The 230686-nt window shown below is 58.6% G+C and carries 207 protein-coding genes, 4 tRNA genes, 1 other RNA gene, 3 pseudogenes, 1 riboswitch and 1 other annotated feature (1 of these 217 cut by a window edge); of the genes and pseudogenes, 160 read left to right on the top strand and 55 right to left on the bottom strand.

Annotated elements, in window-relative coordinates; translation table 11 throughout:
• The 27 genes from JQN68_RS03065 to recJ form a co-directional block, all read left to right on the top strand.
• A protein-coding gene (locus JQN68_RS03065; RefSeq protein ID WP_225071756.1) for a phosphatidate cytidylyltransferase crosses the window boundary here: on the top strand, positions 1-385 show its end. 464 nt of this gene lie to the left of the window's left edge; the window shows 385 of its 849 coding nt (coding positions 465-849); its start codon lies beyond the left edge, outside the window; its stop codon occupies positions 383-385.
• An 18-nt stretch (positions 386-403) separates the two neighbouring features.
• Positions 404-1561: a 1-deoxy-D-xylulose-5-phosphate reductoisomerase gene (locus JQN68_RS03060; RefSeq protein WP_225071757.1), complete on the top strand. Its 1158-nt coding sequence runs from the start codon at positions 404-406 to the stop codon at positions 1559-1561.
• A gap of 9 nt (positions 1562-1570) precedes the next feature.
• Positions 1571-2893, top strand: coding sequence for an RIP metalloprotease RseP (gene rseP, locus JQN68_RS03055; RefSeq protein WP_225071758.1), 1323 nt, complete (start codon positions 1571-1573; stop codon positions 2891-2893).
• On the top strand, positions 2893-3609 hold the full coding sequence (tsaB, locus tag JQN68_RS03050) for a tRNA (adenosine(37)-N6)-threonylcarbamoyltransferase complex dimerization subunit type 1 TsaB (protein WP_225071759.1): 717 nt from the start codon (positions 2893-2895) through the stop codon (positions 3607-3609). The genes rseP and tsaB overlap by 1 nt, the downstream gene beginning before the upstream one ends.
• A 72-nt stretch (positions 3610-3681) precedes the next feature.
• Positions 3682-3903, top strand: coding sequence for a DUF465 domain-containing protein (locus JQN68_RS03045; protein WP_225071760.1), 222 nt, complete (start codon positions 3682-3684; stop codon positions 3901-3903).
• A gap of 204 nt (positions 3904-4107) precedes the next feature.
• The gene (gene ilvD, locus JQN68_RS03040) at positions 4108-5778 is read left to right on the top strand and encodes a dihydroxy-acid dehydratase (protein ID WP_225071761.1); all 1671 of its coding nucleotides are present in this window, start codon (positions 4108-4110) and stop codon (positions 5776-5778) included.
• Between the two features lie 225 nt (positions 5779-6003).
• A complete protein-coding gene (gene ilvB / locus JQN68_RS03035) occupies positions 6004-7701 on the top strand; it encodes a biosynthetic-type acetolactate synthase large subunit (RefSeq protein ID WP_225071762.1) in 1698 nt (565 codons plus the stop codon).
• A 23-nt stretch (positions 7702-7724) separates the two neighbouring features.
• Positions 7725-8216 (top strand): acetolactate synthase small subunit, encoded by a 492-nt coding sequence (gene ilvN / locus JQN68_RS03030; protein WP_225071763.1) that lies wholly within the window; start codon positions 7725-7727, stop codon positions 8214-8216.
• A 134-nt stretch (positions 8217-8350) separates the two neighbouring features.
• A complete protein-coding gene (ilvC, locus tag JQN68_RS03025; protein WP_225071764.1) occupies positions 8351-9367 on the top strand; it encodes a ketol-acid reductoisomerase in 1017 nt (338 codons plus the stop codon).
• 72 nt (positions 9368-9439) lie between these two features.
• Positions 9440-10084, top strand: a complete 645-nt coding sequence (locus tag JQN68_RS03020; protein ID WP_225071765.1) for a phosphatidylserine decarboxylase family protein — start codon at positions 9440-9442, stop codon at positions 10082-10084.
• 220 nt (positions 10085-10304) lie between these two features.
• Positions 10305-10530, top strand: a binding site (T-box leader).
• Positions 10531-10795: 265 nt separating this feature from the next.
• On the top strand, positions 10796-12337 hold the full coding sequence (locus JQN68_RS03015) for a 2-isopropylmalate synthase (RefSeq protein ID WP_225071766.1): 1542 nt from the start codon (positions 10796-10798) through the stop codon (positions 12335-12337).
• Positions 12338-12390: 53 nt separating this feature from the next.
• The gene (locus JQN68_RS03010) at positions 12391-13671 is read left to right on the top strand and encodes a 3-isopropylmalate dehydratase large subunit (RefSeq protein ID WP_225071767.1); all 1281 of its coding nucleotides are present in this window, start codon (positions 12391-12393) and stop codon (positions 13669-13671) included.
• A 39-nt stretch (positions 13672-13710) separates the two neighbouring features.
• Positions 13711-14241: a 3-isopropylmalate dehydratase small subunit gene (gene leuD / locus JQN68_RS03005; protein ID WP_225071768.1), complete on the top strand. Its 531-nt coding sequence runs from the start codon at positions 13711-13713 to the stop codon at positions 14239-14241.
• A gap of 223 nt (positions 14242-14464) precedes the next feature.
• Positions 14465-15562: a 3-isopropylmalate dehydrogenase gene (leuB, locus tag JQN68_RS03000; protein ID WP_225071769.1), complete on the top strand. Its 1098-nt coding sequence runs from the start codon at positions 14465-14467 to the stop codon at positions 15560-15562.
• A 178-nt stretch (positions 15563-15740) separates the two neighbouring features.
• Positions 15741-16760 (top strand): aspartate-semialdehyde dehydrogenase, encoded by a 1020-nt coding sequence (locus tag JQN68_RS02995; protein WP_225071770.1) that lies wholly within the window; start codon positions 15741-15743, stop codon positions 16758-16760.
• 101 nt (positions 16761-16861) lie between these two features.
• Positions 16862-17596, top strand: a complete 735-nt coding sequence (gene truA, locus JQN68_RS02990) for a tRNA pseudouridine(38-40) synthase TruA (protein ID WP_225071771.1) — start codon at positions 16862-16864, stop codon at positions 17594-17596.
• 130 nt (positions 17597-17726) lie between these two features.
• Positions 17727-18155, top strand: coding sequence for a 50S ribosomal protein L13 (gene rplM / locus JQN68_RS02985; protein ID WP_225071772.1), 429 nt, complete (start codon positions 17727-17729; stop codon positions 18153-18155).
• Positions 18156-18182: 27 nt separating this feature from the next.
• Positions 18183-18575, top strand: coding sequence for a 30S ribosomal protein S9 (rpsI, locus tag JQN68_RS02980; RefSeq protein ID WP_225071773.1), 393 nt, complete (start codon positions 18183-18185; stop codon positions 18573-18575).
• 101 nt (positions 18576-18676) lie between these two features.
• Complete coding sequence (argC, locus tag JQN68_RS02975) at positions 18677-19714, top strand: N-acetyl-gamma-glutamyl-phosphate reductase (protein ID WP_225071774.1); 1038 nt, start codon at positions 18677-18679, stop codon at positions 19712-19714.
• A gap of 4 nt (positions 19715-19718) precedes the next feature.
• Positions 19719-21614 carry a YgiQ family radical SAM protein gene (locus tag JQN68_RS02970; RefSeq protein ID WP_225071775.1) on the top strand — a complete coding sequence of 632 codons (1896 nt, stop codon included), beginning with the start codon at positions 19719-19721 and terminating at the stop codon, positions 21612-21614.
• 70 nt (positions 21615-21684) lie between these two features.
• Complete coding sequence (locus JQN68_RS02965) at positions 21685-21870, top strand: DUF2065 family protein (protein ID WP_225071776.1); 186 nt, start codon at positions 21685-21687, stop codon at positions 21868-21870.
• A gap of 73 nt (positions 21871-21943) precedes the next feature.
• Positions 21944-22975 (top strand): tRNA preQ1(34) S-adenosylmethionine ribosyltransferase-isomerase QueA, encoded by a 1032-nt coding sequence (gene queA / locus JQN68_RS02960; protein WP_225071777.1) that lies wholly within the window; start codon positions 21944-21946, stop codon positions 22973-22975.
• Between the two features lie 16 nt (positions 22976-22991).
• Complete coding sequence (tgt, locus tag JQN68_RS02955; RefSeq protein WP_225071820.1) at positions 22992-24116, top strand: tRNA guanosine(34) transglycosylase Tgt; 1125 nt, start codon at positions 22992-22994, stop codon at positions 24114-24116.
• A 141-nt stretch (positions 24117-24257) separates the two neighbouring features.
• Positions 24258-24572, top strand: coding sequence for a preprotein translocase subunit YajC (gene yajC / locus JQN68_RS02950; protein WP_225071778.1), 315 nt, complete (start codon positions 24258-24260; stop codon positions 24570-24572).
• 113 nt (positions 24573-24685) lie between these two features.
• Positions 24686-26284 carry a protein translocase subunit SecD gene (secD, locus tag JQN68_RS02945; RefSeq protein ID WP_225071779.1) on the top strand — a complete coding sequence of 533 codons (1599 nt, stop codon included), beginning with the start codon at positions 24686-24688 and terminating at the stop codon, positions 26282-26284.
• A 9-nt stretch (positions 26285-26293) separates the two neighbouring features.
• Positions 26294-27211: a protein translocase subunit SecF gene (gene secF / locus JQN68_RS02940; protein ID WP_225071780.1), complete on the top strand. Its 918-nt coding sequence runs from the start codon at positions 26294-26296 to the stop codon at positions 27209-27211.
• Between the two features lie 82 nt (positions 27212-27293).
• Positions 27294-29087, top strand: a complete 1794-nt coding sequence (gene recJ / locus JQN68_RS02935) for a single-stranded-DNA-specific exonuclease RecJ (RefSeq protein WP_225071781.1) — start codon at positions 27294-27296, stop codon at positions 29085-29087.
• Between the two features lie 34 nt (positions 29088-29121).
• Here the strand turns inward: recJ and JQN68_RS02930 are convergent, their stop codons facing one another.
• Positions 29122-30315: a pyridoxal phosphate-dependent aminotransferase gene (locus tag JQN68_RS02930; RefSeq protein WP_225071782.1), complete on the bottom strand. Its 1194-nt coding sequence runs from the start codon at positions 30313-30315 to the stop codon at positions 29122-29124.
• A gap of 176 nt (positions 30316-30491) precedes the next feature.
• Here JQN68_RS02930 and pheA (JQN68_RS02925) point away from each other — a divergent pair, with 176 nt between their 5' ends.
• The 11 genes from pheA (JQN68_RS02925) to lgt all read left to right on the top strand — a co-directional run bounded on the left by pheA (JQN68_RS02925) (position 30492) and on the right by lgt (position 41159).
• On the top strand, positions 30492-31565 hold the full coding sequence (gene pheA / locus JQN68_RS02925) for a prephenate dehydratase (RefSeq protein ID WP_225071783.1): 1074 nt from the start codon (positions 30492-30494) through the stop codon (positions 31563-31565).
• A gap of 13 nt (positions 31566-31578) precedes the next feature.
• Entirely contained in the window at positions 31579-32469 is an 891-nt protein-coding gene (locus JQN68_RS02920; protein WP_225071784.1) for a prephenate dehydrogenase, read from the top strand.
• An 84-nt stretch (positions 32470-32553) separates the two neighbouring features.
• Positions 32554-33846, top strand: coding sequence for a 3-phosphoshikimate 1-carboxyvinyltransferase (gene aroA, locus JQN68_RS02915; protein WP_225071785.1), 1293 nt, complete (start codon positions 32554-32556; stop codon positions 33844-33846).
• Between the two features lie 39 nt (positions 33847-33885).
• Entirely contained in the window at positions 33886-34593 is a 708-nt protein-coding gene (cmk, locus tag JQN68_RS02910; RefSeq protein ID WP_225071786.1) for a (d)CMP kinase, read from the top strand.
• Positions 34590-35429 (top strand): 4-hydroxy-3-methylbut-2-enyl diphosphate reductase, encoded by an 840-nt coding sequence (locus tag JQN68_RS02905; protein WP_225071787.1) that lies wholly within the window; start codon positions 34590-34592, stop codon positions 35427-35429. Before cmk ends, JQN68_RS02905 begins: the two co-directional genes overlap by 4 nt.
• 103 nt (positions 35430-35532) lie before the next feature.
• A complete protein-coding gene (locus JQN68_RS02900; protein ID WP_249621002.1) occupies positions 35533-37269 on the top strand; it encodes a 30S ribosomal protein S1 in 1737 nt (578 codons plus the stop codon).
• Positions 37270-37329: 60 nt separating this feature from the next.
• Complete coding sequence (gene sppA / locus JQN68_RS02895; protein ID WP_249621001.1) at positions 37330-38214, top strand: signal peptide peptidase SppA; 885 nt, start codon at positions 37330-37332, stop codon at positions 38212-38214.
• Between the two features lie 23 nt (positions 38215-38237).
• Complete coding sequence (locus tag JQN68_RS02890; protein ID WP_225071789.1) at positions 38238-38519, top strand: integration host factor subunit beta; 282 nt, start codon at positions 38238-38240, stop codon at positions 38517-38519.
• Positions 38520-38522: 3 nt separating this feature from the next.
• Positions 38523-38909, top strand: a complete 387-nt coding sequence (locus tag JQN68_RS02885; RefSeq protein ID WP_225071790.1) for a PaaI family thioesterase — start codon at positions 38523-38525, stop codon at positions 38907-38909.
• Between the two features lie 435 nt (positions 38910-39344).
• Complete coding sequence (locus JQN68_RS02880) at positions 39345-40292, top strand: RluA family pseudouridine synthase (RefSeq protein ID WP_225071791.1); 948 nt, start codon at positions 39345-39347, stop codon at positions 40290-40292.
• An 84-nt stretch (positions 40293-40376) separates the two neighbouring features.
• On the top strand, positions 40377-41159 hold the full coding sequence (gene lgt, locus JQN68_RS02875) for a prolipoprotein diacylglyceryl transferase (RefSeq protein WP_225071822.1): 783 nt from the start codon (positions 40377-40379) through the stop codon (positions 41157-41159).
• A gap of 39 nt (positions 41160-41198) precedes the next feature.
• On the opposite strand, the gene JQN68_RS02870 is transcribed toward lgt, so the two are convergent.
• From JQN68_RS02870 to JQN68_RS02860, 3 genes are all read right to left on the bottom strand, one after another.
• The gene (locus JQN68_RS02870) at positions 41199-41621 is read right to left on the bottom strand and encodes an ATP-binding protein (RefSeq protein WP_225071792.1); all 423 of its coding nucleotides are present in this window, start codon (positions 41619-41621) and stop codon (positions 41199-41201) included.
• Between the two features lie 17 nt (positions 41622-41638).
• A complete protein-coding gene (locus JQN68_RS02865) occupies positions 41639-41980 on the bottom strand; it encodes an STAS domain-containing protein (protein WP_225071793.1) in 342 nt (113 codons plus the stop codon).
• Between the two features lie 100 nt (positions 41981-42080).
• On the bottom strand, positions 42081-43661 hold the full coding sequence (locus JQN68_RS02860; RefSeq protein ID WP_225071794.1) for a bifunctional aminoglycoside phosphotransferase/ATP-binding protein: 1581 nt from the start codon (positions 43659-43661) through the stop codon (positions 42081-42083).
• Between the two features lie 235 nt (positions 43662-43896).
• Here JQN68_RS02860 and JQN68_RS02855 point away from each other — a divergent pair, with 235 nt between their 5' ends.
• The 17 genes from JQN68_RS02855 to JQN68_RS02775 all read left to right on the top strand — a co-directional run bounded on the left by JQN68_RS02855 (position 43897) and on the right by JQN68_RS02775 (position 58988).
• A complete protein-coding gene (locus JQN68_RS02855; protein WP_225071795.1) occupies positions 43897-45597 on the top strand; it encodes a tetratricopeptide repeat protein in 1701 nt (566 codons plus the stop codon).
• Positions 45598-45634: 37 nt separating this feature from the next.
• Positions 45635-46399: a LolA family protein gene (locus JQN68_RS02850; protein ID WP_225071796.1), complete on the top strand. Its 765-nt coding sequence runs from the start codon at positions 45635-45637 to the stop codon at positions 46397-46399.
• Between the two features lie 55 nt (positions 46400-46454).
• Positions 46455-48059, top strand: coding sequence for a peptide-binding protein (locus JQN68_RS02845; RefSeq protein ID WP_225071797.1), 1605 nt, complete (start codon positions 46455-46457; stop codon positions 48057-48059).
• A gap of 9 nt (positions 48060-48068) precedes the next feature.
• A complete protein-coding gene (locus JQN68_RS02840; protein WP_225071798.1) occupies positions 48069-49046 on the top strand; it encodes an ABC transporter permease in 978 nt (325 codons plus the stop codon).
• 139 nt (positions 49047-49185) lie between these two features.
• A complete protein-coding gene (locus JQN68_RS02835; RefSeq protein WP_225071823.1) occupies positions 49186-49770 on the top strand; it encodes a GspE/PulE/PilB domain-containing protein in 585 nt (194 codons plus the stop codon).
• A 16-nt stretch (positions 49771-49786) separates the two neighbouring features.
• Positions 49787-50635 carry an ABC transporter permease gene (locus JQN68_RS02830; RefSeq protein ID WP_349632292.1) on the top strand — a complete coding sequence of 283 codons (849 nt, stop codon included), beginning with the start codon at positions 49787-49789 and terminating at the stop codon, positions 50633-50635.
• Positions 50632-51084 carry a YchJ family metal-binding protein gene (locus JQN68_RS02825; protein ID WP_225071799.1) on the top strand — a complete coding sequence of 151 codons (453 nt, stop codon included), beginning with the start codon at positions 50632-50634 and terminating at the stop codon, positions 51082-51084. The genes JQN68_RS02830 and JQN68_RS02825 overlap by 4 nt, the downstream gene beginning before the upstream one ends.
• Before the next feature lie 2 nt (positions 51085-51086).
• Positions 51087-51905 (top strand): bifunctional DNA-formamidopyrimidine glycosylase/DNA-(apurinic or apyrimidinic site) lyase, encoded by an 819-nt coding sequence (gene mutM, locus JQN68_RS02820; protein ID WP_225071800.1) that lies wholly within the window; start codon positions 51087-51089, stop codon positions 51903-51905.
• Positions 51906-52153: 248 nt separating this feature from the next.
• The gene (locus JQN68_RS02815) at positions 52154-52570 is read left to right on the top strand and encodes an acyl-CoA thioesterase (RefSeq protein ID WP_225071801.1); all 417 of its coding nucleotides are present in this window, start codon (positions 52154-52156) and stop codon (positions 52568-52570) included.
• Positions 52571-52603: 33 nt separating this feature from the next.
• The gene (locus JQN68_RS02810; RefSeq protein WP_225071802.1) at positions 52604-52792 is read left to right on the top strand and encodes a hypothetical protein; all 189 of its coding nucleotides are present in this window, start codon (positions 52604-52606) and stop codon (positions 52790-52792) included.
• 107 nt (positions 52793-52899) lie between these two features.
• The gene (gene cysE / locus JQN68_RS02805) at positions 52900-53589 is read left to right on the top strand and encodes a serine O-acetyltransferase (RefSeq protein ID WP_225071803.1); all 690 of its coding nucleotides are present in this window, start codon (positions 52900-52902) and stop codon (positions 53587-53589) included.
• A 1-nt stretch (position 53590) separates the two neighbouring features.
• Positions 53591-54034: an RrF2 family transcriptional regulator gene (locus JQN68_RS02800; protein ID WP_225071804.1), complete on the top strand. Its 444-nt coding sequence runs from the start codon at positions 53591-53593 to the stop codon at positions 54032-54034.
• On the top strand, positions 54031-55221 hold the full coding sequence (gene nifS, locus JQN68_RS02795; RefSeq protein ID WP_225071805.1) for a cysteine desulfurase NifS: 1191 nt from the start codon (positions 54031-54033) through the stop codon (positions 55219-55221). Before JQN68_RS02800 ends, nifS begins: the two co-directional genes overlap by 4 nt.
• A gap of 27 nt (positions 55222-55248) precedes the next feature.
• A complete protein-coding gene (gene nifU, locus JQN68_RS02790) occupies positions 55249-55617 on the top strand; it encodes a Fe-S cluster assembly scaffold protein NifU (protein WP_225071806.1) in 369 nt (122 codons plus the stop codon).
• Between the two features lie 76 nt (positions 55618-55693).
• Positions 55694-56746 (top strand): tRNA 2-thiouridine(34) synthase MnmA, encoded by a 1053-nt coding sequence (mnmA, locus tag JQN68_RS02785; RefSeq protein WP_225071807.1) that lies wholly within the window; start codon positions 55694-55696, stop codon positions 56744-56746.
• Positions 56743-58029 carry a tRNA (N(6)-L-threonylcarbamoyladenosine(37)-C(2))-methylthiotransferase MtaB gene (gene mtaB, locus JQN68_RS02780; RefSeq protein WP_249621000.1) on the top strand — a complete coding sequence of 429 codons (1287 nt, stop codon included), beginning with the start codon at positions 56743-56745 and terminating at the stop codon, positions 58027-58029. Before mnmA ends, mtaB begins: the two co-directional genes overlap by 4 nt.
• Positions 58026-58988 carry an RluA family pseudouridine synthase gene (locus JQN68_RS02775; protein WP_225071809.1) on the top strand — a complete coding sequence of 321 codons (963 nt, stop codon included), beginning with the start codon at positions 58026-58028 and terminating at the stop codon, positions 58986-58988. Before mtaB ends, JQN68_RS02775 begins: the two co-directional genes overlap by 4 nt.
• A gap of 79 nt (positions 58989-59067) precedes the next feature.
• Here the strand turns inward: JQN68_RS02775 and JQN68_RS02770 are convergent, their stop codons facing one another.
• The 4 genes from JQN68_RS02770 to JQN68_RS02755 all read right to left on the bottom strand — a co-directional run bounded on the left by JQN68_RS02770 (position 59068) and on the right by JQN68_RS02755 (position 62657).
• Positions 59068-59190, bottom strand: coding sequence for a rubredoxin-like domain-containing protein (locus JQN68_RS02770; RefSeq protein WP_225071810.1), 123 nt, complete (start codon positions 59188-59190; stop codon positions 59068-59070).
• An 80-nt stretch (positions 59191-59270) separates the two neighbouring features.
• A complete protein-coding gene (locus JQN68_RS02765; RefSeq protein ID WP_225071811.1) occupies positions 59271-60086 on the bottom strand; it encodes a glycerophosphodiester phosphodiesterase family protein in 816 nt (271 codons plus the stop codon).
• A 67-nt stretch (positions 60087-60153) separates the two neighbouring features.
• Positions 60154-60435 carry a CxxCxxCC domain-containing protein gene (locus tag JQN68_RS02760; protein WP_225071812.1) on the bottom strand — a complete coding sequence of 94 codons (282 nt, stop codon included), beginning with the start codon at positions 60433-60435 and terminating at the stop codon, positions 60154-60156.
• Positions 60426-62657: a vitamin B12-dependent ribonucleotide reductase gene (locus tag JQN68_RS02755; protein ID WP_225071813.1), complete on the bottom strand. Its 2232-nt coding sequence runs from the start codon at positions 62655-62657 to the stop codon at positions 60426-60428. The genes JQN68_RS02760 and JQN68_RS02755 overlap by 10 nt, the downstream gene beginning before the upstream one ends.
• A 424-nt stretch (positions 62658-63081) precedes the next feature.
• On the opposite strand from JQN68_RS02755, the gene JQN68_RS02750 reads away from it, so the two are divergent.
• From JQN68_RS02750 to rsmA, 4 genes are read left to right on the top strand one after another with little or no spacing between them, the layout of a single operon-like run.
• On the top strand, positions 63082-64398 hold the full coding sequence (locus tag JQN68_RS02750; protein WP_225071814.1) for a PhoH family protein: 1317 nt from the start codon (positions 63082-63084) through the stop codon (positions 64396-64398).
• A 54-nt stretch (positions 64399-64452) separates the two neighbouring features.
• Positions 64453-65478: a tRNA (adenosine(37)-N6)-threonylcarbamoyltransferase complex transferase subunit TsaD gene (gene tsaD, locus JQN68_RS02745; protein ID WP_225071815.1), complete on the top strand. Its 1026-nt coding sequence runs from the start codon at positions 64453-64455 to the stop codon at positions 65476-65478.
• A 26-nt stretch (positions 65479-65504) separates the two neighbouring features.
• On the top strand, positions 65505-65990 hold the full coding sequence (locus JQN68_RS02740; RefSeq protein ID WP_225071816.1) for a DUF2062 domain-containing protein: 486 nt from the start codon (positions 65505-65507) through the stop codon (positions 65988-65990).
• Between the two features lie 16 nt (positions 65991-66006).
• On the top strand, positions 66007-66834 hold the full coding sequence (gene rsmA, locus JQN68_RS02735) for a 16S rRNA (adenine(1518)-N(6)/adenine(1519)-N(6))-dimethyltransferase RsmA (protein ID WP_225071817.1): 828 nt from the start codon (positions 66007-66009) through the stop codon (positions 66832-66834).
• Between the two features lie 146 nt (positions 66835-66980).
• Here rsmA and JQN68_RS02730 read toward each other — a convergent pair.
• From JQN68_RS02730 to JQN68_RS02720, 3 genes are all read right to left on the bottom strand, one after another.
• Positions 66981-67055: transfer RNA gene (locus tag JQN68_RS02730), tRNA-Gly, on the bottom strand.
• A 98-nt stretch (positions 67056-67153) separates the two neighbouring features.
• Positions 67154-67228, bottom strand: a tRNA-Gly gene (locus tag JQN68_RS02725).
• Positions 67229-67446: 218 nt separating this feature from the next.
• Positions 67447-68031 carry a lytic transglycosylase domain-containing protein gene (locus tag JQN68_RS02720; protein ID WP_225071331.1) on the bottom strand — a complete coding sequence of 195 codons (585 nt, stop codon included), beginning with the start codon at positions 68029-68031 and terminating at the stop codon, positions 67447-67449.
• Positions 68032-68258: 227 nt separating this feature from the next.
• Here JQN68_RS02720 and nadB point away from each other — a divergent pair, with 227 nt between their 5' ends.
• Genes nadB through JQN68_RS02705 form a run of 3 tightly spaced genes read left to right on the top strand, consistent with a single transcriptional unit; the run spans position 68259 to position 70358 of the window.
• Positions 68259-69854, top strand: a complete 1596-nt coding sequence (gene nadB, locus JQN68_RS02715; RefSeq protein ID WP_225071332.1) for an L-aspartate oxidase — start codon at positions 68259-68261, stop codon at positions 69852-69854.
• A gap of 21 nt (positions 69855-69875) precedes the next feature.
• The gene (pheA, locus tag JQN68_RS02710; protein WP_225071333.1) at positions 69876-70148 is read left to right on the top strand and encodes a chorismate mutase; all 273 of its coding nucleotides are present in this window, start codon (positions 69876-69878) and stop codon (positions 70146-70148) included.
• Positions 70149-70151: 3 nt separating this feature from the next.
• The gene (locus JQN68_RS02705; RefSeq protein ID WP_225071334.1) at positions 70152-70358 is read left to right on the top strand and encodes a hypothetical protein; all 207 of its coding nucleotides are present in this window, start codon (positions 70152-70154) and stop codon (positions 70356-70358) included.
• A gap of 59 nt (positions 70359-70417) precedes the next feature.
• Here the strand turns inward: JQN68_RS02705 and pyrE are convergent, their stop codons facing one another.
• The 5 genes from pyrE to JQN68_RS02680 all read right to left on the bottom strand — a co-directional run bounded on the left by pyrE (position 70418) and on the right by JQN68_RS02680 (position 77304).
• Entirely contained in the window at positions 70418-70975 is a 558-nt protein-coding gene (gene pyrE / locus JQN68_RS02700) for an orotate phosphoribosyltransferase (protein WP_225071335.1), read from the bottom strand.
• Between the two features lie 123 nt (positions 70976-71098).
• Positions 71099-72505: an amidophosphoribosyltransferase gene (gene purF, locus JQN68_RS02695; protein WP_225071336.1), complete on the bottom strand. Its 1407-nt coding sequence runs from the start codon at positions 72503-72505 to the stop codon at positions 71099-71101.
• 153 nt (positions 72506-72658) lie between these two features.
• Positions 72659-73486 (bottom strand): phosphoribosylformylglycinamidine synthase subunit PurQ, encoded by an 828-nt coding sequence (locus JQN68_RS02690; RefSeq protein ID WP_225071337.1) that lies wholly within the window; start codon positions 73484-73486, stop codon positions 72659-72661.
• A 3-nt stretch (positions 73487-73489) separates the two neighbouring features.
• Positions 73490-76471, bottom strand: a complete 2982-nt coding sequence (locus JQN68_RS02685; RefSeq protein WP_225071338.1) for a phosphoribosylformylglycinamidine synthase subunit PurS — start codon at positions 76469-76471, stop codon at positions 73490-73492.
• 62 nt (positions 76472-76533) lie between these two features.
• Positions 76534-77304: an MBL fold metallo-hydrolase gene (locus JQN68_RS02680; protein ID WP_225071339.1), complete on the bottom strand. Its 771-nt coding sequence runs from the start codon at positions 77302-77304 to the stop codon at positions 76534-76536.
• A 426-nt stretch (positions 77305-77730) separates the two neighbouring features.
• Between JQN68_RS02680 and gap the strand changes: the two genes are divergently transcribed.
• The 9 genes and pseudogenes from gap to JQN68_RS02635 all read left to right on the top strand — a co-directional run bounded on the left by gap (position 77731) and on the right by JQN68_RS02635 (position 86031).
• Positions 77731-78750 (top strand): type I glyceraldehyde-3-phosphate dehydrogenase, encoded by a 1020-nt coding sequence (gene gap, locus JQN68_RS02675; RefSeq protein WP_225071340.1) that lies wholly within the window; start codon positions 77731-77733, stop codon positions 78748-78750.
• Between the two features lie 184 nt (positions 78751-78934).
• Positions 78935-80125 (top strand): phosphoglycerate kinase, encoded by a 1191-nt coding sequence (locus JQN68_RS02670; protein WP_225071341.1) that lies wholly within the window; start codon positions 78935-78937, stop codon positions 80123-80125.
• Between the two features lie 293 nt (positions 80126-80418).
• Positions 80419-81177 (top strand): triose-phosphate isomerase, encoded by a 759-nt coding sequence (gene tpiA / locus JQN68_RS02665; RefSeq protein WP_225071342.1) that lies wholly within the window; start codon positions 80419-80421, stop codon positions 81175-81177.
• Between the two features lie 108 nt (positions 81178-81285).
• Complete coding sequence (secG, locus tag JQN68_RS02660) at positions 81286-81624, top strand: preprotein translocase subunit SecG (RefSeq protein WP_225071343.1); 339 nt, start codon at positions 81286-81288, stop codon at positions 81622-81624.
• A 67-nt stretch (positions 81625-81691) separates the two neighbouring features.
• A tRNA-Leu gene (locus tag JQN68_RS02655) sits at positions 81692-81778 on the top strand.
• Positions 81779-82179: 401 nt separating this feature from the next.
• Positions 82180-83418, top strand: a complete 1239-nt coding sequence (locus JQN68_RS02650) for a carboxylate--amine ligase (protein WP_225071344.1) — start codon at positions 82180-82182, stop codon at positions 83416-83418.
• Positions 83415-84362 (top strand): NAD(P)-dependent oxidoreductase, encoded by a 948-nt coding sequence (locus tag JQN68_RS02645; protein ID WP_225071345.1) that lies wholly within the window; start codon positions 83415-83417, stop codon positions 84360-84362. The genes JQN68_RS02650 and JQN68_RS02645 overlap by 4 nt, the downstream gene beginning before the upstream one ends.
• 37 nt (positions 84363-84399) lie before the next feature.
• Positions 84400-85263 (top strand): annotated as a pseudogene (gene aepX / locus JQN68_RS02640) (phosphoenolpyruvate mutase); the annotation flags it as partial.
• Between the two features lie 96 nt (positions 85264-85359).
• Complete coding sequence (locus tag JQN68_RS02635) at positions 85360-86031, top strand: DUF8692 domain-containing protein (protein WP_225071347.1); 672 nt, start codon at positions 85360-85362, stop codon at positions 86029-86031.
• Between the two features lie 260 nt (positions 86032-86291).
• Here JQN68_RS02635 and JQN68_RS02630 read toward each other — a convergent pair whose 3' ends face one another.
• From JQN68_RS02630 to JQN68_RS02620, 3 genes are all read right to left on the bottom strand, one after another.
• Entirely contained in the window at positions 86292-87383 is a 1092-nt protein-coding gene (locus tag JQN68_RS02630; RefSeq protein ID WP_249620998.1) for an LbtU family siderophore porin, read from the bottom strand.
• A gap of 123 nt (positions 87384-87506) precedes the next feature.
• Positions 87507-89663 carry a ferrous iron transport protein B gene (gene feoB / locus JQN68_RS02625; protein WP_249620997.1) on the bottom strand — a complete coding sequence of 719 codons (2157 nt, stop codon included), beginning with the start codon at positions 89661-89663 and terminating at the stop codon, positions 87507-87509.
• A 2-nt stretch (positions 89664-89665) separates the two neighbouring features.
• On the bottom strand, positions 89666-89902 hold the full coding sequence (locus tag JQN68_RS02620; RefSeq protein WP_225071350.1) for a FeoA family protein: 237 nt from the start codon (positions 89900-89902) through the stop codon (positions 89666-89668).
• 414 nt (positions 89903-90316) lie between these two features.
• Between JQN68_RS02620 and JQN68_RS02615 the strand changes: the two genes are divergently transcribed.
• From JQN68_RS02615 to gloA, 3 genes are read left to right on the top strand one after another with little or no spacing between them, the layout of a single operon-like run.
• Complete coding sequence (locus JQN68_RS02615) at positions 90317-90724, top strand: hypothetical protein (RefSeq protein WP_249620996.1); 408 nt, start codon at positions 90317-90319, stop codon at positions 90722-90724.
• A 56-nt stretch (positions 90725-90780) separates the two neighbouring features.
• On the top strand, positions 90781-91707 hold the full coding sequence (locus JQN68_RS02610) for a 5'-nucleotidase (protein WP_249620995.1): 927 nt from the start codon (positions 90781-90783) through the stop codon (positions 91705-91707).
• Positions 91708-91730: 23 nt separating this feature from the next.
• Entirely contained in the window at positions 91731-92135 is a 405-nt protein-coding gene (gene gloA, locus JQN68_RS02605) for a lactoylglutathione lyase (protein ID WP_225071353.1), read from the top strand.
• 182 nt (positions 92136-92317) lie between these two features.
• Here the strand turns inward: gloA and JQN68_RS02600 are convergent, their stop codons facing one another.
• Positions 92318-93331 carry a nitrogen fixation protein NifQ gene (locus JQN68_RS02600; protein ID WP_225071354.1) on the bottom strand — a complete coding sequence of 338 codons (1014 nt, stop codon included), beginning with the start codon at positions 93329-93331 and terminating at the stop codon, positions 92318-92320.
• Positions 93332-93858: 527 nt separating this feature from the next.
• Here JQN68_RS02600 and JQN68_RS02595 point away from each other — a divergent pair.
• Complete coding sequence (locus tag JQN68_RS02595) at positions 93859-94494, top strand: flavodoxin family protein (protein WP_225071355.1); 636 nt, start codon at positions 93859-93861, stop codon at positions 94492-94494.
• Positions 94495-95279: 785 nt separating this feature from the next.
• Positions 95280-96719 carry an FAD-binding oxidoreductase gene (locus tag JQN68_RS02590; RefSeq protein ID WP_249620994.1) on the top strand — a complete coding sequence of 480 codons (1440 nt, stop codon included), beginning with the start codon at positions 95280-95282 and terminating at the stop codon, positions 96717-96719.
• Here the strand turns inward: JQN68_RS02590 and JQN68_RS02585 are convergent.
• The gene (locus JQN68_RS02585; protein WP_225071357.1) at positions 96682-97098 is read right to left on the bottom strand and encodes an HD domain-containing protein; all 417 of its coding nucleotides are present in this window, start codon (positions 97096-97098) and stop codon (positions 96682-96684) included. The genes JQN68_RS02590 and JQN68_RS02585 overlap by 38 nt on opposite strands.
• 108 nt (positions 97099-97206) lie before the next feature.
• Between JQN68_RS02585 and JQN68_RS02580 the strand changes: the two genes are divergently transcribed.
• The 3 genes from JQN68_RS02580 to JQN68_RS02570 all read left to right on the top strand — a co-directional run bounded on the left by JQN68_RS02580 (position 97207) and on the right by JQN68_RS02570 (position 99976).
• Complete coding sequence (locus tag JQN68_RS02580; protein ID WP_225071358.1) at positions 97207-98172, top strand: endonuclease/exonuclease/phosphatase family protein; 966 nt, start codon at positions 97207-97209, stop codon at positions 98170-98172.
• 152 nt (positions 98173-98324) lie between these two features.
• Entirely contained in the window at positions 98325-98603 is a 279-nt protein-coding gene (locus tag JQN68_RS02575) for an ACT domain-containing protein (protein ID WP_225071359.1), read from the top strand.
• 11 nt (positions 98604-98614) lie between these two features.
• Positions 98615-99976, top strand: coding sequence for a PFL family protein (locus tag JQN68_RS02570; RefSeq protein WP_225071360.1), 1362 nt, complete (start codon positions 98615-98617; stop codon positions 99974-99976).
• Positions 99977-100452: 476 nt separating this feature from the next.
• On the opposite strand, the gene JQN68_RS02565 is transcribed toward JQN68_RS02570, so the two are convergent.
• Positions 100453-101931, bottom strand: coding sequence for a protein adenylyltransferase SelO (locus JQN68_RS02565; RefSeq protein WP_225071361.1), 1479 nt, complete (start codon positions 101929-101931; stop codon positions 100453-100455).
• A gap of 238 nt (positions 101932-102169) precedes the next feature.
• On the opposite strand from JQN68_RS02565, the gene JQN68_RS02560 reads away from it, so the two are divergent.
• The 3 genes from JQN68_RS02560 to JQN68_RS02550 all read left to right on the top strand — a co-directional run bounded on the left by JQN68_RS02560 (position 102170) and on the right by JQN68_RS02550 (position 106659).
• Positions 102170-103468, top strand: coding sequence for an L-lactate MFS transporter (locus JQN68_RS02560; RefSeq protein ID WP_225071362.1), 1299 nt, complete (start codon positions 102170-102172; stop codon positions 103466-103468).
• A 116-nt stretch (positions 103469-103584) separates the two neighbouring features.
• Positions 103585-103788, top strand: a complete 204-nt coding sequence (locus tag JQN68_RS02555; RefSeq protein ID WP_225071363.1) for a rhodanese-like domain-containing protein — start codon at positions 103585-103587, stop codon at positions 103786-103788.
• Positions 103789-104151: 363 nt separating this feature from the next.
• Positions 104152-106659 carry a sensor domain-containing protein gene (locus JQN68_RS02550; protein ID WP_225071364.1) on the top strand — a complete coding sequence of 836 codons (2508 nt, stop codon included), beginning with the start codon at positions 104152-104154 and terminating at the stop codon, positions 106657-106659.
• Positions 106660-106723: 64 nt separating this feature from the next.
• On the opposite strand, the gene JQN68_RS02545 is transcribed toward JQN68_RS02550, so the two are convergent.
• Together JQN68_RS02545 and JQN68_RS02540 are read right to left on the bottom strand one after the other, a co-directional pair.
• Positions 106724-107011 carry a hypothetical protein gene (locus tag JQN68_RS02545; RefSeq protein WP_225071365.1) on the bottom strand — a complete coding sequence of 96 codons (288 nt, stop codon included), beginning with the start codon at positions 107009-107011 and terminating at the stop codon, positions 106724-106726.
• Positions 107012-107100: 89 nt separating this feature from the next.
• Positions 107101-107295: a PspC domain-containing protein gene (locus JQN68_RS02540; RefSeq protein ID WP_225071366.1), complete on the bottom strand. Its 195-nt coding sequence runs from the start codon at positions 107293-107295 to the stop codon at positions 107101-107103.
• A gap of 206 nt (positions 107296-107501) precedes the next feature.
• Between JQN68_RS02540 and JQN68_RS02535 the strand changes: the two genes are divergently transcribed.
• The 3 genes from JQN68_RS02535 to JQN68_RS02525 all read left to right on the top strand — a co-directional run bounded on the left by JQN68_RS02535 (position 107502) and on the right by JQN68_RS02525 (position 109134).
• Positions 107502-108677: an AI-2E family transporter gene (locus JQN68_RS02535; protein WP_225071367.1), complete on the top strand. Its 1176-nt coding sequence runs from the start codon at positions 107502-107504 to the stop codon at positions 108675-108677.
• A gap of 34 nt (positions 108678-108711) precedes the next feature.
• Positions 108712-108891: non-coding RNA, 6S RNA (ssrS, locus tag JQN68_RS02530), on the top strand.
• 30 nt (positions 108892-108921) lie between these two features.
• Complete coding sequence (locus JQN68_RS02525) at positions 108922-109134, top strand: hypothetical protein (RefSeq protein WP_225071368.1); 213 nt, start codon at positions 108922-108924, stop codon at positions 109132-109134.
• Here JQN68_RS02525 and JQN68_RS02520 read toward each other — a convergent pair.
• Positions 109131-109358, bottom strand: coding sequence for a hypothetical protein (locus tag JQN68_RS02520; RefSeq protein ID WP_225071369.1), 228 nt, complete (start codon positions 109356-109358; stop codon positions 109131-109133). The two genes, JQN68_RS02525 and JQN68_RS02520, sit on opposite strands and share 4 nt — an antisense overlap.
• Before the next feature lie 120 nt (positions 109359-109478).
• On the opposite strand from JQN68_RS02520, the pseudogene JQN68_RS02515 reads away from it, so the two are divergent.
• Positions 109479-109619: pseudogene (locus JQN68_RS02515) on the top strand (four helix bundle suffix domain-containing protein); the annotation flags it as partial.
• Positions 109620-109632: 13 nt separating this feature from the next.
• On the opposite strand, the gene amrS reads toward JQN68_RS02515, so the two are convergent.
• Entirely contained in the window at positions 109633-110655 is a 1023-nt protein-coding gene (amrS, locus tag JQN68_RS02510) for an AmmeMemoRadiSam system radical SAM enzyme (RefSeq protein WP_225071371.1), read from the bottom strand.
• Positions 110656-110826: 171 nt separating this feature from the next.
• Here amrS and JQN68_RS02505 point away from each other — a divergent pair, with 171 nt between their 5' ends.
• From JQN68_RS02505 to JQN68_RS02495, 3 genes are all read left to right on the top strand, one after another.
• On the top strand, positions 110827-111387 hold the full coding sequence (locus JQN68_RS02505; RefSeq protein WP_225071372.1) for a hypothetical protein: 561 nt from the start codon (positions 110827-110829) through the stop codon (positions 111385-111387).
• Positions 111388-111516: 129 nt separating this feature from the next.
• Positions 111517-112914, top strand: a complete 1398-nt coding sequence (locus JQN68_RS02500) for an MATE family efflux transporter (protein ID WP_225071373.1) — start codon at positions 111517-111519, stop codon at positions 112912-112914.
• Between the two features lie 112 nt (positions 112915-113026).
• Positions 113027-114004 carry a calcium/sodium antiporter gene (locus JQN68_RS02495; protein ID WP_225071374.1) on the top strand — a complete coding sequence of 326 codons (978 nt, stop codon included), beginning with the start codon at positions 113027-113029 and terminating at the stop codon, positions 114002-114004.
• A 139-nt stretch (positions 114005-114143) separates the two neighbouring features.
• Here the strand turns inward: JQN68_RS02495 and thrC are convergent, their stop codons facing one another.
• Complete coding sequence (thrC, locus tag JQN68_RS02490; RefSeq protein WP_225071375.1) at positions 114144-115532, bottom strand: threonine synthase; 1389 nt, start codon at positions 115530-115532, stop codon at positions 114144-114146.
• 243 nt (positions 115533-115775) lie between these two features.
• Here thrC and JQN68_RS02485 point away from each other — a divergent pair, with 243 nt between their 5' ends.
• From JQN68_RS02485 to JQN68_RS02460, 6 genes are all read left to right on the top strand, one after another.
• A complete protein-coding gene (locus JQN68_RS02485) occupies positions 115776-116270 on the top strand; it encodes a metallophosphoesterase family protein (protein WP_225071376.1) in 495 nt (164 codons plus the stop codon).
• Positions 116271-116404: 134 nt separating this feature from the next.
• Positions 116405-116902 (top strand): HIT family protein, encoded by a 498-nt coding sequence (locus tag JQN68_RS02480; RefSeq protein ID WP_225071377.1) that lies wholly within the window; start codon positions 116405-116407, stop codon positions 116900-116902.
• Positions 116903-117014: 112 nt separating this feature from the next.
• Positions 117015-117581, top strand: a complete 567-nt coding sequence (locus JQN68_RS02475) for a MotA/TolQ/ExbB proton channel family protein (protein ID WP_225071378.1) — start codon at positions 117015-117017, stop codon at positions 117579-117581.
• Between the two features lie 3 nt (positions 117582-117584).
• On the top strand, positions 117585-117995 hold the full coding sequence (locus JQN68_RS02470; protein WP_225071379.1) for an ExbD/TolR family protein: 411 nt from the start codon (positions 117585-117587) through the stop codon (positions 117993-117995).
• Positions 117992-118954 carry an ROK family protein gene (locus tag JQN68_RS02465; RefSeq protein WP_225071380.1) on the top strand — a complete coding sequence of 321 codons (963 nt, stop codon included), beginning with the start codon at positions 117992-117994 and terminating at the stop codon, positions 118952-118954. The genes JQN68_RS02470 and JQN68_RS02465 overlap by 4 nt, the downstream gene beginning before the upstream one ends.
• Positions 118955-118965: 11 nt before the next feature.
• Positions 118966-120054 carry a 6-phosphofructokinase gene (locus JQN68_RS02460; RefSeq protein WP_225071381.1) on the top strand — a complete coding sequence of 363 codons (1089 nt, stop codon included), beginning with the start codon at positions 118966-118968 and terminating at the stop codon, positions 120052-120054.
• Between the two features lie 70 nt (positions 120055-120124).
• Here the strand turns inward: JQN68_RS02460 and JQN68_RS02455 are convergent, their stop codons facing one another.
• The gene (locus tag JQN68_RS02455) at positions 120125-121117 is read right to left on the bottom strand and encodes a cation diffusion facilitator family transporter (protein ID WP_225071382.1); all 993 of its coding nucleotides are present in this window, start codon (positions 121115-121117) and stop codon (positions 120125-120127) included.
• Between the two features lie 307 nt (positions 121118-121424).
• Here JQN68_RS02455 and mutS point away from each other — a divergent pair, with 307 nt between their 5' ends.
• The 16 genes from mutS (at position 121425) to JQN68_RS02375 (ending at position 146559) form a co-directional block, all read left to right on the top strand.
• Positions 121425-124043, top strand: a complete 2619-nt coding sequence (gene mutS, locus JQN68_RS02450; protein WP_225071383.1) for a DNA mismatch repair protein MutS — start codon at positions 121425-121427, stop codon at positions 124041-124043.
• Positions 124040-125773, top strand: a complete 1734-nt coding sequence (locus tag JQN68_RS02445) for an N-acetylmuramoyl-L-alanine amidase (protein ID WP_225071384.1) — start codon at positions 124040-124042, stop codon at positions 125771-125773. Before mutS ends, JQN68_RS02445 begins: the two co-directional genes overlap by 4 nt.
• A complete protein-coding gene (gene glnD / locus JQN68_RS02440; RefSeq protein WP_283775346.1) occupies positions 125770-128472 on the top strand; it encodes a [protein-PII] uridylyltransferase in 2703 nt (900 codons plus the stop codon). The genes JQN68_RS02445 and glnD overlap by 4 nt, the downstream gene beginning before the upstream one ends.
• 35 nt (positions 128473-128507) lie before the next feature.
• Positions 128508-129395, top strand: coding sequence for a site-specific tyrosine recombinase XerD (gene xerD, locus JQN68_RS02435; protein WP_225071385.1), 888 nt, complete (start codon positions 128508-128510; stop codon positions 129393-129395).
• 44 nt (positions 129396-129439) lie between these two features.
• Positions 129440-130651, top strand: coding sequence for a cofactor-independent phosphoglycerate mutase (locus JQN68_RS02430; RefSeq protein WP_225071386.1), 1212 nt, complete (start codon positions 129440-129442; stop codon positions 130649-130651).
• Between the two features lie 750 nt (positions 130652-131401).
• A riboswitch (cyclic di-GMP riboswitch) is annotated at positions 131402-131479 on the top strand.
• A gap of 232 nt (positions 131480-131711) precedes the next feature.
• Positions 131712-133406 (top strand): Calx-beta domain-containing protein, encoded by a 1695-nt coding sequence (locus JQN68_RS02425; RefSeq protein WP_225071387.1) that lies wholly within the window; start codon positions 131712-131714, stop codon positions 133404-133406.
• Between the two features lie 175 nt (positions 133407-133581).
• Entirely contained in the window at positions 133582-134823 is a 1242-nt protein-coding gene (locus tag JQN68_RS02420) for a pectate lyase family protein (protein WP_225071388.1), read from the top strand.
• A 236-nt stretch (positions 134824-135059) separates the two neighbouring features.
• On the top strand, positions 135060-136517 hold the full coding sequence (locus tag JQN68_RS02415) for a lipopolysaccharide biosynthesis protein (RefSeq protein WP_225071389.1): 1458 nt from the start codon (positions 135060-135062) through the stop codon (positions 136515-136517).
• A gap of 45 nt (positions 136518-136562) precedes the next feature.
• Entirely contained in the window at positions 136563-137675 is a 1113-nt protein-coding gene (locus JQN68_RS02410) for a glycosyltransferase (RefSeq protein ID WP_225071390.1), read from the top strand.
• Complete coding sequence (locus tag JQN68_RS14685; protein WP_249620993.1) at positions 137672-138853, top strand: O-antigen ligase family protein; 1182 nt, start codon at positions 137672-137674, stop codon at positions 138851-138853. Before JQN68_RS02410 ends, JQN68_RS14685 begins: the two co-directional genes overlap by 4 nt.
• 5 nt (positions 138854-138858) lie before the next feature.
• On the top strand, positions 138859-140034 hold the full coding sequence (locus tag JQN68_RS02400; protein ID WP_225071392.1) for a glycosyltransferase family 4 protein: 1176 nt from the start codon (positions 138859-138861) through the stop codon (positions 140032-140034).
• A 24-nt stretch (positions 140035-140058) separates the two neighbouring features.
• Positions 140059-141123 carry a hypothetical protein gene (locus tag JQN68_RS02395; protein WP_249620992.1) on the top strand — a complete coding sequence of 355 codons (1065 nt, stop codon included), beginning with the start codon at positions 140059-140061 and terminating at the stop codon, positions 141121-141123.
• Positions 141124-141203: 80 nt separating this feature from the next.
• The gene (locus tag JQN68_RS02390) at positions 141204-142976 is read left to right on the top strand and encodes a GNAT family N-acetyltransferase (RefSeq protein WP_225071394.1); all 1773 of its coding nucleotides are present in this window, start codon (positions 141204-141206) and stop codon (positions 142974-142976) included.
• Positions 142977-143107: 131 nt separating this feature from the next.
• Positions 143108-144268 (top strand): glycosyltransferase family 4 protein, encoded by a 1161-nt coding sequence (locus JQN68_RS02385; RefSeq protein ID WP_225071395.1) that lies wholly within the window; start codon positions 143108-143110, stop codon positions 144266-144268.
• A gap of 11 nt (positions 144269-144279) precedes the next feature.
• Positions 144280-145533, top strand: a complete 1254-nt coding sequence (locus JQN68_RS02380) for a type III PLP-dependent enzyme domain-containing protein (RefSeq protein ID WP_225071396.1) — start codon at positions 144280-144282, stop codon at positions 145531-145533.
• Between the two features lie 3 nt (positions 145534-145536).
• The gene (locus JQN68_RS02375) at positions 145537-146559 is read left to right on the top strand and encodes an ATP-grasp domain-containing protein (protein WP_225071397.1); all 1023 of its coding nucleotides are present in this window, start codon (positions 145537-145539) and stop codon (positions 146557-146559) included.
• 43 nt (positions 146560-146602) lie between these two features.
• Here the strand turns inward: JQN68_RS02375 and JQN68_RS02370 are convergent, their stop codons facing one another.
• Positions 146603-147802, bottom strand: a complete 1200-nt coding sequence (locus JQN68_RS02370; RefSeq protein ID WP_225071398.1) for an FAD-binding protein — start codon at positions 147800-147802, stop codon at positions 146603-146605.
• A gap of 19 nt (positions 147803-147821) precedes the next feature.
• Positions 147822-148619 carry an electron transfer flavoprotein subunit beta/FixA family protein gene (locus JQN68_RS02365; protein ID WP_225071399.1) on the bottom strand — a complete coding sequence of 266 codons (798 nt, stop codon included), beginning with the start codon at positions 148617-148619 and terminating at the stop codon, positions 147822-147824.
• A 583-nt stretch (positions 148620-149202) separates the two neighbouring features.
• Between JQN68_RS02365 and JQN68_RS02360 the strand changes: the two genes are divergently transcribed.
• The 43 genes and pseudogenes from JQN68_RS02360 (at position 149203) to JQN68_RS02145 (ending at position 194128) form a co-directional block, all read left to right on the top strand.
• Positions 149203-149445, top strand: coding sequence for an acyl carrier protein (locus JQN68_RS02360; RefSeq protein ID WP_225071400.1), 243 nt, complete (start codon positions 149203-149205; stop codon positions 149443-149445).
• A 13-nt stretch (positions 149446-149458) separates the two neighbouring features.
• Positions 149459-150607 (top strand): acyl-CoA dehydrogenase family protein, encoded by a 1149-nt coding sequence (locus tag JQN68_RS02355; RefSeq protein WP_225071401.1) that lies wholly within the window; start codon positions 149459-149461, stop codon positions 150605-150607.
• Between the two features lie 2 nt (positions 150608-150609).
• Positions 150610-152193: an amino acid adenylation domain-containing protein gene (locus tag JQN68_RS02350; protein ID WP_225071402.1), complete on the top strand. Its 1584-nt coding sequence runs from the start codon at positions 150610-150612 to the stop codon at positions 152191-152193.
• Positions 152180-153280 carry an amidohydrolase family protein gene (locus JQN68_RS02345; protein WP_225071403.1) on the top strand — a complete coding sequence of 367 codons (1101 nt, stop codon included), beginning with the start codon at positions 152180-152182 and terminating at the stop codon, positions 153278-153280. Before JQN68_RS02350 ends, JQN68_RS02345 begins: the two co-directional genes overlap by 14 nt.
• A complete protein-coding gene (locus tag JQN68_RS02340; protein ID WP_225071404.1) occupies positions 153240-153875 on the top strand; it encodes a GNAT family N-acetyltransferase in 636 nt (211 codons plus the stop codon). Before JQN68_RS02345 ends, JQN68_RS02340 begins: the two co-directional genes overlap by 41 nt.
• 486 nt (positions 153876-154361) lie before the next feature.
• Positions 154362-155312: a hypothetical protein gene (locus tag JQN68_RS02335; protein ID WP_225071405.1), complete on the top strand. Its 951-nt coding sequence runs from the start codon at positions 154362-154364 to the stop codon at positions 155310-155312.
• 5 nt (positions 155313-155317) lie between these two features.
• Positions 155318-156013 carry a sugar transferase gene (locus JQN68_RS02330; protein WP_249620991.1) on the top strand — a complete coding sequence of 232 codons (696 nt, stop codon included), beginning with the start codon at positions 155318-155320 and terminating at the stop codon, positions 156011-156013.
• Positions 155973-157184: a DegT/DnrJ/EryC1/StrS family aminotransferase gene (locus JQN68_RS02325; RefSeq protein ID WP_349632291.1), complete on the top strand. Its 1212-nt coding sequence runs from the start codon at positions 155973-155975 to the stop codon at positions 157182-157184. The genes JQN68_RS02330 and JQN68_RS02325 overlap by 41 nt, the downstream gene beginning before the upstream one ends.
• A gap of 147 nt (positions 157185-157331) precedes the next feature.
• Positions 157332-159278 carry a polysaccharide biosynthesis protein gene (locus JQN68_RS02320; protein WP_249620990.1) on the top strand — a complete coding sequence of 649 codons (1947 nt, stop codon included), beginning with the start codon at positions 157332-157334 and terminating at the stop codon, positions 159276-159278.
• 223 nt (positions 159279-159501) lie between these two features.
• Complete coding sequence (locus tag JQN68_RS02315) at positions 159502-160860, top strand: outer membrane beta-barrel protein (protein ID WP_249620989.1); 1359 nt, start codon at positions 159502-159504, stop codon at positions 160858-160860.
• Positions 160861-160896: 36 nt separating this feature from the next.
• Positions 160897-161703, top strand: a complete 807-nt coding sequence (locus JQN68_RS02310; protein WP_249620988.1) for an SLBB domain-containing protein — start codon at positions 160897-160899, stop codon at positions 161701-161703.
• Positions 161704-161818: 115 nt separating this feature from the next.
• Positions 161819-164029: a GumC family protein gene (locus JQN68_RS14565; RefSeq protein WP_283775344.1), complete on the top strand. Its 2211-nt coding sequence runs from the start codon at positions 161819-161821 to the stop codon at positions 164027-164029.
• Complete coding sequence (locus JQN68_RS02295) at positions 164026-164730, top strand: tyrosine-protein phosphatase (RefSeq protein WP_225071412.1); 705 nt, start codon at positions 164026-164028, stop codon at positions 164728-164730. The genes JQN68_RS14565 and JQN68_RS02295 overlap by 4 nt, the downstream gene beginning before the upstream one ends.
• The gene (locus JQN68_RS02290; RefSeq protein WP_225071413.1) at positions 164723-166987 is read left to right on the top strand and encodes a tetratricopeptide repeat protein; all 2265 of its coding nucleotides are present in this window, start codon (positions 164723-164725) and stop codon (positions 166985-166987) included. The genes JQN68_RS02295 and JQN68_RS02290 overlap by 8 nt, the downstream gene beginning before the upstream one ends.
• A gap of 345 nt (positions 166988-167332) precedes the next feature.
• Positions 167333-167557: a 4Fe-4S binding protein gene (locus tag JQN68_RS02285; RefSeq protein WP_225071414.1), complete on the top strand. Its 225-nt coding sequence runs from the start codon at positions 167333-167335 to the stop codon at positions 167555-167557.
• 81 nt (positions 167558-167638) lie between these two features.
• Complete coding sequence (locus JQN68_RS02280) at positions 167639-168706, top strand: 3-methyl-2-oxobutanoate dehydrogenase subunit VorB (RefSeq protein ID WP_225071415.1); 1068 nt, start codon at positions 167639-167641, stop codon at positions 168704-168706.
• Between the two features lie 14 nt (positions 168707-168720).
• Positions 168721-169467: a thiamine pyrophosphate-dependent enzyme gene (locus JQN68_RS02275; RefSeq protein ID WP_225071470.1), complete on the top strand. Its 747-nt coding sequence runs from the start codon at positions 168721-168723 to the stop codon at positions 169465-169467.
• A gap of 44 nt (positions 169468-169511) precedes the next feature.
• Positions 169512-170072 carry a 2-oxoacid:ferredoxin oxidoreductase subunit gamma family protein gene (locus JQN68_RS02270; RefSeq protein ID WP_225071416.1) on the top strand — a complete coding sequence of 187 codons (561 nt, stop codon included), beginning with the start codon at positions 169512-169514 and terminating at the stop codon, positions 170070-170072.
• A 4-nt stretch (positions 170073-170076) separates the two neighbouring features.
• Complete coding sequence (locus JQN68_RS02265) at positions 170077-170496, top strand: DNA polymerase III subunit chi (RefSeq protein ID WP_225071417.1); 420 nt, start codon at positions 170077-170079, stop codon at positions 170494-170496.
• Positions 170474-171229 (top strand): RsmE family RNA methyltransferase, encoded by a 756-nt coding sequence (locus JQN68_RS02260; protein WP_225071418.1) that lies wholly within the window; start codon positions 170474-170476, stop codon positions 171227-171229. The genes JQN68_RS02265 and JQN68_RS02260 overlap by 23 nt, the downstream gene beginning before the upstream one ends.
• Before the next feature lie 34 nt (positions 171230-171263).
• Positions 171264-172022, top strand: a complete 759-nt coding sequence (locus JQN68_RS02255) for an RNA methyltransferase (RefSeq protein ID WP_225071419.1) — start codon at positions 171264-171266, stop codon at positions 172020-172022.
• Positions 172003-172113, top strand: a pseudogene (locus JQN68_RS14835) (TRAM domain-containing protein); the annotation flags it as partial. The gene JQN68_RS02255 and the pseudogene JQN68_RS14835, both read left to right, overlap by 20 nt.
• 312 nt (positions 172114-172425) lie before the next feature.
• The gene (locus JQN68_RS02245; protein ID WP_249620986.1) at positions 172426-173301 is read left to right on the top strand and encodes a class I SAM-dependent RNA methyltransferase; all 876 of its coding nucleotides are present in this window, start codon (positions 172426-172428) and stop codon (positions 173299-173301) included.
• Between the two features lie 158 nt (positions 173302-173459).
• Positions 173460-173948, top strand: a complete 489-nt coding sequence (gene rimP, locus JQN68_RS02240; protein WP_225071421.1) for a ribosome maturation factor RimP — start codon at positions 173460-173462, stop codon at positions 173946-173948.
• 91 nt (positions 173949-174039) lie between these two features.
• On the top strand, positions 174040-175251 hold the full coding sequence (gene nusA, locus JQN68_RS02235) for a transcription termination factor NusA (protein WP_249620985.1): 1212 nt from the start codon (positions 174040-174042) through the stop codon (positions 175249-175251).
• A complete protein-coding gene (locus tag JQN68_RS02230) occupies positions 175223-175852 on the top strand; it encodes a DUF448 domain-containing protein (protein WP_225071423.1) in 630 nt (209 codons plus the stop codon). The genes nusA and JQN68_RS02230 overlap by 29 nt, the downstream gene beginning before the upstream one ends.
• Positions 175852-178623: a translation initiation factor IF-2 gene (gene infB, locus JQN68_RS02225; protein ID WP_225071424.1), complete on the top strand. Its 2772-nt coding sequence runs from the start codon at positions 175852-175854 to the stop codon at positions 178621-178623. The genes JQN68_RS02230 and infB overlap by 1 nt, the downstream gene beginning before the upstream one ends.
• A 12-nt stretch (positions 178624-178635) precedes the next feature.
• Positions 178636-178923 carry a DUF503 domain-containing protein gene (locus tag JQN68_RS02220; RefSeq protein ID WP_225071425.1) on the top strand — a complete coding sequence of 96 codons (288 nt, stop codon included), beginning with the start codon at positions 178636-178638 and terminating at the stop codon, positions 178921-178923.
• 10 nt (positions 178924-178933) lie between these two features.
• A complete protein-coding gene (locus JQN68_RS02215) occupies positions 178934-179311 on the top strand; it encodes a ribosome-binding factor A (RefSeq protein ID WP_225071426.1) in 378 nt (125 codons plus the stop codon).
• On the top strand, positions 179283-180242 hold the full coding sequence (locus tag JQN68_RS02210) for a DHH family phosphoesterase (RefSeq protein WP_225071427.1): 960 nt from the start codon (positions 179283-179285) through the stop codon (positions 180240-180242). The genes JQN68_RS02215 and JQN68_RS02210 overlap by 29 nt, the downstream gene beginning before the upstream one ends.
• Entirely contained in the window at positions 180239-181159 is a 921-nt protein-coding gene (gene truB, locus JQN68_RS02205; RefSeq protein ID WP_225071428.1) for a tRNA pseudouridine(55) synthase TruB, read from the top strand. The genes JQN68_RS02210 and truB overlap by 4 nt, the downstream gene beginning before the upstream one ends.
• 229 nt (positions 181160-181388) lie before the next feature.
• Entirely contained in the window at positions 181389-181655 is a 267-nt protein-coding gene (gene rpsO / locus JQN68_RS02200; RefSeq protein ID WP_225071429.1) for a 30S ribosomal protein S15, read from the top strand.
• A gap of 261 nt (positions 181656-181916) precedes the next feature.
• Entirely contained in the window at positions 181917-184016 is a 2100-nt protein-coding gene (pnp, locus tag JQN68_RS02195) for a polyribonucleotide nucleotidyltransferase (protein WP_225071430.1), read from the top strand.
• Positions 184017-184045: 29 nt separating this feature from the next.
• Positions 184046-185308, top strand: a complete 1263-nt coding sequence (locus tag JQN68_RS02190) for a M16 family metallopeptidase (RefSeq protein ID WP_225071431.1) — start codon at positions 184046-184048, stop codon at positions 185306-185308.
• 25 nt (positions 185309-185333) lie between these two features.
• The gene (gene dut, locus JQN68_RS02185) at positions 185334-185780 is read left to right on the top strand and encodes a dUTP diphosphatase (protein ID WP_225071432.1); all 447 of its coding nucleotides are present in this window, start codon (positions 185334-185336) and stop codon (positions 185778-185780) included.
• A 53-nt stretch (positions 185781-185833) separates the two neighbouring features.
• On the top strand, positions 185834-186448 hold the full coding sequence (locus tag JQN68_RS02180) for an L-threonylcarbamoyladenylate synthase (RefSeq protein ID WP_225071433.1): 615 nt from the start codon (positions 185834-185836) through the stop codon (positions 186446-186448).
• Positions 186449-186621: 173 nt separating this feature from the next.
• On the top strand, positions 186622-188310 hold the full coding sequence (locus tag JQN68_RS02175; RefSeq protein ID WP_225071434.1) for a Na/Pi cotransporter family protein: 1689 nt from the start codon (positions 186622-186624) through the stop codon (positions 188308-188310).
• Positions 188311-188477: 167 nt separating this feature from the next.
• Positions 188478-190244 carry an indolepyruvate ferredoxin oxidoreductase subunit alpha gene (gene iorA / locus JQN68_RS02170; RefSeq protein ID WP_225071435.1) on the top strand — a complete coding sequence of 589 codons (1767 nt, stop codon included), beginning with the start codon at positions 188478-188480 and terminating at the stop codon, positions 190242-190244.
• Positions 190234-190854, top strand: coding sequence for an indolepyruvate oxidoreductase subunit beta (locus JQN68_RS02165; RefSeq protein ID WP_225071436.1), 621 nt, complete (start codon positions 190234-190236; stop codon positions 190852-190854). The genes iorA and JQN68_RS02165 overlap by 11 nt, the downstream gene beginning before the upstream one ends.
• Complete coding sequence (locus tag JQN68_RS02160; RefSeq protein ID WP_225071437.1) at positions 190851-192152, top strand: phenylacetate--CoA ligase family protein; 1302 nt, start codon at positions 190851-190853, stop codon at positions 192150-192152. Before JQN68_RS02165 ends, JQN68_RS02160 begins: the two co-directional genes overlap by 4 nt.
• A gap of 29 nt (positions 192153-192181) precedes the next feature.
• Positions 192182-192613, top strand: coding sequence for an ACT domain-containing protein (locus JQN68_RS02155; protein WP_225071438.1), 432 nt, complete (start codon positions 192182-192184; stop codon positions 192611-192613).
• Positions 192614-192731: 118 nt separating this feature from the next.
• Positions 192732-192808, top strand: a tRNA-Pro gene (locus JQN68_RS02150).
• 174 nt (positions 192809-192982) lie between these two features.
• Positions 192983-194128, top strand: coding sequence for a radical SAM protein (locus JQN68_RS02145; RefSeq protein ID WP_225071439.1), 1146 nt, complete (start codon positions 192983-192985; stop codon positions 194126-194128).
• A 51-nt stretch (positions 194129-194179) separates the two neighbouring features.
• On the opposite strand, the gene JQN68_RS02140 is transcribed toward JQN68_RS02145, so the two are convergent.
• Entirely contained in the window at positions 194180-194908 is a 729-nt protein-coding gene (locus JQN68_RS02140; protein WP_225071440.1) for a TVP38/TMEM64 family protein, read from the bottom strand.
• 207 nt (positions 194909-195115) lie between these two features.
• Between JQN68_RS02140 and JQN68_RS02135 the strand changes: the two genes are divergently transcribed.
• On the top strand, positions 195116-196393 hold the full coding sequence (locus JQN68_RS02135; protein ID WP_225071441.1) for an MFS transporter: 1278 nt from the start codon (positions 195116-195118) through the stop codon (positions 196391-196393).
• Positions 196394-196409: 16 nt separating this feature from the next.
• A complete protein-coding gene (locus JQN68_RS02130) occupies positions 196410-198305 on the top strand; it encodes an SLC13 family permease (protein WP_225071442.1) in 1896 nt (631 codons plus the stop codon).
• 15 nt (positions 198306-198320) lie between these two features.
• On the opposite strand, the gene JQN68_RS02125 is transcribed toward JQN68_RS02130, so the two are convergent.
• The 11 genes from JQN68_RS02125 to lepA all read right to left on the bottom strand — a co-directional run bounded on the left by JQN68_RS02125 (position 198321) and on the right by lepA (position 211809).
• Positions 198321-198539 carry a hypothetical protein gene (locus tag JQN68_RS02125; protein WP_225071443.1) on the bottom strand — a complete coding sequence of 73 codons (219 nt, stop codon included), beginning with the start codon at positions 198537-198539 and terminating at the stop codon, positions 198321-198323.
• An 83-nt stretch (positions 198540-198622) separates the two neighbouring features.
• Positions 198623-200776, bottom strand: a complete 2154-nt coding sequence (gene recG / locus JQN68_RS02120) for an ATP-dependent DNA helicase RecG (RefSeq protein WP_225071444.1) — start codon at positions 200774-200776, stop codon at positions 198623-198625.
• Between the two features lie 13 nt (positions 200777-200789).
• Positions 200790-200993: a DUF1858 domain-containing protein gene (locus tag JQN68_RS02115; protein ID WP_225071445.1), complete on the bottom strand. Its 204-nt coding sequence runs from the start codon at positions 200991-200993 to the stop codon at positions 200790-200792.
• Between the two features lie 74 nt (positions 200994-201067).
• Positions 201068-201544 carry a transcription elongation factor GreA gene (gene greA / locus JQN68_RS02110; RefSeq protein ID WP_225071446.1) on the bottom strand — a complete coding sequence of 159 codons (477 nt, stop codon included), beginning with the start codon at positions 201542-201544 and terminating at the stop codon, positions 201068-201070.
• 122 nt (positions 201545-201666) lie between these two features.
• Positions 201667-204894 (bottom strand): carbamoyl-phosphate synthase large subunit, encoded by a 3228-nt coding sequence (gene carB / locus JQN68_RS02105; RefSeq protein WP_225071447.1) that lies wholly within the window; start codon positions 204892-204894, stop codon positions 201667-201669.
• A 119-nt stretch (positions 204895-205013) separates the two neighbouring features.
• Positions 205014-206144, bottom strand: a complete 1131-nt coding sequence (carA, locus tag JQN68_RS02100; RefSeq protein ID WP_225071448.1) for a glutamine-hydrolyzing carbamoyl-phosphate synthase small subunit — start codon at positions 206142-206144, stop codon at positions 205014-205016.
• A gap of 54 nt (positions 206145-206198) precedes the next feature.
• Positions 206199-207470, bottom strand: a complete 1272-nt coding sequence (locus JQN68_RS02095; protein ID WP_225071449.1) for a dihydroorotase — start codon at positions 207468-207470, stop codon at positions 206199-206201.
• A 62-nt stretch (positions 207471-207532) separates the two neighbouring features.
• The gene (locus tag JQN68_RS02090) at positions 207533-208465 is read right to left on the bottom strand and encodes an aspartate carbamoyltransferase catalytic subunit (RefSeq protein ID WP_225071450.1); all 933 of its coding nucleotides are present in this window, start codon (positions 208463-208465) and stop codon (positions 207533-207535) included.
• A 97-nt stretch (positions 208466-208562) separates the two neighbouring features.
• The gene (gene pyrR, locus JQN68_RS02085; RefSeq protein WP_225071451.1) at positions 208563-209099 is read right to left on the bottom strand and encodes a bifunctional pyr operon transcriptional regulator/uracil phosphoribosyltransferase PyrR; all 537 of its coding nucleotides are present in this window, start codon (positions 209097-209099) and stop codon (positions 208563-208565) included.
• Positions 209100-209326: 227 nt separating this feature from the next.
• Positions 209327-210004 (bottom strand): signal peptidase I, encoded by a 678-nt coding sequence (lepB, locus tag JQN68_RS02080; protein ID WP_225071452.1) that lies wholly within the window; start codon positions 210002-210004, stop codon positions 209327-209329.
• Between the two features lie 2 nt (positions 210005-210006).
• Positions 210007-211809 carry a translation elongation factor 4 gene (lepA, locus tag JQN68_RS02075; RefSeq protein ID WP_225071453.1) on the bottom strand — a complete coding sequence of 601 codons (1803 nt, stop codon included), beginning with the start codon at positions 211807-211809 and terminating at the stop codon, positions 210007-210009.
• 181 nt (positions 211810-211990) lie between these two features.
• Between lepA and JQN68_RS02070 the strand changes: the two genes are divergently transcribed.
• A complete protein-coding gene (locus tag JQN68_RS02070) occupies positions 211991-213841 on the top strand; it encodes an AMP-dependent synthetase/ligase (protein WP_225071454.1) in 1851 nt (616 codons plus the stop codon).
• A 32-nt stretch (positions 213842-213873) separates the two neighbouring features.
• Here JQN68_RS02070 and JQN68_RS14560 read toward each other — a convergent pair whose 3' ends face one another.
• The 6 genes from JQN68_RS14560 to JQN68_RS02040 all read right to left on the bottom strand — a co-directional run bounded on the left by JQN68_RS14560 (position 213874) and on the right by JQN68_RS02040 (position 217503).
• Positions 213874-214260, bottom strand: a complete 387-nt coding sequence (locus JQN68_RS14560; protein WP_225071471.1) for a PaaI family thioesterase — start codon at positions 214258-214260, stop codon at positions 213874-213876.
• Between the two features lie 60 nt (positions 214261-214320).
• Positions 214321-214719: a TM2 domain-containing protein gene (locus JQN68_RS14680; protein WP_225071455.1), complete on the bottom strand. Its 399-nt coding sequence runs from the start codon at positions 214717-214719 to the stop codon at positions 214321-214323.
• An 81-nt stretch (positions 214720-214800) separates the two neighbouring features.
• On the bottom strand, positions 214801-216180 hold the full coding sequence (locus tag JQN68_RS02055) for a DNA recombination protein RmuC (protein WP_225071456.1): 1380 nt from the start codon (positions 216178-216180) through the stop codon (positions 214801-214803).
• A gap of 18 nt (positions 216181-216198) precedes the next feature.
• A complete protein-coding gene (locus JQN68_RS02050) occupies positions 216199-216729 on the bottom strand; it encodes a nitroreductase family protein (RefSeq protein ID WP_225071457.1) in 531 nt (176 codons plus the stop codon).
• A 140-nt stretch (positions 216730-216869) separates the two neighbouring features.
• Positions 216870-217226 carry a toxin gene (locus tag JQN68_RS02045; RefSeq protein ID WP_225071458.1) on the bottom strand — a complete coding sequence of 119 codons (357 nt, stop codon included), beginning with the start codon at positions 217224-217226 and terminating at the stop codon, positions 216870-216872.
• 7 nt (positions 217227-217233) lie between these two features.
• Positions 217234-217503, bottom strand: a complete 270-nt coding sequence (locus JQN68_RS02040) for a nucleoside triphosphate pyrophosphohydrolase family protein (RefSeq protein WP_225071459.1) — start codon at positions 217501-217503, stop codon at positions 217234-217236.
• A 155-nt stretch (positions 217504-217658) separates the two neighbouring features.
• On the opposite strand from JQN68_RS02040, the gene JQN68_RS02035 reads away from it, so the two are divergent.
• On the top strand, positions 217659-218849 hold the full coding sequence (locus tag JQN68_RS02035; protein ID WP_225071460.1) for a mechanosensitive ion channel: 1191 nt from the start codon (positions 217659-217661) through the stop codon (positions 218847-218849).
• A 66-nt stretch (positions 218850-218915) separates the two neighbouring features.
• On the opposite strand, the gene JQN68_RS02030 is transcribed toward JQN68_RS02035, so the two are convergent.
• A complete protein-coding gene (locus tag JQN68_RS02030) occupies positions 218916-219350 on the bottom strand; it encodes a hypothetical protein (protein WP_249620982.1) in 435 nt (144 codons plus the stop codon).
• A 306-nt stretch (positions 219351-219656) separates the two neighbouring features.
• On the opposite strand from JQN68_RS02030, the gene JQN68_RS02025 reads away from it, so the two are divergent.
• Both JQN68_RS02025 and JQN68_RS02020 read left to right on the top strand, forming a co-directional pair.
• A complete protein-coding gene (locus tag JQN68_RS02025) occupies positions 219657-219977 on the top strand; it encodes a cytochrome c3 family protein (RefSeq protein ID WP_225071462.1) in 321 nt (106 codons plus the stop codon).
• A 72-nt stretch (positions 219978-220049) separates the two neighbouring features.
• Complete coding sequence (locus tag JQN68_RS02020; protein WP_225071463.1) at positions 220050-223460, top strand: putative bifunctional diguanylate cyclase/phosphodiesterase; 3411 nt, start codon at positions 220050-220052, stop codon at positions 223458-223460.
• 9 nt (positions 223461-223469) lie between these two features.
• Here the strand turns inward: JQN68_RS02020 and hydF are convergent, their stop codons facing one another.
• The 6 genes from hydF to JQN68_RS14830 form a co-directional block, all read right to left on the bottom strand.
• The gene (hydF, locus tag JQN68_RS02015; protein ID WP_225071464.1) at positions 223470-224723 is read right to left on the bottom strand and encodes a [FeFe] hydrogenase H-cluster maturation GTPase HydF; all 1254 of its coding nucleotides are present in this window, start codon (positions 224721-224723) and stop codon (positions 223470-223472) included.
• A complete protein-coding gene (locus tag JQN68_RS02010; RefSeq protein ID WP_225071465.1) occupies positions 224720-226132 on the bottom strand; it encodes an aspartate ammonia-lyase in 1413 nt (470 codons plus the stop codon). Before JQN68_RS02010 ends, hydF begins: the two co-directional genes overlap by 4 nt.
• A gap of 14 nt (positions 226133-226146) precedes the next feature.
• A complete protein-coding gene (hydG, locus tag JQN68_RS02005) occupies positions 226147-227571 on the bottom strand; it encodes a [FeFe] hydrogenase H-cluster radical SAM maturase HydG (protein ID WP_225071466.1) in 1425 nt (474 codons plus the stop codon).
• A gap of 10 nt (positions 227572-227581) precedes the next feature.
• Positions 227582-228649: a [FeFe] hydrogenase H-cluster radical SAM maturase HydE gene (hydE, locus tag JQN68_RS02000; protein WP_225071467.1), complete on the bottom strand. Its 1068-nt coding sequence runs from the start codon at positions 228647-228649 to the stop codon at positions 227582-227584.
• Between the two features lie 187 nt (positions 228650-228836).
• The gene (locus JQN68_RS01995) at positions 228837-230594 is read right to left on the bottom strand and encodes an NADH-dependent [FeFe] hydrogenase, group A6 (RefSeq protein ID WP_225071468.1); all 1758 of its coding nucleotides are present in this window, start codon (positions 230592-230594) and stop codon (positions 228837-228839) included.
• Between the two features lie 18 nt (positions 230595-230612).
• Positions 230613-230686, bottom strand: a 74-nt coding sequence (locus JQN68_RS14830; protein WP_502799346.1) for a 4Fe-4S binding protein, incomplete at its 5' end; no start/stop codon positions are given.

Raw genomic sequence — 230686 nt, 5'->3', positions numbered from 1 at the left:
GCTCCTGCTGCTGGTCATGAGCAGCGATACCGCGGCTTATTTCACCGGCATCAACTTCGGGCGGCGCAAGCTTTATCCCCTTGTCAGTCCCAACAAGAGCGTCGAAGGTGCCGTCGGCGGGCTGCTCGGTTGCCTGCTTGCCGCCTTGGCCGCACAGCGAACCTTCTTCCCTTTTGTGTCCTGGCCTGCCCTGGTGGTCCTGGGGTTGCTGATCGGAGTGGTGGCCCCCTTGGGCGATCTGTTCGAGTCTCTGCTCAAGCGTTGCTGGCAGGTCAAGGATTCGGGAAACCTGCTGCCGGGCCACGGCGGCCTGCTGGATCGTCTCGACAGTCTGCTGTTCGTTTTTCCCTTGGTTTATTATTTTGCGCTGATCGTCATCGGCTAGCGCTATTCTGGAGTCTCCATGAAAAAAATCGGGATTCTTGGTTCCACCGGGTCCATAGGTGTCAGTACCTTGGACATTTGTGCGGCATATCCGGATCGATTTCAGGTCGTGACCCTGACGGCCGGCAACAATCTGGCGCTACTCGAAGAGCAGATTCGCCGCTTTCGTCCCCGGCAGGTAGCGGTCATTGCCGAGGAGTCTGCCGAGCAGTTGCGGAAACGACTGGGATTCGACGGGCCCGAAGTATTGTCCGGCGTCGAAGGGCTGATCGCCTGCGCCTGCCATTCGGAGCAGGAAATGGTGGTTTCCGCCATCGTCGGTGCCGCCGGCCTGGTGCCGACCATGGCGGCCATCGAGGCGGGCAAGGACATCGCGCTGGCCAACAAGGAAACCCTGGTGACGGCCGGTCCCTTGGTGATGGATGCCATTGTCCGCCACGGGGTGCGTCTGTTCCCTGTGGATAGCGAACATTCCGCTATTTTCCAGTCCCTCGAGGGGCATCGCAAGGATGAGGTGCGCCGCCTGATTCTGACCGCCTCGGGTGGGCCCTTCCATAAGAAGTCTTTGGCGGACTTGCAAACCGTCACCCGCGAGGATGCCCTGGCGCACCCCAACTGGTCCATGGGTCGCAAAATCACCATCGATTCGGCGACCATGATGAACAAGGGACTCGAGGTCATCGAGGCGCGCTGGTTGTTTGATGTGCCGGCGGAGCGGATCGCGGTTCACATTCATCCGCAGAGCATCGTTCATTCCCTGGTTGAGTATATCGACGGGGCGGTTATCGCCCAACTCGGCATTCCCGACATGAAAACGCCCATTGCCTATGCGCTGTCCTATCCGCGCCGCCTGGCTTTGACCCTGCCGCCCCTGGACCTCTGCGCCTTGCGATGTCTGACTTTCGAGGAACCGGACCTGGAAAAATTTCCCTGTCTGGCCTTGTCCTACCAGGCCCTGGAAATGGGCGATACGGCGCCCGCCGTGCTGAACGCGGCCAACGAGGTTGCGGTGGATGCCTTTTTGCGGGAAGAAATCGCTTTCCTCGACATCCCGATAATCATTCGGGCGGCTCTTGAAAATCACCAGATAAGCGCTCTGACGCGCATCGACGAAGTTTTGAAAGCCGACCTTTGGGGCCGCCAGGAAGCCCGGCGCCTTATCCAAGTGCGCGGCTAAGGGGGCGCCATGGTAACCATCCTGACCGGCATTTTGATGCTCGGCGTGCTGATTTTCGTTCATGAACTCGGGCATTTTGTCGTTGCCAAACTGGCCGGGGTCAAGGTATTGAAGTTCTCCCTGGGCTTCGGGCCGCGGCTGCTGTCCCGGCAATGGGGGGAGACGGTTTACCAGATCTGCGTGGTGCCCCTGGGCGGATATGTTCAGATGCTGGGTGAGGGGAGCGACGAGGCGGAACAATTGACCGATCCCGCCGACAAGGAACGCTCCTTTGCTGAAAAAAAACCGTTGCAGCGGATAGCCATTGTCGCTGCCGGTCCGTTCATGAATCTGATGCTGCCCTTTCTGGTGCTGCCCCTGGCCTACGTCATCGGCATCGACATGCCGGCATTCCTGGAACGACCAGCCTGCATCGGATACGTCGCACCCGACACGCCCGGTGCCCGGGCCGGCTTTGCTGCCGGCGATTGTGTGACCCGCATCGACGATCAATCGATAGCCTCCTGGAGTGAAGCCGAAAAGGAGCTGCTGCGCCGGGCGGGCCGCGAGGTAATGGTCACCGTCGAGCGCTCCCAGGGTCCGGCAACCATCAGATTGACGGGAAATGGCGATGTGGCCGGCGGGCTGCAAGCTTTCGGCCTGCTGCCGCCCCAGGATGCAGTCATCGGGCAGGTGCTGCCGGGATTGCCTGCCGCCGAGGCCGGCCTGCAGGCCGGAGACCGGATTCTGGCCATCGGCGAAGCACCCGTCGATTCCTGGTACATGGTTCGTCCCCTGGTTGCCGCCGGCGCCGGTGAAACCCTGACCCTGCGCATCGGGCGCCAGGATCAAACCCTGTCCATTCCGGTCACGCCCCGTGAAAGTCACGAAGGGGACGGCTGGTTGCTGGGAGTGGCGCCTGAGTTTGAAACGGTTTTCAAGCGTTTCCCGTTGGCGGCTTCTTGGCGGGAGGGCAGTCGCCGCAGCATCGAACTGATGCGTCTGACGGTGGTGTTTGTCGGCAAGCTGTTTTCCGGCAGCGTCTCGCCGAAAAGCATCGGCGGACCGATTCAGGTTGTGCAGGTGGCCGGTGCGGCCGCCGATACCGGCTTTACCGCGGTATTGTCCTTTCTGGCCTTTCTCAGTATTCAATTAGGGATCCTGAACCTGTTGCCGGTTCCCATTCTGGACGGTGGTCATCTGCTGTTTGGGTTCCTGGAATTGATTTTCCGCCGCCCCTTGCCGCTGAGAGTCAGAGAGGTGGCACAACAGATCGGGCTCGGCCTGATCATTTTGCTGATGGCCTGGGCGTTTTACAATGACCTGGCGCGTCTCTTGATGGGTAGGGGCTGATGGCCGATCTGATTCTGACCATCGATACCTCGACTCCGGCCGGCAGCGTGGCTCTCAGCCAAGGCGACCAGTTGCTGGGGGAACTGTTTTTCAATTACGGCCGCAATCATACCGGGCAATTGCTCGATGCCGTCGGCCGTCTGCTGGCCGCGGGTGGATTTGGTCTGGCTCAGGTCGACGTCTTCGGCGCGGTGACCGGTCCCGGTTCTTTTACCGGTCTGCGGGTCGGTATCGCCACCGTCAAGGGCCTGGCCCTGGCCTGCGGGAAACAGGTGGTGGGGGTTTCCTCCCTGGCGACCCTGGCGGCCCAGGTCCCTGCCTGCCGGTATCCGGTTTGCGCCTTGATCGATGCCCGCAAGCAGGAGGTTTACAGTGGGCTGTTTCACTGTGGCACCGGCGAACCTCAGTTGCAGGGTAGTGAACAGGTCCTGGTACCGGAACGTCTGCTGGACCAACTCAGCGGCGAAATTCTGTTTGTCGGCAGCGGCGCGCTGTTGTATCGCACATTGATTCTGCGGCGACTGGCCGGCCGGGCCCACTTCGCGCCCTGGCCGTTGCACCAACCGCGCGCCTCGAGTGCGGCCATGTTGGTGCTGAGCCGTTGTCAGGCCGGTCTCGGCTGCGCTCCGGAAAGTATTTTGCCGCGTTATATCCGGCCCTCGGAGGCGGAGCTCATGGAGGCCCGGGAGTCCGGTCTGCTGCCCATAGAAGGTTGACATCACCACGTTGATTCGCTATGGTGAAATTGGTTTTCTGCTCTTTGTCAACCCTTTCCAGGGAGGTGTCCGATGGATGAGAACCATTCGGCGGTGGTCCAGCGTCTGTTTGACGAAAATCCGCGTTATCGCAGGCTTTACGAGGAACATGCCATCCTCGAGCGGCAATTGGCGGAGTGGGACACCAAGAAGTATCTAAGCCCGGAAGAAGAACTGGAAAGAAGGAAAGTGCAAAAGTTGAAACTGGCGGGAAAAGATGAAATGGAGCAGATCTTGCGCAGATGGCGACGGTAATGGGATCGGTTGAGTAATTGGAGAAAGGGTTTGGACTGTCGTCCGAACCCTTTCTGTATGGGGCTTGGTTTCATTTCCCGAAAAAAATTTTTGTCACCATGTCGGACCGCAGGTGATGATGGATATGGACCGCGGCAGCAGCGGCTGCACGCGTCTTTTTTTCTGACGGCAATGGGTGCCGCCGCAAAGGAAAGGCAAGGAAGCATGACAGGCAAAAGAAGCGAAGCCATTACCCAGGGGTTCGAACGGGCACCGCACCGCGCGCTGCTGATGGGAACCGGTGTGCCGCGCAGCGAGTTGCAAAAACCCCTGATCGGTATCGCCACCTCCTTCACGGATCTGATCCCCGGTCATATCGGCATGCGGGATCTGGAACGCTTCATTGAGAAGGGCGTTCATACCGGCGGCGGCTACTCCTTTCTGTTCGGCATTCCCGGGGTCTGCGACGGCATTGCCATGGGTCACAAGGGTATGCACTATTCCCTGGCCACCCGTGAGCTGATCGCCGACATGGTCGAGTCCATTGCCGAAGCCCATCGGCTTGACGGCCTGGTGCTGTTGACCAACTGTGACAAGATTACCCCCGGGATGCTCATGGCCGCCGCACGCCTGGACATCCCCTCCATCGTTGTCACCGCCGGTCCCATGCTGACCGGTGCCGGTCGCGCCGGGCGGCGCTATTCCTTCGTTACGGACACCTTCGAAGCCATGGCACGTTTCAAAGCCGGTGCCATCGACGCCAAGGAGTTGCAGACCTGTGAGGAAAAGGCCTGCCCCGGAGCCGGTTCCTGCCAGGGGCTGTTTACCGCCAACACCATGGCGATTTTGACCGAAACCCTGGGCATGAGTCTGATCGGCTGCGGCACGGCGCCGGCCGTCTCGGCGGAGAAACGGCGCATTGCCTTTGCTTCCGGAGAACGTATCGTCAGCCTGGTGCGTGACGGCATCACTCCCAGCAGAATACTGACCCGGGCGGCCTTTGAAAACGCCATTCGGGTGGATCTGGCCCTCGGCGGCTCCAGCAACACCGTGCTCCATCTGCTTTCCATCGCCAACGAAGCCGGCGTCGAGGTGCCTCTCGATCTGTTCGATCAACTTAGTCGGGAAACCCCCCAGTTGTCTTCCATGAATCCGGGCGGCAAATACTTCATGGAGGATCTCGACACGGCCGGCGGCGTGCCGGGCGTTCTCTACCAGTTGGGCGCCATGGTGCAGGACAATCCGACGCTGAGCGGATTGTCGGTCAAGGAGATCGCCGCGGCCGGCGGCCCGGTGGACGAGGAGGTCATCCATCCCCTGACCGATCCGGTGCGGCCGGAAGGGGGGATTGCCATCCTGCGGGGCAGTCTGGCCCCGGACGGTGCCGTAGTCAAGCAATCCGGCGTTTCGCAGGCCATGATGACTTTTGAAGGACGGGCGCGCTGCTTCGACTCCGAGGAAGAAGCCATGCAGGCCCTGATGAACGGCCGGATCGTGGCCGGCGACGTGGTCGTCATCCGTTACGAAGGCCCCAAGGGTGGACCCGGCATGCGGGAAATGCTGGCGCCGACCGCGACGCTCATGGGCCTTGGCCTGGGCGAGAGCGTGGCTCTGGTGACCGACGGCCGTTTTTCCGGGGGCACCCGCGGACCCTGTATCGGCCACGTTTCTCCGGAAGCGGCGGAGGGCGGACCCATCGGACTGGTGGAAGACGGCGATGTCATCGTGCTCGACATTCCCAACCGGCGCCTTGAACTCAAGGTCGCTGCCGAAGTTTTGGCCGGCCGGCAGGCTGCCTGGCAACGCCCCGAGCCCAAGATCAAGAAGGGCTGGCTGGCCCGCTATGCATCGGTGGTCACCTCGGCCAATACCGGCGCCGTCTGTCGGCCCTGCTGATTTTTCAAAGGTATGGACAAGCCTTATATGATGGCTTGAGCCCGGCGTCCGGCCTCTGCGGGGCCTTGGTCGATGGTTTCCTTCATGCTGGTTGACTGCCAGGATTCCACCGAGATCGCGCCCTGATCTTCGGCCATGATGCAGCGGCGGGGCCATGAACCCCTGATATTCCCCCCGGGGTGGCGCGACTCGGTATGGGGTCCCACGTTCAAGAGGAGGCATGGTGTGAAAAAAACCGGTTCCCAGATTCTGCTCGAATGCCTGATGCTGGAAGGTGTCGATACGGTATTCGGCTATCCGGGCGGGACGGTCATCAATATTTATGATGACCTCCTCGACTATCCCATTCGCCATATACTGACTCGGCATGAACAGGCCGCTGTCCATGCCGCCGACGGCTATGCCCGGGCTACCGGCAAGGTCGGCGTGGTCATCGCCACCAGCGGGCCGGGTGCCACCAATACTGTAACCGGTATTGCCACCGCCTACATGGATTCCGTCCCCATGGTGGTGATTACCGGCCAGGTGCCGACGCCCCTCATCGGTAACGACGCCTTTCAGGAGGCGGATATCGTCGGCATTACCCGGCCCATCACCAAGCACAACTACCTGGTAAAGGATATCAAGGACCTGGCTCGCATCCTGAAGCAAGCCTTCTACATCGCCCGGACCGGGCGGCCCGGTCCGGTTCTGGTCGATCTGCCCAAGGATATCCAGTTGGCCAGCACCCGTTTCGCCTATCCGGACTCGGTGAGCCTGCGTGGCTACAAGCCCACCTACAGCGGCAACGTGCGTCAGGTGGAAAAAGCCGTACGCATGATCCTGGCCGCCCGCAAACCGGTGGTCTATGTCGGTGGCGGCGTGACGGCCTCCGAGGCCTCGTCGGAACTCATGGATTTCGTCCAACAGATTCAGGCGCCGGTGGTTACCACCCTCATGGGGATGTCCGCCTTTCCGCGGCGCCATCCTCTGGCGCTGGGCATGCTGGGCATGCACGGCACCTATTCCGCCAATATGGCCGTGACCAACAGCGATCTGCTGATCGCCGTGGGGGCGCGTTTCGATGACCGGGTCACGGGCAAGGTGGCATCCTTTGCGCCCCACGCCAAGATCATCCACATCGACATCGATCCCACTTCCATCAAAAAGAACGTCCGGGTGGATCTGCCGATTGTCGGGCAAGTCAAGGATGTCCTGGTCAAAATCAACAAGGAACTGCAGGCGCATGCCGAGACCACCGCGGAACTGCCCGGCATGACGGTCGCCTGGCGGGAAGAGATCGGAGAATGGACCCGGACCCATCCCGTCACCTACAAAAACAGTGAAACCGTCATCAAGCCGCAGTACGTCATCGAGAAGATTCGTGAACTGACTGACGACGATGCCATCATCGTCACGGAAGTCGGACAACACCAGATGTGGACCGCCCAGTTCTTCCAGTTCAGCCAGCCGCGCACTTTCCTGACCTCCGGCGGTCTGGGTACCATGGGCTTCGGCCTGCCGGCAGCTCTCGGGGCGCAGGTGGCCTGTCCGGATCGGCAGGTCATCGATGTCAGCGGCGACGGTTCCTTTCAGATGAATTCCCAGGAACTGGCGACCCTGGTGCAGTACCAATTGCCGGTGAAGATCGCCATCCTGAATAACAATTATCTGGGCATGGTGCGGCAATGGCAGGAACTGTTCTTCCGTCGGCGCTACAGCCAGACTCCGATGGAATTGCCCATCGATTTCGTCAAGCTGGCGGAGGCCTATGGAGCCACCGGTCTGACCGCCGCCCGGCCCGAGGAGGTGGAAGGGGTCATTCGGAAGGCCCTGCAGACTCCGGGGCCGGTGCTGATGGAGTTCAAGATCGATCGGGAGGAAAATGTCATGCCCATGGTGCCGGCCGGGGCGGCTATCAATGAAATGGTGCTGGCTTCCTAGGGGGCGGAATGGATATTGCCAATATGAAACATACCATATCGGTTCTGGTCGAAAACGAATTCGGCGTGCTGGCCCGGGTCGCGGGGCTGTTCTCAGGACGAGGCTTCAACATCGAGAGTCTGACCGTCGCCCCGACCCTGGACCCCAGCGTCTCGTGCATGACCATCGTAACCAGCGGTGATGAACGGGTGCTGGAGCAGATTACCAAGCAACTCAACAAGCTCATCGATACCATCAAGGTCATGGATTTTACCGGCATGGAATTCATCGAGCGGGAAATGGCCTTGATCAAAGTTCAGGCCACGGATGAAACCCGGGCCGAAGTTTTGCGAATTGCCGACATTTTTCGAGGCAAGGTGGTGGATGTCACGGCGCGCTCCTATACCCTGGAGATCACGGGAGCCCCCGGAAAAATCGAAGCCGTCATCGATCTGCTGAGGCCCATGGGCATCAAGGAACTGGTTCGCTCCGGTCCCGTTGCCCTGTGCCGCGGCAGCAAGGATATCAAAGGTTGAGCGGAATGCCCTGAGGGCAGAGGAACCGGGCGGCAGCCAATAAAAGACGCTGGCGCCCTTTGGGCCGCTGTGCTATATAAATGAGCTTTCGCAATCTACAAAGTGCTGGACAGCCATAAGGAGGAACAAACGCAATGAAGGTTTATTACGACAAGGACGCCAACCTCGAACTGCTCAAGAACAAGCAGGTCGCCATCATCGGTTACGGCAGCCAGGGCCACGCCCATGCCAACAACCTCAAGGACAGCGGCATCGACGTGGTGGTCGGGCTGCGGGCCGACAGCACTTCGCGGCCCAAGGCTGAAAAGGCCGGCCTCAAGGTTCTCGAGACCTCGGAAGCGGTCAAGGGCGCGGACATCGTCATGATTCTGGTTCCCGACGAATTGCAGGGCGATCTTTATCGCCAGGAAATCGCTCCCTTCCTGAAGAAGGGCGCCTACCTGGCTTTCGGGCATGGCTTCAACATTCACTTTGGCCAGATCGTGCCCTCGGCGGATATCAACGTCTTCATGGTGGCTCCCAAAGGGCCCGGTCACATGGTGCGGCATGAATACACCCGCGGCGGCGGCGTGCCCTGCCTCATCGCCATCCACCAGGATCCGGCCGGCAACACCAAGGACATGGCCCTGGCCTATGCCAGCGGCGTCGGCGGCGGCCGCGCCGGCATCATCGAAACCAACTTCCGCGAAGAAACGGAAACCGACCTGTTCGGCGAGCAGGCGGTACTCTGCGGCGGGGCCTCGGCCCTGGTGCAGGCCGGATTCGAAACGCTGGTGGAAGCGGGCTATGCTCCGGAAATGGCCTATTTCGAGTGCCTGCATGAACTGAAACTGATCGTCGATCTGATGTACGAGGGCGGCATCGCCAACATGCGCTACTCCATCTCCAATACGGCCGAGTACGGCGACCTGACCCGCGGGCCGCGGGTGGTAACCGCCGAGACCAAGGCCGCCATGAAGGAAATTCTGCGCGAAATCCAGGAAGGCGAGTTCGCCCGTGAATGGATGCTGGAGAATCAGGCCTACAAGCCGACCCTGACCGCCCTGCGCCGCAAAGGCCAGCAGCATCCCATCGAGGAAGTCGGCGGCCGTCTGCGCAGCATGATGAGCTGGATCGGCAAGAACAAGATTGTCGACAAGGAACGCAACTGACCGCGGCAACCTGTCCGGCGGGAACAGGCCTGGTCCTGTTCCCGCTGTTTCATTTTCGGGAGGATCCTCAGCATGCGCAATCAGAACCAACCGGTCGTGGTCGAGGGCTACCCGTTCATCGGCCTGTTCGCTTTTGTCACCCTGATTTTCGCCCTGCTCGGATGGGGATTCCTGACCGTGCTGTGCCTGGCGTTGACTCTGTTTACCGCCTACTTCTTTCGCAATCCGGAACGGTTTTCCGATGCCGAGGAAGCGGCGGTTCTGGCGCCGGCGGACGGTCGGGTGATCTGTGTCGACAAGGTCTGGGAGGAGCGCTGCCTCAAGGCCGAGACCATCAAGGTCAGTATCTTCATGTCGGTCTTCGATGTTCATGTCAATCGTGCTCCCATCACCGGGCGGGTCGCGGATCTGTTTTACAATCGCGGAGAGTTTTTCAACGCCTCCCTGGACAAAGCGAGCCTGCAGAACGAACAGGCCGGCATGCTGCTGGAACATCCCGGCGGCCCGCGCCTGCTGGTGGTGCAGATTGCCGGACTGATTGCACGGCGCATCGTCACCTATCCGGTGATCGGCGATCTGGTGCAGCGCGGTGCCCGTTACGGACTGATCCGATTCGGCTCGCGAGTCGATGTCTATCTGCCCGAGGACGCGGATGTGCTGGTACATGTCGGTGATCGGGTGCGCGGCGGCGAAACGGTACTGGGTTATCTTAAGTAAAGGATCCGGCAGGGCCGGGGGTCGGACGGTAGGGATGCCGGCCACCGCCGGCCGCAACCTTCGGAACCGCTTGGTTTCCCTTTCCGGGGTTCGTTGATTTTCCGACCCGTCAAAAACCGTCTGGCCGCATGGAAAAAACACAGCGAGATGGCGGTGGGGAATATTTGCTACCTTGACAGGGTCGGCTTATATCTGCTTTATTACTGAGAAGCAACAGATTGGAAAGGCCGTGATGAGGAGTAGTAAGCCACAGCCCTGATTGGAGAGAGCCGGCGGTCGCTGCGAGCCGGTATCAGGAGGGCCGAACTCGCCTCGGAGCCGCAACCGTGAACCCGGCGCTCTGTCGGCTAGCGGTTGACGTAAGCCTGCGTAAAAGGCCAATCAAGGACTCTCTCCGGGGAGTCGAATCAGGGTGGTACCGCGAAGCCTCAGCTCTCGCCCCTGAACGGGTCGGGGGTTTTTTTTTATCGGGCGGTGCAGGTTTTTTCGGCCGCATCGGCAGGTCACAAGGCTAAAAAGGACTATTTTTCCATTTTTGGCCGCAGAGCGGAATCGGGGAGAGGGGGTGGTGTCGTGGAATCGGACCTAGGCGACCTGGAATGTCGCCGCACATGGCGGAAGCGGGCTCGTGACCGTAGGCAACAGATAACCACAGCCGCCCTGAATGGCCGCATCGGCTGATCGAGGGGGCAGATAAGGCAGGAGGTCTCCATGCAGGATATCAAATCCATCAAAATATTCGACACCACCCTGCGCGACGGCGAACAGTCGCCGGGCGCGAGCATGACCATCGACGAAAAATTGCGCATCGCTTTTCAGCTGGAAAAGCTCAATGTCGATGTCATCGAAGCCGGATTTCCCATCGCCTCCGAGGGGGACTTCGAAGCGGTGAAGCGCATTGCCCAGACCCTCAAGGGACCTGAGATTTCCGGTCTGTGCCGGGCCAATGACAAGGATATCGACTGTGCCTGGAATGCGCTGAAATATGCGGAGGAGCGGGGCCGCATTCACACCTTTCTGGCCACCAGCGACATCCACATGAAGTACAAGCTGAAGATGTCCGAGCAGCAGGTCATCGACACGGCGGTGGCCGGGGTGCGGCGCGCCGCGGGGTATACCGCCAACGTCGAATTCAGTGCCGAGGATGCGGCGCGAACCCGTCTGCCCTTTTTGGCCCAGGTGGTTGAAGCCGTCATCGACGCCGGCGCCCGGGTCATCAATATTCCCGATACCGTCGGCTACACCATCCCCAGCGAATTCGGCGCTATCATCCGCTACCTGAAGCAGCATGTGCGTAACATCGATGGGGCCATTCTGTCGGTGCACTGCCACAACGATCTCGGCCTGGCCGTGGCCAACTCCCTGGCCGCCGTCGAAGCGGGGGCCGAGCAGGTCGAGTGCACCATCAACGGCATCGGTGAACGGGCCGGCAACTGCTCCCTGGAGGAAGTGGTCATGGCCCTGCGCACCCGCCATGACATTCTGCCCTTCACGACCCGGGTGAACACGGAACACATCTACGCCACCAGCAAACTGCTGTCCACGGTGACCGGGATCATGGTGCAGCCCAACAAGGCCATTGTCGGTGCCAACGCCTTTGCCCATGAGGCCGGCATTCACCAGCACGGCGTCATGATGGAGAAGACCACCTACGAGATCATGACTCCGGAATCCATCGGCCTGACTCAGAACAAGCTGGTTCTGGGCAAGCACTCCGGACGTCATGCCTTCAACCAGCGTCTCGACGAGTTGGGCTACAGCCTCAACAAGGAGGACATGGAGCGGGCCTTTGTCCGCTTCAAGGCCCTGGCCGATCAGAAAAAGGAGATCTTCGACGAAGACCTCGACGCCATCATCGCCGACGAGATCATCCGCATTCCCGAGCGCTACAAGCTGGTGCAGATGAATGTTTCTTCCGGGTCCTTCGCCGCGCCGACGGCCACGGTGGAAATGGAGATCGACGGCAAGTTGCGCAAGGCGGCCCTCATCGGCAGCGGTCCGGTGGATGCAACCTTCCGGACCATCAAGAAACTGACCAAAAGTCAGGCCGGCCTGCTCAGTTTCACCGTCGGCGCCATCACCGGCGGTACCGACGCCCAGGGCGAATGCACCGTGCGCCTGGAGTTGGACGGTCGTGAAGTGTTGGGCCAGGGGGCGCATCCGGATATCATCGTGGCCAGCGCCAAGGCCTATATCAATGCTTTGAACAAGCTGGCCACGGTCATGAAGAAAAAGGCTTCAGCGCATTTTTAAACCGAGCCAAAGGTGACTCTTCGCCTTCATAATCAAGATGGATTGGGAGAATCATGGGAAAGACCATCGCTGAAAAAATATTTGCCGCCCATTTGCGGGACGAACCGTTTCCGGGTACTTACGTGCTCGATCTGGACCGGGTGCTGTGCCATGAAATCACCACACCGGTAGCCATCGCCGATTTGGTCTGGCGCAACAAGGACCGGGTTTTCGATCCGACCCGCATCAAGGCGGTCATCGATCACGTGACCCCCGCCAAGGACAGCAAGACCGCCATTCAAGGCAAAATTCTGCGGGAATGGGCCCGTCGTCACGACATCAAGGACTTTTTCGATGTCGGGCGCAACGGCGTCTGCCATGCCCTGTTTCCCGAGCAGGGTTTCATCCGCCCCGGCTTCACCGTCATCATGGGCGACAGCCACACCTGTACTCATGGTGCTTTTGGCGCCTTTGCCGCCGGGGTTGGCACCACCGACCTGGAGGTCGGTATTCTCAAGGGGGTGTGCGCCTTCCGCAAACCGGCCAGCATCCTGGTCAATCTGCAGGGGACCTTGCCCGAGGGCGTCTACTCCAAGGATGTCATCCTGCACCTCATCGGTATTCTGGGCGTCAATGGCGCCACCGACCGCGTTATCGAGTTCCGCGGACCGGTGGTCGATGCCATGTCCATGGACGCGCGCATGACCCTCACCAACATGGCCATCGAAGCCGGCGGCACCTGTGGCATCTGCCTGCCCGACCAGACCACGGTGGAATACCTGTGGCCCTTCATCAAGGACGACTATGCCAATCAGGCGGCGGCCCTGGAGGACTTCCGGCGCTGGCATTCGGATGCCGACGCGGTGTACGAGCGGGTACTGGATCTGGATGTGAGCAATCTGGAGCCCCAGGTCACCTACGATTATAAGCCCGATTGCGTCAAGCCGGTGGGTGAACTGGCCGGTACCCGCATTGACCAGGTCTATATCGGCACCTGTACCAATGGCCGACTGGAGGATTTGCGCCAGGCGGCGGAAATCCTCAAGGGGCGCACCATTGCCCCGACGGTGCGCGGTATCCTGTCGCCGGCAACGCCGAAAATTTTCCGGGAGGCTCTGGAAGAGGGACTGATTGCCATTTTCATGGATGCCGGGTTCTGCGTCACCAATCCGACCTGCGGCGCCTGTCTTGGCATGAGTTGCGGGGTGTTGGCGCCCGGTGAATCCTGCGCCGCGACCAGCAACCGGAATTTCCAGGGTCGCATGGGGCAGGGGGGCATGGTGCACCTGATGAGTCCGGCGACGGCTGCCGCATGCGCGGTGACCGGTGTGATTACCGATCCGCGGACGCTGTAATCCGGCTGAACGCAACGATACGAAGGAGCTGAGGAAAATATGGAAAGAACTTTCGGTGGAACGGCCCTGTTTTTGGACCGCTCCGATATCAATACGGATGAAATCATTCCGGCGCGCTATCTCACCGAGGTCACCAAGGATGCGCTGAAGCCTTATTTGCTGGAGGATTTGCTGCTCGACGGTTTCGATCCTCAAGGTCCGGCCTTGCAGCAGGCCTCGGTGATCGTGACCCGCCGCAATTTCGGCTGCGGTTCCTCGCGGGAACATGCTCCCTGGGCACTGGAGGTCAACGGCATTCACACCGTCATCGCCGAAAGCTACGCGCGCATCTTCCGTCAGAACATGTTCAACTGCGGCATGCTGGCCATCGAATTGCCGGCCGCCGATTTGGAGCGGCTGTTTGCCCTGCAGACGGCGGGAGAAGTGCAGGTGTCCGTCGATCTGGCGGCCCAGCGTGTGGTAGCCTGTGCCGGAGATCAGAAGTTCGAGTGCGGTTTCGAGATTTCCCCCTTCGACAAGGCGCTGGTGCAGGCCGGCGGCTGGGTGGAATTTGCCGACCAGCGATATTGAGATTTGCCAACCGGGCCTCGGCCCGGTTGGTTTTTGCCCAAACTGTGCCACGGTTGGCACAATAGTTGGTATGGTTTCGACACAGGTTCGGTTCGAAGACAAAATCTGTGGAAAAACCCTTTGACAACCTGCCGGCCCTCTACCTATGATGGCCCCAGTTTGAACTCGCCGGTTTTCCAACGTTTTTTTTATTGATCCGCGGGTTTTTCAACGGAGATAGACGATGCAGAATACATTCAAACTGGCTGTTCTGGCCGGTGACGGGATTGGGCCGGAAGTGATGGACGAGGCCCTGAAAGTGTTGGACGCCATCGAAAACCTTTTTTCGGTGCGTTTTGAACGTACCGAGGCTCTGGTTGGCGGCGCGGCCATCGACGCCACCGGTAAGGCTTTGCCGGAACATACCATCGAGGTGTGCAAGGCGGCGGATGCCATTCTTTTCGGCAGCGTCGGCGGACCCAAATGGGAGACTCTGCCGGTTGAAGAACGTCCGGAGCGCGGGGCCTTGCTGCCTCTGCGACAGATTTTCGGCCTGTTCTGCAATCTGCGTCCGGCCATCGTGTTTCCCGCCCTGACCGCTGCCTCCAGCCTCAAGGAAGAGGTCATCGCCGGCGGCTTCGACATCCTGGTTGTGCGTGAACTGACCGGCGACGTTTATTTTGCCCAGCCCAAGGGCATCGATGGGACGGCCCCGGAGCGCCGCGGCTTCGACACCATGCTGTATTCCGAAGGGGAGATCACCCGTATTGCCCACAAAGCCTTTGCGGCCGCCCGGCAACGACAGCAGCGCCTGGTTTCCATCGACAAGGCCAACGTGCTGTCGACCTCCGTGTTGTGGCGCGAAGTCGTGGCGCAGGTGGCGGCGGAGTACCCCGATGTCCAGTTGACCCACATGTATGTGGACAACGCCGCCATGCAACTGGTCAAGGCCCCCAAGCAGTTCGACGTCATGCTGTGTCCCAACATGTTCGGCGATATCCTGTCGGACGAAGCGGCCATGCTGACCGGGTCCCTGGGCATGCTGCCTTCCGCCTCCCTGGCCGAGGGCACTTTCGGCATGTATGAACCGGCCGGTGGCAGCGCTCCCGACATTGCCGGACAGGGTATCGCCAATCCTCTCGCCCAGATCCTTTCCGCTGCCATGCTGTTGCGGCACTCCTGCCGGATGCCGGAAGCCGCCCAGGCCATCGAAGATGCCGTTGGCGCGGTGCTCGAGCAGGGGTTGCGGACCCGGGACATCTTCATGGGCGGGGCCGGGGAAACCCTGGTGGGAACCAGCGGCATGGGGGATGCCATCGTCGCCAATCTGCGGCGCGCCTGAACGGGGTGGTGATGCGCAGGGTCAGAAAGGCCAAGGCCGGGTCTCCCATCGGGATGGCGTTTTTTTCTGCAACAAAATGTTTTTGAGCAGGTCGACAGGGGCTTTTTGGCGCCCTGCGGGAATGGAACACGACCGGATCGGTCCGGAAATCTGAAAAGAAACAAAGGGAGATCAGTACATGTCCAGAACGTTCAATGTTGCGGTGGTAGGTGCCACGGGAGCGGTCGGCAACCAGATGCTCGAGGTGCTGGAGGAACGGAATTTTCCCGTCAAGGAAGTGCGCCTGTTGGCCTCTTCCCGCTCCGAAGGCAAATTTCTCGAATTTCGCGGCGAGCAGTTGCCGGTGCAGGTGCTGGGCAAGGATTCCTTCAAGGGCATCGACATCGCCCTGTTCAGTGCCGGCGGATCGCGCAGCGAGGAATTCTGCCCCATCGCCGCCGCGGCGGGGGCGGTCTGTGTCGACAACTCCAGCGCCTGGCGCATGGACCCCGAAGTTCCCCTGGTGGTGCCCGAGGTCAATCCCCATGACGTAGCCCTGTATCGCAACAAGGGGATCATCGCCAATCCGAACTGTTCGACCATCCAGATGGTGGTGGCCCTCAAGCCCCTGCACGATTTTGCCACCATTCGCCGCATCGTGGTCTCCACCTACCAGGCCGTATCGGGTACCGGCACCCATGCCATCGATGAGTTGCGCATCCAATGCGGCGAACTGCTCAACGGGCGACCGGCCGAAAGCAAGGTGTATCCTCACCAGATCGCCTTCAATTGCCTGCCCCATATCGATGTGTTTCTGCCCAACGGCTACACCAAGGAAGAGATGAAAATGGTCAACGAGACCCGCAAGATTCTCGGCGACGAAAAAATCCGGGTGACCGCCACCACGGTGCGGGTGCCGGTGTTCTACAGCCACAGCGAAGCCGTCAATATCGAGACCGAACGCAAACTGACCGCCGCCAAGGCTCGGGAGTTGCTGACGGCAGCGCCGGGTGTCCTGGTGGTCGACGATGTGGCCAATGCCGTCTATCCCATGGCTGTCGAGGCCGCCGGCCAGGATCTGACCTTCGTCGGCCGCATCCGCGAGGACGAGTCCATCGAAAACGGCTTGAATCTCTGGGTGGTGGCCGACAACCTCCGCAAGGGCGCGGCAACCAATGCAGTACAGATTGCCGAGTTGCTGGTGGAAAAGTATCTCTAAAACCACCTGTGGTGAAAAAGGGTAACTTCAGCGGGGGAGGCCATCGGTCTCCTCCGCTGTGTTTCAGATCGAAAATGGCGGCAGTTCAAAAGGCCCGAGGCATGCGAACCATCAAGCTGGTGCTTGAATACGACGGAACCGATTTTGTCGGCTGGCAACGCCAGCCGAACGGCATTTCGGTCCAGGAAGTCGTGGAGCAGGCTCTGGAACAGGTTCTGGGCGCACCGGCGCAACTGCTGTCGGCCGGTCGCACCGATGCCGGCGTCCATGCCCGGGGCATGGTGGCGCATTTCACCACCGACGGCACACAACCCCTGCGGGCCTTTCGCGATGGCGTCAACCGCTATCTGCCCGCGACGGTGGCGGTTCGGGACGCCATGGAAGAACGCCCCGGATTTCATGCCCGGTTCGATGCGCGCGGCAAATGGTATCGTTATTCTCTGTATCGCAGCCCGGTGCGTTCCCCTCTGCATGCCCGCACCGCCTGGCATCTGCGGGGGCGGCTGGATCTGGCCGCCATGCGGGCGGCGGCCCGATTGCTGGTCGGTCGGCATGATTTTGCCGCCTTTCGGGCCGCCGGCTGTGCCGCCCGCAGCACGGTGCGGGAACTTTTCGACATCACCCTCAACGAGAATGGCGAACTGCTGTGCATCGACGTGCGCGGCTCGGGTTTTCTGCGTCACATGGTGCGGACCCTGGCCGGCACCCTGGTCGAAGTCGGGCAGGGGCGCCGCAGTGTCGCGGAGGTTCGCGATCTGTTGTTGGGCGGGGAACGTTGCGCTGCCGGGGTCACGGCTCCCGCCCATGGACTGTGCCTCATGGAAGTCTGGTACTGAGGATCGAAAGGTTCGAAACCGGCCCTGAAAAATGCAAAAAGTCCTTGACAGTTCGGGCTCGTTTCGCTAGCCTTTGCATCTCTGTGAGTCCCCGTTACGCACTTCACAGTTATGCATAGAGAGGAATTTCATGAGCACCCAGGTAGCCAAGAAAGCGGAAGTGAAAAGAAGCTGGTTCGTCGTCGATCTGGAAGGTAAAGTTCTGGGTCGGGCCGCGGCCGAAATCGCGCGGGTTCTGCGCGGCAAGCATAAGGCCATCTACAGTCCCAGCGTGGATACCGGCGATTTCGTCGTGGTTCTCAATGCGGACAAGGTCAAGCTGACCGGCAACAAGCTGGCCGCCAAAATGTATTATCGGCATTCCGGTTATCCCGGCGGACTGCGCTCCACCAGCGCCGCCAAGATGCTGGAGACCAAGCCCGAGGAACTGATCAGGAAAGCGGTCAAGGGCATGCTGCCCCGGAACAAGCTGGGCCGCGACATGTTCCGCAAGATGAAGGTCTATTGCGGGGCGGCCCATCCCCATGCGGCGCAACAGCCCAAAGAACTGGTCTTTTAGGATCGAGAGTCAAGTCAGGAGACAAGGATGGCCGAACAGAAGTTTTACGCAACCGGAAAAAGGAAAACGTCGGTGGCTCGCGTATGGTTGAAGCCCGGCGCAGGAAATATCGTCATCAATCGCCGCAGCCTGGATGAGTACTTCGGCCGCGAGACCTCCAAGATGGTGGTCTGCCAGCCGCTGGTATTGACGGACAATGTCGGCAAGTTCGACATTATGGTCAATGTTTGCGGAGGCGGTCCGTCCGGGCAGGCCGGCGCCATCAAGCACGGCATCACCAAGGCCCTGCTGGTGGCCGCCGCCGATTTGCGGCCGACCCTGAAAAAGGCCGGCTTCATCACCCGCGACAGCCGGGCCAAAGAGCGCAAGAAATATGGTCGTCGCGCGGCCCGCGCGCGGTTCCAGTTCTCCAAGCGCTAGGAAGTTCTACGGCATGGGAAGCCTTTGGGATTCCGTGCCGTTCAGGAGAGAGGAAAAGGGAAACCCGCGGGTTTCCCTTTTCTGCATTCAGGGAGGAATTCATGCTCAAGGTAGCCATTGTCGGAGCCAGCGGTTATACCGGCGTCGAACTGATTCGTCTGCTGCTCAATCATCCCCGGGTCGAGATCACCTGCGTCACCTCCCGCCAGCATGCCGGGACCCCCATCGCCGAGGTGTTTCCCTCCCTGCTGGAACGCATCCCTCTGCGCTTCGATCCGGTGGATACGGATCTCATCGTCCGTCAGGCCGACTTCATTTTTACGGCGCTGCCTCATCAGGCGGCCATGGCCATCATTCCCGATCTGCTGGCCGCCGGCAAGCGGGTCGTCGATCTGTCCGCCGATTACCGCTTGCGCGATCCGGCGGTCTACGAGGCCTGGTATCAGCCCCACACCAGTCCGGAACTCCTCGAAGAGGCGGTCTACGGTTTGCCGGAACTGTTCCGGGATGCGGTGCGCAAGGCCCGCCTGGTGGCCAATCCCGGCTGTTATCCGACCAGTGTCGCCCTGGCCCTCGCACCCCTGCTGGAAATGGACCTTATCGATCCTGACAGCCTGATCATCGACAGCAAGTCGGGCACCAGCGGCGCCGGACGCTCCGCCAAGGTGGGCAGTCTCTATTGCGAAGTCAACGAAGGCTTCAAGGCCTATGGCGTGGCTTCTCACCGGCACACTCCGGAAATCGAGCAGACCCTTGCATATCTGGCGGGGCGGGAGGTGCAGGTCAGCTTCACGCCGCATCTGCTGCCGGTCAGTCGCGGCATTCTTTCGACCTGTTACGCGGCTCTGAGAGGAACCCACAGTACGGCCGAACTGCTGGAAATCTTCCAGCAGCGCTACGGCCGGGAACCCTTCGTGCGGATGCATCCCGCCGGCGATCTGCCCAACATCCTTCACGTCCGGGGCAGCAACTGCTGCAACCTCGGGCTGGTCAGCGACAGCCGGACCGGCCGCGTGATCGTGGTCTCCACCATCGACAACCTGCTCAAGGGGGCGGCCGGTCAGGCAGTGCAGAACATGAACCTGATGCTGGACTGGGAAGAAACCTGCGGTCTGCACGATTTGCCCCTGTTCCCCTGAGCCCATGCGCCAGGGCAGGGCGGGCAGGGCCGTCAGCAACCGGGCCGGCGGGGAACCGACCGGCCCCTTTATTCCCACCTGCAGGGCGGATTTGGAGCAGCGCGGCTGGGACGGCATCGATGTACTGTTCGTCAGCGGCGATGCCTACATCGACCACCCGGCCTTCGGCGTGCCGCTCCTGGCCCGTCTTTTGGAGGCGGAAGGCTATCGGGTCGGGTTGCTGGCCCAGCCCGATTGGCGGCAGGCCGAGGCATTCCAGGTCTTGGGGCGGCCGCGGTTGTTCGCGGCGGTGGCCGCGGGCGCCATGGATTCCATGGTCGCCCACTATACCGCCGCCCGCAAGGTGCGCCGCGACGATGCCTATACGCCCGGCGGACGGGCCGGAGCCCGGCCCAACCGCGCCGTCATCGCCTACACGGCGGCCCTCAAGGGCGCCTTCAAAGGTTTGCCGGTGGTCATCGGCGGCATCGAGGCCAGCCTGCGGCGCCTGGCCCATTATGACTATTGGGATGATGGCGTGCGTCGCTCCATCCTGGTGGACAGCAAGGCCGCCCTGCTGGTGCATGGCATGGCCGAGCTCAGTTTGCTTGAAGTAGCGCGACGCTGTGCCCTCGGTGAAGAACCGGGCGGACTGCGGGACGTTTCCGGCACCGCCTTTTTGAGCGAGGCTCCGCCGTCGGACGCCGTGCTGCTGCCATCCTTCGCCGAAGTGCGGGAGGATACCGAGGCCTACGGCCGCGCCTTTCGACTGGCCGTGGAGCAGGCCAATCCCTTCTGCGGTCGCCCCCTGGCCCAGGAACATGACGGCCGTTGGGTGGTGGTCCTGCCGCCGGCCCGGCCCCTGACGACAGTGGAACTGGACCGGATCTACAGCCTGCCTTTTCTGCGTCGCCCGCATCCAGCCTACCTGGAGCCTATTCCCGCCTTTGCCCAGATTCGCCATTCCATCACCAGCCATCGCGGTTGCTGTGGCGGCTGCGCCTTTTGCGCCATTGCCCTGCACCAGGGCAAAATCATCCAGTCGCGTTCGGCCGAATCCATTCTGGCCGAAGCGGAACACATGGCCGGCGAGAAGGGTTTCAGCGGCACTTTGACCGATATCGGTGGACCGACGGCCAACATGTACGGCATGTCCTGCGCCGATCCCGAGAGCCTCCGGAACTGCCGCCGCCTGGGATGTCTGTGGCCCGAGCCCTGTCGCAACCTGCACATTGCCGACGACCTGCCGACGGACCTGTTGCGTCGATTGCGCAACCTGGCGGCGGTGCGGCACGTGTTCGTGGCCTCCGGGGTGCGCACCGATCTGCTGCCGCGCCAACCGCGCTATCTCCGGCAGTTGCTCAGCGAGCATGTCGGCGGATTGCTCAAGGTGGCGCCCGAAACTCTTTGCGGCAAAGTGGCCCGGGTCATGCGCAAGCCGGGCCCGGAGGTCTTTGAGCGGTTTCTCGAAGAGTTCCGGGCAACCAGCGTGCGGCTGGACCGGCGTCAGGCGGTGGTGCCCTACCTGATGGCCGGACATCCCGGTTGCACTCTCGACGACATGGTGGAGACGGCCCTGTTTCTGCGCCGCCACGGGCTCCGGGTGGAGCAGGTCCAGGAGTTCACGCCCACCCCGGGAACCCTGGCGACATGTATCTATCATACCGGTCGTGATCCCCTTACCGGCGAGACCCTTTATGTGGCGCGCACTCAGCAGGAACGGCGCCGGCAAAAGGCCCTTTTGCTTTGGCATCGCCCGGAAAACCGGGAAGATATCCGCCTTGCCCTGCAGGCCTGCGGCCGCCTGGCCGATGCCCGGGAATTGTTGGCGCCCGTCACTGGAGCCCGCCGTCCAAAATTGGAGGATGGGCCAGGATTCCGGCCCGGCCCTCCCCGCAGGAAACGCCGCGGCCCTGCTTGACAGCGTCGGCGCGCGAAGATTATGATGTCCCATTTTGTAGGCTGGCACAGTGGAAGCGGGATGAACGGCCATGGCAGACCTGTTGACATTTTTGGGCTTGCTGCTGATTGTGGAAGGGCTGCCCTGGTTTTTATCGCCATTGCGCGTCAAGGCCTTGATGCGGTTGCTGTTGGCGGTTCCGGAGGCCAGTCTGCGCCTGCTCGGTCTGGTGTGGATGCTGCTGGGGCTGTTGCTGGTATATCTGGCGCGGGGATAGTACGCACAACTCATTGATTGGAACGGTTTTCAGGGGCGACCGCCGACCCCGACCGTCCCCCGAGGATTATTACGTGCAGTTGAACGATTTCGATTTCGAACTGCCGGAAGCTCTGATTGCCCAGCATCCATTGCCCACCCGTCCGGCCTCACGTCTCATGGTGCTGGAGCGGGCCGCCAGGCGGGTGCAGCTGGCCCGGTTTCCGGATATCGGCCAGTGGCTGACCGCCGGAGATGTGCTGGTGCTCAACGATACCCGGGTGATCCCGGCGCGCCTGATGGGGCACAAGGATTCGGGCGGCCGCATCGAGGTCCTGCTGGTCAGGCGTCAGCCCGGTGCCGAGGAAACCTGGGCCTGTCTGACCCGTTGCTCCAAGACACCGCGCCCCGGAGTCCGGTTGCGGTTTGCCGAAGGGCTTTCCGCCGAGGTCCTGCCGGGCGGCGAAGAGCCGTATCGGCTGTTGCGCTTTGCCTGCCAGGATGATTTTTCCGAGGTGCTGGAACGGGTGGGTCGGATTCCCCTGCCACCTTATATCCGCCGGGAAGACAGCGCCGAGGATCGTGAGCGCTACCAGACGGTTTTTGCCCGCCATGCCGGTGCCGTGGCGGCACCGACGGCGGGTCTGCATTTCACCCCTGAACTGCTTGCAGCTTTGCGGGCCAAGGGGGTGGAAATCCATTCCCTGACCCTGCATGTCGGACTCGGTACCTTTTTGCCGGTGCGCAGCGAGGATCTGGCTGGTCACCGCATGCACGAGGAAAACTACCATATTCCGGCAGCGACGGCGGACGCCGTCAACCTGGCCAAGGCCGAAGGGCGCCGGGTCCTGGCGCTGGGTACCACCAGCACCCGGGCGCTGGAATATGCCGTGGACGAAGCGGGCCGGCTCAAAACCGGAGAGGGGGTTTGCGACCTGTTCATCCGACCGGGGTTTCGGTTTCAAATCGTGGATGGTCTGATCACCAATTTCCATCTGCCCCGCTCCACGCTGCTGATGCTGGTAGCCGCCCTGGCCGGCCGCGACTTCATCCTGGATGCCTACCGACAGGCCGTGACGGAAGGTTTTCGTTTTTTCAGTTACGGCGACTGCATGCTCATTGTATAAGGTGAATTTGTCCCAGGTGTGCGATTTCCGTTTTGAATTGTTGGCCGAGGATGGCGCCACGCAGGCCCGTCGCGGACGTTTGGTAACCCGCCGTGGTACCGTGGATACGCCGGTTTTCATGCCCGTCGGTACCCAGGGTACGGTCAAGGCCATGCTGCCGGAAGATTTGCTGACGGCCGGTGCCGAGATTATCCTGGCCAATACCTATCACCTCTTTCTGCGTCCCGGCCATGACCTGATCCGCGATCTGGGCGGTTTGCACCGGTTCATGCACTGGCAGCGTCCCATTCTGACGGACAGCGGCGGCTTCCAGGTGTTCAGCCTTGGCCAACTGCGCCGCATCAGCGAGGATGGGGTGCGTTTCCAGAGCCATCTGGACGGTTCGCACCAGTTGCTGACTCCGGAACTGTCCATCGCCGTACAGGAAGCCCTGGGCGCAGACATCATCATGGCCTTCGATGAATGCATCCCCTATCCGGCGACCCGCGAATACGTGGTCGATTCCACCGCCCGCTCGGGGCGTTGGGCCCGGCGGTGCCGCGAAGCCCGGCGCCAGGGGGACGGGGCGGCCCTGTTCGGTATCGTACAGGGCGGTATGTATCCCGACCTGCGGCGGCAGAGTGCCGAGGAGTTGCTGGCCATCGGTTTCGAGGGTTATGCCCTGGGCGGACTGTCCGTGGGCGAGGAAGCGGCGCGCATGTATGAAATGATGGAGGTGGCCCTGCCTTTGCTGCCGGTTCGCCGGCCCCGTTACGTCATGGGTGTGGGGACGCCGGAAAATCTCATCGAAGGGGTGGCCCGCGGTGTGGACATGTTCGATTGCGTGATGCCGACGCGCAACGCCCGCAACGGCACCCTGTTTACGTCCTTCGGCAAAATCAGCATCAAACAGGCGCGTTATCTGCGGGATGAGCGCCCCATCGATCCGGCCTGTGATTGTTATGTCTGCCAGCATTACAGCCGCGCCTATCTGCGCCATCTCTACCAGAGCAACGAGATCCTGGCCTCCATGCTCAATACTCGGCATAATCTCCACTATTATCTCAATCTGATGGCCGGCGCGCGGGCCGCCATCGAAGCCGGGTGTTTTGAAGCCTATCGCCGGGAATTCTACCGGCAGCGTGAAACGGAGGCCCTCTGACCATCGGTCCCCGGACCCATTGTGTAGCAGGATCGGGTCCCGAGCAGGTCTGAAATTACTGTAGACAGCCGATTTTTGTGCTAATGTAAAGCCGTTCGCCAAACTTTTGGCGGGCCGTCAACCCATCAAGGAGGAACGTATATGTTTGGGATTTCCGAAGCGCATGCCATGGCCGGAACGGCCGCGGGGCAGGGCAACAATCCTTATTCCGGCCTCATCATGCTGGTACTGATGTTCGCCATTTTCTACTTTCTGCTCATCCGGCCCCAACAAAAGCGTGCCAAAGAACATAAGGAACTCATCGAATCCCTGAAGGTCGGGGATCAGGTGGTTACTGCCGGCGGCATTCACGGCAAGGTTGCGGCGCTGCAGGACGGCATCGTTACCGTCGAAGTGGCCACCGGCGTCAAGATCAAGGTGAATCGCAGTTCCATCGTCTCGACCCTGGCCGGTTAGCCGATTCCGGCGCCTGGTTTTGGCAATTTGGGGCCTCGTCGCCTGGAACCGCTGCCTTGGTTTCCGGGGTCGAACAGGGCTGGATTTGAATGCGAAAGGAGTTTAATGCCGTCATGTCCAAAAGCATTGTAATGCGGGGGGGAGTGGTAGCGGGCTGTCTGCTTCTGGCCCTGTTGGCGCTGGCGCCGACCTTCGTTCCGGATCGTCTTCCGGCCTGGTGGAAAAAGGCTTTTGATCCCATTCACCTCGGTCTCGACCTGCAGGGCGGGATGCACCTGGTGCTGGGGGTGGAAGCGGAAAAGGCCGTGGAAAGCCGGGTCGACAGCCTGGTCGGGCAACTCGAGGCCGAGCTGCAATCCCGCGAGCTGGTGGTTCGGCGGGTGGAACGCATCGGTGAATCGCAGCTGAAGATTGTGGCTTACGAAGAGGATACGGTACGACAGATCGATGAGTGGCTGTCGGCGAACTATCCCGATCTGGAACCGCAGGCGGGCGAAACGGTGGACGGCGCCGTTGCCAAGAGCTATCGCCTCAGCTCCAGGACGGTGGAGACCATCAAGAGTAACGCCGTGCGCCAGGCGGTGGAAACCCTGCGCAACCGCGTCGACCAGTTCGGTCTGAGCGAACCGGTCCTGCAGCGTCAGGGCGAGGACCGTATTCTGGTGCAGTTGCCCGGCGTCAAGGATCCGAAACGGGCCGTGGCCCTGCTTGGAAAAACCGCCCGTCTGGAGTTCAAGCTGGTGGCGGAGCAGGTTGACCCCATGGAAGCCGCGCGGGGCATGCTGCCGCCGGGAACCCAGTTGCTTTACGAGCGGCAGCTCAATCGCCGCAGCGGCGCGGTGGCCCAGACCCCCATCGTGGTCTACGATCAGACGGTGCTGACCGGCGATCTGATTGCCGACGCCCAGGTTCGCATCGACCCGCGCTTCAACGAACCCTACATCTCCCTGGACTTCAATGCCCTGGGGGCCAAAAGCTTCGACCGCATCACCGGCGCCAATGTCGGCCGCCGCATGGCCATCGTTCTGGATGACACCGTCTATTCGGCGCCCGTGATCCGCGAGCGCATCTCCGGCGGCAGCGCCCAGATCACCGGTTCCTTCAGCGAACAGGAAGCCGCCGACCTGGCCATCGCCCTGCGCGCCGGTTCCCTGCCGGCCCCCGTCAAGGTGCTTGAGGACCGCACCGTCGGTCCGTCCCTGGGGATGGACTCCATCAAACAGGGCATGACTTCCGTGATCATCGGCGGCCTGCTGGTGGTGTTGGCCATGGCCCTGTACTACAATGTCTCCGGCCTGGTCGCCAACCTGGCCCTGGTGCTGAACATGGTTTTCCTGCTGGCCCTGCTGTCCTTGTTCAAGGCCACCCTGACCCTGCCGGGCATTGCCGGCATCGTTCTGACCCTGGGCATGGCCGTGGATGCCAATGTGCTCATCTACGAACGCATCCGCGAGGAACTGCGCAACGGGATGTCGGTGCGCGCCGCCATCGATGCCGGCTACAGCAAGGCCTTTTTGACCATCATCGATGCCAACATCACGACCTTCATCGCCGCGCTGGTGCTGTTCCAGTTCGGTACCGGGCCGGTCAAGGGTTTTGCGGTGACGCTGTCCATCGGTATCGCGTCCTCCCTGTTTACGGCGGTATTTGTTTCGAGGTTGGTCTTCGATCTGGTCCTGGAACGTTTCCAGGTCAAGCGGCTGAGAATTTAGGAGGGCGGCATGCAAATCATCAAACCGGATATCAATATCGATTTTGTAGGCAAAAAGGGACTGGCCATCGTGCTGTCGCTGGTCCTGATTCTGGCCGGCCTGGTGTCCCTGGTCGCCAAGGGCGGGCCGCGCTACGGCATCGACTTTGCCGGCGGCACCCTGATTCAGGTCAAGTTCAATCAGCCTACGGATGCCGCCACCATCCGCGGCGCCCTGGCGCCTTTGAATCTGCGCGGCTTGACGGTGCAGCGCTTCGAGGGCGAAGGCGATGAATTCCTGCTGCGCGCCCAGGAAAGCAGCGCAGCTCTGGAAGGCCTTTCCCACCGGATTACGGAGGCGCTGGAAGGATCCTTCGGGGAAGGGCAGCTGGAACTGCGGCGCATGGAGATGGTCGGCCCCCAAGCCGGCCGGGAGTTGCGCAACCGGGGCCTGCTGGCAGTCCTCTACGCCATGATCGGCATCCTCATCTACGTGAGTTGGCGGTTCAAGTTCCGTTTCGCCGTCGGCGCCATTCTCGCCCTGCTGCACGATGTGCTGTTTACCGTGGGGATTTTTTCCCTCCTCAACAAGGAGATCGACCTGCCCATCATCGCCGCCTTTCTCGGCATTGTCGGCTACTCTCTCAACGATACGATCATCGTTTATGACCGGATTCGGGAGAACACCGGCAAAATCGAAAAGGAAAGCTTCCCCAGCGTCATCAATCGCAGCATCAATGAAACCCTGTCCCGTACCATCATGACCTCGGGCACCACCCTGCTGGTGGTTTTGGCTCTGCTGATCTTCGGCGGCGGGGTGATTCAGAACTTTGCTCTGGCCCTGTTTATCGGCATCATGGTCGGAACCTATTCATCCGTATTCGTGGCCAGCCCGGTGCTGCTCTATTGGGACGAATATCGGGCCCGCCGGCGAGGTGCCAAAGGCTAGTCCGCAGTCAGTGATAAATCGGAATTCGGGCCGGAAGTCTTGCTTCCGGCCCGAGTCTTTTGGGTCTTGATCGGGGGAAAATGTGGAACCGGGACAAGCGTGTCGGTGGGACAAGCGCGAGGCCGTGGAGTTGGCGGACGATGAAGGGCTGCAGCGGAGCCTGGGCATTTCGCTTTTAACCGCCCGTGTCCTGGCGGCCCGGGGTATCGTCAATGCCGAACAGGGCCGGGAATTTCTCCAAGCGCGCCTGGCCGACCTGCCCGATCCCTTTCTGCTGCAGGATATGGAGGCCGCGGTCTCGCGACTGGTTCAGGCCATTCGCGCCGGCGAACGCATTGCCGTGCATGGTGATTACGACGTGGACGGGGTGACCGGCACCGCCCTGCTGGTGGAAAACCTCCGCATCTTTGGTGCCGATGTGGTATTTCACGTCCCCCTGCGTCTGACCGAGGGGTATGGCCTGTCGGTGTCCGCCTTGGAGCAGGCTGCCGCCGACGGGGTAAAGCTGGTGATCACCGTGGATTGCGGCATTTCCGCCTTGGATGCGGCCCGCCGGGCGGCGGAACTGGGGCTGGAATTGATTGTCACGGACCATCATCAGCCCCCCGACAGGTTGCCGCAAGCGCTGGCCATCATCAACCCTCGGCGCACCGACTGCGCCTATCCCTGCAAGGACTTGGCCGGAGTCGGCGTGGCCTTCATGCTGCTGGTGGCCCTGCGTCAGCGGTTGCGCAACGCAGGGATTTGGACGGCAGGCAGGGAGCCGGACCTGCGCTTCGCCCTGGATTTGGTGGCCTTGGGAACCATTGCCGATATCGTGCCCCTGCGCGGGGTGAACCGCAGTTTGACCCGCATCGGCCTGACCTTGCTGGAACAATCCCGACGGGTCGGGGTGACGGCGCTGAAAAAGGTCGCCGGCGTGGAACAGGTCACCTGCGGTACGGTAGGGTTTCGCCTGGCGCCGCGGCTGAATGCGGCAGGACGTCTGGAGGACGCCCGTCAGGGGGTGGAGTTGCTCCTTGAAAGCTCCGCCGAACGCGCCGTCCTGGTGGCGGAGCAGTTGGACGCCGTCAACCGGGAACGACAGGCCGTCGAGCAGCGCACCCTGCAACAGGCCCTGGACCGGCTTGCCGGCTGGGATCCGAGGACCCGTAACAGTATCGTGCTGGCCGACGCCGATTGGCACCCGGGGGTGATCGGCATCGTCGCCAGCCGCCTGGTGGAACGCTTTCATCGTCCGACGGTACTCATCGCCCTGGATGGGGGCAGCGGCAAGGGCTCCGGCCGCTCCATCCGCGGGTTTCACCTGTTCCGGGCCTTGCAGTCCTGCAGCGGCAGCCTGCAGGGTTTCGGCGGCCATGAATACGCTGCCGGCCTGTCCATTGCCGCCCAACGGGTCGAGGATTTTGCCCGGGAATTCGAGGCTCTGGCCCGGCAGTGGCTGAGCGAGGACGACCTGCAGCCCCGGCAGTTTTTCGATGCGGAAGTCGAACTGGAAGAGCTGACCGAGGCCACGGTACAGGAATTGGCCGGCCTGGCGCCTTTCGGGCCCGGCAATCCGCAGCCGGTGGTCCTGGCGCGGCAGTTGGTCCTGCGGCAGGTTCAGCGGGTTGGTGACAATCATCTGCGCTTCACCGCCTGTCAGGGCGGCTACAGCCTGCCCTGCATCGCCTTCGGTCTGGCCGAACGGGCCGATGAACTGCACGGACCCATGGATTTGCTCTGCGTGCCCACCCTCAACGACTGGCGGGGACGAACCAGTGTCCAGTTGCAGGTGCGGGATTTTCGTCCGGCGGAGACATGCAGCCCAGGACGGATTGTTGAAGAGGAAAATTTAGCTCACTCTGACGGAACTGGTCCGGATCTCCGAAGATAAAAAACCCGGAGCCATGAGCTCCGGGTTTGAGATGTCAGCGGGCGAGTTGCAGTTGCTCGGCCAGCTTTCCCCAGGCCGGCAGGCTGCGCCGGATGCTCTCCATGGAGACGCAGTAGGCGATGCGGAAGTAGCCCGGCGCGCCGAAACCGCGTCCCGGTACCACCAGAATGCGGTGCTCCAGGGCCTTGGCGGCGAATGCGACATCATCCGCCAGGGGCGACTCGGGAAACAGATAGAACCCGCCGCGCGGCTTGACCATGCGGAAGCCGCAGGCGCTCAGATGTTCATAGAGCAGGTCGCGTTTTTCCCGGTAGGCGGCGATGTCGACGCTTTCCTCCTGTAGACGGGTCACCAGGCGCTGCATCAGGGCCGGGGCGTTGACGAAACCCAGAACCCGGTTGCAGAATATGGCTCCCTCCATGAAACGCTCGACCTGATCCATGTCCGGGTTGGCGGCCAGGTAGCCGATGCGCTCTCCGGGCAGAGCCAGATCCTTGGAATGGGAGTTGATGATGACCGCATTGCGCACGTGGTTGAACACGTTCGGAACCGGTTCGTCATCGTAGGCCAGACGGGCGTAGGGTTCGTCGGACAGCACGTAGATGGTGCGGCCCAACTCCCGTGACTTGCGGTCGAGCAGCTCACCCAGGGCCTGCAGGCTCGCCGCCGGGTAAATGGCGCCGGTGGGATTGTTGGGTGAGTTGACGATGATGGCCCGGGTATTGGGACCGATGGCTTTGTCCAGTTCCCCGATGTCGGGCTGAAAAGTATCTCGATCGGTCCAGACGATTTTCGGCACCCCGCCGTGGTTGTCGATGTAAAACAGGTATTCGACGAAGTAGGGCGCCAGGATGATGACTTCCTCGCCGGGATTGAGGATGGTTTTCAAGGCGACGTTGAGTGCGCCGCCGGCGCCGCAGGTCATGATCACCTGCTCGGCGGAAACCGGCCGCAACGTCTGGCGGGACAGATGCGCCGCCACGGCCGCGCGGGTTTCGGCATAACCGGCATTGCTCATGTAGCGATGCATGCCCGGCGGCGGATTCTGGGCCAGGCGTAACAATTCCTGGTGAAAAGCCGGCGGCGGCTCCGTGTCCGGATTGCCCAGGGTGAAGTCGAAAACCTGGTCTTCACCATGGATGGCCCGCAGGCGGTTGCCCTCCTCGAACATCTTGCGAATCCAGGAAGCCCGCTCGATGCAATCGGCGACTTTGGCGGAAATGGTCATGGGTCCTCCCAAAGGGCTGAACGACAAAAAAACTGCATGGTCATGGATGGGCGCAGTGTAGCGGCAGGCGACTTCCGGGTCAAGAGTCCGCGGTCAGGCCGGACTTTAGTTTGCATTTTTGTCCTTGATAAGATAACCTAACCTGCTCAAGTCATTGCGCATGGAGCCCGAAAACCGTGAATAATCGAGACCTACCTTCCCTGCGGCGGCAGATAGATGCCATCGACGATCAGATTCTCGAATTACTCAACCAGCGTGCCGAAGTGGCCTTGGCGGTGGGCCATGCCAAGGCCGGGCAGGGTCTGGAATTCTATGTTCCGGGTCGGGAACTGGAAGTCTTCGAGCGTCTGACGACCCGCAACCGCGGACCCTTTCCCGATGATGCCGTGCGCCGGGTCTACCGGGAGATCATTTCCGCCTCCCTGTCCCTGGAGCAGCCCATCAAGGTCGCCTTTCTCGGACCGCCCGCCACCTTCACCCATCAGGCGGCCTTGCGCCAATTCGGATTTTCGGCGCAACTGGTGCCCCAGAAAAGCATCCCCGGTGTGTTTGAAGATGTGTTGCGCGGTCGCGCGCCCTACGGGGTGGTGCCGGTGGAGAATTCCAACGAAGGGGTGGTTTCCCACACCCTCGACATGTTCATATCCTCGGATCTGAAGATCATCGCCGAAATTCTCCTCGAAATCTCCCACGATCTGCTGTCCCTGTCCGGACGGATGGAGGATGTCCGCCAGGTGGCCTCCCATCCCCAGGCCCTGGCCCAGTGCCGCCACTGGTTGGAGGAGAATCTGCCGGAGGTGCCGTTGATGGAGGCGGCCAGCACCGGTCTGGCAGCGCAGATGGCTGCCGAAGACGGCAGCATGGCGGCCATCGCCAGCGAAATTGCGGCCTCCCTTTACGGCTTGCAGCCGGTGAAAAAGCGCATTGAAGACAACGCCAACAACTACACCCGGTTTCTGGTCATCGGCCGCACCATGCCGGAGCCCAGCGGGCGCGACAAGACCTCCCTGATGTTCAGCATCGCCGACCAGCCGGGGATACTGTGCCGCATGCTGGCACCCTTCAGCAGTCGAAATATCAATCTGACCAAGATCGAGAGTCGGCCCATCAAGACCAAGGCCTGGGAATACGTTTTTTTCGTCGACCTGGACGGGCATGCGGACGAACCCCTGGTCGCCGAAGCACTGGAGGAGTTGCGGGCCTGTTGCCGCCAGTTCAAGGTGCTCGGCTCTTATCCCCGCTCTGCCTGACAGGATGAATTTCATGGTGAATGACATGCAGACCCCGGTTGCGCCCCTGTGGATTGATCGCCTGGCCATCGTCGGGGTCGGACTTATCGGCGGTTCCCTGGCCCTGGCCCTGAAGCGGGCCGGGGTGGTGGGCGAAGTGGTCGGCATCGGCCGTGGACTGGAAAATCTGCGGACCGCCCGAAGCTTGGGAGTGGTCGACAGGTTTACCCAGGAACTGGAGGCCGGGGTGGCGGATGCCGATGTGGTGTTTCTGGCCACGCCGGTTCTGACTCTGCCCCAGGTCGCGGCCCGGGCCCTGCCGCACATGAAATCCGGGGCGGTTCTCACCGATGGCGGCAGCGTCAAGGCATCGGTGGTGGCCGCCATCGAACCTCTCCTTCCCGATGGGGTGCAGTTTGTTCCCGGGCATCCCGTAGCTGGCACCGAGCAGAGCGGAGCGGCGGCGGCCTTTCCGACTCTTTACGAGGGGCGGCGCTGTATTCTGACCCCCACCGCCCGCACCGCCGCCGCCGCCCTGGATCTGGTGGCGCGCATGTGGCAGACCGCCGGCAGTGAAGTGGTGCTGATGGATGTGGAACAGCATGACCGGGTGCTGGCGGCGACCAGCCATCTGCCGCACATGGTGGCCTATGCTCTGGTCAACGCGGTGAGTGCCTGCGGTCGTGAAGGCGAGGACGTGCTGCGATTTTCCGCCGGCGGGTTTCGCGACTTTACCCGCATCGCCTCGTCCGATCCCACCATGTGGCGCGATATCGCCATAAGCAACCGCACCGCCCTGCTGGAGACCCTGGAGATTTTTGAGGCGACCTTGGCCGAATTGAAACGGGATATCGCCGGTCAGCAGGATGAGGCGCTGTATGAATTCTTTCAGCGCTCCAAGCAGCGCCGCGATGCCATCCGGTAAGTTCTGGATTTTTTGACATTTTTTCTCATCCCGCAGGTCCGATTTTCCCGACCTGCGGACTTTTTGGCAAGACATGAGGGTGCGATGAAACAGCAGATGGTAACGGGCGGCGGCCGCCTGCGCGGCGAAATCAGGGTTCCGGGGGACAAGTCCATTTCCCACCGGTCCATCATGCTCGGCTCCCTGGCGACCGGCACGACCCGGGTCCGGGGCTTGCTGCGCGGAGAAGACAATCTGGCGACCCTGCAGGCCTTTCGCGCCATGGGCGTCCGGATCGAAGAGCCGGCCGATGGCAGTCTGCTGATCCACGGGGTCGGTCTGCACGGCCTGCGGGAGCCCGACGGGGTGTTGGATTGCGGCAATTCGGGCACCACCATGCGGTTGATGACGGGCCTGCTTGCCGGACAACGTTTTTTCACCGTGCTGACCGGCGATCGGTACCTGCGGCGGCGGCCCATGAAGCGGGTGGTGGAACCCCTGACACGCATGGGCGGCCAGATCTGGGGTCGCAACGGCGGCGAATTGGCGCCCTTGGCCATCCGCGGCACGGCCCTGCAGGGGATTTCCCATCAAAGCCAGGTTGCCAGCGCCCAGATCAAGTCGGCCCTGCTTTTGGCCGGACTGTATGCCGAGGGCGAAACGGTGGTCCACGAACCCCATCTGTCCCGGGATCACAGTGAGCGCATGCTGCGCTATTTCGGGGCCCGCCTCGAATCCTTGGCCACGGGTGCCCGATTAATCCCGGGCCGGCACCTTGAGGGGCGCGAGGTCGAGGTGCCGGGGGATATTTCCTCGGCGGCCTTTTTCATGGTGGCCGCCCTGATTCGGCCCGGATCGGAACTGCTGATCCGCCATGTGGGGGTCAATCCCACCCGCAGCGGCATCATCGATATTCTGCTGGCCATGGGAGGGAGCCTGGAGTTACAGAATCAACGGGAATGCTCCGGGGAGCCGGTGGCCGATATCCTGGTGCGCAGCAGCCATTTGCGGGGGATTGAAATCGGCGGTGACCTGGTGCCCAGGGCCATCGACGAATTTCCCGTCATCGCCGTGGCGGCGGCTTTTGCCGAAGGCGAGACGGTGATTCGCGATGCTCGCGAGTTGCGGGTCAAGGAAACCGACCGCATCGCGGCCATGACCGCCGAACTGGGCGGCCTCGGGGCACAGGTCACGGCCCTGGAAGACGGCATGGCCATTCGGGGCGGCGTTGCCCTCGGCGGCGGGACGGCCTCCTCCCACGGCGATCATCGCATCGCCATGAGCATGGCGGTGGCGGCCTTGGGAGTCGCGGAACCGGTGACCATTGTCGATACGGATTGCACCGAAACCTCCTTTCCCGGTTTCTGGCAGTTGCTCGAACAAAGCCGCGAACTCTGAGTCGCCGACTCCGGGTCGCAGCACGACAGGATTTCCTTCATGCAAAAAAAAATGATCATCGCCATCGACGGTCCCTCCGGGGTAGGTAAAAGCACCCTGAGCCGGCTGCTGGCGCACAGGTTGAATTACGTGAACATCGATACCGGGGCCATGTATCGCTGCGTGGCCTTGGCTGCCCGGCGCAGGGGTGTCGACCTGACCGACGAGGAAGCCCTGGTCCGGCTTTGCCGTGGCCTGCGACTGGAGTTTCTGCGCAACGACGGCCAGGAAAGGGTGCTGCTCGACGGCGAGGATGTCACCGAAGCCATCCGGACCCCGGAAAACAGTATGCGGACTTCGCAAGTTTCGGCCCTGCCCGGCGTGCGCCGTGCCATGCTGACCCTGCAGCGGCAGATGGGCGCGGGCGGCGGCGTGGTTTTGGAAGGTCGCGACATCGGCACGGTGGTCTTTCCCGAGGCCGAGGTGAAAATCTTTCTTCAAGCCGATCCCGTTGAGCGGGCCCGGCGGCGCTGTGCCGAACTGCAGGCCAAAGGATTGGAGGTCAATCTGGATCAGACCGTCGCCGACGTCATGGCTCGCGATGCCGCCGACAGTTCCCGGGAGCATGCGCCCCTGGTGCAGGCCGAGGACGCCGTGGCCATCGATACCACGCATTTGAATATAGAGCAGGTTCTGGAACGAATCCTGGCGGTCGTGCAGGGTCAGGTGGAGCGGTCCGGAACGGCCTTGGAAAGGACCGTCCCATGAAGATCATCCTGGCTGACAGCGCCGGTTTCTGTTTCGGCGTCAAGCGTGCCACCAATCTGGCTTTTGAAGCGGCCGGCGAATATCCCTGCATCTGCTCCCTGGGACCCATTATTCACAGCCCCCAGGTGGTCAAAAAGCTCGAGGAAAAGGGCGTCAAAGTCATTCACAAGGTTCAGGACATCGAGGAGGGCGCGGTGATTATCCGTTCCCACGGCATCACCGCCGCGGAACTGGAGGAGATTCACAACCGCCAGCTCAGTATCATCGACGCGACCTGCCCCTTTGTGAAAAAGGCCCAGGATTATGCCACCATGCTCTGCAATGAAGGCTATTCCGTGGTGTTGGTCGGAGAAAAGGATCATCCGGAAGTGCAGGGCATCATTTCCTATACCCGCGGCGGGGAAGTATTCGTGGTCGCCGATTCGCGCGAGGCGCAACGCCTGCCGCGCAAGGCCAAGGTCGGAGTGGTGGCCCAGACCACCCAGTCCTTTCAGAACCTTTGCCAGGTTGCGGCGGTGTGCCTGGAAAAGAGCAAAGAGGTGAGGGTTTTCAACACCATCTGCGATGCCACCTCGGTGCGCCAGGATGAAGCCCGCAAAATTGCCCTGGAAGCCGACCTGATGCTGGTCGTCGGCGGCTTCAACAGCGCCAACACCACCCGCCTGGCTCAGATCTGCGAAGCGCTGCAATCACGCACCTACCACGTGGAGACCGCCGAGCAGATCCGGGATGAGTGGTTCGAGGGGGTGGAAACGGTGGGCATCACCGCCGGCGCCTCGACCCCGCGCTGGATCATCGACCAGGTCGTGGAACGGGTTTCGGCCATCCGCAAATAATTGTTTGTTTTTTTAAGAATTTCATGCTAGGTTGACCGTCAAAATGACCAGAGGTCATGCTGTCGCAGGGCGACAGGAAAATTGTCAGGGGGTACGTTTGTTAATGGTGGAAAGCAACGAAACAATCCAGGGTAAGAACGGCAACAACTTCATGGACGACGAGTTCGATGATGGGGAGATGAGTTTCAGCGAGCTGTTTGAAAGCAGCATGAAGGAACTCAATGTCGGCGATGTGGTGGAAGGAACCGTGCTGCAGATTGTCGGCGATTCCGTCATCGTCGATGTCGGTTACAAGTCCGAGGGCATGATTCCCATCAGTGAGTTCATGGACGAGAGCGGTCAGATCAACGTTAAGGTCGGCGACCGCATCGACGTCCTGTTCGAGCGCAGTGAAAACGAAAACGGGCTCATCGGTCTTTCCAAGGAAAAAGCCGATCGGCAGAAGGTCTGGAACAACCTTGAAGAAGGCGCCGTGGTCGAAGGCCGTATCGCTGCCCGTATCAAGGGTGGTCTGTCCGTCGATATCGGCGTGAACGCCTTCCTGCCCGGCTCTCAAGTGGATCTGCGGCCGGTGCGGAATCTGGACAAGATGCTGGGAGAAACCTTCCAGTTCAAGATTATCAAGCTGAACAAACGGCGCGGCAACATCGTTCTTTCGCGCCGGGTGCTGCTGGAAGATCAGCGTGAAAGCCTGCGCAAGGATACTCTCGGAACCCTGGCCGAAGGTCAGGAACTCGACGGCGTGGTCAAGAATCTCACCGACTACGGGGCTTTCATCGATCTGGGTGGTATCGACGGGTTGCTGCATATTACCGACATGTCCTGGGGCCGTGTGGCGCATCCTTCCGATGTGCTGGCCGTCGGCGACAAGATTCGGGTCAAGGTCCTCAAGTTCGACCGTGAAAAGGAGCGCGTCTCCCTGGGCCTGAAACAGATGACGCCCGACCCCTGGCTGAGTGTCGCCGAGCGTTTCCCGACGGATACCCGGGTCACCGGCAAGGTGGTCAGCCTGACGGATTACGGGGCGTTCATCGAACTCGAGGAAGGGGTGGAAGGCCTGATCCACGTCAGCGAAATGAGCTGGACCAAGCGCGTCAAGCATCCCAGCAAGATGCTGAATATCGGGGACGAAGTCGAGTCCGTGGTGCTCGCGGTGGATGTGGCCAATCGGCGCATCTCCCTGGGCCTCAAGCAGGTCGAGCGCAATCCTTGGGAAGTGATCGGCGAAAAATTCCCCATCGGCACCATCATCGAAGGCCAGGTCAAGAATATCACCGACTTCGGGATCTTTGTCGGCGTGGATGACGGCATCGATGGCCTGGTGCATATCTCCGACTTGTCTTGGACCAAGCGTATCAAGCATCCCTCCGAATTGTTCAAGAAGGGTGATGTGGTGCGCGCCGTGGTGCTGAATATCGATCAGGACAACGAGCGGTTCTCTCTGGGTATCAAGCAGTTGGCTTCCGATCCCTGGCAGACCATACTGGAGCGGTATGCCCCCGGTACGGTAATTCGCGGCAACGTGACTTCCGTGACCGACTTTGGTATTTTCCTGGAAGTTGAGGAAGGCATCGAAGGGCTCATCCACGTCTCCGAGATCAGCAAGGAGAAGGTCGAGTCGCCCAAGGACTTCGCCAAGGTCGGCGATACGCTTGATGCGGTGGTGCTGAACGTGGATACGGAAGAGAAAAAGATTGCCTTGTCCATCAAGCATGTGGCCGATCGCAGGGAAAAAGCCGAAGTGGATGCTTTCCTGGGCGCCCAGAAAAGCGCTACCTCCAACTTTGGCGATATTCTGCAGGGCGCGTTGAACAAAGCGAGCGAAAAAGATCAGAACTGATCCCATTGCGTGACGGGGACCGGAGTCGCGTTCCGGTCCCCCTGTCTGCTAGCGATACTCATGAAGAAGAGACCTTTTCTGATGGCCCTGGTGACGTTCGGGGCCATCTTTATTTTGTTTGTGGTTTTTGCCGCCCTGCTCGGCCGTTGTTCCGGGGGTGGGGCGCGGTTTTCCATGGGAGAGAAGGTCGGTGTCGTCGAGATCACCGGGGTTTTGACCTCCTCCCAGGAAATCAACGAACAGTTGGTGGCCTTTCGGGACGACAATTCCATCAAAGCCATTGTCCTGCGGGTGGATTCACCCGGCGGCGGGGTGGCGCCTTCTCAGGAGATTCACGATCAGATCGCCCGGGTTGCCAAGGTTAAACCGGTGGTGGTTTCCATGGGTTCCGTGGCGGCTTCCGGGGGGTACTATGTGAGTCTGCCGGCGGCGCGGATTCTGGCCAATCCCGGCACCATCACCGGCAGTATCGGTGTGATCATGGAAGTGACCAACATCGAGGAACTGTTTCGGAAGGTCGGCGTCAAAAGTCAGGTTGTCAAAAGCGGGGAACACAAGGACATCGGTTCGCCGCTGCGTGGCATGAGCGACTCCGATCGCAGGATCCTGCAGGGCGTCATCGACGATGTGTATGAGCAGTTTGTCGATGCAGTGGCCGAAGCTCGGCAGATGGCGCCGGCCAAGGTCAAGGTGCTGGCTGACGGGCGCATCTTTACCGGCCGGCAGGCCGTCACCGTTGGTCTGGTCGATGAACTGGGAAGCCTTTACGATGCCGCCACTGTGGCCGGCCAACTGGCCGGTATCAAAGGTGAACCGAAATTGGTTTACCCTCCCAAAAAAAAGGCGCGGTTGGTGGATTATCTGGTGAGTGAAACCCTGCACAATCTGCGCCGGGGCCTGGGATCCGAGGCAGTTGGGGGAGCCCAATTTTTGTGGTCTGAATAATTTATTTCGGAGGGGTGTGCTGCATGACCAAAAGTGAATTGATCGAAAAGCTTTCTGTTGAGAACGGTCTGCTCAGCAAGCGCGAATCGGAAATGGTGGTCAATACCCTGCTGGACAGCATTCGTGATGCCCTGGTGGAGGGCGAGCGGGTCGAAATCCGCGGGTTCGGGTCCTTTACCGTAAGGGTGCGGGATGCCCGCGAGGCCCGCAACCCAAAAACCGGGGAAGTGGTTTCCATTCCCGTCAAAAAAACCGCATTCTTCAAAACCGGAAAAGAACTTCGCGAACGCGTTGACCTGGAGTAGCCCATGGATGTCAACACGCATTTGGCGATTTCCCCGGAATGGGTCGGACGTAGCGTGACGTTGGCGGAAGGACGGGCCGTAGCGCGCCTGCTGACCCGCCCGGAAATGGCGGCCGACGAAAAGGGCCTGGTTCATGGCGGGTTTACCTTCGGACTTGCCGATTTCGCGGCCATGCTGGCGGTCAATGATCCCCATGTGGTTCTCGGCGGGGCCGAGGTTCGGTTTTTGGCGCCGGTGCGGGTCGGGGCGGAACTGGAGGCCCGGGCCGAAATGGTCGAGACGGCCGGAAAAAAGCGGCAAGTGCACTGCCGCGTCATGGACGGAGAGAAGACGGTGTTCGAAGGAACCTTCACCTGCTTTGTCCTGGCCAGACATATCCTGGAAGCATGACGTTGATAACAACTTGAAACGTCCAAGGGCCTCGTTCCGGCGGAACGAGGCCCTTGGTGTGTCAGGTCTGCCGATACCTGAATGGCTCCGGGATGCCGGCTTTACCGCAAAAGGCGACCGGTCGCCATAGCTTTCGAGCCCTGACGGCCATTTCAGGCGTCCCACTGCGCGGTGGGCTGGCACACCACGGCCAGGATCAGGTGCTCCTTGAAGGTGTGTTGGTCAGCTTTTTGAAAGTATGCCGGTCATCCCAGATTCGTCGCGGGCTGTAGCGCCCTGCGTGTTGGTATACTAACAAGGAATCGGCGGTTGTCAAATTGTCGTCATCTTTTTTTATGGTGCTCACCTGCCGAGACAATCGAACCGTGGCACATAGCTTTTTCATCTGCAGCGGCAGTTTCCTGCGGGTGGGCGCGGGGAAAGCAAAATCCTGAGATGAAACAAAACGTTTTTCGCCTGACTGTTGATCCGCAGAACCATGGCGAGCGCCTGGACCGGTTTTTGGCCGGAGCCATGAACGGCTTTTCCCGGGGTCAGATTCGTCGCATCATCGATATTGGCGGCGTGCACCTCGATGGCCGCCGCCAGCGTCGCTGCGGGCAGGTATTGAATGCCGGGTCGGCTATCGAGGTCTTTCTCGATGACGGCGGCGAGCCTTTTGTCCTGGATGAGTCCCTGGTGCTGTTTCGGGACGGTTACCTCATTGCCATCAACAAACCTGCCGGGGTGGCCACCCAGCCGACACCGGCACGCTACAAGGGGACCCTTTACGAAGCGCTGTTGAATTATCTGTCCAATCCCAACCGGCCATTGGACAAGCCCGGCCTCGGCATGGTTCAGCGCCTGGATCGTGACACCTCCGGCCTGCTGGTTTTTTCCATCCATCCCAAGGCCCATGGTCCCCTGACGCGGCAGTTCGCCGAAGGACAGGTGACCAAGCGTTATCTGGCCATGGTCCGGGGTGGTCTGGCGGAACCGGTCGGTGAATTTCGCTCGACCATAGCCCGCAAACACAGCAGCAATCTTATGACCTCCGTGGCACGGGGCGGCAAGTTGGCCATTACCCGCTATCGGGTCCTGGCGTCATGGGGCGATGCGGATCTGGTGGCTGTCGAAATTCCGACTGGTCGTTCCCATCAGATTCGGTTACATTTCTCCGAAGCCGGCCACCCCCTCCTCGGCGATGCTCGCTACGGTGGGCCGTCATCCTGGCGGGATGCACCCGTCCCGCGGCAGATGCTGCATGCCTGGCAAATGCAGCTGCGCCATCCCGTGACCCAACGGGTCTTGACGCTGACCGCGCCCCTGCCGGAAGACCTGGAACGGTTGCTGAGGAGGTATCCCTGCAATGGCGGTCCGTTGCCGATTGAATTGGGGATGTGATGCGGCCGGATTTCCGGGGCCGGTGTTGGTGGTCAGGTATTCTGCTATTCCCGAACATGCGAAACGAAGAAGAGAGGATTCATGCTGGTTCATCCTGAAATCAATCCCGTCATCATTCAAATCGGCCCCTTGGCGATTCGCTGGTACGGTGTCATGTATCTGGCGGGTTTCGCTGCCGGCTACTTCATTATCCGCCATCTGGCACGTTGGCGGCGCATTGACTTGAGCAAGGACGCCCTTTCCGACCTCATGTTCTACGCCGTTCTGGGGGTGGTGCTCGGCGGCCGTCTCGGATATGTTTTATTCTACGATCTGGCCTATTACCTGCGTCATCCCTTGGAACTTCTGGCGGTCTGGCAGGGGGGCATGAGCTTTCACGGCGGCTTGCTCGGGGTCATCGCCGGCGCCTGCTATTTCTGCTGGCGCTACCGGCAAAACCCCTTGGCTATCGGCGATCTGCTGGTGACGGCCGCGCCGGTGGGTCTGGGGTTGGGCCGGGTGGGAAATTTCATCAACGGGGAGTTGTGGGGGCGCACCACCACCATGCCCTGGGGCATGGTGTTTCGCGATGGCGGTCCTTTGCCGCGCCATCCCAGCCAGTTGTACCAGGCCGGCCTGGAAGGGGTGCTGCTGTTTGCGGTGCTCTGGCTGTTGCATCGCCGGCAGGCGCGAACGGGAACGGCATTTTTCACCTTTTTTCTGCTTTACGGAGTGTTCCGCTGGGCCATGGAATTTTTCCGGGAACCCGATGCCCATCTCGGTTTGCTGGCGGCGGGTTGGACCATGGGCCAATGGCTGTCGCTGCCCATGATTGCATTCGGTTTGGGTGGTCTGGGATTTCTGGCGCGGCGCAAGTCGCAGTCGTGACGGTGGGGGACGCGCCGCCATGGTCTGGCAGGGCGGAAATCAGTCCAGCTTTTTTTCCATTTCCAGCACGTGGCCGCCGTTGGATTTCCGGTAACAGACCCGGTCCATGAGGGTCCGGATAATGAACAGACCCCGGCCATGTTCCGGCAGATTGTGCTCGTCCTGGCAGGGCAGGGCGGCAAAATCGAAGCCGCGCCCCTGATCAAAAACCCTGATGACGAGGCAGTTGCCGGCGACAGTGATGGTGATGCGCAGGGGCGTTTCCGGGATCTGACTCCGGCCGTGCTTCATGGCGTTGGCGGTGGCTTCGGTGAGCACCAGGTTCAGGTGGTAGGCCAGTTCCTCCCGATCGCCATGGTAATCCCGCAAGGTACGGGCCATGGCTTCGCCGATATGGCCGATCATTCCCAGGTAACAGGTGGAATTGGGAACCCGGATGTCGAGTTCGATGCGCTCCTCCATGATGCCCCCGGTGGCCTTCAGCCCTGAAAACTTGCCGCGGCCAGGTCGATATTGGGGAAAATCTCAAACACCCGATGCAGTCGGGTCAGTTCGAACATGGATTGAACCTGGGGCTGCAGGCTGGATAGTTTCAGGGCGCCATTGCGGGCGGTGGCATTTTTGAATCCTGATACCAGGGCGCCCAGCCCCGATGAGTCCACGAAGCGCACATCCTGAAGATCTACGACCAGGTGCGTATGGCCGGTTTCCAGCAGGTTGAGCATCTGGCTTTTCAAGTCCGTGCTGTTATGGGCATCCAGGCGTTCTTCCCGAAGACCGATAACGACAATATCACCGAGATTTTCAATTTGCAGATTCATTTATGACCCCTTGTTGCGATGACATGAAATGACGTCATGACTTTTTTGGTCGGGCTCTGCAAAGCATAGCATGCCATGGCGGATAATGGGTGCCGAACCATCATTCGGCGGCCCCTGACCTTGCCGCCAACATGGCTTCCAGAACCTCCTCGGCAAGGATCTCGACCGGTCTCCCGGCATCGAGGTGCAGGACTCCGGGACCCTCGGCAGGAGTTTCGAAACAGGCGGCCTGGGCATCATACAAGGCCGGGCGGCCATCGGACAGATCCTGGCCTGTCTGCTGACGCTGCGCCAGGCGCTGCAGGGCGGTATCCCGGTCACAATCCATGAACAGCAGCCATGTCGGGATGCCGGCTTCCCGGGCGGCCTGGCGGAAGGCGTCGCGTTCCTGGCGACGGGCGAAGGACGCGTCGATGACCACCGTGCGTCCTTCCGCCAGCACGGCGCCGGCCCTTTCCAGCAGTTCCTGGTAGGTGCGGCGGGTAATATCCGGCTGGTAGAGACCGCGGTTGAAGGCATCGTCACGCCCCTGCCCGGCGGCAACGGCAAAACGCTCCTTGCGTAGCTGATCCGAGCGCAACAGCGGCGCCGCCAGAGCGCCTGCCAGGTGGCGGGCGAGGGTGGTCTTGCCGCTGCCCATCAGGCCGCAGGTCATGATCAGGGACGCCGGACAGAGGTAGCCCAGCGCCAACTGGAAATAGCGCCGGGCACGTGCCGCGGCGACCTGGCGGGCGGGTTCGCCGGCATTGGGGTCGGCGAACAGAAAAGACTCCACCTTGCCGCGCACGTAGGCCCGGTAGATCTGGTAAAATCGCAGCAGAGAACGGATGTCGGCATCCTGTTGCGCCTCGACGCCGAGATAGTTCCGTCGGACCAGGTCGGCCAGGTCGGGACGGCCCCGATATTCCAGGTCCATGAGCAAAAAGGCCAGATCGGCGAGAACGTCCGCGATCCGGAAGCGTCGATTGAACTCGATGCAATCGTAGATGACGATGTCCGGATCGAGAAAGCAGATATGCTCGCAATGCAGGTCCCCGTGGCCGTCCCGAACCCAGCCCTGTTGCTCACGGTTGAGGATGAGATTCGCCTGCCGGGCGAGGAACTCCCGGATATGGGCCGACAGCCGGGAGTGAGTTGCGGCGGTAAGGGTGCGCCCGATAAACGGCTCTGTCTGGGTGAAATTCTCCTCCCAGTTGTGGTTGACTACATCCAGGTGGGACGACCCCGATGGTTCGCGATGGGGCTCCAGGCCGGCGTGCAGGGCGGCCAGATGGCCGGCCAGCCTGGTCATGCGTTCCGGCAGAGACGGGTCCTGACGTTCCAGCAGATAGGACAGCATGGCCGCCTCGGGCAGCCGTTTCATGCGTACCGCATAATCGATGATGCGGCCCGAACCGCCCACGCAGATGCGCCTGCCGTTCAAACGGATCTCGACCACGTCAAGATAAACGCCGGGGCTGAAACGCCGGTTGAGACGCACTTCTTCATGACAGTAGAATTTGCGGCGATCCAGGCTGGTGAAATTGAGAAATCCGAAATCGACGGGTTTTTTTACCTTGTAAACCAGATCGCCGACAAAGTAGAGACGGGAAACATGCGTTTCCCGAAACCGGACCGGTCCCGGTTCGCCGGGATAGGTGCGTGGCAGCAGCATGGCGCGATGCAAGGTCTGCGGGTCCATTCCGACTCCTGATTGTAAATAGTCGATATTGCACTAGACTTTAGCACATGACCGGGGGGGATGGGAAAGCTTTTTGTGTCCGGCAAGGACATTGACGCTCCAGGTATGGTATGTTAACTTCACAATCAACCAACGGTCCGGTGCGATGGACAGCCATGCTGCCGGGTCTGCAGCCAAGGCATTTTCCAAAAGTCACTGCCTCCGGTTTTCCTCCCTTGCCCGATGGGGGCTTTTGATGCTTACCAGACTTGTCCTCTGTTCCGCGGTGTTGCTCTGTTTGCCCGGATGTGCCACCCCTGTCAACTCTGCCACGGCCGCTTCCCGGCCCTTGGTCCGCAGCCAGCGGTCCGGCAACCAGGAAGCGGCCCTGCTGCATTTTTCCGTCGCTCGGCTGCTGGCCCTTGAAGGCAATTTTCCTGCCGCGGCCAAGGCCCTGGAAGCGGCGGTTGCGGCCGATCCCCGTTCCGCATACCTGCGTCTGGGTCTGGCCGAATTATATCTGGTGCAGGATGACGAACGGAGGGCGGTCCGGTCAGCGGAGGAGGCTCTGGTACAGCAGCCGGATTATCTGGAGGGACATCTTTTTCTCGGCAATATCTTTTTTAATCAGGGAAAATACCCGCAAGCCATTGAAAAGCTGCAACGCGCTCTGGAATTGGACCCCTCCCAGGAACAGGTCTATTTGGAACTGAGTGTCGCCCACCTGCGCAATGACGACGCCGCGGCGGCCACCGAGGTGTTGAAACGCCTGTTGCAGCAACAGCCCGAGTCCGTGACCGGCCGACTGGCCTTGGGCCGGCTGTATCATCGCATCGGCTTGACCGTGCTGGCCAAGGAGGCCTACCAGGAGATGATCCGGCTGCACCCCGAGATGGTGGCCGGTTATGTCGAGTTGGGCAATCTTCACCTGCAGCAGGGGGCGCCGAACCAAGCCGTCGAAGTTTTCCGGATGGGCATTCGCAACAACCCCGAGGAGAGTGTATTCAGGCAGCAACTGGTGCGTCTGCTGGTACGCTTGAATCGCAGTGATGAGGCGCTGGCCGAAATGCAGGAGCTGTTGCGGCTGGCCCCCGACGAGGCGGCGGTACAGCGCCTGGCCGGGTTGCTGTATCTCGATCGGGGCGATTGGGCGGCTGCCGCCGGGGCTTTTCAACTCTTGCTGGAGCTGGCGCCGGAGGTGCGGGAAAGCTGGTTTTACTATGGATTGGCACTGGAGCGGCAGGAAAACTTCCCGGCCGCTCTGGACGCTTTTCGTCAGGTTCCGGAAGGCTCCGAGCTGTTTGCCGATGCTACCAGCCATCTGGCTTATCTGCTTTACGCCCAGCAGCGCAGTGACGAAGCGATCACTTTGCTGGAAGAGCGGCTGAAGCAGCACCCGGGGCACCCGCAGCTGTTCATTTTTCTTTCCGGCCTGTACGAGTCCCGGGGAGAGTTGGACAAGGCGGCCCGGTGGCTGGAACAAGGGCAGGCCCGATTTACGGAAAATGCCGATTTGATCTATCACATAGGGCTGCTGCAGGAAAAACGGGGTGACCGGGATGGGGCCATGGCTGCCATGCGCAAAGCCCTGCAATTCGACCCGGAACATGCCGAAGCCATGAATTTCATCGCCTATACCTATGCCGAGCAGGGCGTTAATCTCGAGGAAGCCCTGATTCTGGCGCGCAAGGCGGTGGCACTCAACAATGAAGGCCATATCCTGGATACCCTCGGCTGGGTCTATTTCCGCCTGGGACGCTATGCCGAGGCCCGCGGCGAGCTCGAGGCCGCCGCCGCCCTGCTGCCTAACGATCCCGTCATCCTCGAACATCTCGGCGATCTGTATCGGGCCCTGAAATTGTATGATCGCGCCCGCAGCAGCTATCGCCGCGTTTTGGAACTGAAACCCGATGCCGAACAAGTCAAACAGAAACTCGATGCCCTGCCCGGGTCCTGAAACCATCCCCAGGCGATGCCGATGCCGGAGCCTATCCATGGGGTGCTATCTGGTTGGCTGGCTGCTGGTTTTCGTGCTGGGGGGGTGCGCGGTGCCGGCGAAACCGCCCGTGGAACCCTTGCCGGCGGTATCGGCACAGGAGCTGCTGCACGGTCTGGAACTGCGGGCCGGGCGCTTCGAAGCGTTGCAGGGCCTGGGACGAATTCGGGTGACCGTCGCCGGTCGCACTCAGTCGGCCCGGCAGGTACTGCTGGTGACGCGTCCCGATCGCCTGCGGGCCGAGGTTCTCGGTCCCCTGGGGCAGACGGTGCTGACCGTCGCTGCGGGAGAGGGCATCCTGACAGCTTTTCTGCCAGGGGAAAAACGCTTTCTCACCGGCGCCGCAACGCCGGATAATCTGCAGCGCCTGATTCGAGTGCCCCTGGCACCGGCCGAACTGGTGCGCCTGATGCTGCACGACGTACCCCTGGCGGATGCCTCGGCGGCGCGCGTCGAGGTGCGGGAAGACCGCTACCTATTGGTGCTGCCGACCGCCGGCGGCGGCCTGCAGAGCCTGCTTCTGGACGGCCGGAAACGCTTGCGCACGGCACAGTTCGAACGCAACGGGGTGTTGCTGTGGCGGGTCGGCTATGACGATTTCCGCCCGGAGGATGATCTGCCCCTCAGCATGCGGCTGGAATGGCCGAGTGCCGAAACCGACGTGCAACTGCAGTTGTCCGAGGTGAAAATCAACACCACCCTGCCGGCAGAGCGGTTCCGGTTGACGCCTCCGGCCGGTGTCAATGTGGAACCCCTGCCATAAGCGGTCTTGGCAAAGATGAGATCCGATGTGAGCTTTTATGGGAAATCATATTGATATGCGGTCTTTTTTTATAATTATTTTTTTGTCGTTCTCCATTTTTCCCGGGTGCCGTCGCGGCGCGTCCGAGCCGGCCGCCGAGCGGGTGGTCGGGGATACCATTCTGATGGGGACCATCGGTGATGCCAGCAACCTGCTGCCGGTGCTGGCCTCGGATTCGGCTTCTTCCGATATCAGCGGACTGGTTTACAACGGCCTGGTGCGCTATGACAAGAATCTCCAATTGGAGGGGGAACTGGCCGAATCCTGGTCCGTTTCGCCGGACAACCGGACCATCACCTTTCACCTGCGGCGCGGTGTCAGATGGCATGACGGGACGCCCTTCACCTCCGCCGACGTGCTGTTTACCTATCAACTGCTGGTCGATCCGAAGGTTCCCACCGCCTACGCCGACCGCTACCTCCAGGTGCAGCGCGCCGAAGCTCCCGATCCCCACACTTTTCGCGTCCACTACGCCCAGCCCCTGGCCAGTGCTCTCATCAGCTGGGGCTTTCCCATTCATCCGCGCCATCTTTTGGCAGGCCGGGATGTCTTGCGCAGCCCCTTGAGCCGGGCGCCCGTCGGCACGGGACCCTTCCGGTTCGTAGAATGGGTCCCCGGCCAGAAAATCGTCCTGGAAGCCAATCCCGATTACTTCGAAGGAGCGCCCGGTCTGCATCGGGTGGTGTATCGCATCGTCCCCGATCCTTCCACCATGTTTCTCGAACTGCGCTCCGGGGGGCTTGATTTCATGGGCCTCTCTCCTATCCAGTACGCCATGCAGACCGATACCCCGGCTTTTCGTCGCGCCTTCAACAAGTATCGCTATCCGTCCTTCAGCTACACCTATCTCGGCTTCAATCTGCGCCGGCCCCTGTTTCAGGACCGGCGGGTACGCCAGGCCCTGGCCCACGCCGTCGACAAGCAGGAACTCATCGACGGCGTCCTGCTGGGACTGGGCCAGGAGGCCACGGGTCCCTACAAGCCCGGCACCTGGCCCCACAATCCCGACGTGCGCCGCTACCCCTACGACCCCGAGCGGGCCCGGCAACTGCTGGCCGAAGCCGGCTGGCGGGATACGGACGGCGACGGTATTCTCGACCGGGACGGCCGCCCCTTCGCCTTCACCATCCTGACCAACCAGGGCAACGATCAGCGCATCAAGGCCGGAGAAATCATCCAGCGCCGGTTCCGCGAGATCGGCGTGGATGTCCGCCTGCGGGTGCTGGAATGGGCCACCTTCCTCAAGGAATTTCTCAATCCGGGCAATTTCGACGCCACCATCATGGGCTGGACCATTCCCATCGACCCGGACGCCTTCAATGTCTGGCATTCCAGCCAGACGCGGCCCGGCGAGCTGAATTTCATCGGCTTCCGAAACAAGGAGGTCGACCGACTGCTGGAGCAGGGGCGGCATACCCTCGACGAGCAGGCACGGCAACGCCACTATCACCGCTTTCAGGAAATCCTGGCCGAGGAGCAGCCCTACCTGTTCCTGTTCGTTCCCGATTCCCTGCCGGCGGTGGCCGCCCGGTTTCGCGGTATCGATCCGGCCCCGGCGGGCATCATGCATAATTTCATTCACTGGCAGGTTCCGCCCCAGGAACAGAAGTATCAGCGTTAGGACAGAATCATGGTTGCTGAAATTGCCAGACGGATCGTGATGATGGTGCCCTTGCTGCTCGGCATCACCCTGATCTCCTTCACCGTCATCCACCTCGCTCCCGGGGAGCCGACGGATCTTCAGACCCAGCTCAATCCCGAGGTCAGCGCCGAACTGCGCGAACGCCTGCGGGCCCAGTACGATCTGGACCAACCCCTGCTGGTGCAATACGGCAGATGGTTGGGACGTCTGGCGCGACTCGACTTCGGCGAATCCTTCGCCCAGGATCGCCGCCCGGTGGCCGAAAAAATCGCCGAACGACTGCCCGTGACCATCAGCATCAATCTGCTCTCCATCGGCCTGATCCTGATGGTCGCCGTGCCCATCGGCATTCTGTCCGCGGTGTGGCGCAATTCGACCTTCGACCGCCTGACCACCGTCGGGGTGTTCATTGGTTTTGCCACCCCCTCTTTCTGGCTGGCCCTGTTGCTGATGGATCTGTTCGGAGTGCGTCTCGGCTGGTTGCCCATTGCCGGTCTGCGCTCCTTCGGGTATGAATATCTGGACTGGGGGCGCCAGTTGCAGGATCTGCTCCGGCACCTGGTGCTGCCGGTTTTTGTCTCCGCCTTCGGGGGCCTGGCCGGCTTTTCCCGCTACATGCGCGGCAACATGCTGGAGGTGATTCGCCAGGACTACATCCTCACCGCGCGGGCCAAGGGCCTGCCGGAACGGACCGTCATCGGGCGCCATGCCTTGCGCAACGCGCTTTTGCCGGTGATCACCATCCTCGGCCTGTCGATTCCGGGGTTGATTGGCGGCAGCGTCATTTTTGAAACCATTTTTGCCATTCCCGGCATGGGCAAGCTGTTTTTCGACGGGGTCATGATGCGTGATTATCCTCTCATCATGGGCGTGCTGGTCATCGGCGCCGTTCTGACCCTGCTGGGCAATCTGTTGGCCGATGTGGCCTACGCCCTGGCCGATCCGCGCATTCGGCGTCGTTCCTGAGGTTTTTGCAGGCGGGGGTCGGCCACCCTGCGTCGTTCGCGGGTCGCCGGAATTATGCAGGGTCTTTCGACGGGGCCGCAAGGGATGGCGGCCGGAGTGCCATGGAGTGCTTGGGCGGACCAGGAGGGATGGCTTCGTGATGATGGAGAAACAGCAGAAGCTCGGGGAAATGCTGGTGACGGCAGGGGTCATCTCCCGACAGCAGCTCAGGTCGGCCCTGTGCCACCAGAAGAATCGCCGTTGCTTGTTGGGCTCGTCCCTGGTAAAGCTCGGTTACGTGTCGGAAGATCGGTTGCTGGAGTTTTTGGAACAAAAGCTGGAAATGCCCCTGGTCGATCTGCGGCGGCGCCGCATCGGTGGTGAATTGTTGGCATACATTCCTTTGGAACGGGCCATGGAATACACGGTACTGCCCATTGGCCGGAGCCTGGCCCACGGCAGCCCGGCGCTGCAGGTGGCCATGGCGGATCCCACCAATCTACGCACCGTGGACGCTCTGGCTTTTCTGACCGGCTGCCGTATCGAACCGGTTCTGGCGGCCGAGGAGGATATCCGGCGCGCCATCGAGCGTTGTTACGGAGTGCAGCTGGATGTCGGTGCCGAAGCCTGCTCCAGCCTGGGCGGCCTGCCGCGTCAGGATCTGGCCGATCGCTTTCTGCAGTTACTGGAAGTGCTGCTGGAAAAGGGTATTCTGACCCGCAGCGATTTTGATCGTTTCATTTGAAAAGGAGCCATCAGGGGTGATTCATAATCCTTCGCAACGGGGGGAATTCATGGCCCGGCTGGGCCAGAATCGTCTGGCATTGGCCGGCGGTGCCATTGTGCTGCTCATGTTCGCTTTGGCCCTGGCAGCGCCTCTGACGGGGCGGGATCCCGGCCAGATTGAAATCGCCCTGCGTCTGCAGCCGCCCAACTGGCAATATCCCCTCGGCACCGACGACCTGGGGCGGGACGTCCTGGCCCGCATCATGTACGGAGCGCGTATTTCCCTGTTGGTGGGGTTCGTCGCCGTCGGTCTGGCGGCGGCCATCGGCACCCTGTTCGGAGCCCTGGCCGGCTATTACGGCGGCTGGGTGGATGCCGTGGTCATGCGCTTTGTCGATATCATGCTGTGTTTTCCGACCTTTTTCCTGATCCTGGCGGTGGTCGCTTTTTTGGAACCCTCCATCTGGAACATCATGATCGTCATCGGTTTGACCGGCTGGATGGGGGTGGCGCGTCTGGTGCGGGCTGAATTTCTGTCCCTGCGCGAACGAGATTTCGTCCAGGCGGCGCGGGCTCTTGGGGCCCGCGATCGGCGCATCATTTTTCGCCACATTTTGCCCAATGCCCTTTCGCCGCTGCTGGTCTCCGTGACTCTGGGGGTGGCCGGGGCGATTCTGACCGAAAGCGCTCTGTCCTTTCTCGGCATCGGCGTGCAGCCGCCTACGCCGTCCTGGGGCAACATGCTCATCGCCGGCAAGCAGACCCTGGGTTCGGCCTGGTGGCTGTCCGTGTTTCCAGGATTGGCGATCCTGGTGACGGTGCTGGGCTACAATCTTCTCGGCGAGGGGTTGCGCGATGCCCTCGATCCCCGGTTGCGGCAATGATTCGAAGCGGAACCAGCAACCGGCTGCATTGGGATGCTTTGACGCCGAGCGCCTTGATCCTGGAACGGGTGGCGGCCTTTCAGGAGGGCGACTTCCCATTCATTTACGCCAGCTACCATCCGGACGCGCCGTTTTTGCAGGTTTTTCCCCAACAACAGGAGTATCTGGATTATGCCGCCCGGGAACTCGCCGGGAATTTCGCGATCCTGGCCTGCAGCATCCTGGCGCAGCGTGCTCCCACCGTCGACGAGACCCAGGTCCTCTTGGTCCTGGAATTGCTGGTCCGCGGTGAACGGCAGACCAGTCTTGAACTGGCCCGGGTGCGGCGCACCCCGCAGGGCTGGCGTTTCCATTCCGCAACCCGGCGACCCCTCGAGTCTGGGCTGGAGGCTGTCCGGGAACCTGGCTTTGAACTGTTCGAGCCTCTTGACGAAGAGCCGTTTTTCTAACCATGCCCGAGTTGCCTGAAGTCGAAACGGTGCGCCGCGGCATCGCGCCCCTGATTCTGGGCCGGCCCGTCGACCAGGTGGTGTTACGCACTGCCGGGTTGCGATGGCCTTTCCCGCCCGAACTGAACCAGGTTCTGGTCGGGCGCCCGTTCCGGGAGGTGGCGCGGCGAGGAAAATACCTGCTGCTGTCCAACGAAGGCGGCTGTTTGATTCTGCATCTGGGCATGAGCGGCCATGTGCGGGTGATTCCGGCCCACATTCCCGCCGGCCCCCATGACCACGTGGATATCGTCCTTGCCGACGGCAACTGCCTGCGGTTGAACGATCCGCGTCGCTTCGGCGCCCTGCTCTGGACCGAAGCGGATCCGGCCCGGCATCCCCTGCTGGCAAATCTGGGACCCGAGCCCCTGGGCGAGGAGTTCAGCGGCGAGATGCTGTTTCAGCGTTCCCGCGGCCGTCGTGTGGCCGTCAAAAACTTTCTCATGGATTCCCGCATCGTGGTCGGGGTCGGCAACATCTATGCCAGCGAGGCCCTGTTTCAGGCCGGGATCCGGCCGAACACGCCGGCCGGGCGCATCGGCAAGGAGGGTTACCGGCGCCTGGCGGAAGCTGTGCGCCAGGTGCTGAATGCCGCCATCGAGGCCGGCGGGACGACCCTGCGGGATTTTGCCGATGAGCAGGGCCGCCCGGGCTATTTCAGCCGCCAGTTGGCCGTCTACGGTCGGGCCGGCCGACCCTGTCTCCGTTGCGGCGCCCAAATCCGGCAGCTTCGCATCGGCCAGCGCAGCAGTTATTTCTGCCCGCACTGTCAACGGGGTTAGCCCTGCCGCGCGTTTTTGGGAAAGTGTAAATACTGAATCTGGTTATGCACTTCACTCATGTTATGTGTATTCGGAGGCGCAAGAAGCTCGCCTCACAGTCAGTGAAGCGATAGCGAACGCTTGTCGTAATCGTAATCGTAATCGTAATCGGCCCATGAAACTATTACGATTAAGACAACGACAACGAACGGCCGCTACTGGAGTCAGGTGCATAACCAGAATACATGAATTGTCTTGGAGGTTCCGTCATGGAAGGTTTCCGCTTTACCATGCCCTACACCGTGCGCATCGCCGACATCAACTACGGCGGTCACGTCGCCAACTCGGCGGTGCTGAATTTTTTCCAGGAGGCCCGCATCGCCTATCTCGGTCAACTGGGTCCTTTCAGCGAATTGGACCTGGGCGGCTGCGGCATCATCCTTCCGGAAGCTCAAGTGCGTTACCGGGCCGAGATGTTCCATGGCGATCCGCTGCTTATCGGGGTGCGCATCGAATCCATGAAAAATTCCTCCATGATGATGGCCTATCGCATCGACCGGGAGGGGCAGGTGGTGGCCGAAGGAACCACCGCCCTGGTCGCCTTCGATTACCAGACCCGGCGGCCGGTGCGCTTGCCGGAGGGCTTTCGGCGCGCCGTGGCCCGGTTCGAGGAATTACCCGGATAACCGGGTGTCAACCAACCAGCACCAGGAGGTCCCATGCATGATTTTCGCGTTTGTCCCAGTTGTCGCTATGGGCGTGGCTTTCATGTCTCCTTCAAGGCCGTCGAGGAGGGCCACAGCATCATTCTCATCTGCCCGGATTGCGGCCAGTCCTATGAACCCGGCTGGATGGTCAGCGTGACGCGGCGCACGCCTCTGGCCGGGCCGGCCTACCCGATTCGGTAGGAGCGTCGGGCAGGATAATAGTTGACAAAAACGCTCAGACATGTTATCCCTGCTCCTGTAAAAGCGGTTCGCCATTCATGCGAACCGCTCAAACAAGGGAGTAGGCTGTGTTCAAGACCATCAAGGAAGACATTCAGACCGTATTCGAACGGGACCCGGCAGCGCGCAGCGTGGTGGAGATTCTGACCTGCTATCCCGGTTTTCATGCTTTGCTCATCTACCGTCTGAGCCACAGGCTGTGGCGCCGCCGCTGGTTCTGGGCGGCCCGCTTCCTGTCCCATCTGTGCCGTTTTCTGACCGGCATTGAAATCCACCCCGGGGCGACCATCGGGCGACGTTTCTTCATCGATCATGGCATGGGTGTCGTCATCGGCGAGACAGCGGAAATCGGGGATGACTGTACCCTCTACCACGGCGTGACCCTTGGCGGCACCTCCTGGGCCAAGGAGAAGCGCCATCCCACCCTCGGCAACAACGTCGTTGTCGGCTCCGGTGCCAAGATTCTCGGACCCTTCAAGGTCGGTGACAACAGCAAGATCGGTTCCAATGCGGTGGTGGTCAAGGAAGTGCCCCTCAACGCGACGGTAGTCGGTGTGCCGGGACGAGTGGTGTATGCCAACGGCGTACGGGTCGGAGCCCAGACCGATCTGGAACACGGTCAGTTGCCAGACCCCGACGAAAAGGCCATCTCCTGCCTCATGGATCAGTTGCGCAGCCTGGAGCGCCGGGTCAAGGAACTGGAACAGGGCACGGGGGCGGTGACCGGTTCCCCGGTCGAAAAGCGGGAGGCCAATTGACATGCGCATCTCGACCAAGGCCCAGTATGCAGTTCGAGCCATGACCCGTCTCTGTCTGGAAGGAGAGGGGAATCCGGTTTCCAGCAAGACCCTGGCCGAACTGGAGGACATTTCCCTGTCCTTTTTGGAACAGATTCTGGCCAAACTGCGTCGCGGCCGCATTATTGAAAGCGTGCGCGGGCCCGGCGGCGGTTTCGTGCTGGCACGGCCGGCGGCGGATATCCGCATGCACGAGATCATCGAATGCGTAGAGGAATCCTTGGTGCCCGTGGCCTGCATGGATGAAAACGGGCGCTGCAACTGCGGCGACCAATGTCTGACCCACTTGGTCTGGGCCGGCCTGGCGCAGCGCATCCGTAACTTTTTGGCATCCATGTCCCTGGCCGATCTGACCAGTGAAGCCCGGGGCGCGAATATATTCAGCATGGGGGAGGAACAGCAGTGAAACGCATCTACATGGACAACAACGCCACCACAGCCGTGCGACCGGCGGTACTGGAAGCCATGCTACCCTACTACCGGGAGCACTTCGGCAATCCTTCCAGCCTGCACTGGGCCGGCCGGGAGGTCGGATCGGCTCTGGATCAGGCCCGCCGGCAGGTGGCGGATTTGCTCAATTGCGAACCGGCGGAAATCATTTTTACCAGCTGTGCCAGCGAGAGCAACAACCTTGCCATCAAGGGCACGGCCGAAGCCTTGCAGTCGCGCGGCAATCACATCATCACCACCGCCGTGGAACATCCGTCCGTGCTCAATCCCTGCAAGTACCTGGAGAAGAGGGGTTTCGAGGTCACCTACCTGCCGGTCGACGGGTACGGCATGTTCGATCTGCGGCAACTGGAAGCGGCCATTACCGAGCGTACCATCCTGATCTCGGTCATGTGGGCCAACAACGAAACCGGGACCGTGTTTCCCCTGCAGGAGATCGGCGCCATCGCCCGCCGTCACAAGGTGCGGTTGCATACCGACGCGGTGCAGGCCATCGGGCGTCTGCCCGTCGATGTCCAGGCTGCCGGCATCGACCTGCTGGCCATTTCCGGCCACAAGTTCGGGGCGCCCAAAGGCGTCGGCGCCCTGTATGTACGTCGCGGCACCAAGCTGACAGCTCTGATTCACGGCGGCCACCAGGAACTTGGGCGGCGCGCCGGTACCCATAATCTGCCGGGCATCGTCGGCCTCGGCAAGGCCTGTGAATTGGCCGCGGCGGAACTGGAGACGGGCAGCGAGCGCCTGCGGACCCTGCGTGATCGTCTGGAACAGGGCATCCTGGCGGCAATTCCCGAATGCCAGGTCAACGGTCATCCCAGCCAGCGCCTGCCCAACACCCTCAATCTCAGTTTCGCCTACATCGAAGGGGAGGCGGTGCTGTTGTTCCTGGATATGCAGGGGGTGGCGGCCTCCTCGGGTTCGGCCTGCATGTCCGATGCCTTCAGCCAGTCCCACGTGATCTCCGCCATGGGCATCGACCCCATGATGGCCAACTCGGCCATCCGTTTCGGCCTCGGTCCGGACAACACTGAGGCAGACGTGGATCATCTGCTGTCCATTTTGCCGCCCATCGTGCAGAAGCTGCGGGACATGAGTCCTTTTTATCATGAACGGACGCCGTCACGGGCGACGGTCAACTCTTAATAATACTAGCCTCAAAAGGAGCGGTCCATGTATTCCGAGAAGGTCATCGATCACTTTACCAATCCGCGCAATGTCGGAGAAATCGAAAATGCCGACGGCGTTGGCGAAAAGGTCAGCAGTTCCTGTGGCGACCGGATGAAGGTGTTTCTCAAGGTGGAAGACAACATCATCAAGGACATCAAGTTTCAGACCTATGGCTGCGGGGCCGCCATCGCCTCCTCCTCCATGATGACGGAACTGGTGGTCGGCAAAACCATCGAAGAAGCCCTGGTGCTGACCAACGACGAAGTGGCCGAAGCCCTCGACGGCCTGCCGGCCCCCAAGCTGCACTGTTCCAACTTGGCGGCCGACGCCCTGCACGAAGCCATCAAAAACTATCAGGCGAACCGCGGCTGAGCCTTTTCCGATGAATGTTGCGCATCAGGGGCCATCTGTCGTCGCAGGTGGCCCCTGATGTATTGGAGCGCAATACATGTCACAAGCAAAACAGCGGATTGTCGTAGCCATGAGCGGCGGGGTGGATTCCACCGTGACCGCGGCGTTGCTGCAGGAGCAGGGACATGAGGTCATCGGCCTCACCATGCGCATCTGGGACCACCCATCCGTCGTCGGCGATGCCGAGCCCATGGCCGATGCCCGGCGCATGGCGGAGCGTCTCGGGATCGCCTGGCATCTCATAGATGTCCGCGAGGCTTTTCGCCAGCGGGTGGTGCAGCCCTTCTGCGAGGAGTATTTTTCCGGCCAAACCCCCAACCCCTGTGTGCTCTGCAACCGGTTGTTCAAGTTTCGCCTGCTGCTCGACGAGGCCGACCGCTTGGGCGGCGATGCCCTGGCCACCGGACATTATGCCCGTATTCTGGGCGGCGGCGATGACTGCCGGCTGGTCAAGGGCAGTCATGCCCACAAGGACCAGAGCTATTTTCTCTTCGTCCTGCCTCGGCAACAGCTGTCCCGGGTCTGTTTTCCCCTCGGCGAAATGGAGAAAAGCCAGGTGCGGGCCAAGGCTGCGGCTCTGGGGTTGGCCGTCGCCGACAAGGGCGACAGCCAGGATATCTGCTTTATTCCGGATCAGGATTATGCCGGGTTTCTCGAGCGCGAATGCCCGGAACGCTGCAGGCCGGGAGCCATCGTTCATGTTTCGGGCCGAGTTGTCGGGAAACATGCGGGCACTTACCGTTTTACCGTCGGCCAACGCCGCGGCCTGGGCATCGCCTGGCCGGAACCCCTGTACGTCGTGGCCATCGATGCACAACGCCGGCAGGTGGTGGTCGGCGAAAAGCGGCACTTGGAGGTGAGCTCTCTGGTTGCGACGGAAGTCAACTGGCTGATCCCGGAACCGGCCCTTCCGGTGCGGGCCGCCTGTCGCATCCGCTATCGCCATCGGGAAGCGCCGGCGACCCTGGTCCCTCTTGGCGGCGGTCGGGTCGAGGTGCGCTTCGACCATGTCCAGACCGGGGTCAGTCCCGGCCAGGCGGCGGTGTTTTATGACGGCGACCAGGTTCTGGGAGGAGGCCGGATCGCGTGACTGGAACCTTTGCCATCGCCACCCTGGGTTGCAAGACCAACCAGTTCGAATCGGCCGCCTTGATTGAACAGTTGCGGGCCGCCGGTTATCGGCAGGTCAACTACGGTGCGGGTGCCGACCTGGTGATCGTCAACACCTGCACCGTGACGGCGACGACCGATGCCCAATCGCGCAACCTGATCCGGCGAGCCCGCCGGATCAATCCTGCCTGCCGGGTGGTGGTGACGGGCTGTTACGCCCAAATCGATCCCCAGTCCCTGGCGGCTATTCCCGGCGTGTCCCTGGTGCTCGGCAACGAAGAAAAACAACAGCTCATCGGTCTGTTGGCGGAGGATCGCCGCGGCGTCGCCGTCTCGGACATTCGCCAGGCCAAGGGTGCAGCCATGAGCCTGTCGACCTTCAGCGGCCGCAGTCGGGCCTTCGTCCAGATTCAGAACGGCTGTGACGCCTTCTGCTCCTACTGCATCATCCCCTATGCCCGGGGACCCAGTCGCTCCGTGGCAGCCGAACAGGTGCTCGGTCAGATCCGCGATCTGTGCGCCGCGGGGTATCCGGAGCTGGTGCTGACCGGCATTCACATCGGCGCCTATGGCCTGGATCTGAACCCGGCCGATTCGCTGTTGGCCCTGGTCCGGCGCATCGAGGGGGAAACGGCGGTCCGGCGTCTGCGTCTGGGCTCCCTGGAACCCCAGGAACTGTCGCCGGAATTGCTGGAGGCCGTGGTCGCCTCGAAAGTGGTCTGTCCGCATCTGCACCTGCCCCTGCAGTCCGGGGACGACGAGGTTTTGCAGCGCATGAATCGGCACTATACGGCGGATTTTTTCCGTCGCCAGGTGGCGGCCATTCATGCCGGCCTGCCCGGTGCGGCCATCGGGTTGGATGTCATCACCGGTTTCCCCGGCGAGACGGACGAGGCCTTTCGACGCACCCTGACCCTCATCGAGGAACTCCCGGTCAGCCATCTGCATGTGTTCCCCTTCAGCCGCCGTCCCGGAACGCCTGCCGCACGTATGGGCGGACAGGTGCCGGGGCCCCTGGCCCGTGAGCGGGCGGCGGAGTTGCGCGCCCTCGGTGAGGCCAAACTGCAGGCCTTTTCCCGCAGGGTGATCGGCGACACCCTGGAGTTGGTGGTGGAAGGCCGCAATCGGGGAGGATGGCAGCAGGGTTTGAGCCGGCAGTATCTGACCGTCTCCTTCGAGGCCGGGGAGAAACTGGCGGGCCGCACCGTGCAGGTTCAGGTTACGGAGTGGACCGAACAGGGATTGCGGGGGAGGCGGGTGTGAAGGAAGCCGTCAAGGGGCGTCGGGAACGACTGCGGGTGGCCGCCGCGCAGGCCGGTCAGCGGCTCGACCGGTTTCTGGTCGCGGCCTTGGACGGCGTCTCGCGGCGCACCGTGAAGACGGCCCTGGATGCCGGCCGGGTGCACCTCGACGGGCGGCCGGCGACGCGGGCCGGAATGATTCTGCAGGGCGGGGAGGAGATCTGCCTGACTCTTGATGTGGCTTGCTCCTCCGGGGTCGCTGTCACGCCTGCCGCGCAGATCAAGGAGATTTATCGGGATGCCTGGCTGATGGCCGTCGACAAGCCGGCCGGGTTGCTGTGCCACGACGACGGTGCCGGAGGCTCCCATGCCTTGGCGCAGGCTGCAGCGCTCTGCGACCCGGCAGGGACGGATGGCGGCCCCTATCTGCTGCATCGCCTCGACACGGGCACCAGCGGCCTGCTGCTGCTTGCCCGGCAGCGTCAGGCGGCGGTTGATCTCGGACACCAGTTTGCCCGCCGCGAGGTGCGGAAAATTTACCTGGCCCTGGTTGCCGGCCGGCCACGGGATAGCTTCGAAGTGGACTGGGCCCTGCAGCCTGGTCGCGGCGGAAGGATGAAAATTGTCGCCGGCGAGGGTGGCTGGAACGCTTGCACATCCTTTCGGGTGCTGCAGCGGGGACCCGACATGGCCTTGGTGGAAGCGAGGCCGCATACCGGAAGAACCCACCAGATTCGAGTGCATCTGGCTGCCAGCGGTTTTCCCCTGCTGGGCGACACCCTGTACGGCGGCTCCAGCGTGGTGACCAGCGGCCAGACCCGGATTGCCATAGCCCGGCCGTTGCTGCATTCCAGGCAACTGACCTTCCGGCACCCGGCGTCAAGCGAAATCATGACCCTGGAGGCAGGGGCGCCCGATGATTTCCGCCGGGTCCTGGAACTGTTTCCGGCCGAGGACCAGGGTTGCCATCTGCTAAAATAAAAAAACCCCGAATTATCGCGGGGTTTTTTTATTTTCTTCAGGTGCCTTCTTAATTTTTGAAGTCCACCCTCGGGCGTATTTACTTGCGCAGTCCGATGAACTTGGAACTGTCGACGCCGCACTTGGGACAGGTTTTCGGGGGCGCCTGACCTTCCTGGGTCAAACCACAGACGGTACACTGCCATTTTTTACCGGTAGACATGGTTCCCTCCTTGGTGCTGTAGGTTGTCGGATTACGGTTTTTGAATGCGTTTCAATATATAACTCGTTTGGTTATATATGTCAAGGTTTATTTTCATCCGGCCCCGACTGTGCCGCCATGCGCACCAGCAAAGCCGGATCGTCGCTCATCAGGCCGTCGACTCCCATGGTCAGCAGTCTCCTCATGTCGGCGGCGGCATTGACGGTCCAGACATGCACTTCCAGGCCCAGATGGCGGGTCGCCGCCAGCATTTCCTCGGTGACCAGAGTGCGTCCCTGCCAGACTTCGGGGATCTGCAAAACCCGGGCGGGCGGCCGATAGTCCGGTGGGTCCTGGGTGCCGAGCCAGGTGAAAAAGGCGACCAGTTCCTGGAAGCTGAAACTGGTGGGAATGGCCCCGCACCGCGGACGCAGGCGTGCCATGATGAGGTCCTGTTCCGCGGCCAGCAGCACGGACTCGGAGCGACCCGTCGCGGCGAGGATGTCCAGGGTGCGGCCCTCGATGCCGGGTGCCTCCTGCTTGATTTCGATGTTGAATAGGGCTTGGGGGAAAGCCTCCAGGACTTCGGCCAGGGTCGGCACCGTGATGCCGCGCTCCCGAAAGGGAAAGCTGCCACCCCCGTCGGGGGTGAAGGTGAAGCCGGCATCGTACTGTTTGAGTTCCCGCAGGGCGAGATGGGAAACCGCTCGGTCGACACCGCAGGTGCGCAACAGGGTGTCGTCATGCAGCACCACCACCTCGCCGTCCGCCGTGGCGTGCACGTCCAGTTCCAGATAGGGGACACCGGCCTCCAGGGCGGCGGCAAAGGCGGGCAGGGTGTTTTCCGGATGGGTGGCGGCGCTGCCGCGATGGCCGAAAAGTCGCGGACGGGGCCCGGTCAGGTAGTTGTTGGTCATGGCACCTCCTGCTGAGCGGCCCGGAGGCCGGTTGGTGCCGTGCCGCCGGCCAAGGCGACATGGCAATTCATGGCAGTTCGCGGTGGTTGTGCAGATACTGCACGTAGGCGCAGTCCGCCGGCAGCCAATCGGCTGCCGCCACGACTTCAGGTGTGAGGCGCACGCAGTCCTCGCCGACCTCGAAACGATGTGCATAGACCTTGCAGCGCCGCGTCTGGATGTCCAGGTAACGGCAGGCCACGGCGGTCTCCCGCCAGCGCCCCCGGCTGTCGAGGCCTTTTTCAAAGCAGCAGCGCCCGCAGCAGCGGCACAGCGCTTCCCATTCCCGTTCTTCCACCGTCAGGCGCATTCCGAGTAGCCGCAGGCATGGCAGACGCAGCAGCCGCCCTCATGCTCCACGGGGCCGCCGCATTCCGGACAGGCACCGCCGCTGTTGACGAACAGCAGGGAAGGATCGCCGTCGCTTTCCGCCAGCATGTGCATTTGGATGGCCCTGGCCACGGCGTCGGCGCAGGAGGTGACGCGGTTGTCGCCGAATCCGGCCGGCTTGTGGCAGGTGATGCCGATGAGCTGCTTGATGGTCTGGCGGGCCTGCACGCCGCTGCGCCAGGCCAGGGACACCAGCCGGCCGATGGCCTCGCATTGGCTGGCGGCGCAACCGCCGGCCTTGCCCATGGTGGTGAACAGCTCGAACAGTCCGCTGCTGTCCTGGTTGATGGTGACATACAGAGGACCGCAGCCGGTCGTCATCTGATAGGTCTTCCCGGCCAGGGCCCGGGGCCGTTCCCGCTTGCGGCCGGCCTTGCCGGCTTCCACGGGCAGGGCCGGTGCGGCCGCATCCGCCGGCGGCTTGCCAACGGAAAGCACCTGCAGGTCGCGGGAACCGTCCCGATAGATGGTCACCCCTTTGCATCCCTGCTGGTAGGCCAGGCGGTAGACCTCGGCGACTTCCTCGCGGGTGGCATCGTTGGGGAAATTGACCGTCTTGGATACGGCGTTGTCCGTGTGGCGCTGAAAGGCCGCCTGCATGCGGATGTGGTCTTCCGGCGTGATGTCGTGGGCCGTCACGAACAGGCGCCGGATGGCTTCGGGGACCTCGGCCAGATCCTGGACGCCGCCGTGCTCGGCAATGCGTTTCATCAGTTCCGGAGAATAGAAACCCTCCTGTCGGGCCAGTTCCTCGAACAGGGGATGGACCTCCACCAGTTGGTCGTTGTCCAGCACCTGGCGCACGTAGGAAACGGCGAAGATCGGTTCGATGCCGCTGGAGGCGTTGGCGATGATGGAAATGGTGCCGGTTGGCGCGATGGTGGTGCAGGTGGCGTTGCGCAGGGGCGCCTCGCCGCGCTGCTGATAGCGGCTGCCGGCAAAATTGGGGAAGGGGCCCCGTTCCACCGCCAGTTGCCGGGAGGCGTCGCGGGCCGTTTCGGTGATGGTCGCCATCAACCGGTCCGCCAGTTCGAGGGCGGCGGCGGAGTTGTAGGGCAGTTCGAGCCGGATAAGGAGGTCGGCCCAACCCATGACACCCAGACCGATCTTGCGGTTGGCGCGGGTCATCTCGCCGATTTCCGGCAGGGGATAACGGTTGATCTCGATGACGTTGTCCAGAAAGCGTACCGCCAGGGTCACGATACGACGCAGTTTGTCCCAATCCAGAGTGCCGTCGGCGCCGACCAGGCGCACCAGGTTGATGGAGCCCAGGTTGCAGGATTCGTAGGGCAGCAGGGGTTGTTCGCCGCAGGGATTGGTGGCTTCGATTTCGCCTACTTGGGGGGTCGGGTTGTCGCGGTTGAGACGATCGAGGAAGATGATGCCGGGTTCGCCGTTGGTCCAGGCCATTTCCACGATGCGGTCGAACACCTTGCGGGCATCCATTTTTTTTACCGGTTCACCGGTGCGGGGATTGGTCAGGTCGTATTCCAGCCCTTCTTCGACGGCGCGCATGAAGTCTTCCGTCAGACCCACGGACAGGTTGAAGTTGGTCAGCACCTTCTGATCGTGCTTGGCCATGATAAAGTCCATGATGTCGGGATGGTCCACCCGCAGAATGGCCATGTTGGCGCCGCGCCGGGTACCGCCCTGCTTGATGGTTTCGGTGGCGGCGTCGAACACCTTCATGAAGCTGATGGGACCGGAGGAAATGCCCTTGGTGGAAAGTACCACATCGTTGGCCGGACGGATGCGGCTGAAGGAGAAGCCGGTGCCGCCGCCGCTTTTGTGAATCAGGGCGGTCTGCTTGATGGCCTCGAAAATGCTCTCCATGGAGTCATCCACCGGCAGCACGAAACAGGCCGACAATTGGCCCAGTTCCCGGCCGGCGTTCATGAGGGTGGGGGAGTTGGGCAAAAATTCCAGGCCGGCCATGAGCCGGTAGAACTCTTCGGCCAGGGTCTCCATATCCCGGCCGCCTTCGAAATGGGCCTCGGCGCCGGCCACCGCTTCGGCGACCCGGCGGAACATGTCCTGGGGGGATTCCAGAATTTGCCCTTCCCTGTCCCGTTTCAGGTAGCGGCGTTTGAGAACGGTGAGGGCATTGGGACTGAGGGAGGCTTCGGTAAGGGCGATGGACATGGGCTTGGTTCCTTTTCAACGGGTCGGGCCAAACATGGACTGGCTGGCGTTTTTTTCAATATGATGGGTCCAGAAGGTCTATAAAGCACAACATGTTGTGTCCTGTCAAGCGGTGCTTCGGATTGCAAACCAAGTGGCGGACGGCCGGGGAGGTGCTTGGCCCGGATTCCTCTTCTTGGCTGTATTGTACCTAAAAACCACTGGGACGCTCGCCCTTGGCCGCCCTTGCGAACCCCTTCGGGGCCGGAGCGGGGACAGAGAATTCGGTTGCCAAACAGGGCGCCCCGATGGTAACTTCCTGCTGGTTTCGGCTGAAGTTCGAAACATCTCATCCCAGCCTTTTTCCCGGTGAGGACCTGCAACGGAATCCTGCGCGAACCTGTTTCATTGTTGCGCACAGCCTTTCGTTCGGAAACGGAGAGCAATGAAAAAAGTCTTCATTCTCGATACCAATGTGTTGCTGCACGATCCCCAGGCGATGCTCAAATTCGAAGATAACGATGTGGTCATCCCCATCACCGTCATCGAAGAGATCGATACCTTTAAAAAGGATCTCAGCGAGATCGGACGCAACGCCCGCCAGGTTTCCCGCCTGCTGGATTCCTTCCGAGCCAGCGCGCATCTCATCGATGGGGTGACCCTCGAGGGCGGCGGCAAACTGCAGGTGGTGCTTTATACGGAACCGGCCATGAAACGTCTGCCGCCGGAATTGCGCAGCGACCGCGGCGACAACCGCATTCTGGCCGTTGCCATGCAGATGAAGGACGACTGCCAGTGCCCGGTCATTTTCGTGACCAAGGACACCAATCTGCGCATCAAGGCCGATGCCGTGGGCTTGACGGCCCAGGATTATGAATCGGACAAGGTTGCCATCGAAGAGCTTTATCCCGGCACGGCGGAAGTTCAGGTCGGCAGGGAGGAAGTCGATCGGTTTTACGGCCAGGGCTACCTGGATATCGAGGGCGATTTTTTCCCCAACCAGTACGTGACCCTGGCGGATGCCGGCAACCCGTCCCATACGGCCATCGGCCGCTATCACAAGACCCTGGGTCGGATCGTGCCCTTGATTCGGGCTCCGAAAGAGGGACTCTGGGGCATCAACCCCCGCAACCGGGAACAGCAGTTCGCCTTCGACCTGCTCCTCAACGATGACATCCAACTGGTGACCCTGGTCGGCAAGGCCGGTACCGGCAAGACCCTGTTGGCCATTGCCGCCGGTCTGGCCAAGTCGGCGGACGAGGCCAGTTTCAGCCGGTTGCTGGTCTCCCGGCCCATCTTTCCCCTCGGCCGCGACTTGGGTTTTTTGCCGGGCGACGTCGGGGAAAAGCTGGCGCCCTGGATGCAGCCCATTTTCGACAATGTCGAACTGCTGCTGGGCATGGTCGACGAACGGGGCAAACGCAAGCGCGGCTACAAGGAACTGGTCGACATGGGACTGCTGGAGATCGAGGCGCTGACCTATATCCGCGGCCGTTCCATACCCAAGCAGTTCATGATCGTCGACGAAGCCCAGAACCTGACTCCCCACGAAATCAAGACCATCATCACCCGGGCCGGCGAAGGCACCAAGATCGTCCTGACCGGCGACCCCTACCAGATCGACAACCCCTATGTCGACTCCTCCAGCAACGGCCTGACCTATACCGTGGAGAAGTTCAAGGGGCAGGATATCGCCGGTCACATTACCCTGTTCCGCGGCGAGCGTTCGCCCCTGGCGGAACTGGCTGCCAACCTCCTGTAATGTCCGGCGGCGGCCGCACATGAGGCCCCGACCGTCTGAAGAAGAGTATACGCTATGTTGCTGTTGACCCTGGAATCCTCCTGTGACGAAACCTCCGCGGCCGTGGTTCGCGACGGCCGGCAGGTGCTGTCCAATGTCGTGGCTTCGCAGGTGGATGTGCATGCCCGCTACGGCGGGGTGGTGCCGGAACTGGCCTCCCGCAAGCATCTTGAAGCGGTGGTGCCGGTGGTGGCCGAAGCCCTGGACCGCGCCGGCGTCACCCTGGACCGCATCGAGGGGCTGGCCGTGACCCGTGGACCCGGTCTGGTCGGGGCGTTGCTGGTCGGGCTGTCCATGGCCAAATCCCTGGCCTTCGCCCTGCAGCGGCCCCTGGTCGGGGTGCATCACATGGAGGGACACATCCTGGCACCGCTGCTGGAGCAGGAAATAGACTTTCCTTATCTGGCCCTGGCCGTTTCCGGGGGCCATACCCACCTCTACCGGGTGGACGGCATCGGCCGTTACTCCACCCTCGGTCGCACCCTGGATGATGCCGCCGGGGAGGCCTTCGACAAGGTGGCCAAACTGTTGGGACTCGGCTATCCCGGGGGTGCGGTCATGGACCGGCTGGCGGCCCAGGGCAATCCCCGGGCCTTCGACTTTCCCCGGCCGTTGCTGAAAAAGGACAACCTCGACTTCAGCTTCAGCGGCATTAAGACGGCGCTGCTCTATTATGTGCAGGGGCAGACCGGCCCCATCGAAGGGCAGCATCTGCAGGATGTGGCGGCCAGCTTTCAGGCAGCGGTGGTCGAGGTGCTGTGCGCCAAGACCCTGCGTGCCGCCGCCCGCACCGGCCTCAAGCGCATCGTCGTGGCCGGCGGCGTGGCCTGCAATCGGGGCCTGCGCCAGGCCATGACCGCGCAGGCGCAGGCGGCGGGCCTGCAGGTCACTTTTCCTTCCCCGGCCCTTTGTGCCGACAATGCCGCCATGCTGGCCGTGGCGGGCAATGCCTACCTCGAGCAGGGCGTCCGTGCCGGACTGGACCTCAACGCCCGGGCCAGTTGGCCCCTGGACCAGGTTGAGGCAAACACTGCCGCCTGATTGCCGTACGAGTGCGGAGATTGCCCATGTACTACCGGCGCTGGCCTCTGGTCCGTCAATTCAAGCTCAATCTGTTGCGTTTCGTGCGTCTGCAGGGTTCGCCCGAGGAGATCGCCAAAGGGTTTGCCCTGGGGGTCTTTATCGGGCTGACACCCACCTTTGGCGTGCAGATTGTTCTGGCGGTGTTCTGCGCCATGCTGCTGGGCGAAAACAAGCTCAGTGCCGCCCTGGGCGTCTGGGTCACCAACCCCCTTACCGCACCCTTCATCTATGCTGCCGAATATGAGTTGGGGCGCATCATGCTCGGCATGGATCTGGTGCAGTTGCCGGGGGAATTCAGCCTGTCCGCCTTGCGCACCCTGAGTTGGGAAGTGCTGCTGCCGCTGACCCTCGGCAGCCTGATTATCGGCAGTCTCGGGGCTTTCGCGGCCTACCTGCTTGCGGTCCGGTTGGTGCCCTTGTTGAAAAACCATCGCATTCCCCGCTGGCCGCGCCGTCCCCGGCGGCCATGAATGGAGCATTCGCCTCTTGGAACATCGTCCTAAAAAACGTTTCGGCCAGAACTTTCTGACCGATATCCACGTCGTGGAGGAAATCTTGGCGGCGGCCGCCCTGGAGCCAAGGGATCGGGTGCTGGAGATCGGTCCCGGCCTCGGAGCACTTACGGATCGCATGCTGCCGATGGTGCACAGCCTGCACGTCATGGAACTCGATCGCGAACTGGTCGCGCGTCTCGAAGACCGTCCGGAACCCCAGCTGCGGGTGCATGCCGGCGATGCCCTGCGCTTGGATTGGCCGGCTCTGCTGGTTGAGCCGCCCTACAAATTGGTGGCGAATCTGCCCTACAACATATCCAGTCAGATTCTCTTCAAAATTCTCGATCACCGCCACCTGTTCAGTCGCCTGGTCCTCATGTTCCAGAAGGAGGTCGGAGATCGGCTTTGTGCACCGCCGGGCGGCAGGGATTACGGCATTTTGAGCGTTTTGTGCCGCAACGGGTTCGACATTCGCCGGGTTCTGCGGGTCCCGCCCGGCGCCTTTTATCCGGCACCCAAGGTACATTCGGTGGTGTTGTTGTTCGAAACTCTGCCGCAGCCCCGCTTGGCCCTGAGGGATGAGCGGTTCTTCCGCAGGGTGGTCAAGGGTGCTTTTTCCCAGCGGCGCAAGACCTTGCGCAACAGCCTCGCGGCGGCCGGATTGGGATTTGCCGATCTGGATGGCATGCTCGAAGGCATCGGCATCGATCCGCGGCGTCGGGCCGAAACCCTGTCCCTGCAGGAGTTCGGGGCCTTGACCGAAGCCCTCTGGAAAAATCAGGCGAATTTTGAGGGAGGATGTACGGCAGCGTCGGAATGAGGACCTGGCAGGGTAGGGAAGGGAATAACCCCGGATCGAACGGGCTCGTTGTCGGTGACGTGCTAGCGGAACGGTTGTCGTTGTCTTAATCATGAATTGCTGAATAGCAAAAGGCCCCGCATCGGTTGATGCGGGGCCTTTTTAGCTGGAGCGGGAAACGGGATTCGAACCCGCGACTTCAACCTTGGCAAGGTTGCACTCTACCACTGAGTTATTCCCGCCTGGCGGCATGATGTTACCGCTTGAACTGTGTCCGCCCGTGATGTCGCAGCGGTTTAAAAACGAAAGCCCCGAATCAAGCGCCGGGGCCTGATAATCATGGAGCGGGAAACGGGATTCGAACCCGCGACTTCAACCTTGGCAAGGTTGCACTCTACCACTGAGTTATTCCCGCAGCATTTTTTCGCTCACCGTCGCGAGCGGGCTTATAAATATCAAAAGGTTCCGGCCAAGTCAATAAAAAATTCCATCCGGAAAATTCTTATGCGGCCGGGTGAAAAATTTGAAAGATCAAATAATTCCGACGCCTGTACGGTGGGCGGGAAAAGGCCGCCGCGGACGGAAGTTCCGCAATGCTGGGAAGAGATAAGGCCCGGGGACGACCTGCAGCGATTACCGGTAGTGATGGATGAATTCCTTGACCTTCCGCACATAATTACGCGTCTCGGCGAAGGGGGGGATCCCTCCATGACGGCGCACCGCATTGGGGCCGGCGTTGTAAGCCGCCAGGGCCAGGTCAATGTTGTCGTTGAACTGATCGAGCATCAGACGCAGGTAGCGGGTGCCGCCGCGGATGTTGTCTTCGGGGTCGAAGGGATCGCTGACCTGCATGTCACGGGCCGTCGAGGGGATGAGCTGCATCATTCCCTGGGCCCCCTTGGGCGAGACCGCGCGGGGATTGTAATTGCTTTCCACCCGGATCACGGCCTTCACCAGCGCCTTCTCCAAGCGGTAGGTGCTGGCATAATGGGCGATGAGATCTTCCACGGCGGATGAAACCGCGGTGCGCGGCCGGCTGGGAGTGGACTCCTTGAGATAGAGGCGGTATTCGGATCCGGTGGGGGTGTTGGTAAAATGCATCACGCCGTCTTCATCGACGTATTTGTAGATGTCGGCGGCAGCCGGCACGGCATTGACCCACAGCAATCCGGCGATGAGCAGGGGAGCCAGGGATGTTTTTCGTGTCAAATAACTCATATGGATCCTCATACAGCCCAGACTATACCGTGAAAGGAAGAGTATTTCAACCTATTTACCTGCAGCAAAAGCTTGACATGGTCCGGAACGGGCCGGATAATGGCCGGGCGTTGCCGTCCGGGACGCATCGTCTTGTCATGAAGATGCATTTCTATTTGCAGTATTTGTGCCGTTTTGTTCGGCCTGTGTCATGCCCGGGGTCGCATCCTCCCACCAGTGAGGCCTGAGTGAAAATCACAACTGAATTTCTTGTCGTTGGCAGTGGTATCGCCGGCTTGTCCTATGCCTTGAAGGTGGCCGACCACGGCCGGGTTGCCGTGGTCACCAAGCGTGAAATCTCCGAAACCGCGACCAATCTGGCGCAAGGCGGCATCGCCTCGGTCATCTCGTCGGAGGATTCCTTCGCCTCCCACGTGCGCGATACCATGGTGGCCGGGGTCTACCTGTCCCACGAAGATGTCGTACAGATGGTGGTGGAAAGCGGACCCCAGGCCATCTGCGATCTGATCAATTGGGGAGTGCGCTTCACCAAGCGCGCCGACGACAGCTACGATCTGGGCCGGGAGGGTGGGCACAGCAAGCGCCGCATCCTGCATGCCAAGGATATGACCGGTCAGGAGATCGAGCGGGCCCTGGTGGAAGCGGTCCGCAGCCACCCCAACATCACCATCTACGAGCACCACATCGCCATCGATCTCATCACCGATGCCAAGGTGGGCGGCGGCGGCCGTCCCCAGCGCTGCCTGGGTGCCCATGTCCTGGACATCCGCAAGCGCCAGGTGCTCACCCTGGGAGCGCAAATCACCGTGCTGGCCACCGGCGGCGCCGGCAAGGTCTATCTGTACACCTGCAATCCCGATGTCGCCACCGGCGACGGCGTGGCCATGGCCTATCGTGCCGGCGCCAGCATCGCCAACATGGAATTCATGCAGTTTCACCCCACCACCCTGTTTCACCCCAATGCCAAGTCGTTCCTCATTTCCGAAGCGGTGCGGGGTGAGGGGGCCATTCTCCGGCGCAGCGACGGGACGGCGTTCATGACCCAGTATCATCCCCTCAAGGACCTGGCGCCGCGCGACGTGGTGGCCCGCGCCATCGACAACGAACTGAAGGTCCACGGCGACGATTGCGTCTATCTGGATATCACCCACAAAGACCCCGATTTCGTCAAGGATCGCTTTCCGCACATCTATAAAACCTGCCTGTCCTTCGGCATCGACATGACCCTCGAGCCCATTCCCGTGGTGCCGGCGGCCCATTACCTGTGCGGCGGCGTGCAGGTGGATATCTGGGGCGAATCGGATCTCGCCAACCTGTTCGCCATCGGCGAAGTGGCCTGCACCGGTCTGCACGGCGCCAACCGTCTGGCCAGCAACAGCCTGCTGGAAGGGGTGGTATTCGCCGATCGGGTCGCCCAGCGCTGCCTGGCCCGTCTGGCCGAAGGGGCGCAGCCGCTGCCGGAAATCACCCCATGGGATTACGGCCGCGCCACGGACAGCGATGAAGAGGTGGTGGTGGCGCACAACTGGGACGAAATCCGGCGCTGCATGTGGAACTATGTCGGCATCGTCCGGTCTGACAAGCGCCTCGACCGGGCCTGGCGCCGCCTGCAACTCATCGACGAGGAGATATCCGAGTACTATTGGGATTTCTACCCGACCTCGGATCTCATCGAATTGCGCAACATCACCACCGTGGCCAAACTCATCGTGCGCTGCGCGCAGCAGCGCAAGGAAAGCCGCGGGCTGCACTACACCATTGATCACCCGGACACGGATGACCTGCACTGGAAGCAGGACACGGTTGTGCGCAAACGATTCTAACGGTCGGACGGGAGCAAGACTTTGGATATCGATGAAATCAGAGACCAGATCGACGCCTTGGACGATCAATTGCTGGACATCTTCAACCGGCGTGCCGCCCTGGCTTTGGCCATCGGCAAAATCAAGCAGGCGCGGGGGCTGGCGGTTTACGACGGGCGCCGGGAGCAACAAATCTTCGCCCGCATGCAACAGGCCAATCCGGGACCCCTGGATGATGGAGCCATCCAGCGCCTGTTCGAACGGGTCATCGATGAAAGCCGACGGCTGGAACGGCTGCGGTCGAAAGGGGAATGAGACATGCTGTTGGTGATGCGCAGAGACTCCACCGAAGAGCAGCGCCAGGCCGTCAAGGAATACCTGGTCGAGCGCGATTTCGATTTTCACCAGTCTACCGGCGCCAACCGGGTCATCATCGGCGTCATCGGCGATACGGCCCGCCTGGATATTGACGAACTGCGCCGCCTGCCCGGTGTTCTGGCGGCTTTCAAGATTCCTGACGAGTAGGTTGAAAAAACACGTTGATGCTATGGAAAAGGGGGCCGAAAGGCCCCCTTTTGGTTCATTTACGCCGCCGTGATTTCGGCCTTGGTGAACACCGAGCGCAGGGACAGGCCGGTCGCCTCGACGATTTCCCGGCCGCCCTCCTGGCGATCCACCAGGGTGATGATGCCCACCACCTCGAGACCTTCCTCGCGGGCCCGATCCACCGCCTTCAGGGCGGAGCCGCCGGTGGTCAAGACATCCTCCACAATGACCACCCGGGCACCCGCCGGCAGATTCTTGCGGCCTTCCAGCCACTGGCCGGTGCCGTGCCCCTTGGGTTCCTTGCGAATAATGAAGCCCGGCACCGGGCTGTCGGCCAGGGAACTGGCGATGGCCACCGCCGTGGCGATGGGGTCGGCGCCCAGGGTCAGGCCCCCGACGCCCTGTATCGGACCGGAAAAGTGCGCCAGTTCCGCCAGGAACGCCTTGCCCACCAACAACGCACCGCGCGGGTGCAGGGTGGTCTGCTTGCCGTCAAAATAAAAGTTGCTCTTCCGGCCCGAAGCCAGGGTCACTTCCCGCTCTTCATAGGAAAGCTGCCGGATAATCTGCCTGAGTTCTTCACGTTCGCTGGACAAACTGGTCTCTCCTCGCTGCCGATGTGGCGGATGATGCCGCGGACCGCCGCCCGGTTTGGTCTCGGGTGACGGTCCCGGCATAGGGTTCAGAGTAGCAGGACAAAGGTAAGGGTGGGTACGGATTTAAAACAGGCCGAGTTGGGTGTCCGCTTTCAAGCGGGGAAATTTGACCGGATAATTGCCGCTGAAACAGGCCTCGCAGCATTTGCCGAGGGCGCCTTCCAGGGCACCGGCTTCTTTCAGCATGCCTTCCAGGGACAGGTAGCCGAGGGTGTCGGCGGTAATGTAACGGCAGATTTCCGCATTGGTATGGGATGAGGCGATGAGCTCCTTGCGGGTGGGAGTATCGATGCCGTAGAAACAGGGGTAACTGGTCGGCGGCGAGGAGACCCGCATGTGAATTTCCTTGGCGCCGGCCTGGCGGATCATCTTGATGATCTTCCGGGAGGTGGTGCCGCGCACCACCGAGTCGTCGATGACCACCACCCGCTTGCCGGCCAAAACCTCGCGAATGGCGTTGAGCTTGATTTTGACGCCGAAATGGCGGATGGATTGCTGCGGTTCGATGAAGGTGCGGCCGATGTAATGGTTGCGAATCAGGCCCATTTCGAAGGGAATTCCCGATTCCTCCGCATAGCCGATGGCGGCCGGCACGCCGGAGTCGGGAACCGGTATGACAATGTCCGCCTCCACCCCGTGTTCCCGGGCCAACTGGCGGCCGAAGCCCTTGCGCATGCCGTACACCTGCCGGCCGAAGACGGTGCTGTCCGGGCGGGCGAAGTAGACGAACTCGAAGATGCAGGGGGTGTAGGGCTGGGGCTCGAAGGGTCGGAAGGACGTCATGCCGTTCTGATCGAAGACCAGCATTTCGCCCGCTTCAACTTCCCGCACGAATTTGGCTTCGATGAGATCCAGGGCGCAGGTCTCGGAGGCGACCACGAAGGCGTCCCCGAGTTGGCCCAGCACCAGGGGTCGGAAGCCGTGGGGATCGCGCACCGCCACCATGCGGGTTTCGGTGAGGAACACCAGGCTGTAGGCGCCGCGCACCTGGCGCAGGGCCTCGGCGATGCGGTCGGGCAGGGCGTCGCTCTGGGAATGGGCCAGCAGGTGGATGATGACTTCCGTGTCGGCGGTGGTGGAGAAGATGGACCCGCGCGCTTCCAGTTCGTTGCGCACTTCCTGGGCATTGACCAGGTTGCCGTTATGGGCTACCGCGACGCTGCCGCGGGCGTAGGAGACCGCGATGGGCTGACAGTTGCGGATGTCGTTGCCGCCGGCGGTGGAGTAGCGCACGTGGCCGATGGCCGCCTGGCCGGGCAGTTGACGGAAGATTTCATCATCCTTGAACACGTCGGCCACCAGGCCGCGGCCCAGGTGGGTCTTCAGGCGGGTGCCGTCGGACGCCGCGATGCCGCAGCTTTCCTGGCCGCGATGCTGCAGGGCGTAGAGGCCGAGATAGGTCATGTTGGCGGCTTCCGGATGGCCGTATATGCCGAAAACACCGCATTCATCGTTGAATTTGTCGAACATAGGACAACGGTACTCCAGGGAGCTTGGGTTGGACGGCGCCAAGGGTTATCGCCGCCGAAAGTTGTACTATAGCATAATCGTCAAGTTTGAAAGAAGCACCTCCCGACGATTTTTTGACCTTAGGGACCGTAAAAGGTCCGTTGGCGCCTCGGCTTAGAGCAATTCCTCCCGAATAAAACGGATGGCATTCTGGTACAGCCACAAGCCCATGCCTGCTTCAGGCAGGTTTTCCTCCCGGGTCCAGCGCGGATGCTGGGTCCGGTGCACGTAGGCCTCGGGGTGGGGCATCAGGCCGAACAGGCGTCCCGTCGCATCGCACAGACCGGCGATGGCCGCCGTCGAACCGTTGGGGTTGAGGGGAAATTCCATGGTCGGCGCCAGGTACTCGGAGTCGCTGTATTTCAACACGCCGAGATGCTGATTCTCGATGCGCGCCAGGGTTTCCTCGCTGTCCACCACCAGTTTGCCTTCGCCGTGCCGCATGGGCAGATAGATGCCCTGCAGGCCGCGGGTGAAGATGCAGGGGGAGGCGGGATCGGCTTTGAGATAGACCCAGCGATCCTGAAAACGGCCGCAGTCGTTGAAGGTCAGGGTGGTGGTCTGCCGGAAATCGCCGTCCAGGGCGGGCAGCAGGCCCATCTTGACCATCAGCTGAAAACCGTTGCAGACCCCCATGACCAGTTTGCCGTCGGCGATGAAGCGCCGCAGGTGATCGCTGAGGTGCTCGCCGCTGCCCTTGACCGGCGCGTGCAGCAGGCGGTTGGCGCCGGCCTTGGCGCTGCCCAGGTCGTCGCCGTCCAGAAAGCCTCCGGCCAGGTGCAGGAAATGATAGTCCTCCAGCAGCACCCGTCCGGCCAGTAGTTCGGAGATGTGGACGATGTCCGCCACCTCGGCACCGCCCAGGCGCATGGCATGGGCCGTTTCCCGTTCACAGTTGGTGCCGTTGCCGGCGATGACAATGGCGCGTACGTGTTTCGACATGTTCTACATCTCCCTTAACGGCGACTGCCACGCCTCTTTGAGATCATCGATGGCCGAGCGAATCAGGATTTCGCCGCGCAAGCCGACAACGCGCAGTTCCTGGTCGGCGGTCACTTCGCCGAGCAGGGCGCAGCTCTGGCCGGTGAACAGTTCCTCGAATGCGGCCTGCTGCTCGGGGCGGACCGTGACCAGCAGGCGGCTGGCGGACTCGCTGAACAGCAGCGCCTCCTCGCGCAGCTCGGCGGCCACCGGCACCCGGCGCAGATCCACATGCAGGCCGAGGCCGCCGGCAAAGGCCGTTTCCGCCAGGGCGACGCCGAGACCACCGTCGGACAGATCGTGGCAGGAGGCCAGCAGGCCCCGTTGCTGGGCCCGGTTCACGGTCCGGTAACGCTGCAGGGCACCGGCGGCATCGACCCGGGGCACATTGCGCCCCAGGTGGCCGCGCATGGCATAGTATTCGGAACCGCCCAGTTCATCGTGGGTGACGCCCAGCAGATAGACCAGATCGCCGGGGCGCTTGGCGTCCATGGTCACCCCGCGCCGGATGTCGTCGATCTTGCCGATGACCGAGAACAGCACCGTCGGCGGGATGGAGATCTTGGTGTCGCCGATCTGGTAGTCGTTCTTCATGGAGTCCTTGCCCGAGATGAGGGGCACACCGAAGGCCAGGCAGTAATCGTAGAGCGCCTGGTTGGCCCGCACCAGCTGGGCGGCCTTGTATTCGCCGTCCGGCGTCCGATCGCTCTGGACCGGGTCGCACCAGCAGAAGTTGTCCAGACCCGCCACATGCTCGATGTCGCCGCCCACGGCCACGTAGTTGCGCAGGCCTTCGTCGATGGCGCAGGCCATCATGTGGTAGGTGTCGATATCGCTGTAACGCGGGCAGATGCCGTGAGCCACCACGACTCCTTCAAAGGAGTCCGGCAGGGGCCGAATCATGGCGGCGTCCGCCGGCCCGTCGTTGGCGATGCCGACCAGGGGCTTGAGGACCGTCGCGCCCTGGACCTCGTGATCGTAGCGGCGCACCACGCTCTCCTTGGAGCAGATGTTGAGACTGCCGAGGAGGTGCCGCAGGGTTGCGTCCATGTCCAGGGGTTGACTGAGTTCCGGCTCCTGCAGCACCGGCGGCTGCCAACGGGCCTGCAGTTGCAGCTGGGGCACCCCCTGGTGCAGAAACTCCATGGGCAGGTAGCAGACGGTTTGGCCCCCGTAGAGGCAGTGATAATAGCCGGAGTCGGTGAACTGGCCGAGGTCCGTGGCTTCCACGTCCATTTCCCGGGCCAGGGTGATGAACTCGTCCACCTTCTCGGGCGGTACCGCCACGGTCATGCGCTCCTGGGCCTCGGAGATGAGGATTTCCCAGGGCTGCAGACCGGGATACTTGAGGGGCGCTCGATCCAGGTGCAGTTCGAAACCGCCCGTATCCTCGGCCATCTCCCCGACGGAGGAGGACAGGCCGCCGGCGCCGTTGTCGGTGATGGAGTTGTACAGGCCGCGATCCCGGGCCACCAGCAAAAAGTCGAACATGCGGCGCTGGGTGATGGGGTCGCCGATCTGCACTGCCGTGGCCGGCGATCCCTCATGCAATTCTTCCGAGGAAAAGGTGGCGCCGTGGATGCCGTCCTTGCCGATGCGGCCGCCGACCATGAGGATGCGGTCGCCCGTCAGGGCGCGCTTGACGTGGCCCGGCCGGCCGTGGATGCGGGCCGGCATGAGAGCCGCGGTGCCGCAGTAGACCAGAGGCTTGCCGGCAAATCGATCGTCGAAGACGAGGGAACCGTTGACCGTGGGAACGCCACTCTTGTTGCCGCCGTGCTCGACCCCCTCGACCACCCCCTCGAAGATGCGGCGCGGATGCAGCAGGCGCGGCGGCAGGGGTTGATCGTAGAAGGGCGAGGCAAAGCAGAACACGTCGGTGTTGAAAATCAGCCGGGCGCCCATGCCGGTCCCGAAGGGATCGCGGTTGACGCCGACGATGCCGGTCAGGGCACCGCCGTAGGGGTCCAGAGCGCTCGGCGAATTGTGGGTTTCGACCTTGAACACCAGGCTCCACTCGTCGTTGAAGCGGATGACCCCGGCGTTGTCCTTGAACACCGAGAGGCAGAAATCCTGCTCGCCCTTGGCGGCCCGCACGTCCCGGGTGACCCGGACGATAAAGGATTTGAACAGGGAGTCGATGACTTCCGTCCTGCCGGTGCCGTCATCGTAATGCACCTTGGCGGCGAAGATCTTGTGCTTGCAGTGCTCACTCCAGGTCTGGGCGAGAGCTTCCAGTTCCACGTCCGTGAGGCGGTTGCTCAGGCCCACGGCAGCACGCCGGGCCTGGTTGTTCTCGTTGGCGGCGAAGGACTGGATGGCCTTCATCTCCTCCAGGTTCAGGGCCAGAACCCCCTCCCGGCTGATGCGCAGCAGTTCCTCGTCCGACACTTCGAGGTCGATGGCCATCACCCGCGGTTCGGCGCTGCTCACCACCTTGGGCACCTGTACCGGCACCCCGCGAGCCCGGTCGAAATCGACGGCGGGAATGATGGTCCAGCGTTGAATCAGGCCGTTGCCGAGAAAGCCGGCGGCGATGCGTTCCGCCGCGGCGACATCGATGTGGCCGCGCAGCAGGTATTGCACCGAAGTATAGACCCCTTCGCCCGGGGCGAAGGGACGACCGGTCAGATACTGGATGGCTTCGCGGGCGGTGCGGCCGACGTTATCCGTGACGCCCGGCCGGAAACCCACTTCGATGAGCATGTCGAAGTGATCCGCCAGGGGACGGTTGACCGCCGCTTGCTGGATGACGGGGTCGGAGCAGGGGCCGGTGGCGGCGGCCTCGATTTCGGCCTCGGTCAGGGCGGCGTCGACGGTGTACACATCCAGGGTGCGTACCTCTTCCAGCTCGATTCCGAGGTGCTCGCGGATCTCGCGGCGAACGCGTTCGCCGCGCGCATCGCGAATGCCCTCTTTGAGCGCTACTTCGATTCTCCAGGCCATGTCTTCTCCTCGGCAAAAAATCCAATTGTTGAAGCGGTTACAGGCGGTTTTTCAAAATTCCGCTAAAGGTTGAAACAGGCGCTCGGCCGCTCCTGACAGCCCATAATCAAATGCGGATTGCAGGCCGTCTGTCCGGCCAGCACCTGCTCGGCGCACGCCTTGGCCAACTGCGGCCGGTTGTTGGTTTCGCTCAGATGGGCCAGAAAGACGGCTTCCAGGCCGTCCCAGAGCAGCTGCTTCAGCAATTCGGCCGACTCCCGGTTGCTCAGGTGGCCGTGCCGGCTGCGAATCCGTTGTTTCAGGTGCCAGGGGTAGGGGCCGTCGCGCAACATCTCTTCGTCATGGTTGGCCTCCAGGATCAACGCCCGGCAACCCTGGTAGCGATCGGCGACCAGGCGCGTGCCCAGGCCCAGATCCGTGGCAATGCCGAGTCGGCCGGCCTGGGTATGAACAATAAAGCCCACCGGTGCCGCGGCATCGTGGGTCAGGGGAACGGCTTCTATTTGCAGATCGCGCAGCGAGATGGGTTCGCCGCTGTCGAACAGGCTGATCCGATCCAGGCGACCGGCGCCTGCCAAGGCATCGTGGGTCGCGTGGTGAAGGTAAACCGGCAAGGACCAGCGGCGTGCCATGGGACCGATGCCGCGGCAATGGTCGCTGTGCTCATGGCTGACCAGCAGGGCATTCAGGGCGCCGGGGTCGGCACCGATAGCGGCCATGCGCCGCTCCAGTTCACGGGCGGACAGGCCGGCATCGATGAGCAGGCGGGTTTCCCGGGTTTCCAGGTAGATGGCGTTGCCTTTGCTACCGCTGGCCAGCAGACAGATGCGCACGAGTGCTCCTCACCCCCATGCGGGGCGCCGTTTTTATAGCGGAATTCCACGCTGTCCGCAAGGCAAAACCGCTGCGCTGACCGCATTTAAATCAATAGGTAACCGGAACCCGACGTGGGGCAGGGAAGAGACGGCATCCGGTAGCGCCGCGGGAGTGCCCGACGGGCTTGGAATGCGGAAACGGACCACCCAATTTTGTCCAATGCCTCAAGGTCCTGTTTCATGGCACGGAAAATAGCATATCGATGGTGAAATCTCAACCGGGCAAAATCCCCTTCAAGGGGGAAAGCAGTTGACGCCTCGACCTGTATTGGCTATTATCAAGCGTTAACAAGCCTTGGGGTAAAGATTTGTAACTTGTTGTAAATAAAGACGAATTTCGTCCTGTCGGGAGTTTTTTGGCCGAGGGACCGGGAGTTTGGATTCATGACTGTAAAAATTGCCATCAACGGATTCGGGCGCATCGGCCGCAATATTTTCCGGGCCTGCCGGCAGGCGCAGGATCTGCATGTAGTTGCCATCAACGATTTGAATCCGGCTCCGGTGCTGGCCCACCTGTTGAAATACGATTCCGTGCGCGGTGCCTTTCCGGAACCCGTGTCCGGGTCGAATGGCGCCCTGGAGGTCGCCGGGCGCGAAATTCCGGTGTTCGAATGCCAGGACCCGGCCCAGTTGCCCTGGCGGGATCTCGGCGTGGACCTCGTTCTCGAGGCGACGGGCAAATTCACTCAACGGGAACAGGCCGCCCGACATCTTGCGGCCGGCGCCGCACGGGTCATCATCACCGCCCCGGGGGACAACGAGGACATCACCCTGTGCCTGGGCGTCAACCAGGATCGCTACGATCCGGTCCGTCACCGGGTCATTTCCAATGCCTCCTGCACCACCAACTGCCTGGCCCCGGTGGCCAAGGTGCTATTGGAGGAGTTCGGCCTGGTCAAGGGCATGATGACCACGGTCCACGCCTACACCAACGGCCAGCACGTGCTGGATTATCCGGCCCAGGACCTGCGCCGGGCCCGGGCCGCGGCCCTGAGCATGATTCCCACCACCACCGGCGCGGCGCGGGCCGTGGCCAAGGTGCTGCCGGAACTGGAAGGGCGCCTCGACGGTCTGGCGGTACGGGTGCCGACCCCCAACGTGTCCCTGATTTCCCTGGTGGCCGAACTGGGCCGTTCAGTGACCATCGACGAGGTCAACAGCGCATTTCGAAGCGCCGCCGAAGGGCGACTCAAAGGCATCCTGGACTATTGCGAGGAGCCCCTGGTGTCGGTAGACTTCAACGGTAATCCGGCTTCCTCCACCATCGATGCCCTGTCCACCAATGTCATCGGCGGCAACATGGTCAAGGTGCTTTCCTGGTACGACAACGAATGGGGCTACTCCAATCGGGTCGTCGACCTGGTGCGCTTTGTAGCCGGACGCGAAAATCAAGCATCGTGGTAATTATTCAGCATCGTGGAGCAGGGGGCCGCGCCGCCCACCCCGAGGACCCCATGAACCCATCCCTGGGGCTTGGCCGGCGCCACCAGGGTGCCAGACACCCTCGGGGAGGACGTCCCGAGCCCCTGTGCTGAACGGTGAGGCATAGTGTTCCATTTATTACACCCTGCATTCGGGAGGTTCTGCCATGTTCCGTAAAATGACCGTGAAGGATGTGGATCTCAAGGGCAAACGGGTATTTTGCCGGGTCGATTTCAATGTACCCCTCGACAAACAGGGGGCCATCACCGACGATACCCGCATCGTCGCCGCCCTGCCGACCATCCGTTACATCCTCGAGCAGGGCGGACGACTGGTGCTGGCCTCCCATCTGGGCCGCCCCAAAGGCGCTCCCCAGGCGGAGTTCAGCCTCGCTCCCGCCGCCCGCCGCCTGGGCGAACTGCTGGGCCGGCCGGTCATCATGGCCCCCGATTGCGTCGGTGCCGAAGTGCGGGCTCTGGCCGACGGCCTGCAGGACGGCCAGGTGCTGATGCTGGAGAATGTCCGCTTCCACCCCGGCGAAACCAAGAACGATGCCGAATTCAGCCGGCAACTGGCCGCCCTGGCCGACGTCTACGTCAACGACGCCTTCGGCACCGCCCATCGGGCCCACGCTTCCACGGAAGGGGTGGCGCGTCTGCTGCAGCCGGCCGTCGCCGGGTTTCTCATCGAAAAGGAACTGCAGTACCTGGGTCAGGCCCTGACCGATCCGGCCCGCCCCTTTGTGGCCGTCCTCGGCGGAGCCAAGGTCAGTGACAAGCTGCCGGCCATCGAAAACCTGCTCGGCAAGGTCGACACCCTGCTCATCGGCGGCGGCATGGCCTATACCTTTCTCAAGGCAAAAGGCTACAGCCTCGGCAACAGCTTGGTGGAGGAGGAACAAATCGACCTCGCCGGCCGGCTTATGCAGGAAGCGGCGCGGCGCGGCGTCGAATTGCTGCTGCCCGAAGATCATGTTGCGGCGGCTGCATTTCAGGCCGACGCCGAACACCGGATCTGCACCAACGCGGATTTCCCGGCCGGCTGGATGGGCCTGGATATCGGTCCGGAAACCGTGGCCCGCTACAGCCGGGTGCTGGCCGGGGCCGGTACCGTGGTCTGGAACGGGCCCATGGGCGTCTTCGAGTTCGACGCCTTTGCCGTCGGCACCTTCGCCGTGGCCCGCGCTCTGGCGGAATCCAAGGCCGTTTCCATCATCGGCGGCGGTGATTCGGCGGCGGCGGCCAAAAAATCCGGCCTGGCCGAGCGCATGACCCATATCTCCACCGGTGGCGGCGCCTCCCTGGAATTCCTGGAGGGCAAGGAACTGCCCGGCATCACCATTTTGACCGACAAGTAACCGAAGTCTGCATCCAAACCCGATTCTCCCGGGTGGGGCGCCGGCCTGCAGCAGAGAGAATCGGGTTGTTCATTGACTATTAAATTCAATCAGGCAACTATTCAGCAGCATGGAGCAGGGTCTCGCGCCGCCCATCCCGAGGGCCGCATGAACCCATCCCTGGGGCTTGGCCGGCGCCATCCGGGCGCCAGAAACCCTCGGGGTGGGCGACCCGAGTCCCGGTGCTGAACAGTTATTCAATCAGAAGGATTTTCCGCGCGCCGCTGGCAACCGGAAAACGAGGGAGTCTCCGCATGCGCAAACCATTCATTGCCGGCAATTGGAAGCTGCACAAAACCGTCGCCGAATCCGTGGCCCTGGCCAGGGAACTGGCCCATGGTCTGGCCGATGTGAAGGAGCGGGATGTGGCCGTCGCACCGGCCTTCACGGCCCTGGCGTCCGTCGCCGCGGTTCTGTCCGAAAGCCCTGTCGCCCTGGCCGGGCAGAACTGCTATCCGGAAGCCCAGGGAGCCTTCACCGGCGAGGTGTCCCCCTATCTGCTCAAGGATGTGGGCTGCCGCCATGTCATTGTCGGCCACTCCGAGCGCCGCCAGCTGTTCGGTGAAACGGACGGCTTCATCAACACCAAGGTCAAGGCCGTGGTCGGTGCCGGATTGACGGCCATCTTCTGCATCGGCGAAACCCTTGCGGAACGCGAAGAGGAGCGGACCTTCAGCGTGCTGGAGCATCAGGTGCGCATCGGTCTCAACGGTCTGGATGCGACGTCCATGCAGCACGTGATCGTCGCCTACGAACCGGTCTGGGCCATCGGCACCGGACGCACTGCCACCACCGGACAGGCCCAGGAAGCCCATGGCTTCATCCGGGGTCTGCTGGCGGAAATGTTTGGCGATGTCCTGGCGCAGGAGATCCGCATCCTTTACGGCGGCAGCGTCAAGGCCGACAACATCGACGCTCTCATGGCCCAGCCCGATGTGGACGGGGCTCTGGTCGGCGGCGCCAGTCTGAAGGCCGACGAATTTGTCCGCATCGCCGCCTTTCAGAACCTGTGAATTGTTTCTGAGCGCACTTTTTGGCGTGCAACCTCTTTTCAGGCACTGCCAGGTGTGGTAAAGTCCCGCAGTTGATCGCCATACGAAAATTCAAGGAGTGGATTCAAAATGGTTACTCTGTTGCTGATAGTTCACGTGTTGGTATGTCTGGCTCTCATCGCCATTGTCCTGCTGCAGGGCGGCAAAGGCGCCGAAATCGGCGCAACCTTTGGTGCCGGCGGCAGCCAGACCGTTTTTGGCGCGTCCGGCGGCAAGAACTTCATGAGCCGCCTCACCACCTGGGCCGCTACCGTCTTCATGATTACCAGCCTCGTTCTCGCCTTCGTCTATGCCCGTCCCGGCATTGAAAGCATCATGCCCCAGCAGGTGGGGGCACCCGCTACGGAATCGGCCGAGCAGCGGCCGGCCCCGGTTCCGGCCCCGGAAACCGCCCCGGCCGCTGAGTAATCCAGTCCGCGCGTATTTGCTATTGACAGGACGAGCTGAAATCAGTATAAGTTTCCCTGCGTTGCAAGCCGAAGTGGTGGAACTGGTAGACACACCATCTTGAGGGGGTGGCGGGCGAAAGCCCATGCGAGTTCGAGTCTCGCCTTCGGCACCAGAAATTATGAGGGCCTGTAATCTTAAGGGATTACAGGCCCTTTCTGTTTTTGTTGCGTCGGGTTGACGCATGCCAAGATCACTGCCTAGCCCGCCGATGCGCGGCATTGCCAAAAAACTAGCGCTCTGCTGATCCAAGTCGCCTCAACGCAGGCATACCCCTATTCGAGATTAATTGCAGTTGGGAAAAGGTGCTCTGATTACGCCCTGGCGTTTTTCCCCCACCAAGAAAATGCTGTCGGTCAGTCGCGCTCTCAAGCATCTGTAAATATTTCGAAACCATCCAGTTGACAGTTGAATTGTTGTCGATATATTTAAATTCAATTAAATTATCAATTCAAGCAATGGTTTCAGAAAATTTAACCATATCCGTTTTCAATACAGGAACTAAGGAAAACATATATGTTATTCAATGCGAATGTTAATCCATTTGCAGTTTTGACTAATCTTGACGAGTTTCAAAGTCTTCAGGCGGCTCGTATTCTTTCATTTCGACACAAATTACCTGTTGTTTCTATTGTAGATCGCCAAAATCATCCTTTTTATCGAACAAATTGCTGCAAAAAAGTTAAACTCGAAAATGACAATTATCTTGAAACCTTAATATCAATTGGCAAAAAAAATCAAAAAAAATCCGTTTTATACACTTGTAGAGAAGAAGATGTGTTGCTTGTTTCAAAAAACCGCGAAATTTTAAAAGAATTCTTCTATTTTCAACTACCGCAACCAGAAGTTGTGGAAATGATGATTGATAAGCTGAGTTTTTATAAGTATGCCCAAAAATATGGTTTCAAAATTCCAAACACCTTTTTTATTTATAGTCAATCGGATCTTGATGAAGCGATTGAGAATTTGCGGTTCCCTTGTGTTTTTAAACCTCATTTTATTACCCCTCTTTGGTATAGTCTTTCTAATGTCAAGGCGTTCAAGGTTTCTTCTCCAAAAGACCTCCAACTACTTTATGAAAAACTCAAAGAGGCCACGGAGTGTTTCATTTTGCAAGACTGGATAGAGGGCCCGGATTCCAATCTGTATTCCTGCAATGTATATTTTGATGCCGAGTCCAAACCCTTGGCGACATTTGTAGCTAAAAAACTGCGTCAATGGCCTCCGGAAATGGGTAGAAGTTCACTGGGCGTGGAATGCCGCAACGACCTGGTATTAAATGAAACCCTGCGTCTTTACCGGGCTGTGAATTTTCGTGGGCTCGGATACCTAGAAATGAAGCTCGATGAAAAATCGGGGGAGTATTTCATTGTTGAACCGAACATTTGCCGACCGACCGGCAGGTCGGCCATCGCCGAGGCTGGCGGTGTAGATCTGCTTTATACCATGTATTGTGACTTGCTGGGCCGGCCGTTACCCGAAACCCGTGTACAACACTACACAGGCGTAAAATGGATTTATCTTCGACAGGACCTTCAGGCCGCCTACCAATACCGGCGCTGTGGCCAACTTTCATTGAAACAATGGTTATCATCAGTGCGTGGCCGAAAAGCCTATGCCATCTTTTCTTGGCGAGATCCGTTGCCCTTCTGGGCGGATCTCCTGCCGCCCATTTACCGAACGCTGAAAAAAAAGTTATTTGAACTAAAAGACTTGTCGTGCACCCTTCTGCCCCATCTCAAAGGAAAGACATGAAAATTCTTCTGGCGAGCCCTATCGATCAACAGACAATTGAAGTTCTGCGGTCCCGGCACGACATTATTGACGCCACCAATTGCGAAGACCGGGAACTGGAGCGCCGGATTGTCGACTGTGAGGTTCTGGTTTTTCGTAGCGGCGTTTCCATTACCGGGCGCCTTTTGGCCGCTGCGCCCGAGTTAAAACTGCTCATACGCGCCGGTTCGGGCCTGGACAATATCGACCTCGAAAACTTGCAGCGGCGGCAACTGCCCTTGTTGCGCATTCCTGAACCAGGTGCACAGGCCGTAGCGGAATTGGCCTTTGGACTTATGCTGGCTCTTTCGAGACAGATCCTGGTCGCTGATCGCCTGCTTCGGCAGGGTCGTTGGGCGAAGCACCAACTGACCGGCTTTTTATTGGCCCAAAAAACCCTTGGCGTTGTCGGCATGGGAAACATTGGTTCTCTTCTCGGACGGATGGGAGCCGCATGGAAAATGCAGGTCAAGGGTTGTGTCGAGCATCCGTCCGCCGAGCGGGCTGTAAATTTTCTGAAGGACGGACTGCACCTTGTAAGCTTTGAGGAAGTGCTCTTATCCGCTGACTACCTATGTATTTGCGTTCCTTTGAAAACCTCCACCAACAGCCTCATCGGCGAGCGGGAACTGGCCCTGCTCAAACCAACAGCTTTCCTCCTTAACATGGCCAGGGGTGGCATCGTCGACGAGATAGCCCTATCCAACGCCTTGCGCCGGAACAGGCTGGCGGGAGCCGCCTTGGACGTACATCAGAAGGAGGGCGAAAACCGCATTTCTCCTCTAGCAGACCTGCCTAACGTGGTCCTGACACCCCATATCGGTGCCATGACGGTCGATTCACAACGTGAAATCGGCCGGCGGATAATTGAAATTGTCGACAATTTCCCGGTTCAACAAAACATCCATGCCGTGCCGGGGCAGTGACGAAAAGCCCAACATTTTAACAGGAACCGGGGAAACAATGAAAAAAACAAGTCAATTCAAAGCCTTGCTTAAGTCCCCTCAACTCGAATTTATCATGGAGGCCCACAATGGCCTGAGTGCCCGAATTGCTGAGGAAGCCGGCTTCCAGGGAATCTGGGCAAGCGGTTTGGCTATCTCCGCCTCACTGGGTGTGCGCGATAGCAACGAAGCCAGTTGGACGCAGGTGCTGGATGTTGCCGAATTCATGAGCGATGCGACCACTGTCCCAATCATGCTCGACGGTGATACCGGATATGGCAATTTCAACAACGTCCGACGCCTCATTCGGAAACTGGAGCAAAGGGGTATTGCCGCAGTTTGCATCGAGGACAAATTGTTCCCCAAAAACAACTCCCTGCTAGAAGGTATCCCCCAACCACTGGAAGAAACGGAAGTGTTCGTCGGCAAGATCAAGGCCGCCAAAGATAGTCAGCAAGATCCGGATTTTTGCCTGATAGCGCGTGTCGAAGCGTTCATAGCCGGGTGGGGCATTGAGGAAGCCTTGCGGCGGGCAACCGCCTATTGCGATGCCGGGGCCGATGCAATCCTGATGCACAGCAAAAAATCCACGCCCGAGGAAATTTTTAACTTCATGAAGGCCTGGCAAGGAACCTGTCCGGTTGTGATCGTACCAACCAAGTATTACCAGACCCCGACCGTGCAGTTTCGGGAAGCCGGAATCAGTATGGTCATCTGGGCCAACCATCTTTTGCGTTCCGGAATCGCAGCCATGCAGAAAACGGCTGCGGAACTTTTTCAAAAACAGTCTTTGGTAACTGTTGAAAACACCATTAGTTCGGTCCAGGAAGTCTTCCGACTGCTTGACAACGAAGAACTACAACAGGCCGAACGAAAATATCTGCCACCACATCACCGATAATTGAGGTTCTTTTGTGGCGTTTTCTAATTTTATAGATGATTGCTCCATTGAAAGAACCATTACCAAACAGGGAGAATCATGATGGATCCTGTTGTTCCAATTCGAAAAAGGCTGATGCTGGCCTTTTTGGTTCACACCCCAGCGGCACTGCTAATGCTGGCAGGATATGTTGTAAGTAAGAAAAAACAGATTCCTCTATGGATGCTGACCAGAGATCCTGCAGACATTAGTCAAGTCTCCCCCTTTGTAGGAGCAATCTCCAACATAGGCATTCTTTTATGGTGCGCTGCGGCTACCATCTGTTTCTTTACATTCTTGATTTCTATGAAACAAATGTGCAATCCTTTGCAAAAATTTTTTTTACTTGCGTCTGCCATCTTGACAACTATTTTAATGATAGATGATTTTTTTCTTGTACATGAATGGATTTTCCCTGTTTATTTTAATTTAGATCAAAAGTATGTTCTTTTTTTCTACCTTGCAATTACATGTATTTATTTTCTTATATTCAAAAATGTGATAATCGAAAGCGACTTCTTTTTTATAATGCTTTCAATTATATTCTTCTCGTTATCATTAATTATTGACATTATTGTGGACAACTATTCGGAATTTTCCCAGATTATTGTTGATTATCACCTTTTCGAAGATGGATTTAAATTGTTCGGCATAACAAGCTGGCTCACATATTTTACACTCTATTCCTTAAAGTCCGTCACCAAAAAACCTTCAGAAGAAAGGCTTCTTTAACCGGTTTTTTCCGGATTTCAGTCGACTGAAATTCCCCTGTTGTTTATGCAAGCCACTTTTTTTCCACCGCGATTAGCTTTACCAAAAGAATTATTTTCCTATGATCACTAAAAAGGTTTTGACGCATAGGCCACAAAACGAGGACGAAAGCGGGTGCTTTCCTTGGTATGAATTACTCGGGAAGACACATCCGGAAAGAAAAAGAAAGGGCGGCCTTGCGGCCGCCCTGCGAAATTCCATGATAAGGGTGGGGAGGGGAGTTAGAACTCGAAGGCGAGCTGGGCGGTAACCAGATCCCGCTTGTCGCCGGTCTCGAATTTGCCGTGCAGGTACTCGAGGGACAGCGTGGTGTTTTTGAACAGGGCGTAGCTGGCCACGGCGCCGTATTGGCGGTCCGGGAGCAATTCGCCGAGATCGTCGCCGCCTTCGTACTTGGCCGCAATGGTCAGGGCGTCGGTGACGGCGCAACCAAGTTCGAAATTCCAGGTTTTGGGCTTTAAGGCATTCCCGCCGTCGAAGGCCAGTTCGCCGGCCTTAAATCTGTCGAGGGCACCCAGGTATTCGGCGATCAAGGTCCAGCGATCGTTAAGGGTGGCCATGACAAAGGCGTGGATGCCGTTGATCTTGTCGTCGAGGCTGACGATTTCGTCGCTCAGCACGTCGCTGTCGGCGAGGTTGGAGATCCAGGAGGCGCCGGCGGTCAGGGCCAGGCCGGGAACCGCTTCTTCCGGCAGGGTATAGGCGCCGCCGGCGACAAAGGTGTTGAGGTGACGCCCTTTGGTGTCGCCTTTGAAGACGCCGAAGGACAGTTCGAGCTGGTCGTTGGCGTAGCCGATCACCGCCGCCGATTCGCGGGTTTCACCCAGTTCCAGGGTGTTGGGATCGCTGATGAAATGGCTTTCGAAGGTGCCGAAGGGGACATACATCTTGCCGGCCTGCAGATAGAGCGGCACCACATCCTCGCCGTCGAGGCGGATATAGGCTTCGTCGACGTCCAGCGGTTCGGTTTCATCCTCCTCCCACAGCAGCACCACGTGGCCGGAGACGTGTTTGACGAAATCGACATCGATGCCCAGTTCCACGGTGGCCAGGGTCAGGTCGCTGGAACTCTCGCTGCCGGCTCCGGATTCCTTGAATTTCTCGTAATTGGCCTCCACCTCGATGAGTCCGGACAGGCTGATGCGGTCGAGCCAGCGACTCATGCCGCCCTTGACCAGGGATTTTTCCAGTTTATCGACCCTTTCGGCGAGTCCGGTTTCCGCCTCGGGTTCGGTGGCGTGGGACAGGGGGGGCAGAGCCAGGCACAGGCCCAGTGCCAGCACCGACGACCAGGCCTTTGCGGATTTTTTCATCTTAATCTCCATCTTGGAATGCATATCAATACTTCTCCTTCTGGTTTGCCGGCTTTTTGCTGCTGCGGCACCCGTCGCCGCAGTGCTTTCCGCCGGATGAACTGAATTCTCTTTCTGGTCGAATTACGCTCCGAAGATGCCGCGGGAGCCGATCTGGTAGACCAGGACCGCCAACCCGAAGGCGATGGCGGTGTTGAAGACGATGGAAAAGGCGCCCCATTTCCAGGAGCCGGCTTCACGGGCGATGCAGACCACCGTGACAAAGCAGGGTGCATAGAAAATGGTGAAGACGATCAGGGCAAAGGCGACCACCGGATTCCAATTCGGGTCCTTGGCCAGGGTGGCGGCCAGGGAGCCGGTCTCCTCGGGGTCCACCTCGCCCAGGGAATAGGCGGTACCCAGGGTGGAAACCACCACTTCCTTGGCGGCAAAGCCGCCGACCAGGGCGATGTTGGTGCGCCAGTCGAAACCGGCCAGGGAGGTGACGCTTTCCATGGCGGTGCCGATTTGGCCGGCGATGGAGTGGCGCAGGGCCGCTTCGGCCTCTTGCGCATCGATGCGCAGCAGCTGCTCCTCCATGTCCTCGGCCGCGGCGGCGGTGACGGTTTCCCGCTGTTGCTCGAAGGCCTCCTGCCGGGTTTCCGGCAGGCCCGGGAAAGTCATCAGGGCCCACAGCAGGATGGAAATGGCCAGGATAATGGTGCCGGCTTTCTTGACGTACTGCCAGGTCCGCTCCCAGGTGTGGATTAGCAGGCCGCGAAAGGTCGGCAGACGGTAGGGCGGCAACTCCATGACGAAGGGGGTCGACTCCCCCCGGATGACCGTGGAGCGCAAAAGCTTGGCGGACAACAGGGCGCCGCACCAGGCAATCAGGGTGATGATGAGCATGACCCGGGCTTCGTTTTGGGCGAAGAAGGCCCCCACCAGCAGGGCGAATACCGGCAGCTTGGCGCCGCAGTTCATGAAGGGAGCGGTCAGCAGGGTTGCCAGGCGTTCACGCGGCGATTTGAGGGTGCGGGTGGCCATGACACCGGGCACCGCGCAGCCGCCGGCGATACCGCCGGAGACGATGAAGGGCATCACCGACGCACCGTGCAGGCCGAAGCTGCGGAATACCCGGTCGAGCATGAAGGCGACCCGCGCCAGGTAGCCCGAATCTTCCAGGATGGCGATGCCGAAGAACATGAACATGATGATCGGCGCAAAGCCGAGCACGCCGCCCGCGCCGTCGATGACGCCGGCAATGATCAGGGATTTCAGAAGGCCGTCGGGCAGGCCGGCCTCGGCGACACCGCTCAGCCAGCCGAACAGGCCCTCCAGCCAGGCCACAGGCAGCTCGCTGTAGGTAAAGGTAAAATGGTACAGACCCATGATCACCGCGAGCATGATCAGCGGCCCGGCAAACCGGTTGGTCACCACCTGGTCGATGCGGTCGGAGATGAACAGCCGGTCCTGATCCTGATTGTGGGAGATGACCCCCTGTTTCAGGATGGCCTTGATATAGCCGTAGCGATGGTCGGCAATAACCGCCTCGGGGCAGGTGTCCAGGGTGGAGGAGATATGCCGGGCGAGGCGGGCCTTGATGGCCTCCAGCCGGTTATACAGCTCCGGGTTTTCCTTCTGGCAGAAATCGAGGATCTGCTCGTCATTCTCGAGAATCTTCAGGGCCAGCCAGCGGGGAGGGTAGGCGCAGTTCGAAAAGCCGGTGACGATTTCCTGCTCCATCTCCTGCAAGGCAAGATCGACATCCTCCCCGTAGGAGATGACGAGGGGAGGCATTTTCTTCCCGGCCATTATCAGTTGGCCGGTGGCCTGCATGAGTTCCGACTTGCCCTGCCCGCTACGGGCCACCGTCGGCACCACCGGCACGCCCATCAACTCCGAAAGCTTCGCGCCATTTATTTCAATGCCCCGCTTTTGGGCTGCATCGATCATGTTCAGGGCGATGCAGACCGGCACCCCCAACTCCATGAACTGGACGGTCAGGTAGAGATTGCGCTCCAGGTTGGAGGCATCGATGATGTTGACGATGGCCGCCGGTCTCTCCTGAACCAGAAAGTCCCTGGCAACCACTTCCTCCAGGGAATAGGCGGTCAGGGAATACATGCCGGGCAGATCGATGAGCTTGAAGGTCTGCCCGTTTTCGACATAGGAGCCTTCCTTCCGCTCCACAGTGACCCCCGGATAGTTGCCGACGTGCTGCCGCGCGCCGGTCAGGGCGTTGAAGAGCGTGGTTTTGCCGGAGTTCGGGTTGCCGGCCAGTGCTATGGTCGTACTCATGGTCAGTCCTCCACTGTCACGTCGATATAATCGGCTTCATTGTTGCGCAGGGTAAGGGTGAAGCCCATAAGCCGGATCGCCACCGGATCGTACAGGGGCGCCCGACCCTGAATCTTGATTTCGGTGCCGGGAACCAGTCCCATGTCGCGGATTCTTTTGCCGAGTTCCCCTCCGGCCCGAACCGCCGCGATGACCCCCCGTTGATTCTCCTTCATCTGCCGCATGCTGAGTTTTAACATTTTTGCTGCCTCCCTGAGCGCTGGCTATCGAACCTTGGCGGGATGACCCGGCTGGCGTCGCCCCGGTAAAGGATATGGTGAAACTGAAAACGGTTTTCAAACCTAACCAAATCTGCAGGGAATGGTCAAGAAGAAAATGAAAGTAATTGTCAAAATATTGAGGCGGCTATCCATTGGGATTCGCCACAGGGGTTATGGTGCAATTCAGCCCATGATCCTGCAAAAATGATTGGGGGAGAGGCCTTGGAGCGATAATCTGCCGGCAATCGGAAAATTTGTGGCGTAGCGGAGCGAAGACGGTCGGGGCCAATTATTTCTTTACAACTGGCGGCGATGTGGAAGAATGCTCCGGTATGACCAGACTCCACTCGCCGCTATTTGGAGCTGGCGCCCCAGGCCCCCGACGCTGGAGCGGTGAGAAGTCAAATCAACAAGTTGGAATACCAGCGCGACAAACAGGCGGAACAGCTTCGCGTCCCGGCCCTGCTTGAAGGGGCATGGAAGGGCCTCATGGGCTTCGGCGGCGGGAACAGATCGGATCTGCGTTTTTACCAATGGAAGGACGGCCGGGTTTCCGTGGAACTGTTGACCGGGTGGAATGCCAACCCCGGAGTGGCCATCGATCCGCAGCGACTTCATGTGGATATCGAAGGACAGAAGGTCCAATTTTCCTTTCGCAGCCGCTTGATCGTTCCGGGGGTGCTGACGGATTCTTTCGATATCCGGTTCGAACTCAACATCGTCGATCCCAAGCACTTGCGGGGCGCCATTTACTCCAATGGGTATCATGTTCAGGACGTCAGCCTGAAAAAGCAGCCATGACGCTTTCCACGACCAATCACAGTACTGGTGAACCTTAAACCAGCCAGGAAGGAAACATGCCCTACATCCTTGATAACCGTCTTGTCGTCGGCCTGGCCTCAAGTGCCCTGTTCGACCTTGAGGAGTCCGACGCCATTTACCGCACTCGGGGGCCCATTCGATATCGCGAGTTTCAGCGCGAGAAGCAGGATGTTCCTTTGAGCCAGGGGGTCGCATTTCCTTTTATCCGGCGGTTGCTTTCCCTCAACGAACTCGATCTGGAAAATCCGCCGGTGGAGGTCGTGCTGCTGTCCCGCAATAGCCCGGATACCGGGTTGCGGGTAATGAACTCCATCGAGCATTATCGGCTGGGCATGACGCGGGCGGTGTTTCTGGAAGGGGGAACCCCGCATCGGTATATTCCGGCCTTGAACATCAGCCTGTTTCTGTCGGCCAACGAAGCCGATGTCCGGCAGGCCATTCATGCCGGCATGCCCGCCGGCCAGGTACTCCAATCGCAGTTTTCCGATCTGGATGATGACCGGGAGCTGCGCATCGCCTTCGACTTCGACGGCGTGCTGGCCGATGATGAAGCGGAGTCGGTGTTTCAGACCGAGAATCTGGTGGCTTTCCAGATGCACGAATTGGAGAAGGCTTTGGTGCCCCACAGCCCGGGGCCTCTGAAGACCTTCCTCGAAAAGGTGGCCGGAATCCAGCTGATGGAGGAGCAACGAGCCGAAGCGGACAGCGCCTACGTCAAAAAACTGCGCATCGCCATCGTTACGGCACGCAGCGCCCCGGCTCATCGGCGCGTCATCAATACTATGCGGCATTGGGGGATCAACATCAACGATGCTTTTTTTTTGGGGGGCATCGAAAAGAAAAAGGTGCTGGAGGTCCTCAACCCCCATATCTTTTTCGACGATCAAAAATTGCATCTGGAATCGGCCGCCAGCGTATTGCCTTCAGTGCACATTCCTTTCGGGATAACCAACCAGGCGTAGCCTAACAATCCAAGGAGTCCATTATGGCCGACGAGATGGAATTTCGCGTTTTGCACACCATGATCAGGGTCTTGGACCTGGAACGCAGCATTGACTTCTACACCCGTATTCTCGGGATGAAACTGCTCCGCAAGAACGACTATCCTGGCGGCGAATTCACCTTGGCGTTTGTCGGCTATGGCGACGAGAAGTCGCAGGCGGTGATCGAACTGACCTATAACTGGGGGCGTAAGGAAGCGTACGCCATGGGCGACGGCTTCGGCCACATCGCCATCGGCGCTCGTGATATCTATGCCCTTTGCGACCGGTTGAAGAAAGCCGGCGGCAAGGTGGTACGCGAGCCGGGCCCGATGAAGCACGGCACGACCCATATCGCCTTCATTGAAGACCCGGACGGCTACAAGATTGAGTTGATCCAGGTGGGATAGTGTCCCGTGCGGTTCTTGTCCTCAAATTCCGGCCCTTTTGGTCGCTGGCTACGTTCCGCCTGCTCGACTTGACTCTGGCTAGGCCTGCATCGGCGCGCCTTGCCAGCAACCCAAATCGCTCAGAATTTCTCGACACGACTAACCGCACGGGACACTGAGCCGAGGCAGGGCGCTACGGCCTCTCACTCGTCCCCGCTGAAGCACAAGGCATAGTCGCTGCACTCTCCGCAGTTGGGGGATTTGCACATGAAGCCGCCATTTTGGTTGCAAACCTCTTTGAACAGGAACCGCTTCCATCGCATTTTGCGATGGTTGGCTGTGAACAGGCTCGGCAGATGGCGGCGGATTGCCGCGCTCAACTGGGACCGCTCAAACAGGCCCATGGCGACCCAGAGGTGCCCGGGATGGGCAGTCCGGGCGGCAATGATTTTGGCCAGGAGCAAGGCAATCGGATCCGGTTCACCCGATGGCAGCAGGGGCACATGGGATAGCAGAATGCCGCGCACCTCCTGGTTTGGCTCTGGGGAACTATTGGTGCCTGTCGTGTCGGTGCCTTGAGCGATTCCGGTATCGCTGCCCGGGAAAAAATGCCGCTTCAGGAATACCAATTCTTCCCGTTGCAATCCCAAGGCCTCATGGGGCGGACCGGGTTCTTGTGATGCCACAGCCATCAGGCAGGTAAACAGGTGGCGATCCTCCTCCGTGGTTCCAGGTGGCCCGGTCGCTGCCATCAATGCACGGAAGATCGGGTCCTGGTCATTCACCTTCGGGCCATGTTCTGCAGGCGAAGGCGCGTACAAGGAACGCACCGTTCCGGTCCGGCTGTCGGCACTAGCGATGGCCGCATGCAGGGCTGCCACGGCCAGGTCGGCACAATAACCGCGGTCGGGTGGCAAACCTGCTAGCAAAGCGTCCACCTGCGCGGCCTCGATTCGTTGCGCCCGGTCAATTTCGGTACCGGTAGCCAGTTCGGCGACCGCGGCACAGGTGGCCATGGAGTAACCACAACCGAATACCTGGTAGCGAATCGCGGTAATATGTTGCTCACGAACGGCAATGGTGAAGCGCACCGCTATCTTTCGGCCGGCTTCCTCGGCTCCCAAGCCGACTTCGCCGGTGCCATCGGCATCCGGCAACACACCGACCCGCCTGTAATCCGTGGCCCAACGCCGCATGGTTTCGGTATAGCCCTGCATTGATGTGCCTCCTTGGGGATTAATTGGGCTGCTGAAGTCATCGCTGGCCGTCTCGCCAGCCAGTTATTCTCCGAAAACACGCTACCAGTCAATGACGGGCTGTAAGGGTAGGTAATTTCTTTATGTGGTTCTGCAAAAGGCTCACCAATCTGAAAAGGCCTCAAAACCCCGATATAGCCGTTTGTCATGCGGCGACCAGGGCATTCAGCAGACATCCATGGTGAATATTTAAGCAGAGGCGGGGGGCCATCCAGGCTTGGAGGACGCGGTTTCCGGTGGGCGGAAGGCTTCGTTTTGGGTGGTAGCGACTGTACCGATCGACTGTTATCAATTTCAGGTAAGCGTGGTAAACTTCTTTCAAACCCGAAGGGGTTTTAATAGGAAAAAGTCTACAGCGCCAGCACCGATGATAGCAAGTTTCACTCTTGGAGTATCTCCTCTATGGCAACAGATGAACGCATGGCAGTTGAAAACTGAGGAAGCCGGGTTGGAAGTCGAGACCACTTTTTAAAAAGGAGAAATAGCTTATGAAGGTTGCAGCTTTTAATGGAAGCCCCAACAAAGAAGGCAATACTTATTATGCAATAACAATCGTTGCCAAAGAACTGGAAACTGAGGGAATAGAGACAGAAATTTTCCACGTTGGCGATAAAACGATCAGGGGGTGCATCGCCTGCGCTCAGTGTATCAAAAATAAGAATGAGGAATGCGTCCTCCCTGGTGACGAGGTCAACGAGTGGATCCAGAAGATGAAGCAGGCGGATGGTATCATCCTGGGCTCACCGGTTCATTATTCGGCCATCGGGGGTACCATGAAAGCCTTCCTCGACCGAGCCTTTTATGTGACCAGTTTCAACAACGGCATGTTGCGACACAAGGTCGGTGCTTCGGTGGTGGCCGTGCGCCGTTCCGGCGGCCTTCCGACCTTTGATCAGCTGAACAATTATCTTTGCTATTCCGAGATGTTGATAGCAACATCGAATTACTGGAATGTGATCCATGGTACTCTTCCCGGTGAAGCCGTTCAGGATGAAGAGGGTGTGCAGATCATGCGGGTACTTGGAAAAAACATGGCATGGTTGATGAAAATCGTGGAAAACGGACAAGGAAAAATTGTGCCGCCGGAGAGGGAAAAGAAACGTTTTATGAATTTTATTCGTTGATGCGGCCCCAGGCCCACTTGTCGTTCAAAGCCCGATGCTGCACGTCAAACAGTGTCGGGTTTTTTTTGTGATTTCCTTTTTTCTCCAGCGATACTTGCCGAAGATTTGAAAATGGTGTGCATTATCTCGCTCCGCCATGGAAATTTCATTGGATGGTTCATCGTATGCTCAAATTTTATTTGATTTGCAGTCCTGAAGTTGTAAAATGCCAAATATGACATGTGTATTTTTTGGTTGCCCCAGTCCGCTCCGGAAGATTCTGTAACCGGATGCGGTGTAAGCAAACAATATTGTTATGTAATTTTCAAAGGAGGAAGACAATGGGAAGTGTCAATCTTGTCCTTTGGCATGGTTTTCTTCTCGGTACTTTTTCTCTTGCGCTGATTGGATTAGGGTTTTCCTTGAAGGAAACATGGCGATATTTCCGTGACAGGAATCAGTAGTCCGGATTATCGCCTGAAGAATCCTTTCAGCATCGCGTAACGGTTGCTTGACCCAAACCGCTTCGCTGTATTTCCGGCAGGTAGGGTCGACCGTGTCGCTCTCCATCCGCGGTGGCGATTTCCCGCTTTCGCCAGCCGGCCAACTCTTGCAATCCCCTCGGCAGCCCCTCCTCTGCGCCCGGTTGCAGGAGCCCCGCCCAGAATACCTGTCTTATCACCGCCCCCGGTTTAGCACATCCATCCGGCATTTTTCCCGTCAGCCTTGGATGGTGACACCCGTTTATTCGCGTTACAATGGACTTGGTTTGATAATTTGGCATCCTTGGAAGAAAGTGGAGACCCATGCCTTTGAGAATTGCCACCTTGGAAGATGACTGGACCTCCCTCGCCGACAGCCAGTTGGGGGATTTGGCCGCGCAATTGCGCGGTGACCTGGTACGGATGGGGGATCCGGAATATGAAACGGAACGCCAAATCTGGAACGGCATGATCGATCGGCGGCCGGCCCTGGTCGTGCGCTGTGCCCAGGTTTCCGATGTCGTGGCGGCGGTCAAGTTCATGCGTGCCCATGGATTACGTGCTTCGGTACGGGGCGGGGGGCATAACGTGGCCGGAAAGGCCTTGTGCGACGGCGGCCTGGTCATCGACCTCGGTCGCATGAACCGTGTCCAGGTCGATTCCGCGTTATTGACGGCCCGGGTCGAGGCCGGTGCCCGCTTGGGCGATGTCGATGCGGCGGCCCGACCCTTCGGGCTTGCCGTCCCTGTCGGGGTGGTCAGCCGTACCGGCATCGGCGGGCTCACCCTGCATGGCGGTATGGGCTGGCTGCTGCGCCGCGATGGCTTGACGGTCGACAACCTGCTGGCTCTGGATGTGGTCACGGCGCAGGGAGAATCCATCACGGCCGGCCCCGGGGAGCATGCCGACCTGTTCTGGGCCCTGCGTGGCGGCGGCGGCAATTTCGGCGTGGTGACCTCCTTCACCTATCGCCTGCGGCCGGTTGGCCGTCAGGTCTGGTTTGCCACCGTGCTCTACCCCTATTCCAAGGCGCAGCAGGCCATTCGTTTTTGGCGCCAGTTCATGGCCGACGCACCGGACGAACTCAGCTCCTTCTGCGTATTGCGCGGCCGCCCCATGCAAGCTGCCGGAAAGGTTGTCCGCCAACCGGTGGTGGCGTTTCTGGCCTGCTATTCCGGGCCCTTTGAACGGGGCGAAGAAGTCATCCGGCCCCTGCGGGAATGGGACCAGCCCATCGCCGATCTTTCAGCCCCCATGGATTATCACCTCGGCGTGCAGCGCATGTTCGACAAGGATTATCCGGCGGGCCGTTGCTATTACTGGAATTCCCTGTTTTTCAACGACCTCGATGCGGCGACCATCGAGCAAATCGTGCATTACGCCGGAAGCGGACCATCGTCCTTGTCCTCGGTGAACATCTGGGCGCTGGGCGGGGCCATGAACCGGGTAAGCCCGTCGGAAACCGCCTTCTGCAAGCGGGATTGCCAATTCATGGTGGCGGTGGAGGCCAACTGGGAGGGGCGGGAGCATGCGACGGCCAACGTGGCCTGGGTGGGAGACTTTGTGGAGGCCCTGCGTCCTGCCTCGCGCGCCGGAGCCTATCTGAACTTTCCCGGCGGAACCGGCGCGCAGGCGGATCTCATCAAGGAGTGTTACGATAAAAACTTCGCCCGGTTGCAGGCGGTCAAGCAGTGCTACGACCCGGAAAATATCTGGCGGTGCAACTTCAACATCCTTCCCGGCAGCCCTCCTCCAGGCGATTGACCCGACGATCCGCTTCCTTGAGGATGGCCAATTCAGGATAATCGAACCGTGACGGCGAATGGTGATTGCCGACGATGTCGACCACCATCCGCACTTTTTCGGACGGAAGGCCGATACCGGTCAGCAATTCCCGGACAATGGGCGGGCCGTACTGTTCCTGGGTCTTGCCGTTGTTGTAGCCCAGTTCCCGCTCCGAAGGTTTAATGCCGACATCGTGGAGCAGGGCCGCAGCCAACACCACATCGCCGTCGCAGGGCGGAGCTGTTTCCATGAGGATTTCGGCATGCTGCAGGACATTCACGGCATGCTGGATGCGGCGGTAGTCGTTCTCGAAGAAATCGGCAAGGATTTTGATCAGTTGACCCTTTAAATACGGCATGTTCACTCCGATCTCAGGCGGGGCTGGGGCGGTTGCTGCGGCTGATGATAGGTATCATTACTCGGCCATGGATTTCAAGACAAGGCGAAAAAGGAAAAGATAAGGACCATGCGATTGGTTTTTTTTTCTGGTTGGTGGCTTTTTGGATACCTGGTGTTGGCCGGCTTGATCCTGTCCTGGATCTTTGGCGATCAACTGGTCCTGACGCGTTATACGGGCTATCTCATGCCCTGGCTGCTGCTTGGATTGGTGCCCGGAGCACTGTGGGGCCTGCTGGCGCAGCAACGCGCTCTCGCCGCCTTGCTGGGGATTTCGGTGGTTATCATCATGGCCGCTTATGCCCCTTTGTTCTGGCCGCGCAAGGCGGTGTCCGTGCCGGGAGCCATGGAACTCAAGGTCCTCAGTTACAACGTCTGGTCGAAAAATTCGCATGTGGACCGCATGGCCCATGTGGTGCGGACGGAACAGCCGGATCTGCTGCTTTTGCAGGAAATCACACCCAAGGTATTCGAGAGACTCAAACATAGCCTCCAGGGCCTATATGAGAAGCAGGACCTCTACTATACCTATGAGCCGAAGTTTCTACTGGCGGTGATCAGTAGATATCCGCTTGCACCCAAAGAAATCACGAAGGGGATGGGGCGCGTGCAGAAGGTGGTTCTGGCGTCTCCGGATGCCGGCATTACGGTTTATAACGCGCATTTTGTGCGACGGGGCGGGTGGCAGCGCCGCCGCCTCCAGATTGCCACGCTGTTACAGGAAGACATCGTCCACAAACAGGGGCCGGTAATTTTGGGCGGAGACTTCAACACCACCGATCAATCGCAAACCTATGGCATGCTCTCCAAGTATCTGTCCAATGCTCATTGGCAGGCGGGCTTCGGGTTCGGATTTACCTATCCTTCCCCTTCGCTGAGAGTTCGCGGCCGCATTCCCTTGCCGGCCCTGGCGCGTATCGATCACATTTTTTTCAACGATAACTTGGTTGCCATCCAGGCCGGGACCCTGAAAGATTCGGGCGGCTCTGATCACTTTCCGGTCGGGGCAATTTTGCGTCTAAAACCCTCTCCATAGGGCGGATTTTCTGCGACAGGAAGCACCTCCAGTCTTGACCTCGTCGTGCTTTATCTTCATATTGTGCGTTTGTCCCACCTTTGCCCTTGCAATGGACCTGATACCCTTTGCCGTGCAGATTTTGCATGAGGAATAACCAAAAAGGATTGCCCATGTCATCGAGTCGTTTCGTCATTACGGTCATCGGTCTGGACCGGGTCGGCATCGTTGCCGGAATTACCCGGGTGCTGGCCGAACACCAGGTCAATATCGCCGATATCCGGCAGAGCATCATGGATGACCTGTTCACCATGATCATGCTGGCCGAAGCCAAGGGGGAGAACTTTGACCTGGCGGCTTTTCAGCAGGCCATGCAGGCCATCGGCAAGGAACTGGGTGTGGAGGTCATCGTGCAGCATGAGGATGTTTTCCGCTTCATGCACCGCATCTGAGGAGGCCGGCCATGCTGATTCATCCCGAGGAAATTCTTGAAACCATCAAGATGGTGACCACCCAGCATCTGGATATCCGCACCGTCACCATGGGCATCAACCTGCGCGGTTGCTGCCATCCGGATCTGGAAACCTTCAACAGCCGGGTCTACGACCGCATCCTGCGCTGCGCCGAAAACCTGGTCCGGACCGCCGAAGAGATCCAGAACCTGTACGGCATCCCCATCATCAACAAACGCATCTCCGTAACGCCCATCGCCATCGTTGCGGAAAGCTGTCAGTCGGAGGATCTGGTCTCCGTGGCGCACACCCTCGATCGGGCCGCCCACGAGGTGGGCATCGATTTCGTCGGCGGTTTCAGCGCCTTGGTGCAGAAGGGCATGACGCCCGGCGACCTGCGTCTCATCCAGTCCATTCCCCAGGCTCTGGCCACCACCCGCAAGGTCTGCGCCTCCGTCAACGTGGCGACCACCAAGGCCGGCATCAACATGGATGCGGTGGCCCTCATGGGCCGCATCATCAAGCAGACCGCGGAAGCGACCCGGGATGCCGGCGGCCTCGGCTGCGCCAAACTGGTGGTCTTCGCCAACGCTCCCGACGACAATCCCTTCATGGCCGGCGCCTTCCACGGCATCGGCGAACCGGACTGCGTCATCAATGTCGGGGTCAGCGGGCCGGGGGTGGTCAACCACGCCGTGCGGGAGTTGCGGAATCCTTCCCTCGGGGAGATTGCCGAATGCATCAAGAAGACCGCCTTCAAGATCACCCGCATGGGCGAGATGGTCGGCAGGGAGGTCGCCCAACGCCTTGGCGCCCAGTTCGGGGTGCTGGATCTGTCCCTGGCGCCGACCCCGGCGGTAGGCGACAGCGTGGCCGCCATTCTCGAAGCCATGGGCCTGGAAAGCTGCGGGACCCACGGCACCACCGCCGCCCTGGCGCTGCTCAATGACGCCGTCAAGAAGGGCGGCGCCATGGCTTCGTCGTCCGTGGGCGGCCTGAGCGGGGCTTTCATTCCGGTGAGCGAGGATGAGGGGATGATTCGGGCGGTGCAGCGCGGTTCCCTGACCCTGGACAAGCTGGAGGCCATGACCTGCGTCTGCTCCGTGGGCCTCGACATGATCGCCGTGCCGGGCGATACCTCGCCGGCCACCATCTCGGCCATCATCGCCGACGAGATGGCCATCGGCATGATCAACAAGAAAACCACGGCGGTGCGCATCATTCCGGCGCCGGGGATGAAGGTGGGGGATATGGTGGAGTTCGGGGGGCTCCTCGGCATCGCGCCGGTGATGCCGGTACACAATTTCAGCTCCGAGGTCTTCATCGCCCGCGGCGGTCGGATTCCGGCACCGATTCAGTCTCTGACCAACTGACACAGCAAAACCAGGTTCACGACTTACCTGGCAGCGTCTTCGAATCACCGAGAGGCCAACGATCCCGGCTGCCGGCCGGGACCGGCGAACCTGGTTTTCCGGTTTTGACGTGGATAGTATCCAAGGTCAAAAGCAAGATCGCGGGTCGCGTCCCGCAGGACGCCTTTCTTTTTATCCAAGCGGCCACAAGTAAGCAAAAAGGGCCTTTCTCCTGCGGAGTGCATGGCATTCGCGGGAGGCGGCGGCTTTTATCAACGGGTCCACATCTTACGTGAAAACGTCTTCGATCCAGCCAGAGGCAAACGGCCCCAGCTGAACAAGTTCAGCTGGGCAGGATTGTTCCGGTGGCACTTCGTTGGGAATGGCAGCGGTGGTAACGGGATGTGCTTTCCATGATGCAGGCCCTGGCCTGCTTATGTTTTTGCCTTCCATCCAACCAGCCGCGCCCGTTACTGCCTTTGGATGCATGGCGCCCGTCAGGTTCCACAGAAAGTCCGGTAGGGCTGGGAGGAAGCAGGCGGCGGCTCGCGATAAGCGGCATATTCGGGGCGATGGTCGTAGGGCCGGGCCACAACCTCGAGGAGCGTTTCCAATACCGCGTAATCGCCCCGTCCGGCGGCTTCGAGGGCGGCTTCGACCCGGTGATTGCGGGGAATCACCGCCGGGTTGTGAGCATCCATGAGCTCCCGGGAGGCCTGGATCGGCTCCTGCTGCCGACTCTGCCGCAGTTGCCAGCGCTGTTGCCATTCGATAAAGGCCGGGTGGCGGAAGGGCGGGCCGTCGGGCGGGGTTTCCAGGGCCAGGTCGCGCAGGGTGTTGGTATAGTCCGCTTGGGCCTGCTGTAGGCAGGCCAGAAAATCATGGACCAGCGCGGCGTCTTCCTCCTCCTCGTTGAACAGTCCCAGTTTGGCCCGCATCCCCGACAGCCAGGTTTTGCGAAACAGCTCAGGAAACGCATTCAGGCAGTTGTTGGCGAGCTCGACGGCTGTTTCCTCATTCTCGTTCAACAGCGGCAGCAGAGTTTCGGCGAAACGGCTCAGGTTCCACTGGGCGATGAAGGGCTGGCGGCCGTAGGCGTAGCGCCCGCCGTGGTCGATGGAGCTGAACACCGTCGCGGGGTCGTAGCGGTCCATGAAGGCGCAGGGACCGTAGTCGATGCTTTCTCCGCTGAGGGCCATGTTGTCGGTGTTCATCACGCCGTGAATAAAGCCGACCAGCAACCAGCGGGCCACCAGGGACACCTGCCGTTCCTGTACGGCTTGCAGCAGGGCCAGGAAAGGATTTTCCGCTTCGATCTGGTCGGGGAAATGGCGGCGCAGGGTGTATTCGGCCAGGATGCGGAGTCCGTCCGGCTTCTTATGGGCCGCGAGATATTCGAAGGTGCCGACGCGGATGTGGCTGGCTGCCACGCGGGTGAGAATCGCTCCCGGAAGAGTCGTTTCCCGATAAACCGGTTCACCGGTGAGAACGACGGCCAGACTGCGGGTGGTGGGGATGCCGAGGCCCTGCATGGCTTCGCTGATGAGGTATTCCCGCAGCATGGGTCCCAGGGCGGCCCGCCCGTCGCCGTTGCGGGAATAGGGCGTACGTCCCGAGCCTTTGAGCTGAATGTCGAAGCGCTCGCCGTGCGGAGTGATCTGCTCCCCCAGCAGCAGGGCCCGGCCGTCGCCGAGGACGGTGAAATGTCCGAACTGGTGGCCGGCATAGGCCTGGGCAATGGGTTCGGCGCCTGCCGGCAAACGGTTGCCGGAGAACACGGCGGCCCCTTCCTCCCCGGCCAGCAATCCGGCATCCAATCCCAGGTCCTGGGCCAGGGCCCGGTTGAAAATGACCATTTTGGGCGCGGCCACCGGCACGGGGTTCAGGCGGGCGTACAGGTACTCGGGCAGCCGGGTGTAGCTGTTGTCGAAATGCCATCCGGGGCGGGGGCTGGTGTTCCTGCCGGAATTATTCATAGAGAGCGGGCTCCTCTCGCAAGTGACCGGGATCCAGGATGTGCAACAAGTCTAACGCAGGTTTTCGAAACAAGGCAAGGCCCCCCTGATTACAGCGGAAACAAAGAATTCCCTTGACCGAAGCCGCCATACCTGATATCCGAAGCCCTCAGTAAAACGATTTTTTATTCGCATATGGCAACAGGCGGGATTGAATTCGATTGAACGTTTTCGGCATTGGCGCAAAAAGGGAGCAATTATGAGTGAACATCCGATCATCCTCAGGAACCGCTGGATTCCGGTAGTGGCCTGCGTCGTCATCCAGTTTTGCCTGGGTACGGCCTACATCTGGTCGGTTTTTCAGACCGGCATCGCCAACAAGTTGTTCGGCGGCAACAACGCGGCCGCCGCGCTGACTTTTTCCCTGCTGCTGGGGGTCCTGACCTTCGGCAGCACCATCGGCGGCCGGATGCAGGACAAAACCTCGCCGCGGCCGGTTATCATGATCGGCGGCGCCATGCTGGGATTGGGGTTCATTCTGGCCTCCTTTTCCACCCCCGCGGCGCCGTGGCTGCTGTGGCTCACCTACGGGGTGCTGGGCGGCTTCGGCATGGGCATGATCTATTCCACCCTCATCGCCTGCTGCCAGAAATGGTTCCCGGACAAAAGGGGGCTGATCACCGGGATCATCGTCTCGGCCCTGGGTTTCGGCGGCGTAATTTTTACGCCCATTGCCCGTGCGCTGATTGTTCGGTTCGGCGAGCGCGGCGAATTGCAAACCTTTTTCTGGCTGGGCGTCATCTTCCTGGTGGTGACCATCCTGGGAGCGCTGTTCGTGGAAAATCCGCCGGTCGGGTTCAAGCCGGAGGGCTGGAGCGGGCCGGTGGCGAATCGGCGCAATATGGCGCATCATCAGGATTTCAAGCCCAGCCAGATGGTGAAAACCCGGCAGTTCTACCTGGTGACCCTGACCCTGTTGCTGGCCTGCATGTCGGGGCTGATGATGATCGGCTTTGCTTCGCCCATTGCCGTGGCCAAGGGTCTGACCGTCGAAGTCGCCGCGGTCGGGGTCATGATCATCGCGATTTTCAATTCCATCGGACGGGTTTTCTGGGGCTACGTGTCGGACAAACTGGGCCGAAAAAACACCATCCTGATTCTGCTGGGGGCGACGGCCGTCAGCAGCCTGTTTGTCAGCGCCGTGCCCGGTCTGATGATCTTCGTGCTCATCGGTATCATGGGGTTTGCCTACGGCGGATTCCTGGGGGTGTTTCCGGCCCTGACCGCGGATTTCTGGGGACCGAGGAACATGGGGGTCAATTACGGCATCGTTCTGCTCGGCTTCGGTGTCGGAGCCATCGCTTCTTCGTATATTGCCGGTTATTATAGAAACCTGGCCAATATCGTGGAAGTGGTCGATGGCGTCAACAAGGTGGTGGGTACGGATCTGGCGAAAATGCAGCCGGCATTCATCATCGCTTCGGCCGCCGCCGTGCTCGGTATCGTGTTCATGTTTCTGCTGAAACCACCGGCGTTGCAGGAGGTGGAGGAAGAGTGACGGGCCGTCCGGCCGCCCGAACTCGCTAAATCTGTCTTATTTTTGCGGCGGGCATGGCATTCGCGGGGGCGGCGGGTAAAGTTGTGGTGACGGAAACCTTTTCAAGGAGGTAAGCCATGCAGAAGTCCGAGGTAAGGCGCGTCACCCCGGCTGAAACCCGCCGCCGCCTGGATGCGGGCCAGGCGATTCTGGTCTGTGCTCATGATTCCGACGAGAAGTTCGCGTCCATGCACTTGCAGGGAGCCGAATCGCTGCATCATTTTCGCAGCAGGCTGGCCGAAATCCCAAAGGAACAGGAGATTATCTTCTACTGCAATTGAACGGATGAAAACACGTCTGCCGGTCGGGCAGTCGAGCTTTGGGAGCAGGGCTATCGCAATCTCGGCGCGCTTGCGGGCGGGGTAGCGGCCTGGAAGGCGGCGGGCCTGGCCCTCGAACCATGAAGGGAGTTTGGAAGGTTCACTTTCGTGGTTCACGCCTTATTTGAAATGTAATGATCAAAAAATTGACACAAAACGATTAAGACTTTTTATTTTTGACTATCCCCAACGGCTCATTTTATCGCCTTTTGCCGAACCGCATCGCACCTTTCCCTTATTTCTCGAAACCTTGGCACAATATTGGCATATATCAAAGTGCCCGAAAATCCTTTTGCGCCGTGACGAAAGGCCGGATCCGTCTCCATGTGCGATTCCCATAAGCCCTTCTCTGAACATCCACCGGAAAACGCTTCAGGCAAGCCTAAACCGGCGGTTGAAAGGCCCGATGCCATTGCGGCCCCGCTGGTCGGTGCCTTGAGCGCCGACCTGTATCGGACCTTCATGGAGCAGTCCATTGACGGCATCGTTATTATGGACATGGAAACGGCGGGCGTGATCGATGCCAACACGGCCTTTGCCGAAATGCTCGGATATACGGTGGAAGAAGTGTGCCGGATGAAGGTCTGGGATTGGGATGCACACTGGTCGCAAAAGGAACTGGAACAACGGTTCGCGGACAACGACTGGTCGGAACGACGATTCGAAACCCGCCACCGGCGCAGGGACGGCCGGATTTTGGATGTGACCATCAGCTCAACGCAGATCCAGTGGCAAGGAAAACCGGTGAGTTTCTGCGTGGTCAGGGACATCAGCGAGGCCAAACACCAGCAGGACAACCTGCGGCAGGAGCTTGCACGCTGGCAACTGTTGATGGAGCATTCCTACGACGGTATAGTGATCTTCGACCCCAGCAACCACTCGGTCCTGGAAGTTAATCCGGCTTTTGCCCACATGCTCGGCTATGAGCCCGGGGAAATGATCGGTATGCATCCCTGGGACTGGGATGCTCGTTTCAGCCGTTCCGAGATAGAATCCATGGCGGATTCGCATCCGCCCGATGAGGAACGGTTTCTCGAAACCTGCATGCGTCGCAAGGACGGTGATTTTCGCGAGGTGGAGATCAACGGCACCCCGATGGCATCGTTCATTAACATCTGTGTCTGTCGCGACGTCACCGCCCGCAACCAAGCCGAACGGTTGTTGATGGCCCGCGAACAGGAATTTCGCAGCCTGACGGAAAATTTTCCCGACGCCATCGTTCGTTATGACCGGCAGTTGTGCCGGCTTTACGTCAACCCCGCCTTCGAACGCCTGGTCGGCAAGAACAAGACCGCACTGCTTGGCCGGCCTTTGGAAAACTCCCCGTCCTTTGATCTGTCCACCTATCGCGCCGCTCTCGAAGCAACTCTTGAAAGCGGACAGCCCCGGGAACTCGAATTCAATCCAAGCCCCTCAGAGAACCCGGCCCGCTGGGCCCATGCCCGCTTCCAACCGGAATTCGGCAAGGATGGCGTGGAGGTCCAATCGGTACTGGTGGTGGTGCGCGACATCAGCGAAATGGTTGAGCAACGGGAATTGGCTCGACACCTGGCCTTTACCGACACCCTGACCGGCCTGCCCAACCGGGCCCTGTTCGAAAAGCGGTTCAGGGATGCGGCCGATCCGGTGCAGGCGGCGGACAAACCCTTTGCCCTGCTGATCCTCGACATCGATCATTTCAAGGACATCAATGATACTCTCGGTCACCAGACCGGCGACGAACTGTTGCGTCAGGTGACCATGCGTCTGCCGCGCTGCATACGCGAATGCGATACCATCGCCCGGCTGGGGGGCGACGAATTCGCCATATTGATGACCGGCATCCAGGCCGTCGGTGACGCCACCGAAGGAGCTGCCCGAATCCTGGATACCCTACGTAGGCCCTTTCATATTGACAGCCAGGAAATATTTGTTTCCGGTAGCATCGGCATCGCCTGTCATCCTTGGGACAGCAACGATCTGAATGAATTGTTCACCTTTGCCGACACTGCCCTGTACAGCGCCAAACGGCAGGGCCGCAACAATTTTCAATGTTATTCGCCGGCCCTTTCCCGTCATGCCGCTGACCGGATGTCCCTCCTCTCGGCCTTGCGGCACGCCTGCAGGAACGAGGAACTGCAACTTCACTTCCAACCTAAGGTGCTGTTGGAAAGCGGCCAGGTGGTCGGCGCCGAAGCCCTGGTACGCTGGCACCATCCGGAGCGCGGCATGTTGATGCCCGATCGGTTCATCACTCTCGCCGAGGAGAGCGGTGCCATCATCGGGATCGGTCGCTGGATCCTGGCTAACGCCTGCCGCGCGGCCGTGCGGTTCAACCGGGAAGGTGCCGCATCTTTTAAAATTGCGGTCAACCTTTCTTCTCGGCAATTTATCCAGCACGATCTGGCCGGAGAGGTGAAAGGGATTCTGGAAGAGACGGGCTGTCGTGGAGAATGGCTGGAATTCGAGATCACCGAAAGCCTGATGATTGAGGACAACCGGGAGATCCGGGCGACCTTCGAGGCCTTTCGGGATTTGGGCATTTCCATCGCCATCGATGATTTTGGCACGGGTTATTCGGCGCTGAATTATCTCCGCCGGTTTCCCATGAATGTACTCAAGATCGACCGTTCCTTCATCAACGGCATCGAAGCCGACCCGCAGAAGGCCGGCCTGGTTATGGCGTTCATTTCCGTAGGCACGACCCTGGGGATGGAGATCGTCGCAGAAGGGGTGGAAACCGCCGCCCAGTCGGCCGTGCTGCAACAACTGGGTTGCGCCCTGGGGCAGGGCTACCTGTTCGGCCGACCTCAATCCTTGGAAGATTTAATGGGTCTGCTACAGGCCCGGTAAGCCCATCTCCACCGGGGAGCGTCCCGAATGGAGAAAGAGGCCCATTTCGGAGCGTTGAGCAGGGTTACTGCTTCAGGGTGGCAAGGTGCTCCAGCAGCGCCTGCAGTTCGCTCTCTGTCAGCTTGGGACCGAAGTTGCTTTTGCCCATCATCCGGTCGACCGTCTGTCGCCAGGTGGCCGGATCGTGGCCGGCACGTTCAATTCTGCCTGTATCGTGGCAGACCGTGCAGCGGGTCTGAAGAATTTTCCCGCCGTCCACTTCCGCTGCCTGTGGATTCCTTTCCGGACAGCCTGGCAGGAGCAGCCCGCCCAGGAGCGCACCAAAAAGTACTGCCCATAGCCGCTTTTTCATTGTCGATCTCCTTGTCGGTGACGTTTTCAGCGTGATGCCGGAAAATCCCCCGCTTCTTCGCTGTTGGCCTGAAAGGCGACCACCTTGTGCTATGTTTCCGCCTTGGGCATCAGAATCCATAACAGCAGATAGATGAGAATTCCCGGGAAGGCGGCACTGAGTATGCTGACCAGCACGTAGATAAATCGTACGACCCACGGGGTCCAACCGTAATACTCCGCAAACCCGCCGCATACCCCGGCGATCATCCGATTGTTTCTGGAACGGGCCAGTTGTCGGCTCATGCAAAAACCTCCTTGATGCTGCTATACCATATCAACCTGTCGGAATTTTGCAATGGAATGCCGGCAATACTTTTGGGCCCGCCGGCCGCGGATTGGTCGCGCGAAAGCCGATCGCCAAAAATTCCGATTGAACGAAAAAAGAGGTCGTGTAAGATGACATCAGGTTCATCCACGATGTTGACCCGGGGCCAAAGGGGGCGGAGTAAATGCCTGAAATGAAAGAAGATGCTGCAAATTCGCAGAAACCGGAGCTAGGCGGCGGCGATTCGTCCGCCATCCAGTACAATCGCAACGGTCAGGCAAAGCTGCAGCAGCGCTCGTTCCTGCTGATGCTGACCCTGGTATCCCTGCTGTTTCTGTTTCTGCTGAAACCGTTTTTCGGTGCGGTCTTTTGGGCTTGCGTCATCGGCATTCTGTTCCATCCCCTCCACCTGAGACTGCTCCGGACCTGGCAGCGGCCCAATCTGGCGGCGTTGACGACGCTGATGGTTTGCCTGCTCATCGGCATTGTTCCCGTCCTGTTCGTGCTGGGCTCCTTCTTTCAGGAAGGAACCCAGATTTATCAACGACTGCAGACCGGCGAACTCAATCCCGCCGCTTTCCTTGATGGCGTCAAACAGAGGGTGCCGGCTGTGACCGCCATGATGGACCGCTTTGGTCTGGACCTGAGTGCTCTTCAGGACCAGTTTTCCGAATTAGCCATCACCCTGAGCCGGCATGTGGCCGAGAATGCCGTTCAACTCGGACGCGGGACCCTGCGCTTTTTTATCAACCTGGGTCTGATGCTGTACATGGCGTTTTTCATGCTGCGCGATGGCTCGAGACTGGTGGATCTGCTGATTCGCGCCTTGCCCCTTGGCGACGATTGCGAGCGCCTGCTGTTGGCCAAGTTTGCCGAGGTCACCCGGGCCACCGTCAAGGGCAACTTGGTGGTGGCCACGGTCCAGGGCACCCTGGGCGGAATCATCTTCTGGCTGCTGGGCCTGCCGGGGCCGTTGCTGTGGGGGGTGATCATGACCTTGTTGTCCCTCATCCCCGTGGTCGGCGCCGGTCTGATCTGGGGGCCGGTGGCCATCTATCTGGTGGCGGTCGGCAAATGGGTGCCGGGACTGATCCTGGCGGCCTTTGGAGCTGGAGTGATCGGACTGGTGGACAATATCCTGCGCCCCATCCTGGTCGGCCGCGACACCAAGCTGCCTGATTACATGGTGCTGCTTTCCACCCTCGGCGGCATTGTACTGTTCGGAATGAACGGGTTTGTCGTCGGCCCTTTGATCGCGGCGCTGTTCGTGGCTTTCTGGGAGATCTTCATTCGAGAGTTCAATCCCTCCATGCCGGTGGTTGCCGAAGGGGACGGAAATGGTGCGCAAAAGGAAAGCTAAATGTGCTAAAATACTTGTAGAAGACGGAGAATGGCTACCTCTGGGGTGCCGACACCGCTGATCGATGTTCGCCAACACTTCCAGAAAATGCCCCGATGAGGTCCCGGTGAGCAGGCCCGTCTCGGAACGGGAAGCCTGAAGGGTCCCGGGTGGGCATGAGTAATATGGCAGAGCGAACAGCCCTGAGTCGCGGATCGGCACCACCGGAGGTTATTTTTTTGCCCATTTATCAGGAGCAGGGAAAATGATTATCGATCTGGACGCGCTGAAAAACCTGATTACCAAACGCACCGATGAGATTGAACAAATCGTTGCCGGCAGCGGCTATCTGGTCCGTACCGTCGTCGGGGTGGGTACCTATCTGCTGGATCTGGACGGCAACGTCGACCTGCTGACCGCCAAACAACAGGTCACTTTCGAGAGATTCATCAAACCGCTGCTCGAGAAGTCGATTTAATGCCCTCCGCAACAGCCTTCCGGCGTCTTTCCGTTCACCATCTCATCGATACTTTCGTCCATGGCCTGTTCCAAAGCGATGATGGTGGCCTCGAACTGCGTGGCGGCCAGGCCCTTAGCGCAGGCGGGGCAGGTGGAATAGGTCTTTTTGAACCAACTCAGGGTCTGGTGCAGCGCTGCCCCGCAGTAGGGGCAGCCCAGCATCAACATTTCTTCCGCAAGCACGTTGCTGATCTCCTCGGTGTGAATTGGCGGGCATGCAGTGCCCAATGATGTTGAACTGCCTCGCCAGCTTAACAGAAGCGCGGGTGTTTTGGCCATACCAAGGTTTATCCTGAACTCGCGGCCAACGCGGTTTTGGTCTTGATCGCCGTGGCTTGCGCGTTGCTGGATCGTCAGATGGCACGCCTGGCCGAAGAGTTTGAAAATAAGGGTGGCTTTTCGGAACGCCTGCACCGCATTCGCAGCCGAAAACGAGGCTATTGACAGCCACGGTATTTCATTTCCCTGGCCCCATGCCGATTCCCGCTATGACTTTGCCACAGGCCGGGCAACCGCCGTCAGGCCGGAGGTGGTTTTCCACCACCTGGAAGCCGAGGCGACGAATCACCACCTCACCGCAGTCGGGGCAGAGGGTGTCGGCTTTTTCCGCGACGTTGCCCAGGTAGATGTAACGCAATCCCGCCTCACGGCCGATGGCCGCCGCCCGGTGCAGGGTTGTCACGGGGGTCGGCGGCACGTGATTCATACGGTATTGGGGAAAAAAGCGGCTGATGTGCCAAGGCGTGTCGGTACCCAGTTCCTTGACCACAAAATCCACCAACTCGCGGAGTTCGACCGGATCGTCGTTAAGGCCCGGAATGATCAGGGTGGTTATTTCCAGCCACAGTCCGAGGGTCTTCATTTTGATCAGACTGTCGAGGACCGGCTGCAGCTTGGCGCCGATGTGATGGCGATAGGTTTCATCGCGGAAGCCCTTCAGGTCGACGTTGGCGGCATCCAGCCAGGGACGGGCGTCATCGAGGAGGTCGCCGGTCATGTAGCCGTTGGTGACGAACACATTCGCCAGGCCCGCGCCGTGGGCCAGAAGTCCCGTATCACGAGCGTATTCGTAGAAGATGGTCGGCTCGGTGTAGGTGTAGGCGATGGACCGGCAGCCGGCCTTTTGCGCCTGGGCAACGATGTGGGCGGGGGAGGCCGGGTGGCCGCCCAAGAGGTGCTGCTCGCGGGGCATCTGGGAGATTTCCCAGTTCTGGCACCAGGCGCAGCGGAAATTGCAGCCCGGTGTGGCGATGGAGTAGGACAGGGAGCCGGGGTGGAAGTGGAACAGGGGTTTCTTTTCAATGGGATCGACGGCCTGGCTGATGGTGCGGCCGTAGACCAGGGTATAGAGGACCCCGTCGCGGTTTTCCCGCACCTGGCAGAGCCCGAGTTGTCCGGCGGCAATGGCACAGTGGTGGGCGCACAGCCGGCAACGAACCCGATTTCCCGTCAGTTTGTCGTAAAGCAGGGCTTCTTTCATGGCTGGCCTCCCTGATGGATTTTCCTTCAGTCTACCAGTTTCTTTTCGGCCGGAAGCGACTTTCCGGCAGTTTGGGTGTCGGGAGGGAGACTGCGGTCTTTAAAAAACCGGAGAAAACTGCTATTATTCCACTTCGTTCATCTTATTCCAAAAAATCTGCTGCGAGGTGTTATGCCGGTTCTTGTTGAAGCCATTTCCATCATTGTCCGCATGGATGCCATTAACATGAAGTATTCCGGAGGATGGCTGGGCTTCATGCGCGGGGTGCCCAATCAGACCCTCTGCTTTGATGATGATCTGGCGCGTATCGGTTTCATGGCCTCCAACGAAGCTGAAGCATACATCCGGACGCTGGTGCAGGGCGGGCTGACTTTCATGCATGAGGAGCAGGCCATCGATATTGCCGTGATCGATCAGATCCGTGGCCCCCTGGTGCCGGTAAAGTGGCTGGATTTTGCGCGCGTGCCTCTGGCCACGCCCGAACAGAAGGTTACCGCATGCTGGCTTCATCATGCACCCAAGGGGACTGTTGCACCACGTCCGGCGCCGCCCATGACCCTGGCCACTCCGGCCGGCTGGCAGTACGAAGAGTCCCTGAGTGCCAATGTGCGCTTCGTTTCAGCGGATGATCTGGATGAAAACTTCAAATTCCTGCGCCATGAGCCGGGTGTCGATGTATACCTGGATGTGACCACGGGGCAGGAGGTTTACGTCGGCCGCAAACGCCGCTGAGGGGCAGGGCGGCTGCTGGTTTTGTGCCGGCAGGAATGCAATGGGTTGAAATCTGGAAGCGCTGGTGTCTGCGGGCCCGGCGCTTTTTGGTGCCCGTAAGAGGGCGCAAAGGGCAGGTTCGGATTGCCAATGACTTTGGAAACACGCCAGAATAATGCTGGGACCCCTCCCGTAGAGGGCGGCCTGCGGGAGATGCTGACCGTCGCTCTACCCATGGTCATCTCCCATGCCAGCGAAACGGTGCTGATTTTCACCGATCGGGTGTTCCTGTCACGACTCGGGCCGGTGCCCATGAGCGCCGCCATGGCCGGCGGTCTGACCGCCTTCATGATGATGACCTTTTTCATCGGCCTGACCGGCTATGCCACGGCGCTGTCGGCCCAGTACCTGGGGGCCGGACGTAAAGAAAACTGCGCCTTGGTCCTGACCCAGGCCGGACTGCTGGCCCTGCTGGCCACTCCCTTGATCCTGGCGGCTCGGCCCCTTGGCCATGGTTTGTTTCGGATCATGGACCTGTCGCCCGAGCAGTTGGTACAGCAACGCCTCTATTTCGATATTCTGCTTTACGGGGCCATCCTGGTCCTGCTGCGCACCTGTCTGAGCAGTTTTTTTTCCGGCATCGGTCGCACCCGGGTGGTGATGTTTTCAGCCATGACCGCCATGGTGGTCAATGTCGGCGCCAACTATGTACTCATCTTCGGCAAGCTTGGCTTGCCCGCTCTCGGTTTGCGCGGAGCGGCTTACGGCACCTTGCTCGGCAGTCTGTGCGGCCTGCTGGTACTGCTGACATCCTATCTTGGTCGCAGTAATCGACAGGAATACGGGGTGTTGGCTTCGTTGCGTTTCGATGGCCAGGTGATGGGAAAACTACTGCGCTATGGCTCTCCGGCCGGTGTGGAGATGTTTCTCAACCTCCTGGCCTTCACGTCCATGATCCTGATCTTCCATGGCCACAGCCTGGTGACGGCAGCCGCGGTGACCATCGTTTTCAACTGGGACCTGGTTTCTTTCGTGCCGCTGTTGGGCATCCAGATCGGTGTGGTCAGCCTGGTCGGCCGCTATCTGGGCGCCGGTCGGCCCGACATCGCCGAGCGTGTCACCCGCTCCGGTCTGAAGATGGCATGGGCCTATTCTTCACTGATCCTGATGTTGTTCGTCAGTTTTCCCGGGCAACTGGTGGCGGTCTTTCAGCCGCGTGAGATGGATATCGTCTTCCACCAGGCTGCTCCGTTGGCCACCACCATGCTGCGTCTGGCAGCGTTTTGGGTGTTGGCCGATGGGGTGATGCTGGTTTTCAGCGGTGCTTTACGCGGGGCTGGAGATACCCTCTGGGCCATGTGCGCCTCGGTGGCCTTACACTGGTTGCTGATTCCCGTGCTGGTGCTGTTCCTCAAGGTTCTGGAGTTGCCGCCCCAGTCCGCCTGGTTGGTGCTCATCGCCTTCTTCCTGAGTTTCAGCGGCCTGTTTTATCTGCGCTATCGTAGCGGAAAATGGAAAACCCTGTCCGTGGTGCGGGAAAGCAAATAAGAACCATAACGCATCATCTTGACTTGGGATGGCAGAGGTTGGCCCGGGCATGGTTCATGCTGTGTCTGCGGCGGCCTTGATGAACCCGTGATTCGATTCAGGAGAAAATGTAATGCTGTGGCCTTTGGTTGCCGTGATCGGTGGTCTGTTGCTGCTTCTTTGGAGTGCCGACCGCTTTGTGGAGGGGGCGGCCATGACGGCGCGCTATGCCGGCATGTCGCCTTTGCTCATCGGTATGCTGATCGTGGGTTTTGGCACCTCCGCCCCGGAAATGGTGGTTTCGGCTTTTTCCGCGGCGCAGGGCAATCCGGGTTTGGCCCTCGGCAATGCCTTCGGTTCCAATATCGCCAATATCGCTCTGATCCTGGGGGTGACGGCGATCATCAGCCCGATTCCGGTCAGGTCCAGGGTTTTGCGCAAGGAGCTGCCGGTGTGCATGGGCGTGACGGTGCTGGCGGTTCTGCTGCTGCTGGATGGGCATTTGTCGCGTTTGGACGCCGGGGTGCTGCTGGCGGTTTTCAGTGTTTTGATGTTTTGGTCCTTGTGCCAGGGAAGGCAACCGGACAGTGATCCGCTGGCCTTGGAGGTGGATCAGGAATTGCGGACCCATGCCCTGTCCCGGAATGGGGCGCTGGCTTGGCTGTTGCTGGGCTTGCTGCTGCTCATTGTCAGTTCACGGGTGCTGGTCTGGGGGGCGGTGGCCATTGCCCAAACTTTCGGAGTCAGCGATTTGGTCATCGGCCTGACGGTCGTGGCCATCGGCACCTCCCTGCCCGAACTGGCCTCCTCCCTGGCGGCGGCCCGCAAGGGCGAACATGAAATCGCCCTGGGCAACGTGCTCGGGTCCAACCTGTTCAACACCTTGGCCGTGGTCGGCATTGCCGGGGCCATTCAGCCCCTGACGGTAGCCAAGGAGGTGCTGACCCGGGATTGCCTGGTCATGAGCTTGCTGACTTTGTCCCTGTTTATCCTGGGATATGGCTTCCGGGGGAGGCCGGGTCGCATAAACCGTCTGGAGGGCTTGATGCTCTTGCTTTGCTATCTGATCTATAGCGGATGGGTGGCGTCGTCGGTTTTGAGTGGCCGATAGGCGACCTTTATGGAAGATATAAAACCCCCTGTCATCAATGTGTTGACAGGGGGTTTTTCATGTTTTACTTCAGGTTTTAAGGGCGCTGCTCCCAGATCGGAGCCGGCTCGGATCCAGGTACGGAGTCGGGACGCCCAGCCTATTGGGCATGCCGACGGATGTATTCCTTGATCTGCTCCGTGTCGGCGTCGGTGATTTCGCACCGGCGAGGACGCTGTTCGATGTCCTTCAGGGAATCCGGCAGGGGCGGTACCTGGCCGATGGCTTCCTGCACCGCCTCGCCGAATTTGGCCGGATGGGCCGTGGCCAGGCAGATGAGGGGAACTTCCCCGCCGGCCTGTTCGCGGCCGACCTTGACGCCGATGGCGGTATGGGGGTCGAGAATGTAGCCGGTGGCGGCGTGGAAGTCGCGGATGGTCGCCAGGGTTTCGGCACGGCTGGCCGAACCGGCCAGAAACTCGCGCGCCACCTGCCGGCGCTGGTCGGCATCGAAGGTCAGGCGGCCGCCGGCGGCAAATTCAGCCATGGCCTCGCGCACCCGGTCGCAGCGACGGTCGAAGAGGAAATAGAGGTAGCGCTCGAAGTTGCTGGCCAGTTGGATATCCATGGACGGTGCCGGAGTGGGCACGACGGAACGGATGGAATAGTCGCCCTGGGAGACGAAACGGGTCAGAATATCATTTTCATTGGTGGCCAGAATCAGCCGGCGAATGGGCAGTCCCATGCGTTTGGCGATATAGCCGGCGAAGATGTCGCCGAAGTTGCCCGTAGGTACCGAAAAATAGACTTCCTTGCAGCCGGTGGCACGTTGCACCCGACCCCAGGCGTAGAAATAGTAAACCACCTGTGCCAGGACCCGGGCCCAGTTGATGGAGTTGACCGCGCCGAGGGCGAAGCCGGTTTTGAAATCGAGGTCGCCGAACACCTCCTTGACGATGCGTTGACCGTCGTCAAAGGTCCCGCGAATCGCCAGGTTGAAGACGTTCGGGTCGGTGACCGTGGTCATCTGCAGTTCCTGAATGGGGGATACCCGCTGGTGGGGGTGGAGGATGAAGATGTTGATGTTTTCCTTGCCCCGTACGCCGTAGATGGCCGCGCTGCCCGTATCGCCGGAGGTGGCGCCGAGGATGTTCATTTTGGCGCCCTGTTCCCGCAGCAGATATTCGAACAGATTGCCCAGAAACTGCAGGGCCACGTCCTTGAAGGCCAGGGTGGGGCCGTGGAACAGTTCGAGAATGTAGACTCCGTCCTGGTGCACCACCGGGGTGGTTTCCTCATGGCTGAAGGTCTGATAGGATTTGTCGATGAGCTGCTTCAGGTCGGCCGAGGGGATGCCTTCCGTGAACAGGGAGATGATGCGAAAAGCCAGTTCCGGATAGGCCAGATGGCCGAGGGCGGCCAAATCGCCGGGCGCCAGGACGGGAATGCTTTCCGGCAGCAACAGGCCGCCATCGTCGGCCAGTCCCATCATGACCGCCTCTTTGAAGGACAGGTTGGCGGTTTTGCCGCGGGTGCTGATATAACGCATGGGAATTCGACTCCTTGATTTTGGGCAGAAGAATGGTTCGGTCAGGCGCCGACGGGCCGGGAAGCTGAACGATTTAAGGCGGCCACGGCGCCGCACATCATAGCAGCCCGGGAATGAAAATGGAAGGGGGCAGGGCGACTGACACCGGCAGGGCCGCCGATGGGATTACCGTTGACAGGGTCGGTTGCAACGGGTAGAAATGGCGTTGGTCATCGCCTTGGCGTCGGCCTGGAAAGGATTCGAATGTTCATGAAAATCGGGGTGCTTTCCGACACCCATATGCGTCAGCCTTTGCAGTATGCGGATTTCTTTGAGCGGTTGCTGGCCGGGCCCTTCGCCGATGTCGCCATGATTCTGCATGCCGGAGATCTGGTGGACGACGATCTGGTTTGCTGTTTCGGGAACTGTCCGGTGCATGCGGTACGCGGCAACATGGATCCCGCCTCCAGCCGACTGCCGGCGAAAAGGGTCGTGGGTGCCGGCAGGTTCTCCATCGGCCTCTGTCATGGCTGGGGACCGCCGGAGGGTTTGGAGCGGCGGGTGCTGAACGCATTTTCCAATCAGGCCATCGACTGCCTGGTCTTCGGCCACAGCCATGCTCCGGTTTGCCGCGAACTCGACGGTGTGCTGCTGCTCAACCCCGGCAGCGCCGTGAATCCCCGCGGTTGGCCTCACCCGACCGTGGGCTTGCTGGAAGTGGGCGAGGGCCTCTCCGGTCGCATTATCCCTCTGTCCTGATGGGAAAGCTGTTTTCCCTCGGACTATAAGGTCCATGCCGGAATGATGGGTGGGTTGGCCGCATGTTTGGTTAGTGCAGGATAGGCAGCGCCGGTTTCGCCGCCAAGGGCGGCACCCGGCGGGGAGATCAATTCATGGAACAGCTTTGGGCCCCGTGGCGCATGACGTACCTGGAGTGCAAGGACAAGGATGCCGGCGATTGTTGCGTGTTCTGCATTCGCGATCGGGTCGATGAAGATCCGCAGCGGTTGGTGCTCTTTCGGGGCCGGCATGCTTTCGTCATCATGAATAAATATCCCTATAACAACGGTCATCTGCTCCTGGCGCCCTATCGGCACGTGCCCGACATCATTGATCTGACCGATGAAGAGATGGCCGAAATGCACCAAATGCTCCGCTTGGCCCGCAATGTCCTGCAGGAAGCCCTGAATCCCCAGGGATTCAATATCGGCATCAACCTGGGTCGGATTGCCGGTGCCGGCCTGGCGGATCATCTGCACATGCACATCGTCCCGCGCTGGAGCGGGGATACCAACTTCATGCCGGTATTCTCCGAAGTGCGGGTCCTGCCCCAGCATCTGGATGCGACTTATGCCCTGCTGGCGCCTCTGTTTCAAGGCAAGAATCCTTGAATTTTTTCGTTTTCTCGATGAACAAGCCGACCAGGCTCGGCGTTCTGTCCGGTTACCGTAACGAAAGGGATGTATAGGCATGCTTGAACTTTTCTCAAAAGGCGGGATACTGATGTATCCCATCCTGGCCTGCTCGGTCATGGCCCTGGCCATTTTTTTCGAACGGCTTTGGACCTATGCCCGTTTGGGTCGCGGTACCAAAGAGTTGGTGCGCGAGGTGGAAGGTCTGGTTCACAAGCAGCGTATTGATGAGGCGATTCTGGTCTGCCAGCGTTCCGGAACCCCCCTGGCCCGCATTCTGTTGGCGGCCTTGCAGAACCACGGTCGGCCGCGCGACCATATTAAAACGGTGGTGGAAGAGGTCGGTTCGCGGGAAGCGGCCCCTTTGGAGCGCTACCTCGGCCTGCTGGGGACCATCACCACCATTTCACCCCTGCTCGGTCTGCTTGGCACGGTACTGGGCATGATTCGGGCCTTTACCATTATCGCCGCTGAAGGGCGCGGTACCCCGGCCACCCTTGGCGGCGGTATTTCCGAGGCCCTGATCACCACCGCAGCCGGCCTGTTTGTCGCCATTCCGGCCATCCTGCTGCATAAATATCTCACCAGCCGGGCCGAGCACATGGTCATGGAGATGGAAGAGAACTCCCTGCGCCTGGTCGATCTGCTGGGAGGGTAATCCATGGCTTTCCGGAAAAAGAAGTTCGAGACGCCACGCGTCGATCTGACGCCCATGGTCGACTGTGTTTTTTTGCTGCTGATTTTCTTTCTGCTTTCGACCAGCTTTGTCGAGGCGCCGGGCATCACCGTCAAATTGCCGGAATCGACGGCCCAGGAACGACAGCAGGAGGTCAAGGAAGTGAAGGTTTACCTCTCTACGGCCGGGGAAATCTATGTGGGCGAGAAGCGTTTCGACAAGGCCCAACTGGTCTCCCATCTGCGCAGTTTCGGCGCACAGGCCGAGGAGATGACCTTCCTGTTGCTGGCGGATCGTGAAGCCCAGCACGGCAAGGTGGTGGAACTCATGGACCTGGCGCGGGCGAACGGCTTTGCCAAGCTGGCCATCGCCACGGAGTTGCCGGAGCGCCGATGAGCGAGGACCTCTATCTGGCCATGGATCTGGGGGGTACCAATTGCCGGGCCGGATTGGCAGGTCTTGACGGCCGGTTGCGGAATATGCGGCGCATGGCCACTCCGGATCTTGCCTCGCCCCGCGATTTTGTGTCGGCTCTGGCCGATTTCTGCCGGCTGGTCATGGGCGATGTCAGGGTGCAAAGCTTCGGCCTCGGCGTGCCGGGGGCCGTGGAGGCCGCGGGCCGCATCGCCTTTTCCCCCAACCTGCCGCAGCTCAACGGGTTGCCGCTGGCGTTGGAACTGCAGGAGTTGCTGGGCATGCCGGTGCGGGTAGTCAACGATGCCAACGCCATCGCCGTGGGCGAAGCCTGTTACGGCGCCGGCCGCGAACTCGACTCCTTTCTCACCATCACCCTCGGCACCGGGGTCGGCGGCGGCCTGATCCTGCGACGTCGACTTTGGGAGGGGCCCGACGGCACTGCCGGGGAGGTCGGCCATCTCATGGTGGAGGCCGAGGGGCGGTCTTGTGCCTGTGGCAGTCGCGGCTGTCTGGAGCAGTATGCTTCCGGGCCGGGCCTGGTGCGTACCTACCGGGAGTTGGCCTCGGCCGTGGCGGGCGCCGTGGCGCCAGGGCCGGCCAGTGGCGAGGAGGTGGCTCAGGCGGCGGAAGGCGGCGATGCCATCGCCCTTGCCAGCCTGGGCGAAGCGGGCCGCCGTCTCGGCCAGGTCATCGCCGGCGTCGCCAATCTGCTGAATATCGATGGCGTGATCATCACCGGCGGTGCCAGCGGCCATTTGCCTCTGATGCTGCCGGCTTTGCATCAGGAATTGCATCTGCGGGCGTTTGCCACCGCCGGCCGGCGCCTGGCCATTCAACCGGGGATGCTGGGTGATGGGGCCGGCCTCCTCGGCGCCGCCCGCCTGGCGGCCATGTCCCCGACGCACTTTTCCGTGAACGATGAACCTCTGAATTCATAAGGAGCCCCAGCATGATCCAAACCATTGCCATTTTGAACGGCGGCGGCGATTGTCCCGGACTCAACGGTGTTATCCGAGGCGTGGTGCGGGCCGCCGTACTGCAACGCAATTGGCGGGTCCTGGGCATCGAGGACGGCTTCGATGGCCTGGTCGACCGTCCGCGTTATCGGGATCTGGACCTGGCCTGCGTCCAAGGCATCCTGCCGCGCGGCGGCACCATTCTCGGCACCAGCAATCGCGGCAATCCCTTCCGTTATCCCGTGAAGGTCGATGGCAAAGTCTGTCTGCAGGATGTCTCGGAGCGGGTGCTGAACAATTTTCGGCAACTGGGCGCCCAGGCCCTGATTGCCGTCGGCGGCGACGGCACCTTGAAGATTGCCCGGCGCCTGAATGATATGGGCATGCCGGTGGTCGGGGTGCCGAAAACCATCGACAACGATCTCCGCGGTACGGATGTGACCTTCGGCTACAATACCGCCGTCAGTATCGTCACCGAAGCATTGGATCGTTTGCAGACCACCGCCGAAAGCCATCATCGGGTCATGGTCCTGGAGGTCATGGGCCGGGATGCCGGGTGGATCGCCCTGGAATCGGGCATTGCCGGTTCGGCGGATGTGATTCTGATTCCCGAAATCCCCTTTGATCTGGAAAAGGTCTGTCGGCATATCGTCCGGCGCCGTTCGGCGGGCAACCGTGCCACCATCGTCGTGGTAGCCGAAGGTGCCTTTCCCGTCGGCGGGCATAAGGTGGTCCAGGCCACCGCCGAGGAGACCTTCGGGCTCGAACGTTTGGGCGGCATCGGGCATTATGTGGCTGACGCCTTTGAAAGGGTCCACGGCCTGGAAACGCGGGTTGTGGTTCTGGGCCATGTGCAGCGTGGCGGGAGCCCCACCCATTTCGACCGCATCCTGGCGAGCCGTTTCGGGGTCAAGGCGGTGGATCTCATCGATCGCGGTCAATTCGGGGAGATGGTGGTGCTCAAAGGGCGGGAGGTGGTGGCCATGCCTATCGAAGACGCGGTCTGCACCCAGAACCGGGTTGATCCGAAAGGCAATCTGGTTTGGACTGCCGAGCAATTGGGTATCATGATGGGGCGCTGAAAGTGTGCGGTCTGCAGTGGCGGAGGGTGTCGTGCCCCCTCCGCCGCGGGCCTGTGTTGAACCGATACTTTCAGTCTCCCGATTGCAGGCGGTCCTGGCCTGACGCGGCCAGAAAGGAGGCGCGCCCTTTGGGCGAATCCTGTCGCCCCGGACAGCTTTCGTAGCCGGGACATTGGTCGAGGACGCAGGGTTCGACGTGGATGGTGACATCCGCTCCCGGGATGCGTTGCTTGATGCGCAACTCCAGGTGATCGGCGATGGCATGGGCCTCCTCGACGGAGAGGAACTTGCACAGGGTGAGGTGAAAGTCGATGATCTTCTGGGAACCGGCGCGGCGGGTGCGCAGTCGATGATAACCCAGCAGGTCCTTGCGGTGGGCCTCCAGCACCTGGGTTATTTCCTCCCTCAGGGTGTCCGGCAGGCGCTCGTCGAGAATGTCGCGCAGGCCATATCGTACCAGGCCGAAGGCTTGGTAAAAAATATACAGGGCGACGACGATGGACAGCACCGGATCCAGCCAGGCGATGCCGAACCAGGTGATGAGGACCAGGCCGACCAGCAGGGCCAGGTTGGTGTAAACGTCCATGGAAAAATGCAGGGAATCGGCCTGTAGGGCCGATGAGTCCGTTTCCCGGGCGGTTTTGACCAAAAACCGACTGACCTTCCAGGACACCACGGCACTGCCGGCCAGTACTGCAATCCCGCCTTGAAGGTTGCCGAGTTCCACCCCGGCGAGCAGGCGGCGCACCGATTCGACCATGACCCAGAGGCCGGAGGCGCCGATGACCACCGACTGGATGATGGTGGCCAGGGTTTCGAATTTGCCGTGGCCGAAGGGGTGTTTGCTGTCCGGCGGCTGGGTGGCCTGCCGGATGGCCAGGTAGTTGGCACCCGACATGAGGATGTCCAACAGGGAGTCGATGGCCGAAGACATGACCGCCATGGAGCCCGTCAGCAGGCCGGTGGTCAGTTTGACCAGGGTGAGCCCTGTGGCTGTGGCCATGGAGATGCGGGCGGCGCGGATTTTTTTTCTGTCGTTATCCATAATGGGGCGGTCTTTCATGACGGCGGCTCTTGATAAGCGGCATTGATGGCCTGAAGGCCGCGGGACTCTAGCACATTATAGTAAAAAAATCGAGCTTTGGTCGCCACGGCACCTCCCATAAGAAACATTGCACGAATCCTTTTCCGTCAGTTTTCTCCCAAACCGGTTGCCAGGATGTTGGCCCGCCTGCCAGGTTGGCTTGGGCCTGATACGTGCTGGTCGGTAAATGGTTTACATCCGCAGGACCCTTTGTTAACATAATGCCGATTTTGACGGGCTATCTGTCCGTTATTTGATGCGATATTCCAGGAGCCGCCACGCTGTCATGAGTCAGGTTACCCCCATGATGCGCCAGTACCTTGAAATCAAGGCGCAATATCCCGATGCCATTCTGTTCTTCCGGCTCGGGGATTTTTATGAAATGTTCCTGGACGATGCCGTTACCGCCTCGCGGGTTCTGGATATCACCCTGACGTCGCGGAACAAGGGAGCTGAAGAACAGATTCCCTTGTGCGGGGTGCCCTTTCACAGCAGTCAACCCTACATCGCCCGGTTGGTGGACGCCGGATACCGGGTCGCCATCTGCGAACAGGTCGAGGATCCGCGGGCGGCCAAGGGCATTGTGCGGCGCGAAGTGGTGCGCGTGGTTACTCCCGGGCTGGTGGCCGACGCGGACAGTCTGCAACCCAAGGAGAACCATTACCTGGTCAGTCTGGCGGCGGATGCCGACTGCTGGGGAATGGCGGTGCTGGATATCAGTACCGGCGAGTTTCGGGCCACGCAAGCCGGGCAATTGGAAACCCTGCGTGGTGAGTTGGCTGCTCTCGGCCCCCGCGAGATTCTGCTGGCGGAAAGGGAGGACTGCCCCTGGCAGCCGCTGTTGCAGCAACTGGCCGGAGACGGGTTGGTCACCCGCCTGCCGGCCTGGGTTTTTGATCCGGACCACGGCGCCGCCCGGTTACAGGAATTCTTTTCCTGCCAGAGCCTCGAGGTTTTCGGCTGCAGTGGTCTGCCGGGCGCCCAGGCGGCGGCGGGAGCGGTACTGCACTACCTGTCGCGCACCCATATGGATCGGGCGGGCCACATCCGCCCCCTGACCACCTACCATACCCAGGACTACATGGTGCTGGACACCAGCACGCGGCGCAACCTGGAACTCACTGCGACCCTGCGCGACGGGCGCAAGAAGGGTTCCCTGCTCGGTGTTCTGGATCAGACGGTGACCGCCATGGGAGGTCGCAAGCTGCGTCACTGGCTGCATCATCCCCTGGTTGATCTGGAACGGATACGGGCCCGTCACGAGGCCGTCGCGGAGTTGCTGGAACAGAGCCTGCTGCGGGCCGATCTGCGCGCGGACCTGGATGGGGTATACGACCTGGAGCGCCTCAACGGCCGGGTCGCCATGGGCCAGGCCAATGCCCGCGATCTGGTGGCCCTCAAGTCTTCCCTGGAGCGACTGCCGGTCTTGCTGGAACGGTTGGGTTCATGCCAGAGCGCCCTGCTGGTGCAGCTTCAGCAGTCCGTCGATACCTTGGCCGACCTGTGCGCGGGCATCGCTGCCGCCCTGGTGGACGACCCGCCCGTCGGTTTGCGGGACGGGGGCCTGATTCGCGACGGTCATTGCTTGGAATTGGACGAACTGCGCGACATCCGCCGCAACGGCAAGAGCTGGATCCTGCAACTTGAGGCCCGGGAACGGCAACGCACCGGCATCGCCTCCCTGAAGGTCCGGTTCAACAAGGTCTTCGGCTACTATATCGAAGTGACCCGCAGCCATCTGGCCAAGGTTCCAGAGGATTACCTGCGCAAGCAGACCCTGGCCAATGCCGAACGCTTTTTTACCCCGGAACTCAAGGAATACGAAGAAAAGGTACTGGGAGCCGAGGAAAAGCTGGTGGAACTGGAATACCAGCTGTTTCAGCAACTGCGTACCGTCGTGGCCGAGCAGGGCCAACGTATTCAGCACACCGCCGAGGCGCTGGCAACCCTGGACGTGCTGCTGAGTCTGGCGGAGGTCGGCCATCGCCGCGACTACGTGGTGCCCCGGATGGATGACAGCGACGTGCTGGAGATTCGGGAGGGCCGGCACCCGGTCATCGAGGCCATGGAGCTCGGGGAAAACTTCGTCTCCAACGATTTGGCCATGGATTGCCGGGAACGGCAGATCATGGTCATCACCGGTCCCAACATGGCCGGCAAGTCGACCTTCATGCGCCAGGTGGCCCTCATCGCCCTGATGGCGCACATGGGCAGCCTGGTGCCGGCCCGGTCGGCCCGCATCGGCCTCATCGATCGCATCTTTACTCGGGTCGGGGCCAGCGACAACCTGGCCCAGGGGCAGTCCACCTTTATGGTGGAAATGACCGAAGCCGCCCATATTCTCAACCATGCCACCTCGCGCAGTCTCATCGTGCTGGATGAGATCGGGCGCGGCACCTCGACCTTCGACGGTATCAGCATCGCTTGGGCGGTGGCCGAGTATCTGCACGACCAGGCCCGGGTGGCGGCCAAGACCCTGTTTGCCACCCATTATCATGAACTGACCGACCTGGTGCATACCTGCGAGCGGGTGCGCAATCTCAACATCGCGGTCCGCGAATGGCAGGATCAGGTCATTTTTCTGCGCAGGATCGTCCCGGGGCCGGCCAGTCATTCCTACGGCATCCAGGTCGCCCGTCTTGCCGGGCTGCCGGATGCGGTCCTGGGCCGCGCGCGGGAGATCTTGCAAAACCTGGAAAAGGGCGAGTACGAAGTCAACGGCCAGCCGCGCCTGGCTCATCGCCGGATCCGGACCCGGTCGCAACCGGCCAGTCCGCAGTTGTCCCTGTTCGCTCCTCAGACCGATGCCCTGCGGGACCGGTTGCGGGAGGTGGATATCGCCACCATGACTCCCCTGGAGGGGCTCAACCTGCTGCATGAACTCAAAAAGATGATGGAGCCATGACTGTTGCACGACGGATAATCGGATTGTTGCTGTGCGGGCTGGCGCTGGCCGGTTCCGCCCTGGCCGCCGGCCCCGGTGATGCGGTGTTTCTGCGGGCCCGACGGGCTTACCAGGAACTTCAGGGCTCCCCGCAGAAACAGCAATCCCGGGATAACTGGTTGCGGGTCGTCGCGGAGCTTGATGCCGCGGTGGCCGCTCATCCCGGGCATGCCGAAGCGGCGGATGCCCTGTTCCGGGCGGGCAAGAGCTGGGAGGGCCTCTACCGGTTTTCAAGGCGGACGGAGGATGCGCGTTCCGCGGTGCAGTGTTACGACCGCTTGGCCGCGGATTATTCCGCCAGTTCCCTGGCCGACGATGCCCTCTACCTGGGCGGCAGCGTGTTGGAGCGGTTGGGCGACATGGCTTCGGCCTTTTTGCGCTATCAGTCGGCGGTAGAGCGTTTTCCGGAAGGCGACCTTACCCCCCTGGCCCGCTTGGGACGCGATCGACTGCAGGCTCACGCACCGAAGGAGGTGCCGGCGGTTGCTGCCTTGCAGCCGGTCCCGGTTCCTGACGGGCCTGCCGGGCCGGTGGAAATCAGTCAGATCCGGCACTGGTCCAATCCCGGTTATACCCGCATTGTGCTGGAGATGGACGGCCGCGCCGAGTACAAGGTGAACATGCTCAGGGCCGACCCGGCCCACAACGTCGGCCCGCGATTGGTCATCGACTTTAATCAGTCCAAGCTGCATCGTCGCATTCCAACCCGGGAAACGGTGCGTGACGGCCTGCTGCAGAGCATCCGCACCGGCTATCCCGACGACCGGACCGCCCGGGTCGTTCTCGACCTGGTCAGTGTTCGGGATTACAAGATTTTTCCCCTTTATGACCCCAACCGGCTGGTGATCGATGTGGCGGCCGCCGAAGGTGCGGTGTTGCAAAGCCGCACCAGCGAACTGAGTTCCTTGCCGGTTCCGGATCGGGACCCCATTGCCCGGGTGGTAAGCAGAGCCGAACCGGAGCCGCCGGCCACGATGCCTGCCGCGGCCAAGGCTCCGCCCGCCGGCCTGCGCCGCATTGTCGTCGATGCCGGTCACGGCGGCAAGGATCCCGGTGCCGTCGGTCCTTCCGGCATCAAGGAAAAGGACGTCAACCTGGCCATGGCCCTGGTGGTGGCCAAAAAGCTCGAACAGGAGCTGGGGTGCGAAGTTATCCTGACCCGCAAGACCGATGTTTTTTTGCCCCTGGAGGAACGCACCGCCATGGCCAACCGGGTCGGTGCCGACCTGTTCATCTCCATCCACGCCAATGCCAGCCCCAACGCCCTGGTACGCGGGGTGGAAACCTACTACCTCAACTTCTCCCGCAGCGACCGGGCGGCAGCCGTGGCGGCCCGGGAGAACGGCACCTCTCTGAAGCAGGTCGGGGAATTGGAACTCATCCTTTTCGACCTGATGGCCAACGCCAAGATCAATGAATCCAGTCGCTTGGCAAAGGAAATTCATTCTGCCATGGTTCGCCAGCTGAGCGCCAATTTCGACGGCATCCGCGATCACGGGGTGCGTCAGGGGCCCTTCTATGTTCTGGTCGGAGCCAACATGCCGTCGGTGCTGGTGGAAGCCGGCTACATCAGCAATGCCCAGGAAGAGCTTCTTCTGACCCAGCCCCAATTCCATGAACGCACGGCCAAGGCCATCGTCGAAGGGGTGCGCAACTTCATTCAACCGCCCAAGGGTGTTGCCCAACGATGAACTCCATGCTGGCTTTGAATCTTGAAGGGTATTTCCCTCCCGCCTTGTTTGGTACCCGTGCCGGTTCTTTCCAGGACCAGCGCCTGGCGTTGCTGGAGGGAGCCGGGGCTTTTTTGCGCCACTACCAGGAGTTGATCCGGGCCGACCACCGCCAGGGGGCTTCCGGAAAGCAGGTCGTGGCGGATCTGACCCTGCTGGCGGATACCTTGATCGAAGTGTTGTTCCGGGCGGCATCCAGCGATTTGCCCGATAAAGGGCACAACTGGTGCGCTCTCATCGCTCTGGGCGGCTACGGTCGCAGTCAGCTCAATCCCCGCTCCGACATCGACATCATGTTTTATTACAGCGGCAAGGGCAAGGAGTTCTCCGAGCAACTCAGCGAGCGGATGCTCTACCTGCTGTGGGATTTGGGCCTTGATGTCGGTTACAGCATCCGCAACGTCCGGCATTGCCTGGATATCGCCGAGCAGGACATCACCGCCCGCACGGCCCTGCTGGATTCACGGTTTCTGGTCGGCAACCCCATCTCCTACCAGGAATACGAGAAGATGGTGCTGGACAAAGTGCTGGCCTGGCAGAGCAAGGTCTATATCCGCCAGAAACTGGAGGAAAATGCCCGACGACTGAGCCGTTATGGCTCGTCGGTCTACCTGCTGGAACCCAATATCAAGGAAGGCGAGGGCGGTCTGCGGGATCTGCATACAGCCATCTGGATTGCCCAGGTCAAGTTCAAGGGCCGCTCCATGGCCGACCTGGTCGCCAAGGGCATCATAACCGAGCGGGAGCAGAACGAATTCGAACGGGCCTTCGACTACCTGTGGCGCATCCGCAACGAACTGCACTATCTGTCCAACGGCAAAAACGAACAATTGCGCTTCGATCAGCAGGAAAAGATTGCGCGGTTTCTCGGCTATTGCGACGATGGCAGGGCTTTGGCCGTCGAACAGTTCATGCAGGACTACTATGCCCACGCCACCCATGTGGAGGAGATCTCCTCGCGCCTGATTGCCAAAGTGCTGCAGCATGACGAGTCGCCCGTGGACACGGCAGCCGCTTGCATGGTGCGCCAGATCGGCGAAGGGTTCTATGTCCTGGGGCGCGAACTGCGTCTGCGCGAAGAAGATCTGTTCGTACGCGATCCGGCCATGATGATGCGGGCCTTTCGCCTGGCCCAAATCCATGAGGTTTCCCTCAGCCTGCAGATCAAAACCCTGATTCGGGACAATCTGCATCGGCTCAACGACCGCATCCGGCGTTCCCGCGTCATGGTCGACAATTTCATGGATATCCTGCGCGACCAGCGAGGACCTCTCAAATCCCTGCGGGATATGCATCACCTGCGTTTCCTCAATCATTTCATCCCCGAATTCGGGCGCATCTACTGCAAGGTGCAGCATGACGCCTATCATATCTACACCGTGGATATTCATTCTCTGTTCGCCATCGCCGAACTGAGTAAGCTTTGGGAGGGGATATACGCCGAGGATTTGCCCCAATTGACCCAGGTGGCCAATGATATCGAAAAGCGTGAGTTGCTGTTGTTGGCGATTCTGCTGCACGATGTAGGCAAGGGGGAGGGGCGCGACCATTGCAACAAAGGGGCTGACCTGATGCCCACCGTCGCCCGGCGTCTGGGCCTGAACCGTGAGGACAGCCGTCGCCTTGAGTTTCTGGTCCGCCATCACCTGCAGATGGCCCATATCTCCCAGCGCCGGGATCTGCACGATGACCGCCTGATTGTCGAATTTGCCCGGCTCATGGGCATGAGCGAAAACCTGAAGATGCTCTATCTGCTGACTTTCGCCGACCTGCGTGCCGTCGGGCCCGATGTCTGGTCCGGCTGGAAAGGCATGCTGCTGCAGGAATTGTATGAAAAAACTCATCTGGTTCTGGAGCGGGGCAATTTCCTGCAGGAAATGAAATCGGAGAAAGTACGCAACCGCAAACGCAAGGTGGCCGGTCTGCTGGCGGATGAATTCGATGCCAAGCTGATCAGCGACCGGTTGCGGCAGATGAGCACCCGCTATCTGCTGGCCTACCGGTCCGACGTCATCGCCGATCATACCCGGCTGATTCTGCGAAACCGCAACCGGTTGCTGACCTTTCGCGTGGAAACCGACCCCGATGGGGCCTTTAACCAGATCACGGTGGTGACCCGTGACGTGCCGGGACTGTTCGCCAGCATCACCGGCGCCATGGCCGCCTTCGGTCTCAATATCCTCGGCGCCCAGATCTTTACCCAGCGGGACGGTACGGCTCTGGACATCCTTCAGGTGCAGGGGACGGGCGGGCAACCCCTGGCCGACGAGCAGCGCTGGCAGCAGGTGGAGGAAACCCTCCTTGGCATCCTCGAAGGCCGCATCCAGGTCGAGGAGTTGATCGGTCGCCGCAAAAAACCCGTCTTTTGGGGACAACCTCATCACCCCATGGTTTCCAGTCGCATCGATGTGGACAATCAGGTATCAGCCGAATATACGGTGGTGGATATCTATACGCACGACAAAATCGGCCTGCTCTATCGCATGACCCGCACCTTCCGCGATCTGAGCCTGTATATCGGGGTCGCCAAAATATCCACCAAGGTCGACCAGGTGGCCGATACCTTCTATATCCAAGATATTTTCGGCCACAAATTGACCGATCCCCAACGTCTGGAAGAAATGCGCGAAGCTTTGCTGAAATGCCTGGACCAGGAATGATTTTACCCATAAAAATATAAAAAAATCAGATATATATGGATCAAACCCTCGATAATTTTCTTAATTTTTTGGTAGTTGAAAAGGGACTGTCCCGGAACACCCTGGATGCCTACGGACGGGATTTGGCCCGCTATGTGACCTTTCTCAAAGAGCAGAAACTGGAATCCCTGGAGGCCGTCAATTCGCCTCTGGTGCTGCGTTTTCTGGGTCGCCTCAAGGAGTGGGGGCTATCGCCTCGCAGCCGCGCCCGGAGCTTGGTTTCCCTGCGTATGTTTCACAAGTTTCTGCTCAACGAGGGATTGACCTCGGCCAATCCGACGGAACTGGTTACGGCCCCCAAAAGCTTGCAGGCGCTGCCGCGCACCCTGTCTCCGCGCGAGGTGGAGAAGTTGCTTACGGCGCCCTGCGGTGAACGTTGGATCGATGTACGGGATCGGGCCATGCTCGAGATTCTCTACGCCACCGGCCTGCGGGTTTCGGAACTGGTCGGGCTGAAACTGTCGGACCTGCAGCTCGACGTCGGCTATCTGATGGCCTTCGGCAAGCGCAGCAAGGAACGGATCGTGCCCATGGGTGAAGCCGCCGCCACGGCAGTGCGGGTCTACCTGGCGCAGGGACGACCTCAGTTGGCCCGCGATAAAACGACACCGTTCCTGTTCCTGAACCGCTCCGGTAATGGGTTGACACGTCAGGGCTTCTGGAAGATTATTAAACGGCGGGCGCTGGAATCCGGGATCTGCAAAAACATCACCCCACATACCCTGCGACACTCTTTTGCGACCCATTTGCTGGACAATGGTGCCGATCTGCGCGCGGTGCAGGCCATGCTTGGTCATGCCGACATCTCGACGACCCAGATTTACACCCATGTCACCCGCGAACGTCTGAAAAAGTTGCACCAGCAGATTCATCCCCGCGGTTAAAGGATGCCGGCCGAATGGCCGCAATTTTTTCAAGAGAGGCTTTAATGAAATACGTGGTTTTATTGGGGGACGGCATGGCGGATGAGCCGATAGCCGCATTGAATGGGAAAACCCCTCTCGAACATGCCCATACACCGGCTATGGACAGTTTGGCCCGGGACGGCGAAATCGGCCTGGCTCAGACCATCCCGCCGGGATTTCCCCCGGGCAGCGATGTCGCCAACCTGTCGGTCTTCGGTTACGACCCCCGCATTTGCTACAGCGGTCGTTCGCCCCTGGAGGCCGCCAGCATGGGAGTGGCCCTGGGCCCTGCCGATGTCGCGTTCCGCCTTAATCTGGTGACCCTTGGCGAAGGCCCTTGCGGAGAGATCATGGAGGATTTTTCCGCCGGCCACATCACCACCGAAGAAGCCAGGCAATTGCTGCTGTTTCTACAGGAAAACCTGGGCAGCCGGGAGTTCGAGTTTTTCCCCGGCGTTTCCTATCGCCACCTGCTGGTCTGGCGCGCGGGGCGGGATGACCTGCAATTCACGCCCCCACACGATATCAGCGGCCAACCCATCGGTGCCTTTCTGCCGTCCGGCGACGGGGCGCCCGTCCTCATGGATCTGGCCGCCAAGGCTCGCCGCTTGCTGGCCGGGCATCCCGTCAATCAGGCCCGGTTGGCCGCCGGCAAGAAGCCGGCCAACGCCATCTGGCTGTGGGGACATGGCCGGGCACCGCAAATGGAACCGATTACCGCCCGCTACGGTCTCTCCGGCGCGGTGATTTCGGCCGTCGATCTGATCAAGGGCATCGGTATTTATGCCGGGCTCGATGTAATCAATGTGCCGGGCGCCACCGGCTATCTCGATACGAACTACTTGGGTAAAGCCGAGTATGCCCTCGAGGCCCTGCGCAGCCGTGATTATATCTATGTGCACGTCGAGGCTCCGGACGAAGCCTCCCACGGCGGCCTGTTGCCGGAAAAGATTCAAGCCATCGAAGATTTTGATCGGCTGGTGGTCGGCACCATGGTGGAGGGTTTGCGGAAACTGGGCCCGTTCAGAGTGCTGGTGCTGCCGGATCATCCAACGCCTCTTTCCAAGCGTACCCACACCAGCGACGCCGTGCCCTATATCCTTTATGGTTCCGACGGCGAATTCAGCAATCCGATCCCGGCCGACGGCTATCACGAACGGGCCGCCGTCGCTTCAGGGCGCTATCTGCCGGAAGGTCATCGGCTTATGGAGCGGTTGGTGCACGGTCCCGCCTGATGTACCCCGTTGTTTATTTTTTGCCCCTTCTGTCATCACCGGCAGAAGGGTTTTTTTGTGCCTGGGCCCGGGGCATTTTCGGGCTTGGAATGTCGCTCTTTCCCGACAGTTACCGTCTATTGCACATCTTAATCCACGACAATTCCTCGACTTCTTTTTTATCCTAAAAAAATACATTTGATTTCAGATGCTTTTAAGCCCCACCCGGTTCTCCTGAAGGGAGTCATCCGTCGGCAAATCACGACAGAGAGGGCAGTTCTTGTCCCTGGGGGTTGGTCTTTTCACTGCCGGACCGACCCATTGCTGCGCTAGGAATAGCTCGAAAACTCAAAAGATTAAAAGATGGCTTGTATTTTCATGTCAAGTTTCACCATGCCATGGACGGCAAAACCGAAAATTGGGCACGTCTCCAAAGCGTTACAATTTCACCAAGTCAATACTAACTTTTTGAAATTATATGTATGTCATATCTTCTGACATTTCTACCATTTTAAAAATTCTTAAAAAATAAAGAAATATAATTTAAAAATATAGTAAAATTTCTCCAATAATATGAAAATATTTCACTTTTATAGGGGGTTAGCTTCCTTGGCACAGGCATTGCTATTAGAAGGGCAGTAAAAGAAATTTGCTGAATGTTTTATTGATTGCGTTATCTCAGCAGGAGGATGGGCCAAATAGAAATTCTAATTATCACTTTTCCTCCACCGTTGAAAGGGACTCAGCCATGATTTAAAAAGTTAATAATTATTTCGAAAAGGGCAAAGTCAGAGCAATCTGATGACGCAAAGCCGCGGGTCCATGTCCTTGGACAGCCGGGTTGCCGAAACTGTTATTATTTTCATGGGGATGAAATATGACAGGATTGATCTGAAAAAGCCTTTCTTGGATCCGGGAAAGGCTTTGTTTTTGGGCTTTTAAAAAACACCTAAAAGAGGAAACGATGAAAAAAAATCCAAACCAATATTTTAAAAACTGGCAATGGTTGAAATTTTCTTTGGGACTTTTGGTTTTGATTCCGCTGTTCAATATCGGCTCGGTCCATGCTTGGACCAGGATTGTGAAAACAACGACGACATCCACAACCACCGTCAACCCGGGAAAGTTTGAATTTTCCGCCAGCACCTATTCCGTCAACGAAGGGGCCGGGAAGGTCGACATCATTGTTAAGCGAGTTAACGGGTCTTCAGGGGCGGTCACTGTCGATATCCGCACCCTGGCGGGTACCGCCAGTACGCCCGCCGATTACAGCGGTTTCAGTTGGACCACACTGAAGTTTGCCAATGGGGAAACCCAGAAGGTAAAGAGCATCAGCATCGTGGACGATAAACTGGTCGAAGGCAATGAAACCTTTAATGTCTCCCTTGGGAATCCAACCGGCGGCGCCACTCTGGGCAGCATCACCAGCGCGACGGTGACCATTGTCGACAACGACAAGGCAACCACCACCAGCACCTCTACCTCTACCTCTACCTCTACCTCTACCTCTACCTCTACAAGCACGAGTACCAGCACTACCCCGACTTCCACCAGCACCAGCTCGACTTCGACCAGCACCAGCAGCCTGGGGTATCTGCCCGTGTTTCCCGGCGCCATGGGCCACGGCACGGAAACCAAGGCGGGACGGGGCGGACAGGTCATCAAGGTGACCAACCTCAACGACAGCGGTGCCGGTTCCCTGCGGGCCGCTATCGATACCAGCGGTGCCCGGATCATTGTTTTCGAAGTCGGCGGTACCATCAATTTGGCTTCGGACCTGAACGTCAGCAAGCCCTATGTGACCATCGCCGGCCAGACGGCTCCCTCGCCCGGCATCAACCTGCGCGGCGCCGGCATGCGCATCACGACCAACGATGTTTTGGTGCAACATATCCGCATCCGTCCCGGCGATTCCTCTTCCGGACCTAGCCCCTCCAATCGCGATGCTCTGCAGGTGCTCGGACCCAATGCCTATAACGTTGTGGTCGATCATGTCAGCGCCTCCTGGGCGGTGGACGAAAACATGAGCACCTGGTATGCCCTCAAAAACATAACCTTCAGCAACAACCTGCTCAGCGAGGCGCTGCATTCATCCATTCATCCCGAAGGCTCCCATTCCATGGGTCTGCTGCTGGGTGAAGGCGCCCGGGATATCACCCTGGTAGGCAATCTTTTTGCCCACAACAACGACCGTAACCCACGTCTGAAAGGGGACGTTACCGCTGTGGTGGTCAACAACCTGTTTTATAATGCCGGCGCGGCGTACGGTAACTTCATGTCCATCGGTTCCAACAACGGCCCGAACATCGTCAGTGCCGAGGGCAATATGTTCATCGCCGGTCCCAACACCAAAACCGGTGCCGCCGGCATCAAGGTGGAAAGCAGCGCCGTTTCCGGCACCAAGGTATATTTTAATGACAACAAGGCACCGGGCAGCGGACACACCAGTACTTCCTACCTCGTCACCAGTCGCCCCATTTGGCATAAATCCCTGGTGCTGCGTACCAGCAGTGAAGTGGAAAGCCGGGTATTGGCTTCGGCCGGAGCCCGCCCGGTGGATCGGGACCCCGTCGATACCCGGATTGTCGGGCATGTCCGCAACCGCAACGGCAAGATCATCAACAGCACGAGTGAAGTCGGCGGTTGGCCGAACCTGACGGCAACCAAGCGGACCTTCACCATCCCGGCTAATCCCAATGTGGATAGCAGCGGAAACGGCTATACCAACATCGAGGAAGTCCTGCATAAGATGGCGGCGGAGGTGGAAGGCCGGTAGCAGCCCTGCAAAAGCTTGGGTTATGGATTAATCTTAAACCGTCGGAACAAGGATCATCCTTATTCCGACGGTTTTTTTTGCGAGGAATCAGATAAATAAAGTATGGGTCATGGGGAGCCAACCGGAAAATAATTGTTACAATAACAACTAATTCCATTCGGGTTCAGGAGCCAACGTGAAATTGCCCCGTTTCGGTTGCGTATTGTGGTTGATTGTCTGCTTTTCCTTGGGCTCCACGGGATTTGCCTCGGGCTTGGCCGTCTTTTCGGGAGCAGAAGGCTTTGGGTCAGCAACGCGAGCAGGCCGTGGGGGAAGCGTCCTGATAGTCACCTCCCTTGCTGATTCCGGGCCTGGCACCTTGCGAGAAGCTCTGGAAGCCTTTGGGCCACGTATCATCCTGTTCGAAGTGGGTGGTACCATAAAACTTCGGAAGGATTTGCATCTGCGGCACCCTTTTGTCACCATCGCCGGGCAAACCGCCCCATCTCCGGGGATCACCCTTAGCGGAGCGGGATTGCGCATCACCACCCATGACGTTCTGATTCAGCATCTGCGCTTTCGTGTCGGCGATCTCCCCACCGGTCCGCCCCCCGGCAACCGCGATGCCATTCAGGTTCTTGGTCCATCAGCCTCCAATATTGTCATCGATCAGGTCTCGACCAGCTTTGCCATCGATGAAAACATCAGTTTCTGGGGCGGACCGCACCATGTCACCGTCAGCAATTCCATCGTCAGTTTTGCTCTGAGAAACTCGATGCACCCTGAAGGGCCGCATTCCATGGGCATCCTTGTCGGAGACGGCTCTCATAACATTTCTCTTATCGGGAATCTTCTCGCGCACAATGTAGAACGTAATCCTCGGATCAAAGGGGACAGTTCCGTGTTGGTTGTCAATAACCTGATTTACAACGGTCATCGTTTGATGTCCGTGGGGTCTCCATCCGGTCCGGCGATGGTATCGGCCATCGGCAATGTATTCCTGCGCGGTCCGGATACGCTGGGCGGCATTAACCCAATTCATATCGAAAGCAATGCCGCTTCGGGCACCAAGGTTCACTCGCATGACAATTGGTACAACGGGCGCCTTTTCCGGCCCGGAGCGGGACCTTGGGTTGCAGAGGTTCCGGTCTGGGTCCAACCCCTGACCATCCGTCCGGCATATCAAGTTCCGGCATTGGTGACCCGGCACGCCGGAGCGCGACCGAAGGAAAGAGATGCAGCGGATCGCGCTTTGTTGATGCCTTTGGGCGGTTTCCGGGGACGTATCATCGATCGCCCGGGGCAAATCGGCAGCCTTCCGGAGCCCTTGGCTACAAGACGCGTGCTGCAGATACCGCCGCATCCCCATGATGACAGCGGGGACGGCTATACCCATATCGAGACATGGCTCCATCGAATGTCACGCGATTTGCAGTGAGTTCCACATCCTTAAGTCGACTTTTAGATTTGTGTTCATGTAGTGATATCGGATGATTAGCTGGTGGTTTTTACTTGAGAACCGAACACTTTGGCCATGACCCGGGAAGTTCAGCGTTTGTGCAGAGACGCAGATGCTTGCACCGAAAAAATTCCCTTTAATTTGGCGTCGGGAGCGGGAAACTGGCTCTTTCCCGATGAAAACCATCTTCAATGCAATAGGATCAAGGAAGTCATATGGCCAAATCCCGTTCATTCAAGGTGATGTTGCTGTCCTCCGGCAATTTGCTCAGTTCCGTTGCCTCTCTGGCCAGTTTGGCGGTCCTTGCCAGGCTGTTGGCCGTGCCGGAATATGCCACCTATCGCCAGACTCTGCTGGCCTTTAATTTTGCTGCTCCCTTGCTCATGCTTGGCCTTCCGCAGGCCCTCTACTATTTTATTCCCCTTGAGAAGGATCGCGCTCGTGGATTAATGCTGGAGAACCTTCTCCTGCTCGCCATGCTGGGAGCATTATTCAGCTTATTTCTGCTGGTTGGCGGCAGCGACCTGCTGGCGTGGCGTTTTCACAATCCGGCGCTGAAAGAGACGTTGCCGATATTGGCCGTCTATCCCCTGGTGGTTCTGCCCGCAGCCTCCCTGACCGCCTGTCTGATGGCCCGCGATCGGGTTCGGGAAATTGCGTGGTATAATATTTTCAGTCAGTTGCTGGTAGTGGTCATAGTCATTGCCGTAGTGCTGCTCTGGCCGTCCATCAAAGCCGCCGTTTGGGCAACCGTCATCGGCGGGGTGCTGGTATTCCTGCCGGCGTTGCGCTTGATGTTCAAAAGCACGGACCAGACTCGGGCCGGGATCAGCCTTTCCAGCATCAAGCGGCAACTCTACTACAGTGTGCCCCTCGGATTGGGGGGTTTTGTAGGCAAAACCGCCTACGGGTTGGACAAGGTCGTGGTGGCTTCCCTTTGTACCACCGAGGCCTTTGCCATCTATGCCAACGGAGCCATGGAGGGTCCGCTGGTGCGGGTCGTCGTTGCGTCCATGACATCGGTGCTGGTGCCGGAAATGAGTGCATTGTGCCAGCGGGGTGAAAAAGGCGCAGCTCTCGACCTGGTCAAACGCGGCGGCAGCCGATGCGCATTGGTGCTGTACCCGCTGTTTTTCGGTATGTTCTGGATGGCACCGGAGCTCATGACTTTGCTGTTTTCTGAGACCTATGTGGAAAGTGCACTGCCATTCAGGTTATTTTTACTGTTTTTGCCCTTTAAGGTGATGAACTTCCAATCACTGTTCATGGCCTCAGGGAAAAGTCCACTAATCCTCTGGCGTTCCCTGGGGGATCTGCTTTTTACCTTGGCTTTCAGTGTTCTATTGGTCTCCCATATTGGTTATCTTGGGGCGGCGATTGCCAGTCTGATGACTTTTTATTTATGGCAACTTCCATTCAATGCCTTCTTTGTTAGACGCGAATATGGCGAAGGTTTTGGCAACATGTTTCCCTGGCGTGATATGGGAACCGTTTTGGGGGTTTGTGGTCTTACCTCATTGGTTTTTGTCGGCAAGTTTTATATTAGTAGTCCTCATGTATTGATTAACCTTATCGTCTATTCGTCTTTGTATGCCGGGTTGACCGCTTTGGTCATGATGAAATCCGGAATGATCAGCTGGATGTGGCTGCGGAAAGCATTGTTGGGTTCGTGACATGTTTCCACATCCATGCACCATGGCGGAAAAGGAGGTCTGACCATGAATGCCAAGGAGGAGCGTATTGCCATATTCATGCCCTCTCTGCGTGGCGGCGGGGCCGAGAAGGTCATGCTGAACCTTGCTCGAGGTTTCCTGGATCAGGGCATGAAAATCGATTTGGTGGTGGCTCAGGCCGAGGGTCCCTATCTGCAGGATCTTCCTGCCGAAATACGGGTGGTAGATCTAGGCGCGCCGCGGGTTCGGCAAAGCGTTCCCGGCTTGGCCCGTTACCTGCGCAACAGCCGCCCGACCGGCTTGCTTTCCGCCATGGGGCATGCCAACATGGCTGCCGTCCTGGCGCGCCTGCTGGCAGGGGTGCCTACCCGGGTGGTGGCAACGTTGCACAACACCATGGCTCCGCAGATATCCGGTTCCCCGACTCTGAAGAGCCGTTTCATGCTGTGGCTCGCCGGCCGTTTTCATGCCATGGCGGATGCCGTGGTGGCCGTGTCCGGAGGCGTTGCGGATGATGCCGCCGAGCTGATGAAGCTGCCGAGAAAGAAGATCCAGGTCATCTACAACCCTGTCGTCAATGAGCAATTGTTTCAGCGAGCTGCCGAACCGCTGATTCATGAATGGTTTCGGCCCGGGTCGCCGCCGGTGGTGGTATCCGTAGGCCGATTGACAGAGCAGAAAGATTACGGTGTCCTTGTTCATGCCATTTCCCGGGTCCGCAACAGCATGGAGGTCAGGCTTCTAATTCTGGGAGAGGGGGAACAACGTGAGGAATTACAGGATTTGGTGGATAAGCTTGGCCTTTCGGAAGCGGTCCTGTTGCCTGGATTTGTGTCCAACCCTTACCAATATATGCGCCTGGCGAAGCTTTTCGTATTGTCTTCACGCTGGGAAGGGCTGCCAACGGTTCTCATAGAAGCCCTTGCTTTGGGGATCCCCATCGTATCCACCGACTGTCCGAGTGGTCCGGTGGAAATACTCAAAGGCGGTCGGTTGGGGAGGTTGGTACCGGTCGGCGATGTGGAGGCCCTGTCGGCTGCCATCGGCAAAGCTCTCGCCGAGGCTGAAACGACCGGTGAGGATCCGGACCTGCAACGCTTCACAACGGCAAGTGCCCTGCAAGCCTATAGGCGATTATTACAAGGAGCGCAAGGGTGAATAAACTCGTCTATGCCTGCCTCTGGGTGTTGGTAGTGGCCATTCCCCTGGAGAATATGGTCGTTTTGGAAGGGGTCGGCACCATAAGTCGCTTCCTCGGCGCACTGTGTCTGGTGGTGGGCCTTCTTGCCCTGGTTGTCGAACGGCGTGGAAGATGGCCGGGAGGAGTTTTTCTGGCTCTGTGTTTTTTTGCGTTATGGACCATGACCAGTTTTTTCTGGACCGTCGACCTGGAGGTCAGCAAGAAGGCCATCATCACCACGTTGCAGTTGCTGGTGTTTTTCTGGCTGATTTGGGAATTCGCCCGTGACAGGTCGCGGCAGGCAGGCCTGATGCATGCTTATGTGGTAGGTGCCTGCGGTTCCTCCCTGGCGACGGTGTATGCCTATTTGCATGGTCAATACGAATTCTACGAGCGTTATTCAACCCGTGGATTCGACCCCAACGATCTGGGCTTGATGCTGGTCCTGGCCTTGCCCATGGCCTGGCATCTGAGCTGGGATCGCGACAACAGCAGGTGGCTGCGCTGGACGGCGTGGCTGTATCTGCCCTTGGGGGCGGTTGCCATTTTGCTGACCGGGTCACGAGCATCGTTTCTCGCCGCCATGGTGCCCGTGGCATACATTCTCTGGAGTTCCCGCCGCCTGTCATGGGGACAGGTGTTGATAGGCACGGGAGTAATTGCCCTAGCCGTTCTGGCGTCCCTTAAATACGTGCCGGCGACCTCCTGGCAGCGGTTGTCCACTATCGGCATGGAGCTGTCTCGCGGTTCCGTGGGCGGGCGCGGCAGGATTTGGCGGGACGGCTTTCAGGTGTTTCTGGAACACCCCCTTTTCGGCGTGGGAGCCGGAGCCTTCCGAGGCGGTTTGGCTGCCAGGTTCGGATACCAGGCGGCGCCACACAACCTGTTTTTGTCCATCATGGTTGGCCTGGGTATCGTCGGTCTGGGTCTGTTCCTGACGGCTCTTTACTGGGCCATTCGCAGTCTTCCCAGGATGCCCCGATCGCAACGCCATCTTTGGATAGCTTTACTTGTGAGCTGGTTTACGGGCGTCATGACCCTGGGCTGGGAATATCGTAAGACGACATGGTTATTGCTGGCTCTGCTCGCCGTTCAGGGGGCCGCCGCTCTGGAGACAGAGATCCCGGAGCCGCATCCGGCCCTGGAGGAAAAATAACGGCCATGGAGATTCGCCTGACCTTTATCATACCCACCCTGGCGACCGGTGGCGCCCAGATGATGCTGTGGAAACTATTAAGCGGGATGGATCGACAATCGTTCCTGCCGGAGGTCGTTTCCCTGGGGGGCAACAGGCCATTGAATATCTCTTTGGCGGGACGGTTTGCCGAGTTGGATATTCCTGTGACGGTACTGGATTTCAGCACTGCTCATAAAGCCTGCGGCGCTTTTCTGCAATTGGTCAAACACCTGCGGCAACGGTCTCCGGACCTGGTGCACACCTGGATGTATCATGCTGATCTTATCGGCGGCCTGGCGGCGCGATGGGCCGGGTCTTTGCCCGTGGCATGGAATATCCGTCATAGCGATCTTTCGGTAGGAGTCGATCGCCTTCGAACCCGCTTGGTAGTCCGGGCCTGCGCCATGTTGAGCCGGCGCTTGCCGGTAAAAATCGTCTGTTGCGCGCAACGGGCTCTCGATGTGCATGCGACGCTGGGATACGATCGCGAACGTATGGAGGTGATACCCAATGGCTTCGACCTGGCAAGATTTCGACCCATGCCCGATCTGGCCGGGGAAGTGCGGCAAGAGTTGAACATCGATCCGAACGCCTTGGTTATCGGCCTGGTCGGACGTTTCCACCCCCAAAAAGGCCATGCCGTGTTTATCGAAGCGGCCAGGCTGCTGATTCGTAACCAACCTGATACGCACTTCGTACTCTGTGGGGACGGTGTGGACTGGCAGAACCCGCCCCTGGCTGAAACTATTTCCCAGGCCGGGCTTGGCGAGCGGTTTCGTCTCCTAGGTCGTCGCGAGGACATGCCCCGTCTATCCCAGGGGCTGGACGTGGCAACGTCCTCTTCTTTGTGCGGCGAGGGTTTTTCCAATACCATCGGCGAAGCCATGGCCTGCGGCCTGCCCTGTGTGGTCACCGATGTCGGTGACTCCGCGTCGATTGTCGGCGATACGGGTCTTGTAGTGCCGCCCGGAGATGCTCAGGCCCTGACAGAGGCCTGGAGACGCTTGGCGATTCTGGGTGCCGAAGGGAGAAAAAAACTGGGCGAACTGGCCAGGCAGCGCATGGAGACCCATTTTTCTTTGCCGGTAATCATCGAGCGCTACCAGCAGTTGTATCGGGATTTGGCAGTTCCGCCATACACGAAGAAGGTCCTTGGTTAAAAAGTTGGCAACTATTCAGCAACCGTGGAGGAGAGCCTCGCGCCCTTCACACCCATGGCCGCCAAAACCCTCCCCTGGGGCTTGACGACTGCTATCCGGGCGCCAGCAACCCTAGACTTGGGCTACCCGCCACCCTTCAGGGAACCGTTAAAGAAATTTCTGCAAAAATGTCTCGTATTTTTTATCGGCCAAGCATGGGCAGGTCTTGAAAGGTATGAAAATTTAATGGTTTCTGAAAAATCTTTTGAACTACCCGACTTGAATCTTGGGACGGCTACCGAAGCAGAATTGGCTCAATGGCTGCAAAGACATGGCAGCAAAGTCGTATTTCATCAAGGGCGATATTGGTTGGTGAGTCATGCCCATTTTTATCAACCGGTGCATTGGTTGGCGCGTTTCAAGGCCCATGAATTGATAAAACCCTCTGCCTGGTGCTGGGGGTATCGTGCCACCTTGGATGAAGGTTCAAAAGAATTGGCAAACGCCGCACTGCCCATCCATATCTTCGATCAATTGTCGGGTTTCGGCCTATCCATGTTACCCGGCAACAAGCGGCGTAACCTCCGGGTCTGCGAAAAGAATGTGGAAATCAGAACGGTCTTTGATCTTAACACTCTCGCCGAACAGGGCTATCCGCTTTACCATTCATTCTTTTCGCGCACCCGCTATGGCCATCTTCGGCCGCGGACGATCTTCGAAAAGCAAATTCGCAAATATTTCGATGCCGGCTTCACGACGGTCCTTGGCGGGTTCGTAAAAGGCCGACTCGGCGGCTATCTCATTGGCATGTGTGTCGAAAAAACGGCCTATATCAATATGTTGATTGTCGGCACCGAACAATTGCCCCTGCAGATCAGCACCGGTTTGAAATACGCTTTTCTGAAGTATCTCTCCGAGCACAAACCGCATATCACCGAAGTTGCCGATGGCCTCCATGCTTTGGAAAATCCCGGTCTGTGCCGTTACAAGGAATTGCTGGGCTTCAGGGTAATTCCGATCCCGTGCGCAGTTTGGATGTTGCCGGGCTGCAAAACCTTCATCAAACATCGCTGGCCGCACAAGTATTACCGAATTATGGGGCATTACTGATATACGGGAAAATGAGCGTACCTCTCGACGCTGCGGGACGCTCTAAGGTTTCTTGATCCTCTTCAGGGAGAATCGCTGTAATGGCTCAGGTTTCTACCTATGTTTTGCGTGAAATTTTTCCAGAGGATGCCGCGGCCGTGGCTAAACTGGAGGCTCGCATCCATAGGGTTGAAGCTTGCAGTGGCCGGGATCGGATCAAGTGGCTTTTGGAAAATGCAGAAATCAGGGCGGCCAACCTCAGCATCGGCGTGTTTGATGGTCAGCGAATGGTCGGTTATGTGCTTGCCTTCCTGGATGATTCACCTTGCTATCCGCCCTCCACTTTGACATGCGGGGTAGGGGAGACCGCCGCTTGCGATGTTCCTGGAATCCATGTCGTGGACATGGCCGTCCAGTCGCGACATCCCCATGCTGCGGCACGATTGTTACGCGGGTTCTGTCATCGTCTGCGTTTGCGTAGCAACCTTGCGGATCGGCCTCTGTACGGTTTTTGTTCGGATGCCTGGTTGAACCGTTTCAAGCGGCTTCGCCGTTTATTTGATTTTCTGGGATTGGCGCCGGGCGCCGCGAGGTCCCTCCCTGCGGCCCAAGAGCATTTGCGTCATTGGATTTTTGCGCTTCGCCTGCCTCCTGACGATCGCGGGATTCCGTCTCTTTCGCAATCCTTGCGCGGAATCGAATACTATCCCCATGCCTGCGGAGAGTGGACGATAGGGGTCCTGAGCAATTTCCGGGCGTGGGATGCCCTTGAACCTTTCTGGGACAAACTGCTGACGCAAACCCAGGGCGCGAACGGTTTCCAAAGTTTCCCATATCTGAGGACCTGGTGGCAGCATCTGGGCTGGGCCGGCGAATTATATATCATCGTTGTGCTGAACAATGGACAACCGGTGGCTATCGCACCCATGGAAATCACCAAGGTTCCATGGCTATTTGGTAGTCTGCGGCGGTTGACCTTTTTGGGACTGAATCTGGAAATGGATCGGCCGACGGTGCTCGCCGCCGAGACCAACGTCCATGCCAGCACCCTGATTGTGGATTATCTGGTTCGACGCAAAGGGGATTGGGATTTCATGGTTCTCTTTGAACAGTTTCCGGACAGTAGTGTGGTAAAGAATTGGTCCTCGCAGTTGAATGAAGCCGGATTCTTGGTGAGCATGACGCCAGGCCCTGAATCGTCCTGGGTCGATATCCAAGGCACTTGGAAAGAATATCTAGATGGCCGGAACCGCAGCATTCGTAAGAGCATCCGGCGCAAGGTTGACGCTTTGAACAAAGCCGGGGAACTTCGTTTCGAAGTGGTCAGGCCCGAAACCGAGACCGGATTGCTGCAGCGCTATCTGGAAGTAGAGAGACGCAGTTGGAAGCCGGCAGCAGGGCTTGGCGCCGGCAAAACCTCGGGACACATCAGCTTCTACCGTGATGTGATCGAGCGCTTTGCCGCCTGGGGCGGAGTTAAATTCGCTTTCCTATATTTGGATGAAGTGCCTATTGCCGCCACTTTCGGATTAACATGGCACGACCGCTTTTATTCTTTGCACATTGCTCATGATGAACGATATGCTCGGTTCTCCCCCGGCTATGTCCTCACCGCCTTCGAACTGGAAGAGGCCTTTGCAGAGGGCAGTTGCTCGGTTTTCGATTTTCTTGCCGGTTTTTTAGCCAACAAAGGTGGCTGGGCCACGCATTCCATTCGTACCCACTCGTTGTTTGTCAATCAAGCAACCTGGAAGGGAAAAGCCTATCATTGGTGGCTGTTCTCCTTGAAGCCGTTCCTAAAAGGCGCCTTGAGGCGATGCGGTTGGCTTGAAAGGGCCATGCATTGGCGAAAGCGGTGGCAACTTTTAAAATAAATCATGATTTCTATGTATTGCCGGATATGCGAAATTATTCGGTGATGCCGTGGATATTACTGAAAAAATTGCTATAATGAGAGGCATTGTTTTTTTCGTTTGAGCTCAATGAATTTCTGGTGATAACTACCATGGCCCGAATAGTACTGATTGCCAGCGTTGCCCAGTCGCTGCTGGCATTTCGAGGATGCTTGCTGGAGGACATGGTGGCCGAAGGCCACCAGGTCTTGACCTGTGCCCCACCGACGGAGGAACAGGTCATCAAGGATCTGAGAAATCTCGGAGTGGATTTTTGTCCTTTACCCATGGCGAGAAACAGCATCGATCCCCGGGGAGACTTGCAATTGGCTCGGCGCATGAAGCAATTGTTCGAGGCTCAAAAGCCGGATCTGGTTTTTTCCTATACCATCAAACCAGTCATTTATGGGTCCTTGGTGGCAAGGTGGTGTGGAATACCATCCGCAGCCATGATTACTGGCTTGGGAAAAACCTTTTCAGGAATATCCAGGCAGGACCGGGCCGTAGAGAAAATCGTGCGACTGCTATATCGGGTTTCCCTGCGCCGAGCAAATCCGGTATTTTTTCAGAATCCCGATGATCTGCAACTGTTTTGGCGGGCAGGATTGGTTAAGAGGGATAATCGCCCAACCATGATTCCCGGCTCAGGGGTAGACTTGGATTTTTTTACTCCGCGCCCCTTCCCGAAGCAACCATCCTTTCTGCTTCTGGCCCGAATGATTGCCGCCAAGGGCATTCCAGAGTATGTCGCCGCGGCAAAAATTTTGCGGCGGAAGTACCCTTTCGTCCGGATTCGCATGGCTGGGTTTATCACGACCGGTTCGGGCAGTATCACTGCACAACAAATCGAGGATTGGCAGCGGGACGCGGGAGTCGAATTTTTGGGAGGGTTGGACGATGTTCGGCCTGCCTTGACGAATACTTCGGTATATGTGTTGCCTTCCTGGTACCGGGAGGGTATCCCACGTTCCATTCTGGAGGCGATGGCCATGGGAAGGCCTATCATAACCACCGATGCCCCGGGCTGTAGAGAAACGGTTCGGCCTGATGAAAATGGTTTTCTGGTTCCGGAAAGAGATGCAGAGGCACTGGCAAATGCCATGATAAAATTTGTTGAACAGCCTGAACTTATCGAGAAGATGGGAACAGCTTCTCGTTTATTGGCGGAACAGAGGTTTGATGTGCGACGAGTCAACAATATCATTTTGCATCGACTTGGCTTGCGGCAATCCGCTGCGAATCCCAGCGTCCGAAAAATCTCTTCATCATCATAAATAGGGTCTTTATGGAAGAATATTATGAAATAGATAATTTATCAAAATCGATTGGTACCCCATTCTATCTTTGCGAAGAAGACAACTTTATAGCAAATTATCAAAATATATGCCAAGCCTTCCAGTCGAGATATAAAAATTTCATCTTGGGTTATTCTTATAAGACCAATTATTTGCCATATTTGTGTAATATTGTTAAAAACTTTGGTGGCTACGCCGAGGTTGTTTCAAGACTTGAATATGATTTGGCTCTTGCTGTCGGTCAAGATCCAAGCAGGATTATTTTTAACGGCCCATTGAAATCTTTCCCCGATGTCGAATTAGCCATCGAAAACAACAGTATATTAAATATCGACTCTTGGTATGAATTGGATTTCGTCGAGGAAATAGCCAAACAAAACCCCACCAAACCTGTTCAAATCGGTTTGCGTATAAATTTCAATTTTTCCGATGAGGAAGGCAGATCGCATATTCAATCAGGGTTGGCGACCGGAAGATTTGGCTTTGCCATCGAAGAACCAAATTTTTCGCAAGTTGTTTCAAAAATTCGGCAATTTCCGAACATCGTCGTCAACTGCTTGCATGGGCATACCTCTACCAGTACGCGCCAAGTTTGGGTTTATGAAAAAATCACCAGAACCCTTTGCGATCTCGCTGCTGCCTATTTTGAAAATACGGTTAATTTTATCGATATAGGAGGAGGTATTTTTGGCAAGGTTCCAGAGGTAATGAAATCTGGCCCCACTCCAAGCTTTGATGATTATGCTGAGGCGGTGTGTAAAATAATGACATCGCATTCATGGGTTAAGGAAAATTCTCCATATTTGATTCTAGAGCCAGGCGTGTCTATAGTCGCTGATTCGCTTTCGTTCATAACCAAAATTATTGATATAAAAACTGTCAATAATAAGAATTTTTCTTTGGTGGATGGAAGCATATACAATATCAAGCCAAGCATGCATTCAATTAACCATCCATTCAAAATAGTAAAAGAATTTAAGGACGACAGGCAAATAGTCACAAATTTTGTTGGCTACACGTGTATGGAAAAGGACTATTTACTGAAAGACGTGGCCTGTGAGGCCCCGGAAAAAGGCGATTTTTTAAAGATATATAACGTCGGGGCCTATACAATTGTGATGACTCCGCCTTTTATCAATTCTGCACCTCCGATAGTCGTAAAAATCGGTGATCAGTTCAAAGTTATACGTGCCAGGCAGTCCTTCGATGATTTTTTCAAAAACTATCTTATTGAGATGGATTAGATTATGTTTAATGTCTTATTGACGAGTGCCGGTCGTAGAAATTATTTAGTCCAATATTTCCGAGAGGCACTGGCAGGCCAAGGCAGTGTGTTTGCGGCAGATGCTTCAGGAGCAGCCTCCGCGATGCAGGAAGCCGACCGCGGCTTCGTTGTGCCCCCCGTTACGGATCCCTTCTATATTCCAACCGTCCTGACTTTATGCAGGGAACATCAGGTGCGCCTGCTCCTTTCCCTCAACGACTTGGAGTTGCCGGTCCTTGCCGCCCATCGCGATCTGTTTCAAAAACAGGGTACTTTCCCCGTTGTCTCAACTCCGGAAGTGATCGAAATCTGTTTCGACAAATGGTTGACCGTTCAATTTCTGGAAAAATGTGGATTGCAGGCTCCCAAGACCTATCTACATCTCGATGAACTGCGGTGCGCACTCGACGAAGGCCGGGTTGAATTTCCCCTGGTGGTCAAGCCACGCTGGGGCAGTGCCTCCGTGGGTATTGAATATCCCTCCAACTGGAAGGAACTTGAACTTATTTTAGAGTTGACCCAAATGCGTATTGCAGTCACCGGGGGTGCGGAGGCGTCCGCTCAGTCCTCCCTGCTCATCCAAGAACGATTGCGCGGCAGCGAATACGGCCTGGACGTGGTCAATGATTTTAATGGACGCCATGTTGCGACCTTTGCCAAACGAAAATTGGCCATGAGGGCAGGGGAGACGGATCGCGCCATTACGGTCACCGAACCTGAGCTATTGGCGGTTGGGGAGAAAATTGGAACCAACCTGGGACATATCGGCAACCTGGATTGCGATGTTTTTTTCGATGGGCAGCAATGGAAGATCCTTGAGCTGAATCCGAGGTTTGGCGGTGGCTATCCTTTTACACATATGGCGGGGGTCAATCTGCCAGCCTTGTTGATTGCCTGGGCGCAAGGACTGGACCTCGATCCGGCTTGGCTGCAGGTCAAGAATAATGTTGCCTCGGCAAAATGCGATCGATTGGTAAAGATTCAATCCGTCTTTACCGGGCATTGAACCCGTCCATTCGTAACCCGTTTTCGCCAAGGATGGGGGGCGGCTAGCTTTTGAGGAGTTTGCGAAATTCACGAGTCAATAACGGCAAAATCTCGAATAGATCGCCGACCAACCCATAATCAGCCACCCGGAAAATGGGGGCTTCCTCATCCTTGTTGATGGCAATAATCATGTCCGAGGAAGACATGCCGGCCAAGTGCTGAATCTGACCGCTAATTCCACAGGCAATATAGATTTTGGGGCAAACCGTTTTGCCGGTCTGGCCCACTTGGTGAGAATAGGCAATCCAGCCGGCATCCACCGCCGCCCTCGAGGCACCGACGCCGGCTCCCAATACTTCGGCAAGCTCTCGAATCAATTGAAAATTTTCCGGAGTCTGCAATCCGCGACCGCCGGCAACGATGATATTGGCTTCGGAGAGATTGACGGTTGTCTCCGACTCTGTTTCAAAGCGTAACCGCTGAGTGCGTGACAACAGCAGAGCTTCGGCCACCTGTTCCACGATCAATTCGCCTTGGCGCCCAAAATCGGCAACGGCTTCCTTCATGACCTTGGGCCGTACAGTGGCCATCTGGGGACGATGATTCGGACAGATTATGGTCGCCATGACATTCCCGCCGAAAGTAGGGCGGGTTTGCAGCAAGCCACCTGTTTCCGGGTCAACCTCCAATCCCGTACAGTCTGCCGTCAGGCCGGCGTCGATAATCGTCGCAACCCGGGGAGCAAGACTGCGGCCGATGGCGGTAGCCCCGCAGAGAAAAATCGTCGGTTTGTAACGTTGCAACAGATCTATCAGGACTTTTGCATAGGGTTCATCTTGGAAAAAAGCCAATCCGGGGTGTTCTACCAAAAAGACGCGATCGGCGCCGCGGGCAATCAGGACCTGAACCTGCGATTTAATCTCATGACCCAAAAGTACAGCGCAGAGTGACACTTTTAAGGCATTGGCGAGTTTGCGCCCTTCGCCGAGCAATTCATAAGTCACGGACTGGACAACGCCATTCTTTTGTTCCGCGAACACCCAAACATCTTGAAAAGCGGATGAATCCAGGGAGGACGGCCGAACATTACATATTTCGATTGCTCCGGTTTGGCAGGCGTCAAGACATACGCCGCACAATGTACATTTATCCAAATCTATATTTGCGATTCCATGGATCATGGTAATCGCGCACCAAGGGCAGATGGTTTCACACGATCCGCACGCGGTGCAAAGCATTTTTTTGATGGAAATTGATTTCATTAAAACATCTCCAGTTAACCTACTTGGATTTGGCTGAAAAAATCGCCTCAGATACCTTTTCCATCAAAGCCTGTATCATCTCTTTGGTCTCTCCGGTCCATGTCTGTCCCTGGCAACGCATAGGCGGGCTGAATATTTTGAGGACCCTGGTCAATGACCCGGTCCTGCCCAATCGTTTAAAATCACAATCCAGATCCCTTGCCGTCCAATGCAGGACTTCTTTTTTCTTAGCCTCGAGAATGTTTTTAAGGGTGGGCAGGCGCGGCGTATTGATCTCCTTGACGACCGTGAGTACGCACGGCAGTGAACTCTCAAGAATTTCACTTCCATCATCCAACATGCGAGCAGCAACAATTCCGGTTGGGGAAATCCGTTCGATCTGCCTTACAAAGGTAATTTGGGGTAAATCCATATGAGCCGCAATTCCTGGCCCAACTTGAGCCGTATCTCCATCTGCCGCCTGTTTTCCGCAAAGGATAAGGCTATAATCGCCGATTCTGCGTAACGCCATGGACAGGGTATAACTTGTTGCCCAGGTGTCGCTTCCGGCAAAGGCCGGATCGGAAAGGAGGATGCCCTGATCTGCTCCCATGGCCATGGCTTCTCGCAGTGCGGTTTCAGCCTGGAGCGGTCCCATGGTCATGACCGTGACCAAGCCTCCCATCGCCTCCCTAAGCCTCAAAGCCTCCTCAATAGCGTACATGTCGAAGGGGTTTACCATGGCAGTAACCCCTTCGCGGATCAAACTGTTGGTTTCGGGATCGATCTTGATTTCAGAGGTGTCCGGAACCTGCTTGATACAAACAATAAAATGCATAGGGAAAATCCGTGTGAAAGCGTTAATCGACAAATGGGGGGAGCATTTTTCCAACCAGTAAACTATAAATCATTTTAAAATTCCAGAGCATCATTTCAAGATGGAAGGTGAACATATCTTTCTGGTTTTGCACTTTTCCCCATGGAAGGTCATCAATGCCTGCCCCATCTGGTAATATTTGGTAGGCAAACCTTCAAATTTTCTTTTAGCCGATTCGTTAAGTCACGGCATGTTGGGCCAAGAACCTTATCTGTAGAACTTAAAAATCGAAACGAGACGAAACCCGCGAGCATCAAAAATGAAAAGCGTATTCTAATAAAATACATCGATATGGTGTGTGTTTTGATGAAAAAAGGTGCTCCGGCTATAATTTATAATTAAATAATTATAGAAAATTTTTTATTAAATTATTTTTTTGCCGTCAGACGATATTGATTTTGGTGCTATAATTCTACCAGCAAAGCAATTCTATTCAGGCAAAGCAAGCAACGCAAGGTAAGACATTGAATATGGACCTTTTGAAAAAAATAATTTTAAGTAAAAAACTTTTGTACTATTTTTTATTTTAAGCGAGGTGCGAAAAATGGAAATAATTGAATCCATACGTGGCTTCATTTCAACCGAAATCTGCTCTGGCTCGGTTCAAAAAATTGATGATGCAGATCTGCTAATAGAAAATGGCATTATTGATTCAGTAGGAATAATGCTTCTATTGGGCTTTATTGAAGAAAAATTTGCCATCACTATCGATGGTGACGAATTGATACCTGAAAATTTTTCAACTATCGCCACAATTTCAACTCTTGTTGGCAAAAAGATTGGATAAATGGAGGAAAGGAATGGAATTTTCTCTCACTGAGGAGCAAAAATCCCTTAGGGATGCGGTTATTCGATTTGCTCGACAGGAAATAAAACATGATTTGTCCCTGTGTGACAAAGAAGGTCGTTTCCCGATTGAGTCCTGGAAAAAATGTGCTGAAATGCAGATAATGGCTCTGCCTTTTGCAGAGGAATATGGCGGTTGCGGTAGCGATTTTTTAACAACCGTCGTCGTACTTCAGGCTCTTGCCTATGGGTGCAAGGATGCAGGGTTGGTCCATGCTGTGATTACCCAGATTCTTTGTGGTATACAAATCAACCTTTTTGGCAGCCTGGAACAGAAAAATCAATATCTTCCGATGTTATGTCAAGGGGAAAAGATTTTTGCCCAAGCCATTACCGAACCGGAGGCCGGTTCCGATGCCTTGGGCGCCATGCGCACCCTGGCACTGAAAGTTGACGATGGTTATGTCCTCAATGGCACCAAAGTGTTCATCTCCAATGGACCCATTGCGGATGTTGTCATTGTGTTCGCGCTTACGGATCCTGCTGCTCGTCGGCTTGACGGGGTTTCCACCTTTCTCATTGAAAAAGATAATCCGGGTTTTGAGCAGTGCCGGCCCATTGAAAAGATGGGACTTTGCACATTGCAGAATGGCGAACTGGTTTTCAGAGATTGCCGGGTTTCGCCAACCGCGTTGATAGGACGCGAAGGGCAGGGTGCGATCATTTTCAACGAGTCGATGGAGTGGGAACGCAGTCTGATGCCGGCAGCCCACCTTGGCACCTTGGAACGGGTACTTGAGACTTGTGTAGGCTATGCGCGCAAGCGTTCCGCTTTTGGACAGCCTATCGGCAAGTTTCAGGCTGTGGCCAATAAAATCGTGGACATGAAGACGGTTTTCGAACTTGGGCGTTTGATTCTGTACAAGGCCGCTAGCATAAAATCCCAGGGGCGGCGGGCAGGCATGGAGGCCTCCATCGCCAAATTATTTATCAGTGAAGGCTTGAAACAAAGTTGCCTGGACGCTGTACAGGTGCATGGCGGTTATGGTTTCACAAGGGAGTACGAGTTAGAAAGAGATTTGAGGGACAGCGTTGCGGCAACCATTTATTCCGGCACCAGCGAACTGCAGCGTTCTATTATATCGCGTCTGATGGGGCTCTGACCATGGCCGACCAATTGGTACAGCAATATCTGGATGAATCCTTGGCTTCTGAAGACAAGGTGGCTTGTACGGATGGTCGTAAATCCCATACCTACGGCCAATTAACGCATTTTTCCAACCGGTTGGCCGCGCTTCTCCGGCAATGGGGAGTGGGTCGCCAGGACCGGGTTCTTTTGTTCATGCGGCGCACGGCTGATTTTATTCCTGCCATTCTCGGGGTGCTTAAAGCCGATGCGGTATACGTACCCGTTGACCCGAAGTCCCCCCCGGAAAGATGGTCCCAAATTGTTGACGATTGTTCTCCGGCTGTCGTATTGAGCGATGGACCCTCGGCAAACTCTTTAAAGTCCGCCTTGCCGTTACACATGCCTGTTATTCAAATCGATACCGACGGAGATATTTCTTTCACCGTTAACGGCATTCGTCAATTTCAGGATGAGATGGGTTCCCATCCTGAAATTATCCCTACTTATCGCAATGTACCCGATGACCTGGCTTATATTCTATATACTTCCGGGTCAACTGGAAAACCCAAAGGGGTGATGATCTCTCATCGGAATATCCGCAACTATATCGATTGGGCGGTGGAATATTTCGGTATTCGCAGCGTAGATCGAATTCTCGGCACGGCTCCCTTTCATTTTGATATGTCGACTTTTGACCTTTGGTGCCCGATAAAGGCAGGCGGAACCCTTTGTCTGGCCAATGAGGGACATACCATGTTTCCGGAAAAGCTTCTCGGCTACATGGAAGATCAAAAGGTTACCATCTGGAAGGGGATTTCATCCTTACTCTTCTATCTTGAGCGGGCCGGGGTGCTCAATGCGGACCGCATACCCGACTTGGATCGGGTTCTTTTTGGCGGCGATGCCCTGCCGGCTCGGACATTGACCCGATGGATGGAGGTTTTTCCCAGCAAGAGCTTCTTCAATGTCTATGGTCCTACCGAAGCGACGGGCATCTCTTTTTGCTACCCGGTTCAGGAACCTCCGGATAACCCTGGCGATCGCATACCCATCGGTTTGCCCTGCAAGGGCATGCAGGCGGTTCTGCTTGACCAGGATCAAATACCTGTCCCCTTCGGGGAAATCGGCGAGTTGTGTCTAGCAGGACCGGGACTCAGCAGGGGGTACCTCAACGAAGCGGACCGTACAGCAGATTTATTCTTCAGGGCCGAAATCAATGGGGCACCGCTTCAAACCTGGTATCGAACCGGAGATCTCGCTTTCCAGCGAGATGACGGCCATTACGTGTTCGTCGGCAGAGGCGACAATCAGGTCAAAATCATGGGGTATCGCGTCGAGTTGGGAGAAATCGAGCAGGCCCTGCTTGGTATTGACGGTGTCCGGGATGCGGTGGTCGTTGCTGTTAATCGTGGTGGGTTGCCTGAGTTGGTAGGATTTATTGAAGAGACCAAGACCTTGGATCTCGGCCAAGCGTTGTCCAAATTACGCGAACGCATTCCTGGCTACATGGTTCCGCGACGATTGCTGAGGATTGCGGAAATCCCTCGGTGCGGCCGCGGAAAAGTCGATCGCGCCGCATTGCGCAATATGGCCATGGAGAACAGCCATGTGGATGGATGACGCATCCGTCAGGCGGTATCTTTCAACAATATTGAACATTTCAAAATCGGTCACGTTGACCGATGGGCATGTTCATCCATATGAGGTGATGTACGACCAAGGTCGGTATGAACCTAATTCCCAGACGGAAGGTGTCTTCAGCACCGGCAACGTTAAATATGTTCCCCCCCGTATAGGATCTTTCGAATGTAACGAAGGTATCGGCTTTTCGTCGGATGCTTCAGAGGAGCGGGCTGAAAGAATGATGCTGCTGGCTCTGCGTTGCCTGTATGTTCATTCCGGGCCTCGAACCTGCATGGATCAGGCGATGATCGCCGGGATAAAGCGCTTGGTTCTTTTGCCCGTGGCGCAACCCGGTAGGACGGCTGAAACGCGGCTTGCGGAAATGGCCAGAATTTTTGGAGGCGATCCTCGATTTATCCTTGGGTATTCCCTGCCCAATACCCTGGCGGCTGAAGAGGTCGAAGAAGATGTGCGGCGAAATCGGGGAATTTATGGAATCGAGGTCTTGAAAGTGCATCCCAACCTGTCCGGTCACGATCTGTCCTCAACGGCAGGGCTGGATAGAGTCAATGCGCTGCTGGATTCATCAAAAAAAAATAACCTTCCGGTCATTATCCATGGCGGCCCAAGCCCGAGAATGAAATGTGCTGCTTACCGCAACAATGGAGTATTGCAAAATTTGGCAAAGATCGATTTTGGTCGGACCGACTGGCCTGTTGTGATCGCCCACGCAGGTGTTTATGGGTTGAGTTTTGAGGAGGTCCAAAGCGCGGCAATACCCATTCTGGTAAAGCTTTTAAATAAACATGAACATCTTTTTATTGATACATCCTCTCTGTCTTTGAGTTCGATTGAGGTAATTTTGAAAACGGTTGATTCAAGGAGGATCATATTTGGTTCGGATGCGTTTTATGAATATTCATGGAAATCGGCCGTTAGAATCTTTTCAGTCATTGAAAAAATTTTTTCCAAGTATGAAGATATGTTTGCAAGGATTGTCGGGCAAAATGCCAACAACATTTATCCCCTAAAGGACGATGGCAATGCGCGAACTTATGATGACCAAATATTACCAATTTCTTGAACATTGGCATCAATTTGGTTTTTTTTCGGCGTTGAAAATTTCCCTGTATAAACAAGAGGAAATGGTGCCAGCAGAGAGAGACCTCCATTCTTTACCTGCTTTAAAAAAATCATCCTTGGCCAATCTGGATATTCTAGATTTAGGTGAACAGGAATACCATTTTATGGATTTGAAATACACTTTGAGAAGTCGGCGCGAGCGGGCACGGTATTATTTCAAACGCGGGTACCGCACTTTTGTCATGGTGGAGGGCAAGCGCGTGGTCGGCGATCTGTGGTACGTGACACCCAAGATAAGTCTTCTTCCTTTTGTGCATCCGCACGTGAAATGGTTTGGCTTGAACCTTGGCGATAATGAGGCCTATTTGTTCGACATGCAGGTCGATGTTGGGCAGCGTGGAAGTGGCCTTTCCACCGCTTTTCACGGACGGGTTCTAGAGATTCTACGTGACCAAGGTTTCCACAAGGCCTACGGTTGCTATGTCACCAAAAACATTCCTGCTTTATGGATGCATCGCATGATTGGTTATAAGGAATTGCCGCATTGCATTGTACGTAGATATCTTTTTTTTGAAACTGCAATGGAAAAATCATGAGTTTAGGACAAAGGTCTTGAAATTTTTTGAATTTGAGCGTATTTGGCAAGGATAGTTCGAATTTACCAACCATAAAAATTCAAATTAAATCACTGCCGAGTTGCTGGGGGGCAAGTTTAATGTGTTCCCTTTTTTTATTGAAAAACCAGCATGTTTGTTGTTTGACTTATAAAGACTAAACGAACCTTTTTAATGTTTCACATGTGCTGAATCATGTTTAGATGGTACCGGTTTTTCTGAATTGTCGACTAAATGGCACCAATGGCTTGCAATCCCCCAGAAAATGATACAATTCAAAGAACATGTGAAGAAATATTCGCATTTAATGCCTGTTTACCCGGAAAACCCTGGGAGCTCACGCTGGGGGTGTCAGGGAGGGCAGTCAAACTCCATGTTTGGGGCCAAGCCTATCGGCCATGATTTTTTAACCTCCTTGCCGCCGCTCCTTATTAAATGAGTGGTTGGCCAAGACCACGAGGCAAGAAAATGACCGAAGAAGTCCTCTCATCCAAATCACCGCTGTCCTCCAAGGTCCGGGGTCCCTTAAGTGGGGAGTCAACAGCTTCCCAGATTGAATATGACTGGGAGCACGATTATGTCATCCCGAATTTTCAGGTTTTTCCTGCAAGCGAAGAGGAATACGCCGCCTGGTTAGATCGCCATGGCTGGAAAATCAAGGAGTTTCGCGAGCGATTTTGGAAGAAGAACCACGGCTTTTACGAACCGGTCCACTGGATGGCCAGACTCCATGGCGATGAGGTTGGTAAGCCATGTAGGTGCTGCTGGGGTTATCGCGCCACCGTTGAAGAGAATAATGCGCATTTGGCTAACGGAAGTTTACCTCTACATCTGTTTGATGAAATGAAAGGCTTCGGTGCGCATCGATTATGCAAAACGCGTCGTTGGGATATAAGGAAATGTTTAAAATTGATGGAAATAGTTCATATTGATAATCCTGAATTCTTGTTGAAGGAGGGGGTGGATTTGTTTCGTGCCAATTATAATCGTACACGTTATGGTCTATTGATGAGCCGTAATTTATACAATAAATATATCAAAAGATATTTCGACAACAATTTTTTTTGTGTTCTAGGAGGGTTCATTGATGGAAAACTATCCGCATACATGATCACTTTTATCATTGAATCTACAGCCTACCTTGATAGTATCATCATGAATGAATCCGGCCGACTGGCCCAAGCGTGTACGGGACTGCAGTTTGCCATGATGAAGCATCTCGGAAGGAACAATCCAGAAGTGGTGCAGGTGGTCGATGGAATGCATGCCAGGGAGAAGCCTCATCTGGACAGGTACAAGGAAAAGTGGGGATTCCGGGTGGCCCACATCCCAAGCCGGTACTGGTTTTTGCCGGGGACAGCTGCGCCCTTGAAATTCTTCTGGCCGGATAAATTTTATCGTTTGACAGGACAGGGTTGAATTCCATGGTTGACGCCAAGAGGGTGTTCGATGTCACAGCTGCCGTGGCCGGGATAGTGATGCTATCGCCGGCCTTGATATTATTGGTTTTTTTGTGCCGGTGGCTGCTTGGTTCACCGGTATTTTTTCGCCAGACAAGGGTCGGAATGAATGAACAGCCGTTTACGGTTCTCAAGTTCCGGACCATGCTGGATGCCAGGGATGCGGCAGGAAATTTGTTGCCCGACGGAGAACGTTTAACCAGATTTGGTACACTTTTGAGAACGACCAGTTTGGATGAGTTGCCCGAATTGCTCAATGTAATCAGAGGCGATATGAGTTTGGTAGGGCCGCGTCCGCTGTATGCCCGGTATCTGCCTTATTACAACGATAGGGAACGGATGCGGCATGCCGTTCGTCCCGGGTTGACGGGATGGGCGCAGATTCATGGCCGAAACTTTCTGCCATGGAATGAACGATTGGCTCTGGACGTCTGGTATGTCGAAAATCGCAGCCTTTGGCTGGACCTGAAAATTATTCTGCGTACGCTCTGCCTGGTTTTTCAGCGGCAGGGGGTTGCTCCCAACTCCTACTTGGTTGAGCCGGACCTGGATCAGGAACGCGCCGCAGTCAAGTTGGAGGGGCAATGGAAATTAGCGGAAGCCCACCCCAGGAGAAGCAATGAAAGTGAATTCCCCAATCCCCATGGAGCAGCAGAATAGACCGGTTCTCGAACAGTTTGCCCCTTGGCCGGTTTTCGATGAGGGGGACATGGAAGCTGTGAACAGAGTTCTGGCTTCGGGAAAGGTCAATTATTGGACCGGTCCGGAGGGGCGTGAGTTCGAAACCGAGTTTGCCGGCAAGGTCGGCGTGCGTCATGCAATTGCTGTGGCCAACGGAACCGTGGCCCTGGAACTGGCATTGCAAGCGCTGGACATCAGGCCCGGCGATGAGGTCATCACTAGTTGCCGTACCTTTATTGCGTCGGCCAGTGCGATTGTGATGCGAGGCGCCGTGCCGGTTCTCGCCGATGTGGACCCCGAAAGTCAGAATATTACCGCAGAAACCATAGCACCCCTGATTTCGAGCCGCACCCGGGCCATTATCGTGGTCCATCTTGCCGGCTGGCCCTGCGACATGGACCCGATCCTGGCGCTGGCACGGCAGCATAAGCTCAAAGTCATCGAGGACTGCGCCCAAGCCCATGGCGCCTGCTACAAAGGACGACCCGTCGGCAGCTTGGGCGACGTATCCGCCTTTTCCTTCTGCCAGGATAAAATCATGACCACGGGCGGAGAAGGGGGCATGGTCTGCACCGATGATGAACAGATTTGGCAGCGGGCCTGGTCTTTCAAAGACCATGGACGCAACCTGACAAAAAGTTGGCCGCCACGCAGCGGGATTGCCTTCCGCTGGTTACACGACTCCTTCGGCACCAACTGGCGGATGACTGAGATGCAGGCCGTTCTCGGTCGCCGGGCGTTGCAAAAACTGGATGGATGGGTGACCAGGCGACGCGCCAATTCTGAATTGTTGACAAAAATGCTTGCGTCCCTGTCCGTCCTGCGAACTCCCAACCCTGGAGCGGACTATTTCCACAGCTATTATAAGTATTATGCCTTCCTGCGTCCGGAACACTTGCCTCCCGGGTGGGACCGAGACCGTATTCTGGAACAATTGAGGAATCGCGGCGTGCCGTGCTTTTCAGGTAGTTGCCCGGAACTTTACCGCGAGCAGGCGTTCATTGCTGCCGGTTGGGCTCCCGCGAAGCCTTTGCCGGTCGCGCGGAGGCTAGGGGAAACGAGTTTGATGTTCCTGGTCCATCCCACCTTGGGAGAAAAAGAGATGTGTCTGATTTTTCAGAATTTGAGTGAGGTTTTGGGCGATGGATGAGCGGTGACACGGTAAGCAGTATTTAATGAGCTTGTCGAGGAAAATTATTCAACCTGCCGTTTGACAAGAGAAGCGGCCATGATATTTTCTTAGAAGGGTAGTCAAGAAACTTTTTTGTTTTCATGGAAAATGGTGGATGGTAAAGCGATGAATATCAATATCTATGATTTGACCCTGAAGTTCAGGAAGTTCTGGATACTTGTTGTTCACGTATTGGTAATTGTTCTTTCTTTAATCAGTGCCTTCGGACTTCGGTTCGACTTGGCTGTTCCGGCGGATTACTGGAATGCCGTTCTTCAGTTGATTCCCTATTTGATTGCCATCAAATTAACCGTTTTCTGGGCCATGGGCCTCTCCGAGGGTTGGTGGCGTTATGTCTCTATGCCAGATCTGGTGCAGATTCTCAAAGCAAACCTTATTGCATCCGGTCTCTTTGTTATGTATGAAGTGTTCTTTCCCTTTAAACCGGGTTTACCCAGATCGGTTATCATTCTGGACTTTATTCTGTGCTTTTCGATGATGATCGGCCTTCGGGTACTTACGCGAATCATCCGGGAGCAGATTGCTTTGCGGTCCAAAGGGTATAATTCGCGCCCCAAAACCGCTCTAATCATTGGCTCCGGGGCGGTTGCTCAATCCATTGTCAGGGAAATGCGTGAAAATCCTAAAATGGACAAGTCCATTCTGGGTTATTTGGATAGCGATGCGAAGCGGGTCGGCAAAGTGATTCACGGGATACCCGTCCTCGGTACTTTTGAAGACTTGGAGAGGGTATGCCAACAACGGGGGATCGACTTGGTGATCATCGCGCAAACCTCCGTGAATCCCAAAGAATTGCGTGAAATCGTTGGTTTCTGCCAAAAGAACCGCATCGTCTCCAAAATTTTTCCGGCGGCGGGTGACATCATCAACGGCCGGGTCGCTCTGGAACATTGCCGCCAGGTACAACTTGAAGACTTGTTGGGCAGAGTGCCGATTCGACTTGACCTGCCTGAGATTCAGCAGTACCTGGCCGGCAAGAGAATTCTGGTTACGGGCGCAGCCGGCAGTATCGGCCGGGAAATCTGCCGGCAGGTTTGTCGGTTCCATCCGGCCCGGGTGGTCCTGGTGGAAAATGCCGAAACTCCTTTGTTTCACCTGGAAAACGAATTGCGGGAAAGCTATCCGGAACGCCACATTGTCCCCAGCCTTTGCGATGTTCGGGACAAAGATCGCGTAGCCCAGGTATTCTGGGAGCACAAGCCCCAGGTTGTTTTTCATGCCGCCGCTTACAAGCATGTTCCCATGTCCCAGGTCAACCCAGTTGAGGTGGTTAAAAACAACATTTTCGGCACCCGCAATATCGTCGATGCCACCGTGGCTATCGGGGCAGAGCATTTTGTATTGATCTCCACGGATAAGGCCGTCAATCCCACGAACATCATGGGAGCAACCAAGCGAGCGGCAGAAATCTATGTGCAAAATCTGCCTCGAAGCGGCCGTACCAAAGCGGTAACGGTCCGTTTCGGCAATGTACTTGGCAGCCATGGCAGCGTTATTCCGACCTTCCGGGATCAGATCCACAAAGGCGGTCCGGTAACCGTGACTCACCCCGAGATGACCCGTTTTTTCATGACCATCCCCGAAGCGGTACAACTGGTCCTGCAGGCCGGCTCCATGGGCGAGGGGGGAGAAATCTTTCTCCTGGACATGGGAGATCCGGTTAAAATCGTCTGGTTGGCGGAGGAAATGGTTCGGCTTTCGGGTCTGCGTCCCTATGAAGATATTGACATTGTCTTTACCGGTTTGCGCCCCGGTGAGAAATTGTACGAAGAGTTGTTGATAGCTGGTGAGGGTGTCAAAGCCACCCGGCATGAAAAAATCCGGGTGCTCCAGGCGACTACCGTTACTGAAGAATTTCTGCGACGGGAAACAGAAGCCCTGTTGGTCGGCACTCGCAATCTGGATGCAGAGAAAGTGCTCACTGTCCTCAAGGAACTGGTTCCGGAATACCGGGAAACCGGCGAAACCGAAAAGGCAGGGACAAACCATACAGAACTGGCTGAGGCAACCTTGGCAAGAATGGGGATTGCCAATCGCAAACGCCCTGTCTGAGAACTATCGAAGTCATCGTGCAACTCTCGTTTTGGCATCCTTGGCAACGCATTGACACGACTCGCTCTTCTGGTAGAAATATAAGTGAATTTCGCCGTGTTTCTCCGGGGCCGTAGGGGCGTTGTTTTCAAATGGCAATCATGGTTACGACCCTGGGGATTACCGCTCGTTCCGTGAACCTCATGGCGCTGGCGGTCTGTCACATTTCTTTTTTGGGGGTGCTATGAAAAGAGCAATGGTTTGGGGGGGATTGTTGCTGGCGTTATCCATGGGACAACGGAGTTGGGCCGAGGATGCTGTTGTCGCTGAGTCGCCGACCATGGTCGAACCGGCAGCTGCGGTGGAACAACCTGCGTCGATTGTGCCTTCGACCCTGTTTTCCAGTGGACCCTTTGATTCCGTGGGGGGGCTGGGCAGTCTTGGCGAGGTCATCGGCAGTAAAAGGGGATATATCCATCCTTACCTGTCCATCGGAGAGACCTTTACGGACAACGTCTTCAATGTTGATACCGGAAAACGCAGCGATTTCATTACCCGCATCATTCCTGGTGTATGGGTGGCCTTGCCGGCCAGCCGTTTCCAGCCCATCAGTCTGAACACCCTGAATACCGCACCCGGTGGCCTTGAATTGACCAGGTTTCGCGACAAGGGAGTCGGCCGTTTTCAGGCCTTCGCCGGTTACCAAGCCGATTTGCTGCTGCATAAACGATTCGATGAAGAGGATCGTGAAAACCATAAAGCTCAGGCATTGCTCAGCTATAATTTCCGTGGCGGCCTTTCAGTAGAGATGTTCAATGTGTTTGAAATTGATTATGACCCTTACCAGACCGGTGACAGTACCGAAACGGAGAAATTCAAGTCCAATCTGTTCAATGCCCTGATCAGCTATGAAATCACCCCCAAAACCACCGTTGAAGCTGAGTATTCTTTTTACACCCTCAGTTACAGTTCGGATCAAAACGCTTTTCGCGAACGGGATGATCATCGGTTCACCGGTCGCGGATTTTATCGTTTTATGCCGCGCACCAGTCTTATTGTCGAATATAATTTCATAAATGTAGATTATGATCAGGATATCCAGTCGGACAGTCAGGAACATCAATTTTTGGCCGGCGTTCAGTGGCAGCAGACTGCCAAATCTCGTTGGCGCCTGCTGGCCGGTTATGGACTGAAAGACTTCGATCAGGCCGGACTGGATGAAGAAAGCAACTTTTTGGCCGAGGCCCAGTTTGTCCATCGCTTTACGCCAAAAACCCATATTCAATTGCGATTCAGCAGACGGAACAACGAATCGGATATCGCCGCGGCGGACTATATTCTGTCTCATCGTCTTCAACTACGGTATTACCAGCGTATCCTTCCGAACCTTCTTGCATCTGTCAACCTGTCCTATCGTGATAACGATTATAAAGGCACGTCCCGAAAAGACGATTTTTTCGGTGCCGGATTTGATTTACGCTATGCTTTTACGGATTGGTTGACGCTGGCCGGTGGTTATGAGTTTTTACAACGGGATTCCAACCTGCCGACCTTGGATTATGATCGAAATACCGCCTATCTGAACTTGGTATTTTCGCTGTAAACCGGGCTGGCGCAAGACATGAGGAGGCCCACTGCCATGAAAAATGTCCCTTGGATCCTTGCTCTTTCGTTGCTGGTATGTTTTTGGGTACCCGTTTTAACTTATGCCGCTGAGATCGACTACCGTATCGGGGAAGGGGATGTGTTACGGGTTCTGGTATACGACAATCCCGATTTGAACACCAATGCCCGGGTCAGCGGCCAGGGAACCATCATTTTTCCCTTGGTGGGGGAGGTGGCCATCGGCGGCCTGACGGTTTCCCAGGCAGCGCAAAAGATTGGGCGCGAACTTGCCAACGGGTATATCAGGGATCCGCAGGTAACGGTTTTCGTGGAAGAGTTTCGCAGCCAACGGGTGACCATCATGGGCGAGGTGCGGACACCCGGTCTGCATGAACTGAGTGGTTCGACCTCGCTCATGGAGTTGATCTCCAAAGCCGGTGGCCTGACCCCGGATGCCGACTTTCAGGCCACCATTAATCGCAAGAGAAGCTCTCCCCAGGAGGCCGAGCAACAAATCAATGTTAATCTCCGGGATTTGCTGGATCGCCGAGAAGGAACAGCGGATGTTGCTCTGCAGGACGGAGACAGCGTCTTCATACCTCGGGCGGGCGTCTATTATGTCACCGGTCAGGTGAGACGGCCGGGGTCCTTCCGACTTGAACCGGGAACTTCCGTCATCAAGGCCATCACTATGGCTGGGGGCTTTACGGAACTGGCAGCTCAAAAGCGGGTGCGTATTATCCGAAAAGTAGATGGTGTCGAAAATGTCATGCAACGGGTACCGCTGCATATGCCGGTCATTCACGAAGACGTTATTGTGGTTCCCGAAAGCTTTTTCTGAAACCAACGGGTAAGAGGCGCCGTCAAGCCTAATCGATTATTGGTGCCCCATGGCGCCCAGTCCGATGTCATCCGCTTGCCAGCCTTGGATTCACTACTTGAGAGAAGGATGATTTATGGCCTTGAACCGATCGGAAATTCATCTGCGTGACATAGGCAATACCCTGCGGAAATACCAAAGAGTTGCCGCAATCTTTTTTCTGTCGGTGTTTGGACTGGTTCTTGTAGGCACCTTTGCTGCTACGCCTTATTATGAAGGGGCGGCGAGGGTTATGATTGAAAAAGTCGAGGGCGAAAGCCTCGGTGGTTCATCTTCCGGTCGCGGCATCGATCCCGAATTCTACCAGACCCAATACCAACTCATACGCAGTAGGGCGGTTGTCGGGCGGGTGATCAATCTCCTCGATCTGGAAAGAAATTACGACGCATACCACGAAGCCGCATTGAAGCGCCAATCCTGGCTTCAGGCCTCTTGGCGTCTGCTCAAGAACGGGGTGGGTAGTTTACGGCAGAAGACCATTGGATTGGCCGAAAGTGGCGGCGACCCACCCCCTGCCGACGACAACAAACGGCGCGAATTCATCATCGAGGAAATCCGCAGTCACATGACTGTGCGACCGGTAGAAGGCACACGTTTGGTGGACATCGTCTATCTTTCTCCCAACCCGCAACTGGCTTCTCTGGTCGCCAATACGACCGCCCGGGCCTACATCGAAGAGACCCTCGAACTGAAAATGGAAGCCACTCGGCGCAATCTCGAATGGATGTCGAAAAAAGCCGAATCCGAAGCCGAAAAGCTGAAAAAATCCGAACAGGCGCTGCAAGCCTACATGCGAGCCAACAACATTGTTACTTTGGAAGACCGATTGACTGTCACGCCGGAGACGCTTTCGGAGATCAATCTGCAACTGCTGCGGGCAGAAACACGACGCAAGGAATTGGAAATTCTTTCTGCAAAAGTCGGACGCGCCGGCAGCAACTACCAGAACGTCGAGGCTGTCGCAGCGGTCTCCGCCGACCCGGCTCTGCAAGCTATCCGGGCCCAGATTGTTGAAACCGAAAAAAACATCATGGAGTTGTCCAACAAATACGGTTCTCGCCATCCGTTGATGGTTAAAGCGCAAGGCGATCTTTCGGTCCTGGAAAGAAAAAAACGCCAGGAAATCGACCGCATAACACGTTCCATTCGCAATGAATACGAACTGGCACTGTCCAACGAGCGCACCCTACGCGGAAAGCTCTCTTCAACGAAGTCCGAAGCCTTTAACCTCAACGAAAAATTCATTCAGTACGGTGCGTTGAAGCGGGTGGTGGATACCAATCGCCAGTTATACGATGCCCTGATGCTGCGCCTCAAGGAACAGAGTATCACTGAGGAGAAACAGCCCGTCAGCCTCTGGCTGGTGGAGCAGGCGGTACCCCCAAAGGTGCCTGCCAAGCCCTGGAAAAAAGCCAATTTGCTTATCGGGATGGTGGTGGGCCTTTTTGGGGCTGTCGGCCTGGCCTTTTTGCTTGATTATCTGGACAACACCATCAAGGAACCGGAACAGGCTGAAGCCGCCCTTGGTCTGCCTATTCTGGGCGTGGTGTCACGCCGCCACAAACATCAGCACGGGCCTGAAGAAGCGGTGCTGCGCGATCCATTGTCACCGTTTGCCGAAAGCTATCGCGGCCTGCGAACCGCCATCTTTCTCTCTTTTGCCGATCGACCACCGAAACGTATTCTGTTTACCAGTTCCGGCGCGGGAGAGGGCAAGTCGACCACCGCCGTCAATTTGGCCATGGTTCTGGCCCAGTCGGAAAAACGGGTCTTGTTGGTTGATGGCGACTTGCGCAAACCGAGGCTTCACCAGATTTTCAAGGTGAACAACAGTAAAGGCCTCAGTACTTACCTGGCTGGGGCCACGGATGGACACATCCTGTGTCACACCAATATTCCCAACCTGTCGGTTATTCCTGCCGGGCCCATTCCGCCCAATCCTTCCGAGTTGCTGATATCAAGTCGGCTTGGAATGTTGCTCGACTCCGTGGGACAGGAGTTCGATGTGATCATCTGTGATTCGCCGCCGGTGCTGCCCGTCTCCGACGCCCGATTGCTGAGCAGTTTGTTTGACGGAGTGATATTGGTCGCCTTGGCCGGGAAAACTTCGTATGACATTGCCCAACGTTCCATTAAAATGCTTAGGGATATCAATGCCCGGCTTTTGGGAGTCGTTATAAACTCTTTGGAGATTGAGAAAACCTCCTATTATCACCACAGCTACTATCACTATTACGAAGGTGACAAAAAAAATAAGAAGGCGACCGGTCAACCCGAGGCAACATGATTGATCTGCATTGTCATATTCTTCCCGGCGTTGATGACGGCTCGCCGGATCTGCAGACCTCGCTGCGCATGGCACAAATGGCCGTCGACGATGGAGTCAGTCATATTGTTGCCACTCCTCATGTCAAGCACGAGGGGGTTGACGACATGGACCTGGCTCGACAGGTCGCCCAATTGAATGGTCAATTGCTGCTGCACGGCATACCGCTGACCGTCTTGACCGGCGGCGATGTCGTGGCCGCCTTGCCACCCCAGTTGGCTGGTCGGTTTACCATCAACAACACCCCTTATATTCTTCTCGAGTTTCCCCATAGTCATCTGCCTGCAGAGGCGGAAAAGACTCTTTTTGAATGGCAGGCGGCCGGTTTGCGCCCCATCATCACTCATCCAGAGAGAAATCCCACCATTCTTCGGAATCCGGATCGGCTTCGGCATCTGGTCGAGGTCGGAGCCCTGGTTCAGGTTACCGCCGGCAGCCTGACCGGCGAGTTTGGCCAGGCTTGTCGCGCTTGCGCCATTTATCTGCTGGAAGCGGGGCTGGTGCACTTTTTAGCCAGCGACGGCCACTCCAGCGAATTCCGTAAACCCCTTTTATCTCATGGGCAGCAACTGGCTGCCGGCATTATTGGTGAAGGGCCGGCCCGGGCCTTGGTGACGACAAATCCGGAAGCGGTGATTTTCGGGAAGGATTTTCATGTCTAAATTTTGCAATGTGGTTTTGGGCGCTTTTCTCCTGCTGGCCCTGTGGCTGCCTCACCCAGGTCAACCGCTGGCCATGAGCGTTCTTTTATGCCTGATTTTGATCGGCCTGATGGCTCGGTTGCTTGAAAAAGAAAAACCTTTGGCTCTGCCGCCAGGGTTCTGGGCGCTAATGGGCTGGATGATCCTGACCCTCGCACAACTGGTTCCCTTGCCTCCCGTTGTCTTGAAGTTTCTGGCCCCAGGCACTTGGGAGCTTTACCGGGACAGCATCTGGATTTTGAATCCCGGCACCTGGATGCCCTTGGCGCTGGTTCCCGAGGTAACGCTCAACGGCTTTTTCGGACTGGTTATCTTGACGGCGCTGTTTGTCTTGATGGCCGACTTGGGTCGAGACCGGGAGGAATTGACTTCGAACATCAAACTTATCGGCTGGGGTGGCGGTATTTTTGCCCTTTTTTTGCTGGTCGGGTTCGGCAAGGATCCTGTCTTGACAGCCAATCCTTCCCATTTCTGGCCGTTGGTTCCTGCACCCTTGTTTCGAGTTTGGGCGGTTTTGCCATTGACACTGGCGGTGTTCATCCGCTTTCGGCCGGGGGTGGCCTACGGGAATTTTTTCCAAAGAACCCTTTCCTTGTTCAAACGGCCACAACTCAACCTTCACCTCAGTTGGTTTTTGGCCGCATTGTTCATGTTATTGGCCGGGGTTCGGTTGGCCACGCCCCTCGGCTTGCTGCTCATGTCCGGCGTATTCGGCTGTTTTGCAGCGTTTTTGCTGGCGCGCCGGGAAACGCGCTCCTGGTGGGCTTGGCCCCTTGGGTTTGCAGCCTTGTCGGTGCTGGCTGCCGGGCTGTGTTTCAGGGTGAGCCTGATGTCCCCCGAGGCTTCCCACCGTCTTTCGACGGCGCTGATCTTTGACCGTCTGGCCATGGTGCGCAGCCATATTCTGTTCGGTATCGGCTTGGGCAACGAGGAGTACCTGCTGCCCCGTTACTCCCATGCCGTGCTGGCCGTGGGGGGGCCTGCCCCGGCTTCGCAACATCCGATTTGGTCCTGGTTGTTGGCCGGCGGCGTTATCGGCATTCTTTTTTGTTGCGGCTTCGCCGTTGCTCTGCTGCGAGAATCTTTCGCCGGATGGCGAAGGCGGCACAATCGTTTATCCCTGTTGCTGGCGGCAGCGGTTGCGGCCGGCCTGATTGCCTTGCTTTTTGCAAGTTCCCCCTCTCTGGATGCGGGCTTGTGGTGGTTTTTGTTGGCCGGATTGCTGTTGAGTGCCGTTGATTTCGGTTCCATGGGCACATTGGACCGGCCGGCACGTATTTTTACCACCTCGGGGAAAGTGGTGAGCTGCATCTTGGTCGGCTCGTTGCTGGTTACGGGGATTTTGTTTCTGGGCGGGCAAGGTTTTACGATGCTTGGACGCAACGGCAGTCCGGGATTGTCAAGACGAACAGACCCTGTGGCCCCGCCGCTTCTTTCGCCGCGACTGTCCAGAGCCAGGTATTGGACACCTTTGGACTATCGTCCACATCTGCTGTTGGGAGAAGCCCGGCTTGCGGATGGAGATTACGACGGGGCGTTGCCGGCGTTCGTTGCGGGGCTACGCTTGAATCCGGTCAATGGACCCATGCTGTATCGATTGGGAAGGTTGCTGGCGGGGCGCGGGCGCATGGAGGATGGGGCCGCGCTCATGGAAAGTGGCATGCGTTTTTCACCGCTCAATCTTGACATGCGGCGGGACAATGTCCTCTGGTTGCTGGACAACCAGAGGCCCGAACAGGCTTTGGCGGGGGTCAAGGGGCTTCTGCACCTGGCCCCTGAACAGACCCTGTTCTGGCTGGAATACTTGAGTCGGGAGGGGTTTGCCGACCGGGAACTGCGGACCGTCTTGCCTCCGCACAGTGCCGCCTATCTGCAGTATGGGGAATGGCGACTAAAAGAAGAGCAACCCCTGCGGGCCGAATGGGGTTTTCGGCAGGCAGTGGATGTTGCCCGGCAGACCCCTCATCCTGAAGCGGACGCGTTTTTGCGTCTGACCTATTTCCTGGTCGAGCAGGGGCGGATTGATGAGGCCTTGTCCGCGGCTCGAACCGGCTTGGAAAGAGTCCCCGGCAGCCTGGATCTGATCCTCCTGGCCGGCGGCCTTTACGAGCGATCCGGACTGACTTTCCGGGCCCGGGAACTTTACCATGACGCCTTGCTGCTGCATCCCGGGAACCAGGAGGTCCTGATGCGGTTGCGGCGCCTTGGCGAGGGATGATCTGCCGCTTCTTTGATTGTCTTTGCTGTGTGACGAAAAAAAATTCGTATAAAGGTTTATGAGGCCTGGCTCGATACCTCAGGCGGCCCAAGGGATTCGGCCAATATGGCTAAACCCTTGTTTATGCTTCCCAAACAGCCCGACAGATTTGCCTGAACCGTTACTTTTTGGTTTCCAGCGCAGTCCTTCACCCCTGCCAAGACAGTCCTTCGGGTTCCTTCGGTGCGACTCTACAGCCGAGTTTCAGGTTGAATATTACCTTTCGATTTGGTATTTTGCCAAAGATATGCGCCAGAAATATGCGACTTGAATCGACTCGAGAACAATCTGCAAGGATGTGTAATTGTGAAGAAAATTGTCATCGACGAAGAGTTTTGCAAGGGCTGTGGTCTGTGTGCGGAAGCCTGTCCGAAGAAACTGCTTTCCGTTGGGAAAAAGCTCAACAAACAGGGTTATCCATTGGTCGAAATCAGCGACGAGGATCAGGACAAGTGCGTCTCCTGTGCCCTGTGCGCCAGGGTCTGCCCGGATGTGGCCATCCGCGTTTATCGTCAGAAAAAGGCTCAGTAAACCCAACCCGGCAGAACAGTCTCGGCGTTCTGTCTTTGGTTTGCCGGGTTGCTGTTCATATTTGTCGGTCCGGAGGAAGCATTGAATAATCGGTTGTTTGTCAAGGGCAATGAAGCGGTTGCCATGGGGGCCATCGAGGCCGGTTGCCGTTATTATTTCGGCTATCCCATTACCCCCCAGAATGATATCCCGGAATACATGTCCAGGGAGATGCCCAAGGTCGGAGGATTTTTTCTTCAGGCGGAAAGCGAAGTTGCGGCCATCAACATGGTGCTGGGCGCCGGCGCCGCCGGAGGGCGGGTCATGACCTCGTCCTCGGGTCCGGGTATTTCCCTGAAAGCTGAAGGCATGTCCTTCATGGCCGGTTCCGAAGTCCCGGCGGTGATCGTCAACATGCAACGCCCCGGGCCTGGTCTCGGCGGTATCGATGCCTCCCAGGCCGACTATTTTCAGGCTGTAAAGGGGGCCGGACACGGCGGTTACCGCCTTATCGTGCTGGCACCCTGGTCGGTCCAGGAATTGTATGATCTGGGCATGCTGGCCTTCGATCTGGCCGATCGCTACCGGACGCCGGTCATGATCCTGGGGGATGCCATGCTCGGCCAGATGAAGGAAGCATTGATTCCCCACTCCTATCACCGTCCGGCTGATCTTCCGGAGAAAGACTGGGTGGTCTGCGGCAAGGGCCGGCGCAACCACGCCAATGTCGTTAAATCCCTGATGCTCAAGGATGGCGAACTGGAAGCGCACAACTGGCATCTGCATGCCAAATACGACCTGATCAAACAACGCGAGACCCGGTGTGCCACGGATAATCTGGACGGTGCGGAGTTGCTGGTCACCGCTTTCGGTTGTGCGGCGCGCATCGCGCGGACGGCCATCGACATGGCCCGCGGAGAAGGCATGAAGGTCGGAATGATTCGGCCCGTTACGGTCTTCCCGTTTCCCTCCGAGGTGTACCTCCAGGCGACTGCCCGGACTCCCAAGGTGCTTTGCATCGAATTGAACAACGGGCAGATGGTCGAGGATGTGCGGCTGTCCGTGGATCGACAGGCCGACGTGCGTTTTTACGGTCGGCCGGGGGGTACCGGTTCGCTGCCGACGCCGGAAGAGCTTCTTGAACAGATTCGCAAACATTACAAGGATTAATCATGGCTGTAAGCGTGCAACCGGTATTCGAGCGGCCGAAGGTTCTCAAGACGACGGCGACCCATTACTGCGCCGGATGCCATCATGGTATTGTGCACCGACTGGTGGCGGAAGCCATCGATCATTTCGGTGTGCAGGATCGCACCATCGGCATCGGTTCGGTAGGATGCAGCGTCCTGCTTTATGAATACTTTGACATCGATGTGGTCGAAGCGCCCCATGGGCGGGCGCCGGCAGTGGGTACGGGCGTCAAACGGGTCCATCCCGACAGCGTTGTGTTCACCTATCAGGGGGACGGCGATCTGGCCGCCATCGGTACGGCGGAGATTATTCACGCTGCCAACCGCGGGGAACTCATGACGGTGATTTTCCTCAACAATACCACCTATGGCATGACCGGAGGCCAGATGGCTCCGACCACCCTGCCGGGTCAGGTCACCACCACTTCGCCCTACGGGCGGGATGTGAAGGTTGAGGGCTATCCGATTCGCATGGCTGAATTGATCGCCATGCTGGGCGGCACCGGGTTTTCCGCCCGGGTGGCCGTCGATACCCCGCAACGGGTCCTTGAAGCGGGCAAAACCATCCGCAAGGCTTTTGGGATGCAGATTGAGAAACAGGGTTTTGCCTTCGTCGAAGTGCTTGGTGCCTGCCCGACCAACTGGGGCATGTCGGCCCTGGAAGCCAACGCCCGCGTCAGCGGTGAGATGATGGGCTATTTCCCCCTGGGGGTTTACAAAGACATCACCGTGTCGGCCTGACCCCATGGGGCCGTCGGCACGGGCAACGGAAACGGATTGGACCCATGAGCGATAATGTTTTTATGGCCGGCTATGGCGGCCAGGGAATCCTGGTAATCGGCAACTTGCTGGCATGCGGAGCCATTCTGGAAGGGCACAATGCTTCCTATTTTCCGGCCTACGGACCCGAAAAACGGGGTGGATCGGCCATGTGTACCGTGATTGTGGCCGACAGTGAAATCGGCTCACCGGTTATCGGGCGACCGCGGGTGGCGCTGTTGCTCAATCAGATTGCCATGGACAAGTATTTTTCGCAGATCAAGCCGGGCGGCATCTGTCTGTACAATTCATCACTGGTCGATCATCTGCCGTCGCAACGGGACGATCTTTGCCTGATCGCCATGCCCGCCAACGAGATGGCCTATGAAATCGGCAATCCGCGCCTGGTCAACATGCTGATGCTGGGCGCCTATGCCGAGAAAACCGGTGCGGTCCGCCTCGCCAGCCTGAAGGCCGGCCTGGAACTGATTCTGCCCGAACGCAACAAACGCTTTATTCCTGCGAATGTCGAAGCACTGGATCGCGGCGCGGCCTTTGTCCGGGATTCGGTGGCCGCCGCATGCTGATGGCATGACCCGGGTTGAATTCATCAAAATTCGGCGACCTGAAAAAGCTCTGCATCTGTGCCGGTTGGCAGAGGAATTTTTCGAGGCCGGCCATAAAATTGTGGTCACGGTCGGTGACGAAAACCAGGGAATCACTCTGGATCGGTTTATGTGGGTCTGGAAGAAATCGGCCTTTGTCCCGCACGCTTACGACAATGGGGCCGTGGACTGCCTGGATGAGCCGGTCCTCATTCTCCACGATGAGCGAAATCCCAACGGTGCCGATGTACTGATCATGGGGCGTCCCTGTTCGCCTCATTTTGTCGGGCAGTTCTCCCTGGTTATCGATTTTGCCGAAATCTATGATGATGAGCTTGCCACTCAGGCTCGCCAACGCTATATCCGGTTCCGGGAGGCAGGCTTTGCGGTGGCCATGCGTCAATAAAGCCGGTGCGGACAGCCTGGTTTGTTTGTCCCATTACCCGACTCTCGAAGAGGAACTGGCCCTGGCGCCGCAAGCCGCCGGGGCCTTGGCGTTTTGGCAGCTTCGCCCCGGTGCCATCCTGACGGTATCGGCACCGGACGGGAGCTGTTTCCGGGCCCGCTTTCTGGGTGACAACCGGGTTAAACCCTTTCAGGCCCTTCCGGATTTTAAGGATGGCGAGATGCAGTTCACGGTGTTTCAGGCCTTGCCCGGCAAGGAACGGTTTGAGCTGATTCTGGAAAAGTTGACGGAGATCGGTGTTCATCGCATTGTGCCCATGGTCACGCAACGCTCCGCAACCCTGGCCGACCGGGATCGTCCCCAGAAAAAGTCCCATCGCTGGCCTCATATTCTCCTGGCGGCCGCCAAGCAATGTCGACGACCCACCATCCCTGAATTGGCACCTGTCACTGGTTGGGAGGAGGCCTTGCAGGAAGCGGCCGGGGCCGACCAGGCCTTCATGCTCTTCGAGGGGGCAACGGATCTGACCCTGGGCCAGGCTTTGACTACGAAACGCCCCGCTTCCGTCGCCTTGCTGGTCGGCCCGGAAGGGGGGTTTGCCGGCGAGGAGGTTGACCAGGCCGGTCGGGCGGGCATTCGCCAGGTATCCCTGGGGGCAAGGATTTTGCGCACTGAAACGGCGGCTTTGGCGGGTGCTATTTTGGTTCAGCATCTTCTGGGGCGGCTGGGCTGATTTTCGCGGCTTTAGCATTGAAAGAATACTGCCCATGAACCTTGAGAACATGGCCGTGGTCCTGGTGGAACCCCAGGGTCCGCTGAATATCGGCTCGGTCTGTCGTGTCATGATGAATTTCGGCCTGAGCGATCTGCGACTCGTCAACCCCGCGACGGATCACCTGGTCGATGATGCCCGGCGCATGGCGGTCAAGGCCACGCCACTGCTGGAAGGGGCCCGATTGTATGCGAGCCTGGGCGAGGCGCTGGCCGACTGTCATCTGGCGGCCGGCACCACCCGTCGATTCGGTAAATATCGGGAGGATTTTCTGCACCCGGATGATGCCGCCGCGACTCTTCTCGAAGCCACGTTTCACGGTCGCGTCGCCTGGGTTTTCGGCCGCGAAGACAAAGGGTTGACCACAGCCGAACTGGAAATGTGCCAGCGGTTCATCACCATTCCCACCATGGACGAATGCCCTTCCATGAATCTGGCACAGGCGGTTGCGGTCTGCCTCTATGAAACCGCCCGGGCCTTTGGGGCCGCTCGCGGCAAAACCGCGGGCCAGCGCAAGGTCGCAAGCATCGCCAGCCAGGAAGCCATGTTCGGCCACATGCGTAGTACTTTGTTGGATATCGGTTATCTGGATCCGCAGAATCCGGATCATATTTTGCGCAGTTATCGGCGTATTTTCAGCCGCGCCGGCCTCACTGATCGCGAAGTACGCATCCTCCGCGGACTGTGGAGTCGCATCGACTGGGTGGAGGGTGAGCGGCGAAAAGGGCAGGGGAATGACGGAACCGATCATTGAGGAATTAACCATCGAGGCCCTGGCTTTTGGTGGACAGGGCCTCGGACGCCATCAAGGCAAAGTGATTTTCGTCCCCTTTACCGCGCCCGGTGACCGTATTGCCTGTCGCCTCCTGCGCAGCAAAAAGCACTACGCCGAAGGTCGGCTGCTGAATATCCATAGTCCCGGACCACACCGCCGGGAGGCTCCGTGTCCGGTTTTCGGCAATTGTGGCGGCTGTCAGTGGCAGCACCTCGAGTACTCGGCACAATGTCATTGGAAAGAACAGATTTTCGCTGACCTGCTGACTCGTCAGCTGCCCGTTTGTCGCAGTCGTATTCGCCCTTTGTCCGCTGCTGCGGAGCCTTGGGGATATCGCAGCCGGGCGCAAATCAAGTGCCATCTGACGGCACAGGAGCTGGCAATGGGCTTTTACCGCCCTGGCAGCCATTTCGTGGTGGCCATGGAGCAATGTCCGGTCTTGCATCCCGCCCTGAATGCCGCCAAGTCCGTCATCGCCGGATGGCTCGCGGGAAGGCCCTGGGCGCGCCAGATTCCACAGGTGGATATGGCCGTCGATGACCTTGGCCGGGTGCGGGCGGTGTTGCATTATCTGGGCGCCGACCGGGACCGCTTGAACCACTTTCTGGCGCCTTTGGCACGAGGGGCCGGAATCGCTCTTTTTCTTCAGTCCGGGCGCAAATCGAGTCTTGCCAGGATTTGGGGGGAAGAGGAATTGTCCATTGCCGTGGGGGAACCGCCGATGCTGCTTGGCTACGGTCCGGGAGGCTTCGCCCAGATCAACCTGGAGCAGAATCGCGCCATGGTAGAAGAGGTCGTGACGGCCTTGGCCGAAGATCCGCCAGGCCGGGTGCTGGATCTTTTTTGCGGCATGGGGAATTTCACTCTGCCCCTGGCCAGAATCGCCGGGAGGGTCATCGGTGTGGAGGATTACGCCCCGGCCATCGACTGGGCACGCCGGAACGCCGGCAGGGTCGGCATGACGCATATTGAATTCCACGCCCGACCGGCTGCCGGGGCGGCAACGGAACTGGCCGCCGGAGGAAACTTCGATCTGGTTTTGCTGGATCCGCCTCGAACGGGGGCCCGCGAAGTCATCAAGGAACTGCTCCGCCTTGCGCCGCGGCGAATTCTGTACATATCCTGTGACCCGGCCACCCTGGCCCGGGATCTGACCCCCCTGATTCACGGCGGCTATGAGCTGCTCTGGTCGCGGCCCTACGATTTGTTTCCCCAGACTCACCATATCGAAAGCATCACCCTGCTCCAGTTACGGTAACAGATGCCGGTTTAATTGTTTTTCTTGCTTTTTTAACCCTTGCGTGTTAAGAAGGTAGCGATACACTTGTTCACGAAAGAGAAGTGAGCTTCCAGCTCACTTTTTTTATTTCTTCGGGCTAAGTTCAGTTCAAGAAACACCGGCAGGGGAATTGCTGCATGACCCAGGGAACCGTCAAGGACAGAATCCACGCTCTCATCATCCCCATTCTCGAAGAACGGGGCATGGAACTGGTTGAACTCGAATTCAAGCGGGAAGGGCACGATTGGTTGCTGCGTCTGTTCATTGATCAGCCTACCGGCATCAGCCTGGATGACTGCGTGGATGTCAGTCGCGCCCTGGGTGTGGTTCTGGAGGTCGAAGATCCCATCGATGCCCCGTACCGGCTGGAAGTGTCCTCTCCGGGGTTGGATCGACCCCTGACCAAGCCGCAGGATTATGATCGTTTCGCCGGTCGCAAGGTCAAGATCAAGACGACCGTGCTCCTGGATCCGGATGAAAGCGGGCGGGGACGTAAAACCTTCGTCGGTCTCCTGCAGGGATTGCGCGACAACAAAGTCGCCTTGCAGTTAACCGACAAAAAAGGGATTCAGGTGGAAATCCCTCTGGATGATATTGAAAAAGCCAATCTAGAAATCGATTTCTAGATTGTTTTGAAAAATTCGCTAGAAATTTCCGCTTTTTTCTGGCCAGCGGGACAAGCGGAAGCGGCAAATTTTACTGAGGAGACGTTGACAGATGCTGGGAAATCTCAATCACATTATTGATCAGGTGGTCAAGGAGAAGGGCATCGACCGGGCAGTTCTGGTCGAGGCGCTGGAATCCGCGGTACTGTCCGCTGCCAATAAAAAATATCGCAATACCCGCGAACTGGAAGCTCATTACAATGACGATTTGGGCGAGGTGGAACTGTTCGAATTTGTCACTGTGGTCGAGGAGGTCGTCGATTCCTACAAGGAGATCGATCTCGAGGAGGCGCAGGAGATCGATCCCGATGTCGAAGTGGGAGATTCCCTCGGCATGAAAATGGAAGCCGGCAATTTCAGTCGCATTGCCGCCCAGACCGCCAAGCAGGTCATCATCCAGAAGGTGCGCGAAGCCGAGCGGGAAAAAATCTTCAATGAGTTCAAGGGCCGCGTGGGCGAGTTGGTCAATGGCATCGTGCGTCGCTATGAGCGTGGCGATTTGGTCATCGATCTCGGCCTTACGGAAGGCCTGCTGCCCCACCGCGAACAAGTGCCGCGGGAAAACTATCGTCAGGGCGATCGGGCACGGGTGCTGATTTCCGAGGTCAAGATGTCGACCAAGGGGCCCCAGGTTATTCTTTCCCGTACGCATCCGAATCTGGTGGCGGCCCTGTTTCAGTTTGAAGTTCCGGAAATCGCCGAAGGGATCGTCGAAATCAAGGCCGTGGCGCGAGAGGCCGGCAGCCGGACCAAGATTGCCGTGGCTTCCTACGATTCCGATGTTGACCCGGTTGGGGCCTGCGTCGGCATGCGCGGTTCGCGGGTGCAGAATGTCGTGTCGGAATTGCGTGGTGAAAAGATCGACATTGTCCCCTGGACGCCGGATGTCGGCCGCTTCGTCTGTGCGGCATTGGCGCCGGCCACGGTAACGCGTATCTATGTCGACAATGACGAGCAGGCGCTCGAGGTCATTGTTCCGGATGATCAGCTGTCCCTGGCTATCGGGAAAAAAGGCCAGAACGTTCGTCTCGCAGCACGCCTGACCGGTTGGAACATCGATATCAAAAGCGAATCCAGAGCGGCGGAACTCGAAAATGAAAGCTTGGAAGCGGAGAAAACCGCTTCGGCTGCCGAAGAAGCCGATGCACAGGGAGTCGGCATGACCGCCGCGGAAGGCGACGCAGAGCCCTCCGTCGACCTGCTCGAAGAGGTTGCAGGCCACGTTGAGTCCGTCGATGAATCGGAGACGGAACCTGAAGAATAACGCTGAATTGCCGTCTCGTCGTAGCCCGCAACGTACTTGTGCAGGGTGCAGGAAGGTCCTTGACCAAGACCTTTTGGTACGGTATGTTCTGAGCCCTGAGCAACAGGTTCTGGTGGACTATCGGCATAAATTGCCGGGGCGTGGAATTTATACCTGCATCCATCTGGCCTGCCTGCAGGCAGCCATCAAGCAGGGCCGATTTATTCGCGGTCTGCGTGCCGACGCCCTGCGGCCGGAAGCGGAGGCTTTGTGGAAAATGCTCGCTCGTCAGATTGAGGAGCGGGTGCTGAGCCTGATTGGCATGGCCCGTAAGTCCGGTCAATCCAGTTCCGGGTTACGCCAAATCAAGGCCGAAGCGGCCCGGGAGCGGTTGCCGGCACTGATGGTGCTGGCATTGGACCTGTCGCCCGGAACACGTGAAAAATTGCAGCAGTTCGCGGCTCGAAACGAGATACCCTGCTATATCGCCTTCAATAAGGCGGTCCTCGGTCAGGTTTTGGGCAAGGCCGAGCGTGGAGCGGTGGCAATCGGGGCCGGACCGCTGGCAACAGCGATAATTGAAGAGTTGGAACGGTTCAAAAGTATTTCGGGGGAGTCCTGATGGTAAAAAAGATGAGGGTATACGAACTTGCGCAAAAGATGGGCCTGGACAACAAGGCGCTGCTGGACAAGCTGCACCTGGCCGGAATCGATGCCAAGAGTCACATGAGCGTTTTGAACGAGGACGAAATGGCGAAGATCGAAGCTGAATCCGTCGACCCGGTGGAAAAGGTCGAAGAACAACGCATTACTCCGGGCGTCATCCGTCGTCGTCGCAAGGAAGTACCCCAGGCTGCCGATCAGGCCGTTGCCCCCGTGGCCGAAGAAGAGCAACCGGTGGCGGAACCGGAACCCGCTCTTGCGACCAAGCCTGCAGCGCCTGAAGTTCCGAAAGAGGAACAGCCGGCACCGGTGATTGCGGTCTCCGATGAGGCCCGGCCGCCTGTCGAGCCCGTTGTCGAACCGGTCGCCCTCGAGTCCGCCGAGGAAAAAACCGAACCTCAGGTCGAGCCGGAACTGCCGGAAATGCCTGTTGCAACGCCGGCGGAGCCGGTTAAAGCTGAAAAACCCGTCCTGGAAAAGCCGGCGGCACCCGCTGTCGGCTCCGTTGAGCCGGAGGCCAAAGTTGCCGGCGGCCGGGAGACCCCCCCCGTGGCTCAGAAGGCCACCGCCAACCGGGCGAAAATCCTCGGGCGCGTCGAGCTTTCAACGCTTGCCCCGCCGCCGGCCAAGGAGGAACGTCGAGCGCCCGCCGGTCGTGGCACTGAACGTCCGGCCCGCGAGCGGCAGCCGCGTCCGGCGCGCCCGGCTCCCGCGGCGCCTGGAGCCATGCCTCCCGCCATGCCGGAAATACCATTGGAAGGCAAGGAAGGACGGGGCGTCAAAAAGGCCAAGAAGGGCAAGGCGGCCACTTTCGACAAAGACCGCTCGGTACGAGACGAAGGCAAGGCCCGTCGTACGCGCCGCGAAGTTTACGAGCCGGAGCATGAGGACTGGCGCGGTGGCCGTCGTGGCAAGAAGGCGCCGAAGGTCAACAAGAAGACCGAAGTCACTGTTTCCAAAGCCATCAAGCGCGTGATTCGCATCAGCGACGTCATCACCGTTGCCGAGTTGGCCAAACGTATGGGTATCAAGGGCAAGGATCTGATCAAGGAACTCATGCGCCAGGGCACCATGGTGACCATTAACCACCCTCTCGACTTTGAAACCGCCGCAATTCTGGCTTCGGAATTCAATTACGAGGTGGAAAACATCGCCTTTGATGAAGAGCTGATCCTGGAAGACACCTCCGATGTCACCGTCGATGAGGTCGAGGAACATCTCCAGACCCGTCCGCCGGTGGTGACAATCATGGGTCACGTCGACCATGGCAAGACCAGCCTGCTGGATGCCATTCGTACAACCAATGTCACGGCCGGTGAGGCGGGCGGCATCACTCAGCATATCGGGGCCTATGATGTGGAAATCGGCGGCCGGAAAATCACCTTCCTCGACACGCCGGGCCACGAGGCCTTCACTGCCATGCGCGCTCGCGGCGCCCAGGTTACGGATATCGTTATCCTGGTGGTGGCCGCCGACGACGGCGTCATGCCTCAGACCAAGGAAGCCATCAGTCATGCCCAGGCTGCCAGTGTGCCGATCATCGTGGCCATCAACAAGATCGACAAGCCGGACGCCAAACCGGAGCGGGTCATGCAGGAGTTGACCGAGTTCGGCATGGTTCCGGAATCCTGGGGTGGTGAAACGATTTTTGTTGAAGTGTCGGCCAAGGAAAAAATCAATCTCAACGAATTGCTGGAAATGGTTCTGCTGCAGGCCGAAGTCCTGGATCTGAAGGCCAGCCCGGCCAAGCGGGCGAAGGGAGTCATCGTCGAGGCTCGCCTGGACCGTGGTCGCGGGCCGGTTGCTACGGTGCTGGTGCAGGAAGGTACCCTGCGGATCGGCGATCCCATCGTTTCCGGTACCTTCTTTGGCCGGGTACGGACCATGACCAACGACAAGGGGCAGCGCCTCGAGGACGCCGGGCCGTCCTGTCCGGTGGAGGTGACGGGGTTGTCCGGCACCCCGACCGCCGGGGAAAGCTTCTACGCCGTCGAAACCGAAAAGGCAGCCAAGGAAGTGGCCAGCCACCGCGAACGCAAATTGCGCGAGCAGGAACTGGCGACCACCAGCAAGTTTTCTTTGGAACAGCTTTATGCGCGCTTGCAGGGCGGCGAGGTCAAGGAACTCAAGGTCATCATCAAGGCCGACGTGCAGGGCTCCGTCGAGGCGGTGCGCGATTCGCTGCTTAAACTGTCCACCGATGCCTGCCGATTGGTGGTCATCCATGCCGGCGTCGGCGGCATTACGGAAGGTGATGTTTCCCTGGCCGCCGCCTCCGACGGCATTATTCTGGGCTTCAATGTAAGGCCGGAAACCAAGGCGGCCCTGCAGGCGGAAACCGACGGCGTCGATATCCGGTTGTACACGGTCATTTATGACGCCGTTGCGGACATTCGGAACGCCATGGAAGGGCTTCTGGCGCCCACCCTGCGGGAGCGGCACCTCGGTAACGTGGAGGTTCGCGAGACCTTCAATGTCTCCCGGGTCGGGACCATTGCCGGTTGTTACGTTACTCAGGGCAAAGTCCTGCGAAATGCCCAGGTACGCCTGATTCGGGACAATATCGTCATCTGGACGGGCAAGTTGGCTTCCCTCAAGCGCTTCAAGGATGACGCCCGTGAAGTGGCGTCGGGTTACGAGTGCGGCATCAGCCTGGAAAACTACAATGACATCAAGGTTGGCGATGTGATTGAAGTATTTGAAGTGGTTGAGGAAAAAACGGCTCTGTAGCAGCGGGCAGCGATGGTTGTCGGGGTTTTAAGAATCGAGGTGTTCATACCTCAAAGCCGGAATCTCAAAGAGAAGCGCTCGGTGACACGCAGCCTTCTCGGTCGCTGTCGCAACCGCTGGCCGGTCTCGGCGGCTGAAACCGGACTCCACGATCTGTGGCAGCGCGCCGAGTTCGGCATCGCCATTGTGACCGGGGACGAAGGGCAGGCCCATACCGTGTTACAGAACGTCGTCGCGGATATGGAGGGCAGCGGCCTGGCCCAAGTCTGCCGGCAAGATATGGAACTTCTTCATTATTGAAAGTATACATTTGCAAAGCTCTCGTTCACAAAAAGTAGGAGAATCGATTCACAAGGAGATCTCAGAGCTCTTGATCAAAGGGCTCAAGGATCCCCGGGTCGGTTTCGTCACCGTAACCGGGGTCGAAGTGACCCCGGATCTTCATCTGGCACGGGTTTACTTCACCGTTTTCGGGGATGACAAACAGCGCAAGGATTCGCAAAAAGGCTTGCAGAGTGCCGTGCCTTTTTTGCGCCGTGAACTCGCCAAGCGTCTGCGGATGCGTTATGTGCCCGATTTGCTGTTCCAGTTTGACGCCTCCCTGGAATACGGTAACCGCATCGAATCCCTGATCCGGGACATTCACGAAAGCGACAGCCATGACGAGCGCGATCCTGACGACAATTAGGGAAGGGCAGCGCTTTCTGGTCGCGTCCCATCAGAGTCCCGACGGTGATGCCATCGCGTCCATTTTGGCGCTGAGCCTGTTTTTGCGCGAGCAGGGCAAGGAGGTGGTCAGCTTCAACCTGGACGGTGTCCCCGAAGAATTGGCCTTTCTGCCCGGCGCCGACGGAGTGGTGCGGGAATTGCCTGAAGGCGCCTGTTTCGATGCCGGTTTTGTCCTCGATTCCGGCGAACTTCGCCGAGCCGGGGGGTTCCTGAAGGATTGCTGCCGGCAATTGATCAACATCGATCATCATCCCCATTCCGAGCCCTTCGGAGCCATCAATTGGGTGGTTGAGGAAGCCTGTGCCACCGGAGCCCTGATTTACCGCCTTATTCGTGACGGGGGCTTCAGCGTTTCGCCGGCCGTCGCCATGTGCGTCTATACGGCTATTTTGTCCGATACGGGTTCCTTTCGCTACTCCAACGCCAATCCCGAGGCCTTTGAAATCGCCTCGACCCTGGTGGGGATGGGTATTTCACCCTGGATGGTTGCGGGCCAGCTTTATGAAAACCGCCCCGCCCGCCAATTACGCTTGTTGAGCCGGGTTTTGAATACCCTGACGGTTTCGTCTTGCGGCCGTTTCGGTTCCGTCAGCGTTACCCTCGACATGTTTTCCGCAACGGGAACCGGACCGGAGGATACGGACGGATTCGTCAATTATCCCCGTTCCATTCGGGGGGTGGAAGTCGCCTTGTTTTTCCGGCAGACCGAGGCCCAACAGTTCAAGGTGGGTTTCCGCTCCAAGGGAAAGGTCAATGTAGGGGAGTTGGCGCGGGAATTCGGCGGGGGAGGGCATCATAATGCCGCCGGCGCGGTGGTCGACGGGGCCTTCGAAGAAGTCCGCACAACGGTTCTGACGCGCCTGAACGACCTGCTGCCTCTGAATTCATGAACGGCTTGCTGCTCGTCGACAAGCATCAGGGAGCCACCTCCCATGATGTGGTGCGCCAAGTGCGCCGGTTATTCGGAACTCGTCGCGTGGGACATGCCGGGACTCTGGATCCGTTGGCCACCGGCCTGCTTCTGGTGGCGGTGGGAGAGGCAACCCGCCTGGTCGAGTTTCTCATGGAAGGGGACAAGGTCTACCGGGCAACCCTGAAGTTCGGCGAGGTCACCGACAGTCAGGATTCCGAAGGCGCCGTGTTGTCAAGGCACGGCTTCGAAGGGGTGACCCGCGCTGCCATTGAAAGCGCCTGCGCCAATCTGGTGGGACCCATCCTACAGATTCCTCCCATGCACTCCGCCCTGAAAAGGAACGGCGTCCCCCTATACAAATTGGCCCGTCAAGGGGTCGAAGTGGATCGCGAGCCCCGACCGATCCAGATTCATGAGTTGCGACCAGAGGTTTATGAACCGCCATTTTTGTCCTTGACGGTTCGCTGCTCCAAGGGGACCTACGTGCGGACCCTGTGCCACGATTTGGGTCGGCACCTGGGTTGCGGAGCCCACATGACCGCCCTTCGGCGTCTGGGCAGTGGTTCCTTCAGGGTCGAAGAAGCCTTGACCCTGGAGGCCATTCAGCAACTGTCTTCCGATGAACGTTGTCGGCACTTATTGCCGCTGCGGGATGCGTTGCGGGATTATCCGAACCTGGCGGTCCGCCAACAGGCCTGGCGGCGCCTGGCTCATGGCATTCCGCCCGCCCTGTCCGATTTGGTCTTGGCGCCCCAATGCGAGACGGGGGCCATCGTGCTGCTGACCGCTGCGGAACAGCTTTTGGCGATTGCCCGCTGGGCACCCGAACGGGTACGTGAGCAACGGGGCGATTTTGAACTTCTGAAAGTCTTTCCGGATCTGCTGCCAGGCTGAAATGCGCTTTACTCAGTCGGGGATCTATGGTAATAAAAGGTGCGCTTTCAAAGGGAAATCCGCTACTTTCGTGCAAAGACAAAGATGGCGCCATCTTTGTCGGGACAGGTGGTGTTTTCCGATTTGGCAAAGTTCGCTCTTGTTTTCGGTAGCCCATCGCGGGCTCCTCAGGTTTCCCATTTACAGCCTGATACAGAGCATTAAATCATCAGGAAAGGAGGTGGCATAAGTGCTGGCCACGGAAAAAAAACAGGAAATCATCAAGCAGTTTGAACGTCATGAAGGGGATACCGGTTCGCCGGAAGTCCAGATTGCGCTGTTGTCTGAGCGCATCACCTATCTGACCGAACATTTCCGGACCCATAAGAAGGATCACCATTCCCGGCGCGGTCTGCTGAAGATTGTCGGTCAGAGAAGGCGGCTTCTCGATTATCTGAAAAACAAAGACGTTGAACGGTACCGTGCAATCATAAAAAGCTTGGGTATCCGCAGGTAGTATCGGGCAGCACGCTTCTTGTTCCCGGGAAGCTGCTGCCTTTGTTTTATCGAGGTGCTAATGGAGGTTGTCCGGAGAGAGCAGCCGGCCCCGAATGGGCATGGCCGGCTATTGTCTCAGGCCATCCTCCTTTAGCTGTTTGCAACAGACGACTTGGTGCGCCAGGTCATGGGAACATCTTGTTGCAGCAAAAAAGTGCCAACTAAGGCACGTTCCCACCGGCAGGGCCGGTGGGGTCGAACATGAACAAAGGAGATTGTCTTGGCTTACCACAAAGTAGAAATCGAATTCAACGGTCAGGCGCTGACCATCGAGACAGGCAAAATGGCCCGCCAGGCCGATGGTGCTGTGGTCATTACCTATGGCGACACCAAGTTGCTGTGCACGGCGGTGGCCGCCAAGCAGATGCGCGAAGGGCAGGACTTTTTTCCTCTGGTGGTCAACTACCAGGAGAAATTCTATGCCGGCGGCAAAATTCCCGGCTCCTTCTTTCGCCGGGAGCGGGGCGCCACGGAACGGGAGACTCTGATTTGCCGTCTCATCGACCGCCCCCTGCGGCCCCTGTTTCCGAAAACCTTCCTCTATGATACCCAACTCATGCCGACGGTGATTTCCGTCGACGGCATCAATGATCCGGACACGTTAGCCGTGGTCGGCTGCTCCGCCGCCCTGGAAGTCTCCGATATTCCCTTTTGTGGACCGATTGCGGCGGTACGCGTCGGTCGTATCGATGGCGAACTGATCGCCAACCCCACCCACGCCCAGCGGGCCGAAAGCGATCTCGATATGATCGTGGCCGGTTCCCGGGATGCCATCATCATGGTCGAGGGCGAGGCGGATTTTGTCAGTGAAGCAGACATGCTGGAGGCCCTGTTCTTTGGGCACCAGGCCATGCAACCCTTGATCGAACTGCAGGAGAAACTGCGTGCCCTGGTCGCTCCGGTGAAACGCGACTGCCCGGAGAAACAAGTCGACGAGGCACTGGCGCAGCGCGTAACGACCTTGGCTGAAGCCGGTCTGCAGGATGCGGTGCGGATTCGTTCCAAACAGGATCGGTACGCTGCCGTTGCTCAGGTCAAGGCCGAAGTCAAGGAAGCGCTGACGGAAGAGTTCGAAGGCCGTCAGGGTGAAGTCGGCGAGATACTCAGCGGTCTGCAGAAACGCCTGGTGCGGCAGATGGTCATCAAGGACCAGGTTCGTATCGACGGCCGTGACCGCAAAACCGTCCGCCCCATCACTTCCGAGGTCGGTCTGTTGCCCCGTGCTCACGGCAGCGCCCTGTTTACGCGTGGCGAGACCCAGGCCCTGGTGGCGGTGGCCCTGGGTACCTCCAAGGATGAGCAACGGATGGACAATGTGCAATCCATGGAATTTAAAAAGTTCATGTTGCACTATAACTTTCCACCGTTTTGTGTCGGTGAAACCAGCATGCGACTGTTCCCCGGCCGTCGCGAAATCGGTCACGGCATGCTGGCTGAACGTTCGGTGACCAAGGTGCTGCCCAACCATGATGATTTTCCCTACACCATCCGCATCGTATCCGACATTCTGGAATCCAACGGCTCTTCGTCCATGGCCAGTGTCTGCGGCTCCACCCTGGCGCTGATGGATGCCGGCGTTCCCATCTCCAAGGCCGTGGCCGGTATTGCCATGGGTCTGATCAAGGAAGGGGACGATGTGGTGGTGTTGTCCGACATTCTCGGCGATGAGGACCACCTCGGTGATATGGACTTCAAGGTGACCGGGACCCGGGATGGCATCACCGCCCTGCAGATGGACATCAAGATCAGCGGCGTCAGCAAGGATATCATGCGAACCGCTCTGGATCAGGCCCGGGAAGGCCGGTTGCATATTCTGGACAAGATGGCGGAAGCCCTTGAACAGCCGCGTCCCGAACTGTCTCCCTTCGCGCCGCGCATCACCACCATCCATGTCAAGCCGGATCAGGTACGCACGGTCATCGGCCCCGGCGGCAAGAACGTCCGCGGCGTTATCGAGGCAACCGGATGCGCCATCGACATCGAGGATGACGGTCGGATCAACATCGCTTCCAACGACGAAGCGGCCTGCAAACAGGCCATCCGCATGATTCGGGCCCTGACCCAGGAAGCCGAAATCGGCAAACTTTACAAGGGTACGGTCAAAAAAGTCATGGAATTCGGAGCCTTCGTGGAAATTTTCCCTGGCACCGACGGCCTGGTGCATATTTCCGAATTGGCCAAGGAGCGGGTTAAAAACGTCACTGATGTCCTCAAGGAAGGCGACGAGGTCATCGTCAAATGCCTGGACATCGATCGGCAAGGCAAAATCAAACTGTCCCGCAAGGAAGCCCTGGACCAGGTATTTTCCGAAGACGAATAATTTTCAATGACATTTCTTGCTCGTGAGACATGATTGAAAAAACCGTTCTCGATAACGGTGTCCGCATTCTGACCGAGTCCATCCCCGGGACCTATTCCGCGACCGTCGGTTTTTGGGTCGAGAATGGGTCCCGGCATGAAACTCCGACTGAAAACGGTATCTCCCACTTTATCGAGCACATGCTCTTCAAGGGCACGTTGAGACATGGCGCCCTGACCATTGCCAAGAAGATCGACGCAATGGGCGGGGCGCTTAATGCGTTTACCAGCCAGGAATACAGTTGTTATTTGGCCAAAGTTGAAAGTCGGAAGTTGCCTCAGGCCATCGATTTGCTGTCCGACGTGCTGCTCAACGCGCTTTTCGATCTGGATGACATTGAAAAAGAAAGGCGTGTCATACTGCAGGAGATACACGGTCTTGCCGATAACTCCGATGAACTGGTGCATGATCAATTCAATCGTGCCTATTGGCAGGGGCATGGCTTGGGGCAACCCGTTATCGGGACGGCTCAAACCGTATCCGCTCTGACCCGCGAACAGTTACTCAGTTTCGTCGCGGATCGCCTGCACGCCACGAACCTGCTCATCTGCGTTGCCGGGCAGGTACACCACGCTCAGGTGGTTGACCGGTTGTGCGGTTTTTTTTCCGCTCTTCCGGCAGGAAAAAAGCCTGAACGAACGGTTCCCAAGCCCTCCTACCGGCAGGTTGTCAGTCTTTTCAAGGAACTCGAACAGGTCCATCTGTGCCTGGGAACCCCGGCTCCATCGCAATCAAGTCCGGAACGATTTACGGCTCATGTTCTCAATGCGGTATTGGGCGGAAGCATGAGTTCGCGCCTTTTTCAGATACTGCGCGAACAGCACGGTCTGGCTTATGCCATTTACAGTTATCTCAATTCACACAGCGATTGCGGCGCTCAGGTCATTTATGCCGGTATTTCGCCCTCCGACCTGAATGTGGCCATGACGTTGATTCTTCATGAGTTGCGGCAACTGCGTACTTTTGGTATCAGCCGCGAGGAGTTGAACTTCGCCATCGATAAACTCAGCGGCCAATTTTTGCTGTCCTTGGAAAATACCGAACATCGCATGACGCGACTGGCCCGCAACCACATGTTTCTGGGATATGTCCAGTCGCCCCGGGAAGTCCTCGACTCCTTTCGTCGGGTACGCCTTGAGGATGTGCAGGCTCTGGCCCGCGATATGTTTCAGGATGAATATCTGCACGTGGTCATGGTCGGCAAGGTGCCCAAGGAAGGATATCCGCTGGTGGATCTGACTGTAGAAGATTGATAAACTGTCACAGGATTGCCAACCCATGCAGAACCTCAAGGTTCAAGTCAAATGTTTGCATCCGGCGGCCAAACGGCCCGCCTACATGAGTTCCGCCGCCGCCGGAATGGATCTCTGTGCTTGCCTGGAAAGTGCCATCGAACTCCTTCCCGGGCAGCGTCGGTTGGTTCCGACGGGTTTGGCCATGGCGATTCCCGCCGGCTACGAAGGCCAGGTCCGGCCCCGCTCCGGTCTGGCCCTGCGCCAGGGGGTGACCCTGGTCAACACGCCCGGTACCATCGATAGCGACTATCGGGGAGAGATTGCGCTCATTGTCATCAATCACGGGCAGGATACCGTGACCATCCAACCGGGAGAACGCCTGGCCCAACTGGTCATAGCTCCGGTCATGCAGGCGGAGTTGGAGTATGTCGAACAATTGGATGCCACCGTCCGGAATACCGGCGGCTTCGGTCATACCGGCCGGCAGTGAACCCCGTGGGAAAGGTCAACCATGGGGCATGAACCAGGAAAGGACAATTCACCATGATCCTCGCCATCAATCCTGAAAATCCCCAGAAACGTCTTGTCAACCGGGTGGTGGAATGCCTGAAACAGGGCGGCGTGATCGCTTATCCGACGGATACCATCTACGGCCTGGGGTGCGATATCTTCAACCGCAAAGGCGTGAAACGCATCTATCAGATTAAACAGCGCAATGCCAAGAAACCCTTTTCCTTCATCTGTTCCGATCTCTCGGACATTTCCACCTATGCCCAAGTCAGCAATATGGCCTTCAAAATCATGAAGCGCTACCTGCCGGGGCCCTATACCTTCGTGCTGGAAGCGACCCGGACAGTTCCCGATCTTTTGACCACGCAACAAAAAACCGTCGGCATCCGTATTCCGCAAAACCCCATTGCCCTGGCCATCGTGCACGAACTGGGGCATCCATTGGTGACCACCAGCGCCAATATCACCGGCGAGGAACCCTGCTACGATCCCCAGGAAATCGAAGAACATCTCGGCCGCATGATCGATATTGTCGTCGACGGCGGCATTGTCAGGGGCGAGGCATCGACGGTGATCAGCCTGGTCAACGATGAAGTCCAAGTTCTGCGCCAGGGCGCCGGCGACACCTCCTGGATCCACCAACTTTAGCCTCTCGGGCAGCCTTTTTTGACTGCAGAAAAATGAAGCCGCCGCCGGACCCAGGCAGGCCTTGAAAAATACGGCCCAGTCCGGTATAGTGCGCACCGTTTTGAGGCGGCGGATTTTTCAGGGCGCCGCTCGCGTACTTTTTCGTCACAGGTTTCCGTCAAAGGAGCACCCGGATGCCCGATTTCATCAGCCAGGCCATGGTCTTCGGCCTGATCGGCGGTCTCGGCCTGTTTCTGTTCGGCATGAAAATCATGTCGGAAGGTCTGCAGAAAGTGGCCGGGGACCGCATGCGCCAGATTCTCGGTGCTCTGACCAACAACCGCCTGGTCGGCACCCTCGTGGGTGTGGCCGTGACCGCCATTATCCAGTCCTCCAGCGCCACCACGGTCATGGTGGTCGGCTTTGTCAATGCCGGCCTCATGTCCCTGGTGCAGTCCATCGGCGTTGTCCTCGGCGCCAATATCGGCACCACCGTCACCGCCCAACTGCTCGCCTTTAAAATCACTCAGTATGCACTGCCGGCCATCGGCGTCGGCACGGCCCTCAAGCTTTTCTCACGCAGCAAAAAGTGGGTCTATATCGGGGAGGTCATTCTCGGGTTCGGTATCCTGTTTTTCGGCCTGGCGACCATGCGCGAGGCCTTCGATCCCCTGCGGGGCAGCGATCATCTAGACCAGTTCTTTTTGATGATCGGTCACAACCGAGCCTTGGCGGTATTGATTGGTGCCCTGGTCACCATCGTGGTGCAAAGCAGCAGCGCCACCATCGGCATCACCCTGGCTCTGGCCAGCACCGGTTTGCTGAGTTTCGATGTCAGCGTCGCCTTGATTCTTGGGGAAAACATCGGTACCACCATCACCGCCAACATGGCGGCCATCGGCACCAATCTGGCGGCCCGTAGAACCGCTCTGGCCCATTTTCTGTTCAATTTCATCGGCGTGGCTTACATGCTGCTCCTGTTTCCCGTGTTTCTCAATTTTGTCGACAGTATGACGCCGGGTAATCCGGACCTGGTGGTGACCACTGCCGAACAGGCCGCCCAATTAGGCGCGGCCATTGGCGACAAACCCTATATCGCCCGCCATATCGCCAACACCCACACCCTGTTCAACATCATCAATACCCTGATTTTCCTGCCCATGGTGGGTGGTCTGGCGAAACTCTCCACCCTGTTGATTCGAGGCAAGGACTCGGAGATGGAATTCCACCTGAAGTTCATCGACAACCGGGTACTCAATACGCCGCCCATCGCCCTCGGCCAGGCCCGGGCAGAAACCCGTCGCATGGCCCAGATCACCCTCGACATGCTGGAGGAAACCCTGTTGTTTTATAACGACCGGGATGAAAAACGCCTGGCCGGACTGGAAAAGAAGGAAAATTGCGTCGATTTGTTGCAGAAGGAGATCACAGATTTCCTCGTTGCCCTGTCGCAACAGTCCATTACTCAGGAAATGTCCCGCGATGTGGCGTCCATGATGCATATGGTCAATGACCTGGAAAGGGTCGGCGACCACTGTGAAAACCTCTGGAAGCTGGGTCTGCGCGCGAAGGGGTTGAAATGCCCATTCAGCGCCGTCGCCGAACAGGAAATCATTGAACTGGCGCAAAAAACCCGGGAGTTTCTGGCCTTCGTGGTGGACGCTCTGGAGCGCCGCGATCTATCCATAGCGCAAAAGGCGGGCTTTTTGGTGGGCACCATTGACAAGATGGAAACCAACCTTCGCGACAACCATATCAGCCGCCTCAACACCGGTGAATGCTCCGTCCAGCAGGGGTTGATCTTTATCGACATGTTGCATAATTTCGCCAAAATCGCCAGCCATACCTTCAATGTCACCAAGGCTTTGATCGGGGCGCGCTGACCGGAATTCGCCCTCGACAGTGCCACTTCCATTTTCCATGGCAGCGGCTGTTTCCCCACGGTCATGGTTTGACAAGCCTTGGCCGAATCATTTATAGTCCAGGGTCAAATGACCTGAGCTGCCCCATAAATCCATAACGGGCTCCGGGGCGCACAAAAAGGAGTGTTATGGAACGAGCTATCCTGTCCGGCAATGAGGCCATCGCCCGCGGGGCCTACGAAGCAGGAGTGAAGGTCGCTTCTGCCTACCCGGGGACCCCCAGTACCGAAATCCTTGAAAACATGACGCGTTATCCCAGCATTGACGCCTCTTGGGCCCCCAACGAAAAGGTGGCTTTGGAAGTCGGCATGGGTGCCTGTTTTGGCGGCGCGCGGTCATTGGTGGCCATGAAACACGTCGGCGTCAACGTGGCCGCCGATCCCCTGTTCACCCTCTCTTACACCGGTGTTCGCGGCGGTCTGGTGCTGGTCACGGCGGACGATCCGGAACTGCACTCCTCGCAAAATGAGCAGGATAATCGCAATTACGCCAAATTCGCCAAAATGCCCATGTTCGAACCGGCCGACAGCCAGGAGGCCCTGACTTTCACCCGTTTGGCCCTTGAGGTCAGCGAGCAGTTCGACACCCCGGTTTTTTTGCGCACCACCACGCGCATTTCCCATTCCAAATCCATCGTCACCCTGTCCGATCCGGTGACCGGTTTGCCCGCACCGTCCCTGGAAAAGAATCCCCCAAAGTTTGTCATGCTGCCCAGCAATGCCCGGAAACGCCACGTACTGGTGGAGGAACGGCTGCGCAAGATGGAAGAATGGGCCTGTGAACAGCCTTTCAATGTGGTGGAAGAGGGCAGCGGGGCGGTAGGGGTCATCACCAGCGGGGTCTCCTATCAGTATGCCCGCGAGGTCCTGCCGGAAGCGACGATCCTCAAACTCGGCATGGTTTATCCCCTGCCCAAGCGGCTGATTCGTGAATTTGCCGCCCGCTTCGAGACCCTCTATGTTATCGAGGAACTGGATCCCTTTATCGAGGAGCAGATCCGGGCCATGGGCATCGAGGTACGCGGCAAGGACCTGTTGCCCATCTGCGGAGAACTGACCGTCGGTCGGGTGCGCCAGGCTTTGTCTGGTGAAACCCCGCCGGTGTACGTCGAGATCGAAGATTCCCTGCCGCAACGCCCGCCCAGCATGTGTCCGGGCTGCCCCCACCGGGGCGTGTTTCATGCCCTCAACCGGTTGAAGGCCTTCGTCACCGGGGATATCGGTTGCTACACCCTCGGTTTCATGGAACCGCTGTCGGCCATGGACACCTGTATCTGCATGGGGGCCAGCGTCGGCAACGCTACCGGTCTGAGCAAGGTTCTCGATGAGGAACAGGCCCGCCGGGTGGTGGCGGTGATCGGGGATTCTACCTTTCTGCATACCGGCATCAACGGCCTGATGGACATGGTCTATAACCAATCCACCTCCACCCTGGTGATCCTCGACAACCGCATTACCGCCATGACCGGCCGCCAGGAACATCCCGGTTCAGGATACACTCTGGGCGGCGAAGAAGCCTTTCGCGTGGATCTGGAACAGTTGTGTCGCAGCGTAGGAGTGGAGCATGTGCAGCTGGTCGATCCTTATGACCTGGATCTGACCCGCCGGATCCTGAAGGAGGAAATGGCCCGGTCGACCGTCTCCGTGGTCATTTTCCGTCGGCCCTGCATGCTGGTCAAACGCGACCCCGTCAAGCGCCTCCCGGCCCTGACCGTCGATGCCGCCCGCTGTACCGGTTGTCGAGCGTGCCTGCAACTGGGTTGCCCGGCCATCGAATGGCGCCCGGAAGAGGGCGATAAAGGCAAGGCGCACATCAATCAACTGCTGTGCGTCGGGTGCGGCCTCTGTCCGCAGGTTTGCCGCTTCGATGCCATGGGAGAGTGCCATGAAAAATAATACGACCAATATTCTCATCTCCGGGGTGGGCGGCCAAGGTATCCTGCTGGCCAGTGAAATTCTGTCCGAAGCGCTGATGCTGGCAGGATTCGACGTGAAAAAGAACGAGATTCACGGCATGTCCCAGCGTGGCGGCAGCGTGGTCTCCCATATTCGTTTCGGCGCCAAGGTCTACTCGTCCATCATCCCGGAAGGAGAAGGGGACGTACTGCTGGGCTTCGAGTTGCTGGAGACCTACCGCTATCTGCCCTTGCTTCGCAAGGGAGCCAAGGTTCTGGCCAACGACCTGAAAATTTTTCCGGCCCCGGTCAATCTTGGCAAAGCGGTCTATCCGAACGACATTCCGGAACGTATCGCCCGCCATTTTCCCGGCAGCACCCTCGTTCCCGGTTTGGATCTGGCATTGGAAGCGGGTGACCCCCGAACGGTCAACGTGGTGCTCCTGGGGGCCTTGTCCGGCTCCATCGATATCGAGCCGGGTCTTTGGCTGGAAATCTTGCACAAAATGGTTCCGGAACGCTTCCTGGCCGTCAACCTCAAGGCTTTTGAGTTGGGACGCCGGACGGCCAGCGCAACAGGGCAGGCGGTTCAGGAGGGAGCCACTGCATGATCTGGAACGATGACTTCGAGACGCTGCCCCGTGAAGCTCTAGAGTCTCTGCAACTCAAGCGCCTGCAGAACACCCTGCAACGGGTCGCTGCCACGGTACCCTTCTACCGGGACAGTTTCAGCCAGGCGAACATCGATATCGGCACCATTCGTTCCCTCGCCGATCTGCAGCGCTTGCCCTTCACCCTCAAGCAGGACATGCGGGACAATTATCCCTATGGCCTGTTTGCTGTGCCTTTGGAACAAATCGTTCGCATCCACGCGTCTTCCGGAACCACCGGCAAGCCGACCGTGGTCGGTTACACCCGGCGGGACATCGACATCTGGGCCGAACTGATGGCCCGCTCCTTTATGGCCGCCGGGGTCCATCGGGGCGATGTCATACACAATGCCTACGGTTATGGCCTGTTTACCGGCGGCCTGGGGGCCCACTACGGCGCTGAGAAGCTCGGTGCCGCGGTCATTCCCATGTCCGGCGGCAACACCAAAAAGCAGATCATGATCATGCAGGACTTCGGCTCCACCGTGCTGACCTGCACCCCCTCCTACAGCCTGTACCTGGCCGAAGCGGCGGCGGAGGACGGCATCAATATCCGCGAATTTCCCCTGCGCGTCGGCATCATGGGCGCGGAGCCCTGGAGCGAATCCATGCGCCGGGAAATCGAGGAAAAACTCAACATCAAGGCCATCGATATCTATGGGCTATCGGAAATTCTCGGTCCCGGCGTGGCCATCGAATGCCTCGACGCCCAGCACGGCCTGCATATCTGGGAGGACCACTTCATTCCCGAAATCATCGATCCGGACAGCGGTGCGGTGCTGCCCCTCGGTGAGACCGGGGAGTTGGTGATCACCACCATCACCAAGGAAGGCATCCCCCTGATCCGCTATCGGACCCGTGACATTACCCGCATCATTGCCGAGCCCTGTATCTGTGGTCGCACCCATCGCCGACTGGCGCGCATGAGCGGCCGCAGTGACGATATGCTCATCATTCGGGGGGTTAACGTGTTCCCCTCCCAGATCGAAAGCGTGCTGATGACCATTGAAGGGGTGGAACCCCACTATCAGCTCATCGTCGATCGCGAGGACAATCTGGATACCCTGGAAGTCCAGGTCGAGGTCAATGAACAGACCTTCTCCGACGAGATCAAGGTTTTGCAGGATCTCAGTCGGCGTATCCAAAAGGAAATCAAGGATCTGCTCGGGATCACCTGTCGGGTGCGTCTGGTTGAACCGAAATCCATCGCCCGCAGCGAAGGCAAAGCCAAGCGGGTCAACGATCTGCGCAAGCGCTGAAGGCGCCCGTCGCGCATCCGGAGGGGAGTATGAAAGTTCAGCAGATTTCCATCTTCATTGAGAATACTTCGGGCCGACTTGCCGAGGTGACTCGCGTGCTGGGCGAGGCCGGCGTCAACATCCGGGCTTTGTCCCTGGCCGATACTTCGGATTTCGGGGTGCTGAGGCTCATCGTGGATAAGAACGATCTGGCGCGGGAAGCGCTGGCTCGAGGCGGTTTTACCGTAACCAAGACGGATGTCGTGGCGGTCGAGGTTCCCGACCAACCCCTTGGGTTGGCGCGCATTTTGGCTCTGCTGGACCGCGCCGGCATCAACGTGGAATATCTGTACGCCTTTGTCGAACGCTGCGGCGCCAACGCGGTAATCATCTTCCGCTTTGACAATGCCGATGAGGCCATTGCGACCTTGCTGGCCAACGGCCTGGATGTGCTTCCCGGCGAACGTCTTTATCAAATGTGAGGTCACTTCTAACAATTTGAAATGCTTATAATTTCAGCGGCGGAGGAAGATGTGGCGGGGTGACTTTTTCCTTGACAATTAGACGTCGATACCACATAATCCGGCCGTCGTTGATTGACGGGGCGTAGCGCAGCCTGGTAGCGCACCTGCATGGGGTGCAGGGGGTCGAAGGTTCAAATCCTTTCGCCCCGACCAACGAAAGAGGAGCCACGAGATATCGTGGCTCTTTTTTTTTCTCGCATTTTTCACACCAATCCCAGTTGCCTGCCCGCAGGCAATCCTTGGGTCGTATATGGTACAATCCGATGGCATCCCCCAATCCTCTGATGCCGAAATCTGAAGAGCCACCCTTCGCATGGAGGCCATGCCATGGCCGAGTATGCTTTCGAACAGGGACCGATCCGCCCGCCGAGTGAAGCGGGCAGCCTGCTGTTGCGCGTTTCCCGTAACTGTGCCTGGAATCGCTGTACCTTTTGCCCCCTTTACAAAGGACAGAAATTCTCCCTGAGACCGGTTGCAGATGTGGTGCGGGACATGGAAACCGTCGCCGATAATGTGGGCCGAATCCGGGAACTGCATGAATCAGCTGACGGAGAAAGCTTCAAAAAGCGCCTGCGGACTTTTTACTATCAACTTCCGGAAGCAGAGCGACCAGCCATGTTGGCTGCCATAAAATGGTTCGAACAGGGCATGACCGGCATTTTCCTGCAGGACGCCGATGCCTTGCTGGGCGGTACCCGCCGTCTGAAGCCGATTCTCGATGCTCTGCAACGGTGCTTTCCATGGCGGCCGCGCCTTACCTGTTACAGCCGGTCGGCGACAGTGCTGCGATACTCTGTCCAGGAGCTTCAGGATTTGGCCCGCGGGGGATTGGACCGACTGCACCTGGGACTCGAATCCGGCTGTGACGAGGTGTTGCAGGCGGTGGCCAAAGGGGCCACGCAGGCCATGCATATCCAGGCCGGGCAGCGAATCAAAGCGGCCGGCATCGAGTTATGCGTCTACCTGATGCCCGGTCTCGGTGGTACCGCCTTGAGTACCCCGCATGCCCTGGCGTCCGCTGCGGCAATCAACGCCATCAACCCGGACTTCGTTCGTCTTCGCACCCTGGCCGTCGTGGCGGGAACGCCCTTGGACGAGGCTTGGTTGGCCGGGCAGTTCGAATGGTGCGACAGCCTTACCCTGGTGCGTGAACTGCTGACTTTCTTCAACGCCTTGGGGGATATTCAAAGCCGCATCGAAAGTGACCATGCCCTCAACCTGTTCGAGGATCTGGCCGGTGCCTGGCCCCAGGAGGGGACGCGAATCAAGGCAATGCTGCAGAGATATCTGGATCTCGATCCCCAGACCCGAACTTTCTACCTGCTCGGCCGCCGCTGCGGACAATTCCGCGGTCTGGGGGATCTAAAGAATGTTGAACGGATGGCGGCGGTACGCAAACTGGCCGAAGAAGCTGACATTACCCCAGAAAATATCGAAGAGGTATGCCGCGAACTGACCCGTCGCATGATCTGAACAGGCGTTCAAGGTCCGGAGGGCAATCCGGCCGGTTCGGCGGCTCCGGAGTCATGGATCCTTTGCTCCCGGATCGGAGCCGTGGATCATGTGCTTAAACCGACTGCGGAGCAAAAAAGACACGAGGCACAGCACCGCCAGCAGGATCATTCCCGGCAAAAGATACTGAAAGCGACCGGTGGCAAGGGCCAATTGCAGGCGACTGGCCAGCAAGGTCAGGGCCAGGACGCCCGGCAGGATGCTCAGGGCGGTGCCGAGAAAAAAGTCGCGAAAGTTGAATCCCAGGGTGCCGACCAAAAGGTTTTTCAGGGCAAACGGTGCGACAGGCATCAACCGAAGGGAAAAAATCGGCAGCAGTCCCCGATCGACAAAGCGTTTCCGCAGGGATCCAAACCGGTCGCCGGTCAGGGTTTGCAGCAACGGCCAGCCGAATCGGCGACCGAGGACATAGGAACAACAGGCGCTGACCATGCAGCCGGCCATGGCATAACCAAAACTCACCCATGGGGAAAAAAGTACCGCGGTGGCCATGATTAATACGCTGACGGGAAACAGGATGACTCCCCCGATCAAGTATGCCGTGAGAATAAACAGGGGCGACAGGGGATGGCGACTGACCGCATGAGTCAGTTCAGCCAGCTGGTTGGGGTCCAGAAAATCGCGCAGCGGCGTACGCCACCACAACAGGCCCAGAAAAACCAATGAAGCCGGGATTATAAGCCCTGGCATCATGCGGCCCAATATTCTTCCAATCATTCGGCACCGATTCGGACCTGCCATGCGATCTCCTTTGCATGGCATCAACCATAGGTTTCGAAATGGCATCTGTCAACCTCGACAAGCCGAATATGCCCGGAATAACGACGAGACACAACGGGCCGGCCCGACAAGTAATACTCTATTCCGTTGTTGCCAAGATTCCTTTCTGGTCCTAAAATTATTCATGTTTTGGCCGGTGGAGCATTGTCGCCGGGGAGGGGAGGGAGTATGGCGCAAACGCATCTACTGCAGCAGGCCCGTCAGTATCGCTGGCGCATATTCTGGTGTCTGGCCGTCGGCTATATCCTGGTTTTTTTTCACCGCCTTTGCACTGCGGTGGTGGCCGTCGACATGATGAACGATTTGAACGCCGGCGGCGCCTTGATCGGGTTTTTGAGCTCGGGATATTTTTACCCCTATGCCTTGATGCAGCTGCCGACCGGTTTGCTGTCTGATTCCTGGGGGCCGCGACGCACCATCACACTTTTTTTGGCCATCGCGAGTGTCGGCTCCGTCTTGCTGGGATTAACGCCGTCTGCGGCCGGAGCCATGCTCGGGCGCGTGATGGTAGGCCTCGGCGTCTCCACCCTCTTTGTCTGCACCCTGAAAATTCTGGCCGAATGGTTCAGTGTCCGGGAATTCTCCTTGATGACGGCCATCCTGATGGCCATGGGCGGACTCGGTTCCCTGTCGGCAGCGGCGCCCATGGCCCTGTTGAGCGGATGGCTGGGCTGGCGCTTCGCCTTTGTGACGGTAGGCGCCCTCACGGGCGTACTGGCCCTGTTGGTCTGGTTGGTGGTTCGTGATCACCCAGGAGAGCTTGGCTGGCCTTCTCCGGCCGAACATCGCCTGCAGCCCGCGGAGATGATTCCGCTTGGGAATGGCGTAAAACGGGTTCTGACGCGGCCGGCCTTTTGGCCCCTGGCGCTGTGGTTCTTTTTCACCTATGGTATTTTCATCTCCTTCGGCGGATTATGGGGTGGTCCCTATTTCATGCAGATTCATGACCTGACCCGAAACGAAGCCAGTCGCATCCTTTCCATGCTCGCCGTCGGCATGATTCTGGGCGGGCCGTTATTGAGTCTGATTTCCAAGCGTTTGCTGAAAAGCCAGTCCAGAACCATGGTTCTGTCCAGCCTGCTGTTGACAGCTCTGATGGCAGCCCTGGCCAGGTACCCGTCCCAGTTCCCCGTGGTGGGGCTCTATGGCCTCTGTCTGGCCCTAGGTATTTTTGCCAGTGCCATCGTGGTCATCGGCTTTACCATGACCAAGGAACTGTTTCCCGTCCAGATGGCAGGAACCAGCATCGGTTTGGTCAACCTTTTTCCCTTTGCCGGCGGGGCGGTTTTTCAGCCCTTGCTCGGCTTCATCCTGCAACGCCACGTCAATACCGATCAGACTTTTTCCCTGGCGGGCTACCAGCAGGCCTTTTTCGTCCTGTGGCTCGCCTCTCTGGCAGCCCTTGGCGCCAGTGTCTGCATCAGGGAAGCTAACACCGCAAAATAGCGGAAAGCTAAATTCCATGACCCACGAACAAGTTCTGATCCTTGCCGTGCTCTTTGTAACCGTGGTTCTGTTCCTATGGGGTCGCTGGCGTCACGATGTGGTCGCAACCGCTTCCCTGCTGGCCTGCGTATTGCTCGGGCTGGTGCCGACCGCCGAGGCTTTTTCCGGATTTGGCCACCCGGCGGTCATTACTGTTGCCTGTGTTTTGGTAATGAGTCGCGGCTTGCAAATTACCGGCGCCGTTGACGCCCTGGCCCAGCGCATCGTTCCGGCCCATTCCGGACCCTTCCTGGCAACGGCAGCGCTGTCCATTCTGGGCGCTTTTCTCTCGGCTTTCATGAACAATGTCGGAGCCATGTCCCTTTTGATGCCGGTGGCCATCCAGGTGGCGGGAAAAAACAACCTGGCACCGGGCAAGTTGCTCATGCCGCTCGCCTTTGCCACCATTCTCGGCGGCATGACCACCCTGATCGGTACTCCGCCCAACCTGATTGTCGCAGGATTTCGCGCCGAGACCGGAACCGGGCCCTTTGCCATGTTCGATTTCACTCCCGTAGGCCTGTCCGTTGCCGGAGCCGGCATTCTTCTGGTGGTCCTGGCCGGCCGCTGGCTGGTACCGGAGCGCCAGGGATCGGCCGGTACCAGTTTCGACACCGGTGCGTATCTGACGGAGGTGCGCGTCACGGAAGAGGGCAAGGCCGCCGGAAAAACCTTGCGGGAGGTCGAGCAGATCCTGGAGAAGACCGATGCTCAGATCATCGGCATGGTCCGTAACAACTTCCGGATTTTTGCGCCCAACCCTGGGCGATTGCTGTTGCCGGGGGATATTCTCATCATCGAGGCGGAACCGGAATCCCTGTCGTCAGCCTTGTCGAGCCTGGGGCTAAAGCTGGAAGAAGCCGTTCCCGCTGCGGTTCCTGAGGAGGCAGGCGAGGGAGAGCAGAAAGAGGGGGGGGAGCCCCTGGAGACTGCCGAAAAGGAAAATGGGATTGCGGCGGGTGGCGACCAGCAAAAGCCGGGAGCGGTGCATGAAAGCCGCAAGGACCCCGAAACGGAAGGTGCCGAATTGCAGGAACTGGTGGCGCTCCCGGATTCGGGTCTGGTCGGGCGTTCGGCCAGCGACCTCAGAATACGCACCCGATACGGCCTGAATCTGCTGGCCGTCTCCCGGCGGGGTCGGCGAACCATCCGCCGCTTGCGGTCCACTCAAATCCAGCCTGGCGACGTATTGCTAATGCAGGGCTCCTCGGAGGCCCTGAGCGGGTTTGCCTCGGAGTTCAGCTGTGTGCCTTTGGCGGCCCGTTCCGTCCATATTCCCGACAAGCGCCAGGCGGGGCTGGCCATGGGCATCATGGCGTTGGCGGTCATGGCAGCATCCCTGGGATTACTGAGTGCCGCCGTTTCCTTTGCCTTCGGAGTCCTGCTGCTGGTGGTCTGGAGGGTGTTGCCGCCGCACAAGATGTATGAATCCATCGACTGGTCGGTTATCGTGTTGCTGGGTGCCCTGATTCCCGTGGCCGGTGCCATGGCCACAACCGGAGCGGCAGATGTGGTGGCGCATATGTTGCTGAAAGGAATAGCCTCGGGGAATCCGGTTCTGGCTATCGTAATCATCCTGGTACTTACCATGACCCTGTCGGACTTCATGAACAATGCCGCCACCGCCGCAGTGATGTGCCCGATTGCAATCAGTATGGCCTCGCAGTTCAAGCTCAATCCGGACACCTATCTCATGGCCGTGGCCATCGGCGCCTCCTGCGCCTTTTTGACTCCCATCGGTCATCAGAACAATACCCTGATCCTCGGTCCGGCGGGATTCCGTTTTGGTGATTACTGGCGACTGGGATTGCCCATGGAAATTGTGGTCGTGGCCGTGGCTGTGCCCATGCTGCTGATGGTCTGGCCGCTGTGAGATGAATAAAGGGCGTCACCATCCGTAGGTCTCCTGAGAGAAGACCTGACAGAAGGCCAGCTGCGCGATAGTCAGCTTGCGGAGCAGATACGAGCGGTATGGAGCGGGGACTTTACGCAGGTAGCGAGCGGCCAGCTTGGACCGTTCGATGTTGGTCAGGGAATCGACGTAAAACTGAAGCTGGGAAAAATGGAGTTCAACGCGTCGAGCGACACGGGGACCGGGGGCCGTCATGGAGCACCTCCAGCGGGATTAACCGTTGAGTCGGATAATATATATTATGTAAACCAAAAGAAATTATGGGCTGAACCGACCCGTCAGCCGATGGTTGCCAGTTCGAGACGCTCCCCCCACCGATCCTTCAGGGCCTGCCGCAAATCCGCGTATCGTTGGTCAGCAAGAAATGCTGGATCGTCGGCAATAAGAAATGCTTCCTGACGCGCCCGTTCCAACCAGGCACCGTCCCGCAACAGATCGGCGACGCGCAAATCCGGCATGCCCGATTGCCTGGTGCCGAGAAACTCGCCGGGTCCGCGAATCTCCAGGTCGGCTTCAGCGATGCGAAATCCGTCGTTGGTGGACGCCATCACCTCAAGGCGGCGGCGTCCGTCTTCGCTGCAGCGCTGGGCATGCACCAGCAGGCAGATGCTGGCGGCGCTGCCCCGACCGACACGGCCACGGAGCTGATGCAATTGAGCCAGGCCGAAGCGTTCGGCATGCTCGATCATCATGACCGTGGCGTTGGGAACATCGATGCCGACCTCGACGACCGTGGTGGACACCAGGATGTCCAGATCCCGGCTTTTGAAGGCCTGCATGACCTGTTCCTTTTCATCGGGCTTGAGCCTGCCGTGCAGCAATCCTACCCGATGACCCGGAAAAACTTGGGTTGCCAGATGTTCAGCGCCCTCCGTCGCCGCCAGCAGGTCGCTGTTTTCCGTTTCCTCCACCAGTGGATAGATAATGTAGGCCTGGCGCCCGGCGGCAACCTCCTCCCGAATCCTCACATAGGCCTGTTGACGCTGTTTTTCCGGTAGAATACGGGTGGCCACCGGCGTCCGGCCTGGTGGCAGTTCGTCGATGACCGACAAGGCCAGATCGCCGTATACGGTTAAGGCCAGGGTACGGGGAATCGGGGTTGCCGTCATGACCAAGAGATCCGGATGGCGGCCCTTTTTGCGCAAAGCGGCCCTTTGCAGCACTCCGAACCGATGCTGCTCATCGATGATGCCAAGGCCGAGGCGGGCAAAGACGACATCCTCCTGCAACACCGCATGGGTACCGACCAGCATGTGCACCGTACCGTCAGCAAGAGCGGCCAACACTTTGCGCCGGCTGGCGGCGGTGATCGATCCGGTCAAAAAGAGCACCTTCAGGCCCAGACGATCCATCCAGGGTTGGAACTGCCGATAGTGCTGCTCGGCCAGAATTTCCGTCGGTGCCACCACCGCCACCTGGGTGTCGTTTTCGATGGCGACCAGGGCCGCCATCAGAGCCACCACGGTTTTGCCGCTGCCGACATCACCCTGCAGGAGACGATTCATGGGATGCGGCGCCATCATGTCCTGCTTGATCTCTCCAAGTACGCGTCGCTGGGCCGCAGTCAAACGGAAGGGCAACATGGCCGCCAGGGGCCTGGTATAGAGATGGGACACCTGAAAGGCATGGCCCTGCTCGAGCAGTACGCCCCGCTGTTTTAGCGCCATGCCCAGTTCCAGGTAGAAAAATTCATCAAACACCAGACTTTTCCGGGCGGCGCTGTGCCCGTCATTGAGCAGGTCAAGATCGGCTTCGTTGGGGGGAAAGTGAATTTCCTGCAAGGCGCGGTCGAGAGGCAGCAGTTGATGCCTTCGGGTAAGGTCTGCCGGCAAGGGCGAAACGGCCAGGTTGGCAAACTGGTCGACAATCTGTTTCCAGATCTTGCGAGCGGTTTTTTGAGTCAGCCCTTCGGTGAGAGGATATACCGGAAGTATCCGGCCGAAACTGAGAGGATCGGCCGCCATATATTGTGCCAGACTTTGACCGGCAGCCAAGAATTCCGCTTCCGGATGATGGATTTCCCGCAGGGCTCCGAACTGTTTGACCTCGCCGGTAAAAACGCCGCGGCGGCCGACAGGATACTGTTTTTCCAGCCAAGCCTTGCGGTAATGAAACCATTTCAAGGCAATGCGACCGCTGCCATCGCTGACAACGACCTCATAGAGTTTTTTGCGGGTACGACTGGTCAACTGCTCGCCGGCGGAGACTACTTCGCCGAAAAAGGTTTCCCGGGTTTCGTTGTGCAGGCTGGCAATGGCCCGCAACTGCCGGCGGTCTTCGTAACGGAACGGCAATGTGAACAGAACCTGCTCGACGGTATGCAGATTGAGTTGTTGGAATTTTTCCTGCAGGCGGGGACCCACCCCCCTCACGGCAGTCAGGGGGGTGGCGAGAAGTTTGCGGCTCTGCGCATAGGTGGGCAGCGGGGCCATCTCCCCTGCCCCGTTATTGCCCCAGAGCTTCGTTGAGATCGCGAATCAGATCGTCGACGTTGACGCCGTGGGCGCCGGCACCCTGCTCCAAGGTTTCAAACTTGGCGGCAGCGCATCCCAGGCAGCCCATCTTGTACTTGGCAAAAACCTTGACGACGGCCGGACCGTGCTGGAGAATCTCCTGAAATTTCATATCCTTGGTGATTTTCTGACTCATGGGTTCATCCTTTCAGAATGTAACGGACTGCCGAAATCGGACGTCTTGCACCAGCGGTACAGGGCTGAACGCGCTTATTTGAATTCGATAGCGATAATCTCGTAGGTCCGAAGCCCGGACGGAACTTTGATGCAAACCTCATCCTCCAGGCGATGACCGATGAGGGCGCGTCCGACCGGAGATGTGACCGAAATCTTGCCGTGCTTGAGGTCCGCTTCATCCTCTCCGACAATCTGGTAGGTCACTTCGGCCTCGGCATCCACGTCATACAAAGTCACGCTGGCGCCGAAAACGACCTTGTCACTGTTGAGAGTGGCCGGATTGATTACCTGGGCCCGGGCAATTTTATCGTTGAGTTCCTGGATCCGCCCTTCGATAAAACTCTGCCGATTTTTGGCCGCATCATATTCGGCGTTTTCAGACAGATCGCCGTGACTGCGGGCCTCAGCGATATCCTGCACCACGCGGGGACGTTCGACGCGTACCAGTCGTTTCAACTCTTCCTGCAGGTTGCGATAACCTTCTTCGGTCATGGGGATGGAACGGGACATGATCTTAATACACCCTTTTCTCGAAAAATCAGCGGGCGGGAAAACCCGCCCGTTTTTTCAAAACATGATTTTATCGTGCGATAAAAATGGCAAGGCCGCCGGAAAACCGGCGGCAATTGCCTTTAATAATACTCTTGAAGGGGTACGACGTCAAGCTTTTCTCGCTTGAGAGCCAAAACCGCGTCGACTGCCGCGATAATGCCTTCAACGGTGGTGAAGTAGGCGACGTTGTACATCAGGGCCGTGCGCCGGATGGAGAAGGAGTCCGCCACCGACCGGGCACCGAAGGTGGTGTTGAAAACCAGGCTGATTTCGCGGCTTTTGATGGCGTCGACGCAGTGCGGACGGCCTTCCTTGACCTTGTTGATGATGGTCACGTCCAGGCCCTGCTCGGCCAGAAAAGCGGCGGTGCCGCCGGTCGCGACCAGGGAAAAGCCGGCGTCCAGCAATTTGCGGGCCGGTGCGACAACGGCCGGTTTGTCGGCATCCTTGACGCTGATGAACACCTTGCCCTCCTGGGGCAGACGCACGCCGGCGGCCAGCTGGGATTTGGCAAAGGCGCTGCCGAAATCCTGGTCGATGCCCATGACTTCACCGGTGGATTTCATTTCCGGGCCCAGGAGCGTGTCGACGCCGGGGAACTTGACGAAGGGGAAAACCGCTTCTTTGACGGCGATATGTTTCGGCACGATCTCATCCCGGATGCCCAGATCGGCCAGACTGCGACCGGCCATGACCCGCGCCGCAATCTTGGCCAGGGGCCGCCCGGTGGCTTTGGAGACGAAGGGCACGGTCCGACTGGCCCGCGGATTGACCTCGAGCAGATAGACGATATCCTCCTTCACGGCAAACTGGATGTTCATCAATCCGATCACATTCAGTTCCAAGGCCAGGGCCCGGGTCTGGCGCCGAATCTCGTCGAGCACCTCCTGTTTCAGGGAAAAGGGCGGCAGGGCGCAGGCCGAATCCCCGGAGTGGATGCCTGCTTCCTCGATATGTTGCATGATGCCGCCGATGACCACATCGTGGCCGTCGGCCAGGGCATCGACATCCACCTCGATGGCATGTTCCAGGAACTTGTCCACCAGGATCGGATGATCCGGCGAGGCCTGTACCGCGTTGACCATGTAGTTGCGCAGATCCGCGAGTTGGTAGACGATTTCCATGGCCCGGCCACCGAGGACGTAGGACGGCCGCACCACTACTGGATAGCCGATACGCTCGGCCACCTTTTCCGCCTCTTCGCAGGAACGGGCCAGGCCGTTGTCGGGCTGTCGCAGATTGAGTTTGAAGAGCATTTCCTGAAAGCGTTCCCGGTCCTCGGCCCGGTCAATGGCATCGGGACTGGTGCCGATGATGGGCACACCCGCCTGTTCCAGGGCCACGGCCAGTTTCAGCGGCGTCTGGCCGCCGAATTGGACGATGACTCCGGCGGGTTTTTCCAGGGCCACGATCTCCAGCACGTCCTCGAGGGTCAGGGGCTCGAAATAGAGGCGATCCGAAGTGTCGTAGTCGGTGGAAACCGTTTCCGGGTTGCAGTTGACCATGATGGTTTCGAAACCGTCCTCAACCAGGGCCATAACCCCGTGCACGCAGCAATAATCGAATTCGATACCCTGCCCGATGCGGTTCGGACCGCCACCCAGAATCATGATCTTGGGCCGATCGCTGGGGCGGCTTTCGCATTCCTGCTCGTAAGTCGAATACAGATAGGGGGTGTGGGCGACGAATTCGGCGGCGCAGGTGTCAACCCGCTTGAAGACCGGACGGATGCCCAATTGATGGCGCAGGCGCCGCACCGAGGTCTCGCTTTCGCCCCAGAGCGCGGCCAGGCGGCGATCGGAAAAGCCATATTGCTTGGCCGCCCGCAGCAATTCACCCCGCTGCCCCTTGGGCGCGGCGATGAGATGGGCTTCCATTTCAACGATTTGCCGGATCTGAAACAGGAACCAGGGATCGATGCCGGTCAAATCCCGCACCGCACCGATGCTGAGGCCGGCCCGAAAGGCGTCGGCGACGTACCAGAGGCGTTCCCAGTTGGGCACCCGCAGTTTGTTGCGCAGCACTTCGTGGTCGGCCTCGGTCAGTTCACGGGACTCGCCCGGTTTCTGAAAGAGACGGCTTTCCAGGCCGTAGGAGCCGATTTCCAGGGAGCGCAGACCTTTCTGCAGGCTTTCCTTGAAAGTGCGGCCGATGGACATGACCTCCCCGACGGACTTCATTTGGGTGGTCAGGGTACTGTCGGCCTGCGGAAATTTTTCGAAGGTGAACCGGGGAATTTTGGTGACCACGTAGTCGATGGTCGGCTCGAAGGAAGCGAAGGTCTCCCGGGTAATGTCGTTGGGAATCTCATCCAGAGTGAAACCGACGGACAGCTTGGCGGCGATCTTGGCGATGGGGAATCCCGTGGCCTTGGAGGCCAGGGCGGAAGAACGGGACACGCGCGGATTCATCTCGATGACCGCCAGTCGCCCGTCGGCCGGGTTGACGGCGAACTGGATGTTGGAGCCGCCGGTATCGACGCCGATTTCGCGGATGATGCGCAGGGAGGCGTCCCGCAGGATCTGGTATTCCTTGTCGGTCAGGGTCTGCGCCGGAGCCACGGTGATGGAGTCGCCGGTATGCACCCCCATGGCGTCGATATTCTCAATGGAGCAGATGATGACCACGTTGTCCGCATGGTCCCGCATCACCTCCAATTCGTATTCCTTCCACCCGATGATGGATTCTTCAATCAGGATTTCACTCGTCGGCGAGGCATCCAGGCCGGCTGCGGCCAGGGCTTCATATTCCTCGCGATTGTAGGCGATGCCGCCGCCGGTGCCGCCGAGGGTGAAGGAGGGCCGGATGATGGCCGGAAAACCCACCTCTTCGATGATCGCCATGGCCTCCTCGAAGTTGTGGGCCAGGCCGGAACGGGGCACGTCCACGCCAATGCGCGCCATGGCCTCTTTGAACAGGGTGCGGTCTTCGGCCATTTCGATGGCCGGCAACTTGGCGCCAATTAATTCCACGCCGTATTTTTCCAATACGCCGTTTTTGGCCACGGCCACGGCGGTATTGAGGGCGGTCTGGCCGCCCAGGGTCGGCAGGATGGCGTCCGGTCGCTCCTTTTCGATGATCCGGGCCAGGACTTCCGGGGTGACCGGTTCCACGTAGGTACGATCGGCCATTTCCGGATCGGTCATGATGGTGGCGGGATTGGAGTTGAGCAGGATGACGGTGTAGCCTTCCTCTTTGAGAGCCTTGCAGGCCTGGGTCCCGGAATAGTCGAATTCGCAGGCCTGACCGATAATGATCGGTCCGGCGCCGATGATGAGTATTTTCTGGATGTCGGTTCTTTTCGGCATAGTGAGTCCTTCAAGTTGTCCAACGCCCGGGGGCGGAAACGGCCGGCGACCAGGTGAATGATTCTTTGCCAAGTCGCGCGGCCAGAGGCTTCGCAGACCTTGAGGTGCGGTCTGAGCAATCAGCAGCCTTGGCGACGCTGCTGTTCCATCAACCTGGTAAAACGCTCGAACAGGTAGCGGGCGTCATGGGGACCGGGTGAAGCCTCGGGATGGTATTGCACCGAAAAGGCCGGAACCTGTTTATGCACCAGACCCTCGATGGTATTGTCGTTAAGGTTGATGTGAGTCAGCACGGCATCATCCTCGATGGACTGGCCGTCCACGGCAAAGCCGTGATTCTGGGCGGTGATTTCCACCTGGCCGCCCTCTTCCTGGCGCTGCACCGGCTGATTTCCCCCGCGGTGGCCGAATTTGAGCTTGTAGGTCCGACCGCCCAAGGCCAGGGCCAGCAGCTGGTGCCCCAGGCAGATGCCGAAGATGGGTGTTTTCCCCAGCAGTTTACGGATGTTTTCCTGGGCGTAGGTGACGGGTTCCGGGTCACCGGGGCCGTTGCTGAGAAATACCCCGTCAGGCTGCATGGCCAGCACTTCCTCGGCCGGGGTGGTGGCCGGCACCACGGTGACATCGCAACCGGCAGCCACCAGGTTGCGCAGAATGTTGCGTTTGATGCCGAAATCGTAGGCTACCACGCGATAGCGCGGCGGCTCGCCGGGCTGGTAGCCGGCGCCGAGCTGCCAGGGCCCCTCCGTCCAGTGATAGGGCGCCGGGCAGGTCACTTCCCGCACCAGGTCACGGCCGACAATGGACGGCGCCTGGCGCACCTTTTCGAGCAGGGAGGCCGGATCCAAATCCACCGAGGAAATGATCCCGGTCTGGGCGCCATGGTCGCGGATGTGTCGCACCAGGGCACGGGTATCCAGGCCCTGGATGCCGACAATATTGTTTTCCTTGAGATATTCATCAAGGGTGCGTTCGCAGCGCCAGTTGCTGGGATACGGGCAATATTCCTTGACCACGAAACCCGCCAGATGGGGCCGGCCTGATTCGACGTCCTCGTGATTGACGCCCACATTGCCGATGAGAGGATAGGTCATGGTGACGATTTCGCCGCGATAGGACGGGTCCGTCAGGATCTCCTGGTAGCCGGTCATGCTGGTGTTGAAAACCACCTCGCCGGTCACCTCGCCGATGGCGCCAAATGCCTCGCCGAAAAAGACCCGACCGTCAGCCAGGGCTAAAATTGCTTTCATCAAGGTCGTGCTCCTTGCTATGGAGTGAGTGTTTCCTGTTTCAGTTCTGAAAGTCTAACGCTGGTAAACCACCCTGCCGTCGACCATGGTCAAGGCCGCCGCCCCTTTCAGCTGCCAGCCCCCAAAGGGGGTGTTCTTGCTGCGGGAGAGAAGTCGAGCCGGGTCGAGGGTCCACTTGCAGGTCGGATCGACGAGGGTGATATCCGCGGCCCGACCCACTTCCAGGGTGCCGCCGGGCAAGCCGAGGGCCCTGGCCGGACCGATGGTCAACCGGGCGATGGCCTCCGTCAGGGTCAGCACGCCCTCTTCCACCAGACGCAGAGTCAGGGGCAGGGCCGTTTCCAAACCGACAATCCCATTCAGGGCAAGATTGAATTCGACATTTTTCTCGTCGACATGATGAGGCGCGTGGTCCGTGGCGATAACGCTCAGGGTGCCGTCGGCCAAGCCATCGCGGATTGCCTGCACATCCGCGGCGCCGCGCAGGGGCGGATTCATTTTGGCATGGGTGTCGTAGCCGCGTACCGCTTCGTCCGTCAGGGTGAAATAATGGGGCGCCGTTTCCGCCGTGACCGGCACGCCCCGGCGCTGCGCGGCGCGAATGATTTCCACTGCACCGCGGGTCGAGACATGGGCGATATGCAATCGGGCTCCGGTGAATTCGGCCAGCAGGACGTCGCGGGCGACGGCGGCATCTTCAGCCACCCAGGGAATGCCGCGCAGGCCCAACTGGGTCGCGACAAAGCCTTCATTCATGACTCCGTCCCCCACCAGGGACAGATCCTCGGCATGGCTGATGACGGGCAGTTGGAAAGAGCGGGCGTATTCCAGGGCGCGGCGCATGATTTCACCGCTGGTTACGGGACGCCCGTCGTCGGAAACCGCCACGCAGCCGGCCGCCTGCAGATCGCCGAACTCGGCCAGGGATTCGCCCTTGAGCCCTTTGGTAATGGAACCGACGGGGTAGACCCGAACCTGTCCTTCCGCCGCTGCTTTCTGGCGGATGTAGGTGGTTACCGCCTTATTGTCGTTGATCGGGTTGGTATTGGGCATGCAAGCCACGGCGGCAAACCCGCCCGCTGCCGCCGCACGGGTACCGGAAACGATATCTTCTTTGTATTCGTAACCCGGGTCCCGCAGGTGCACATGGATATCGATAAGGCCCGGAACCACCAGCAATCCTCCGGCGTCGATGGTTTCAGCATCGGGCAGCTCGATGCCGGCGGCAATCTGAGCGATTTTGCCGTCGACCGCCAGCACATCCAGGTTGGCATCGATTTGGTGGGCCGGGTCGAGAACCCGCCCGTTTTTGATCAGAGTTTTCATCATTCACCCCGTTTTAGGAAGTGTCACATTCTTAGTGGCCCGCTAAGGGCGACGGCAACCTGTCAGACCTCGAGCTGTTCCCCGCCGGAAACCAGGTAGAGCAGCGCCATGCGCACCGCCACCCCGTTTTCGACCTGCTCCAGAATGACGTTCTGCGGTCCGTCGGCCACTTCGGAACTGATTTCGACCCCCCGGTTCATGGGGCCGGGGTGCATGACAATGGCGTCTTCCCGAGCCAGACTCAGCTTGCTGCGGTTGAGACCATAGTACATGGCGTATTCCCGCAGAGAAGGCAGCAGGGTCTTGCCCTGCCGCTCCTGCTGGATACGCAGCATCATGACCACGTCGGCCTGGTCGATAGCATCTTCAATGCGGTGAAAAACCGGCACGCCCCACTGTTCCACGCCGGTCGGCAACAAGGTGCCGGGCCCGCACAGGCGCACTTCGGCGCCGCATTTCTGCAGGGCCAGCAGATTGGAGCGAGCCACGCGACTGTGGGTGATGTCGCCGATGATGGCCACCTTGAGCCCTTCGATGCGGCCCTTGTGCTGCCGCATGGTCATGAGATCGAGCAGTGCCTGGCTGGGGTGCTCATGGGCGCCGTCGCCGGCGTTCAGTACCGAGAAGTCGCAGCGGTCGGCCAAATAATGGGGCGCCCCGGAAGCATTGTGGCGCATGACGATAATATCGGGCTTCATGGCCTCCAGGTTTTTGGCTGTATCTTCCAGGGTCTCCCCCTTGACCAGGGCCGAGGTCGAGGCGCTGATATTGTAGGTGTCCGCCGACAGACGTTTGGCGGCAACTTCAAAGGAGGTTCGGGTCCGGGTGCTGGCTTCGAAAAACACGTTGATGATGGTCTTGCCGCGCAGGGTCGGAACCTTTTTAATTTGCCGACTGTTGATTTCCTTGAAACTTTCGGCGGTGTCCAGAATGAAATGAATCTCTTCCCGGGTGAACTGCTCGATGCCGAGAATGTGTTTGTGTCGAAATACCATGCGGGCCCTCCCTATGAGAATAGCTGTTTGACTTCAACTGTTGGCGGCCTGGACCGAAAACGGAACGTCAACCTCCGGTCCAGCGCGGTTCTTGTCCTCAGGGCTTAATCAAACGCACCTCAACAGGGTGATTGGCCTGGTCGAAGGCGACCACAATCTGCTCGTTGTGGGCCGTCGGGACGTTGCGGCCGACATAATCGGGCCGGATGGGCAACTCGCGATGACCGCGGTCGATGAGCACCGCCAACTGGATGGTGCGAGGCCGCCCGAGGTCCATGACCGCATCCATGGCCGCGCGAATGGTGCGCCCGGTGTAGAGCACATCGTCGACCAGGACCAGGGCCTTGTCATCCAGAGCAAAGGGGATCTCGGTTTTACCCACCGGCAGACTGCCTCGGGACGCCAGGTCGTCGCGATACATGGTGATATCAACGATTCCCAGGGGCACAGTCACGCCTTCGATGTCCTTGATGCGCTGTTGCAGGGCCAGGGCCAGGTGGTCTCCTCCGGTGCGAATGCCGATGAGAACAACGCCTTCGGTGCCCCGGTTGCTTTCCAGGATCTCATGGGCAATCCGCGTCAGGGCCCGGGTAATGGCCGGTTGGTCCAGGATGATCGTTTCCCGCGTTGCCATCGTTTGCATCTCCTCGATTTTAGGCACAAAAAAGGGTACTCTCGCCCTCAGGAAAGAGTACCCGGATGATCTATTGCCGTACTGTGCAGAACGGATTCGGGCCCCACCTTTGCTAACCTCTCTGGATTAACTTAAAAGGCACATGGCTGCTTCAAGCAAATTTTCAGAATTATACACAGGTGCCTTCGGTTTGTCAAAGGGAAAAACGGGCGCCACCTTGAGTCCTGTCAGCGGATCGGTCGGCCCATGCGCTCCCACCGCGGGCGGTGGGTTTCCGGATCCCACGACCAGTATTTGATCAGGGCCCGCCCCTTGATCTCATCCATCTTGACAAAGCCCCAGAAGCGGCTGTCATAGGAGCGATCGCGGTTGTCGCCCATGGTGAAATATTCATCCTCGGGTACCGTGACCGGCGCCATGAAGTCGCGGGGCGTGAAGGGGCCGGGCAGCACCTCTTCCTCCTTGTGAACCTCCTGGGCAATGACATAGGGCTGGCCGTTGACCAGAACCTGCTTGTCCCGAATTTCCACGACGTCTCCGGGCAGACCGATGATGCGCTTGATGAAGTCCCGCTTCTTGTAAAAGGGCAAATGACGATCTTCGGGAAATTCAAAAACAATGATTTCCCCACGCTGCGGTTCCCGCCAGCGCAGCATGCGGGTATCGGTAAAAGGTACTTTGACCCCGTAGATGAACTTGTTGACCAGCAGATGATCGCCGATGAGCAGGGTATCCTCCATGGACCCGGATGGAATCTTGAAGGCCTGGAAGAAAAAGGTGCGAATGATCAGGGCCAGGATCAGGGCCACCATGATGGCCTCGCTCCATTCCCGGTACCAGGGTTTGCGCACGCGCGTCGTCTTGGATTGGGATTCGGGATGGGAGCCTGCGGTTTGCTGTGTCATACTCACTGTTCCTTCACTTTGAGAATGGCCAGGAAGGCTTCCTGCGGCAACTCGACGTTCCCGACCTGCTTCATGCGCTTTTTGCCTTCCTTCTGCTTTTCCAGCAACTTGCGCTTACGGGTAATGTCACCGCCATAGCATTTGGCGGTCACGTCCTTGCGCAAGGCCTTGACGTTGACCCGGGCCACGACCTTGCTGCCGATGGCTGCCTGGATCGCCACTTCATATTGCTGCCGCGGGATGAACTCCTTCATTTTGCCGACCAGTTCCCGGCCGCGATACTGGGATTTGTCGCGATGCACAATCAGGGACAGGGCATCGACCACTTCGCCGTTGACCAGGATATTGAGTCGCACCAGTTCGCTGGGCCGATAATCGAGAAATTCATAATCCAGCGAAGCGTAACCGCGACTGACGGTTTTTAGCCGGTCGTAGAAATCGAGGACGATTTCGTTCAGCGGCAACTCGTACACCACCATCACACGGTTCGAGGTCAGGTACTTGATTTCCCGCTGGAGGCCGCGCTTTTCCTCGCACAGGGCCAGCACCGCTCCGACATAATCGTTGGGCACATGGATCGACGCCAGAATGAAGGGTTCCAGAATCCGATCGATGTACTGCACTTCGGGCAGTTTGTTGGCGCTGTCGACGATCAGTTCCTCTCCCTTGGTGGTGAAGACACGGTAACGCACCGTCGGCGCCGTGGTGATCAGATCGACGTTGAACTCCCGCTCCAACCGCTCCTGGATGATCTCCATGTGCAGCAGTCCCAAAAAGCCGCAGCGAAAACCGAACCCGAGGGCCAGGGAGTTTTCCGGCTCGAAAGTGAAGGACGAGTCGTTGAGCTGCAGTTTTTCCATGGCATCGCGCAGAGCGTCGTAATCCCCGGTGTCGATGGGATAGAGGCCCGAAAAGACCATGGGCTTGACTTCCTTGAATCCCGGCAGCGGCTTTTCGGCGGGCCGCTGCAGGTGGGTGATGGTATCCCCGACTCGGGCATCCTGCACCACTTTGATGCCGGCGATGACGAATCCGACCTCCCCGGGTCCCAGTTCCGACATCTCCATCGGATGGGGGGCGAAGACACCGACCTTGATCACCTCATAGGTTTTGCCGCTGGCCATGAGGCGAATTTTCTCGCCCTTTTTCAGCACCCCGTCAAAAACCCGCACCAGGATGACCACACCCTGGTAAGAATCATACCAGGAGTCGAAAATCAGCGCTTTCAGGGGCGCGGCGGCATCCCCCCGGGGCGCGGGGACCTTTTTGACCACCGCTTCGAGGATGTCGTGAATGCCGATTCCTTCCTTGGCGCTGGCCAGCACCGCATCCGAGGCATCCAGGCCGATGATTTCCTCAATCTCTTCGCGGATGCGCTCCGGTTCGGCGCCGGGCAGATCGATCTTGTTGAGAACCGGAAAAACCTCCAGGTTGTGGTCGATGGCCAGGTAGACGTTGGCCAGGGTCTGAGCTTCCACTCCCTGGGAGGCATCGACCACCAGCAAGCCCCCTTCACAGGCCGCCAGAGACCGACTGACCTCGTAGCTGAAATCAACATGTCCGGGCGTGTCGATGAGATTGAGGATATAGGTCTCCCCATCGTCGGCCGCATATTGCAGACGCACGGCCTGGGCCTTGATGGTGATGCCTCGCTCCCGTTCCAGGTCGAGTTTGTCGAGGAACTGGTTGGTTTTTTCCCGCTCCGTCAGGGCGCCGGTGATTTCCAGCAAGCGATCGGCCAGGGTCGATTTGCCGTGATCGATGTGGGCGATAATTGAAAAGTTGCGAATATTGTTTAAATTCATAATGTTATGGTATCGGTCCCGAAAATATTAGACATCCATGCAAATTGTGTAATCTACCCAAGGCCGGCTGTTTTGTAAAGGGAAAAGGCGCCGGGACTTTTTCGTTGCTTCCATGCCGTTGTCTGGCTAGGATGCCACATTTCAACGCTAACATCAGCAGGTCTTCCGGGGGGCACCACACATGCAAACCATCGACGAAACAGTCCGGCAGGCAGCCGGGAGATTTCCTGACAAGGGCGCTCTGCGATACAAGGTTGGGGACGGTTGGCAAAGCCTTTCCTACCGCCAACTTTGGCAGAACGTGGAGGAGATTTGCGGAGGATTGTGTCGCTGGGGCGTCCGACCCGGCGACCGGGTAGCCATCCTCGGCGCCACCTCGCCCCGCTGGATTTCCGCCTATCTCGCCATTCTGCACAGCGGCGCCATCGCCGTACCGGTGGACAAGGAACTGAAGGCCGGCGAATTGCGGCATGTGCTGGGCAATTCGGGCAGCCGCCTGCTCTTCACGGACCCGGCGTTTCTGGAAACCGTGGCCAAAATCGGGACGGATTTGCCGGAGCTGGAAAAAATCGTTCTGCTGGACGGTCAGACCGGGCAGTCGGACGAGAGCGAAGTGCTGCAGGCCATCAGTGAACTGACGGAAGCCTGGCGAGCCATCCGCGCCAAGTACCGCATCGCCGACCGGGACGACAGTGCCCTGAGTCGCCTCGGCCGTGATCTGGAACATCTGGCGGCCTCCTTCACTCCGCCGGCCAAGCCTCTGGATTTCTTTTCCCAGGATGAAATCCGGCGGCGGAACTATCTGCGGCAGCATGGCCTGGTCGCCATGCAAGACTTTGCCGGGCGCGGGCCGCAACCGCCGTCCCGTCGGTCGCCCTCGGATACGGCGGTCATTCTCTATACTTCCGGAACCACCGGGCGGGCCAAGGGCGCCATGCTCAGTCACGCCAACATCGTTTCCAACATCCAGGCGGCGGTACAGCATCTGCAGGTCGACAGCACCATGCATACCCTGTCCTTTTTGCCCATCAACCATGTTTTCGAGCAGGTGGCCGGCATCCTGGTGCCCCTCAGTCTGGGCGGTACCATCTCCATCGCCGAATCCTTGAAGAAGGTGGGCCAGAATCTGGTTGAAGAGAAGCCGACCCATGTCATGGGTGTGCCGGCCATCTACCGCATCCTGTTGCAGAAAATCCTTAAGGGCATCGAGGAAAAGGCCTTGTCCCGGACACTCTTCGCCCTGCCCTTCACCCGGCCGCTGGTCAAATCCAAGGTGCGCAAGAACCTGGGCGGCAACCTGACCTTCGTCAGCGGCGGTGCGGCATTGGACCCCGCCATCGCCAAAGGCATGCAGCAATTGGGACTGACCATCCTGCAAGGCTATGGCATCACCGAAACATCGCCCATCATCAGTGCCGAACGGCCGGGTGGCATGCGCCTCGGCACCGTCGGCCAGGCCATACCCGGCGTACAGATTCGCATCGAGCATCCCAATGAGGAAGGAGTGGGGGAAATCCTCATCAAGGGCCCCAACGTCATGCAGGGCTATTACAAACGGCCGCGGGCTACCGCCGAAGCCATCGTCGACGGCTGGTACCACACCGGGGATTTGGGCAAACTGGATGGGGACGGCTTTTTGAGTATCTGCGGTCGGGTCAAAAATCTGATTGTCACCCCCAACGGCAAAAACGTCTACCCCGAAGAGGTGGAAAACGAACTGCTTAAAAGCCCCTTCATCGCCGAGGTGATGGTCTATGGGCACAAGGTGACGGCCACCGCCGAGGAGGTGCACGCCATCATTTTTCCCAACCAGGAAGCCATCGACAACCACGTCCGGGAGAACAGCCTGCCGGCTTTCAGCGAGGCGGATGTCGAGAATTTGATTCGCAGGGAGGTTCTGCAGGCCGGCAAAATCCTCGCGGATTACAAGCGGGTCCGGCGCTTCACCCTCCGTGACGACGAGTTTCCCAAGACCACCACCCGCAAAATCAAGCGGTATGCCGTGGAAGCCGAGGTGTCCGCCAACGAATAGCATATACGGGCCGGCGAGCCGGCCCGAACCCGTCAACGCAGAAGAAGGATGCGGGCCTGGCCTTCGGCATGAATCTGCCCATCCAGGACCAGCCGGGACTGGGCCTTGACCAGCTTTTTGCGCCATTCGACCACTTCGCCGAACAGTGTCACCTCGCGGTCGCAGGGTACCGGCAACAGGTAGCGGACCTGCAGATCGGCCGTCACCGGATCCCCGCCGAGCCCTAGGGACGCATAGATGCAGGCCTCATCCAGCAGCGCCGCCAAGACTCCACCATGCACCCTGCCCCGCCAACCCTGAAAGGCTTCAGCCAGACAAACGCGTCCAAACGCCAGATGCCGCTGGTTGTCCCGTTGAAAGACGGCTCTTAGCCCAGCATTGTTATCAGGTCCACAAACAAAGCAGCGATCGTTCTTCATCAATTCCATGACGGATTTCTCGGCATGCAGGGAAAAACCTCACCGGACAGTATTGTGCCCTCAGGCACGGTTTATGGCGGAGATTTGGCGGTTGAGGGTCCAAAGGTCATACAGGAGCCCCACGCCGAACAGACCAACGGTGAACAGGTAGAGCAACCCCGTCGGCCATTTGCCCATGTAGAAGCGGTGCGCGCCAAAGGCACCAAGAAAGGCCAGAAGTATCCAGGCAACATTGTAATCCAGACGACCAGGCATGAATCGCAGATCCGCCTGCCGATCCATGCCGGGGATCAGGAACAGATCGATCAGCCAACCGATGAGAAACAGACCACAGGTGAAAAAATACACCGTTCCGGAGATGGGCTTGCCGTAATAAAAACGGTGGGCACCGATAAAACCGAACAGCCAAAGCACATAACCGATGACCTTGCTGTGAGTGTTGACCGCCGATGTCGTCACGGGTTGGCCTCGTCAAATGGGGTTGAAAAATTGATATTTGACTTTATATTTTTTTCATAGATATACGAATTTTCTATTTTTTTATACATCGCCAAATTCGCCAAGAGGCTGCTCGAAGGGCCGGTCCATATGGGCGCCTTCCAGCAGCGGCTCGGGCAGGTTGCGCCGGCTCTGCACGCCCAGTTCCCGCAAAGACTGTACCCGCCGCACCAGGTTCCCCCGCCCCGTAGCCAGGCGCTTATGGGCGCTCTCATAGCAGTGCTGGGTGCGTTGCAGCAATTCGCCGATCTTTTCCAGGTCCTCGATGAAACGCACGAACTGGTCATACAAATCGCCGGCCTGACGGGCGATTTCCTGGGCGTTGCGGTTCTGGTACTCGTAGCGCCAGATGTTCTGAATGGTCCGCAGCGTCACCAGCAAATTGGCCGGAGAAACGATCATGATGTTGTTCTCGAAAGCCCGCTGGAACAGTTCCGGGTTGAGTTCCAGGGCCAGCAGAAAGGCGCCCTCGACGGGGACGAACATGAGCACGAAATCGAGGCTCCGCACGCCGGGCAGGCTGTCGTAGCATTTCCCCTCCAGGCCTTTCAGGTGGTTCATCAGGGAAGCCAGATGCTGGCGACCCGCCGCCTCCCGATCGGCATCGCTGGCCGCATTCACGAAACGCTCGTAAGCGGTCAGGGAGACTTTTGAGTCGATGATGACATCCTTGCCCTCGGGCAGATGCACCACCACATCGGGACGCAACAAACGCCCCGCCCCATCGCGGAAACTGCCCTGGGCTGTGTACTCCCGGCCCTTGCTCAACCCGGACTCCTCCAATACCCGTTCAAGGATAATCTCGCCCCAGGTTCCCTGGGTCTTGCTCTGCCCCTTGAGGGCCTGGGTCAGGTTCAGGGCATCGGTGCTGATCTGCTGGTTCAATTCCTGCAGTCGAAGCACTTCCTGGCGCAGGGAAAAACGCTCCCGAGCCTCCTGCTGATAGGAATGCTCGACCCGCTGGCTGAACTCCTTCAGTTGCTCCCGCAGGGGGCTCAGCAACTGTTCGAGTTGCAGACTGTTCTGTTGGGAAAAAGTGCGTCCCTTGTCCTCGAGGATGCTCTGAGCCAGATGGGTAAATTCCAGACGCAGCTGTTCCCGGGCCTGATGCACCAGGGCCAGCTTTTCTTCTGCCTGGCGCCTCTCCGCGTCCAGCAAGGTCTCCAGTTCGGCTACTCTGGCACCAAGAACGGCGCTGCGTCCCTCGGCCTGCTGCAGCAGCAGACGTTCATCGGCGCAGCGTTGTCGCCATTCCAGGGACTGTCGCTCGCTGTCGGCAAGTCGTTCCCGCAGCAGCAACGACTCCCCTTCCCCCAGTCGGCGGGCGGCCACGGTCTGGCTGTTTCTGAGCCACAGCCAGACCACACCCATTCCCGTTATCAGGCCGACCAGCAGGCCTAAAATGAAATCCGACAGATACATGTTCAATTCACTTTACGATCAGTGGCTGCCAAAGGCGTTGAAGTGAATCTTCTCCTTGGGCAGGGATTCTTCCGCATGGGGTACGGCCTTTTCATTACCGTAGCCGAAAGCGATTACCGATGCCACCGACATGCCCGCCGGCAACTGCAGCAATTCAGCCACGTATTCCTCGGAACTGCGTCCATTCGCCATCGAGCGCAATCGGACCTGCACCCAGCAACTGCTGAGGCCAAGATCTTCGGCCGTTAACTGGGCAATAATCGCGGCAATGGAACAATCCTCAATCCAGACGTCGCAAATTTCCGGCTTGGCGCAAACCACTATGGCGAAGGCGGCGCCCTTGATGAAATCGGCGCCATGTTTTTTGCAACGTGACAATTTGGCCAGCAATGCCGGCTCGGTAACCACGACAAACTCCCAGGGGTTTAGCCCGCGTGAAGATGGCGAACGCAGCAACGCTTCGAGCAACTGGTCCATCTTTTCCCGTTCCACCGGTCGTGGCTGAAAGCGACGGATGCTCCGACGTTTGCGCAGCAAGGACAATAACATAGGCATACCTCCCGACACGATCCGCCGGCCGGCATGACCGACGGTGAAGTCAATCATACCGTGTTTTCGAAGGGTTATACAACCAGCATGGCATGTTTAGGGGAGGGAGAGGCAGAAAGGATGGCGTAGCGCCCCTCGGCTTACTGCTGATGCTTCAGTTCATGCTGTTCATTTTTGTGGTAAATGTCGAAAAAAATCACGCTGCGTTCGTGTACTTCCTCGCAAAAACCGCATCGGTCGGCGAGTTTGCGGCTGGTTTTGCGGCATTGTTCGCACCAGTGATAGATCAGTCGGTAGTCCCGGCGTCCGACGTACTTTTTCAAGCGACCATGATGGATGCCATGCATCCAGCCATCCGCCGTCGCAGGGTTTTCCAGCAAACGATGAATGGTTTTGCGGATGCGCAAATAGCCATGGGGATCGGTCTTGCGGATCCGGTCCATCTTGGCCGAAAAAGCGGGGGTCGGAAAATATTCAAAGAGATTGTTATTATCCACGTCCGACTCACTCGCTCTCCAACAGCCGACGCAGTTTGACGAGTTTTTCCTCGATGGCTCTTTGCACCCGTTCTTCGCCGAGCATCCAGGTCAACTGGCCGATCATCAACGTTACGTCAGCCAGTTCCGCCACCACCTGTTCCTCGCCGATGCGATCGCGTTTGAAATGTTTCAACGCCGCGATCAACTCCGCACATTCTTCGACCGCCTGGTCGTACTGTGCCTCGACACCCCATCTGGCCAGGCTGGCACGGTACATCTCTTCAATTTCTGTCATGTTCTACATGCCTTCGGGTTGGGAGAAAAAGCCGTACTTGGCCCGGAATATATATCATCCCGGCTTATGCTTGTCCATGATCGGATGTTGCAGCCATGTCGCTTCCTGATAAGGTTAAACAATCCATACCACAACGTTTACCAAAGGAGGTGGCCATGCAAGGATTCGTAGACTCGTTTCTGACCACTCTGGGAGCCTATCTGCCCAGCGTTCTGGGCGCCCTGCTGATTTTTGTGGTAGGCTGGCTGTTGGCGGTGGCTGTCAAAAAATGTGTGGCCGGAATTCTGGGCCGCATCGGACTTGACGACCGAATTTCCGACAAATCCCACGAACCGCTGCAGGTGGAAAAGCTGCTGACCGGATTGGTGTATTATCTCATTCTGTTGTTTGTGCTGCTGCTGACCCTCGAGGCCTTGGGCGTAAGAGGTGTTCTGGACCCGGTCATGAGCCTGTTCGACGGCTTTTTGGGGGTACTGCCCAACCTTGTGGCCGCGACACTGATCGGGGTGGCGGGTTTTGTGCTGGCCAAAATTCTCGCCAACTCAGTACTGATTGCGGCCAAGGGCCTGGATAAGATGGCATCCAAGGCAGGCTTGACGGAGCGCATCAACCTGGCCCGTCTGCTGTCCCAAATCGTCTTTGTCGTGGTTTTTGTTCCGGTCCTGATCTCGGCCTTGAGCGCCCTGAGAATCGAGGCCATTTCACTGCCGGCAACGGAAATGCTGGCGACCTTGCTGGCGGCGGTTCCCGACATTCTGGCCGCGCTGCTGATCCTGGCCGTCGCCTATATTCTCGGCCGCTTTGTGACCAACTTGATTGCCGATATCCTGCAGAGCATGGGCGCCGACGATTGGCCGGAAAAAATGGGCGCCGGCGCGTTGTTCGGTACCCAGTCCCGGTTCTCCCGTTGCTGCGCCCATATCGCTTTCTTTTTCATCATGTTGGGCGCCAGCGTTTCGGCGGCGGAGAAACTGGGCATTCTGTTGCTGGCTGCGGTACTTAGCAATCTCATGACCTTTGCCGGACAGATTTTGTTGGGCCTGGTGGTGCTCATGATCGGTAATTTCCTGGCGAACCTGGCCTACCGAACCCTGAGTCGCACGCCGGATCGTACCATATTGGCGGAAATCGTCCGGGTTGCCTTGCTGGCGCTGGTGCTGGCCATGGGTCTGAAAGCCATGGGAATCGCGGATGAAATCATCGATTTGGCCTTCGGACTTGCTTTGGGTGGCATTGCCGTCGCATTTGCGCTGTCTTTCGGGTTAGGCGGACGGGAAGCGGCGGGTCGGCATATGGAATACTGGCTGGAACGATTGCGCAGCAAAAGCGGTGGCAACAAACCATGATGGCATAGGGATGGCTCGTTAACTGTGAAAAAGGCGCAAAATTCGGCAGGTGGTGTTCCCATCCGGTTATTCCGGATGGGAACTGGCCTGGAAGGGCTGGGGAGGACGACAGGGCAGATCAACCTTGATGATTTGCCCACGACGTTTTATGAAAATATTTTTTTTCTTTACAGATTCGGAAAGATGGACTCCGCTGCATTCTAGCAGGTAATTCATCCCGTTTTCCAGGCCAGGGATAAAAGCCGGAACCGGATATTCGATCTCATCCAGTACGCACACCACACCCTTATCCAGGGAAGGTTCGCCCTCATCCCGTTGCCCGTTGCCGTTTTTATCCCAAAAGGCGTCAATGATGACCGTGCCCGTCTCCGTGGGCATCAACGGCACCCGTCCAAAAAAAATGTTGAAAATATTATCCTTTTTAACTCTGCCACCTTTGATGTTGAAGTCTGCTTGGGACTGGGCGGCGCTCGCCGGATTTCCGGAGAGGAACAGGTACAAAACCACCCAGGTCAGCAGGAGGTGTTTGGAAAACAGATAAAAATTTTGGAACATGCTTCTGCCCTTCGCCGCAACCGGTACCAGGATCGGTGCGTTTTAAAAAGGTAAGAAAAAAAGACCTTCTGAACCGCTACAGGGAGTTTGATTATAGCCCTATTTGAACCAAGCTGCCAACCGCAATCCGGATCATCTCACCCATAGTCAAAATCTTGAAGTTTTTCTTAAGTTTGGTATTATTTCGGCGTCCTAAAAATTCCAGCTCATCTCGAACCAGGCGCATTGCGCAAAGGCAACCGAGTGTTTGACATGGATTTTTTTCGTGCAGCAGGTATGTTTTTGACCATTTTTTTCTTGATCGGCTGTGAAGCCACGCCGCAGAAGGGCTCAACAGAGGAGCCGGCACTCTCGTCTCCGTCCGCCGCCGAAAGGCCTGCTGAAACGGAACGTTTCGGCAACGTTGCCTTTTCCCACAAGGCGCATGTCGGCTTGATGCCCTGCAGCGAGTGCCATCGTGGTACCGGCGGCAAGGTCGCTGCCGGGAAAGATGCGGGCCACGGGCTTTGCCTTGATTGCCATAATCGAGTTGCAGCCGGACCGCGTTCCTGTACCGGTTGTCATCGCCAATGATGGTTATCCGTTGCCATCTGCCACCTTTACAGTGTGGCATCACGACCTTCTGCCCCCGGAGATGGATTTGACGTGCTGGGCATTTTGATGTTCATCGCCCTGGTGGGCAATGTCTTTCCCCTGCTCCTCTGGCCTGCCGGGGAACTGATGCTTGGCGGTACCGCCGTCCTGCTGTTGGCCAGGTTATACGGTTTGCGCACGGCAACCATTGCCGCCTTGCTTGCCTCGCTGCCACTGTTGGCCATGGGCCATTTTTCCTGGCATCACCTCTACTGGATTGCCGAGGCCATCGTTGTAGCCATGTTTCTGCAACGAGGCCTGCGCAGTCTGCTGGCGGCTGACGCTCTGTTCTGGATCTTTTTTGCCGGACCATTGCATCTGTTGGTTTACGGCGTTCTCTTCAAAACCGCCATGCCCATCGTCCTGGGAGACTTTCTGCTTCAGAGCGGCAACGGTTTACTCAATGCCGGCTTGGCCGGCGCCTTGCATTGGCTGCTGGTTCGCAAGGGCTGGAACGACCACCCCACCCTGACCTTCCTGGAAGCCGAATTGAACATCCTGGCGGTTTGCTTCATCCTGCCGGCCCTGGCCGTAATCGCCCTCAACCTTTACGGTCCCAAGGACATTTTCCATCCGGCGAAGGAAAACGCCTGGATCCAACATTGTCTGCAAGCCGAGGAGCAGATCCACGGCCTCTATGGGGATCTGCTTCAAGCCCTGGGTCCGCTTGCCGCCAAAACCGGTGGAGAAGCACAGCGCCAGGCCGCGCTGGCAGGACGCGCGCACCCCGCCTTGCAAGAGGTGTTCGTGGTTGGCGACCATGGGCAGGTAGAGGTCCATGCCCGATTTGCCAGACAGGAACGGCCGTTTCGTCTCAAAAATTTCCTTGAAGCGCCTGGCCTGGACCAATTGAAAACTCGGCGGGCGGCCCTGTTCGGAATACTGCAAGGTTCGGATCCACGGGAAAATACGGTTGCCTATCTGGCCCTGCCCCGTTCTTCGGAGGAGCAACGGCAGGGATTCGTTCTGGCCATCCTCCGTCCGGTGGTATTCAGAAACCTGCTGGGGGACGCCGCCAAGACCCAGGCAGGCTTGCTGCTGTTGGATTGGAATAACAACCTGCTGGCAGCCGGCAACCACTCCCACGAACTTTATGTGCCGCTACCGTCGGAACGGCCCCAGGGCTCCTATTCCTCCCGCTATGTGCCTTGGATTCCCGGGCGGGTGCGTCTCGGCAGTTGGTGGAGCGGACTGTGGAAATCGGAGCACCGGAGCCCAAATCAGCTGCCCGGAGGGTTGCAGTTGGTCATGGATGCACCCTGGCTGGCGCATCGAAAAAATCTTCAACGTCTCCTGCTGCAGGGAATGGGCATCATGCTGCTGCCGGGCACCCTGGCCCTGGCCATCGTCTGGCGCATCCAGCGCAAGATTGTTCAGCCGCTTGAACAACTGAATCGGGCCACGGAAAATCTGCCTGAAAAAATCCAGGCGGGCACCACACCGACCTGGCCAAGGGCAGCCGTTTACGAAACGGGTGTCCTCATTCAAAATTTCGGGCAACTGTCCAGCGCCCTGGCCCACAGCTATGAAGAACTGGCCAGGCTGCGCCAACACAGCGATGCCACCATCGAACGGCTTTTGGTCCAGCATCGCTGGGAATCCTTCACCTCTGAACGGCAATTGGAAAAAACCAGCCGCAAACTGGAACAGGAAAAATCCGCCAGTCGACGCATTCGGGAACTGGCTGCCAACATCGAATCGGCCGAGGCCAAGTATCGCCTGCTCATTGAAAACACCATGGTTGGTGTCTATATCATTCGGGATAACCGATATGCTTACGTGAATCCCCGGTTTGCCGAAATTTTCGGTTATGATGCCGAGGAAATCGTCGATCACGGCCGGTTCCTGGAGCTGATTCACCCGGAGGACCGGTTGATGGTCGGCGCCAACCATCTGAAACAGTTCAACGACAAGAGTGACAGTCACCAGCGGTTTGAGTACCGCGGCATCCGCAAAACGGGCGAAATCATTTATGTCGAGGTGCTCACGGGACTCGGCAGCAACGAGGGCCGACCGGCCCTCATCGGGACCCTGCTGGACATCACCGAGCGACGGCAGGCGGAACAGACCATCCGGCACATGGCGTTTCATGATCCCCTTACGGGACTGCCCAATCGCCTGCTGTTCCTCGATCGGGTCAACCAGGCTCTGGCCCGTGCAGAGCGCAATCGGGAAATCCTGGCACTGCTGTTCATCGACCTCGACCGTTTCAAATCCGTCAACGATTCCCTGGGCCATACCATCGGCGACCTGCTCCTGCGGGAAGCGGCCCAGCGACTGGCCGGCAGCCTTAGGGAAACGGATACCGTCAGCCGTTTTGGCGGCGACGAATTCAACCTGCTGCTGACCCAGGTGCACAATGTTGAGGAAACTGCGGTGGTGGCCAACAAGATTCTCCAAAGCATGGAGCGGCCCTACCTGCTCGACGGCCACGAACTTTTCCTGACCTGCAGTATCGGCATTGCCATGTTTCCCAAGGATGGCCAGGATGCCCACGCCCTGATTAAAAACGCCGATGTCGCACTTTATCGCGCCAAGGATCTGGGGCGGAAGAATTTCCAGTTTTACAGTGCCGACATGAACGCTCGGGCCCTGGAGCGTATCGCCATGGAAAGCAGTCTGCGGCGGGTCTTCGAACGTCAGGAGTTACGGGTTCACTATCAACCCCAGATCGATCTGGCTACCGGCCGCATTACCGGACTGGAGGGATTGCTGCGCTGGCAACAGCCCTCCGGAGAAATGATTTCGCCGTCGGTCTTCATCCCCCTGGCCGAAGAAACGGGCATGATCGTGCCGATCGGGGAATGGGTCCTGCGCGCCGGTTGCTATCAGCTCAGGGCCTGGCAGGACAATGGGCTGTCGGCTTTGCGACTGGGGATCAATGTCTCCGGGCATCAATTCCAGAAAAACGACTTCTGTCAGGTGGTCATTCAGGTCCTGAAAGAATCCTCTCTGCCGGCCTCCTGCCTCAATCTGGAGATCACGGAATCCGTCATCATGCACGATGTCAAGGAGGCCATCGAGACCCTTGAGCATCTGCACGAAGTCGGAGTAACTATTGCCATCGACGATTTCGGCACCGGCTTTTCCTCCCTCAGCTATCTCAAGGACTTCCCCGTCGACCATCTCAAAATCGATCGGGCTTTCGTCAAAAACCTGCCGCACAGCACCAATGACGCCAATATCGCCCGACACATCATCGAACTGGCTCACGGCTTGAATCTCAAGGTGATTGCCGAGGGGGTGGAAAACGACGCCCAACTCCGCTTTCTGCAGCAGGCGGGGTGTGACGAAATCCAGGGTTACCTGGTCAGCCATCCCCTGCCGGCGGAAGACATCGCCGAACTGCTGCAGATGGCGTATCCCTTCCCGCACCTGCGGCAATTCTGCGAGGCCCCCCTGCCCTCTGAACATCCGGCCTGAAACAGTATGCTAACCGGCGAAAACCGATTGGGGATTCCCCATCGCTTCGCGATAGGCGTCATAGGCGGACGGAAAAGGTTTCAGGGCGCGTTCAAAAATCCCCAAAGAATAGGCGATGGTCAGCCCATAGTTGCTGCAGGGGACACCGGCCTGCTGGCAGCGCAATTGCCGGGCCAGTACCTCGCGGCGGTTCCACATGCAGGAACCGCAACTGATGACCATGCGATACGGCCTCAGGTCCTCGGGAAAGTCGTGACCCTGCACATGGGTGAAATCCAGTTTTCCGCCCACATACTGTTGCAGCCAGCGGGGAATCTTGACCCTGCCGATGTCTTCACCGATGGGATGATGGCTGCAGGATTCGGCGACCAGAATCTTATCTCCGGGCGCCAGATTTTCGATGGCCAGGGTGCCGCGCACATATTCCACCAAGTCGCCCTTGAAGCGGGCAAACAGGATGGAAAAGGAGGTCAGAGCGACGTCGTCCGGCGTGTCCGCCGCAACCTTGAGAAACGCCTGGGAGTCAGTCACCACCACCGCCGGCGGGCCCTTCAGGCGTTCCAGGGCATCGCGCAACTCGCGTTCCTTGACCACCAGGCAATAGGCATCGTTATCCAGCAGGTCGCGGATGGCCTGGACCTGGGGCAGAATCAACCGCCCCTTGGGGGCTTCCAGGTCGATGGGGACCACCAGCACGGCCAATTCGCCGGGCGGCACCAAGTCGCCGAGTATGGTGGGCGGATTGATGAATTCATCCGGCACCGTGCGAATCAGGGCTTCCCGCAGTTCCAGGATCCCGGCACCCTGTTCCGCAGCGGTTTGCACCCAGGGTACCTGCTGTGCGGAAAGCTGCTGCAAATGGTCGGGGTTCGGCTGAAGTGCATCGATCTTATTGAAAACCACCACTACCGGCAGGTCGCGTTCCTGCATTTCCTTAAGCAGCGCCGCCTCGAATTCCCCCCATTGACCGGCTTCTGCCACGATCAGGGCGATATCGGTCCGATCGAAAACCTGCCGGGTTTTTTGAACCCGCATTTCCCCGAGGGCGCCCACATCGTCGATGCCGGCGGTATCGAGAAACAGCACCGGACCGATAGGCAGCATCTCCATGGGCTTTTCCACCACGTCGGTCGTGGTCCCGGCTACATGGGAGACGATGGAGACCTGCTGGCGGGTCAAGGCATTGAGCAGTGAGGATTTGCCGACATTGCGCCGACCGAACAGGCCGATATGCAGCCGCATGCCTTTGGGGGTTGTTTTCATTGCCGTTTCCTTTGTACGGGGGACCCGAGTCGGGTCACGCTCTCCGGGGAGGTCAGTTCGTCAAATTCTTCTGCAGAAATTAAGCTGTTCTCCAGGGCCATGGCCCGCAGCCCGCAACCTTTGCTGCGGGCCTGCTGCACCAGAGCCGTCGCCTGATGATATCCGATCTTCTCCACCAGGGCGGTTACACTGGCCGTTGCGTTTTCAACCTGGGCCCGGCAGCGCGCTTCATCGACGCGCAACGATTCCACACAGTGCCGACGCAGAATGCTGCAGGCCCCTTCGAGCAGGTCAAGGCTGTCCAGCAGGGCATCGGCGACCACGGGGAGAAAGGGATTCAGCTCCAGGCTGCCCAGAGCACAGGCCTGAGCGATGACCTGGTCGTGGCCCTGCACCACCATGGCTGCCTGGATGACCGCCTCCGGAATAACCGGATTGACTTTCCCCGGCATGATGGAGGAACCGGCCTGCCGAGCCGGCAGCAGAATTTCTCCGAGGCCGGCGTCCGGACCGGAGGAAAGCAGACGCAAATCCCCGGAGACCTTCATCAGGTTGACCGCGAGCGCCTTGAGAATGCCGCTTACCTCGACAAATACATCGGCGTTCTGAGTCGCTTCCACCAGGTTCTCCGCTCTGGCCAGGCCGAGGCCGGTGATGGCCCGCAACTGCTCGACGACACGAAAAATGTATTGCCGGGGAGCTCCCAGGCCGGTGCCGATGGCGGTGCCGCCGAGATTGACGACCCGCAACCGCTCTTCACATTTGTAAATCCGCCAACGATCCCGGCCGAAGGCCTCGGCATAAGCGGCCATCTCCCTGCCGACGGTGGTCAGCGCCGCATCCTGCAACTGGGTCCGTCCCACCTTGACGATATGGGCCGTGGCCTTTTCCTGCTCCTGGAATGCTTCCAGCAAAGCCACGATCTCCCGCTCAAGCTGCCGCAGACGGGTAATGGCCGCCACCTTCAAAGCCGTCGGATAGGTGTCGTTGGTTGACTGATGGAGGTTCACGTCCTCCAGGGGACTAATGATTTCATAGCTCCCCAGGGGATGACCGAGACGCTGCAGGGCGCGATTGGCCAGAACCTCATTGACGTTCATGTTGGTGGAGGTTCCCGCGCCGCCCTGCAGGGCATCCACCACGATATGTTCGTTGAGCAGACCCGCCGCCAGTTCTTCACAGGCAGCAACCAGAGCTTCACCCTCGGCAGCGGCCAAAAAGCCCAGTTCCAGGTTGGTCCGGACCGCCGCCAGCTTGACCGCCCCGAAGCCCTGGATCAGGGCTCGGTTGACGGGACGCCTGCTGACCGGGAAGTTTTCCAGGGCCCGGACGGTATGTACCCCGTAGAGGACGGCGGCCGGCACCGGACAGGGACCGAGCAGATCCGATTCGGTTCTGAATTCAGGCATGGTCACCGCCGCTACTAGAAATAGAGATCCCGGGTGCCCTTGTCCCGGATGGCGGCCAGCTGTTTCAAGGTACGTTCCTTCATCTCGCCCTCTTCCATCTTGGCCAGTTCGTCGGCCAGCAGCCTTTCGCCCACGGCGCGGGTTTCCGGCGAGGCATAGTCAGCCAGATATTCCTCCAAAGTCAGCAGCGCGTTGGGGGTACAGAAGCGTTTGATGAAACCGGGGATGGAGAACTCCATGAAATGTTCGCCGGTGCGGCCGCTGCGATAACAGGAGGTACAGAAGCTGGGGACATAGCCGTCCGCCATCAGTTCCCGCATGACCTCGTCCAGGGAGCGGATATCTCCCAGGGAAAACTGTTCCCGCTCCATGACCTGGGCGTCGCCGGCCTCGGTGTAGCCGCCCAGTTCGATACGACTCCCGGCATCGATCTGCGAAACGCCAAAGGACAAAAGCTCCCGCCGCAACTCAGGTTTTTCTCGTGCGGTGAGAATCAGGCCGGTATAGGGGACCGCCAGGCGCAAAATGGCGATGACCCGCTTGAATTGATCATCATCGACGAAGTAACGTTCATCGAAATCCACGCCGTGGGCGGGCCGCAAACGCGGAAAGCTCAGGGTATGAGGCCCGACGTTGAAGCGCTCCTGCAGGTACAGGGCATGTCGAACCATGCCCAGCACCTCGAATCGCCAGTCGTATAGCCCGAACAGCACGCCGAGACCGACATCGTCGCACCCGGCTTCAAACGCCCGGCTCAGGCCGTCCAGGCGATAGAGGTAGTCGCCCTTGCGGGTCTTGTGGGAATGGACCCGGGAATAGGTTTCATGGTGATAGGTCTCCATGAAGATCTGATAGGTGCCGATGCCGGCTTCTTTGACCTTGCGATAGCCTTCATGGTCGAGGGGCGCGGCATTGATGTTGACACGCCGTATTTCCCCATGTCCGGAGCGCACGGAATAAACGTTGCGCACCGTATCGGCAATGAAATCGGCGTCATATTTGGCATGTTCGCCAAATACCAAAATCAGCCGCTTGTGCCCCTTGTCTTCCAGGGCGGTCACTTGCTGCCTGATTTCGTCGGGGGTCAGAGTGCGCCGCACGGCCTGGAAATTGGAACGCTTGAAGGCACAGTAGGTACAGTCGTTGATACAGTCGTTGCCGATGTATAGGGGCGCAAACAACACGATGCGATTTCCGTATACGGTCTCTTTGAGCTGCCTGGCGGCGGCGAAGATTTCCTCGAGCAGTTCCGGATCCTCGGCCAGCAACAGAACGGCCGTCTCTTCAACCGAAAGAGCTTCCTTGGCTAGACTCTTGGCGATGATTTCCCGAACCCTTGCGGCGGAGGGTCGGCTTTGCCCCAACAGGCTGTTGAGATAATTTTCATCGATGAAATCCACCGCTTCCCTACTCAAAGTCATTGCCGGCAATGCGCACATGATTGACCCCCTAGTTATTTTTAAAACTGTTTAATGTTTGAAAATGCTTTGAGTCGCCACGACCACGCCCGGGAACCCGCCCGAGGCCGACAATCTGCCGCAGTGCCGTGTCCCGACTCTGTTCGGCGGTTTCGGTGCTGGCTGCCTTGCTGGGATAAATCTCGTACATGCGCCGATACTGAACCGGCGTCAGGTTCGGCATAATGATGTTGGCGCCCCAGTTCAGGCCTTGCTCCCGACCGGTCTGACGGTCCAGGGTAGCCAGGGCAGTGGTGCTGGGAATATTGACCTGCGGGCAGGTTATGCGGGTCAAGGCCACCACCTTCAAGCCCATGACCAGGGTATTGGGGACCTGCTGTTCTACGCCGAGCAGCGGTACTCCTCCCGACTTGCCGAGGGGCGTGTCCTGGTGAGGAATATAGGGACCAACCCCAATCATGTCGAGGCCCAACCCCTTGAATAGCTCGATATCTTGCGCCAGATCATCATAGCTTTGGCCGGGGATGCCGATCATGACGCCGCTGCCGACTTCATATCCCAGGCTGCGCAGCAAGCCGAGATGTTCGATGCGGTCCCGCTCCGGTTGCCCGACCCGGGGCGGATGGATATACCGGAACAACTCACGGTTGGAGGTCTCAAAGCGCAGCAGATAGCGATCGGCGCCGGCTTGCCGCCAGGCAGTCAGGTCCTCGAGATCGCGTTCGCCGAGACTCAAGGTGATGGCCAGGTCGGTTTCCTGCTTGATGGCTTTGATGAGATCGGCGACAACCGCTCCCGTCAGACCGGGATCCTCCCCGGCCTGCAGCACCAGGGTGCCGAAACCGAAGTCGACCGCCAGACGGGCACAGGCCACCACTTCCTCCCGGCTCATGCGATATCGCGCAACGGAAGCATTGCCGGCGCGAATGCCGCAATACAGGCAGTCCCGCGCACAGATGTTGGACAATTCCACCAAACCGCGCAAATGCACGTCGTCGCCTACCTGTGCAGACCGAACCGCATCCGCCCGCTTTCGCAGGACTTCCAGGTCTGCCTCATCGTTGCATTGTAACCACTGCACCATTTCTTGCCGATCCATACAACCTGCCTTTTAAAGGTCGAACGTTGAAAAAGGTGTTGCCGTTATTCGTCCGTCACCATGGCGACATCATAATCAAATTAAGATCTAGATTCTTTGATGCAGATCAAATTTCCGATTTTACCAAGAAAAAAGGCCGGAGGGAAAATCCCTCCGGCCTGATTGAATCGAATGAAAAAGCGAATTTTTAGAGCTGCTGACGCTTGAAGTAGTGAGTGTGCAGCAGGTGATGCGCTTTTTCGCTGAGCGGTTTGCCCAGATATTTTTCGTAAAGTTCGATGATGTAGGGGTTCTCATGGGATTTGCGCAGCGGCTTGCCGGCGTCTTCTTCGTAGAGAACCTGGTTGCGCTTGGCGATGATTTCCATATCCCCATGGTGATAGGGCTGACCACCGCCACCGACGCAACCGCCGGGGCAGGCCATGATCTCGATGATATGGAACTGCTTGTCGCCCTTGCGTACCAGTTCCAGCAGTTCGCGGGCGTTGCCCAGACCGCTGGCCACACCCAGATTCAGGGTGTGGGGACCGACCTGTACGGAAGCGGTTTTCACGCCATGCAGGGTACGCACGGCTTCAAACTCGACTTTGGCGAGGGTTTCGCCGGTGGCCAGTTCGTAGGCGGTGCGCAGCGCCGCTTCCATAACGCCGCCGCTGTTGCCGAAAATCGGCGCGGCGCCGGTGGAGGCGCCCAGAGGATTGTCGAAGTCCTCATCGGGCAGTTTGTCGAAATCGATGTTCATCCTTTTGATCAGATGACCGAGTTCGCGGGTCGAAATGACGATGTCGACGTCGGGATTGCCGTTGACGGCAAATTCCGGACGGGAGCACTCGTATTTTTTGGCCAGGCAAGGCATGACCGAAACCACAACCATCTTCTCGCGCGGAATGCCGAGCAGTTCGGCATAGTAGCTCTTGGCGATGGCGCCGAACATCTGCTGCGGCGACTTGGCGGTGGAGGGGATATCGAGCAGGTCCGGGAACTGATGCTCGAAAAACTTCACCCAACCCGGGCAGCAGGAGGTCATGATGGGCAATTTGACCGATTTGTCGCCATCCAGGAAGCGCTGCAGGCGATCCAGGAACTCGGAGCCCTCTTCCATGATGGTCAGGTCGGCGGCGAAGTCGGTATCGAACACATGGTCGAAACCGAGGCGACGCAGAGCGGCCGCCATCTTGCCGGTGAAGCTCTGGCCGGGGGCCATGCCGCAGGCTTCGCCCAGGGCGGCGCGCACGGCCGGGGCGGTCTGAACCACGGTCACTTTGTCCGGATCGGCGATGGCGTCGATGACCTTCCAGGTGTGGTCGTTTTCCACCAGGGCGCCCACCGGGCAAACCTGGGTGCACTGACCACAGTTGGTGCACACGGAATCATACAGATTCATCTCGAAGGCCGGAGCCACGACGGCGGAGAAGCCGCGATTCACGCCGGACAGAACGCCGCAGGTCTGAACTTCGTTGCACATGGTTTCGCAACGGCGGCAGAGGATGCATTTGTCCATATCGCGGATGATGGACGGAGAGATGTCCTTGCGGTAGGTGGACATTTCGCCGGCCACGCCGATTTCCCGCAGACCGAAATACTCGGACAGATCCTGCAGTTCGCATTCGCCGGACTTGGCGCAGACCAGGCAGTCCTTCGGATGGTCGGACAGCAGCAGTTCCAGCACCGTACGGCGGGCATTCAGCACGCGGATGGTGTTGGACTTGACCACCATGCCGTCCATGACCGGCGTGGCACAGGCCGGTGCCAGGTTGCGGCGGCCGTCGATCTCCACCACGCAGACGCGGCAGGAGGCGACCATGTTGTTGAATTTCATATCCTCCATCTGCAGAAAGCAGAGGGTCGGAATGTGGATGTCCAGCTGCTTGGCGGCGTCGAGAACCGTGCTGCCGGCCGGCACTTCCGTGGTTTTACCATCGATGGTTATCTTCATCATAGACATGTGCTATGGCTCCTTTCACTACTGTTTGATGATGGCGTCGAACTTGCACTTGTCCAAGCAGGCGCCGCACTTGATGCAGGCGGCCTGATCGA

The sequence above is a fragment of the Desulfuromonas sp. CSMB_57 genome (genome assembly GCF_020194955.2).
Lineage (GTDB): Bacteria > Desulfobacterota > Desulfuromonadia > Desulfuromonadales > Syntrophotaleaceae > JAFCIY02.
The sequence above is the reverse complement of the archived record's forward strand: the minus strand, read 5'-3'. Positions and strand labels throughout refer to the sequence as shown.

Excerpts from the sequence above, each read along its gene's own strand:
- JQN68_RS03060 (WP_225071757.1), top strand. The coding sequence starts at position 404 with ATGAAAAAAATCGGGATTCTTGGTTCCACCGGGTCCATAGGTGTCAGT.
- rseP (WP_225071758.1), top strand. The coding sequence starts at position 1,571 with ATGGTAACCATCCTGACCGGCATTTTGATGCTCGGCGTGCTGATTTTC.
- tsaB (WP_225071759.1), top strand. The coding sequence starts at position 2,893 with ATGGCCGATCTGATTCTGACCATCGATACCTCGACTCCGGCCGGCAGC.
- JQN68_RS03045 (WP_225071760.1), top strand. The coding sequence starts at position 3,682 with ATGGATGAGAACCATTCGGCGGTGGTCCAGCGTCTGTTTGACGAAAAT.
- ilvD (WP_225071761.1), top strand. The coding sequence starts at position 4,108 with ATGACAGGCAAAAGAAGCGAAGCCATTACCCAGGGGTTCGAACGGGCA.
- ilvN (WP_225071763.1), top strand. The coding sequence starts at position 7,725 with ATGAAACATACCATATCGGTTCTGGTCGAAAACGAATTCGGCGTGCTG.
- ilvC (WP_225071764.1), top strand. The coding sequence starts at position 8,351 with ATGAAGGTTTATTACGACAAGGACGCCAACCTCGAACTGCTCAAGAAC.
- JQN68_RS03020 (WP_225071765.1), top strand. The coding sequence starts at position 9,440 with ATGCGCAATCAGAACCAACCGGTCGTGGTCGAGGGCTACCCGTTCATC.
- JQN68_RS03015 (WP_225071766.1), top strand. The coding sequence starts at position 10,796 with ATGCAGGATATCAAATCCATCAAAATATTCGACACCACCCTGCGCGAC.
- JQN68_RS03010 (WP_225071767.1), top strand. The coding sequence starts at position 12,391 with ATGGGAAAGACCATCGCTGAAAAAATATTTGCCGCCCATTTGCGGGAC.
- leuD (WP_225071768.1), top strand. The coding sequence starts at position 13,711 with ATGGAAAGAACTTTCGGTGGAACGGCCCTGTTTTTGGACCGCTCCGAT.
- leuB (WP_225071769.1), top strand. The coding sequence starts at position 14,465 with ATGCAGAATACATTCAAACTGGCTGTTCTGGCCGGTGACGGGATTGGG.
- JQN68_RS02995 (WP_225071770.1), top strand. The coding sequence starts at position 15,741 with ATGTCCAGAACGTTCAATGTTGCGGTGGTAGGTGCCACGGGAGCGGTC.
- truA (WP_225071771.1), top strand. The coding sequence starts at position 16,862 with ATGCGAACCATCAAGCTGGTGCTTGAATACGACGGAACCGATTTTGTC.
- rplM (WP_225071772.1), top strand. The coding sequence starts at position 17,727 with ATGAGCACCCAGGTAGCCAAGAAAGCGGAAGTGAAAAGAAGCTGGTTC.
- rpsI (WP_225071773.1), top strand. The coding sequence starts at position 18,183 with ATGGCCGAACAGAAGTTTTACGCAACCGGAAAAAGGAAAACGTCGGTG.
- argC (WP_225071774.1), top strand. The coding sequence starts at position 18,677 with ATGCTCAAGGTAGCCATTGTCGGAGCCAGCGGTTATACCGGCGTCGAA.
- JQN68_RS02970 (WP_225071775.1), top strand. The coding sequence starts at position 19,719 with ATGCGCCAGGGCAGGGCGGGCAGGGCCGTCAGCAACCGGGCCGGCGGG.
- JQN68_RS02965 (WP_225071776.1), top strand. The coding sequence starts at position 21,685 with ATGGCAGACCTGTTGACATTTTTGGGCTTGCTGCTGATTGTGGAAGGG.
- yajC (WP_225071778.1), top strand. The coding sequence starts at position 24,258 with ATGTTTGGGATTTCCGAAGCGCATGCCATGGCCGGAACGGCCGCGGGG.
- secD (WP_225071779.1), top strand. The coding sequence starts at position 24,686 with ATGTCCAAAAGCATTGTAATGCGGGGGGGAGTGGTAGCGGGCTGTCTG.
- secF (WP_225071780.1), top strand. The coding sequence starts at position 26,294 with ATGCAAATCATCAAACCGGATATCAATATCGATTTTGTAGGCAAAAAG.
- JQN68_RS02930 (WP_225071782.1), bottom strand. The coding sequence starts at position 30,315 with ATGACCATTTCCGCCAAAGTCGCCGATTGCATCGAGCGGGCTTCCTGG.
- JQN68_RS02920 (WP_225071784.1), top strand. The coding sequence starts at position 31,579 with ATGGTGAATGACATGCAGACCCCGGTTGCGCCCCTGTGGATTGATCGC.
- aroA (WP_225071785.1), top strand. The coding sequence starts at position 32,554 with ATGAAACAGCAGATGGTAACGGGCGGCGGCCGCCTGCGCGGCGAAATC.
- cmk (WP_225071786.1), top strand. The coding sequence starts at position 33,886 with ATGCAAAAAAAAATGATCATCGCCATCGACGGTCCCTCCGGGGTAGGT.
- JQN68_RS02905 (WP_225071787.1), top strand. The coding sequence starts at position 34,590 with ATGAAGATCATCCTGGCTGACAGCGCCGGTTTCTGTTTCGGCGTCAAG.
- JQN68_RS02900 (WP_249621002.1), top strand. The coding sequence starts at position 35,533 with ATGGTGGAAAGCAACGAAACAATCCAGGGTAAGAACGGCAACAACTTC.
- sppA (WP_249621001.1), top strand. The coding sequence starts at position 37,330 with ATGAAGAAGAGACCTTTTCTGATGGCCCTGGTGACGTTCGGGGCCATC.
- JQN68_RS02890 (WP_225071789.1), top strand. The coding sequence starts at position 38,238 with ATGACCAAAAGTGAATTGATCGAAAAGCTTTCTGTTGAGAACGGTCTG.
- JQN68_RS02885 (WP_225071790.1), top strand. The coding sequence starts at position 38,523 with ATGGATGTCAACACGCATTTGGCGATTTCCCCGGAATGGGTCGGACGT.
- JQN68_RS02880 (WP_225071791.1), top strand. The coding sequence starts at position 39,345 with ATGAAACAAAACGTTTTTCGCCTGACTGTTGATCCGCAGAACCATGGC.
- JQN68_RS02870 (WP_225071792.1), bottom strand. The coding sequence starts at position 41,621 with ATGGAGGAGCGCATCGAACTCGACATCCGGGTTCCCAATTCCACCTGT.
- JQN68_RS02865 (WP_225071793.1), bottom strand. The coding sequence starts at position 41,980 with ATGAATCTGCAAATTGAAAATCTCGGTGATATTGTCGTTATCGGTCTT.
- JQN68_RS02860 (WP_225071794.1), bottom strand. The coding sequence starts at position 43,661 with ATGGACCCGCAGACCTTGCATCGCGCCATGCTGCTGCCACGCACCTAT.
- JQN68_RS02855 (WP_225071795.1), top strand. The coding sequence starts at position 43,897 with ATGCTTACCAGACTTGTCCTCTGTTCCGCGGTGTTGCTCTGTTTGCCC.
- JQN68_RS02850 (WP_225071796.1), top strand. The coding sequence starts at position 45,635 with ATGGGGTGCTATCTGGTTGGCTGGCTGCTGGTTTTCGTGCTGGGGGGG.
- JQN68_RS02845 (WP_225071797.1), top strand. The coding sequence starts at position 46,455 with ATGCGGTCTTTTTTTATAATTATTTTTTTGTCGTTCTCCATTTTTCCC.
- JQN68_RS02840 (WP_225071798.1), top strand. The coding sequence starts at position 48,069 with ATGGTTGCTGAAATTGCCAGACGGATCGTGATGATGGTGCCCTTGCTG.
- JQN68_RS02835 (WP_225071823.1), top strand. The coding sequence starts at position 49,186 with ATGATGGAGAAACAGCAGAAGCTCGGGGAAATGCTGGTGACGGCAGGG.
- JQN68_RS02825 (WP_225071799.1), top strand. The coding sequence starts at position 50,632 with ATGATTCGAAGCGGAACCAGCAACCGGCTGCATTGGGATGCTTTGACG.
- mutM (WP_225071800.1), top strand. The coding sequence starts at position 51,087 with ATGCCCGAGTTGCCTGAAGTCGAAACGGTGCGCCGCGGCATCGCGCCC.
- JQN68_RS02815 (WP_225071801.1), top strand. The coding sequence starts at position 52,154 with ATGGAAGGTTTCCGCTTTACCATGCCCTACACCGTGCGCATCGCCGAC.
- JQN68_RS02810 (WP_225071802.1), top strand. The coding sequence starts at position 52,604 with ATGCATGATTTTCGCGTTTGTCCCAGTTGTCGCTATGGGCGTGGCTTT.
- JQN68_RS02800 (WP_225071804.1), top strand. The coding sequence starts at position 53,591 with ATGCGCATCTCGACCAAGGCCCAGTATGCAGTTCGAGCCATGACCCGT.
- nifU (WP_225071806.1), top strand. The coding sequence starts at position 55,249 with ATGTATTCCGAGAAGGTCATCGATCACTTTACCAATCCGCGCAATGTC.
- mnmA (WP_225071807.1), top strand. The coding sequence starts at position 55,694 with ATGTCACAAGCAAAACAGCGGATTGTCGTAGCCATGAGCGGCGGGGTG.
- JQN68_RS02770 (WP_225071810.1), bottom strand. The coding sequence starts at position 59,190 with ATGTCTACCGGTAAAAAATGGCAGTGTACCGTCTGTGGTTTGACCCAG.
- JQN68_RS02765 (WP_225071811.1), bottom strand. The coding sequence starts at position 60,086 with ATGACCAACAACTACCTGACCGGGCCCCGTCCGCGACTTTTCGGCCAT.
- JQN68_RS02760 (WP_225071812.1), bottom strand. The coding sequence starts at position 60,435 with ATGCGCCTGACGGTGGAAGAACGGGAATGGGAAGCGCTGTGCCGCTGC.
- JQN68_RS02755 (WP_225071813.1), bottom strand. The coding sequence starts at position 62,657 with ATGTCCATCGCCCTTACCGAAGCCTCCCTCAGTCCCAATGCCCTCACC.
- JQN68_RS02750 (WP_225071814.1), top strand. The coding sequence starts at position 63,082 with ATGAAAAAAGTCTTCATTCTCGATACCAATGTGTTGCTGCACGATCCC.
- tsaD (WP_225071815.1), top strand. The coding sequence starts at position 64,453 with ATGTTGCTGTTGACCCTGGAATCCTCCTGTGACGAAACCTCCGCGGCC.
- JQN68_RS02740 (WP_225071816.1), top strand. The coding sequence starts at position 65,505 with ATGTACTACCGGCGCTGGCCTCTGGTCCGTCAATTCAAGCTCAATCTG.
- JQN68_RS02720 (WP_225071331.1), bottom strand. The coding sequence starts at position 68,031 with ATGAGTTATTTGACACGAAAAACATCCCTGGCTCCCCTGCTCATCGCC.
- JQN68_RS02705 (WP_225071334.1), top strand. The coding sequence starts at position 70,152 with ATGCTGTTGGTGATGCGCAGAGACTCCACCGAAGAGCAGCGCCAGGCC.
- purF (WP_225071336.1), bottom strand. The coding sequence starts at position 72,505 with ATGTTCGACAAATTCAACGATGAATGCGGTGTTTTCGGCATATACGGC.
- JQN68_RS02690 (WP_225071337.1), bottom strand. The coding sequence starts at position 73,486 with ATGTCGAAACACGTACGCGCCATTGTCATCGCCGGCAACGGCACCAAC.
- JQN68_RS02685 (WP_225071338.1), bottom strand. The coding sequence starts at position 76,471 with ATGGCCTGGAGAATCGAAGTAGCGCTCAAAGAGGGCATTCGCGATGCG.
- gap (WP_225071340.1), top strand. The coding sequence starts at position 77,731 with ATGACTGTAAAAATTGCCATCAACGGATTCGGGCGCATCGGCCGCAAT.
- JQN68_RS02670 (WP_225071341.1), top strand. The coding sequence starts at position 78,935 with ATGTTCCGTAAAATGACCGTGAAGGATGTGGATCTCAAGGGCAAACGG.
- tpiA (WP_225071342.1), top strand. The coding sequence starts at position 80,419 with ATGCGCAAACCATTCATTGCCGGCAATTGGAAGCTGCACAAAACCGTC.
- secG (WP_225071343.1), top strand. The coding sequence starts at position 81,286 with ATGGTTACTCTGTTGCTGATAGTTCACGTGTTGGTATGTCTGGCTCTC.
- JQN68_RS02650 (WP_225071344.1), top strand. The coding sequence starts at position 82,180 with ATGTTATTCAATGCGAATGTTAATCCATTTGCAGTTTTGACTAATCTT.
- JQN68_RS02645 (WP_225071345.1), top strand. The coding sequence starts at position 83,415 with ATGAAAATTCTTCTGGCGAGCCCTATCGATCAACAGACAATTGAAGTT.
- JQN68_RS02635 (WP_225071347.1), top strand. The coding sequence starts at position 85,360 with ATGATGGATCCTGTTGTTCCAATTCGAAAAAGGCTGATGCTGGCCTTT.
- JQN68_RS02630 (WP_249620998.1), bottom strand. The coding sequence starts at position 87,383 with ATGAAAAAATCCGCAAAGGCCTGGTCGTCGGTGCTGGCACTGGGCCTG.
- feoB (WP_249620997.1), bottom strand. The coding sequence starts at position 89,663 with ATGAGTACGACCATAGCACTGGCCGGCAACCCGAACTCCGGCAAAACC.
- JQN68_RS02620 (WP_225071350.1), bottom strand. The coding sequence starts at position 89,902 with ATGTTAAAACTCAGCATGCGGCAGATGAAGGAGAATCAACGGGGGGTC.
- JQN68_RS02610 (WP_249620995.1), top strand. The coding sequence starts at position 90,781 with ATGCCCTACATCCTTGATAACCGTCTTGTCGTCGGCCTGGCCTCAAGT.
- gloA (WP_225071353.1), top strand. The coding sequence starts at position 91,731 with ATGGCCGACGAGATGGAATTTCGCGTTTTGCACACCATGATCAGGGTC.
- JQN68_RS02600 (WP_225071354.1), bottom strand. The coding sequence starts at position 93,331 with ATGCAGGGCTATACCGAAACCATGCGGCGTTGGGCCACGGATTACAGG.
- JQN68_RS02595 (WP_225071355.1), top strand. The coding sequence starts at position 93,859 with ATGAAGGTTGCAGCTTTTAATGGAAGCCCCAACAAAGAAGGCAATACT.
- JQN68_RS02590 (WP_249620994.1), top strand. The coding sequence starts at position 95,280 with ATGCCTTTGAGAATTGCCACCTTGGAAGATGACTGGACCTCCCTCGCC.
- JQN68_RS02585 (WP_225071357.1), bottom strand. The coding sequence starts at position 97,098 with ATGCCGTATTTAAAGGGTCAACTGATCAAAATCCTTGCCGATTTCTTC.
- JQN68_RS02580 (WP_225071358.1), top strand. The coding sequence starts at position 97,207 with ATGCGATTGGTTTTTTTTTCTGGTTGGTGGCTTTTTGGATACCTGGTG.
- JQN68_RS02575 (WP_225071359.1), top strand. The coding sequence starts at position 98,325 with ATGTCATCGAGTCGTTTCGTCATTACGGTCATCGGTCTGGACCGGGTC.
- JQN68_RS02570 (WP_225071360.1), top strand. The coding sequence starts at position 98,615 with ATGCTGATTCATCCCGAGGAAATTCTTGAAACCATCAAGATGGTGACC.
- JQN68_RS02565 (WP_225071361.1), bottom strand. The coding sequence starts at position 101,931 with ATGAATAATTCCGGCAGGAACACCAGCCCCCGCCCCGGATGGCATTTC.
- JQN68_RS02560 (WP_225071362.1), top strand. The coding sequence starts at position 102,170 with ATGAGTGAACATCCGATCATCCTCAGGAACCGCTGGATTCCGGTAGTG.
- JQN68_RS02555 (WP_225071363.1), top strand. The coding sequence starts at position 103,585 with ATGCAGAAGTCCGAGGTAAGGCGCGTCACCCCGGCTGAAACCCGCCGC.
- JQN68_RS02550 (WP_225071364.1), top strand. The coding sequence starts at position 104,152 with ATGTGCGATTCCCATAAGCCCTTCTCTGAACATCCACCGGAAAACGCT.
- JQN68_RS02545 (WP_225071365.1), bottom strand. The coding sequence starts at position 107,011 with ATGAAAAAGCGGCTATGGGCAGTACTTTTTGGTGCGCTCCTGGGCGGG.
- JQN68_RS02540 (WP_225071366.1), bottom strand. The coding sequence starts at position 107,295 with ATGAGCCGACAACTGGCCCGTTCCAGAAACAATCGGATGATCGCCGGG.
- JQN68_RS02535 (WP_225071367.1), top strand. The coding sequence starts at position 107,502 with ATGCCTGAAATGAAAGAAGATGCTGCAAATTCGCAGAAACCGGAGCTA.
- JQN68_RS02525 (WP_225071368.1), top strand. The coding sequence starts at position 108,922 with ATGATTATCGATCTGGACGCGCTGAAAAACCTGATTACCAAACGCACC.
- amrS (WP_225071371.1), bottom strand. The coding sequence starts at position 110,655 with ATGAAAGAAGCCCTGCTTTACGACAAACTGACGGGAAATCGGGTTCGT.
- JQN68_RS02505 (WP_225071372.1), top strand. The coding sequence starts at position 110,827 with ATGCCGGTTCTTGTTGAAGCCATTTCCATCATTGTCCGCATGGATGCC.
- JQN68_RS02500 (WP_225071373.1), top strand. The coding sequence starts at position 111,517 with ATGACTTTGGAAACACGCCAGAATAATGCTGGGACCCCTCCCGTAGAG.
- JQN68_RS02495 (WP_225071374.1), top strand. The coding sequence starts at position 113,027 with ATGCTGTGGCCTTTGGTTGCCGTGATCGGTGGTCTGTTGCTGCTTCTT.
- thrC (WP_225071375.1), bottom strand. The coding sequence starts at position 115,532 with ATGCGTTATATCAGCACCCGCGGCAAAACCGCCAACCTGTCCTTCAAA.
- JQN68_RS02485 (WP_225071376.1), top strand. The coding sequence starts at position 115,776 with ATGTTCATGAAAATCGGGGTGCTTTCCGACACCCATATGCGTCAGCCT.
- JQN68_RS02480 (WP_225071377.1), top strand. The coding sequence starts at position 116,405 with ATGGAACAGCTTTGGGCCCCGTGGCGCATGACGTACCTGGAGTGCAAG.
- JQN68_RS02475 (WP_225071378.1), top strand. The coding sequence starts at position 117,015 with ATGTATCCCATCCTGGCCTGCTCGGTCATGGCCCTGGCCATTTTTTTC.
- JQN68_RS02470 (WP_225071379.1), top strand. The coding sequence starts at position 117,585 with ATGGCTTTCCGGAAAAAGAAGTTCGAGACGCCACGCGTCGATCTGACG.
- JQN68_RS02465 (WP_225071380.1), top strand. The coding sequence starts at position 117,992 with ATGAGCGAGGACCTCTATCTGGCCATGGATCTGGGGGGTACCAATTGC.
- JQN68_RS02460 (WP_225071381.1), top strand. The coding sequence starts at position 118,966 with ATGATCCAAACCATTGCCATTTTGAACGGCGGCGGCGATTGTCCCGGA.
- JQN68_RS02455 (WP_225071382.1), bottom strand. The coding sequence starts at position 121,117 with ATGAAAGACCGCCCCATTATGGATAACGACAGAAAAAAAATCCGCGCC.
- mutS (WP_225071383.1), top strand. The coding sequence starts at position 121,425 with ATGAGTCAGGTTACCCCCATGATGCGCCAGTACCTTGAAATCAAGGCG.
- JQN68_RS02445 (WP_225071384.1), top strand. The coding sequence starts at position 124,040 with ATGACTGTTGCACGACGGATAATCGGATTGTTGCTGTGCGGGCTGGCG.
- glnD (WP_283775346.1), top strand. The coding sequence starts at position 125,770 with ATGAACTCCATGCTGGCTTTGAATCTTGAAGGGTATTTCCCTCCCGCC.
- xerD (WP_225071385.1), top strand. The coding sequence starts at position 128,508 with ATGGATCAAACCCTCGATAATTTTCTTAATTTTTTGGTAGTTGAAAAG.
- JQN68_RS02430 (WP_225071386.1), top strand. The coding sequence starts at position 129,440 with ATGAAATACGTGGTTTTATTGGGGGACGGCATGGCGGATGAGCCGATA.
- JQN68_RS02415 (WP_225071389.1), top strand. The coding sequence starts at position 135,060 with ATGGCCAAATCCCGTTCATTCAAGGTGATGTTGCTGTCCTCCGGCAAT.
- JQN68_RS02410 (WP_225071390.1), top strand. The coding sequence starts at position 136,563 with ATGAATGCCAAGGAGGAGCGTATTGCCATATTCATGCCCTCTCTGCGT.
- JQN68_RS02400 (WP_225071392.1), top strand. The coding sequence starts at position 138,859 with ATGGAGATTCGCCTGACCTTTATCATACCCACCCTGGCGACCGGTGGC.
- JQN68_RS02390 (WP_225071394.1), top strand. The coding sequence starts at position 141,204 with ATGGCTCAGGTTTCTACCTATGTTTTGCGTGAAATTTTTCCAGAGGAT.
- JQN68_RS02385 (WP_225071395.1), top strand. The coding sequence starts at position 143,108 with ATGGCCCGAATAGTACTGATTGCCAGCGTTGCCCAGTCGCTGCTGGCA.
- JQN68_RS02380 (WP_225071396.1), top strand. The coding sequence starts at position 144,280 with ATGGAAGAATATTATGAAATAGATAATTTATCAAAATCGATTGGTACC.
- JQN68_RS02375 (WP_225071397.1), top strand. The coding sequence starts at position 145,537 with ATGTTTAATGTCTTATTGACGAGTGCCGGTCGTAGAAATTATTTAGTC.
- JQN68_RS02370 (WP_225071398.1), bottom strand. The coding sequence starts at position 147,802 with ATGAAATCAATTTCCATCAAAAAAATGCTTTGCACCGCGTGCGGATCG.
- JQN68_RS02365 (WP_225071399.1), bottom strand. The coding sequence starts at position 148,619 with ATGCATTTTATTGTTTGTATCAAGCAGGTTCCGGACACCTCTGAAATC.
- JQN68_RS02360 (WP_225071400.1), top strand. The coding sequence starts at position 149,203 with ATGGAAATAATTGAATCCATACGTGGCTTCATTTCAACCGAAATCTGC.
- JQN68_RS02355 (WP_225071401.1), top strand. The coding sequence starts at position 149,459 with ATGGAATTTTCTCTCACTGAGGAGCAAAAATCCCTTAGGGATGCGGTT.
- JQN68_RS02350 (WP_225071402.1), top strand. The coding sequence starts at position 150,610 with ATGGCCGACCAATTGGTACAGCAATATCTGGATGAATCCTTGGCTTCT.
- JQN68_RS02345 (WP_225071403.1), top strand. The coding sequence starts at position 152,180 with ATGTGGATGGATGACGCATCCGTCAGGCGGTATCTTTCAACAATATTG.
- JQN68_RS02340 (WP_225071404.1), top strand. The coding sequence starts at position 153,240 with ATGCGCGAACTTATGATGACCAAATATTACCAATTTCTTGAACATTGG.
- JQN68_RS02335 (WP_225071405.1), top strand. The coding sequence starts at position 154,362 with ATGACCGAAGAAGTCCTCTCATCCAAATCACCGCTGTCCTCCAAGGTC.
- JQN68_RS02330 (WP_249620991.1), top strand. The coding sequence starts at position 155,318 with ATGGTTGACGCCAAGAGGGTGTTCGATGTCACAGCTGCCGTGGCCGGG.
- JQN68_RS02325 (WP_349632291.1), top strand. The coding sequence starts at position 155,973 with ATGAAAGTGAATTCCCCAATCCCCATGGAGCAGCAGAATAGACCGGTT.
- JQN68_RS02320 (WP_249620990.1), top strand. The coding sequence starts at position 157,332 with ATGAATATCAATATCTATGATTTGACCCTGAAGTTCAGGAAGTTCTGG.
- JQN68_RS02315 (WP_249620989.1), top strand. The coding sequence starts at position 159,502 with ATGAAAAGAGCAATGGTTTGGGGGGGATTGTTGCTGGCGTTATCCATG.
- JQN68_RS02310 (WP_249620988.1), top strand. The coding sequence starts at position 160,897 with ATGAAAAATGTCCCTTGGATCCTTGCTCTTTCGTTGCTGGTATGTTTT.
- JQN68_RS14565 (WP_283775344.1), top strand. The coding sequence starts at position 161,819 with ATGGCCTTGAACCGATCGGAAATTCATCTGCGTGACATAGGCAATACC.
- JQN68_RS02295 (WP_225071412.1), top strand. The coding sequence starts at position 164,026 with ATGATTGATCTGCATTGTCATATTCTTCCCGGCGTTGATGACGGCTCG.
- JQN68_RS02290 (WP_225071413.1), top strand. The coding sequence starts at position 164,723 with ATGTCTAAATTTTGCAATGTGGTTTTGGGCGCTTTTCTCCTGCTGGCC.
- JQN68_RS02270 (WP_225071416.1), top strand. The coding sequence starts at position 169,512 with ATGAGCGATAATGTTTTTATGGCCGGCTATGGCGGCCAGGGAATCCTG.
- JQN68_RS02265 (WP_225071417.1), top strand. The coding sequence starts at position 170,077 with ATGACCCGGGTTGAATTCATCAAAATTCGGCGACCTGAAAAAGCTCTG.
- JQN68_RS02255 (WP_225071419.1), top strand. The coding sequence starts at position 171,264 with ATGAACCTTGAGAACATGGCCGTGGTCCTGGTGGAACCCCAGGGTCCG.
- JQN68_RS02245 (WP_249620986.1), top strand. The coding sequence starts at position 172,426 with ATGGGCTTTTACCGCCCTGGCAGCCATTTCGTGGTGGCCATGGAGCAA.
- rimP (WP_225071421.1), top strand. The coding sequence starts at position 173,460 with ATGACCCAGGGAACCGTCAAGGACAGAATCCACGCTCTCATCATCCCC.
- nusA (WP_249620985.1), top strand. The coding sequence starts at position 174,040 with ATGCTGGGAAATCTCAATCACATTATTGATCAGGTGGTCAAGGAGAAG.
- JQN68_RS02230 (WP_225071423.1), top strand. The coding sequence starts at position 175,223 with ATGAATCGGAGACGGAACCTGAAGAATAACGCTGAATTGCCGTCTCGT.
- infB (WP_225071424.1), top strand. The coding sequence starts at position 175,852 with ATGGTAAAAAAGATGAGGGTATACGAACTTGCGCAAAAGATGGGCCTG.
- JQN68_RS02220 (WP_225071425.1), top strand. The coding sequence starts at position 178,636 with ATGGTTGTCGGGGTTTTAAGAATCGAGGTGTTCATACCTCAAAGCCGG.
- JQN68_RS02210 (WP_225071427.1), top strand. The coding sequence starts at position 179,283 with ATGACGAGCGCGATCCTGACGACAATTAGGGAAGGGCAGCGCTTTCTG.
- truB (WP_225071428.1), top strand. The coding sequence starts at position 180,239 with ATGAACGGCTTGCTGCTCGTCGACAAGCATCAGGGAGCCACCTCCCAT.
- JQN68_RS02190 (WP_225071431.1), top strand. The coding sequence starts at position 184,046 with ATGATTGAAAAAACCGTTCTCGATAACGGTGTCCGCATTCTGACCGAG.
- dut (WP_225071432.1), top strand. The coding sequence starts at position 185,334 with ATGCAGAACCTCAAGGTTCAAGTCAAATGTTTGCATCCGGCGGCCAAA.
- JQN68_RS02180 (WP_225071433.1), top strand. The coding sequence starts at position 185,834 with ATGATCCTCGCCATCAATCCTGAAAATCCCCAGAAACGTCTTGTCAAC.
- JQN68_RS02175 (WP_225071434.1), top strand. The coding sequence starts at position 186,622 with ATGCCCGATTTCATCAGCCAGGCCATGGTCTTCGGCCTGATCGGCGGT.
- iorA (WP_225071435.1), top strand. The coding sequence starts at position 188,478 with ATGGAACGAGCTATCCTGTCCGGCAATGAGGCCATCGCCCGCGGGGCC.
- JQN68_RS02165 (WP_225071436.1), top strand. The coding sequence starts at position 190,234 with ATGAAAAATAATACGACCAATATTCTCATCTCCGGGGTGGGCGGCCAA.
- JQN68_RS02160 (WP_225071437.1), top strand. The coding sequence starts at position 190,851 with ATGATCTGGAACGATGACTTCGAGACGCTGCCCCGTGAAGCTCTAGAG.
- JQN68_RS02155 (WP_225071438.1), top strand. The coding sequence starts at position 192,182 with ATGAAAGTTCAGCAGATTTCCATCTTCATTGAGAATACTTCGGGCCGA.
- JQN68_RS02145 (WP_225071439.1), top strand. The coding sequence starts at position 192,983 with ATGGCCGAGTATGCTTTCGAACAGGGACCGATCCGCCCGCCGAGTGAA.
- JQN68_RS02140 (WP_225071440.1), bottom strand. The coding sequence starts at position 194,908 with ATGGCAGGTCCGAATCGGTGCCGAATGATTGGAAGAATATTGGGCCGC.
- JQN68_RS02135 (WP_225071441.1), top strand. The coding sequence starts at position 195,116 with ATGGCGCAAACGCATCTACTGCAGCAGGCCCGTCAGTATCGCTGGCGC.
- JQN68_RS02130 (WP_225071442.1), top strand. The coding sequence starts at position 196,410 with ATGACCCACGAACAAGTTCTGATCCTTGCCGTGCTCTTTGTAACCGTG.
- JQN68_RS02125 (WP_225071443.1), bottom strand. The coding sequence starts at position 198,539 with ATGACGGCCCCCGGTCCCCGTGTCGCTCGACGCGTTGAACTCCATTTT.
- recG (WP_225071444.1), bottom strand. The coding sequence starts at position 200,776 with ATGGCCCCGCTGCCCACCTATGCGCAGAGCCGCAAACTTCTCGCCACC.
- JQN68_RS02115 (WP_225071445.1), bottom strand. The coding sequence starts at position 200,993 with ATGAGTCAGAAAATCACCAAGGATATGAAATTTCAGGAGATTCTCCAG.
- greA (WP_225071446.1), bottom strand. The coding sequence starts at position 201,544 with ATGTCCCGTTCCATCCCCATGACCGAAGAAGGTTATCGCAACCTGCAG.
- carB (WP_225071447.1), bottom strand. The coding sequence starts at position 204,894 with ATGCCGAAAAGAACCGACATCCAGAAAATACTCATCATCGGCGCCGGA.
- carA (WP_225071448.1), bottom strand. The coding sequence starts at position 206,144 with ATGAAAGCAATTTTAGCCCTGGCTGACGGTCGGGTCTTTTTCGGCGAG.
- JQN68_RS02095 (WP_225071449.1), bottom strand. The coding sequence starts at position 207,470 with ATGAAAACTCTGATCAAAAACGGGCGGGTTCTCGACCCGGCCCACCAA.
- JQN68_RS02090 (WP_225071450.1), bottom strand. The coding sequence starts at position 208,465 with ATGGTATTTCGACACAAACACATTCTCGGCATCGAGCAGTTCACCCGG.
- pyrR (WP_225071451.1), bottom strand. The coding sequence starts at position 209,099 with ATGGCAACGCGGGAAACGATCATCCTGGACCAACCGGCCATTACCCGG.
- lepB (WP_225071452.1), bottom strand. The coding sequence starts at position 210,004 with ATGACACAGCAAACCGCAGGCTCCCATCCCGAATCCCAATCCAAGACG.
- lepA (WP_225071453.1), bottom strand. The coding sequence starts at position 211,809 with ATGAATTTAAACAATATTCGCAACTTTTCAATTATCGCCCACATCGAT.
- JQN68_RS02070 (WP_225071454.1), top strand. The coding sequence starts at position 211,991 with ATGCAAACCATCGACGAAACAGTCCGGCAGGCAGCCGGGAGATTTCCT.
- JQN68_RS14560 (WP_225071471.1), bottom strand. The coding sequence starts at position 214,260 with ATGAAGAACGATCGCTGCTTTGTTTGTGGACCTGATAACAATGCTGGG.
- JQN68_RS02055 (WP_225071456.1), bottom strand. The coding sequence starts at position 216,180 with ATGTATCTGTCGGATTTCATTTTAGGCCTGCTGGTCGGCCTGATAACG.
- JQN68_RS02050 (WP_225071457.1), bottom strand. The coding sequence starts at position 216,729 with ATGTTATTGTCCTTGCTGCGCAAACGTCGGAGCATCCGTCGCTTTCAG.
- JQN68_RS02040 (WP_225071459.1), bottom strand. The coding sequence starts at position 217,503 with ATGACAGAAATTGAAGAGATGTACCGTGCCAGCCTGGCCAGATGGGGT.
- JQN68_RS02035 (WP_225071460.1), top strand. The coding sequence starts at position 217,659 with ATGCAAGGATTCGTAGACTCGTTTCTGACCACTCTGGGAGCCTATCTG.
- JQN68_RS02025 (WP_225071462.1), top strand. The coding sequence starts at position 219,657 with ATGGATTTTTTTCGTGCAGCAGGTATGTTTTTGACCATTTTTTTCTTG.
- hydF (WP_225071464.1), bottom strand. The coding sequence starts at position 224,723 with ATGAAAACAACCCCCAAAGGCATGCGGCTGCATATCGGCCTGTTCGGT.
- JQN68_RS02010 (WP_225071465.1), bottom strand. The coding sequence starts at position 226,132 with ATGCCTGAATTCAGAACCGAATCGGATCTGCTCGGTCCCTGTCCGGTG.
- hydG (WP_225071466.1), bottom strand. The coding sequence starts at position 227,571 with ATGTGCGCATTGCCGGCAATGACTTTGAGTAGGGAAGCGGTGGATTTC.
- hydE (WP_225071467.1), bottom strand. The coding sequence starts at position 228,649 with ATGGATCGGCAAGAAATGGTGCAGTGGTTACAATGCAACGATGAGGCA.
- JQN68_RS01995 (WP_225071468.1), bottom strand. The coding sequence starts at position 230,594 with ATGTCTATGATGAAGATAACCATCGATGGTAAAACCACGGAAGTGCCG.